The sequence below is a fragment of the Burkholderia theae genome (assembly GCF_048565265.1).
In the GTDB taxonomy this organism is placed as follows: Bacteria; Pseudomonadota; Gammaproteobacteria; order Burkholderiales; family Burkholderiaceae; genus Burkholderia; species Burkholderia theae.
Map to the genome: position 1 here is coordinate 1,038,086 of NZ_CP183463.1, position 230,686 is coordinate 1,268,771.

The 230,686-nt window shown below is 64.7% G+C and carries 194 protein-coding genes and 4 pseudogenes (1 of these 198 only partly in view); 130 read left to right on the forward strand and 68 right to left on the reverse strand.

Features of this window, described 5'->3' with window-relative positions; all coding sequences use genetic code 11:
* Positions 1-51 precede the first annotated feature (51 nt).
* Positions 52-786, forward strand: coding sequence for an N-acetyltransferase family protein (locus tag ACN22W_RS37285; protein ID WP_419690089.1), 735 nt, complete (start codon positions 52-54; stop codon positions 784-786).
* A gap of 35 nt (positions 787-821) precedes the next feature.
* Here ACN22W_RS37285 and ACN22W_RS37290 read toward each other — a convergent pair whose 3' ends face one another.
* Positions 822-1,700, reverse strand: a complete 879-nt coding sequence (locus tag ACN22W_RS37290) for a LysR substrate-binding domain-containing protein (RefSeq protein ID WP_419690090.1) — start codon at positions 1,698-1,700, stop codon at positions 822-824.
* 126 nt (positions 1,701-1,826) lie between these two features.
* Between ACN22W_RS37290 and argH the strand changes: the two genes are divergently transcribed.
* The 7 genes from argH to ACN22W_RS37325 all read left to right on the forward strand — a co-directional run bounded on the left by argH (position 1,827) and on the right by ACN22W_RS37325 (position 9,053).
* A complete protein-coding gene (gene argH, locus ACN22W_RS37295; RefSeq protein ID WP_343495251.1) occupies positions 1,827-3,260 on the forward strand; it encodes an argininosuccinate lyase in 1,434 nt (477 codons plus the stop codon).
* Positions 3,254-4,147, forward strand: coding sequence for an amino acid ABC transporter permease (locus ACN22W_RS37300; RefSeq protein WP_343495252.1), 894 nt, complete (start codon positions 3,254-3,256; stop codon positions 4,145-4,147). Before argH ends, ACN22W_RS37300 begins: the two co-directional genes overlap by 7 nt.
* Positions 4,144-4,947, forward strand: a complete 804-nt coding sequence (locus tag ACN22W_RS37305) for an amino acid ABC transporter ATP-binding protein (RefSeq protein WP_419690091.1) — start codon at positions 4,144-4,146, stop codon at positions 4,945-4,947. Before ACN22W_RS37300 ends, ACN22W_RS37305 begins: the two co-directional genes overlap by 4 nt.
* Before the next feature lie 96 nt (positions 4,948-5,043).
* On the forward strand, positions 5,044-5,877 hold the full coding sequence (locus ACN22W_RS37310; protein WP_129517716.1) for an ABC transporter substrate-binding protein: 834 nt from the start codon (positions 5,044-5,046) through the stop codon (positions 5,875-5,877).
* A 7-nt stretch (positions 5,878-5,884) separates the two neighbouring features.
* Entirely contained in the window at positions 5,885-6,757 is an 873-nt protein-coding gene (locus ACN22W_RS37315; RefSeq protein WP_419690092.1) for a polysaccharide deacetylase family protein, read from the forward strand.
* Positions 6,754-7,662, forward strand: coding sequence for a polysaccharide deacetylase family protein (locus ACN22W_RS37320; protein WP_419690093.1), 909 nt, complete (start codon positions 6,754-6,756; stop codon positions 7,660-7,662). Before ACN22W_RS37315 ends, ACN22W_RS37320 begins: the two co-directional genes overlap by 4 nt.
* Positions 7,659-9,053, forward strand: coding sequence for an MmgE/PrpD family protein (locus tag ACN22W_RS37325; protein ID WP_419690094.1), 1,395 nt, complete (start codon positions 7,659-7,661; stop codon positions 9,051-9,053). Before ACN22W_RS37320 ends, ACN22W_RS37325 begins: the two co-directional genes overlap by 4 nt.
* A 14-nt stretch (positions 9,054-9,067) precedes the next feature.
* Here the strand turns inward: ACN22W_RS37325 and ACN22W_RS37330 are convergent, their stop codons facing one another.
* The gene (locus ACN22W_RS37330) at positions 9,068-9,586 is read right to left on the reverse strand and encodes a hypothetical protein (protein ID WP_419690095.1); all 519 of its coding nucleotides are present in this window, start codon (positions 9,584-9,586) and stop codon (positions 9,068-9,070) included.
* Here ACN22W_RS37330 and ACN22W_RS37335 point away from each other — a divergent pair.
* The 10 genes from ACN22W_RS37335 to ACN22W_RS37380 all read left to right on the forward strand — a co-directional run bounded on the left by ACN22W_RS37335 (position 9,548) and on the right by ACN22W_RS37380 (position 22,823).
* Positions 9,548-9,784 carry a sigma factor gene (locus ACN22W_RS37335; RefSeq protein ID WP_419690096.1) on the forward strand — a complete coding sequence of 79 codons (237 nt, stop codon included), beginning with the start codon at positions 9,548-9,550 and terminating at the stop codon, positions 9,782-9,784. The two genes, ACN22W_RS37330 and ACN22W_RS37335, sit on opposite strands and share 39 nt — an antisense overlap.
* Before the next feature lie 63 nt (positions 9,785-9,847).
* Positions 9,848-10,036 (forward strand): hypothetical protein, encoded by a 189-nt coding sequence (locus ACN22W_RS37340; protein ID WP_419690776.1) that lies wholly within the window; start codon positions 9,848-9,850, stop codon positions 10,034-10,036.
* Positions 10,037-10,494: 458 nt separating this feature from the next.
* Positions 10,495-11,565, forward strand: a complete 1,071-nt coding sequence (locus tag ACN22W_RS37345) for a TauD/TfdA family dioxygenase (protein WP_419690097.1) — start codon at positions 10,495-10,497, stop codon at positions 11,563-11,565.
* A 7-nt stretch (positions 11,566-11,572) separates the two neighbouring features.
* Positions 11,573-12,619: an ornithine cyclodeaminase family protein gene (locus tag ACN22W_RS37350; protein ID WP_419690098.1), complete on the forward strand. Its 1,047-nt coding sequence runs from the start codon at positions 11,573-11,575 to the stop codon at positions 12,617-12,619.
* The gene (locus ACN22W_RS37355; RefSeq protein ID WP_419690099.1) at positions 12,613-13,995 is read left to right on the forward strand and encodes an alanine racemase; all 1,383 of its coding nucleotides are present in this window, start codon (positions 12,613-12,615) and stop codon (positions 13,993-13,995) included. The genes ACN22W_RS37350 and ACN22W_RS37355 overlap by 7 nt, the downstream gene beginning before the upstream one ends.
* Before the next feature lie 2 nt (positions 13,996-13,997).
* Entirely contained in the window at positions 13,998-15,035 is a 1,038-nt protein-coding gene (locus ACN22W_RS37360; protein ID WP_419690100.1) for a cysteine synthase family protein, read from the forward strand.
* A gap of 41 nt (positions 15,036-15,076) precedes the next feature.
* Positions 15,077-16,408 (forward strand): MATE family efflux transporter, encoded by a 1,332-nt coding sequence (locus ACN22W_RS37365; RefSeq protein ID WP_419690101.1) that lies wholly within the window; start codon positions 15,077-15,079, stop codon positions 16,406-16,408.
* A gap of 1,261 nt (positions 16,409-17,669) precedes the next feature.
* Positions 17,670-18,449, forward strand: a complete 780-nt coding sequence (locus ACN22W_RS37370; RefSeq protein ID WP_419690102.1) for a helix-turn-helix domain-containing protein — start codon at positions 17,670-17,672, stop codon at positions 18,447-18,449.
* Between the two features lie 12 nt (positions 18,450-18,461).
* A complete protein-coding gene (locus ACN22W_RS37375; RefSeq protein WP_419690103.1) occupies positions 18,462-18,710 on the forward strand; it encodes a hypothetical protein in 249 nt (82 codons plus the stop codon).
* Positions 18,711-18,791: 81 nt separating this feature from the next.
* Positions 18,792-22,823, forward strand: a complete 4,032-nt coding sequence (locus ACN22W_RS37380; protein ID WP_419690104.1) for a DUF3683 domain-containing protein — start codon at positions 18,792-18,794, stop codon at positions 22,821-22,823.
* 52 nt (positions 22,824-22,875) lie between these two features.
* Here ACN22W_RS37380 and ACN22W_RS37385 read toward each other — a convergent pair whose 3' ends face one another.
* Positions 22,876-23,628, reverse strand: coding sequence for a thioesterase II family protein (locus ACN22W_RS37385; protein ID WP_419690105.1), 753 nt, complete (start codon positions 23,626-23,628; stop codon positions 22,876-22,878).
* Positions 23,629-23,932: 304 nt separating this feature from the next.
* Between ACN22W_RS37385 and ACN22W_RS37390 the strand changes: the two genes are divergently transcribed.
* From ACN22W_RS37390 to ACN22W_RS37420, 7 genes are all read left to right on the forward strand, one after another.
* Positions 23,933-24,643: an ABC transporter ATP-binding protein gene (locus ACN22W_RS37390; RefSeq protein WP_419690742.1), complete on the forward strand. Its 711-nt coding sequence runs from the start codon at positions 23,933-23,935 to the stop codon at positions 24,641-24,643.
* Positions 24,640-26,031, forward strand: a complete 1,392-nt coding sequence (locus ACN22W_RS37395; RefSeq protein WP_419690106.1) for an ABC transporter permease — start codon at positions 24,640-24,642, stop codon at positions 26,029-26,031. The genes ACN22W_RS37390 and ACN22W_RS37395 overlap by 4 nt, the downstream gene beginning before the upstream one ends.
* Before the next feature lie 61 nt (positions 26,032-26,092).
* Entirely contained in the window at positions 26,093-26,527 is a 435-nt protein-coding gene (locus ACN22W_RS37400) for a FixH family protein (protein ID WP_419690107.1), read from the forward strand.
* A 58-nt stretch (positions 26,528-26,585) separates the two neighbouring features.
* The gene (locus tag ACN22W_RS37405) at positions 26,586-27,728 is read left to right on the forward strand and encodes a DJ-1/PfpI family protein (protein ID WP_419690108.1); all 1,143 of its coding nucleotides are present in this window, start codon (positions 26,586-26,588) and stop codon (positions 27,726-27,728) included.
* A 112-nt stretch (positions 27,729-27,840) separates the two neighbouring features.
* A complete protein-coding gene (locus ACN22W_RS37410) occupies positions 27,841-28,623 on the forward strand; it encodes an outer membrane lipoprotein-sorting protein (RefSeq protein WP_419690109.1) in 783 nt (260 codons plus the stop codon).
* 104 nt (positions 28,624-28,727) lie between these two features.
* Positions 28,728-29,891 (forward strand): hypothetical protein, encoded by a 1,164-nt coding sequence (locus ACN22W_RS37415; protein ID WP_419690110.1) that lies wholly within the window; start codon positions 28,728-28,730, stop codon positions 29,889-29,891.
* A gap of 16 nt (positions 29,892-29,907) precedes the next feature.
* Positions 29,908-30,345: a RidA family protein gene (locus ACN22W_RS37420; RefSeq protein ID WP_419690111.1), complete on the forward strand. Its 438-nt coding sequence runs from the start codon at positions 29,908-29,910 to the stop codon at positions 30,343-30,345.
* A gap of 21 nt (positions 30,346-30,366) precedes the next feature.
* Here ACN22W_RS37420 and ACN22W_RS37425 read toward each other — a convergent pair whose 3' ends face one another.
* The 6 genes from ACN22W_RS37425 to ACN22W_RS37450 form a co-directional block, all read right to left on the reverse strand.
* On the reverse strand, positions 30,367-31,530 hold the full coding sequence (locus ACN22W_RS37425) for a cytochrome-c peroxidase (protein WP_419690112.1): 1,164 nt from the start codon (positions 31,528-31,530) through the stop codon (positions 30,367-30,369).
* A 121-nt stretch (positions 31,531-31,651) separates the two neighbouring features.
* A complete protein-coding gene (locus ACN22W_RS37430; protein ID WP_419690113.1) occupies positions 31,652-32,614 on the reverse strand; it encodes an amidohydrolase family protein in 963 nt (320 codons plus the stop codon).
* On the reverse strand, positions 32,611-33,276 hold the full coding sequence (locus ACN22W_RS37435) for a GNAT family N-acetyltransferase (protein ID WP_419690114.1): 666 nt from the start codon (positions 33,274-33,276) through the stop codon (positions 32,611-32,613). The genes ACN22W_RS37430 and ACN22W_RS37435 overlap by 4 nt, the downstream gene beginning before the upstream one ends.
* 13 nt (positions 33,277-33,289) lie before the next feature.
* Complete coding sequence (locus tag ACN22W_RS37440) at positions 33,290-34,315, reverse strand: PLP-dependent cysteine synthase family protein (protein ID WP_419690115.1); 1,026 nt, start codon at positions 34,313-34,315, stop codon at positions 33,290-33,292.
* A 160-nt stretch (positions 34,316-34,475) separates the two neighbouring features.
* The gene (locus ACN22W_RS37445) at positions 34,476-36,344 is read right to left on the reverse strand and encodes a hypothetical protein (RefSeq protein WP_419690116.1); all 1,869 of its coding nucleotides are present in this window, start codon (positions 36,342-36,344) and stop codon (positions 34,476-34,478) included.
* A gap of 10 nt (positions 36,345-36,354) precedes the next feature.
* Positions 36,355-36,621: an acyl carrier protein gene (locus ACN22W_RS37450; RefSeq protein WP_047903999.1), complete on the reverse strand. Its 267-nt coding sequence runs from the start codon at positions 36,619-36,621 to the stop codon at positions 36,355-36,357.
* A gap of 172 nt (positions 36,622-36,793) precedes the next feature.
* Between ACN22W_RS37450 and ACN22W_RS37455 the strand changes: the two genes are divergently transcribed.
* From ACN22W_RS37455 to ACN22W_RS37530, 16 genes are all read left to right on the forward strand, one after another.
* Complete coding sequence (locus ACN22W_RS37455; protein ID WP_047904000.1) at positions 36,794-37,540, forward strand: TenA family transcriptional regulator; 747 nt, start codon at positions 36,794-36,796, stop codon at positions 37,538-37,540.
* 13 nt (positions 37,541-37,553) lie between these two features.
* Complete coding sequence (locus ACN22W_RS37460; RefSeq protein ID WP_419690117.1) at positions 37,554-39,062, forward strand: AMP-binding protein; 1,509 nt, start codon at positions 37,554-37,556, stop codon at positions 39,060-39,062.
* Between the two features lie 67 nt (positions 39,063-39,129).
* Complete coding sequence (locus ACN22W_RS37465; protein WP_419690118.1) at positions 39,130-41,394, forward strand: AMP-binding protein; 2,265 nt, start codon at positions 39,130-39,132, stop codon at positions 41,392-41,394.
* 178 nt (positions 41,395-41,572) lie between these two features.
* Entirely contained in the window at positions 41,573-47,050 is a 5,478-nt protein-coding gene (locus tag ACN22W_RS37470; RefSeq protein ID WP_419690743.1) for an SDR family NAD(P)-dependent oxidoreductase, read from the forward strand.
* Positions 47,047-51,723: a condensation domain-containing protein gene (locus tag ACN22W_RS37475; RefSeq protein ID WP_419690119.1), complete on the forward strand. Its 4,677-nt coding sequence runs from the start codon at positions 47,047-47,049 to the stop codon at positions 51,721-51,723. Before ACN22W_RS37470 ends, ACN22W_RS37475 begins: the two co-directional genes overlap by 4 nt.
* Before the next feature lie 57 nt (positions 51,724-51,780).
* The gene (locus tag ACN22W_RS37480; protein ID WP_419690120.1) at positions 51,781-56,142 is read left to right on the forward strand and encodes a thioester reductase domain-containing protein; all 4,362 of its coding nucleotides are present in this window, start codon (positions 51,781-51,783) and stop codon (positions 56,140-56,142) included.
* A gap of 366 nt (positions 56,143-56,508) precedes the next feature.
* Complete coding sequence (locus ACN22W_RS37485) at positions 56,509-57,036, forward strand: sigma-70 family RNA polymerase sigma factor (protein ID WP_419690121.1); 528 nt, start codon at positions 56,509-56,511, stop codon at positions 57,034-57,036.
* 3 nt (positions 57,037-57,039) lie between these two features.
* Positions 57,040-58,053 (forward strand): FecR domain-containing protein, encoded by a 1,014-nt coding sequence (locus ACN22W_RS37490; RefSeq protein ID WP_419690122.1) that lies wholly within the window; start codon positions 57,040-57,042, stop codon positions 58,051-58,053.
* Between the two features lie 354 nt (positions 58,054-58,407).
* Entirely contained in the window at positions 58,408-60,900 is a 2,493-nt protein-coding gene (locus tag ACN22W_RS37495) for a TonB-dependent siderophore receptor (protein WP_419690123.1), read from the forward strand.
* A complete protein-coding gene (locus tag ACN22W_RS37500) occupies positions 60,900-61,022 on the forward strand; it encodes a hypothetical protein (RefSeq protein ID WP_419690124.1) in 123 nt (40 codons plus the stop codon). Before ACN22W_RS37495 ends, ACN22W_RS37500 begins: the two co-directional genes overlap by 1 nt.
* A complete protein-coding gene (locus tag ACN22W_RS37505) occupies positions 61,019-62,068 on the forward strand; it encodes a FecCD family ABC transporter permease (protein WP_419690125.1) in 1,050 nt (349 codons plus the stop codon). The genes ACN22W_RS37500 and ACN22W_RS37505 overlap by 4 nt, the downstream gene beginning before the upstream one ends.
* A 95-nt stretch (positions 62,069-62,163) precedes the next feature.
* Positions 62,164-63,135 carry a FecCD family ABC transporter permease gene (locus tag ACN22W_RS37510; RefSeq protein WP_419690126.1) on the forward strand — a complete coding sequence of 324 codons (972 nt, stop codon included), beginning with the start codon at positions 62,164-62,166 and terminating at the stop codon, positions 63,133-63,135.
* Positions 63,132-63,989 (forward strand): ABC transporter ATP-binding protein, encoded by an 858-nt coding sequence (locus tag ACN22W_RS37515; RefSeq protein WP_419690127.1) that lies wholly within the window; start codon positions 63,132-63,134, stop codon positions 63,987-63,989. Before ACN22W_RS37510 ends, ACN22W_RS37515 begins: the two co-directional genes overlap by 4 nt.
* Positions 63,982-64,965 carry an ABC transporter substrate-binding protein gene (locus ACN22W_RS37520; protein WP_419690128.1) on the forward strand — a complete coding sequence of 328 codons (984 nt, stop codon included), beginning with the start codon at positions 63,982-63,984 and terminating at the stop codon, positions 64,963-64,965. Before ACN22W_RS37515 ends, ACN22W_RS37520 begins: the two co-directional genes overlap by 8 nt.
* A gap of 572 nt (positions 64,966-65,537) precedes the next feature.
* The gene (locus tag ACN22W_RS37525) at positions 65,538-66,257 is read left to right on the forward strand and encodes a response regulator transcription factor (protein WP_193102994.1); all 720 of its coding nucleotides are present in this window, start codon (positions 65,538-65,540) and stop codon (positions 66,255-66,257) included.
* Positions 66,257-67,750, forward strand: a complete 1,494-nt coding sequence (locus tag ACN22W_RS37530; protein ID WP_419690129.1) for a HAMP domain-containing sensor histidine kinase — start codon at positions 66,257-66,259, stop codon at positions 67,748-67,750. The genes ACN22W_RS37525 and ACN22W_RS37530 overlap by 1 nt, the downstream gene beginning before the upstream one ends.
* Before the next feature lie 33 nt (positions 67,751-67,783).
* Here the strand turns inward: ACN22W_RS37530 and ACN22W_RS37535 are convergent, their stop codons facing one another.
* Both ACN22W_RS37535 and ACN22W_RS37540 read right to left on the reverse strand, forming a co-directional pair.
* Positions 67,784-68,884, reverse strand: coding sequence for an AraC family transcriptional regulator (locus ACN22W_RS37535; RefSeq protein ID WP_419690130.1), 1,101 nt, complete (start codon positions 68,882-68,884; stop codon positions 67,784-67,786).
* Between the two features lie 151 nt (positions 68,885-69,035).
* Entirely contained in the window at positions 69,036-69,491 is a 456-nt protein-coding gene (locus ACN22W_RS37540) for a carboxymuconolactone decarboxylase family protein (protein WP_193102991.1), read from the reverse strand.
* A 607-nt stretch (positions 69,492-70,098) separates the two neighbouring features.
* On the opposite strand from ACN22W_RS37540, the gene ACN22W_RS37545 reads away from it, so the two are divergent.
* From ACN22W_RS37545 to ACN22W_RS37615, 15 genes and pseudogenes are all read left to right on the forward strand, one after another.
* Positions 70,099-71,733, forward strand: a complete 1,635-nt coding sequence (locus ACN22W_RS37545) for an AMP-binding protein (protein WP_419690131.1) — start codon at positions 70,099-70,101, stop codon at positions 71,731-71,733.
* Positions 71,733-72,893, forward strand: coding sequence for an AraC family transcriptional regulator (locus ACN22W_RS37550; RefSeq protein ID WP_419690132.1), 1,161 nt, complete (start codon positions 71,733-71,735; stop codon positions 72,891-72,893). Before ACN22W_RS37545 ends, ACN22W_RS37550 begins: the two co-directional genes overlap by 1 nt.
* 369 nt (positions 72,894-73,262) lie before the next feature.
* Positions 73,263-75,053, forward strand: coding sequence for an acyl-CoA dehydrogenase (locus ACN22W_RS37555; RefSeq protein ID WP_048249885.1), 1,791 nt, complete (start codon positions 73,263-73,265; stop codon positions 75,051-75,053).
* Between the two features lie 81 nt (positions 75,054-75,134).
* Positions 75,135-76,763, forward strand: coding sequence for an electron transfer flavoprotein-ubiquinone oxidoreductase (locus tag ACN22W_RS37560; protein WP_419690744.1), 1,629 nt, complete (start codon positions 75,135-75,137; stop codon positions 76,761-76,763).
* Between the two features lie 42 nt (positions 76,764-76,805).
* Complete coding sequence (gene bktB / locus ACN22W_RS37565) at positions 76,806-77,999, forward strand: beta-ketothiolase BktB (RefSeq protein ID WP_412025838.1); 1,194 nt, start codon at positions 76,806-76,808, stop codon at positions 77,997-77,999.
* Positions 78,000-78,037: 38 nt separating this feature from the next.
* Entirely contained in the window at positions 78,038-78,889 is an 852-nt protein-coding gene (locus ACN22W_RS37570; protein WP_419690133.1) for a 3-hydroxybutyryl-CoA dehydrogenase, read from the forward strand.
* A 271-nt stretch (positions 78,890-79,160) separates the two neighbouring features.
* Entirely contained in the window at positions 79,161-80,075 is a 915-nt protein-coding gene (locus ACN22W_RS37575) for a LysR substrate-binding domain-containing protein (protein ID WP_343494306.1), read from the forward strand.
* Positions 80,076-80,253: 178 nt separating this feature from the next.
* Positions 80,254-81,528, forward strand: coding sequence for a dicarboxylate/amino acid:cation symporter (locus ACN22W_RS37580; protein WP_419690134.1), 1,275 nt, complete (start codon positions 80,254-80,256; stop codon positions 81,526-81,528).
* Positions 81,525-82,985, forward strand: a complete 1,461-nt coding sequence (locus tag ACN22W_RS37585) for an aspartate/glutamate racemase family protein (protein ID WP_419690135.1) — start codon at positions 81,525-81,527, stop codon at positions 82,983-82,985. Before ACN22W_RS37580 ends, ACN22W_RS37585 begins: the two co-directional genes overlap by 4 nt.
* Positions 82,986-83,078: 93 nt before the next feature.
* Positions 83,079-83,333, forward strand: a pseudogene (gene aspA, locus ACN22W_RS37590) (aspartate ammonia-lyase); the annotation flags it as partial.
* Between the two features lie 97 nt (positions 83,334-83,430).
* Positions 83,431-83,664 carry a hypothetical protein gene (locus ACN22W_RS37595; RefSeq protein WP_419690136.1) on the forward strand — a complete coding sequence of 78 codons (234 nt, stop codon included), beginning with the start codon at positions 83,431-83,433 and terminating at the stop codon, positions 83,662-83,664.
* Positions 83,665-83,789: 125 nt separating this feature from the next.
* Positions 83,790-84,032, forward strand: a complete 243-nt coding sequence (locus ACN22W_RS37600; RefSeq protein ID WP_419690137.1) for a hypothetical protein — start codon at positions 83,790-83,792, stop codon at positions 84,030-84,032.
* Positions 84,029-84,790: a hypothetical protein gene (locus ACN22W_RS37605; protein WP_419690138.1), complete on the forward strand. Its 762-nt coding sequence runs from the start codon at positions 84,029-84,031 to the stop codon at positions 84,788-84,790. Before ACN22W_RS37600 ends, ACN22W_RS37605 begins: the two co-directional genes overlap by 4 nt.
* Positions 84,791-84,817: 27 nt before the next feature.
* Positions 84,818-86,206, forward strand: a complete 1,389-nt coding sequence (locus ACN22W_RS37610; RefSeq protein WP_419690139.1) for a hypothetical protein — start codon at positions 84,818-84,820, stop codon at positions 86,204-86,206.
* 182 nt (positions 86,207-86,388) lie between these two features.
* Positions 86,389-89,100 (forward strand): tetratricopeptide repeat protein, encoded by a 2,712-nt coding sequence (locus ACN22W_RS37615; RefSeq protein ID WP_419690140.1) that lies wholly within the window; start codon positions 86,389-86,391, stop codon positions 89,098-89,100.
* 92 nt (positions 89,101-89,192) lie between these two features.
* On the opposite strand, the gene ACN22W_RS37620 is transcribed toward ACN22W_RS37615, so the two are convergent.
* The 7 genes from ACN22W_RS37620 to ACN22W_RS37650 form a co-directional block, all read right to left on the reverse strand.
* Positions 89,193-89,492, reverse strand: a complete 300-nt coding sequence (locus tag ACN22W_RS37620) for an H-NS family nucleoid-associated regulatory protein (protein ID WP_419690141.1) — start codon at positions 89,490-89,492, stop codon at positions 89,193-89,195.
* Positions 89,493-89,703: 211 nt separating this feature from the next.
* On the reverse strand, positions 89,704-90,807 hold the full coding sequence (locus tag ACN22W_RS37625) for an ImpA family type VI secretion system protein (protein ID WP_419690745.1): 1,104 nt from the start codon (positions 90,805-90,807) through the stop codon (positions 89,704-89,706).
* Between the two features lie 2 nt (positions 90,808-90,809).
* Complete coding sequence (tssG, locus tag ACN22W_RS37630; RefSeq protein WP_419690142.1) at positions 90,810-91,877, reverse strand: type VI secretion system baseplate subunit TssG; 1,068 nt, start codon at positions 91,875-91,877, stop codon at positions 90,810-90,812.
* Positions 91,877-93,766 carry a type VI secretion system baseplate subunit TssF gene (gene tssF / locus ACN22W_RS37635; protein WP_419690143.1) on the reverse strand — a complete coding sequence of 630 codons (1,890 nt, stop codon included), beginning with the start codon at positions 93,764-93,766 and terminating at the stop codon, positions 91,877-91,879. The genes tssG and tssF overlap by 1 nt, the downstream gene beginning before the upstream one ends.
* A 38-nt stretch (positions 93,767-93,804) precedes the next feature.
* Positions 93,805-94,362 (reverse strand): type VI secretion system baseplate subunit TssE, encoded by a 558-nt coding sequence (tssE, locus tag ACN22W_RS37640; RefSeq protein WP_419690746.1) that lies wholly within the window; start codon positions 94,360-94,362, stop codon positions 93,805-93,807.
* Complete coding sequence (locus ACN22W_RS37645; RefSeq protein WP_419690144.1) at positions 94,355-95,206, reverse strand: type VI secretion system accessory protein TagJ; 852 nt, start codon at positions 95,204-95,206, stop codon at positions 94,355-94,357. Before ACN22W_RS37645 ends, tssE begins: the two co-directional genes overlap by 8 nt.
* Entirely contained in the window at positions 95,203-95,841 is a 639-nt protein-coding gene (locus ACN22W_RS37650; RefSeq protein ID WP_419690145.1) for a TagK domain-containing protein, read from the reverse strand. The genes ACN22W_RS37645 and ACN22W_RS37650 overlap by 4 nt, the downstream gene beginning before the upstream one ends.
* 545 nt (positions 95,842-96,386) lie before the next feature.
* On the opposite strand from ACN22W_RS37650, the gene tssH reads away from it, so the two are divergent.
* From tssH to ACN22W_RS37740, 18 genes are all read left to right on the forward strand, one after another.
* Complete coding sequence (gene tssH / locus ACN22W_RS37655) at positions 96,387-99,068, forward strand: type VI secretion system ATPase TssH (protein WP_419690146.1); 2,682 nt, start codon at positions 96,387-96,389, stop codon at positions 99,066-99,068.
* 37 nt (positions 99,069-99,105) lie between these two features.
* A complete protein-coding gene (tssB, locus tag ACN22W_RS37660; protein WP_419690147.1) occupies positions 99,106-99,648 on the forward strand; it encodes a type VI secretion system contractile sheath small subunit in 543 nt (180 codons plus the stop codon).
* Between the two features lie 27 nt (positions 99,649-99,675).
* On the forward strand, positions 99,676-101,169 hold the full coding sequence (gene tssC, locus ACN22W_RS37665; RefSeq protein WP_419690148.1) for a type VI secretion system contractile sheath large subunit: 1,494 nt from the start codon (positions 99,676-99,678) through the stop codon (positions 101,167-101,169).
* Positions 101,170-101,257: 88 nt separating this feature from the next.
* Positions 101,258-101,743 (forward strand): Hcp family type VI secretion system effector, encoded by a 486-nt coding sequence (locus tag ACN22W_RS37670; RefSeq protein WP_048249919.1) that lies wholly within the window; start codon positions 101,258-101,260, stop codon positions 101,741-101,743.
* A 79-nt stretch (positions 101,744-101,822) separates the two neighbouring features.
* Positions 101,823-102,326, forward strand: coding sequence for a type VI secretion system lipoprotein TssJ (gene tssJ, locus ACN22W_RS37675; protein ID WP_419690149.1), 504 nt, complete (start codon positions 101,823-101,825; stop codon positions 102,324-102,326).
* 31 nt (positions 102,327-102,357) lie between these two features.
* Entirely contained in the window at positions 102,358-103,704 is a 1,347-nt protein-coding gene (tssK, locus tag ACN22W_RS37680) for a type VI secretion system baseplate subunit TssK (RefSeq protein ID WP_419690150.1), read from the forward strand.
* A 72-nt stretch (positions 103,705-103,776) separates the two neighbouring features.
* Positions 103,777-106,320 (forward strand): type VI secretion system Vgr family protein, encoded by a 2,544-nt coding sequence (locus ACN22W_RS37685; RefSeq protein WP_419690151.1) that lies wholly within the window; start codon positions 103,777-103,779, stop codon positions 106,318-106,320.
* A 181-nt stretch (positions 106,321-106,501) separates the two neighbouring features.
* Positions 106,502-106,939 carry a DUF3304 domain-containing protein gene (locus tag ACN22W_RS37690; RefSeq protein ID WP_419690152.1) on the forward strand — a complete coding sequence of 146 codons (438 nt, stop codon included), beginning with the start codon at positions 106,502-106,504 and terminating at the stop codon, positions 106,937-106,939.
* Entirely contained in the window at positions 106,899-107,558 is a 660-nt protein-coding gene (locus tag ACN22W_RS37695) for a DUF3304 domain-containing protein (protein ID WP_419690153.1), read from the forward strand. Before ACN22W_RS37690 ends, ACN22W_RS37695 begins: the two co-directional genes overlap by 41 nt.
* Positions 107,559-107,700: 142 nt before the next feature.
* Positions 107,701-108,177 (forward strand): DUF3304 domain-containing protein, encoded by a 477-nt coding sequence (locus ACN22W_RS37700; RefSeq protein WP_419690747.1) that lies wholly within the window; start codon positions 107,701-107,703, stop codon positions 108,175-108,177.
* Positions 108,141-110,390: a phospholipase effector Tle1 domain-containing protein gene (locus ACN22W_RS37705; RefSeq protein ID WP_419690154.1), complete on the forward strand. Its 2,250-nt coding sequence runs from the start codon at positions 108,141-108,143 to the stop codon at positions 110,388-110,390. The genes ACN22W_RS37700 and ACN22W_RS37705 overlap by 37 nt, the downstream gene beginning before the upstream one ends.
* Positions 110,391-110,413: 23 nt before the next feature.
* Complete coding sequence (locus ACN22W_RS37710; RefSeq protein WP_419690155.1) at positions 110,414-111,271, forward strand: DUF4123 domain-containing protein; 858 nt, start codon at positions 110,414-110,416, stop codon at positions 111,269-111,271.
* Between the two features lie 25 nt (positions 111,272-111,296).
* Positions 111,297-111,578, forward strand: a complete 282-nt coding sequence (locus ACN22W_RS37715) for a PAAR domain-containing protein (RefSeq protein WP_419690156.1) — start codon at positions 111,297-111,299, stop codon at positions 111,576-111,578.
* Between the two features lie 11 nt (positions 111,579-111,589).
* Positions 111,590-112,894: a type VI secretion system protein TssL, long form gene (tssL, locus tag ACN22W_RS37720; protein WP_419690748.1), complete on the forward strand. Its 1,305-nt coding sequence runs from the start codon at positions 111,590-111,592 to the stop codon at positions 112,892-112,894.
* Positions 112,895-112,919: 25 nt separating this feature from the next.
* Positions 112,920-116,987 carry a type VI secretion system membrane subunit TssM gene (tssM, locus tag ACN22W_RS37725; protein ID WP_419690157.1) on the forward strand — a complete coding sequence of 1,356 codons (4,068 nt, stop codon included), beginning with the start codon at positions 112,920-112,922 and terminating at the stop codon, positions 116,985-116,987.
* Positions 116,988-117,096: 109 nt separating this feature from the next.
* Positions 117,097-118,227, forward strand: a complete 1,131-nt coding sequence (gene icmH, locus ACN22W_RS37730) for a type IVB secretion system protein IcmH/DotU (protein ID WP_419690158.1) — start codon at positions 117,097-117,099, stop codon at positions 118,225-118,227.
* 175 nt (positions 118,228-118,402) lie between these two features.
* Positions 118,403-118,705 (forward strand): hypothetical protein, encoded by a 303-nt coding sequence (locus tag ACN22W_RS37735; RefSeq protein WP_419690159.1) that lies wholly within the window; start codon positions 118,403-118,405, stop codon positions 118,703-118,705.
* Between the two features lie 202 nt (positions 118,706-118,907).
* Positions 118,908-120,836 carry a collagenase gene (locus ACN22W_RS37740; RefSeq protein WP_419690160.1) on the forward strand — a complete coding sequence of 643 codons (1,929 nt, stop codon included), beginning with the start codon at positions 118,908-118,910 and terminating at the stop codon, positions 120,834-120,836.
* Positions 120,837-121,012: 176 nt separating this feature from the next.
* Here the strand turns inward: ACN22W_RS37740 and ACN22W_RS37745 are convergent, their stop codons facing one another.
* The 8 genes from ACN22W_RS37745 to ACN22W_RS37780 form a co-directional block, all read right to left on the reverse strand.
* A complete protein-coding gene (locus ACN22W_RS37745; protein WP_419690161.1) occupies positions 121,013-123,145 on the reverse strand; it encodes a hypothetical protein in 2,133 nt (710 codons plus the stop codon).
* A gap of 11 nt (positions 123,146-123,156) precedes the next feature.
* Positions 123,157-126,975 (reverse strand): AMP-binding protein, encoded by a 3,819-nt coding sequence (locus ACN22W_RS37750; RefSeq protein WP_419690162.1) that lies wholly within the window; start codon positions 126,973-126,975, stop codon positions 123,157-123,159.
* Between the two features lie 89 nt (positions 126,976-127,064).
* Positions 127,065-127,961 carry an MBL fold metallo-hydrolase gene (locus ACN22W_RS37755; protein WP_419690163.1) on the reverse strand — a complete coding sequence of 299 codons (897 nt, stop codon included), beginning with the start codon at positions 127,959-127,961 and terminating at the stop codon, positions 127,065-127,067.
* 5 nt (positions 127,962-127,966) lie between these two features.
* Entirely contained in the window at positions 127,967-128,965 is a 999-nt protein-coding gene (locus ACN22W_RS37760) for a ketoacyl-ACP synthase III (RefSeq protein WP_419690164.1), read from the reverse strand.
* Positions 128,962-130,071: a 3-oxoacyl-ACP synthase III family protein gene (locus ACN22W_RS37765; protein WP_419690165.1), complete on the reverse strand. Its 1,110-nt coding sequence runs from the start codon at positions 130,069-130,071 to the stop codon at positions 128,962-128,964. Before ACN22W_RS37765 ends, ACN22W_RS37760 begins: the two co-directional genes overlap by 4 nt.
* Positions 130,071-130,958, reverse strand: coding sequence for a hypothetical protein (locus tag ACN22W_RS37770; RefSeq protein WP_419690166.1), 888 nt, complete (start codon positions 130,956-130,958; stop codon positions 130,071-130,073). Before ACN22W_RS37770 ends, ACN22W_RS37765 begins: the two co-directional genes overlap by 1 nt.
* Positions 130,955-132,610 (reverse strand): AMP-binding protein, encoded by a 1,656-nt coding sequence (locus tag ACN22W_RS37775; RefSeq protein ID WP_419690749.1) that lies wholly within the window; start codon positions 132,608-132,610, stop codon positions 130,955-130,957. The genes ACN22W_RS37770 and ACN22W_RS37775 overlap by 4 nt, the downstream gene beginning before the upstream one ends.
* A gap of 719 nt (positions 132,611-133,329) precedes the next feature.
* Entirely contained in the window at positions 133,330-133,995 is a 666-nt protein-coding gene (locus ACN22W_RS37780) for a TetR family transcriptional regulator (RefSeq protein WP_419690167.1), read from the reverse strand.
* 94 nt (positions 133,996-134,089) lie between these two features.
* On the opposite strand from ACN22W_RS37780, the gene ACN22W_RS37785 reads away from it, so the two are divergent.
* Together ACN22W_RS37785 and ACN22W_RS37790 are read left to right on the forward strand one after the other, a co-directional pair.
* The gene (locus ACN22W_RS37785) at positions 134,090-134,914 is read left to right on the forward strand and encodes an NmrA family transcriptional regulator (RefSeq protein WP_419690168.1); all 825 of its coding nucleotides are present in this window, start codon (positions 134,090-134,092) and stop codon (positions 134,912-134,914) included.
* Between the two features lie 2 nt (positions 134,915-134,916).
* Positions 134,917-135,402, forward strand: coding sequence for a DUF1772 domain-containing protein (locus tag ACN22W_RS37790; protein WP_193102969.1), 486 nt, complete (start codon positions 134,917-134,919; stop codon positions 135,400-135,402).
* A gap of 24 nt (positions 135,403-135,426) precedes the next feature.
* On the opposite strand, the gene ACN22W_RS37795 is transcribed toward ACN22W_RS37790, so the two are convergent.
* A complete protein-coding gene (locus ACN22W_RS37795; protein ID WP_419690169.1) occupies positions 135,427-136,227 on the reverse strand; it encodes an AraC family transcriptional regulator in 801 nt (266 codons plus the stop codon).
* Between the two features lie 90 nt (positions 136,228-136,317).
* Here ACN22W_RS37795 and ACN22W_RS37800 point away from each other — a divergent pair, with 90 nt between their 5' ends.
* On the forward strand, positions 136,318-137,226 hold the full coding sequence (locus tag ACN22W_RS37800; protein WP_419690170.1) for a DMT family transporter: 909 nt from the start codon (positions 136,318-136,320) through the stop codon (positions 137,224-137,226).
* Positions 137,223-138,200 carry an ATP-binding protein gene (locus tag ACN22W_RS37805; RefSeq protein WP_419690171.1) on the forward strand — a complete coding sequence of 326 codons (978 nt, stop codon included), beginning with the start codon at positions 137,223-137,225 and terminating at the stop codon, positions 138,198-138,200. Before ACN22W_RS37800 ends, ACN22W_RS37805 begins: the two co-directional genes overlap by 4 nt.
* 90 nt (positions 138,201-138,290) lie before the next feature.
* Here ACN22W_RS37805 and ACN22W_RS37810 read toward each other — a convergent pair whose 3' ends face one another.
* Both ACN22W_RS37810 and ACN22W_RS37815 read right to left on the reverse strand, forming a co-directional pair.
* The gene (locus ACN22W_RS37810) at positions 138,291-138,599 is read right to left on the reverse strand and encodes an ArsR/SmtB family transcription factor (protein ID WP_419690172.1); all 309 of its coding nucleotides are present in this window, start codon (positions 138,597-138,599) and stop codon (positions 138,291-138,293) included.
* 13 nt (positions 138,600-138,612) lie between these two features.
* The gene (locus ACN22W_RS37815; protein WP_419690173.1) at positions 138,613-139,824 is read right to left on the reverse strand and encodes an MFS transporter; all 1,212 of its coding nucleotides are present in this window, start codon (positions 139,822-139,824) and stop codon (positions 138,613-138,615) included.
* A 141-nt stretch (positions 139,825-139,965) separates the two neighbouring features.
* Between ACN22W_RS37815 and ACN22W_RS37820 the strand changes: the two genes are divergently transcribed.
* Positions 139,966-140,874, forward strand: coding sequence for a LysR family transcriptional regulator (locus tag ACN22W_RS37820; protein WP_419690174.1), 909 nt, complete (start codon positions 139,966-139,968; stop codon positions 140,872-140,874).
* Between the two features lie 26 nt (positions 140,875-140,900).
* On the opposite strand, the gene ACN22W_RS37825 is transcribed toward ACN22W_RS37820, so the two are convergent.
* Positions 140,901-142,709 carry an ATP-binding protein gene (locus ACN22W_RS37825; RefSeq protein WP_419690175.1) on the reverse strand — a complete coding sequence of 603 codons (1,809 nt, stop codon included), beginning with the start codon at positions 142,707-142,709 and terminating at the stop codon, positions 140,901-140,903.
* Between the two features lie 61 nt (positions 142,710-142,770).
* A complete protein-coding gene (locus tag ACN22W_RS37830) occupies positions 142,771-143,412 on the reverse strand; it encodes a response regulator (protein WP_419690176.1) in 642 nt (213 codons plus the stop codon).
* Between the two features lie 428 nt (positions 143,413-143,840).
* On the opposite strand from ACN22W_RS37830, the gene ACN22W_RS37835 reads away from it, so the two are divergent.
* Genes ACN22W_RS37835 through ACN22W_RS37845 form a run of 3 tightly spaced genes read left to right on the forward strand, consistent with a single transcriptional unit; the run spans position 143,841 to position 146,833 of the window.
* On the forward strand, positions 143,841-144,164 hold the full coding sequence (locus ACN22W_RS37835; RefSeq protein ID WP_419690177.1) for a flagellar transcriptional regulator FlhD: 324 nt from the start codon (positions 143,841-143,843) through the stop codon (positions 144,162-144,164).
* Positions 144,161-144,829 carry a FlhC family transcriptional regulator gene (locus ACN22W_RS37840; RefSeq protein ID WP_419690178.1) on the forward strand — a complete coding sequence of 223 codons (669 nt, stop codon included), beginning with the start codon at positions 144,161-144,163 and terminating at the stop codon, positions 144,827-144,829. The genes ACN22W_RS37835 and ACN22W_RS37840 overlap by 4 nt, the downstream gene beginning before the upstream one ends.
* 18 nt (positions 144,830-144,847) lie before the next feature.
* Positions 144,848-146,833 carry a sensor histidine kinase gene (locus ACN22W_RS37845; RefSeq protein ID WP_419690179.1) on the forward strand — a complete coding sequence of 662 codons (1,986 nt, stop codon included), beginning with the start codon at positions 144,848-144,850 and terminating at the stop codon, positions 146,831-146,833.
* A 75-nt stretch (positions 146,834-146,908) separates the two neighbouring features.
* Here ACN22W_RS37845 and deoC read toward each other — a convergent pair whose 3' ends face one another.
* Positions 146,909-147,589: a deoxyribose-phosphate aldolase gene (gene deoC, locus ACN22W_RS37850; RefSeq protein WP_419690180.1), complete on the reverse strand. Its 681-nt coding sequence runs from the start codon at positions 147,587-147,589 to the stop codon at positions 146,909-146,911.
* Positions 147,590-147,735: 146 nt separating this feature from the next.
* Between deoC and deoR the strand changes: the two genes are divergently transcribed.
* Positions 147,736-148,506, forward strand: a complete 771-nt coding sequence (gene deoR / locus ACN22W_RS37855; RefSeq protein WP_048249945.1) for a DNA-binding transcriptional repressor DeoR — start codon at positions 147,736-147,738, stop codon at positions 148,504-148,506.
* Between the two features lie 22 nt (positions 148,507-148,528).
* Here the strand turns inward: deoR and ACN22W_RS37860 are convergent, their stop codons facing one another.
* The 3 genes from ACN22W_RS37860 to rbsK are packed head-to-tail and all read right to left on the reverse strand — an operon-like array spanning position 148,529 to position 151,926.
* Positions 148,529-149,581 carry an aldose 1-epimerase family protein gene (locus ACN22W_RS37860; RefSeq protein WP_419690181.1) on the reverse strand — a complete coding sequence of 351 codons (1,053 nt, stop codon included), beginning with the start codon at positions 149,579-149,581 and terminating at the stop codon, positions 148,529-148,531.
* Positions 149,582-149,583: 2 nt separating this feature from the next.
* Positions 149,584-150,957, reverse strand: coding sequence for an L-fucose:H+ symporter permease (gene fucP, locus ACN22W_RS37865; protein ID WP_419690182.1), 1,374 nt, complete (start codon positions 150,955-150,957; stop codon positions 149,584-149,586).
* A gap of 42 nt (positions 150,958-150,999) precedes the next feature.
* Positions 151,000-151,926, reverse strand: a complete 927-nt coding sequence (rbsK, locus tag ACN22W_RS37870; protein WP_129517882.1) for a ribokinase — start codon at positions 151,924-151,926, stop codon at positions 151,000-151,002.
* Between the two features lie 343 nt (positions 151,927-152,269).
* Here rbsK and ACN22W_RS37875 point away from each other — a divergent pair, with 343 nt between their 5' ends.
* Positions 152,270-152,926 carry a c-type cytochrome gene (locus tag ACN22W_RS37875; protein WP_419690183.1) on the forward strand — a complete coding sequence of 219 codons (657 nt, stop codon included), beginning with the start codon at positions 152,270-152,272 and terminating at the stop codon, positions 152,924-152,926.
* Positions 152,927-152,933: 7 nt separating this feature from the next.
* Here ACN22W_RS37875 and ACN22W_RS37880 read toward each other — a convergent pair whose 3' ends face one another.
* From ACN22W_RS37880 to ACN22W_RS37895, 4 genes are all read right to left on the reverse strand, one after another.
* Positions 152,934-154,343, reverse strand: coding sequence for a phospholipase D-like domain-containing protein (locus tag ACN22W_RS37880; RefSeq protein WP_419690184.1), 1,410 nt, complete (start codon positions 154,341-154,343; stop codon positions 152,934-152,936).
* A 140-nt stretch (positions 154,344-154,483) separates the two neighbouring features.
* A complete protein-coding gene (locus ACN22W_RS37885; protein ID WP_419690185.1) occupies positions 154,484-155,161 on the reverse strand; it encodes a hypothetical protein in 678 nt (225 codons plus the stop codon).
* Positions 155,162-155,224: 63 nt separating this feature from the next.
* A complete protein-coding gene (locus ACN22W_RS37890) occupies positions 155,225-156,085 on the reverse strand; it encodes a PhzF family phenazine biosynthesis protein (protein ID WP_419690750.1) in 861 nt (286 codons plus the stop codon).
* Between the two features lie 87 nt (positions 156,086-156,172).
* A complete protein-coding gene (locus ACN22W_RS37895; RefSeq protein WP_419690186.1) occupies positions 156,173-156,991 on the reverse strand; it encodes a TrmB family transcriptional regulator in 819 nt (272 codons plus the stop codon).
* A gap of 133 nt (positions 156,992-157,124) precedes the next feature.
* On the opposite strand from ACN22W_RS37895, the gene ACN22W_RS37900 reads away from it, so the two are divergent.
* The 3 genes from ACN22W_RS37900 (at position 157,125) to ACN22W_RS37910 (ending at position 159,648) form a co-directional block, all read left to right on the forward strand.
* Positions 157,125-157,490, forward strand: coding sequence for a RidA family protein (locus ACN22W_RS37900; protein ID WP_343494262.1), 366 nt, complete (start codon positions 157,125-157,127; stop codon positions 157,488-157,490).
* Positions 157,487-158,695, forward strand: a complete 1,209-nt coding sequence (locus ACN22W_RS37905) for an MFS transporter (RefSeq protein ID WP_419690187.1) — start codon at positions 157,487-157,489, stop codon at positions 158,693-158,695. Before ACN22W_RS37900 ends, ACN22W_RS37905 begins: the two co-directional genes overlap by 4 nt.
* A gap of 284 nt (positions 158,696-158,979) precedes the next feature.
* A complete protein-coding gene (locus tag ACN22W_RS37910; protein WP_419690188.1) occupies positions 158,980-159,648 on the forward strand; it encodes an NUDIX hydrolase in 669 nt (222 codons plus the stop codon).
* A 39-nt stretch (positions 159,649-159,687) separates the two neighbouring features.
* On the opposite strand, the gene ACN22W_RS37915 is transcribed toward ACN22W_RS37910, so the two are convergent.
* On the reverse strand, positions 159,688-160,659 hold the full coding sequence (locus ACN22W_RS37915) for an AraC family transcriptional regulator N-terminal domain-containing protein (protein WP_419690189.1): 972 nt from the start codon (positions 160,657-160,659) through the stop codon (positions 159,688-159,690).
* Positions 160,660-160,752: 93 nt separating this feature from the next.
* Here ACN22W_RS37915 and ACN22W_RS37920 point away from each other — a divergent pair, with 93 nt between their 5' ends.
* The 7 genes and pseudogenes from ACN22W_RS37920 to ACN22W_RS37950 all read left to right on the forward strand — a co-directional run bounded on the left by ACN22W_RS37920 (position 160,753) and on the right by ACN22W_RS37950 (position 170,652).
* Positions 160,753-161,586, forward strand: a complete 834-nt coding sequence (locus ACN22W_RS37920; RefSeq protein WP_419690190.1) for an oxidoreductase — start codon at positions 160,753-160,755, stop codon at positions 161,584-161,586.
* A 443-nt stretch (positions 161,587-162,029) separates the two neighbouring features.
* Positions 162,030-164,813, forward strand: a complete 2,784-nt coding sequence (locus ACN22W_RS37925; protein WP_419690191.1) for a type VI secretion system Vgr family protein — start codon at positions 162,030-162,032, stop codon at positions 164,811-164,813.
* A gap of 19 nt (positions 164,814-164,832) precedes the next feature.
* Entirely contained in the window at positions 164,833-167,196 is a 2,364-nt protein-coding gene (locus ACN22W_RS37930) for a hypothetical protein (RefSeq protein WP_419690192.1), read from the forward strand.
* Positions 167,193-168,659: a virulence factor gene (locus ACN22W_RS37935; protein WP_419690193.1), complete on the forward strand. Its 1,467-nt coding sequence runs from the start codon at positions 167,193-167,195 to the stop codon at positions 168,657-168,659. The genes ACN22W_RS37930 and ACN22W_RS37935 overlap by 4 nt, the downstream gene beginning before the upstream one ends.
* Positions 168,660-168,668: 9 nt before the next feature.
* Entirely contained in the window at positions 168,669-168,926 is a 258-nt protein-coding gene (locus ACN22W_RS37940; protein ID WP_080970964.1) for a PAAR domain-containing protein, read from the forward strand.
* Between the two features lie 265 nt (positions 168,927-169,191).
* A pseudogene (locus ACN22W_RS37945) lies at positions 169,192-169,470 on the forward strand (virulence factor); the annotation flags it as partial.
* A gap of 345 nt (positions 169,471-169,815) precedes the next feature.
* On the forward strand, positions 169,816-170,652 hold the full coding sequence (locus ACN22W_RS37950; protein WP_419690194.1) for an alpha/beta fold hydrolase: 837 nt from the start codon (positions 169,816-169,818) through the stop codon (positions 170,650-170,652).
* Positions 170,653-170,985: 333 nt separating this feature from the next.
* Here the strand turns inward: ACN22W_RS37950 and ACN22W_RS37955 are convergent, their stop codons facing one another.
* Together ACN22W_RS37955 and ACN22W_RS37960 are read right to left on the reverse strand one after the other, a co-directional pair.
* Positions 170,986-171,258, reverse strand: coding sequence for a hypothetical protein (locus ACN22W_RS37955; protein ID WP_412025791.1), 273 nt, complete (start codon positions 171,256-171,258; stop codon positions 170,986-170,988).
* Between the two features lie 594 nt (positions 171,259-171,852).
* The gene (locus ACN22W_RS37960; protein ID WP_419690195.1) at positions 171,853-172,773 is read right to left on the reverse strand and encodes a LysR substrate-binding domain-containing protein; all 921 of its coding nucleotides are present in this window, start codon (positions 172,771-172,773) and stop codon (positions 171,853-171,855) included.
* A gap of 164 nt (positions 172,774-172,937) precedes the next feature.
* Between ACN22W_RS37960 and ACN22W_RS37965 the strand changes: the two genes are divergently transcribed.
* Both ACN22W_RS37965 and ACN22W_RS37970 read left to right on the forward strand, forming a co-directional pair.
* Positions 172,938-173,588 (forward strand): LysE family translocator, encoded by a 651-nt coding sequence (locus tag ACN22W_RS37965; RefSeq protein ID WP_419690196.1) that lies wholly within the window; start codon positions 172,938-172,940, stop codon positions 173,586-173,588.
* A 56-nt stretch (positions 173,589-173,644) separates the two neighbouring features.
* A complete protein-coding gene (locus tag ACN22W_RS37970; protein ID WP_419690197.1) occupies positions 173,645-174,019 on the forward strand; it encodes a gamma-glutamylcyclotransferase family protein in 375 nt (124 codons plus the stop codon).
* Positions 174,020-174,062: 43 nt separating this feature from the next.
* Here the strand turns inward: ACN22W_RS37970 and ACN22W_RS37975 are convergent.
* Positions 174,063-174,143, reverse strand: a pseudogene (locus ACN22W_RS37975) (DUF3142 domain-containing protein); the annotation flags it as partial.
* 34 nt (positions 174,144-174,177) lie between these two features.
* On the opposite strand from ACN22W_RS37975, the pseudogene ACN22W_RS37980 reads away from it, so the two are divergent.
* Positions 174,178-174,371: pseudogene (locus ACN22W_RS37980) on the forward strand (alpha/beta fold hydrolase); the annotation flags it as partial.
* On the opposite strand, the gene ACN22W_RS37985 reads toward ACN22W_RS37980, so the two are convergent.
* The gene (locus tag ACN22W_RS37985; RefSeq protein WP_419690751.1) at positions 174,314-174,607 is read right to left on the reverse strand and encodes a LysR family transcriptional regulator; all 294 of its coding nucleotides are present in this window, start codon (positions 174,605-174,607) and stop codon (positions 174,314-174,316) included. The pseudogene ACN22W_RS37980 and the gene ACN22W_RS37985 overlap by 58 nt on opposite strands.
* Before the next feature lie 513 nt (positions 174,608-175,120).
* On the opposite strand from ACN22W_RS37985, the gene ACN22W_RS37990 reads away from it, so the two are divergent.
* Positions 175,121-176,272, forward strand: a complete 1,152-nt coding sequence (locus ACN22W_RS37990) for a right-handed parallel beta-helix repeat-containing protein (RefSeq protein WP_419690198.1) — start codon at positions 175,121-175,123, stop codon at positions 176,270-176,272.
* Positions 176,273-176,545: 273 nt separating this feature from the next.
* Here ACN22W_RS37990 and ACN22W_RS37995 read toward each other — a convergent pair whose 3' ends face one another.
* The 6 genes from ACN22W_RS37995 to ACN22W_RS38020 all read right to left on the reverse strand — a co-directional run bounded on the left by ACN22W_RS37995 (position 176,546) and on the right by ACN22W_RS38020 (position 184,916).
* Positions 176,546-177,187 carry a response regulator gene (locus ACN22W_RS37995; protein WP_419690199.1) on the reverse strand — a complete coding sequence of 214 codons (642 nt, stop codon included), beginning with the start codon at positions 177,185-177,187 and terminating at the stop codon, positions 176,546-176,548.
* Positions 177,188-177,674: 487 nt separating this feature from the next.
* On the reverse strand, positions 177,675-179,483 hold the full coding sequence (locus tag ACN22W_RS38000; RefSeq protein ID WP_419690200.1) for a hybrid sensor histidine kinase/response regulator: 1,809 nt from the start codon (positions 179,481-179,483) through the stop codon (positions 177,675-177,677).
* Positions 179,484-179,805: 322 nt separating this feature from the next.
* Positions 179,806-180,513, reverse strand: a complete 708-nt coding sequence (locus ACN22W_RS38005) for a DUF3142 domain-containing protein (RefSeq protein ID WP_419690201.1) — start codon at positions 180,511-180,513, stop codon at positions 179,806-179,808.
* Between the two features lie 7 nt (positions 180,514-180,520).
* The gene (locus ACN22W_RS38010) at positions 180,521-182,692 is read right to left on the reverse strand and encodes a hypothetical protein (RefSeq protein ID WP_419690202.1); all 2,172 of its coding nucleotides are present in this window, start codon (positions 182,690-182,692) and stop codon (positions 180,521-180,523) included.
* A gap of 116 nt (positions 182,693-182,808) precedes the next feature.
* Positions 182,809-184,221, reverse strand: a complete 1,413-nt coding sequence (locus ACN22W_RS38015; protein WP_419690203.1) for a 3-deoxy-D-arabino-heptulosonate 7-phosphate synthase — start codon at positions 184,219-184,221, stop codon at positions 182,809-182,811.
* 140 nt (positions 184,222-184,361) lie between these two features.
* On the reverse strand, positions 184,362-184,916 hold the full coding sequence (locus ACN22W_RS38020) for a GNAT family N-acetyltransferase (protein ID WP_419690204.1): 555 nt from the start codon (positions 184,914-184,916) through the stop codon (positions 184,362-184,364).
* Between the two features lie 234 nt (positions 184,917-185,150).
* Here ACN22W_RS38020 and ACN22W_RS38025 point away from each other — a divergent pair, with 234 nt between their 5' ends.
* A complete protein-coding gene (locus ACN22W_RS38025) occupies positions 185,151-186,068 on the forward strand; it encodes a DMT family transporter (RefSeq protein ID WP_419690205.1) in 918 nt (305 codons plus the stop codon).
* A gap of 79 nt (positions 186,069-186,147) precedes the next feature.
* Here ACN22W_RS38025 and ACN22W_RS38030 read toward each other — a convergent pair whose 3' ends face one another.
* Positions 186,148-186,909, reverse strand: coding sequence for a 2-keto-4-pentenoate hydratase (locus ACN22W_RS38030; RefSeq protein ID WP_419690206.1), 762 nt, complete (start codon positions 186,907-186,909; stop codon positions 186,148-186,150).
* 287 nt (positions 186,910-187,196) lie between these two features.
* On the opposite strand from ACN22W_RS38030, the gene ACN22W_RS38035 reads away from it, so the two are divergent.
* Together ACN22W_RS38035 and ACN22W_RS38040 are read left to right on the forward strand one after the other, a co-directional pair.
* A complete protein-coding gene (locus tag ACN22W_RS38035; protein ID WP_419690207.1) occupies positions 187,197-187,676 on the forward strand; it encodes a universal stress protein in 480 nt (159 codons plus the stop codon).
* A gap of 11 nt (positions 187,677-187,687) precedes the next feature.
* Complete coding sequence (locus ACN22W_RS38040; RefSeq protein ID WP_419690208.1) at positions 187,688-187,879, forward strand: DUF2964 family protein; 192 nt, start codon at positions 187,688-187,690, stop codon at positions 187,877-187,879.
* A 135-nt stretch (positions 187,880-188,014) separates the two neighbouring features.
* Here the strand turns inward: ACN22W_RS38040 and ACN22W_RS38045 are convergent, their stop codons facing one another.
* Positions 188,015-189,199 carry a tetratricopeptide repeat protein gene (locus tag ACN22W_RS38045; protein ID WP_419690209.1) on the reverse strand — a complete coding sequence of 395 codons (1,185 nt, stop codon included), beginning with the start codon at positions 189,197-189,199 and terminating at the stop codon, positions 188,015-188,017.
* Between the two features lie 514 nt (positions 189,200-189,713).
* Here ACN22W_RS38045 and ACN22W_RS38050 point away from each other — a divergent pair.
* From ACN22W_RS38050 to ACN22W_RS38060, 3 genes are all read left to right on the forward strand, one after another.
* Positions 189,714-191,435, forward strand: a complete 1,722-nt coding sequence (locus tag ACN22W_RS38050; RefSeq protein WP_419690210.1) for a phage integrase family protein — start codon at positions 189,714-189,716, stop codon at positions 191,433-191,435.
* Positions 191,436-191,673: 238 nt separating this feature from the next.
* Positions 191,674-191,997, forward strand: a complete 324-nt coding sequence (locus ACN22W_RS38055; protein WP_419690211.1) for a TfoX/Sxy family protein — start codon at positions 191,674-191,676, stop codon at positions 191,995-191,997.
* Between the two features lie 101 nt (positions 191,998-192,098).
* The gene (locus tag ACN22W_RS38060) at positions 192,099-193,019 is read left to right on the forward strand and encodes a hypothetical protein (protein WP_419690212.1); all 921 of its coding nucleotides are present in this window, start codon (positions 192,099-192,101) and stop codon (positions 193,017-193,019) included.
* Between the two features lie 25 nt (positions 193,020-193,044).
* Here ACN22W_RS38060 and ACN22W_RS38065 read toward each other — a convergent pair whose 3' ends face one another.
* Together ACN22W_RS38065 and ACN22W_RS38070 are read right to left on the reverse strand one after the other, a co-directional pair.
* A complete protein-coding gene (locus ACN22W_RS38065) occupies positions 193,045-194,196 on the reverse strand; it encodes a branched-chain amino acid ABC transporter substrate-binding protein (protein WP_419690213.1) in 1,152 nt (383 codons plus the stop codon).
* Positions 194,197-194,234: 38 nt separating this feature from the next.
* The gene (locus ACN22W_RS38070) at positions 194,235-195,464 is read right to left on the reverse strand and encodes an NAD(P)/FAD-dependent oxidoreductase (protein ID WP_419690214.1); all 1,230 of its coding nucleotides are present in this window, start codon (positions 195,462-195,464) and stop codon (positions 194,235-194,237) included.
* Positions 195,465-195,695: 231 nt separating this feature from the next.
* On the opposite strand from ACN22W_RS38070, the gene ACN22W_RS38075 reads away from it, so the two are divergent.
* Positions 195,696-197,108 carry a PLP-dependent aminotransferase family protein gene (locus ACN22W_RS38075; RefSeq protein WP_419690215.1) on the forward strand — a complete coding sequence of 471 codons (1,413 nt, stop codon included), beginning with the start codon at positions 195,696-195,698 and terminating at the stop codon, positions 197,106-197,108.
* Positions 197,109-197,117: 9 nt separating this feature from the next.
* On the opposite strand, the gene ACN22W_RS38080 is transcribed toward ACN22W_RS38075, so the two are convergent.
* Entirely contained in the window at positions 197,118-199,292 is a 2,175-nt protein-coding gene (locus ACN22W_RS38080; protein ID WP_419690216.1) for a DUF4132 domain-containing protein, read from the reverse strand.
* Complete coding sequence (locus tag ACN22W_RS38085) at positions 199,285-199,410, reverse strand: hypothetical protein (RefSeq protein WP_419690217.1); 126 nt, start codon at positions 199,408-199,410, stop codon at positions 199,285-199,287. The genes ACN22W_RS38080 and ACN22W_RS38085 overlap by 8 nt, the downstream gene beginning before the upstream one ends.
* Positions 199,411-199,811: 401 nt before the next feature.
* On the opposite strand from ACN22W_RS38085, the gene ACN22W_RS38090 reads away from it, so the two are divergent.
* A complete protein-coding gene (locus ACN22W_RS38090) occupies positions 199,812-201,236 on the forward strand; it encodes a PLP-dependent aminotransferase family protein (RefSeq protein ID WP_048249993.1) in 1,425 nt (474 codons plus the stop codon).
* Positions 201,237-201,669: 433 nt separating this feature from the next.
* Positions 201,670-202,887 (forward strand): phospholipase D family protein, encoded by a 1,218-nt coding sequence (locus ACN22W_RS38095; protein WP_419690218.1) that lies wholly within the window; start codon positions 201,670-201,672, stop codon positions 202,885-202,887.
* 188 nt (positions 202,888-203,075) lie between these two features.
* Here the strand turns inward: ACN22W_RS38095 and ACN22W_RS38100 are convergent, their stop codons facing one another.
* Positions 203,076-203,999: a recombination-associated protein RdgC gene (locus ACN22W_RS38100; protein ID WP_419690219.1), complete on the reverse strand. Its 924-nt coding sequence runs from the start codon at positions 203,997-203,999 to the stop codon at positions 203,076-203,078.
* 454 nt (positions 204,000-204,453) lie between these two features.
* Between ACN22W_RS38100 and ACN22W_RS38105 the strand changes: the two genes are divergently transcribed.
* Both ACN22W_RS38105 and ACN22W_RS38110 read left to right on the forward strand, forming a co-directional pair.
* Positions 204,454-204,705 carry a YkvA family protein gene (locus ACN22W_RS38105; protein WP_419690220.1) on the forward strand — a complete coding sequence of 84 codons (252 nt, stop codon included), beginning with the start codon at positions 204,454-204,456 and terminating at the stop codon, positions 204,703-204,705.
* The gene (locus ACN22W_RS38110; protein ID WP_419690221.1) at positions 204,702-205,547 is read left to right on the forward strand and encodes a hypothetical protein; all 846 of its coding nucleotides are present in this window, start codon (positions 204,702-204,704) and stop codon (positions 205,545-205,547) included. Before ACN22W_RS38105 ends, ACN22W_RS38110 begins: the two co-directional genes overlap by 4 nt.
* 151 nt (positions 205,548-205,698) lie before the next feature.
* Here the strand turns inward: ACN22W_RS38110 and ACN22W_RS38115 are convergent, their stop codons facing one another.
* Positions 205,699-205,986, reverse strand: a complete 288-nt coding sequence (locus ACN22W_RS38115; RefSeq protein WP_343494327.1) for a helix-turn-helix domain-containing protein — start codon at positions 205,984-205,986, stop codon at positions 205,699-205,701.
* A 194-nt stretch (positions 205,987-206,180) separates the two neighbouring features.
* Between ACN22W_RS38115 and ACN22W_RS38120 the strand changes: the two genes are divergently transcribed.
* From ACN22W_RS38120 to ACN22W_RS38130, 3 genes are all read left to right on the forward strand, one after another.
* A complete protein-coding gene (locus tag ACN22W_RS38120; RefSeq protein ID WP_129517928.1) occupies positions 206,181-206,690 on the forward strand; it encodes a DUF2867 domain-containing protein in 510 nt (169 codons plus the stop codon).
* Positions 206,691-206,720: 30 nt separating this feature from the next.
* Positions 206,721-207,146 carry a lipocalin-like domain-containing protein gene (locus ACN22W_RS38125; RefSeq protein ID WP_419690222.1) on the forward strand — a complete coding sequence of 142 codons (426 nt, stop codon included), beginning with the start codon at positions 206,721-206,723 and terminating at the stop codon, positions 207,144-207,146.
* A gap of 379 nt (positions 207,147-207,525) precedes the next feature.
* Entirely contained in the window at positions 207,526-207,909 is a 384-nt protein-coding gene (locus tag ACN22W_RS38130) for an ATP-dependent protease (protein ID WP_129517930.1), read from the forward strand.
* Positions 207,910-208,030: 121 nt separating this feature from the next.
* On the opposite strand, the gene ACN22W_RS38135 is transcribed toward ACN22W_RS38130, so the two are convergent.
* Positions 208,031-208,924: a LysR family transcriptional regulator gene (locus tag ACN22W_RS38135; RefSeq protein ID WP_048249999.1), complete on the reverse strand. Its 894-nt coding sequence runs from the start codon at positions 208,922-208,924 to the stop codon at positions 208,031-208,033.
* Between the two features lie 117 nt (positions 208,925-209,041).
* Between ACN22W_RS38135 and leuC the strand changes: the two genes are divergently transcribed.
* The 3 genes from leuC (at position 209,042) to ACN22W_RS38150 (ending at position 212,511) form a co-directional block, all read left to right on the forward strand.
* Positions 209,042-210,454 (forward strand): 3-isopropylmalate dehydratase large subunit, encoded by a 1,413-nt coding sequence (gene leuC, locus ACN22W_RS38140; protein ID WP_419690223.1) that lies wholly within the window; start codon positions 209,042-209,044, stop codon positions 210,452-210,454.
* Positions 210,447-211,085, forward strand: coding sequence for a 3-isopropylmalate dehydratase small subunit (gene leuD / locus ACN22W_RS38145; RefSeq protein ID WP_419690224.1), 639 nt, complete (start codon positions 210,447-210,449; stop codon positions 211,083-211,085). Before leuC ends, leuD begins: the two co-directional genes overlap by 8 nt.
* A gap of 103 nt (positions 211,086-211,188) precedes the next feature.
* Positions 211,189-212,511, forward strand: a complete 1,323-nt coding sequence (locus tag ACN22W_RS38150) for a 2-hydroxycarboxylate transporter family protein (protein WP_419690225.1) — start codon at positions 211,189-211,191, stop codon at positions 212,509-212,511.
* A gap of 23 nt (positions 212,512-212,534) precedes the next feature.
* Here the strand turns inward: ACN22W_RS38150 and moaD are convergent, their stop codons facing one another.
* From moaD to fdhD, 5 genes are all read right to left on the reverse strand, one after another.
* On the reverse strand, positions 212,535-212,792 hold the full coding sequence (gene moaD, locus ACN22W_RS38155) for a molybdopterin converting factor subunit 1 (RefSeq protein WP_193102899.1): 258 nt from the start codon (positions 212,790-212,792) through the stop codon (positions 212,535-212,537).
* A gap of 58 nt (positions 212,793-212,850) precedes the next feature.
* Positions 212,851-213,423 carry a molybdenum cofactor biosynthesis protein MoaE gene (locus tag ACN22W_RS38160; protein WP_419690226.1) on the reverse strand — a complete coding sequence of 191 codons (573 nt, stop codon included), beginning with the start codon at positions 213,421-213,423 and terminating at the stop codon, positions 212,851-212,853.
* A gap of 47 nt (positions 213,424-213,470) precedes the next feature.
* Positions 213,471-214,595: a GTP 3',8-cyclase MoaA gene (gene moaA, locus ACN22W_RS38165; protein ID WP_419690227.1), complete on the reverse strand. Its 1,125-nt coding sequence runs from the start codon at positions 214,593-214,595 to the stop codon at positions 213,471-213,473.
* Positions 214,596-214,794: 199 nt separating this feature from the next.
* On the reverse strand, positions 214,795-216,009 hold the full coding sequence (gene glp, locus ACN22W_RS38170) for a gephyrin-like molybdotransferase Glp (RefSeq protein WP_419690228.1): 1,215 nt from the start codon (positions 216,007-216,009) through the stop codon (positions 214,795-214,797).
* On the reverse strand, positions 216,006-216,869 hold the full coding sequence (fdhD, locus tag ACN22W_RS38175) for a formate dehydrogenase accessory sulfurtransferase FdhD (RefSeq protein ID WP_419690229.1): 864 nt from the start codon (positions 216,867-216,869) through the stop codon (positions 216,006-216,008). Before fdhD ends, glp begins: the two co-directional genes overlap by 4 nt.
* 365 nt (positions 216,870-217,234) lie before the next feature.
* Here fdhD and ACN22W_RS38180 point away from each other — a divergent pair, with 365 nt between their 5' ends.
* The 5 genes from ACN22W_RS38180 to ACN22W_RS38200 all read left to right on the forward strand — a co-directional run bounded on the left by ACN22W_RS38180 (position 217,235) and on the right by ACN22W_RS38200 (position 221,868).
* Positions 217,235-218,635, forward strand: coding sequence for a cytochrome ubiquinol oxidase subunit I (locus ACN22W_RS38180; protein ID WP_193102894.1), 1,401 nt, complete (start codon positions 217,235-217,237; stop codon positions 218,633-218,635).
* Positions 218,636-218,637: 2 nt separating this feature from the next.
* Positions 218,638-219,645 (forward strand): cytochrome d ubiquinol oxidase subunit II, encoded by a 1,008-nt coding sequence (gene cydB / locus ACN22W_RS38185; RefSeq protein ID WP_419690230.1) that lies wholly within the window; start codon positions 218,638-218,640, stop codon positions 219,643-219,645.
* 155 nt (positions 219,646-219,800) lie between these two features.
* Positions 219,801-220,721, forward strand: a complete 921-nt coding sequence (locus tag ACN22W_RS38190; RefSeq protein WP_419690231.1) for a bestrophin family protein — start codon at positions 219,801-219,803, stop codon at positions 220,719-220,721.
* A 79-nt stretch (positions 220,722-220,800) separates the two neighbouring features.
* Positions 220,801-221,394 carry an SMI1/KNR4 family protein gene (locus ACN22W_RS38195; protein ID WP_419690232.1) on the forward strand — a complete coding sequence of 198 codons (594 nt, stop codon included), beginning with the start codon at positions 220,801-220,803 and terminating at the stop codon, positions 221,392-221,394.
* Positions 221,395-221,481: 87 nt separating this feature from the next.
* Positions 221,482-221,868: a VOC family protein gene (locus tag ACN22W_RS38200; RefSeq protein WP_419690233.1), complete on the forward strand. Its 387-nt coding sequence runs from the start codon at positions 221,482-221,484 to the stop codon at positions 221,866-221,868.
* 17 nt (positions 221,869-221,885) lie between these two features.
* On the opposite strand, the gene ACN22W_RS38205 is transcribed toward ACN22W_RS38200, so the two are convergent.
* Entirely contained in the window at positions 221,886-222,326 is a 441-nt protein-coding gene (locus ACN22W_RS38205) for a nuclear transport factor 2 family protein (RefSeq protein ID WP_419690234.1), read from the reverse strand.
* Positions 222,327-222,502: 176 nt separating this feature from the next.
* On the opposite strand from ACN22W_RS38205, the gene ACN22W_RS38210 reads away from it, so the two are divergent.
* Entirely contained in the window at positions 222,503-222,922 is a 420-nt protein-coding gene (locus ACN22W_RS38210) for a VOC family protein (protein WP_419690235.1), read from the forward strand.
* On the opposite strand, the gene trpS is transcribed toward ACN22W_RS38210, so the two are convergent.
* The gene (gene trpS, locus ACN22W_RS38215; RefSeq protein WP_419690236.1) at positions 222,906-223,919 is read right to left on the reverse strand and encodes a tryptophan--tRNA ligase; all 1,014 of its coding nucleotides are present in this window, start codon (positions 223,917-223,919) and stop codon (positions 222,906-222,908) included. The two genes, ACN22W_RS38210 and trpS, sit on opposite strands and share 17 nt — an antisense overlap.
* A gap of 216 nt (positions 223,920-224,135) precedes the next feature.
* A complete protein-coding gene (locus ACN22W_RS38220; protein ID WP_164992155.1) occupies positions 224,136-224,291 on the reverse strand; it encodes a hypothetical protein in 156 nt (51 codons plus the stop codon).
* 498 nt (positions 224,292-224,789) lie between these two features.
* On the opposite strand from ACN22W_RS38220, the gene ACN22W_RS38225 reads away from it, so the two are divergent.
* The 4 genes from ACN22W_RS38225 (at position 224,790) to ACN22W_RS38240 (ending at position 226,941) form a co-directional block, all read left to right on the forward strand.
* Complete coding sequence (locus ACN22W_RS38225; protein WP_419690237.1) at positions 224,790-225,449, forward strand: hypothetical protein; 660 nt, start codon at positions 224,790-224,792, stop codon at positions 225,447-225,449.
* Positions 225,450-225,529: 80 nt separating this feature from the next.
* Positions 225,530-225,862 carry a RebB family R body protein gene (locus ACN22W_RS38230; protein ID WP_129517950.1) on the forward strand — a complete coding sequence of 111 codons (333 nt, stop codon included), beginning with the start codon at positions 225,530-225,532 and terminating at the stop codon, positions 225,860-225,862.
* A gap of 190 nt (positions 225,863-226,052) precedes the next feature.
* On the forward strand, positions 226,053-226,421 hold the full coding sequence (locus ACN22W_RS38235; protein WP_193102888.1) for a RebB family R body protein: 369 nt from the start codon (positions 226,053-226,055) through the stop codon (positions 226,419-226,421).
* A gap of 196 nt (positions 226,422-226,617) precedes the next feature.
* Positions 226,618-226,941 carry a RebB family R body protein gene (locus ACN22W_RS38240; protein WP_419690238.1) on the forward strand — a complete coding sequence of 108 codons (324 nt, stop codon included), beginning with the start codon at positions 226,618-226,620 and terminating at the stop codon, positions 226,939-226,941.
* Between the two features lie 76 nt (positions 226,942-227,017).
* Here ACN22W_RS38240 and ACN22W_RS38245 read toward each other — a convergent pair whose 3' ends face one another.
* Positions 227,018-227,692 carry a Crp/Fnr family transcriptional regulator gene (locus tag ACN22W_RS38245; protein ID WP_419690239.1) on the reverse strand — a complete coding sequence of 225 codons (675 nt, stop codon included), beginning with the start codon at positions 227,690-227,692 and terminating at the stop codon, positions 227,018-227,020.
* Positions 227,693-227,904: 212 nt separating this feature from the next.
* On the opposite strand from ACN22W_RS38245, the gene ACN22W_RS38250 reads away from it, so the two are divergent.
* The 5 genes from ACN22W_RS38250 to ACN22W_RS38270 all read left to right on the forward strand — a co-directional run.
* Positions 227,905-228,594, forward strand: a complete 690-nt coding sequence (locus ACN22W_RS38250; RefSeq protein WP_419690240.1) for an RNA polymerase sigma factor — start codon at positions 227,905-227,907, stop codon at positions 228,592-228,594.
* A gap of 113 nt (positions 228,595-228,707) precedes the next feature.
* Positions 228,708-229,001, forward strand: coding sequence for a RebB family R body protein (locus ACN22W_RS38255; RefSeq protein WP_343494188.1), 294 nt, complete (start codon positions 228,708-228,710; stop codon positions 228,999-229,001).
* Between the two features lie 29 nt (positions 229,002-229,030).
* Complete coding sequence (locus ACN22W_RS38260) at positions 229,031-229,669, forward strand: hypothetical protein (protein ID WP_419690241.1); 639 nt, start codon at positions 229,031-229,033, stop codon at positions 229,667-229,669.
* Positions 229,670-229,822: 153 nt separating this feature from the next.
* Entirely contained in the window at positions 229,823-230,269 is a 447-nt protein-coding gene (locus ACN22W_RS38265; protein WP_419690242.1) for a hypothetical protein, read from the forward strand.
* A 338-nt stretch (positions 230,270-230,607) separates the two neighbouring features.
* Positions 230,608-230,686 carry the beginning of a flavin-containing monooxygenase gene (locus tag ACN22W_RS38270; protein WP_419690243.1) on the forward strand. It continues 1,244 nt past the right edge of the window, so only the first 79 of its 1,323 coding nucleotides appear in the window; it begins with the start codon at positions 230,608-230,610; its stop codon lies off the right edge, out of view.

Consider the following 230,686-nt stretch of genomic DNA (forward strand, 5'->3'; position numbering starts at 1 on the left):
TCGCGATCCGGATGCTGACCGACGGGCGTGTCGCACCGTAGACGGTGGTCCTTGATCGAAGCGAGCGCCCGACCGGCGGCGGGTTCGTCGCCGTCAGAAAATCGTTCGGCTGCTCCGTGTTGGTACCGGTCGATCCCGCTCGCCGGACGGGCCGGCGCTGGCCCGCGGGTCATTCGACATCGCTGGCCGGATCGCCGACAATCCGGCGTGTGCACCGCGCCCGCGCGTGCTAGGCCCGCCCGAGAGAGTCTCCCCATGACCGCAATATCCATCAGGTCCGCCAACCTGGACGACGCGCAGGCGATCGCCGATTTTCACGTGAAGGTCTGGCGGCATACCTATCGGGATCTCGCACCCGCGCAAGCGCACGCTGTCCTCGACGAGGACTATCGCGGCAGGACATGGAAGGAAAAGCTGGCGTCGAACGACGGCAACCAGCTGGTGCTCATTGCGGAGACCGACGGCAGGATCGTCGGAATCGGCGCGGCCGGCGCGCCGTCGGAACCGATCTTCGGTGGCCGCGGCGAGATCAAGTTCCTGTATGTCGATCCCGATTTCAAGCGTCGCGGCATTGGCCGCACGCTGCTCGCACAGCTCGCGACGCATTTGGGAAAGTTGCGGTATCAGGGCGCCGCGTTGAGTGTCGTCAAGGGAAACGCGTCAGCGATCGCCTTCTATGAGGCGCTGAATGGCCGGCTTGCAGGCGAGTACGTCGATGCGGGGCCGATCTGGCGGTCGCAGAACATCGTCATGGTGTGGGACGACCTGACGAATCTCATCGGCTGACCCCAACCCCGCTCAACCCTGCCCGACGACGCGCATCACGCGAGGCACGCGCGCAGCCACGACGTGAACGCGGTCACGAGCGGCGTCTCGGTCAGCTCGTGACGCGTGACGAGATAGTACGCATGGCGTGACGGCACCGTTGCGCTGAACGGCCGCACGAGCGTGCCGTCGATCAGGTCGTCGCGCACCGACAGGCTGTCGCCGAGCGCGACGCCTTGCCCGTGCACCGCGGCTTCGACGCCGATGTGGGCGTTGCCGATTTCGAGGATGCGGATGCCCGGCAGCTGGTCGGCGTTTGCTTCCGCCAGCCAGCGCATCCACGAGCCCGCATGCTCGCAGAACAGCGTGCGCCCCGCGAGATCCTGCACCTTGCGGATCGCATCGGGGCCGTTCATCAACGCCGGGCTCACGACCGGGAACAGCGCCGGATGCTCGAGCAGCTCGACGCGCCGGTTGCGCCAGTTGCCTTCCCCGTAGCGAATGCAGACGTCGACGTCCGACGAATAGATCTCGCGATCGTCGTTCGACGGAATCACCTTCAGATGAATGCCCGGATAACGCTCGAGAAAATCGCCGATGTGCCGCGCGAGCCAGCGCGACGTCAGCGACAGCGGCGTCGACACGACGAGATCGCCGACGGCGACCGGCGAATCGAGCCTGACGGTGGCGTTCGCGATCATGTCGAACGCGGCGCCGACTGGCTCCAGCAGCGCCTCGCCTTCGGGCGTGAGCTTCACGCGCGCCTTTGATCGGACGAATAGCGCGACGCCGAGCGTGCTTTCGAGAATGCGGATCTGGTGGCTGACCGCGCTCGCGGTCACGTGCAGTTCGTCGGCCGCCGCCGACACGGTGCCACGCCGGGCGGCGGCCTCGAATGCGCGAAGCGGGTTCAGCGGGGGCAGGCGGTTGCGCATCGGCGGGGGCGTCGGAGGCGACGGTGCTGAGAAAAATTCCATTTAAGCGGAGTCAATTTCTCGCTACAACAAAAAAAATTGAATGCCTACAGTGGGGGCAATCCAACCGAGTCGAGGTCGACCGCAATGAGCCTTACCGAACCGATCGAACGTCTGTGGGGCGGCCGCTTCCAGTCGCAACCGTCCGATGCGCTGCAGAACCTGTCCCGCTCCGATCCGAGTTTCTACCGACTCGTGCCGTACGACCTGGCGGGCTCCCGCGCACACGCTCGCGAGTTGAATCGCGCCGGCATCGTGAACGACGACGAACTCGCGCAGCTGCTGGCCGCGATGGACGGCATGGCGCGCGACTACGCGGCCGGTGCGATCGCGCCGTCGCTCGCCGACGAGGACGTGCATACGTTCCTCGAGCGCGTGCTCACGCAGCGCCTGCCGGCGCTCGGCGGCAAGCTGCGCGCCGGGCGTTCGCGCAACGACCAGGCGGCGAACGACCTGCGCCTGTACCTGCGCGACAAGGCGCGCCAGCTCGTGCGCGGTGTGCTCGACCTGCAGGAAGCGCTGATCGGCCAGGCGAGCCGGCACGTCGACACGGTGACCGCCGGTTTTACCCATCTGCAGCCCGCACAGCCGATCGTGTTCGGCCATCAGTTGCTGGCGCACGCGCAGTCGCTGTATCGCGACGCCGACCGTCTGGTCGACTGGGACCGCCGCACCGCGCGTTCGCCGCTCGGCGCGGCCGCGCTGGCGGGTTCGGCGATCTGCGTGCGGCCCGACCTGTCCGCGCAGGAGCTCGGTTACGACGCGCCGTGCGAGAACTCAATCGACGCCGTGGCCGCACGCGATCACGTCGCCGAATTCACGTTCGTTGCGAGCATGCTGGCCGTGAACCTGTCTCGCCTGTCGGAAGAAGTGATCCTGTGGACGTCGCGGCAATTCCGCTGGGTGGAACTCGACGACGGTTATGCGACGGGCAGCTCGATCATGCCGCAGAAGAAGAACCCGGACATCGCGGAACTGACGCGCGGCAAGGCGGGGCGCCTGATCGGCAATCTGACGGGCCTGCTCGCGACGCTGAAGTCGCTGCCGCTCGCGTACAACCGCGATCTCGCGGAAGACAAGATCGCCGCGTTCGATTCGATCGACACGCTCGAACTCGTGCTGCCGGCGATGGCGGGGATGATCCGCACGATGCGCGTGAACGTCGACGAGATGCGTCGCCAGGCGCCGCTCGGCTTCACGCTCGCGACCGAGGTCGCGGACTGGCTTGCGTTGACGGGCGTGCCGTTCAGCGAGGCGCATGAGATCACCGGCGCGCTCGTGCGGGCGTGCGAACGCGACGGCATCGAGCTCGCGGACGCGAGTGCGGAACAGTTGCAGGCCGTCGACCCGCGCCTCGCGCCGGCGGTGCGCGCGCATCTGACGCTCGACGCGGCCGTCGCCGCGCGCGGCGGTGCGGGCGGCACGTCGCCCGCGCGCGTGCGCGAGCAGATCGGCCGCTTGAGTCACGCAATCGAACGCCAGGCCGCATGGGCGGCCGACTACCGGGGGCCGTCATGCTGAGCGCATCCGATTCGCACCGTCTCGACGGCGCACCAGGGCCGGCTGACGCCGCGGCAGACGACACCGTAGGCCTCGTGCGCGTGCGCCGGCGCTACTGGGGCCGTTATGTCGCGTCGATCGCGATCATTGCCGCGCTCGCCTACGTGGTCGCCGCGTTCGCGCGCGGACAGATCGAGTGGCGCGTCGTCGGCCAGTTCCTGACCGCGCGCTCGATCCTGACGGGGCTCGGCAACACGATCGTGATGACCGTCCTCGCGATGACGCTCGGCATCGTGCTCGGCGTCGTCACCGCGGTGATGCGGCTGTCGTCGAACCCGGTGCTCGGCGCGATCGCGCAGGGCTACATCTGGCTGTTCCGCGGCACGCCGGTGATCCTGCAACTGCTGCTGTGGTTCAACCTCGCACTGGTGTTCCCGACGCTCGGTATCCCGGGTATCGCCGAGTTCCGGACCGTCGACGTGATGACGCCGTTCCTCGCGGCTGTGCTCGGGCTCGGCATCAACCAGGGCGCGTATACGTCGGAAGTCGTGCGCGCGGGGCTGCTGTCGGTCGACACCGGCCAGTACGAGGCCGCGAAATCGATCGGCATGCCGCGCCTGCAGGCGCTGCGCCGGATCATCCTGCCGCAGGCGATGCGCGTGATCGTGCCGCCGATCGGCAACGAGCTGATCGGCATGGTCAAGCTGACGTCGCTCGCGAGTGTCGTGCAGTACGCGGAGATGCTGCACAACGCGCAGAACATCTACTACGCGAACGCCCGCGTGATCGAGTTGCTGATCGTCGCGGGCATCTGGTATCTCGCGGTCGTCACCGTGCTGTCGCTCGCGCAGGCACGCGTCGAACGGCGCTTTGCACGCGGCGCGGGTCGCGCGGCGGGCCGCGCATGAACGGCACGACCCTCAACCATCGGGAGAACGTCATGACGAACGCGGTCGTTCGCGCAGTCGACGTGCGCAAGTCGTACGGCGATTTCCAGGCACTGCACGGCATCACGCTCGACGTCGCGCAAGGTGAAGTGCTGTGCATCATCGGGCCGTCGGGCTCGGGCAAGAGCACGTTCCTGCGCTGCATCAACCAGCTCGAGACGATCAGCGCGGGCGCGCTGTGGGTCAACGGCGAACTGGCCGGCTACCGGCGCACCGGCAACCGGCTCCACGAGTTGTCGGAGCGCCAGGTCGCGCGCCAGCGGCTGGCGACGAGCATGGTGTTCCAGCGCTTCAACCTGTTCCCGCACAAGACCGCGCTCGAAAACGTGATCGAGGGCCCCGTGCAGGTGCTCAAGCGCCGCCGCGCGCAAGCGGAGGAGGAAGCGCATGCGCTGCTCGCGCGGGTCGGGCTCGCGCACAAATGCGACGCGTTTCCGGTCGAGCTGTCGGGCGGCCAGCAGCAGCGCGTCGCGATCGCGCGGGCGCTCGCGATGCATCCGCAACTGATCCTGTTCGACGAGCCGACGTCGGCGCTCGATCCCGAGCTCGTCGGTGAGGTGCTGGCTGTAATGCGCGATCTCGCGAAGAGCGGCATGACGATGATCGTCGTCACGCACGAGCTCGGCTTCGCGCGCGAGGTGGCCGACCGCGTCGTGTTCATGGACGGCGGCCGGATCGTCGAGAGCGGGCCGCCTGACCAGGTGCTGTCCGCGCCGACGCACGCGCGCACGCGCGATTTCATCTCGGCCGTGATTGCGTAAACGGGCCGGGCGCCCCGTATCGCCGCGCCCGATCGATGGAGCCGTCAACCAGACCGGCGCAGCACCCCATTACTTCACCACGACAAGGCGACACCCATGAAAGCATCCGTCCTGACCCGCACGCTGGCCGCCGTCGCATTCGGCGCGCTCGCGCTTCATGCCTCCTTCGCAGTCGCGCAGGCGGCGAGCGCGAAACGCACGCTGAACGTCGCGATCGTGCCGAACTATCCGCCGTTCGAATACAAGGACCCGGCGACCGACAAGCTCGCGGGCTTCGACGTCGATCTCGGCGAAGCGCTCGCCGCGAAGATGGGCGCGAAAGTGAACTGGGTCGAGACGAGTTTCGACCAGATGATGAGCGCGGTCGCGACGCAACGCGTCGACATGATCCTGTCCGGCATGACCGACCTGCCGACGCGCCGCGACGCGGTGACGTTCGTCGACTACATCGAGACGGGGCCGCAGTTCTACACGCTGAAGACGCGCGCCGGCGAGTTCGCGCAGATGAGCGCGCTGTGCGGCAAGCGCGTCGGGTCGAGCCGGCGCACGTCGTTCCCGGACAACACGACCGCGTGGAGCGCGGAGAACTGCGTGAAGGCCGGCAAGCCGGCAATCGTCGTGGTCGGCACCGACGGTTCGTCGGATGCGCGCATGCAGTTGCGCCAGAACCGCATCGACGCGGCCGTGCAGGGCGGCGAGACGCTGCCCTACCAGAACAGCCTCGAGCAGAACGCATACGCGCCGGTCGGCAAGCCGTTCCTGTCGCAATACACGGGCATCGGCGTCGCGAAGAGCAACACCGCGCTCAGCAGCGCGCTGACGACGGCGCTCAACCAGATGATCGCGGACGGCTCGTACCACAAGCTGCTCGCGAAGTGGGGGCTGCAGGAACACGCGGTGGCGAAGGCGATGATCAACGGCACGCACTGAGCGCGCGATGACGGACCTGGCTCCCCGCTGGCCGGACGCGAAGCGCGCATGCGTCGCGCTCGCGTTCGATCTCGACGGCCCGACCGGCGACGCGATGCTGAACGGGTCGATCTGGCGCAACCCCGCGTATTTCACGCTCGGCAGCTACGGGCCGTGGCGCGCGCTCGGCCGGTTGCTCGACATGCTCGCGGCGTTCGATCTGCCCGCGACGTTCTTCGTGCCTGCGTGGGTCGCGCGGACGTGGCCCGCGCAATGCGCGGCGATCGTCGAGCGCGGCCACGAGATCGGCTACCACGGCTATCGGCACGAAGCGTTCTGGACGCTCGAGCCCGAGCGGCAGCGCGAGATCATGGCGCAGTCGGCCGAGATCCTCGCACGTACGCTCGGCGTGCGGCCGGTCGGCTTTCGCACGCCATCCGGCGACTGGAGCGCGGCGACGGTGGCCGTGCTGCGCGAAGCCGGCGTGCGTTATTCGAGCTCGATGCGCGGCGACGACCGGCCGTACCTGCTGCACGGCGAGGACGGCGAGCCGCCGCTCGTCGAGATACCCGGCCGTTGGGAGACCGACGACTACGCGTCGCTTGCGTATCACCGCAACCCCGATTACCCGGCCGGGCTCGACCGGATCGCGGGCTACGACGCGACGCTCGACAACTGGATACGCGAATTCGACGGCGTGGTGCGGGACGGGCTGTGCCTGACGACGCTGCTGCATCCGAAGGTCTGCGGCAAGCCCGGCCGCATCGCGCTGCTCGAGGCGTGGCTTGGCCACATGCGCGCGCAGGACGGCGTATGGTTCGCGCGCTGCCGCGAAGTGGCCGACTGGTGGCTTGCGCAGCACGCACGAGACACGCAACCCACGCAACGGAGCGGCCAGTGACGACACTGCCTTCATGGCCGGGCGGCGCGCGATGCGCGGTCGCGATCACGGTCGACTTCAACGACATTCACGGTATCCAGACCCGCGAGCCGCGCATCGTCGGCCGCGAGAAATCGCTGTCGGTCTGGCGTTACGGCGCGACGCGCGGCGTCGACCGGCTGCTCGCGGCATTCGACGCGTTCGGCGTCCCGGCGAGCTGGTTCGTCCCGGGCATCGTCGCCGAAACGCATGCGGACGCGGTGCGCGCGATCGCCGCGGCGGGCCACGAGCTCGGCGTGAGCGGCTATCGCTGCGAAGACTTCGACGTGTTGCCGCTCGCCGCGCAGGTCGATGCGTGCCGCGCCGGGCGAGCGGCGCTCGCCGACACGATCGGGCGCGACGTGGAAGGCTTCCGCTCGTTCACCGGCAACTGGGCCGACGGTTTCGCGGATTGCCTGGTCGCGGAAGGCTTCACGTGGTCGTCGTCGTGGCGCGGCGACGATCTGCCGTATGTGCATCCACGCGGCGACGGCGGCGCGGACGGCGCGCGGCTCGTCGAGCTGCCGCTGCACTACGAACTCGAAGACGCGCCGTACTTCGAGTTCAACCTGTCGCCGCCCGTGCCGGCCGGGCAACCGCGCATCGCGGCATACCGCGACGTGCTCGACAACTGGCGGCGCGACGTCGACGGGTTTCGGCGCTTCGGGCTGTGCTGCGTGCTGCGCCTGCATCCCGAGATCATCGGCACCGCAGGGCGGATCGACTTGCTGCGCGCATTGCTCGCGCATTTGCGTGACGCGGGCGACGTATGGTTCGCGACAGGGCGCGACATCGCGCGCTGGTGGCGTGCACAGGCGCCCGTCAATGCCCCGGGACATCCGGTCGACGTGTTCGCGCGTTGCGTGGCAGAGGAGTCGGCGCGATGACGATGGATACGGAAACGCGCGCAACGCGGCTTGCGACATTCGTCGCGCAGACGGCCGCCGATGCATTGCCGGACGACGTCGTCGCGAAAGCCAAGCGTCATGTACTCGATACGTTCGGTGCGGCGCTGGCGGGCGCGTCGGCCGTCGAGACGCGTAGCGCCCGTGCGCTGACCGGCGCCGTCGCGCAGGGCGGCGCATCGCTGTGGGGTACGCGACGCGCCGCAGGCGCGCGCGATGCGGCGTTCGTCAACGGGATTGCCGCGCACGCGCTCGAACTCGACGATTCCGGCGGCTGCGATCATTCGGGCGCGGTCGTGCTGCCGGCCGTGCTCGCCGCGCTGTCGTGCGCGGGGCGCCCGGTGACGGGCCGCGAATGCGTGGCGGCGATCGTACTCGGCTACGACGTCGGCCGGCGCGTGCTCGAGGCAGCGGGCGGCTATTCGGTGCATAACGGCGCGGGCTGGCACTCGACGCTCAGTTGCGGCGTGTTCGGTGCGGCGGCCGCGAGCGCGCGCGTGCTCGGGCTCGACGCCGCGCGCACGCGCGACGCGCTGGGCCATGCGGCGAGTTTCGCGGGCGGCCTGTGGGGTTTCATCCACGACGGATCGCAGACGAAACGACTGCACGCCGGGCGTGCGGCGGAGGGCGGCGTGCTCGCGGCGCTGCTCTCGCGTGAAGGCGTGAGCGGCCCCGCGCACGTGTTCGACGACGTGTGGGGCGGTTTTTTCAACACCTTCGCCGCGCAATCGCATGCGCCCGATGCGTTGACCGACGGCCTCGGTGCGCACTGGAAGCTGATGCGCTGTTCGATCAAGCCGCACGCATCGTGCCGCAGCGCACATGCGGCCGTCGACGCGGCGCTGCAGCTCGCGGACGGCCGCACGTTCACGGCGGGCGAGATCGAACGGGTGGTCGTGCGGGCGAGCGGGTTCGTCGCCCGCATGTGCGGCGGTCGCGACCTGTCGACGCTGTCGTCCGCGCAGATGAGCCTGCCGTACGCGGTGGCGGCGGCGCTTGCATTCGGCGACACGGGGATCGGCGTGTATCGCGCGGACCGGCGCAACGATCCGCGCGTGACCGCGCTGCTCGCGCGCATCGCGGTCGACGTCGATCCGGCGCTCGGCGATCTCGACGAGCCGACGGTGATCCTGCATCGCCTGGATGGCGGACGGGAATTGTGTCACGTGCCGATCGCGCTCGGCGACCCACGCAATCCGCTGTCGGACGCGGCGCTACTGGCGAAATATCGTGCGCTGGCGGGCACGGCGCTCGACGGCGCACGTGCCGATGCGCTGAGCGACGTGTGTCTGTCGCTGGAGCGGCTGGCGGACGCGCGCGTGATGAATGACTGGCTTGCGGGTGATGCGGAGGCTGTCGAGGCGATTGTTTGAAGCGGAAAGCCCGGTCAGCATTGGTTTGCGGCGCGCGGGGCGTCCAAAGTCAAACCAAATGCGATTGTTTCCGGGTGATCCGGCCAGGTCCGCTGAAAACCGTCCAAGCCCCGTCTGACAATGGTTTGCGGAATACGGGTGGTCTGCCGCCTTCCACGGAAATCCTCCACGAGCCGCGACTTTTTAGTGATTTTTAGTGTTCGTGGTGTTGGGTAGGTTTTGCTTGGGATGCACGGGCCGATCGGGTGACGATATCGATGGAGGGCGATCATGGGTGCACTGACCGTAACCAGTTTCAGCAGCGCCTGTTGATCGATTGCAATGTCCTCGCGCCGGGTCCAACGGGCAGGCTGACGCGTCGACAGGGATTTTGAAGTAACGACAGCTTCAACCCGGCTGTAAAGTATTGCAAGGGAAGTGGAAGTTAGTTTATAAACACAAACGATTCGTATTTCCCTCCCACCTGCAGCCATTGATGTTGAAGGGGTCGTGACATGACCGTCACGCAGTCCGCCGTGCATCAGCATGTCCATGTTCGTTATCGTGACCATCAAGGCTGGCTGCAAAGCTGGCTACGTCGGCGGTTGGGAGATGCCGCCGACGCTGCTGATCTTGTCCACGACACATTTCTGCGCCTGATTCTCAAACCAGCACTCAAGGATTTCGGTAGCGAGGCTGTAGCGCGGGCTTATCCGCGTGCGATTGCGCAGGGGATGTGCATCTGGCGCTGATCGACGTCGGTCTCGTTTGCTGACGCATGTCGGTGATCCTTCCAGCGGCCGGTTCGGAGGACGATGTTCGAGCTGATCGCCCAGGCCTCGATCTGCGGCGGTAGGCGCGGATCCCGTTTGCGAAGTGTGTCGCGTAAAGCAATTGTCGCTTTGAATATTTCGTTAAACGAATTAATTGATGAATTGAGTCGTCATCGGGATGGCTACGTCGGCGTCGACACGCGGGTCGCGGGAATCACGGTGGTTGACTGATTCGAGAAAAAAATTATCCGGATTCGGTTCGCGTTTCTGGTCCTCATCCGGTTAACAGAGGAAAGGGGATCATTCGCGATGGGTTCATGCGCTGAATGGCGGCGTGTTGATCCAGCGTGAAGTTGGTGACGATGGCGCCCGCTGCCATCCCGGAGCGCCCGCCTGACACGCGGGAGCGCGGCCGTTGTCCGGTAAGCCGCGTAGACGTTGATCGGATAGCTGAAAGGCATCTTTTTTCCTGGCATTGCGACTTCAAAGGATCAAGACCTCATCAGACGAGCGCGATTGTCTTGTCCGCGGAGATCGGCATGTAAGGAATGCCATCAGCACCACCAAAACGATACTGAGAGATGACGGCCCGCAATGCGCCACGGAGCAAAGCGGTCGTCGACGACGAAAGCTCGGGCGTTCGCCGCACCACAGGTGCGTGATTGCCCGTTTTCACACGAGGGAAATGTATGAATCTTTCCGAAGGCATCGATCCATCCGGCCTGCGGCCGGTTTCGAAGTCGCTCGCTATCTATGAATTGCGCGACGACGAGGTGGCCCGACTTGCCGACATTTCGCAGGAGTTGATCGCTCAATACGACAGTGTCGAGAGTGTCGCGTTTGCCAACGATTGCATGCTGGCCGCGCAGGAATTGCCGCGCTCGCTGCGTTCTCTGGCGCATCGCTATCGACAACTGGAACTGCCGTGCAGTGTGCTTCTGTTGCGCGGAATGCCGGTGGACGACACCCGCATCGGCCCGTCGCCGTTGCACTGGGACGCGCCATGGCGCAACCCGCGATCTCTGAATGAAGAAGTCATGCAATGCCTGATGACGTCGCTGCTGGGTGACATGTTCGGTTGGCGCACGCAGGAAAACGGTCGCTTCCTGCGTCACATCGTGCCGATCAGGAAGGACCATGCCGAGCAACTCGGCGGCGGCAGCAGTGTGACGCTCGTGTGGCACAACGAGGAGGCGTTTCACGAGCATCGAGCCGACTTCCTTTCGATTCTTTGCTACCGCAACGACGAGCGGGCAGAAACGATTTTCTGCGGGATTGAGGAAATCGGGATTCCAGACGACATGTGGCGGGTATTGAGCGCCCAACGCTTCATGATTCTTCCGGACAAGTCGCACCTGCCCGAGCAGAACGTCAGCGAACACTGGCGACTTGACGATCATGTATTCGCGCACATCCGCCGCATGCACGAGAACCCGGAGCCGGTGTCGGCCCTGTCCGGGCTGCGCGCGAAGCCGTGGTTGCGTGTGGACGAGGCATTCATGGCGGCACTGCCTGGCGACGAGGAGGCGGAGTGTGCGTTGCGCTGGCTGATCGACGCCTGCTATACGCATCGCACGAGCGTTGTGATGCATCCAGGCGACATGGTCTGGGTTGATAACAAGCGCGCCGTCCACGGACGCACCATCTACAGCCCCAACTATGGACCGCGCCAGCGCTGGTTGCGGCGTGTCAATGTCCACGTCAACCTGCGCGAGACGTTGCCGTTCCGGCAGGCCCCTTCGATGCGCGAAATCCTGTGAGACACGAATGAATACGATGACATTAGCGATGCCCGGTGCGACCAAACCCGACGCGGACGTACGACCGCGGCTTGCGACGCAACCGTCAAGGCTGCTTGTGCTTGGCAAGCACGTGATCGACGAACTCGACTACGACCCATCGATGGTGCTCGAGGCGGTCGAGGGTGCATACCTTGGCCTTGCTTCCGGCGAATCGGAGAATCCGCGCAAGCTGATGAGCCAGCCGGCCGACAAGCATTCGGTTGCGTATTCGATGCTTGGCCGAGACGGTGGGCGTAAAACTGTCGGATTCAAGACGTCGTATAAATACGATCCCGAACACAACCGCGAACTACAGAAGTACTACACGACATTGCTGCTGTTCGACGACGAAACCGGTATGCCCGTTGCACTGATGGACGGCAGCCTGGTCGGGTCGCTGCGTACGCCGGCCGTGTCGGCCTTGATCGCGCGTGTTGCCGCGCCGGATGCCAGAACGGCACTTGTCGTCGGCACCGGAACGCAGGGGCGTATGGCGGCGCCGTTCCTGCTAACCGCCCTGCCGGACATCGAGCGGGTGATCGTACACGGCCACTATGAATCGGGAATCGATGCCGTGCGCAGCACGCTGAAGCGCTTTCACCCTGACCGTGACATCGAGGTGTCGACGGATCTCGCCGCGTCGGCGAGGGAGGCGGACATCGTGCTTGGTGTGGCCGGCGCCGGCGTATCGGAGACGGTGCGTCACGCGGCGCTGAAGCCGGGCGCGCTTGCACTTCTGGTCGGATACGGGATTCACGCCGACGCGCTGCATCGTGCCGACTACCGGATCGCGACAAGCGAGGCACAGATGCTGGTGACCGGCGCCGATCTCGTCGACGAATCCGGCAAGCTTCCTGCTGTCGATGCGGAGCTTCCGGACATACTGCTCGGTCGTAAGCCGGCACGGCGCAATGATGGCGACATCGTCTACGCGTTCAACAGCGGAATGATCGTGACCGACATTGCGCTTGGGCGCGTGTTGGCCGACGCGGCTCGGGTGAAAGGGCTCGGCGAGGAAGTCGAACTATGGTGAGCGACATCCCCCGACTGCCCGCGTTGTGGGACCCTGCATTGCGCGATTTCCTGGACGGGCATCAGGCAATGATCCGCGATCTGGCGGACGGCTTCGACGCGCCGGTCCATTTCCTGTTTCCAGAGCGATTCGTCCGCAATGTCGCGGCGTTCCAGCGCGTGCTCGACGCATATCGGGTTCCGGGGCGGGTGTACTACGCGAAGAAGGCGAACAAGGCGCGCTGCTTTGCGCACATGGCGGCAGACGCAGGGATCGGCGTCGACGTCGCGAGTGCGGGCGAGTTCGCCGACGCGCTGGCCGCGGGTGTGTGCGGAGCCGACATTGGCGTATCCGGTCCCGCAAAGGCGAGTGCGCTGTTACGGCTCGCAATCCTGCACGATGCGTTGATTGCCGTCGACAGTATCGATGAACTCGATCGTCTGGCCGCGATTGCGCAGCAATCGAATCGAGTCGCACGTGTTCTGCTGCGCATGGCGCCAGGTGTGCAAAATGAGAGTCGATTCGGGTTGAGTGCCGAAGCGCTCAGTCTGGCGCTGTCGGCGTGTGTCGCGATGCGGTCGTCGATCACCCTTGAAGGGTTCTCGTTTCATCTGTCCGGTTACAGTGCAACGGCCCGCTGCAATCAGGCGGGGATCGCGCTGCGCGCGTGCATTGCCGCTCGAGCGCTCGGTCTTGCGCCACACACGATCAACATCGGCGGTGGCTTTGCGATGTCGTACGCCAGCGAGGGTGACTGGCTCGCATTCCAGGGCGCACACCGCGCCGGCGATTACCATGCAAACAAGGTATTCGACGGCTTCTATCCGTATTACTCGGCGTGCGGCGGCGCGCAGATGCTTGATGCAATCCTGACCGGCATCCCTGATGCAGAATCAACGTCGCTCGCCGAACTGGTACGTGAGCACGGCTTGCAAGTCATGCTGGAACCGGGGCGCGCGCTGCTGGATCAGGCGGGATTCACGGTTTTTGCCGTGCAAGGCGTGAAGGATTGCGGCGACTATGGCATAGCGACCGTCAACGGCACGAGCTTCAGTGTGTCCGAGCAATGGTTTGCCAGCGAATTCCTCCCCGATCCAGAGCTGCTGACGCACGTGCACGAGTCGTCGCAATCTCTGCGTGCGGCAGGCCCTTATCGCGCGTGCGTCGGCGGCGCGAGCTGCCTCGATTCCGACATGCTGACCTGGCGCAAGATCGCGTTCGAGCAACGCCCCGAACCTGGCGATCTCCTGATCTACCCAAACACGGCCGGCTATCAGATGGATTCCAACGAGTCTCCATTTCACGAATTGCCGCTCCCGCCAAAGCTTGTATTAACGCTCGATGGCGCGCGGCCGCGTTGGCGCGTCGATCGCCATTTCCAGATCTCCGGAGCCTGACAATGAATGTACGTTTTCTCGGTGAACAAGCCACGATTACCATGCCCGCGATCGTGTCGAAAGTATCGGATCTTATCGGCCGCACGCCGCTGTTCGAATTGATTCGCGGCGCCAACGGAGCGCGCATCCTGCTCAAGCTGGAATCGACGAATCCGACCGGCAGCGCAAAGATTCGGATGGCAAGGCAGATGCTCGACGAAGCGGAGCAGGACGGAAGCCTGCGGCCGGCCGGGCGCGTGATCGAATCGACCTCCGGCAACACAGGTATGGGCCTGGCGCTATTGTCGGCTGAGCGCGGTTACCGATTTACCGCAGTCGTGGACTGCCACGCGTCGAAAGACAAGCTGCGCGCGATGCAGGCGTTCGGCGCGGAACTCGTCTACGTGAGCGATGGTGAAGCACTCGCGACGGTGGACCGGGAGGCGCTTGCCGAGCGAATGGCAGCCGACGACCCGGACAGCATCTGGACCGAGCAGCACAACAATCCGGCGAATGGCAACGGCTATCGCGAGCTGGCACGCGAGTTGCGCGAGATTCTCGGAGATCGAATCGACTTCCTGGTCGGTTCGGTCGGCACCGGCGGCTCGCTTTTCGGCACTGCGCGCGAACTGCTCGCGACGGGCGCCGCGCCACGTGTCATCGGTGTCGAACCGGTCGGCTCGATCGCATTCGGCGGCGAAGGTGGATCCTATTATCAGTCCGGCACCGGGACGCCACCTGGAGCCGAAATTGGTGCATTGGTCGACTACGCGCTACTCGACGAAGGGGTCAAGGTGACGGACGCGGCCGCATTCAATACCGCCCGCTACATCGCACGCAAGAGATCGCTGCTCGTCGGCGGCTCGGCAGGCGGCGTTATCTGGCATGCACTGAAGATGCTCGATTCGTTGCCGGCCGATTCGACGCTTGTCATCCTGGTATGCGACGGCGGCGAGAAGTATCTCGACACGGTGTTTAACGACGAGTGGATGCGCGAGCGAAATCTGCTCGACGATTCCATCGCCCGCGAACTCGAACCCATATTCTCCCGCGCCGTATGAAACTTCATCGACAAGTCTGGCTCGATGTCAGGAAAATCGGCTTGCTCGCTGCCCCTCTTGTTCTCACGCAGCTGGCCCAGGTGGCGCTGACGACGACCGACATTGTAATGATGGGAATGCTTGGACCGCGCGAGATTGCCGCCGGTGGTCTCGCTTTGACGATCTTCAATCAGTTTCGGACGATGGGGACCGGGCTCGTGACGGGGACCGGCAATCTGGTCGCGTTCGCCAACGGCCAGCAAGCTCATGCGGAAATCTTGCGGCTGGGGCGCGCCGGTTTTGCGCTATCGACGCTTGCGGCACTGGTGTTTTCGCTACTGATGCTGTGTATCGAAATGCCGCTCGTCTGGCTCGGGCAAGATCCCGATGTTGCAAGGCAAGCCTCGTTCTATCTTGCGGCTGCCGCACCCGGTATATTGCCGTGCCTGTGGTTCCAGGCGCTTCGGCAATATACCGTCGGCTTGCGCAAGCCAGGGCCGCTACTGGTGATCACGGTCGTTTCGATCGTTGTCAACGCAGCGCTCGACTACGCATTGATGTTCGGCCGGTTCGGCTTCCCCAAGCTCGGTTTGATTGGCATTGCCTGCGCAACCAGCAGCGTGTACCTGCTCTCTTTCATTGCGTTTCTCATGATCGCAAGGCGCCGGCCGGAACTGGCCGAGAACCTGTCGCTTGCTGTCTGGCGCACGGACGCTGAAGCATTGGCGAGAACGTGGCGAATGGGGCTTCCGATCGCGGCCACGTATGGGTCGGAAGCGGCGTTCTTCACTGTCCTTACGCTCGTGATCGGAACGCTCGGTACCGATGCGCTCGCCGCCCAGACGATCGTCAATCAGGTGATTTACATCGTATTCATGATTTCGGTCGGTTTGTCTCATGCATCATCGATCAGCATCAGCCACGCGTGCGCGCAGCACGACTATCGCGGCGCCCGCCGGCTCGGTTATACCGGACTCGGGCTTGGCGTCGGGGCCATGCTGATCGTTGCGCTGCCGTATCTCGTCACACCGACCCGCGTGCTTGCGCCATTCCTCGACAACAGCGTTGCCGCGAGTGCGGAAGTCCTGCGACTCGCAGGAGGACTGCTGACGATCGCGGCGCTGCTGCAGATCTTTGATTGCAGCCAGAACATCGGTGTCGGCATTTTGCGGGGCCTCGGCGACGTGACAAGCTCGTTCCGTATCTCGATCGTCGGGTACTGGATGATCGGTCTGCCTGTCGCATGGGCGGCCGGTGTGCTGCTGGGGTATGGCATCTACGGAATCTGGAGCGGACTCGCGATCGGGCTTGCCGCAACGGCGTCGATGCTGCTTCACAAGTTCGAGGGCCGCCTTCGAGTGCTGACGAAGCATGCTCGCACGGGGCATTCGTGAACAAGCTGAACGGTCCCGATGTACAAGCAGGTGACGGATCGATACGCGAATGCGCGTAGTACCGCACAGTATCGAACGCATCGATTGCCGAGCTGCGCCGAACGTGCTCAAGCGTCGGTGCCCGGCGGTGATGGCCCAACACCATCACCGCCGACCGTAGGGCGTTTGTCGCTGCTGCGCGTGCCGCGCCTGCTGCCCGGCTACGTACGGGAATGCGTCGCGAGACGAACTCCGGACTTCTGGATGGATGGCGAGCGGGTCGTTGAGCGCTTGCCGGCCCGTACGCCCTGTCCACCAAAGACGACAAGGCAGCTTTATTGCAACCGCTACCGGTATGCAGCAAAGACGTCGTCATGCTCTCGGTGACGTAGCCACTTACGAGATGTGCAAGTCATTACAGTGATCGCCAGCGGTCGCTCGAATGGATTGCCGATTAAATACGTCGATTGCCTGTCAGTTTTGACAGTCTGCCGGGATATACAAGAACAAGGAAATATGGCTGTATCAAAATATTGGGATTCCCTTCAACATCGTTGTCCTCGCTTGACCATCTCGATGATTGATTGTCACTGATTCCGATGATGTGAATAATTGATGGCACTATGTGAATGAATGAAATTGAAGCCCGGGTGAGTTGGAAATTTTTTCGAGTTCGTCAGGCTGCAGGTTTGTCGAAGTGGCGCGCATCATCAACTTTTTTGAAATTTTGTGCGTCCTTGTGGCGAATCGTTGGTATGGAGTGCTTGGTTTGTTTGTAATACGGAAGAAAGCTTCATTACATATTTTTTTCGATGAGTAATGTTCCTGCCATCTGTACTCCGATATACTTGCGCAATGTCAAATTTAAAGCGTGGAATCCAGATGCGGGGGTTAATCGGGGAGGTGTCCTGGTGACCGCCGATTCGGATGTTGGAACTGAATGAATAAAATATGACGTGGCGCAAGTGGGTGAAATCGATCTGTCATTGGGTCTCGTGCGCAACACTTTAATAACTAACAGCTTAATATTGCAGATGTTAACAGTCTGAGGGGTCGAGTGTTGGTCTGCATTCGCTGTTAAATTATTCATTCCAAAAACCTGTTTATGAATGGCGATCGATTTTACGATGCCATTGCTCACTGTCGCGGTGATGGCGCGTCGAGTGAAAATTGTGGTTGATCAGTGGCCCGTTATGGTTTTGACACTTCAGGAAATCGAAAGTCGATTGCCAGGGCATACCAATGCATACGAATCTTGTCTTTTCAATAAGGGCCCGGCAAATTGGAGACATTTTCTCGCATCATCGGCGAGATTCTTCGCCCCAACGGCTTGACCGACGGGATCGATCAACTCGCGGAAAAAATTGGGCGGGTGATTCCGTTCGACAAGTGTTTGATTTTGCATGTCGGAAGCGGCGATACAGCTTCTCATGGTCTGATCTATCGCTACGGTGTGGCGAATGACGTTGTCGGAACCCGGCGAGGCTTGACTCTGTTTGGTGCCACGATTGACATTGACCAATATTTGAGTTGCTTCACGCTGTTTGACCGTCAGGACCATACATTTCATTGGCACGATCTCGATGCCGGATTGCCGCAGTGTGAAGTGTTTGTCAATGACCTTGCGTTATATATGCGGGGAAAGGGCATTGTCGCCTGTATCGGAGCGCCACCAGGCGATTCGACGGCGACCCGGACTGTTCTGCAGTTGAAGTGTGAAGACGCGACATTGCACTCGGCACTTCTTCTGACCTTCATTGCGATGCATTTACATACCGCGTTGATTCAAAAGATCGCGGGACAGAGCAATAGGAATGCGGAACTACGTGCGGCGGATCTTGACCGGAAACCCTGCGAAGACTCGAAGGGAATTCAGTTTACGAGAAAGGAATCCGACGTAATTAAATGGGTAGTCGAAGGCAAGACCGCCTGGGAAATTGGTCGGATACTTTCCATGTCGGAAAGGACGGTCAAGTTCCATTTGACCAACGTGTACGAAAAGCTGCGTGTTTCGAACAGGGCACAAGCCGTGGCGAAAGTCAGCCGTCTGGGATTGATCTAGAGGAGTTCAGGAATGTCTTTCAAGGAAAAGGTCAAGGCGTTTGTCGCGCGTCACGGATTTACGTACAAAGCATACATTCTGTCGATTCTCTTTTTGCCACCTGCGGCGGTTTACATCGCGTGGAAGCGTCCAGGCCTGCCGCCTTTCGGCCGCGTTTTGCTCTGCGTCACCGGTGTACTTGCGCCCCCATTGGTCGGCGTGGCCACAGCGTTGATCCTGAAAAGCGCGTTTGATCTGGTCCGGACGGTCGTTTCCATTTAGTTCGTCTGCTTGTGTCCGGATACGTTCCCAGGTTCCTGAGCCGTGTTTTAGCCCGCTTCACCATTCGCTCCATAGACTCCAATGAATGCCCGACTGCCAACCGTACATTTGTTCGATTGTGTTCGGGCAATAGCGGAAATACATGAACCTTCACGCAACATTCCCTATAACTACACGTCGTTTTCCGATCGCGAGATCGTGATCCGCCTGCTCGGTGCAGAGGCGTGGTCGGTGCTCGACGCACTGCGCGCCGAGCGTCACACGGGCCGCTCCGCGCGGCTGCTTTGTGAAGTGCTGGGCGACATCTGGGCCGTGCGCCGCAATCCGTACCTGCAGGACGATCTGCTTGATAACCGAAAGCGTCGTGCGTTCTTGATCGGCACGCTGCACGACCGGCTGACCGAGATCGCAAGGCGTCGCCGTGTGCGTGTGGATGGCCAGTATGGTGGCGCGGGCCGCGAGCGCGCGTTGCGCGTCGAGATGCTCGAAGCCGCCGCGCGGCGTGCGGTGAGCGAGTTCGCCGACGAATTCGAGAAGATGGCCGACCTGCGCCGCCGCGCGACCAAGGCGCTCGGCCGCTGCACGCAAAAGGACAACATCCGCTTCGACGGGCTGTCGCGCGTGTCGCACGTGACCGACGCGACCGACTGGCGCGTCGAATACCCGTTCGTCGTGCTGACGCCCGATTCCGAAGCCGAGATCGCCGGACTGATCAAGGCCTGCTTCGAACTCGGCCTGACCGTGATCCCGCGCGGCGGCGGCACCGGCTACACGGGCGGCGCGGTGCCGCTCACGCCGTTCTCCGCGGTGATCAACACCGAGAAGCTCGAACAGCTCGGCGCGGTCGAGCTGACCGAGCTGCCGGGCGTCGCGCACAAGGTGGCGACGATCTTCTCCGGCGCGGGCGTCGTCACGCGCCGCGTGACCGAGGCGGCCGAGGCGGCCGGCTACGTGTTCGCGGTCGATCCGACGTCGCTCGACGCGTCGTGCATCGGCGGCAACGTCGCGATGAACGCGGGCGGCAAGAAGGCCGTGTTGTGGGGCACCGCGCTCGACAACCTGGCCTGGTGGCGGATGGTCGACCCGGACGGCAACTGGCTCGAAGTCACGCGCCACGAGCACAACCAGGGCAAGATCCACGACATTCCGGTCGCGCGCTTCGAGCTGAAGTGGTTCGACGGCGCGTACGCGCCGGGCGAGAAGCTGCTGCGCACCGAGATGCTCGAGATCGAGGGCCGCCGGTTCCGCAAGGAAGGGCTCGGCAAGGACGTGACCGACAAGTTCCTCGCCGGCCTGCCGGGCGTGCAGAAGGAAGGCTGCGACGGGCTCATCACGTCCGCGCGCTGGGTGCTGCACAAGATGCCCGCGCACACGCGCACCGTCTGCCTCGAATTCTTCGGCCAGGCGCGCGAGGCGATCCCGAGCATCGTCGAAATCAAGGACTACCTGTTCGAGACGTCGAAGCGGGGCGGCGCGATCCTCGCGGGCCTCGAGCACCTCGACGAGCGCTACCTGCGCGCGGTCGGCTATGCGACCAAGAGCAAGCGCAATGCCTTCCCGAAGATGGTGCTGATCGGCGACATCGTCGGCGACGATGCCGACGCAGTGGCGCAAGCGACGTCCGAAGTGATCCGGATGGCGAACGGCAAGAGCGGCGAAGGCTTCGTCGCGGTCAGCGCGGAGGCGCGCAAGCGCTTCTGGCTCGACCGCAGCCGCACGGCCGCGATCGCGAAGCACACCAACGCGTTCAAGATCAACGAAGACGTCGTCATCCCGCTGAACCGGATGGGCGAGTACACCGACGGCATCGAGCGGATCAACATCGAGCTGTCGCTGAAGAACAAGCTGCAGCTCGTCGACGCGCTCGAAGCATTCTTCCGCGCCGGCAACCTGCCGCTCGGCAAGACCGACGACGCGAACGAGATCCCGAGCGCCGAGCTGCTCGAGGATCGCGTGCAGCAGGCGCTGGAGCTGTTCAAGCGCGTGCGTGCGCGCTGGGAATTCGTGCGCGACCGGCTCGACCAGCCGCTGCGCGAGGCGCAGCACTACCTCGTGCAGCTCGGCTACGAGGCGCTGGCCGAGAAGTTCGCGGATCGCGCGGACGAGCAGCCGGGCGCGACCGTGTTCCACATCACGCAGGACCGCACGGTCCGCATCTCGTGGAAACAGGAGATCCGCGCGGAGCTGCGCGCGATCTTCAACGGCGGCGCGTTCAAGCAGATCCTCGACGAGGCGCAGGCGATCCACAAGCAGGTGCTGCGCGGCCGCGTGTTCGTCGCGCTGCACATGCACGCGGGCGACGGCAACGTCCACACCAACCTGCCGGTCAACTCCGACAACTACGAGATGCTGCAGGACGCGCACGCGGCAGTCGCGCGCATCATGAAGCTCGCGCGCTCGCTCGACGGCGTGATCTCCGGCGAGCACGGGATCGGCATCACGAAGCTCGAGTTCCTGACCGACGACGAGATTGCCGAATTCCGCGCGTACAAGCAGCGCGTCGACCCGAACGGCCGTTTCAACAAGGGCAAGCTGCTCGACGGCGCCGATCTGCGCAACGCGTACACGCCCAGCTTCGGGCTGATGGGCTACGAGTCGCTGATCATGCAGCAGTCCGACATCGGCGCGATCGCCGATTCGGTGAAGGACTGCCTGCGCTGCGGCAAGTGCAAGCCGGTGTGCGCGACCCACGTGCCGCGCGCGAACCTGCTGTACAGCCCGCGCAACAAGATCCTCGCGACGTCGCTGCTGGTCGAGGCGTTCCTGTATGAAGAGCAGACGCGCCGCGGTGTATCGATCAAGCACTGGGACGAGTTCAACGACGTGGCCGACCACTGCACGGTGTGCCACAAGTGCGCGACGCCGTGCCCGGTGAAGATCGACTTCGGCGACGTCACGATGAACATGCGCAACCTGTTGCGCAAGATGGGCAAGAAGAAGTTCAACCCGGGCCAGGCCGCGGGCATGTTCTTCCTGAACGCGACCAATCCGCAGACGATCAACGCCGCGCGCGGCGTGATGATGGGCGTCGGCTACAAGGTGCAGCGCTTCGCGAACGACATGCTGAAGAAGGTCGTGACGAAGCAGACGCAGCACCCGCCCGCGACGACCGGCAAGCCGCCCGTCGTCGAGCAGGTGATCCACTTCGTCAACAAGAAGATGCCGGGCAACCTGCCGAAGAAGACGGCGCGCGCGCTGCTCGACATCGAGGACAACAAGATCGTGCCGATCATCCGCAACCCGAAGTCGACGACCGTCGATTCGGAAGCGGTGTTCTACTTCCCGGGCTGCGGCTCCGAGCGCCTGTTCTCGCAGGTCGGTCTCGCGACGCAGGCGATGCTGTGGGAAGCCGGCGTGCAGACGGTGCTGCCGCCGGGCTACCTGTGCTGCGGTTATCCGCAGCGCGGCGCGGGGCAGTACGACAAGGCGGAGAAGATCGTCACCGATAACCGCGTGCTGTTCCACCGGGTCGCGAACACGCTGAACTACCTCGACATCAAGACGGTGGTCGTGTCGTGCGGCACCTGCTACGACCAGCTCGCCGGGTATGAATTCGACAAGATCTTCCCGGGCTGCCGGATCATCGACATCCACGAGTTCCTGCTCGAGAAGGGGATGAAGCTCGACGGCGTGACGGGCACGCGCTACATGTATCACGACCCGTGCCACACGCCGATCAAGACGATGGACCCGGTCAAGCTCGTCAACGAGCTGATGGGCACGGAGAAGGACGGTTACAAGATCGAGAAGAACGACCGTTGCTGCGGCGAATCGGGCACGCTCGCGGTCACGCGCCCGGACGTGTCGACGCAGGTCCGCTTCCGCAAGGAAGAGGAGATCCGCAAGGGCGCCGCGAAGCTGCGCGGCATCCCGGTCGTGGCCGACGGCGCGAGCGCACCGGCGCCGGCCGCCGCGGCCGCGAACGGCCCGGACGTGAAGATCCTGACGAGCTGCCCGTCGTGCCTGCAGGGCCTGTCGCGCTACAACGAGGATGCGAACATCGAGGCCGACTACATCGTGGTCGAGATCGCGCGCCAGGTGCTCGGCGAGAACTGGATGGCCGATTATGTCGCACGTGCGAACCATGGCGGGATCGAGCGCGTGATGCTATGAGCGGAGGACCTCGTCAAAGAAATGCAGACGTGGCCGGCTTCCGGGATCGAGCCTATGCGCCGGCGGTCAACGTCGCAACAACATGATCCTGAAGCTCGCGTTCTCGTGCATGGATAAAGAAGTGATCGCCGTCGAACCGATGAAGTGCGAATGGCCCGTCGCTGTAGCGACGCCATTCGCGCAGCGCATCGATATCGACATGCGGATCGCGCAGGCCGCCGAACACGGTCAGCCCGCACGGCAACGTGAAAGGCGTATCGGGCCAATATCCTTCGGCGAGTGCCAGATCGGCTCGTAGCGCTCGCAGGAAGTGCCGAAGCCAGTCGGGCTCCGACAGCAGGGCGTCCGGCGTTCCGCCCATCGTCTTCAGCCAACGGATAAGGTCCGGTTCGGGCAATCGATGAATCGATAACAGACGAGGTGCGACATGCGGTGCACGGTGTGCGGCACAGAACGCGTGGATTGGCTCAGGAAGCCCTCGGCGGCCGAGCTCCCTCAACCATTCGATACCCACGACACTGCCGAAACTGTAGCCGAAGGTGCTGAATGGTTTGTCAAGGAGCCCGCTCGCAGCCTTTGCCAGTGCATCTACCATTGCGTCCAGCGATGCAGGCGGTGCTTCCGCGAAGCGTGTTTGGCGTCCCGGCGGTTCGACCGCAACGACTTCAATCCAGCTGGGCAGGTCAAGCGCCCAGCGTCGATAGAGCAGCGAGCCCGCTCCGGCGTACGGGAAGCAGAACAGCCGATGAGTCGCGGCGGGTTGCGGGCGATGCAGGATGAACCAGGGTGTGATCTTGACTGGCATGCCGATTCAGAACGGAAGTCGTGATGAGTCTCGGCCGCGATCCGACCCGGCGCGGCGCTCCGATGCCGGCACAGCGTAATCGGAAGGGCGGGTGACGTGTGCCGTCCGACGGTACAGGTTGACGATCCAACCCGGTCGTGATGGCTCACGAAATCCGGAAGGGACACCCCTTCCCGGCATTGGCGCCACCCCTGGGTGCTGCCCCAACGAACAGGTTTTTCCGTACACACAAGTTGGTATTCTGCGCTGCGCGATCGTCCCTGCGCCTTGCTGTCGCGGGCCGCCAACTTCGTATATCGAGACCATGAACGCCGTAATACTCGAAGCCGTTGAGAAGTCGTACCTGATGGGTTCCGTCAACGTGACCGCGCTGCACGACGTCACGCTTGACATCCGCGATGGAAAACTGACTGTCATCGCCGGTGCGTCCGGCAGCGGGAAGTCGACGTTGCTGAATCTCGTCGGTTGTGTAGACCGACCGGATCGCGGCCGCATCGTCGTTGCAGGCGAGGAGGTCGGCCGCTTGTCGGACGACGCACTGTCCGACTTTCGAGCTCGCCGGCTCGGCTTCGTCTTCCAGAACTTCAATCTGCTGCCGGTGCTCACCGCACACGAGAACGTCGAATATCCGCTGCTTCTCGCGGGTTCGCGACTGACCGAGTCCGAGCGCGCGCTTCGCGTGCGGGACATGCTCGATGCAGTCGGCCTTGCGGACAAGGCGCATCACCGGCCAGGGCAGATGTCTGGCGGTCAGCGACAGCGGGTCGCGATCGCCCGCGCACTCGTCGGGTCGCCGAACCTCGTATTGGCAGACGAGCCGACCGCCAACCTGGACAGCAAGACCGGACAGCAGATCATCGCGCTGATGCGGCGACTGCAACGGGAGCGGCGCGTGTCGTTCGTGATTTCGTCGCATGATCCGCAGGTGCTCGCGGCTGGTGATGACGTAGTCCACATTGCCGACGGCAGCGTGTCCACGGTGACACGCACCGATGCACAGGAGGTGTTCGCATGAAGACATTCTCGCTCGCGCTGCGCAACCTGCTGCGCAACCGTCGCCGTTCGATCACGACATTGCTCGCGATGATCGTCGGCGCCCACGCGGTGCTGCTGTTCGGTGGCTATACGCGCAACATCACGTATGGCCTGCAAACCGATTATGTGAAGTACGGCGGCCACATGCAGATCGAACGCAAGGGGTTCTATGAGTTCGGGAGCGGGAATCCTTCCGAGTACGGGATCGAAAACTACGAGGCGATCATCGATGCGGTGAAAGCCGACCCGGTACTGGCACCCATGGTGCTCGTCGCGACACCCACGCTGCAGTTGCAGGGTATTGCGGGCAACTTCGATGCCGGGTTGTCGCGCACCGCACTCGCGCTCGGCGTGCGTGTCGACGACCAGAATCGGATGCGCGACTGGAACGACTATCACTTTCCGGTGACGATTCCACCGATGGCGCTCACCGGAACGGCAGGCGATGCAGCCGTGATCGGTACGGGCCTTGCTCGCGTACTCGAACTGTGCGGACCGCTCAAGGTACCCGACTGCAAGCCGCCCAAGAAAGCCGCAGACACGGCGAAGTCCTCGCCGCTTCCGACCGACATCGCGGCGCTTGCCGACGGGTTGCGCGACGCGCCGTCTGCGGCGACGGACGGGCGTCGGATCGAACTGCTTGCGGCGACCGCGCGCGGTGCGCCGAACGTCGCGGAATTGCAGGTCGTGAAGGCAGAACGGCAGGGGATCAAGGAATACGACGACATGTACGTGGGCTTGCATCTTGCGCAAGCGCAACGGCTCGTCTACGGCAACGAGCGGCCGAAGGCCACGGCGATCGTCGTGCAATTGCGCCACACCGCGGATTTGCCCGCCGCGAAGGCCCGACTTGAGACGCTGCTCAATACCAGATTCACCGGTACGGACACGGAAGTGGTCGATTACACGGTGCTGAATCCGTTCTACGGCCAGGCGCTTGCGATGTTCACGACACTGTTCGGTTTTGTCGCGCTGCTGATCGCTGCGATCGTGCTATTCACTGTCGGCAACACAATGAGCACCGCGGTGTTCGAGCGCACGGTCGAAATCGGCACGCTGCGCGCGATGGGATTGCGCCGGACCGGCGTGCGTCGCCTTTTCCTGTGCGAAGGGTTGCTGCTCGGCGTGATCGGCGCGGTGCTCGGCGTCGTCAGCGCCGCGATGCTCGCCGGTGTCATCAACGTCAGCGGTCTTACGTGGACACCACCGGGCCGCTCGCCGGTGCCGCTGATCATTCGCGTGTGGGGCGAGAACGATCTGATCGTCGGTACCGCGATCGGCCTGCTGCTGGTGTCGATGCTTTCCGCGTTGCTGCCCGCCCGCCGCGCGTCCCGAATGGAGATCGTCGATGCGCTCCGCTACGCGTGATCGAACGACCGGATCTTGCGCGACTGAAATGATTGCGAAATCGATTCGTCGGCGGTTTGTCATGTTAGCCTTCGCCGGGAGCTGCGCGGCATTGCTCGGTGCGTGTGGCGCACCCACCGAGCAGTCGGTTCCTGCGGGGCTGAATCTATCGCTGACGCAATCGACTGCGGCAGGCGCATACGTCGTGACGCTCGAGCCGCCCACGACGCCGCCGCCACTGAACCGGATCCATGCATGGACCGTCACCGTGAACCGTGCGTCGGGCGAGCCCGTGCGCGGTGCGCGCATCGACGTGAGCGGCGGGATGCCTCAGCACGGGCACGGTCTGCCGACGCGCCCTCGAGTCGTCCCGGATGACGGTAATGGCGTGTATCGGCTGCAGGGGATGAAGTTCAGCATGCCCGGGTGGTGGACGATCACGCTGAAGGTACGGGAGGCGCAGGGTGGCGGCGACGTGACGTTCAACGTCGTGTTGCTGCCAGCGGTGGCGTCATGACGATCGAAACGGGCGCCATGCCTGTTTACTGGATGAATCCATTCACGGAGAAGCTTCAATGCGAAGAGTCATGCTGTACTGGATGATGTTGCTGCTCGCGCCGTTTGCATCGGGTATCGCGAGTATTGCCCATGCGGGGCCGGCGAACGAAGCATCGGCACCCGCCGCGGCCGCGCCCGTTGCCGCGCGCGCCGACCGGCTGCCTGCCTATCAGCCGCGATTCGGACGCACGCGCCCGATCGTCGCCGTCGTTGGCGAGAACTACTATACCGAGCTGACCGACTACGTCGTCCCGTATGGGATCGTCGCCGAATCGGGCGCCGCGGATCTCGTTGCACTTGCAACGAAATCGGGCCCCATCCGGATGTTCCCGGCACCGATGAACGTCATTCCGGACGAAACCACCGCGCAGTTCGACCAGCGCGTGCCCGAAGGCGCGGACTATGTGATCGTGCCGGCCGTGCATCGTGACAGTGATCCGGCGCTGCTTGCATGGGTAGCCGAGCAGGCGAAGAAGGGGGCGACGATCATCGGCGTGTGCGACGGCGTCTGGGTCGTCGCACGCGCGGGTCTGCTGGAAGGCCGCCGCGCAACGGGGCACTGGTACTCGATGAATGACCTGCGCAAGAAATTTCCCGATACGCGCTGGGTCGACGGCAAGCGCTACGTTGCCGATGGCAAGGTCGTCACGACGACCGGCGTCACCGCGACGATTCCGGTGTCGCTTGCGCTCGTCGAAGCGCTCGCCGGTCGCGAACGGGCGCTGCAGGTCGCCGAGCGACTCGGACGCCCCGCGTGGTCATCCGAGATCGCGAGCGATCGCTTCAACCTCGGATTGCCGGCGATGGCGACGATCGCGACCAACTACGTGTCGTTCTGGTCACACGAGGATTTCGGCATTCCGATCGCGCCGGGTGTCGACGAAATTGCGCTCGTGCTCGAAGCCGACGCGTACTCGACCACGTTCCGCTCGACTGCCTACACGGTTGCCGCGAACCGCGAACCGGTGCGCACCCGGCGTGGACTGACAATCGTTCCCGACCGCGTTGCCGGCGTCGACGCGCCGACGCGTATGTTGTCCGCACCGATTACGCGCTACCCGTTGCATGCGCTCGACGCGTCGCTGAAGGCGATCTCGTCGGAATTCGGCAAGCGCACGGCCGCATGGGTTGCACTGCAGATGCAATATCCGGGCTACTGAGCAGCGCACCGCAGCTTCGACTTATTCGTCCCCAGTCGTGCCGGTTTTCCACCCGTTCCGGGTGGAGAGCCGCGCTCGTCCCTGTCATTCCGTATTTGCTCCGGAGATTCCGATGCAGACGCATTCGATGGCGCGCCTGTGCGCTGCCGTGATCCTGGCACTTGCCTGCAGTGCCGCAAAAGCCGCGCCAGATCCTCAACGCATCCTCGCCGCGAGCGATGCCGTGCGCAACCCGAGCGAACCGTTCACGCTGAACGTCACGCTGACGCAGTACACCGACGGCAAGCAAACGGATTCGAACGCACTGACCGCCTATTCGCGGATCAATCCGGCGAGCGGTCAGTTTCGCAGCCTGATCCGGTTCGCTGCGCCGGCACGCGATGCGAACAAGCTGATGCTCAAGAGCGGCAACGACCTGTGGTTTTTCGATCCCGCGAGCAAAGCGACGATCCGCATTTCGCCGCAGCAACGGTTGCTCGGGCAGGCGTCGAACGGAGACGTGGTCACGGTCAATTTCGCGCAGGGCTATCGCGCGCAGATCGAGGCCGAGGAGGACGTGCAGGACGGTGAGCGCCAGACGCGCCATGCATACCGGTTGAAGCTCGTTCAGAGCGTGTCGGACATGACCTACCACTCGATCGAAATGTGGATCGACGCGGCGGACTCGCGTCCGGTGAAGGCACGTTTCTTCAGCGAAAGCGGCAAGCTCCTCAAGACCGCGTTCTATCGACGTTATCAGCAACAGCTCGGCGCGCTGCGGCCAACCGAGATCGTTATCATCGACGGGCTCAATCCGAATCTCGTGACCGTGATGCGATATGCGGACTACGTCGCGCGCGAGATTCCGGACGCCTGGTTCCAGTCCGATTTCATGGCACGTTTCCAACCGGAATGATGAAGCGAATCAGCATCGTCTGCATTGCGTTGGCCGGCGCGGCAAGCGCGTGCCATGCGAGTGACGCGGAAGAGGCGGGCCTGGCGCTCGCCGACGCGACACCGGTGCAGACGGTTGACGACGGCAAGTATCAGTTCAGCATCGAACCAGGCCTGCGCTTCGCGACCTTGCGGCCAGGCGGCACGCGGGTGGCCACGCGCCTGTCGTTCGACCTGACTGCGCGCCATGCGTTCTCGAGCGGCTGGGGCATCAATTTCGCCGATCGACTCGACCTGAACGGTCCACTACGCTTCGATGTTGATTCCGGTGCGATCAATACCCTGAAGGAACTGTACGTGGACGGTCGTATGGGTGGCGGCAAGACACTGGTGCAGGCCGGCCGCGTCAACGTGAGGCTCGGTGTCGCCACCGGCTACAACCCGACCGACTTCTTTCGCGACAACGCAGTCCGCTCCGTGACATCGGTGGATCCCGCGAGCCTGCGAGAGAACCGGCTCGGCACCGTGATGTTGCGCGGTCAACAATTGTGGGCAGACGGTTCCATCAGCGCGCTTGTCGCGCCGCGCATCGCGGATCACGCAACCGATGCGTCGTTCTCGCCGGACTTCGGCGCAACGAATCAACGCACGCGCTGGATGCTTCAGTTCAGCCAGCACGTGATATCGGATCTGTCACCGCAGATCGTGATCTATGACGACGGAAAGCCGGGCAGTTCGCCGCAATTCGGCGTCAACCTGGTCCATCTCGTGAACAATGCGTGCGTCGGATACGCGGAATGGTCCGGAGGGCGGGGGCCGTCGACGCTCGCTCGCTCGCTGGGACGCCCGTATAGCGATGTCGCGTTTCGCTGGAAGCTCGCAACGGGCGTGACTTGCACGACTTCTCGCAACCTGTCCGTCACGCTGGAGTATGACCGGGATGGCGCAGCACTCGATCGTGCAGGCTGGCAGGCGCTGCGCAACGGCCCCCCGGCCAGCTACGCCGCGTACCGGGCGCTGGCGGCCGCGCAGCAAGACCCCGTCACGCGTGACGGGCTGTTCGCGATGGTCAGATGGCAGGACGCATGGTTCCAGCGTCTCGATCTGTCCGGTTTCGTCAGGTTGAACCTCGCGGATCGCAGCAGGCTCACCTGGCTCGAAGCGCGCTATCGCTTCGCCCGTACAGACGTCGCACTGCAATGGCAGATCAATGCGGGTGCGTCCTCAACCGAATTCGGCGCACTGCCGCAGTCGAATCTTTGGCAGCTGCTCGTCAAGCACTACTTATGACATGGAGCACGTGCGCATGGTTCGCGCGACGCGTGGCGCCACACACATCGAGGAGCAATTCATGAAAAGCTACATTACGTCGGGTAACGGACTGCCGCAATGGCCATCGCCGATCAGTCATGCGGTCGTCGCAAACGACACCTGCTACCTGAGCGGTCAACTTTCATTGGACGCCGATGGTTGCTATGTACCCGGTACACCCGCGGAAGAGGCCAGACGCGCGTTCGCGAACCTGTTCAGCGCACTTGATGCGGCGGGCTTCGCCCCTCGGGATCTGGTATTCGTCGACATCGCGTTCGTCGACATCGGTGCGCTTGCGCAGGTGAACGAGGTATACGCGGACCTGTTCCCCGCCGATCGTCGGCCCGCGCGAACCGTATACCAGGCGGCCGCGTTGCCATTCGGCGGCCAGGTGAAGGTGATGGGCGTAGCCGTTCGCGACGCCTCTCGTTGACGTGCGACGGGAGGCGGCCGGTCAGCGCTCGACGATGGGGCCGGAGAAGGCGCCGAGCAGGGCGACGAGCTGTCGTTGTTCTTCGTCCGACAACGCGATTTTCTTCAGTTCGCTATGCCCGATCGCAGCCGCCGGCGCGTCCGCGTAGTGCCGCATCACTGCTTCAAGGGACGCGAATTGTCCCGCATGCATATACGGGGGTCGCAGTGCGACGTTACGCAGGCTCGGCGTTTTGAACGCGGCAAGCATCTGCGGGTCGTCGGTCGAGATGAACTGCAGCTCCTCGCACTGCTCGGGCCTGGCGTCGCTGAACGGTCCCATGCAATTGAATTCGTCGCGCAGAACCTTGTCGACCGCCGCCGCGCGGCCGGTATCGGAGGCCACTCCGCTGCGCGGCGGTACGCCGATGTTGTGGAACTGACGATCGCTCAGCATCGGCCCGGTGTGGCACGTCACGCATTGACCCTTGCTCATGAATAAGCGCAGCCCCGCCTTTTCGACCGCGCTGAGCACCGCGAGCTTGCCCGGGTCGCCAGTCAGGACACCCTCGACGTAAGTATCGAAGTTCGACGGCCCGTACTGCAGTGTCGCTTCGTACGCGGCGATCGCCTTGCCGAGATTCGCGAACACGCGCGACACGTCGGTGCGCGTGCGTTCGTCGAGTGCTCGCCACGCCGCCTTTTCGATGTCGGTGCCAAGCGGACCCGCGTCGCGCGGCAAGGCGCTCAGGTTGGGTAATGGTCCGAACAACGACTCGTATTCGCCCCGATAGTGCTCGGCCAGCACATGTGCGGCGCGCAGCCGGGTGCCCGCGTGTTCGTTGTGATCCTCGATCGGCCCGATCGCTTGCGACCACACACTGTCCTTGCGGCCGTCCCAGAATAGCCATGGAGAGCCGGCCACGCCGACAACGGGCATCGTGCGGCGTACGCCGGTGCCCAGGCCGATCGCGAGGGGTCGCCCGTCCTCGAACTGGCGGTCGACGGCGTGGCAGCTGGCGCAGGCGATTGCACCGTTGCGGCTGAACCGCGGGTCGGCGAACAGCCGTTTGCCGAGCTGCGCCGCGTTCACGGACGTCGCGACCCGATTCGAAGGATCGGCTTTTGCGGGCGTGCCGGACGGCACGCGCATCGATTTGAGCAGGGCCAGCTCGTCGGTGCTCCAGCGATCCGACGTATCGGCCATTTCGGTCGCCGCGTCGGACGTGTGGGCGGGCCATGCACTCCAGACAAGCGTCGCGGCGACAACCGCGGCGGTCGCAAGCCCGTAATGCGTGCGGGACGGCCGGCGCACGCGCCGGCCCGGGTCACGCGATCGCATCGATCGTGCGCGGCGCCGGCAGCAGCGCGTGCGTGTTGCCGGACATCAACCACTTGCGTTGCACCGGCGCGACCGCCGCCAGCGGACCATTGGGGGCCAGAAACTGTTCCATCACCTTGCGATGGCCCCCCGAATTGCGAAAGACCGGCCAGTCGGTGCCGAACAGGATCTTGTGATTGATGTTCATGCGGAACAGCTCCGCGAGGGCGGTCGGCCAACCCTGAGGATGCTGGGAACCGAGAAACGCGCTGATGTCGAGATACACATTCGGTCGATACGCGCACTGTCGCACGCACGCGTCGACGTGATGTACGGCGCCGTGCGCGAGGATGAAGTTCACGTCGGGAAAATCGAACGCCGCGCGGTCGAGCAGATCGGGGTGCGAGTACGCGAATTCGAGCGTCGGGCTGGTTGGACCCACGTGCAGCAGAACCGGCAGTCGGTGTGCGCGACAGATTTCATACAGCGGGTAGAGGATCTTGTCGCTAGGGCTGTAGCCGCAGGGCGGATAGAGTTTCAGTCCGGAGAAGCCGTACTCGACCACGCCTTTCTCGAACAATGCGACAGCGTCGGCACCCCAACGCGGATCGACTCCGCCGAACACGTGGAAGCGCTCGCCGTGGCGCTGCAGAATCGCATGATGCTCGGCGTACATCTCGGCGATCGTCAGGTCGCTCTTCATCACGTACGTGAAGTCGGGCAGCAGCAGGACGGCCTGTTCGATACCGGCCGACGCCATGTCGGCTGCCAGCGCGTCGCCGAAGTGGTCCTGGCTCTGCGCGAGGTAGGTATCCAGGAGTTCCGAGCGGGATTTCCGAACACCGTTTGCGACGAGCCGCACATGAACGTTGGCACACAAGCCCTCGAGGAACGCGCTCGGGATAAAGCGCGTCGACGCGATGTGGCAGTGCGAGTCGATGATCGGGCCGCTGTAGATCGGATCACTCATACCGATGCTTTGGCCGCGACGGCACGGTCGGCCTCGCGGCCGCCGAGCATGCCGAGTGCACGTTCCTTGAGGTCTCCCACGCGCTGCATCATGAAGTGGCCCGCATGAATCTTCCCGTCCGCGCGCGCGTAATCCGGCAAGGTGCCCCAGGTCTGGAAGCCGTAATGCTCCCAGACCCGATGCGCGGGCGTGCCGTCGCGCACATCGAGCGTTACCAGTTCGACGTTGTCCAGATCGCATTGCAGTGCAATTTCAACGAATGCGGCGGGCAGCACACCGCCGCCTCGATAGGCATCGTGGATCATGCCTTTCGCGAGATCGGTGATGTGGCGATTGTTCGGGTTCAGGTTGCGGCGCAACGTGCACAGGCCGATCAGCTGTGCCGTGCTGGCGAAGATCGTCAGCAGACGTACCTTCTCCGCGGCGAGATTCGAGCGCAACTCATCGAGGTAGCGGATCGCTTCCGCATCCGTGATCGTTTCGGCGAAACCGATGATCGGTGCGCTCTCGCTCGTGCGTCGCATCAGCTCGATGACCTGCGCACCCAGTGCATCGTCGACGGTGTTCGCCCAACGATACGTGACATGCGTGACGTCGGCCTTCGGCAACACGATCGGGTACTGTGCGCCGTCGGCAAGCTGGGTACGGATGGAGTCTTTCATGGGTGTCCCTGGATCACATGGTTTCGAGGGCCACGGCGCTTTCGGCGCGTGGCGACGTCGGGGTGTCGCAAAGGTCGTCGAGCACTGCCTGGAGGCCATGATCGACGAGCCATTGATCGTCGTAAATCGTGTCCAGATACTTGGTGCCACTGTCCGGGAGCACCAACACGATGTTGGCCGGGCCTTGCAAGGTCGCGATGTAGCGGCGCGCGGCCTGCGCGATCGCGCCGGATGAGCCGCCGAGCAACAACCCTTCGTCGAGCGCGAGACGGCGGCAACCGACGAATGCATCGCGATCTTCGATGCGCATCGTGTCGTCGATGAGATGAATCAGGATGTTGCCGGGCTGGAAACTGAGGCCCGCGCCATTCTGCAGATGCGGTCGGTATGTGCCGCCGAACACGACCGAGCCGTCGGGTTCGACGCCGATTACGCGGGTCGACGGATCACGCTCCTTCACATAGCGCGCGATTCCGCTCAGATGGCTACCGGTACTGGCCGACACGATCACGGCGTCGAGTCGATCGGCCAATTGAGAAACGATCTCCGGTCCGGTGGAGTAGTAATGGGCGTCGATGGCGGCCGGATTGTTGTACTGATCGAGGTTGACGCAGTTCGGCACGTTCGCGGCGATCGCTTTCGCGACTGCAATTCGCTTCTTCTGAAAGCTGCCGGTCTCGTCCGGTTGTTCGACCATCTCCACCTCTCCACCGAATGCCCGCACGAGGTTCGCATTCGTCTTCGGTGTCTTCGGGTCGAGCACGCAAATGAAGCGATATCCGCGTGTTGCGCAAAGCATGGCGAGCGCATGCCCCATGTTGCCGGACGTCGATTCGACGATCGACCAGCCCGGTTTGAGGCCATGATCGCGCTCTGCCTGGCGCAGAAGCTGGAGGGCGCTCCGGTCCTTGACGCTATTGCCGGGGTTGTAGCACTCGAGCTTCCCATACACGCGGATTCGCCGGTGCTCGTTCGACAGGCTCTTCAGATAAAGCAGCGGCGTATCGCCGATCAGTTCGACAAGACTGTTTGCGTACATTCGAAATCTCCGACCAGCTGGTTGACGGTGGCTTGTGCGTCGTTCGCGAGTGGCGCGACGCGATCGGACGCGTGTGATCTGAATTGCTGCCACAGCGCGACTTTAGTGACCGAGGCCCGGGGTCTGTAACTGTCCGAACGGGCATCGGGCAGGGCTACAGTCACAGTTCGCCCGACTCCATGTCGGCGTACCCGGCATCCGCGAAGAATCGCAGTCTCGGATGCGGAAGTGCGTCGGGCGCGAGAATCGGGTTGTCGACGAACGTGCCGACGAGTCGCGCCAGGAGCGCCGCGTTCTGGTGAACCATGTGATGACTGCCGCCCAGCATTTCGATCTGGATCGGACGAAGCAGCGCAGAGGCAATGGCCCGCGCGCGCGTCGCGCAGGTCATTTCGTCGTATTCCCCGGTAACGAGCATGGCGGGGATATCCGCGATCGAACCGTCGCGCTCGGCTTCGATTCGATGCGCGCGGAAGTTCAGCAACTGCTGGCTGTAATCGATCATGTTCGTCGCTGACATGAAGGGCGCGTGCAGCCAGTGGCGCGTCGACGAATCGGACAGCGCGAACATCGATGCATGCCCGTCTCCACGAGCATCGCTTCGTTCCCGCTTCTCCAACAGCGCCATCATCGATTTCGCCATACTGTCCGCAGCCTTCGGCATACGGGCGACGAGCGAACACATCGTGTTGAGATTGTTTTCGTAGGCGCTGTCCGCGCCGTCGTAGTCCTGCGCGCCGGCAAACGACGGTGCGATCAGGCTCATCGATGCGATGCGGCCGGGCAGCGCTCGCGCCAACGCAAGCGCATATCGTGCCCCTCCGCACCAGCTCGCGACGTGAATCGCGTCGATCCGCTCGACGTCGAGCAACTCGGCGACGCTACGTGCATAGCGGCCAGGAGCATCGGGATCGGAATAATACGCACGTGTCAGTCCTGCTTCGGCAGGCGTGTCATCTGCTTCGTCCACCAGGTAGATGGAAAAATGCGGCGCCAATTCAGCAGCGAAATCATGCCAGACGTCGTGCGGGATGCCGAAGGCATTGATGAGCAGCAAGGCCCGGGAACCCCTTCCACAATTCAGATAGACATGCCCGTTTCCGGTCGCGATGCGTCGCGCGGAAGGCAGGTCGACAACCCGGGGCGCGACGCGTCGCTCATGCGCTGCGGCGTGAGCGGCGACGCGCGAGGCGATCCGATCGCGCCAGTCGAAGTTGTCGCAGCACAGCCGGTGCACCCGGACGTCGGTCGGGTGCTCGCGCGCGTCGTCGCGGCATCCAAGCGTATGCGCGGCGTGCCGCAGGTTCGTATCGAGCAGGTCGAGCACTGCGTCCGGGCCGTCTTGAGCGGAACGGGTTCGCGTCGGAACCTGCGCGAATCCGGCGACGCTCGCGGAGAGCGCGTGCCACGTGATGCGCAGGTCGCCGTACACGACGTGAAGGCCGGCCGTCGCTTCGGCCGCAAGCCAGGCCAGCACGGCTTCGGCCGTCAACAGGTGAGCCGCGCCGGCTGATTCGCCGGGCAATGCCAGTGGCTCGTGCTGAAAGTAGGTATCGGCGCGTCGGCGCACCTCGAACACGGTATCGGCTACCGCATCGGCGAGCGTATCGAGCGGCGGTAACGACAGGGTACTCGCGTCGTCGATGATAGCCGTGCCGTTCGCGAGCGCGTCGCCGAGCACGACGATGCATGCGTCGGTCATGGACGCCGCGTCGACGTCGAGCGCGGCCGGGATCGTCCGCGGCAAGGACGCGAATTCGCGCGTACGCCGGAGTTCGGGATCGTCGATAACGATAGCGATCCGCCGCGTGTCGGGGGCGCTCAGCGTATCGCGCAGTCTCGCAACGCGCGCGTTTGTCTTCGGGGCCACCGCGGTGTGGGCGGCTGATGCCGCGTCGCCGGTGCCGAACGCGACGCGCATTGCGTCGAGATCGCCGGCAAGCAGCAAATGGATGCTGCCGTAGCCGCCGGCGGAAGATGCCGTACGCGCGTCGAGTGGTTGACCGTTCAACGGAAATCGATCGTTCATCGCCGTCTCGCTACGCTTTCACGGACAACAGCATTTCGACGAGATCAACCGCGTCGCCGATGGTTTCGAGATTCGCGACCTGTTCCGTATGCGATGCAAAGCTGACGCCAAGGCGATCCTCCGTCAGCGCCATCAGGGACAGCAGCGAAATTGAATCGAGCATCAGATCCGACGTCAGCGACGTTTCTCGAGTCAGCATGTCCGGCGCGATATCGAGCGCGGCAATCTGTGGAATCAGTTCGGTAAGCGTAGCGAATACATTCGCGTGGTCGTCCATCGGATGCTCCAAGTGCCGTAGGGGTTCCGCTTTATAGCGTCAAGCCGCCGCACTGCCTACCTGCACTGACGTACAGGATTGGCGTACAGGTGAAACACTCGCCCGAACGGACAGGTTTCAGCCTTGAAAGCCGCCATTACATTGCCGGTTACCTTACCGACAGGGAACGACCATGACCCTCGCAAACGAAGCCGTGCTGATGGACAAAGCGACTTTCTCGCGCACGCTGCGCGAAACGCTGGACGAACAACTGACCCTCGATCATCCGATCTTCGCGGAGTTGTTTACGCCGCAGAAGAACTGGCGGCTGCTGAAGATCATCACGCTCGAGGGATACCAGATCACCCGGTACTTTCTCGAATACATCGAGAATCTTTACTTCCGTTGCCCGTTTCCCGACCACAAGCGCCGGCTGCTGTACAACCTGTTCGAGGAGGAGACGGGACGTTTCTCGAAGACGAAGAACCATGTCGAGCTCATGGAGGACTTCATTCGGGCGCAACGGATCAGTGACGAGGAGCGCGATGCGTGGGTACCGTCTGCCGCGACCCGTGAGTTGATCGAGTATCGGCTCGAGAACTGCAAGGGGGCGGGCACCTACCATATCGGTGCTGCCGCGGTGATGATCGCCAGCGAAGGGCAGAGTCTGGAAACCCGTGCAGGCGAAGCACGCCACGCCATTCTGGCGAAGTGCTACGGACTGACCGAGGAAGACACGCGCTTCTTCTCGGTTCACCAGAAGGAAGACGTCGCGCACGTCGCCGAGGGCATCTCGCTCGTGACGGATCTGTGCACGACCGTGGAGATGCAGCAGGAAGCCCTGTTCTCGGTGCGCCACACGTGCAAGCTGTTCTGGAACATGTATGAAAGCGCGGCACAAAAGTACTACGCGTCCGCGGAGGGCGTCGCGCACGCGTGACGGGAAAACACCGATGATGACCTTCGATGATCTCGTCGCCCGTCTGCGCGACAGCAGTCATACCTTGACCTTTGTCGACGACAAGGGCGCCGAAACTGTCCGGACTTTTCACGAACTGTTCGAGGACGTGCTCGCTGCGGTGGAGCGCGGCAAGGCGATCGGCCTCGTGCCAGGCGCACGCGTCGGCATCGCGGCACCGAACGGCTACCCATGGATCGTGTGGGACCTAGCGTGCATGGAACTCGGCTGCGTATCGGTCGCTTTCCCGAACGATCGTCTGCCCGGCACGTGCGACGCATTGATCGAGCGCTACCGACTGAGCGTACTTGCGGTGGATGCGCGGTGGCTCGATTCCGCCGAGCCGATCGCCGGCCGGGTCATCGATATCGACCCGGCCGACGCGCGCGGTTCGGCCACGCGTATCGAGCCGGTGCTCGTCGAGCATCGGCCGGATACGCATTCGCTCGTGTTCAGCTCCGGCACGACCGGCAAGAACAAGGGGCTCGTGATGAGCCGGCGCGGTACCGCGCACCTGCTCGATCTGTATCGCGACGCGTTCGGCGTTGCGCCCGGCGAGCGCTTCCTGACGTTTCTGCCATTCGCGAATTATCAGCAGCGGATGACGTATTACTTCTGCCTGTATCACGGTGTCGATCTCGTTTCCGTGCCGTTCCACGGACTCTTTCCGGGTCTCAAGCGGCATCGCCCGACGTTCGTGATCGCACCACCGGTGCTGTACGAGACACTGCACACCGTGGCGCGAGCGGCCGCCGGTCCTGCCGGCGACCCCTCGACGCTCTCGGAGCGTCTGATCGCGCTGACGGGCGGCAACATCCGTTACATGATCACGGGGATGGCGCCGATCAAGCGCGCCGCACTGGATTTCTTCTGGGACTGCGGGATCGAGTTGTACGAGGCGTTCGGCATCACCGAGGCAGGTATGGTTGCCTGGAACAAGCCCGGACGCGTGCGAGTCGGCACGGTCGGTCAACCGGCGGAGCCCGGCAGCGTGTCGTTGTCGGAAGACGGGGAAGTGATCGTGACGCGTAGCGCACTGCTCTCGCTGGGCTATTTCGATGCACCGGAAGAAGACATCCGCGCGACGTTCGTCGCACCGAACGCGGTGGCGACGGGCGACATCGCCGAGTTCGACAGCGATGGCTTCCTGCGCGTTGTCGGTCGCAAGAAAGACGCAATCATCACGAGCAACGGCGAGAAGTTCCATCCCGAGCCCATCGAGGCGCTGTTGTATCGCGATCCGCGTGTCGAGGTGGCAGTCGTGATGGCCGGCTCGCACGCGGGGCTGTGCGTCGTCATCGCCACGCGCCGGCCGGACGATGCCGAAGTAACGGACGCGTTGCGCGAGCTCGTCCGGGCAGTCAATGGCACGCTTCCTGCGCAGCGGCAATTGACGAAGGTCATTTTCACCGACCGCGAATTCGACGTCGAAGGCGGCCTGCGCACCCGTAACCTCAAGCTCAATCGCCGCGCGATCGCGGACGCGTTCCTGCGCGACGCATGAGATCACGCTCTTGCGCGAGCCTCCGCGTCTGCGCGGCGGCTCGCGCCGACCTCATCCTGGACACACCATGACGACGCATCCCAACTCGAATCCGAACGTGTTTCAGATGGATGTCGAACCGACGTCCATCATCGAGACGCTCGCGCACCACACCGAGCGGGACCCTGATCGCATCGCGCTGACGATCTTGCGCGACGGCGAAGCGATCGAAAGCGAAAGCACTTTCGGCGATCTGTATGCGGGCACGATGCGCGTCGCGCGCGGCCTCGCGCACTTGACCGAACCAGGGGCTCGCGTGCTGTTGCTGCTGCCGACCAGCGCCGAGTTCGTCTGCACGTTCTACGGGTGCCTTGCATCGGGCCGCGTCGCCGTACCGGCCTATCATCCGCAGCAGGTACGCAAGGTCGCGCAATGGTTGAAGCTGCAGGCCATTGCCGACAATTGCGGCGCAACGCTGATCGTCGCGCCGGCGACATCGATCGACACGCTCGCGACCTTGCGCGAATCGCAGCAATTGTTTTCCAGCTGCAAGCTCGTCACGTACGAAGCGCTCGTCGATGCAGGGATGCCGGACGTGCCGGGGCTGCCGCACGTGCCTGATGCGGGCGATCTGGCGTTCCTGCAGTACACGTCCGGGTCGACCGGCACACCGAAGGGCGTGATGATCACGCACGGCAACATCATCGACAACCAACGCGCGATCGCGACGTTGATGCAGCATGACCGCGACACGCGCATGTTGTCGTGGCTGCCGCTGTATCACGACATGGGGCTGTCGATGCCGCTGCAGCTGGCGTCGATCGGGCTGTCGGTCGTACTGATGTCGCCCGTTGCGTTCGTCCAGCAGCCGGGACGATGGTTGCGTGCGATCTCGGCGCACCGGGCAACGACGTCCGGCGGGCCCAATTTCGCGTATGCGCTCGCGGCAGCTGCACTGAACGCAAGCGATGCCGGAGAGTCGCTCGATCTGTCGAGCTGGCGCGTTGCATTCTGCGGCGCCGAGCCGATTCATCGCCAGACGGTAACCGACTTTATCGACGCTGCACGCCCGCACGGTTTCGCGCCCGGGTCGTTCTACCCGTGCTACGGGATGGCCGAAGCGACCCTGATCGTATCGGGTGTCCGGTGCGGTGAAGGCGCCTGTTACCTGGACGTCGATAACGTGAAGCTCGCCGCGGGCGTCGTCGAGCCTGTCCAGCCCGACGACGCGAACGTAAAGAGTCTCGTTTCGTGCGGCGGCACGGCGCCCGGCACCGAGATCCGGATCGCGGGCGCCGACGGTCGCCCGGTTGCCGATCCGAACGGTGTCGGGGAGATCTGGGTCCGCGGCGGCGCGATCGGCGCCGGTTATTACGGCAACCCGGACGCGACGCAGTCGACGTTCGGTGCGCATTTCGATGCCGATCCGGATGCGCGTCCGTTCATGCGTACAGGCGATCTGGGCGCAATCGTCGACGGCCGCCTGTACGTGACCGGCCGCGTGAAGGACATGCTGATCGTCCGCGGGCGCAATCTGTATCCGCAGGATATCGAGGCGTGCGTGCAGGATGCGGTGCCGGCGTTGCGCCGCGGCTGCGGCGCCGCCGTGTCGGTGCTCGTGGATGGAGAAGAGAAGCTCGTGATCATCCAGGAGGTCGGCCGCACCGCGCGTCGCACGATGGACCTGGACGCAACGCTGCGGGCGATGGTGATGGCGGTTGGCGAGGACTTCGGCGTCACACCGCACGCAATCGTGCTGGTCGAGCCGGCGACCATCGAAAAGACGTCGAGCGGGAAGATCGCGCGCGCGCTGTGTCGTCGCGCGTATCTTCAAGGGGAACTGCGCGCCGTCGCGAACTGGACCGATGGAGCCTATGCGAGTGGCGGCGGTGCATCGCCGGACTCGACGGCCGCGCCGGTCGTCGCACCGGCGCCCCCGGACGTCGATTCAGGCGCGACGCTGATCGAGCGAGAGATCGCCGCCCGGATCGTACGGGTCGTCGCGGAACGACTGAAGATAGCCGAAACGCAGGTGTCTCGCACGGCCGCGTGGGTCGAGATGGGTTTCGATTCCATGAGCGCGCTGCAATTCTCGTTGAAGGTGCAACACGCGATCGGGCTGACGTTTGACGCAGCCGTGCTGTGGGATTGCGCGAATGTCGAGCAGCTCGCCGCGCATCTGGCCCGGATGCGCGGCGCCGCGGACGCGCTACGGTCGAGCGATGCGCCCGCACCGGCGCCGGCGCGTGCTTCGACCGATGAAGATGCGCAGGCGGCACGGTCCCCCGAGCAGCTCGCGGCGCTCACCGATGCGGACGCCGAAGCGCTGCTGCTGAAAGAGCTGCAGCGTTGAGCCGTACCCCGGTAGCGCCGTCCCGCGAACGTCTGGAGTTGTACACATGAATGAGTCAAATCAGGCGCCCTCGGCGTCCCTCACGCCCGTGAAGCAAGCGTTGCTGAAGATCGACGCGTTGCGACGCGAGCTGGCCGACGCGCGTGAGGCGATGAACGAGCCGATAGCGATCGTCGGCATGGGCTGCCGTCTTCCCGGCGGCGCGGATTCCGCCGACGCGCTCTGGTCCATGCTCGCGGAAGGGACCGACGCCGTGGGCCCGGTGCCGGCCGATCGCTGGACGGATGCCGTCTACGATCCTCGACCGGGCCGCCGCGACACGAGCTACAGTCGGCACGGCGGTTTCATCGGCGACGTCGATCGTTTCGACGCGGCGTTCTTCGGCGTGTCGGACCGCGAAGCGCCGCATATCGATCCGCAGCAGCGTCTGCTGCTCGAATGCACGTGGCGAGCGCTCGAGGACGCCGGCTTTTCACGAGAAACGATCGCGCCGTACCGAGCCGGCGTGTTTGTCGGCTCGTCGGTCGACGACTATGCACGGGTAAGCGAAGGCGTGCCCGACGATGCGCTCAGCTACGCGCAAACCTCACTGGGCACCGCGCGCCCCTTCGCGGCCGGCCGCATTTCCTACCTGTTCGGTTTTCACGGCCCGGCGCTGCATCTCGACACCGCCTGTTCGTCGTCGCTCGTCGCCGTCCATCTGGCCTGCCACAGCCTGCGCACCCGCGAGTCCGACGTCGCATTCGCCGGCGGCGTGAACCTGATGCTGTCGCCGGAGATGACGATCGCGCTGAGCGAGCTTCAGGCACTCTCGCCAAGCGGGCGCTGCCGGACGTTCGACGCGGCCGCCGACGGCTACGTGCGCGGCGAGGGCTGCGGTGTCGTCGCGCTGATGCGCCTGTCCGACGCTCGCGAGCAGGGCAGATCGATCCGTGCGGTGATCCGCGGCTCCGCGGTCAATCACGACGGTCGCAGCAACGGGATGACCGCGCCGAACGGCCGCGCGCAACGGGACGTGATCCGCGAGGCGCTCGAGCGCGCCGGCGTGTCGCCGGCTGACGTCGACTACGTCGAAGCACACGGCACGGGTACGCCGCTAGGCGATCCGATCGAGCTTCGTGCGCTCGAGGATGTGTATTGCCGCGGGTCGAGTCGCACCCGGGATTTGTACGTCGGCAGCATCAAGACGAATATCGGTCACCTCGAGTCGGCGGCTGCGGTCGCCGGCTTGATGAAGGTCATTTGCGCGCTGCAGAAGGGTGAACTGCCGCGACACCTGCATTTCGACACGCCAACCGCGCACGTCGACTGGCAGACCAATGGCATTCGCGTCGCGTCCGAACATGCGGCATGGCCGTCGTCACGATCGGGTCGAAGGGTCGCGGCGATCAGTTCGTTCGGCATGAGCGGCACGAACGCACACCTGATCGTCGAAGCGTGGCAGGGCGAGCACACGTCCCATTCGGACGCGAGCGCCGCTCTCTCCGGGCACGCGCGCTTCGACATCTGGCCGTTGTCCGCACACACGGCGCCGATGCTGAAGCAGGCGATCGGAGACTGCGCGGCGCATTTGCGCGCCGACGCATCGCTTGCACCGGATGCCGTCGCGAGCGCGCTGCGCATCGGGCGCGACAGCCATCGGCACCGTGTCGCGATCGTCGCGGATTCGCGCGATGCGCTGCTCGACGCACTTTCGGCAGCGGAGCGGGCCACTTCCATGCGACCCGTGCCGCCCGGGGGCGTCCGCGACCGGCTCGCGTTCCTGTTCACCGGGCAGGGCGCGCAGCGTGCGGGCATGGCTCGGCAACTGTATCGGGACTTTGGGCCGTTTCGCGACGTATTCGACGCATGCGACGCACACGTCGAAGCGCAAGGAGAGCTGTCGCTCGTCGACGTGTTGTGGGGCGATCACCAGGACAGGATCCACGAAACGCGCCATACGCAGCCTGCGATGTTCGCGCTCGAGGTTGCCCTTGCGCGCTTGTGGATGCACTGGGGCGTCGTGCCTGACGTCGTGATGGGCCACAGCATCGGCGAGTACGCGGCTGCATGTATCGCCGGCGTGTTTTCGATCGAGGACGGCTGTCGTCTCGTGACGGCGCGTGGTCGGTTGATGGATACGCTCACCGCGCCTGGTCGGGCTCTCGCGGTGTTCGCGAACGTGAGTCAGGTCGCCGACGCCGTGCGCGACTTCCCGGGACGTGTCGCGATCGCCGCGGACAACGCACCGGAGAGCGTGCTGGTGTCTGGCGATCCGGACGCAATCGAATCGCTCGAACGGCTGTTTGCCGCGCGCGGAATTGCGACGAAGGCGCTAGCGGCGTCGCGCGCATTCCATTCGCCGCTGATGGAGCCGATGCTTGCCGAATTCGGCGCAATCGCTGCGACAGTGCAGTATCGGGCGCCTGCCATTCCGATCGTATCCAATGTAACCGGCCGTTTCGAAACCGAACGTTTGTGCGATCCGGCGTACTGGGTCGAGCACGTTCGTGCAACGGTTGCCTTCCGCGCGGGTGTCGACACGTTGCTCGATGACAAGGTCACGACGGTCGTCGAGATCGGGCCCGGCAAGACGCTGTCGGGCCTCGTCACCGCATGCGTCGGGGCCCGGGCCGGCAATGGCGATGTTCTCGCGTTGCCGTCGATCCACGGCGACGGGCGTGAGGCCGAGCAGTTGTTGCGTGCATTGGCGCATGTCTATATGGGTGGCCGTCGCATCGACTGGCACGCATACGAGCGTTCCCGAGCCGTGACGTCCTCGGCGAATCCCGCTCGCCGCGGCGTGCTGCCGCCGTACCCGCTCGAAGCCAGCCGGTATTGGGTTGGTTCCCGGGAGCCGGCGCAGCGGGCGAGACTGCTGGCGAACGCGCTCGCGGCAGGCAAGCAGGCAGGTAACGGCGTGCTCGGGCGCCCCCTCCCGATACCCGCATCGGACGATCGTCGTTACGAGAGCGACGTGTCCGATCAACATCTGCCGTTCCTGAGCGGGCATGTTCTGCATGGAGAACTCGTTTTTCCGGCGGCAGGATTCGCCGAGGCGATGCTCGATGCCGCATCGCGGCGGAATGCCATCGCACCGGACCCCGCGACCAACCGCTGGCAAGTCGCGAGCGCGGTGTCGTTCGACAACGCGCTCATGCTGGAATCGGGGAAAGTGGTCACGTTCGGCACGGTCGTGCACGGAAACGGTGCCGCGCATACGAGCGACGAAGGGGCGCGGATCGAGATTCACGCGTGTCACGACACGGCGGCTCCCGAACCTGAATGGATCTTGCAATGCGCGGGGCGGATCGGATCGATGCACGGTGTACCCGAGGCGCCGCGGCTTGACGACTGGCGCGCGCAATGCCGTGACGCCGTGTCCGTCGACGGGTTCTATGGGCGATTGCATGCCACCGGGCTCGAATATGGTGGGGCGTTTCGTTCGATTCGCGCGCTGTCGCGCGGCGGCGATGCTGCGCTGGCCCGAATCGAGATTGGAGCGGACTGCACCGACGATACCGAGCGCTTCGTCCATCCGGCGCTGCTCGACAATGCGTTTCAGGCCGTCGCCGGCGCGCTGTGGGAGGCGGAGCTGAACACCGCGTTCGTACCGATCGGTATCGAACGGATCGCGTGCATGCCGATGCGGGGCGTGAGGACCATGTGGTGCGCGGTGCGCGCACGGGTGCAGCGGAGTCTCGCTACGGCCGATCTCTGGCTGTATGACGACGACGGTCGCTGTATCGCCATCGTCTCCGAACTGCGGTTGCTCGCGGTCGACCCGCGCCGATTCAAGCGTGCCGCACAGTCAGCTGCAGTGCACCGGCACGTATGGCGGCCGCTGGTAACCACACACGAAGCGGCCGGCGCTCACGTGGATGTTGTGCTGATCGGCAACGATCCGGCGTCGGACGCGGTGCTGTCGCAAGCGTGCGAAGCGGCCGGAGGAGCCTGTGCAGTCGCGAATATGCAGGCCGACGACATGTTCGACGGCGAGGCCGGCGCACAGCGCATTCGTCTTGCATTGAGCGACGCGCTTGCATGCGTGGACGCACGGCGAACCGTACTGCTCTATACGTGGCCGTCGTCCGACAGTGCAACCGCGGACGACGAACTGGCTCGAGTCGGCGCCGCTTACCGTCGCTTCGCCAGCGTTTGGCGCGAAGTGCAGAATGCCCATTGGCCGGCAGGCGCACCCGCCTTATGCATCGTGACACAGGCGGCACAGCGCGTACCCGGTGTCGACCGCCGCGTGTCTCCTTTTCAGGCAGCCGCATGGGGCCTCGCGCGCAGCCTCATGCACGAAAGCGGTGAAATTCCGGTGTTTGCGGTCGATTTGCCGGGGCCGGATTCCGCGTCTTGCGCGAGCGCGCTTGCTGCGCTGGCGGGCGCCGCGGTGGCTGGCGAGACGCAGTTTGTGTCGCGGGGCGATGTCGTGTATGTCCCGCGGCTCGTCAAACGCGACGTCGGCGCGGCGCAACCACTCGCGCGCGGCGCTTATCTGGTGACGGGCGGGCGAGGTGCGATCGGCACGCAAGTGATCGAGCGGCTGATCCGGAATGGCGTACCGAAGATCGTGTCCGCAAGCCGCCAGTTGCCTGGGGACAGCGAGCGCGCACGGCTTGCATCCATCGCCGACTCGCACGGTTCGATCATCGAGTTTGTGGCCGCGGATGTCGCCGCGGCGGCTGACGTGGACGCGCTCGTCCATGCGCTCGAAGCCGACGCGAAGCATCCGCTCGTCGGTGTCCTGCATGCGGCGGGCACGCTCGACGACGGCTTGCTCGCAACCCAGCCGATGTCCGACGTGATGAGGGTACTTGCACCGAAAATCGCCGGAACGTTGAACCTGCATCGCGCGACCGCGCATCTGTCGCTGCGACACTTCGTGTCGTTCTCGTCGATCGTGGCCTGTATCGGCTCTCCCGGGCAATGTGCATACGCAGCGGCAAATGCCTACGTGGACGCGCTGACGGCCTCGCGCAATGACGACGGCCTGCCCGGGCACACCATGAACTGGGGCCTGTGGGGAGGCAACGGGATGGTCGATCAACTGGACGCGCACCAGTTGCGCCGTATCGCATCGTTCGGCCTCAACCCGCTCGAGCCGGACGTCGCACTGAGCATGTTCGATGCGCTGATCGCCGAACCGGACGGGCAGACGCAGATCTGGAGCGTCGAGGTCGATACGCTGATCAAACGTAGCCCGAGTCGGGCAATGGCGGCGTTGTTGTCGGAACTTGCAACACCGTCGAGTCCGACGAGCCGCACATCCGGTGCCGGCCCGCGATTGCGCGAGCGCCTGGACGGCTTGTCCGCCGACGAACGCATGCATCTGCTGCGCGAACACATGACCGACGCAATCGCGACGACATTACACACGTCCAGCGTACGAATCGCGCCTGATATCCCGTTGATCGAGCTTGGGCTCGATTCGCTGATGGCCGCGGAATTCCGCAATGCGTTGCGCACCGAACTGGGTGTCGATGTTCCGTTCGGGCGGTTGCTGGAAGGCGCGACCATCGACGACGTCGTGCGCACCATCGTGGCGATGCTCGATCGCGATGCGTTGCAGGCACCCGGGGTGACACAGCCATCGCGCGCGGCAGACCGGATTGACGTGGTGTCGCGCGAAGCGACGTTCGGCCTGGAAATGGAAGGAGGGGAGCTGTGAGCTCGATCGAATTCATCAATGAACTGGCCGGGCGGGGAATCGAGCTCTGGGCCCAGGATGGCAAGCTGCAGTACAAGGCGCCGAAGGGCGCCGTCACGCCGTCGCTCGTCGACGAGTTGAGGACCCATAAAGCGACGCTCGTCGCGCTGCTTGAACAGTTTGCCGGCACCGCAGGCACCTATCCGCTTTCCTTTGCGCAAAAGTCGCTATGGTCGCTGCATCAGCTCAATCCCGAAAGCGCGGCGTACAACGTCACGTACGCGACCCGGATCGACGACGATGTCGAGGTGGCGACACTGCGTCGCTGTGTCGACTATCTGATCGCCCGTCACCCGATTTTGCGCACCGCGTACCGTGTGATCGATGGCGAGCCGCGACAGCAGGTCGGTTCGGACGCGCGCGCGCAGTTCACTGTCGATCGCGTGTTTGCGGCGGACGAAGCCGCCATCCGTCGGTGGATCGACGATGAGTCGAACCGCCCGTTCGACCTGACGCAGTCGCCGATCCGGCTCAAGCTGCTCCTGAACGAACATGACGGTGCAAACGCGATTCGCGTCGTTCTGCTGTTGAACGTACACCATATTGCTGCCGATTTCTGGTCGCTCGAAATCCTGCTCGGCGAGCTTCGCGCGCTGTACCGGCTCGCGCGCGCGGGCGAGCCGCTGAAGCTGCCGCGTCTATCGTTGCAGTACAAGGATTGCGTCGAGCACGAGCGCTCGCGGCTCGACGGGAGCGACGGCGAGCATCTCGCCGCGTTCTGGCGCCGGGAACTGGCCTACGGATTTCCGGTGCTGAATCTTGCGACCGACAGGTTGCGTCCACCGCGCAAGACGGAGCACGGTCGCGTATACGACTGGCCGCTCGGTGCGACGCTGTCGCACCAGGTACGCGACACGGCCAAGCTGCTGCGCGTGACACCGTACATGCTGCTGCTCGCGGTCTACCAATTGCATCTGCACCTCCATACCGGACAGGAGCGGTTGATGATCGGCGCACCGACTTCCGGGCGCAACGTGCCGGGCAGTGAAAGCGTGGTCGGTCATTTCGTGAACACCGTCGTGCTCGCATGCGAGGTGCAGCCGGACGATTCGTTCGACGATCTGCTGCGACGCACGCGCGAGATGATGCTACGCGTGCTCGATCATCAAGACTACCCGTTCCCGATGCTGGTCGACGCGCTGCGTCCGGCGCGCGATCCGAGCCGATCGCCGATCTACCAGGTGATGTACAACTGGAACCAGGCACGCGGCGATTTCGCCGCGCAAAACGCTGCCGACATGCCGTTCTATCGGGAGCGCCTTGCCGCGTCGAGCACGGGTACGCGCGGCGCGACGCACGACCTGACACTCAACGTCCAGGATCTCGGCGACGAATATTCGACCGCGTGGACGTTCAATACGGATCTGTTCGACGACACGACGATCGATCGGTTCGCGAACCAGTACAAACACCTCGTCGAGCAGGTGGTGGTAGACGCGACGCGACACCTCAACCAGTACAGACTCGCGGCTGAACCGGCCGACGATGCGCAAAGCCGTATCACCGCTGCGCACGCGTTCGCGCGCCAGGCGACGGTCGCCGATTTCGATACGCTGCGGGATACATCGCGCGGTGCATGGGAATTCGACGACCGGACGATCTCCTACGGTGACGTGTACCGCGCGGTACGTGCTGTGCGTGCGCAATTCGACGCGCTCGGGATCGGTGTCGGCACGTGCGTGGCACTTCGCCTGGAAAGCGTCGCCGAGCGTGCAGTCGTGCTGCTTGCGATCCGTGCCGTCGGCGCTCGCTACATCGTATCGGGCGACACCACCGACGGAAATGCCGACGCGGTGTGTCGGGGGCACGGTGACGAGTGGTCCGGCTGGAACATTGATGCTATCGACGTGGTGCGTGTACATCACGCCACCGCGCCGGACGATCGCATTGCCGCGAACGAGGCCGCGGCGGTCGAACCGCTGCTCGATTACGTCGGCCAATTGCTGCATCTGGACGCCGATACGACTGCGCTGGTCCTGCATGGTACTCAGGACGTGCTCGCGGCGGCGACGCTCGCTCAAGTCTTGCTTGCGGGCGGCATGGCACGCTTGTCCGAGCGGGCTTCGATCGGTGCGCTCGCCTCCGACGACCCCGTATACACGGAAATCGCGCGTGCCGAGCTCGACCATTTGCTCGCAGACGGCCCCGCGTTGATCATGCCGTCTCTTCTGTTACGGCACGCCGACGCCGCCGGCGTCGTGCGGGCACGCGCGCTTGTCGCATACGGTGAGCATCCGCATGCGTTGACAGCGCTCGTCAACACGGATCGTGCCCCGGCGGCGGCAAGCTTCATGCCGCTGCGCTGCGCGGAACTCTTTCCAGCGATGTGCGCGTTCGTTGCGGCGCGAAATGGCTGGCGGCTTCTGGCGCCATCGTACCCGGGACGCGTCGCGCTCGTGCTCGGATCGTCCCGAAGCTTCGCCGACGATCGACAGGCCGGGGAACTGCATTTCCTTGACGGCACGTCGGCCCGCACGTCGGACGCGCCGATCCCGCTCGAGACCGCATACCGGGACAGGGCGCTCATATCGACTGGCGTTGCAGTCGTGCGCCGCGACGGCGATGTGCTGTGTGCCGACCCTTCGTTGCGCGTCGCTCGTCACCGGCCCGTACCGATCGAGATCGGCACGGTCGAGCAGACCATCTCGGCCGTTCCCGGTGTCGCCATCGCAGTATGTGCGTGCGTCGTCCGGGACACGCAGGAAATGCTGGTCGCCTACGTCGTCGCGGACGGCGGCGACCTGGACGCGTGTGTACTCGAGAATGCCGTTCGTTCGGCATTGAAGCAGGTTTTACCCGACTCGATGCACCCGGACGCGATCATGGTGCTCGATCGCCTGCCGCTCGACGCATGGGGTGCACTCGACGCGGATCGGCTCCCGCTGCCAAGCGCAAGCGAGACGGCCGTACGTATTGCGTCGACCGACACCGAACGCAAACTCGCCGCTATCTGGGCCGATGTTCTCGGCCAACCGTCCGTCGGCGTCGACCACGATTTTTTCGAACTGGGCGGTGATTCAATTCTCGCCGCAGTCATCGTATCTCGGGCGGCGCTCGACGGGATGTATCTGAAGCCGCAGGACATCTTCCAGCATACGACCGTGGCCAGCCTGTCGACGGTGGTGCGCGAGACGCCGGGCCTCGATGTCGATCAGGGGGCGGTGCACGGCGAGGCAGCACTCGGTCCCGCGGCACAGTGGTTCGTCGAGCGAGTCGACGTCGACCGTTCGCACTTCAACCAGGCGTTGCTCGTTCCGCTCGGCGAAGCGCCCGACGCGAACATCATGGCCGAGGCGATCCGTGTCGTCGCGCGCCATCACGACGTGCTGCGTTCACGCTTCGTTATGCGCGACGACGGAATGCTTCACCTGTTTGCGGGTGACGACGGGGCAGACGAGGCCGATTTCTCGGTCGTCCGATGTGTCGATCCGGACGGCCGGCATTGCGAACGCGCGTGGCGCGACGCGATCGACGCGGCACAGGGCAGTCTCGACATCGAAAGCGGCAGACTGATGGCAATCAGGTGGCTCGAGAGCACCAGCGTGTCGAGCAGCCGGCTACTGATCGTCGTCCATCACATGGCGATCGACGGCGTATCGTGGAGCATCCTGCTGCAGGATCTGGCGGATTGCTATCTGCGCTTGCGCGACCGCATGGCGGCGGCGTTGCCGCTGAAGACGAGTTCCGTGAAGGCGTGGGTCGACCAGTGGATCGCGCTTGCGCGGAGCGACGCGCTCGATGACGATCGCAACTATTGGCGGAGTGTGAACGCACAGGTGCGCGACGTGTTGAGCGGGCCGAAGCGGGTGGCGCTGATGCGCCACGGGCTTGCCCCGATCGTTCAGCATGCCTATCAGGAGTCGTCGCTCAGTTGTGCGATTACGCTCGACGCCGATCTGACTCACGCGTTTCGAACCACTGCACCGCGCGCCTATGGAACCGACGCGAATGACCTGCTCATTGCAGCACTCCACGCGGGTTTTCGTGCGTGGAGCGGTTGCGATGCGTTGCTGCTGGACGTCGAGGGGCACGGTCGGGACGCGCTCGGTGAATCGATCGACCTGAGCCGCAGCGTCGGCTGGTTCACGTCGATCTACCCGGTGCTGGTTGACGTGCCGGCTGTCGCGTCGGACCCGTCGGCGCTCATCAAGTCGGTCAAGGCTCGACTGCGCGAGGTACCCCGGAAGGGCGCGAGCTACGGCGTGCTGCGCTATCTCGACCCGACGCCCCGGGCCGGCGACGACTCGCTCGTTGCGTTTCCGCAGGCGCCGATCCTGTTCACCTATCTCGGTCAACTGGAGCAATTGTCAGGGCCGTCGTCGCTTTATGGCGGGCCGCCCGAACCCGCGCCGGGCATTCGAAGCCCGCGCCAGCGGCGCACGCACCTGTTGGACATCGTTGCGTACGTCTCGCGCGGCAGACTGACCGTGGAGTCCAGCTTCTTCGGGGTGCCGGGCGTCGACGAAAGCATCGGCTGCCTCATGTGTCGCGTCGAAGAAGCGCTGACGATGCTCATTCGCCATTGCAGCGCGGACGGGGTCGGCGGATTGACACCTGACGACGTTCCGCAACTCGATGTCGACCAGCACGCGCTGGACGCCCTGCTGGATGAAATCGACGCACTCGAGCGCTGAACGAGGCGACGCGCCGTACGGCGCGTTCGTCGTGCATGACCGTACCAGGAATTCAGGATGACCCGAAACGTCGACACCATTTACTATCTCACGCCTCTTCAGCGAGGCATGCTCCACCATTCACGACTCGATCCGGCATCCGGCATCTACGTCGAGCAATTTTCCTGCGTGCTGGAGGGTTCGCTCGACATCGAGCGATTCCGGGGCGCGTGGGAAACTGTCGTGCACCGCCATGACACGCTCAAGACGTTGTTCATCCGCCTGCATGAGGAGAAGCCGTTGCAGGCTGTCCGGCATACGGTCGGATTGCCGTTCGATGTGATCGACTGGCGTGACCATGCGGCTGATGAACAAGCGAGTCGCTTCGATCTTCTGCTGGCAAGCGATCGCACGCGAGGCTTCGATTTTGGCGTGGCCCCGCTGATGCGCGTCACGCTGATCGTGCTCGATAACGAGCGATATCGATTCCTCTGGACCTATCATCACGCCATCCTCGACGGTTGGTCGATGCCATTGCTGCTCGGTGAGGTTTTTCAGCGCTATGCACGCCCGGACGTGCCGCTGCCCCCCGTTACCAAGGACTTTCGCGACTATGTCGCATGGTTGCGTACGCACGACAGTGCTCGTTCGCTCGATTATTGGCGCGACATGCTGCGCGGCTATCGCACCCCGGCAGGATTCGCACCGTCGGTCGTCCCTTCGGCGGCAACACGTCCCGCGGTCGACGTGGAGGCACGTCGCACGCTCGCGGTATCGACCGGCACGATGCCGAAAGAGTGGATGGAGGCTGCTGCCCGCGCGTGCCGCCGCGATCGGGTGACGCTCAATACGCTCTGCCAGGGCGCGTGGGCGGCGCTCCTCGCGCGTTATGCCGGCTGCGACGACATCGTGAGCGGAATCGTCGTATCGGGGCGTACGGCAGATGTGGACGGCATCGAGCGGATGGCTGGCTTGTTCATCAACACGCTGCCGTGGCGTGCAAGACTCGATGGCGAGCTCGATACGGCGACATGGTTGCGAGGCTTGCAGGCGGACACGCAAGCACTGGAGCAGCATGCGCAGAGCGCCCTCGCGGATGTGCTGAATTGCAGCGAGGTGTCACGCCAGAAATCGCTCTTCGATACGCTGTACGTGTTCGAAAACTACCCGGGAAGGGACGCGTTCGATCGGCTCGCGGCGAGTTGCGGGCTGCGGATCGACGACCCGCGTGCGGTCGAGGAAACGAGTTATGCGCTGGCGCTTATCGTATTGCCGACGGATACGCTGACGTTTCAATTGACGTATGACACGGCGCGATTCGACACCGCGTTCATTGAACGCGTTGCCGAGCAATACCGTCGGCTGCTCCAGGTCCTGATCGACGCTACACCTCGTCAAGTTCGCGATCTCGTACTCGACGTGCCGTCGTCGATCAATGCAGGGCCGACCCGGGAGAAGCCTGCGCAATCGGCGATCGGCGACGCGACGTTGTACGCACATATCGCCCGACACGCAGCTCGAATGCCGGATCGAACCGCGTTCTCGTCGCTGGATGACCGTCAGTCGCCGGGCGATGCGCGCGGTGTCACGTACGGCGTGCTCGCGGATCGCGTGCAGCGCGCCGTCTATCAATGGCGGAATTTCGGCTATCGGCCGGGCGAACGCGTCCTGGTCGCGTGCGATGACCCTGTCTCCGGGCTGGTGCTACTGCTGTCCGGACTGATGTACGGCGTTGATTGCGTGATCGCCGACCCTGATCTGCCATCGTCCGCGTTCGACGCCGTGACCGACCTCGGCTGGTGTCCGGAGCCGCTGCGAAGCTGTGTGACCACCGTCCAGCATACGCCGTTGACGGGTGTCGTCTGCTACGTGTTCGACGAGCGGGACCCGATGTATGGTCAGAGCGACGGCACGATGGAAGACCATGCAGATCCGGCGCAGGGGGCCTGTTCGTTGCTGCGGCGCGACGCCTCCGGTGACTGGCGGGTCCTGCGTTACACGCATGCTCAACTCGTCGAAGCGGCGCGCGTGTTCTCGGCGACGTTTCCCGCAGGTGCGTCGCAGGATGTCGCCTTGGGTGAAGGGCTGTTGTCGCACACGGCGTTGTGGACGGTACTGGGGGCACTGAGTGCAGGATTGTCGCTACGCCAGATTGCGAGCGCCGGTGATCCGGCGTTTCTGCAGCGGGCGGCTTCCGCGGATACGCGCTGGCACAGCGTCGTCTTGAGTCCGGAGGCGACGCGCCACATCGCGATCGCATCCACCGACCGGTCGGGAGACGGGATTCGCGCGGACTGGGTGATAGCCGATGCGCGCTCGTTGACGCGACAGGGTGCGGTCAGGCTCGCCGAACTCGCGCCGCACGCGCAGCGCATCCGACGTCTGTGCTGGCCGGCGTGGTCGATTCCGCATGCTGTCCTGTCGGCCGACGTGTCCGACGGATTCGAAACGGGTGCGGTATCTGCCGGCAGCACGGTATTCGTGGCGGACACGCATCTGAACCCGGCGGGCGTGGACGCACTCGGCAAGCTTGTCGTAACGGGACATTCCGTGCCGGACCTGATGTTGCGCAACGGCAAGGCGGACCGGGACAACCTGATCGTCACGCGCAACGGTGCGTGTCTGCACACCACGCTGGACGCGTGGCACACGGGACGTGGCTGCCATACGCAACTGCCCGACACCGGCGCTTTCACGGAACTGATGACGGTAGGCTGGCTCGATCTGGAAGTCGACGTCGCGCGCATCGCGGGCATCGACGAGGTCGCGCTCGTGGAGCGGATCTCCGATGGCGGCGACTGGGAGCACGTACTTTTCCACTGCAGCGCTGCCATCGGCGCGGCGGATATCGCGCGCCGGCTCGTCGGCCGGCGCGGCGTGCCGGAACTGTCTCCCGGCGCGATCCTCGCCCTTGCGGGGCTGCCGCGCTCCCCGAACGGCGCCATCGACCGTGTGAGGTTGCTTGCCGGTGACGTCGAGATCCGCAGGGATGACTGTCATGTGGCGCCTCGGGACGTGGTCGAAACGGCGATTCACGAGATCTGGCGCATCCTGCTGAAGCAGCAGCGGATCGGCATTCACGACAATTACTTCGATCTCGGTGGGGACTCGCTTCAGGCAACCGTGATGCTGTATCAGATCAACGAGCGGCTGCAGCACCAGATCGACATGGACACGCTGCTCGCCGCGCCGACTATTGCCGGCTTGGCCGCCAGTATCGCGAATGGCAGTACGCGTCGCGATATGCCGCCCGTCGATTTGCGTGGAGAAGCGCGGCTCGATCCGGCGATCGAGACACGGCAGCCGTATTCCCGGCGACCGTATCGCACCGTGCTGCTCACCGGCGCGACGGGATTCCTGGGCGTGCACCTGCTCCACACGCTGCTCGCGACGACCGACGCTCGCGTGATGTGCGTTGTCCGTGCCGACGATCCGGTCGCCGGCGTACGGCGCATCGAGGTCGCGATGCAGTCGCATGGCTTGTGGGAAGCGCGGCACGGGCATCGGATCATTGCCGTGCCGGGTGATCTGGGTGAACCGAACCTGGGTTTGTCGACGGCAGCATTCGAGGCGCTCGCAAGTGAAATCGATGCGATCTATCACAATGGGGCGCTGGTCAACTTCGTCTATCCCTACGCGACGCTGAAGCAGGTCAACGTGCTGGCAACGCAGGACATCATCAGACTGGCGAGCCTGCAGCGGGTGACGCCGATTCACTATGTGTCGACAGTCGGTACGCTCGATCGCTATTCGGATGCCTTGCCGGAAGCGCTTGCAGTGCCGTTCCACGAACAACTGACGAGCGGCTATGAACAGAGCAAATGGGTCGCCGAGCAACTTCTCGTTCAGGCGCACGCACGCGGCGTTCCCGTCACCGTGTATCGTCCGGCGCGGATCGTGGGACATTCGGAGAGCGGACGAATGAACTTGGACGATCTGTTTTGCCGGTTGATCAAGGGAATCATATTGTTCGGAAAGGCACCTCGAGACGTCGGGTTCGACAACATCCTCCCTGTCGACGTCGTCAGCCGGATCATCGTGAGCGCGTCGCTCGAGCCGACTGCCGCGGGGCAGGGGGTGCACGTGATCAATCCGCGCTGGAACTCGCTGGATGCACTTGTCGACTTTATCGAGGACGAAGGCTTCGCGATCGAGCGGATGGGCTATGACGCGTGGCTTGCCGCACTGGCGGAGCATGTACGACGCGACCCGTCGCACCCGCTGTCGATGTTGATTCCGGTGCTGAAGAAACTGAACCCTGCCGCGGATCCGACGGTCGGGCGCATTTTGCCGATTGACGTAACGCAGCTGAAGCGGCTCGCCGGCGGCGTGCTGGCATCGAGTCTGCGGCCGACGAACGACTGGTTGCGCACCTTCTTCGACTACTTTTACGAATCAGGCTTTCTCGAACGGGCACACGCGAAGCTGGCCTCGGCGTGAGGCATTCGGGCGTGCCGGCAGCTTGCGCCGGCGCGTCTTTTTTAAGGAGCGACGCCTGCAACCGGCGATCGTGGGCCTCCGGCAAGCAGGTCGGGACGGGCCCATCTTCGGGCCCGTCTTCGGGCTATGTCTGCGTCACCGGACCATGCCGGAAGTGCCTGGCGAGCGGGGAGCAATCCATTCACGCGGTGGGACTAAGAGAACCGCACCGCCAACATGTCTGATGAATAGAGTCGATCGATGCGCCCGAACTCACGGAATCTCCAACCGCAAAATATTGCGTTAACCAGTTGAATTGGTTTATAAATGGTAATGATTCGCATTTTCTTTCTCGTCTCTCGCTTTTAAAGCCGAAGGGGTTGTTCCATGTCCGTCGCCCAACTCGCCGTGTATCACGATGTGCAGGCTCTTTATCGCGACCACCATGACTGGTTGCAGGGCTGGCTGCGCAGGCGACTGGGTAATGCTTTCGATGCGGCGGACCTTGCCCAGGACGCATTTCTTCGTCTGATCCTCAAGTCGGTGCCGAAGCGCTTCGACAGTGATGCCGAGGCGCGGGCCTACCTGCGCGCGATGGCGCAGGGCATGTGTATCGACCTGTTCCGCCGCCGACAGGTCGAGCAGGCGTGGCTCGACGCGCTCGCCGCGCAGCCGGAGCCCTGTGAGCCTTCGCCCGAATCCCGTGCGATCGTCATCGAGACGCTGATGGAAATCGGCGCGCTCATCAGTCGGCTGTCGGACAAAGCGAGGGACGCGTTCGTCATGGCGCAGATTCATGGTCTGTCCACTCGCGAGATCGCCGACGAACTCGGTGTATCGGCTCGAATGGTGCAGAAGTATCTCGCGCAGGCGATGCTGCAGCTGGCCCTGGTCGACGCCGGCATCAATCACTGACCGATGGCCGCCTCGTCGTCTTCCTCCACCGTGGAGCCCGGTGCCCAGGCCGATTTCGAAAGCCTCGAGCAAGCCGCCAACTGGTTTGCGCTGCTGCATGCCGATGGCGGGAGCAGCGAGCATCGCGGCGCCTGGGCGGCGTGGCTGGCAGAGCGGCCGGAACATCGGCGAGCGTGGGCACATGTCGAAGCGGTCAGCCGTCGATTCGCGCCGCTGAGGAGCGAGAGCCAGGGCGAGCGCGATGCTGCCGCGGCAGCCGTGCACGTTTCCGCGACACGTTCGGCGAGTCGGCGCCACGTGCTGGGCTGTCTCGCGGCGCTGGCCGGGACCGGTCTCGCCGGCTGGCTCGCATGGCGTTTCACGCCGCTGCCGGCCCGTGTCATTGCATGGCGGTCGGATTACCGCACCGGCGTTGGCGAGCGACGGGATGTGCAGCTCGCCGACGGCACGCGAGTGTGGTTGAACACGAACAGTGCATTCGACGCTCACTACGACGATACCAAGCGAGTCCTGACGCTGACGATGGGCGAAATGCTCATCGATACGGCCAGGGACAGTCAGGGGCGTGCGTTCTTCGTCGACACGCCGAATGGCCGGATGCAGGCGTTGGGTACCCGGTTCACCGTGCGGCAATCCGGAGCGCGCACGCTGCTGGCCGTATTCGACGGCCGGGTCGAGATTCGCAACCTGGCCGGGCACGTCGAAATCGTGCCGGCCGGTCAGCAGCGGCAATTCACGGCGGATGCGATCTACGCGCCGGAACGAGCCGATCCCGCACGCGAAACGTGGTCGCGCGGCGTGATCCTGGCTGACGACGTCACGCTCGACGCGCTGATCACCGAACTGGATCGCTATCAGCACGGGCACATCGGCGTCGATCCGTCGGTGGCGGGCATTCGCGTCGTCGGCCGTTTCCCTGCCGACAACCCCGGCCAGATGCTCGCGATGCTGGAACGCGACCTGCCGATCCGCGTACGTCGCACGTTGCCGTGGTGGGTCACGATCGAAGCCCGGTGACGGGTGCGATGCCGGCCCAAGTCCGGGCTTCGGAGCTTATCTTGCCCTGCAGCAAAAAAACGCCGGTTCCGGTTCGCGTTTCCGGGCGTCATCCGATTAACAGATGAAAGAGGACCATTCGGAGATCAATCAGTGCTCTGAATGCCGACCCGGCGCCATGAGGCGGGGCATCCGCCCCGGCCGGACGGTGCCTGCTTCCGCCCGGAAACAGGCACCGTCGCGATGGCGACAGTCGCAGCCAGCATGGCGCCGCCCGAACGACCGGGCGCGGCCGCTATCAAGCCAAGGTATCCGGCTCTGTTAGACGCGCGATGGACCTCCCCTTGGTCACTTCATTCTCAAGGAATGCCGTCCATGCATTGCCCGTCGTTTTCGTCGAGTCCCGATTTTTCGTTGCCCGTGCGCAGCGGCGCACGGATGCGCACCGCGCACCGTCCCGCTGCGCACGCCGTGCGCTGTGCCGTTGTCGGCATCGCGCTCGCCGGGAGCGGCGCGTGGCAAGTGGCGTCCGCCCAGTCTGCCGCCGGCGCGGCGGCGCCAGCGGCCACCCGGCGTTACGACGTTCCGGCCGGCCCGCTGTCCGCGTCGCTGAACCGTCTTGCCGATCAGGCCAACGTGATGCTCAGCGTGCCCGGCGACTTGACGGCCGGGAAGACCAGCGCGGGCGTCCATGGCACGTACTCGGTACAGGGCGCATTCCAGGCATTGCTGAGCGGCACGGGCCTGGAGCCGGTGCATCAGTCCGACGGCAGCTTCTCGCTGCGTCCGGCTTCCGCCGCGGCTGCAGGTGCCGAAGCCGCCGTGCTGCCGGCCGTGAAGGTCCTTGGCAAGCGGATCGATGACGCGGTTCCCGAGGTTTATGCGGGCGGTCAGGTGGCACAGGGCGCGAAAGTCGGCCTTCTCGGCAATCGCGACTATATGGACACGCCGTTCAGCCTCTCGAGCTATACGGAAAAGCTGATCCGCGACCAGCAGTCGACCAGCGTTGCAGATCTGCTGACCGCGACGGATCCATCGGTCCGTGCGGCGATCGACAGCACCAACCGCTACGACGCGATTACGATTCGCGGGTTGCGTGTCGAGAACGGCGAGATCGCGCTCAATGGCCTGTACGGGCTCGTGCCGGCCTATCGCGTCGGCGCGGATCCGGTCGAACGCGTCGAAATCCTCAAGGGGCCGGGTGCATTGCTGAACGGGATGATGCCGCAGGGCAGCGTCGGCGGCAGCGTGAACGTCGTGACGAAGCGTGCCGACGACACGCCGCTCAACCGCCTGACCGCCGAATACGCGTCGAGCTCGGTGTTCGGCGGTCATGCCGACATCGGCAGGCGCTTCGGCCAGAACGGCGAGTTCGGTGTACGCGTCAACGCGGCCCACCGCGAAGGCGACACGCCGATCGACGAACAATCGCGGCGCAACACGTCGCTGTCGGTCGGACTGGATTACCGTGGCCGTCGCCTGCGCGTGTCCGGCGACGTGATCTACCAGGAGGACTTCATGCGGGCACCGGTGCGCGGCTACACACCGATCGCTGGCATCGCGGTGCCGGAGGTGCCGAATTCGCGGACCAATCTCGCGCAGACGTTTTCCTATTCGAATTCCCACAGCCTGACGGCGCTCGGGCGCGCCGAGTACGATCTGTCGTCGAACGTGACGCTGTTCGGCGCGGTCGGCATGAACCGCTTTGGCTTCGACAAGATAGAAGACCCGGGCGCGACAATCATCAATGCGCGGGGCGACGCGAGGTCCACGTCGAGATACCAGTCGGGCGCATCGCATGCGCTGTCGGCCGAGGCCGGGGCGCGGACGCGTTTCAAGACGGGCCCGATCGATCACCAGCTCGTCGTGAGCGGCAGCTACCTTCAGCAGACGACGTGGTTCGGTCAGACCGCCTACGGCAGCTACGCGACGAACATCTACATGCCGACCCGCCTCACCGGGCCGGGTGCGCCGGCCTCGGTGTCGCCCGAAGCGAAGGACAGCGCGCAGATCCTGCGCAGCATCGGCGTGGCCGATACGCTGTCCGCCGCCGGCGGGCTCGTGCAGCTCACGGTCGGCGTACGTCGCCAGCAGGTGAGCAGCCGCAACTTCGACACGTCCGGCGCGGAAACGTCGCATTACGACCAGGGTGCGACGACGCCGTCCGTCGCGCTCGTCGTCCGGCCGCTCGACCAGCTGTCGTTCTATGCGAATTACATCGAAGCGCTGACACCCGGTTCGGCACCGCCGCCCGACGCGGCGAACCCGAACCAGGTGTTCGCGCCGTTCAAGTCGAAGCAATACGAAGTCGGCACCAAGCTCGATCTCGGCAGGTTCGGCGCAACGCTCGGGCTGTTCCAGATCGACGTGCCGAGCGGGATCGTCGACCCGGTCAGCAAGCTGTTCAGTCTCAACGGGCTGCAGCGCAATCGCGGTCTCGAACTGACCGGCTTCGGCGAAGTGACGCGCGGCGTGCGCCTGCTGGGCGGCGTCACGTGGCTCGATGCGCGGCTGCGCCGCACGCAGGGCGGCGTGTACGACGGCAATCATGCGGTCGGCGCGCCGTCGCTGCAGGCCACGCTCGGCGCGGAATGGGATACGCCGTTCGTGCCGGGCGTCACGCTGACGAGCCGGATGATCTACACGGGCAAGGCTTACGTGAGCCAGGACAACACGCAGCACGTGCCGAGCTGGACGCGCTTCGATCTCGGCGGTCGCTACACGACGAAGGTCGCCGGCCGCGACGTGACGCTGCGCGCGAACGTGACGAACCTGTTCAACCGCGACTACTGGCAGGCGAACCCGACCGGATATCTGTTCACGGGGGCGCCGCGCACGTTCTGGCTGTCGGTGTCGAGCGACCTGTGATGGACTCCGTCAATCCGGCCGCATTCGCGAGCGGGCTGGCCGCCACCGCGACGATGCTGCCGCGCAAGTTCGCGTGCCGGCTGGGCGCGCTGGTGAAACAGGCCGGAGCGACACGATCGTGAACGAACGGCCCGTGGCGGCAAAGCGCCTGCGCGTTCCACGGCCGGGTTCGGCATCCGGGGGGCAGGCACGTGTCGGCGTGATCGCGCTCGTGCTGATCGCCGGCATCGGTGCGATCGCGCTGGCGAGCCTGTGTGCCGGCAACCTCGTGCTCAGCCCTGCCGCCGCGCTCGATGCGCTGAGCGGCGGCGACACGCCCGCCGCACAGATCGTGGGCGCGCTGCGTCTGCCTCGCCTGATCGCGGCGCTGATGGTCGGTGCGAGCCTCGCGGTGTCCGGCGCGCTGATGCAGGGCATCACGCGTAATCCGCTTGCCGACCCGACGTTGACGGGTGTCGTCAGCGGCGCCGCGCTCGCGGTCGTCGCAGCGACCGTACTGGTGCCGGACCGGACCGCAGGCATGCTGCCGTTCGTGGCGCTGGCCGGCGGCGGCATCGCGGCAACGCTTACGTTCGCGCTGGCGTGGCGCGCACGGCTGTCGCCGTTGCGTCTCTCTCTGGCCGGAACGACGATTGCCGCACTCGGCAGCGCGGGTGTCATTTCGTTGATGATCGTGGCGGGGCCGCAGGCCGGGCCGTTGTTCTACTGGCTGGCTGGCGGCTTCGCGGGTGTCGGCTGGCAGCAGGTCGCGATGGTCGCGCCGTGGACCGTCGCGGGTCTCGTTGCCGCCCTTGCCGGCGCACGCGTGCTCGACACGCTTGCGCTCGGCGACGAAGCCGCGCAAAGCGTCGGCCTCGACCTGTTGCGCTGGCGTTTGATTCTCGGCGGCATTGCGGTCGCCTTGTCTGCGTCGGTCGTTTCGATCGCGGGGCCGGTCGGCTTCGTCGGTCTGTGCGTGCCGCATCTCGCACGCGTCGCAATCGGTGGCGGCTATCGGCGAACGTTGGCCGTGACGGCGCTTGGCGGCGCATGGCTCGTGTCGGCAGCGGATCTCGTCGCCCGCACGGTCGCGGCACCACGCGAACTGCCGGTCGGCTTCGTGACCGCGCTGGTCGCGACCCCGCTGTTGATCGCGATGATTCGCCGCGGCGAAGGTGTATCGACATGACGGGCGTCCCGATCCGGCCGATTCGTACGACGCGCATACAGGGTATCGCGCGGTGGCGGACGTTTGCGCACGGCGCAGGGTGGGCGGCGATCCTGATGCTCACGGTCGTTTTGTCGGTGTGTTTCGGCGCGGCCGACTTTTCGTTGACGTCGGCGGTGCAGGCGCTGATCCATCGTGACGGCGCGCGCGACGTCGCCTTCGTGATGTGGGAGCTGCGCATGCCGCGCGTGCTGCTTGCGCTGATGATCGGCGCGCAACTGGCAGCGAGCGGCCTCGTGCTGCAGACTGCGCTGCGCAATCCGCTCGCGGAGCCCGGCGTGATCGGTGTGTCGTCCGGCGCGACGCTCGGCGTGATGTTGCTGCTGCTCGTCGCGAACTTCGCGGGTTCGCTCGACGGCAGCCGGCTCGACGCGTACGACATCACGTGGATGCCGCTTGTCGCGCAGGTGGGCGGCATCGGTGCGGCGCTGGGCGTCTACGCGCTTGCATGGCGCGACGGCACGGCGCCGTTTCGGCTGATCCTGATGGGCGTCGCCGTCAGCGCGGCGATGTATGCGGTCGCGATGACGATACTCGCGGGCTGGGGTTCGAGCCGCATCGAGGTACTGCTGACGTGGCTCGCCGGCAACCTGTATGCGCGCGGCTGGCAACACGTGCTGCTGCTCGCGCCGTGGACCGCGGCGACGATTGCGTTGCTGCCGGTCGTTTTGCCGGCGGTGCAGGTGCTGTCGCTCGGCGACGACGCGGCGGCGAGTGTCGGCCTGAACGTCGAACGCTGGCGCCTCGTCGCGATCGCCTATGCAGGCTTCGCGGCCGCCTGCGCGGTTGCGATCGCCGGTCCGGTCGCGTTCGTTGGCCTGATCGCGCCGCATCTCGCGCGGCTGGCCGCGGGCGGTTGGCTCGCGCGGCAGGCGCCGTTCGCGCTCCTTTGCGGTGCGTTGATCGTGGCGCTTGCGGATCTGACCGGCCGCGTCGTCGTCGCGCCGGCCGAAATTCCCGTGGGAGCGGTCACGGCGCTGTTCGGCGCGCCGCTCTTTCTTTATCTGCTGTCCCGCTCGTCACGATGACACTCGTTGCTCGCGATCTCTCGCTCGGATATGGCCCGCGCCGCATCGTCGACACGCTGTCGCTGTCGATCGAGCCCGGCCGGATCACGATGTTGCTCGGTCCGAACGGCTCGGGCAAAAGCACGCTGCTGCGCGCACTGGCTGGCCTGCTCGCGCCGCGCGACGGCGATGCGTTGCTCGATGACGTGCCGCTGCGGCAGTGGCCGCGTCGCAAGCTCGCGCGACGCATCGCGTTCCTGGCCCAGACTCAAGACATTCCGTCCGGCCTGACGGTGCAGGCACTCGTCCGCCACGGACGGTTCGTGCACCGGAACTGGCTGCGCGGAGAAACGGACGACGACCGGGCCGCAGTCGAATGGGCGCTGGAAATGACCGGGCTGGCCGCGATGCAGGATCGTTCGCTCGTCGCACTGTCGGGTGGCGAGCGTCAGCGCGTATGGATTGCGATGGCGCTCGCGCAGCGCGCGGACATTCTGCTGCTCGACGAACCGACGACCTATCTCGACCTCGGCCATCAGCTCGACGTGATGCAGACGCTGCGGCGGCTCAACGAGGAATTCGGGCTGACGCTCGTGATGTCGCTGCACGACCTGAACCAGGCGATGCGCTTTGCGGATCGGGCGATCGTGATGCGCGACGGGCGGATCGTTGCCGACGGCGCGCCGGTTGACGTGCTGACATCGGCGTTCGTTGCAGACGTATTCCATGTGCGCAGCGAGCGGTTGCATGGTGCGAGCGACGGCGTGCCTGTCTGTCATCCGCTCGGCTATGCCGCACCCGGCAGCGGAGACGGCGATGCGGATTCGCCCGTTCGCGACGCGGTGTCGTCAATCGGAGAGGCCAGCGATGATTGATCGCAAGCGCCGTACGCTGTCGTTCGCGTTGCCGGCTTCGCTTGCATCGGTGCTCGCGCGGCCCGTTCGCGCGGCGGTGCCGAGGGCTCCGTACAGTGTCGTCGACGATCGCGGCGCGACGCTGCGCTTCGATACTGCGCCGCGCCGGCTCGCGGCGATTTCGTACTTCGGCGCCGATACCGCACTGGCGCTCGGCGTGCAGCCGATCGCGTCGACGTTTCTCGTGCGCGACCGGCGGCCCGCGTATCTGCTGGACAGAATGGATCGCGTGATCGACCTGGGGCAGCGCGCGAGTCCGAATCTGGAATTGCTGGCGAGCGCGCATGCGGATCTGATCGTTGCGATCCGGCGCTATACCGAAGCGAACGCGGCGCGGCTTCAGCAGATCGCGCCGTATCTTGCGCTCGATATCGAGGTTGGCGACGACAGCGACCGCAGTATCGCGCTCGTCGGGGCAGCGCTGGGTCGTGCCGAGGCTGCTGCCGCGCTCAACCGGCGTTTCGCCGATGTGCTGGCGGGGTTCCGTGCGCGTGCGGCATCACGTGCTGCGCCGCGCTACCTGTTCGTCTGGGGGGCGGGGGTTGCGCCGTGGGCGTTCTACGACGAGAACATGACCTGCTCGCTACTGAATGCGCTGGGTGGCGTCAACATCGCCGGACGCAATCCGTTGCCATCGCAACGCGACAATACGGCGTTCCAGATGAGCCTCGAGACGTTGTTGCTCGCGAAGCCTGACACGATTTTCGTCTACGACGACAGTGGCCGGCGCGGCTTCGAGAGGAACCCGGTTTGGCAGCACCTGGTTTCGACGCGCAGGGTGAGGATCGTGAGCGTGGGCGATCACTGGATCGAATCGTTCGGACCGATTGCACGGCATGCAGTGCTGGCTGAAGCGGCCGCGTTCCTGCATCCGGACTTGTTCGCGGCCCCGGACTTGCGGGAAATCGCGTCACCCTATTTGAGACGTGCGGATTGATGCGCTGTCCTGGGGCGTAACGGCCGCGACGAGATCTTGCAGGTGCGTTTGCGAGTACGGGCTCGACACGGTCTGACAACGACCGAGATGCCGGGTGGGGCGATCCGGATTTCTCGCGCTCCGGATGCGCTGAGGCAATGCGCTGCAGCGGAGCGTGGGGGGGACGCAGCGATCCGTCAATACTCGCTTGTCGAGTGTGCGGTCGCCGGTTGATCGGATCGGCGGCATGCTGACGGACGTTGCAGCGACGGGCCGCGGTGAAGCGGCGAGCGGTTCGGGTTCTGCATGGAAGCCGAGTGACTTTCGCCAGCGTTCGCGCGGCGCCGCTTCGTGACTTCCGCATTTATCGTGTCCGCGCCCGGACAATGGAAATAGAATCCCAAGGACCGGAACGAACAGCCTTGCCGGTATTGGCTCGCGGCGCGCGGTTCGTCCAAAGTTAAACTAAATGTGATCACTCCCCGCCGCAAAATTTTGCACAATGGCGGCAGCGCGGCCTTTCGCCGCGATTTGACCCCGGCCACCGATCACCGACCATCATTACCGAGCCCAATGTGCCGCCGCCCACCACCATGGACCACCCCAAACGCATCCTGATCGTCGAGGACGACGCCGACATCGCCGACGTGCTGAGCCTGCACCTGCGCGACGAGCGCTACGAGGTCGTGCACAGCGCGGACGGCACGGAAGGGCTGCGCCTGCTCGAACAGGGCGGCTGGGACGCGCTGATTCTCGACCTGATGCTGCCGGGCGTCGACGGCCTGGAAATCTGCCGGCGCGCGCGCGCGATGACGCGCTACACGCCGATCATCATCACGAGCGCGCGATCGAGCGAGGTACACCGGATCCTCGGCCTCGAGCTCGGCGCCGACGACTATCTGGCGAAGCCGTTCTCGGTGCTCGAGCTCGTCGCGCGCGTGAAGGCGCTGCTGCGGCGCGTCGACGCGCTCGCGCGCGATTCGCGGATCGACGCGGGCACGCTCGACATCGCCGGGCTGTCGATCGACCCGATCGCGCGCGAGGCGAGCGTCGACGGCGCGCGCATCGACCTCACGCCGCGCGAGTTCGACCTGCTGTACTTCTTCGCGCGGCACCCGGGCAAGGTGTTCTCGCGGATGGACCTGCTCAATGCCGTGTGGGGCTATCAGCACGAAGGCTACGAACACACGGTCAACACCCACATCAACCGGCTGCGCGCGAAGATCGAGGCCGATCCGGCCGAGCCCGTGCGCATCCTCACCGTGTGGGGACGCGGTTACAAGCTCGCCGCACCGGGCCAGCGGGACGGATGATGAAACTCACGCTCACCCAGCGGCTGTCGCTCGTGTTTTCGATCCTGCTGCTCGCGTGCTCCGGCGCATCCGCGTGGCTGCAGATCCGTGCGAACGACATGCGCGAGAAGGAAGTCGTGCAGGCGCTGTCGCGCGACCTGGCCGCCAACATCGCCAACAGCGCGCCGCTGATGGACGCGAACGGGCTGCGCCCCGACGCCGTGCGCACGCTGTTCAGCCAGCTGATGGGCGTGAATCCGAGCGTCGAGGTGTACCTGCTCGACAACGCGGGGCGGATCAAGGGCGACGATGCGCCGCCCGGCCACGTGAAGCGCGACCGCGTCGATCTCGCGCCCGTGCAGCGCTTCATCGCGGGCCAGCCGCTGCCGATCCTCGGCGACGATCCGCGCAGCCCCGACGCGCGCAAGGTGTTCAGCGCCGCGCCGCTGCAGCGCGCGGGGCAGCCGCCGTCGGGCTACATCTACGTGGTGCTGCTCGGCGAGGCGCATGACCGGCTGGCCGCGCGCGTCGACGCCGGCAACGTGCTGCGCACGACGTTGTGGTCGATGGCGGTCGTCGCGCTGCTCGGCCTGCTCGCGGGCCTCACCGCGTTCAGTTTCATCACGCGCCCGCTGCGTCGGCTGACGGACGCGCTGCGCCGCTTCGACGCGAACGGCGCGCCCGATACGCAACCGCCGATGCCGCGCTCGCTGCCGGGCCAGCGCGGCGACGACATCGCGGTGCTCGAATCCGCGTTTGCGCAGATGGCCGACCGGATCGGCGACCAGTGGCGCGCGCTGACGCGCCAGGACCAGCAAAGGCGCGAACTGATCACGAACATCTCGCATGACCTGCGTACGCCGCTCACGTCGCTGCACGGCTATCTGGAGACGCTGTCGCTGAAGTCCGACTCGCTCGCCGAGCCCGAACGCCGGCGCTACCTGTCGATCGCGCTCGCGCAGAGCGCGAAGGTCGGCCGCCTCGCGCAGGCGCTGTTCGAGCTCGCGCGGCTCGAATCGGGCGGCGTGCAGGCCGAGCGCGAGCCGTTCTCGCTCGTCGATCTCGTGCAGGACGTGTTCCAGAAATTCGAGCTGACTGCGCAGGCGCGCGGCGTCGCGCTGCATGCGCGGATCCCGCCGCGCGTGCCGGTCGTGTGGGCCGATCTCGGGATGATCGAGCGCGTGCTGACCAACCTGCTCGACAACGCGCTGCGGCACACGCCGTCGCACGGCGAAGTCGAGGTCGCGCTGGAGCCGCAGGGCGACTGCGTGCTCGTGAGGGTGTCGGATACCGGGGAAGGGATTCCAGTGGCGCGCCGCGAAGGGCTGTTCCAGCGGCCGCAGCGGCCGATGAGCGGCGGCGCGGTGACGAGCGGCGGGCTCGGCCTGTTGATCGTGCACCGGATGCTGGCGCTCAACGGCAGCGGCATCCGGCTCGTCGACCGGGCCGGGCGCGGCGCGGTATTCGAGTTTGCGCTGGCGGTCGCGGCGCCGGCGGCCGGCGACGTGCGCTGAAGCCGATCGGGTCGGCCACTCGCCGCGCTGCGTTTACCCGCCGCGCTTGCGCCGCACGTCGCTCGGCGTCGTGCCGGTCCAGCGCTTGAACGCGTGACGGAACCCGACCGCATCGCTGAAGCCGAGCGTCAGCGCGATGTCTTCGGTGCTGAGCGTGGTCGTGCTGAGGTAATCGATCGCGAGCGCCTTGCGCACGCTCGTCAGCAGTTCGCTGTACGACGTGCCTTCGGCTTCGAGCTTGCGGCGCAGCGTGCGCGACGTGATGCAGAGGATGTCCGCGATCGCGTCGATGTCCGGGAAGTGTCCCGGCGTGCGCGTGAGCTCCTGGTAGACGCGTCGCGTGATGCCCGGCTGGCTGCGCAGTTCGTCGAGCAATTGCGCGCAGTGCGACGACACCTGCGCGGCGGTGATCGGATTCGCGAGCTGCGGCGCGCGCGTGAGCCACGCGGCCGGGTAGCTGAGCACATGATGCGGCTGATCGAACGCGATCGGGCATTCGAGTGCGTCGGCCAGCGATCCCGCGTGCGCCGGCTGCGGCTGCGCGAACTGCGCGCGCGCCGGCACGCACCACGCACCCATTACGTCCTTGATGATCGTCACGTGCAACGCGAACTGCATGTCGATCAGGAAACGGTACAGCGGCACGTCGAGATCGGGCAGCGCGACTTCGTGCCGGTCCGGAAACAGCCATGACGCGGTATCGCCCTGTACGACCCAGCGGATCGGGAGCATGCCGTTCGCGAGCCGGTGATATTTGACGGCCGAATCGAACGCGTGCGCGAGCGATGCCGAGCACAGCATCGCGTAACCGTACATCCCGTAGCTCGACGCATGCAGCAGGCGGCCGACGCGCACGCCGAGATCGGTGCCGTCGTACCGGCCGATCGCATTGCGCGCGGCCGTCAGGAACTGCAGCGGCGACGTGAGCGTAAACGGGTCCGCGACGGCGGCCGGCGTGAGGCCGGTGCCGTCGAGCACCGCGGCCGGGTCGAGGCCGGCTTGCGCCGCCACGTCGACCAGCACGGCCAGCTTGGCCGGCGAGAAACGCTGCTCGCGCAACGTGTGGATGGGCGTGGCGTCCGGCAGGCGGGCTGCGCGGGCGGCCGTCGGGTTCAAGAGCGCACTGCGCGGCATGGCTGGATCCTGCGTCCGAATCGATATCGTTTACGGCACGCAATTCTGATCGGGATCGGTCCCATGCGCCACAGGGTTCACCCTGATACGCGCGCCGGCGCCGCCTGGCGAGGCCGGCCCGACGGCCAGCCTAAGCCGGTTTCGACCGGTTTCAACCGGCCTGGAATACGCCGGCCTGCCACGCGAACGGTTTCGCGAGCCGGTTCCACGTGTTGATCTGCGCGACGATCAACGTGAGCGTCGCGAGTTCGTCGCGATCGAAATGCGCACGCGTCGCGTCGACGAGTTCGTCGCCGATCGCGTTTTCGCTGATCAGCGTCAGCGCTTCGGCCCAGCGCAGCGCGGCCTGTTCCTTCGGGCTGTAGAGATCGGGCGTTTCGTGCCACACGGGCAGCAAGTGGTAGCGCAGCGGATCCTCGCCCGCGTGGATGCCTTCCTTGATATGACGGTCGAGACAGTACGCGCAGCCGTTCAACTGCGAGACGCGTGCACGTACCAGCTCGACGAGCCTGAAATCGTGGCCGGTGTTGTTCGCGTATTCCTCGACATTGAGCACGACGTCGAGCAGCCGGGCGGGAAGTTGTCCAAACGAGATGCGTTCTGGCATGGCGACTGACCTTTGTGAGAGCGGGATACGATCGTTGGGTGGATGGGTGGCGTTGTTTGTTCCGGTTCGGCGTGCTGCCGCGATCGGCGGCATATCGAAAGTAATCCTGATTAACGGGTGGCAGGATCAACCGGTGTGTCCAGACAACATCGCACGCATGATCCGTCGTGCGGATGCGTGTGTGTCGGCTTCATCCGCGGTGGTGCGCGGCAGGTTCGGCCACGGTGAACCGGAAGCGAAGCGATCGTATCAGGCGCGACCGTCGGCAGGAATCGCCGGAATCCGTATGTTGTTCATGTTGATGGGCCGATAGTCGATACGCCGGAGCGGTCAGCCGCGATTGTCCGGATCGGTGCGCAGGATCGCGTCGGCGAACTCGACGAATCCGCTGCCGCCCGGGCCCTGTGTGATCCATCGCGGCACGAAGTTGCCTAGACAAGCGCATGCGCGCGTGTCCGTTTCGATCATCTTTTCGGCCGCCCGGATCATTTTCAAAGTGCGTCGCGCGGGCGATAGTCGCCAGTCAGGCGACGGCCCGCGCCCTTCGGCGTGCAGGCCGCCGTGCGAACGGCGCGCTCCGCGCGTGCCGTCCCCCGAGGAGTGAGACATGACGAAGAGACACTGGACCGGGTCGTATGGCTCGATCCCCGCCGAGATCGACGCCGATCTCCATCCTTCCGTAAGCGCGCTGCTGGACGACGCAATGCGCCGCTTCGCCGATCGTCCGGCATTCCATGCGTTCGGCCGCACGCTCAGCTATGCCGACGTCGACCGCCTGTCGACCGCGCTGGCTGCGTATCTGCAGCAGGTCGTCGGTGTCCGCAAGGGCGATCGCGTGGCCGTGATGCTGCCCAACGTGCTCGCGTTTCCGGTCGTGTTCGTCGCCGTCGCGAAGATTGGCGCGATCCAGGTCAACGTGAACCCGCACTACACCGCGCGCGAACTCGAGCATCAGCTCAACGACGCGGGCGTCGAGGTCGCCGTCGTATGCGGCGGGTCGATGGGCACGTTCGCCGACGTGGTCGGCGGTACGGGCGTGCGTACCGTGCTGAGCGTGGGGCGCGGCGATCTCGGCGTCGTCGATGCGCCGGCCGGCGCATGCGACGCGCTGCCGCCCGGTTCGATCGCGCTCGCGGACGCCATTGCAGCAGGCGAATCGCTCGCGTGCGAGCCGGTCGCGCTGGGCGGCGCGGATCTGCTGCTGTTGCAGTACACGGGCGGCACGACCGGATTGTCGAAGGGCGCGGCGCTGTCGCACCGCAACCTCGTCGCGAACATCGAACAGTTCGCTGCGATCGTGCCGGCTGCACGGGAGCCGGGCGAAGAGGTCGTCGTCACGGCGATCCCGCTGTATCACATCTTCGCGCTGACGGTGAACTTCCTGTCCTACTTCGCGATCGGCGCGCAAAACTGGCTCGTCGCGAATCCGCGCGACATGGACGGGTTCATCGACGTGCTGAAGGCCGCGCGGCCGACGATATTCGTCGGTGTGAACACGCTGTACGCGGGGCTCGCGGGCCATCCGCGGCTGAAGGAAGTCGACTGGTCGCGGCTGAAGCTGTCGGCCGGCGGCGGCGCGGCGGTGATCGACGTGATCTCGTCGCGCTGGAAGGCGGTGACGGGCAATTTCATCCGCGAGGGCTACGGGCTGTCGGAAACGTCACCGGTCGTGTCGTTCAACCCGCAGTCGATCGATGCGTTCACGGGCACCACCGGCCTGCCGCTGCCGTCGACCGACGTGAAGCTGCTGGACGACCAGGATCGCGAGGCGGCAATTGGCGAAGCGGGCGAGATTTGCGTGAAGGGGCCGCAGGTGATGACCGGCTACTGGCAGAAGCCGGACGCGAACGCGGCCGCGTTCACGGCGGACGGTTATTTCCGCACCGGCGACGTTGGCGTGTTCGACGCAGCCGGTTTCCTGCGGATCGTCGACCGCAAGAAGGACATGATCATCGTGTCGGGCTTCAACGTGTACCCGAACGAGGTGGAAGCCGTCGCGACCGCGCTGCCGGGCGTGGCCGAATGCGCGTGCATCGGCGTGCCGGACGCGCGCACCGGCGAGGCCGTCAAGCTGTTCGTGGTGCTGGCGCAGGATGCCGACGTGACGGAGGAACAACTCGTCGCGCATTGCCGCGCGAGCCTCGCGGCGTACAAGGTGCCGAAGATCGTTCGTTTCGTCGACCGGCTGCCGAAGTCGACGGTCGGCAAGATCCTGCGCCGGGAACTCAGCCGCACCGACTGATGGCGCCGACGCGCCGCGCGGCCGCGGCTGCGCGGCCCGGCGTGCCGAAGGCCCCGAAGCTTCCGCGAGGGCCGCTCAAGTACAATGCGAGCGGTTCGATCGACGGGGACGCGATGACCGGCTCAGATTCACTTTCCGCCCAGCCCGGGCGTGCGCTGCCGTCGCCGAGCGCGACGGTGCCGATCTCGCTCGTCAACGGTTTCCTCGCGAGCGCCGGCGCGCAGCGCGACGTGGTCGAGCGCTACCTGCGCGGGGCCGGCATCCCGCTCGAGCTGCTCGGCGAGCCGCATGCGCGCGTGACGGAGGAGCAGTTCTCGACGCTGTACCGCACGCTCGCAATCGACCTCGACGACGAGATGCCCGGCATCTTCTCGCGCCCGCTGCGCGGCGGCACGCTGAAGTACCTGTGCCTGAGCCTGCTCGATGCGCGCAACCTCGAAACGACGCTGCATCGTTTCGGGCAATTCTTCCATATCCTGCTCGACGATTTCTTCGTCGAATCGAAGCGCGACGGCCTCGTCGCGCAAGTGCTGTTGCGTCCGAACGAGGCCATCGGCCCGATCGGCGCGCTCGGCCAGGAACTGATGCTCAAGCTCGTGCACGGCGTGTGTTCCTGGCTGATCGGGCAGAAGATCCCGCTGCTGCAGATCGAGTTCGCGTGCCCGCGGCCGCGCCATGCGGTCGACCATCTGTACTTCTTCACCGGCTCCGTGCAGTTCGACTGCGAGCGCACGCTGATGCGCTTCAGCGCCGACTACCTCGACGCGCCGATCCGGCAGAGCAAGCGCAACCTGCGCAAGTTTCTGGCGCGCGCGCCCGGCGACTGGATTTTCGAATCGTTCAGCGAACAGCTCGTGTGCCATCGCGTGCGGCAGTACCTGTCGGCGGCGTTGCCCGACCTGCCGGCGATCGACCAGGCGGCCGAGCACCTGCATTGCTCGGTGCGCACGCTGAGCCGCCACCTTGCCGCCGAAGGGACGACGTTCCAGGTGCTCAAGGACGAACTGCGGCGCGACATCGCGATCCAGCGGCTGACCGATACGCCCGATACGATCGCGGCGATCGGCGCCGACATCGGCTTCGACGACCCGAGCGCGTTTCATCGCGCGTTCCGGCACTGGACGGGGAGTACGCCGGGGACGTATCGGCGGCAGGCGTAGCGTTTTTTTCAAACCGCTCCCATAACCGGCTCCTTTCGTTCGCTCCCATGGCCGGCTCCCATAGGCGATTCCCATAACCGGCTCCCGTAGTCGCCGCCGGCGTGCCGCGCCGCTTTGGCCCCATAGGCCGGCACACCGATTGTTGGCCGTTTTCGTCGAAACCGGCTCCGGCCAAACCCTTATCCGGCCTGCCGTTTCCGGCAACACCCGCTTATCGCGTGGCCGATTTTGTCACTATGTGGGCCGGATATGACAACGGGAATCGACCGTCCCGGCATTACGATGGGTCACGTCGTCGCCTGGGTCGACCGGTTTGCCGCATCGATCCAGCAGCGCGCCCCATTCACCGCCTGATTTGGAACATCGACCATGAGCTATAACGCCCCCGTCAAGGACATGCTGTTCGTGCTGAAGGAACTCGCGGGCATCGACGCCGTTGCGCAGTTGCCGGGCTTCGAGGATGCGGGTTACGACACGGCGCAGGCCGTGCTCGACGAGTCCGCGAAATTCTGCGGCGAGGTGCTGGCGCCGCTGAACGTCGAAGGCGACCGCAACCCGAGCAGCTGGAAGGACGGTGTCGTGACCGCGACGCCGGGCTTCGCGGAAGCGTTCCGCCAGTTCGTCGAAGGCGGCTGGCAAGGGCTGCAGCACCCGGCCGAGTACGATGGCCAGGGCCTGCCGAAGCTGATCGCGACGCCGTGCATCGAGATGCTGAACGCGTCGAACCTGTCGTTCGCACTGTGTCCGCTGCTGACCGACGGCGCGATCGAAGCGCTGCTGACGGCCGGCACCGACGAGCAGAAGCAGCGCTACGTGCCGAAGCTGATCTCGGGCGAATGGACCGGCACGATGAACCTGACCGAGCCGCAGGCCGGCTCCGATCTGGCGCTGGTGCGCTCGCGCGCCGAGCCGCAGGGCGACGGCACGTACAAGGTGTTCGGCACGAAGATCTTCATCACGTGGGGCGAGCACGACATGGCGGACAACATCGTCCACCTGGTGCTGGCCCGCACGCCGAACGCGCCGGAAGGCGTGAAGGGCATCTCGCTGTTCATCGTGCCGAAGTTCATGGTCAATGAGGACGGTTCGCTGGGCGCGCGCAACGACGTGCACTGCGTGTCGATCGAGCACAAGCTCGGGATCAAGGCGAGCCCGACGGCGGTGCTGCAATACGGCGACCACGGCGGCGCGATCGGCTACCTGATCGGCGAGGAGAACCGCGGCCTCGAATACATGTTCATCATGATGAACGCGGCGCGTTTCGGCGTCGGGATGCAGGGGATCGGCGTGGCCGACCGCGCGTACCAGAAGGCGGCGGAATTCGCGAAGGAACGCGTGCAGAGCCGCCCGGTGGACGGGTCGGCCAAGCAATCGGTGACGATCATCCATCACCCGGACGTGCGCCGGATGCTCGGCACGATGCGCGCGCTGACCGAAGGCGCGCGGGCGCTGGCGTACGTGGCAGCCGCGCACAGCGACGTTGCCCACCGCCATTCGGACGAGGCGACGCGGGGCCGTCATCAGGCAATCTACGAGTATCTGGTGCCGGTCGTGAAGGGCTGGAGCACGGAGATGGTGAATGACGTGGCGAGCCTGGGCGTGCAGGTGCACGGCGGGATGGGCTTCATCGAGGAGACGGGCGCGGCGCAGTACTACCGCGATGCGCGGATCCTGGCGATCTACGAAGGGACGACGGCGATCCAGGCGAACGACCTGGTCGGCCGCAAGACGATGCGCGACGGCGGCGCGGTGGCGAAGGCGCTGATCGCGGAGATCGACGCGACGGTGGCGGCGCTGGGCAAGCTGGACGGCGCGGCGGCGGCATCGATGAAGGCGCAGCTGGAGAAGGGCGCGCGTGCGCTGTCGTCGGTGGTGGACTACGTGGTGGCGAACGTGAAGCAGGACCCGAACGCGGTGTTCGCGGGCAGCGTGCCGTACCTGAAGCTGGCGGGCGTGGTGCTGTGCGGGTGGCAGATGGCGCGTGCGCTGGTGGCGGCGCAGGCGAACCGCGCGAGCGACCCGGCGTTCTTCGATGCGAAGATCGCGATTGCGCAATGCTATGCGGAACACGTTCTGGTGCAGGCAGGCGGGCTCGAAGCGTCGATCGTCGGCGCGAAGGGCAACGAGAGCGTGCTCGCGTTGACGGAAGACCAGTTCTGACCGGTTGACGGTCGGGACGCTGGAGGAGACAGGATTTTGACCACACAGGACTTGCTCGCGCAATACGGCCCGCGCGAATCGATGGAATACGACGTCGTGATCGTCGGCGGCGGCCCCGCCGGGTTGTCGGCGGCGATCCGGCTCAAGCAGCTGGCCGCCGAGAAAGGCACCGAGATCGGCGTGTGCGTGCTCGAGAAGGGTTCCGAGATCGGTGCGCACATCCTGTCGGGTGCGGTGATGGACCCGCGCGCGATCACCGAGCTGTTCCCCGACTGGAAGGAGCAGGGCGCGCCGCTCAGCGTCGAGGTGACGGAAGACCGTTTCCTGTTCCTGTCCGAGAAGAGCGCGGTGACCACGCCGAACTGGGCGCTGCCCGAGAACTTCAAGAACCACGGCAACTACGTGATCTCGCTGGGCAACGTCACCCGCTGGCTCGGCCAGCAGGCGGAAGCGCTGGGCGTCGAGATATTCCCGGGCTTCCCGGCCGCCGAGATCCTCTATAACGACGACGGCTCCGTGAAGGGTGTCGCGACCGGCAACATGGGCGTGGGCAAGGACGGCGAGCCGACCGAGAACTTCCAGCTCGGCATGGAGCTGCACGCGAAGTACACGCTGTTCGCCGAAGGCTGCCGCGGCCACCTCGGCCGCCAGCTGATCTCGACGTTCAAGCTCGACGCGAACGCCGAGCCGCAGGCGTACGGGATCGGCATCAAGGAACTGTGGGAAATCGATCCCGCGAAGCACAAGCCGGGCCTCGTGATCCACACGGCCGGCTGGCCGCTGAAGTCCGATACCTACGGCGGCTCGTTCCTGTATCACATGGACAACAACCAGGTCGTGGTCGGCTTCGTGGTGGGCCTTGGCTACACGAACCCGTACCTGTCGCCGTTCGAGGAATTCCAGCGCTACAAGACGCACCCGTCGATCCGCGCGTTCCTGGAAGGCGGCAAGCGCGTATCGTACGGCGCGCGTGCGATCACGGCGGGCGGTCTGCTGTCGCTGCCGAAGACGGTGTTCCCGGGCGGCGCGCTGATCGGCGACGATGCAGGCTTCCTGAACGCATCGCGGATCAAGGGCAGCCACGCGGCGATCAAGACCGGCATGCTGGCTGCCGACGCCGCGTTCGACGCGCTGCAGGCCGGCCGTCAGTCGGACGAACTGAACGCATACCCGGACGCCTTCAAGCAGTCGTGGCTGCACACGGAGCTGTACCGCGCGCGCAACTTCAAGCAGTGGATGGCCAAGGGGCTGTACCTGGGCACGCTGATGGTGGGGATCGAGCAGAAGGTGATGGGCGGCAACGTGCCGTGGACGCTGCATCACCAGCATGCCGATCATGAAATGCTGAAACCGGCGTCGCAGTGCGAGCCGATCGAGTATCCGAAGCCGGACGGCAAGCTGACGTTCGACCGGCTGTCGTCGGTGTTCATCTCGAACACGAACCACGAGGAGAACCAGCCGGCGCACCTGACGCTGAAGGATGCGAGCGTGCCGGTGAACGTGAACCTGCGCACGTACGCGGGGCCGGAGGCACGCTTCTGCCCGGCGGCGGTGTACGAGTTCATGAAGAACGACGACGGCAGCGATCGGCTGGTGATCAACGCGCAGAACTGCGTGCACTGCAAGACCTGCGACATCAAGGACCCGACGCAGAACATCGTGTGGGTCACGCCGGAAGGCGGCGGCGGGCCGAATTACCCGAACATGTAACGTATCAACGCGCCTGCGTGCGCGAACGAACCGGAGCAGACGATGAGCAATGCAGCGAAAGAAGTCGTGGTGGTGAGCGGTGTCCGTACCGCGATCGGTGATTTCGGCGGCAGCCTGAAGGATTTCTCGCCGACCGACCTCGGTGCGAAGGTCGTGCGCGAAGTGTTGTCGCGCGCGAACGTGCCGGGCGACGCGGTCGGGCATGTCGTGTTCGGCCACGTCGTGAACACGGAACCGAAGGACATGTATCTCGCGCGCGTCGCGGCGATCGACGGCGGCGTCGCGCAGCACGCGCCGGCGCTGACCGTGAACCGCCTGTGCGGCTCGGGCCTGCAGGCGATCGTGTCGGCCGCGCAGACGATCATGCTCGGCGATGCCGACGTCGCGATCGGCGGCGGGGCGGAGAGCATGAGCCGCGCGCCGTACACCGTGCCGGCCGCGCGCTTCGGCCAGCGCATGGGCGACGGCAAGCTCGTCGACATGATGCTCGGCGCGCTGCACGACCCGTTCCAGACGATCCACATGGGCGTGACGGCCGAGAACGTCGCACGCAAGTACGACATCTCGCGCGACGCGCAGGATGCACTCGCGCTCGAATCGCATCGTCGCGCGGCGCGCGCGATCGCTGAAGGGCGCTTCAAGGATCAGATCCTGCCGATCGCGATCCGCTCGAAGAAGGGCGAGGTGGCGTTCGATACCGACGAGCACGTGCGTCACGACGCGAGCGCGGACGATTTCACGAAGCTGCGCCCGGTGTTCGCGAAGGAGAACGGTACCGTGACGGCCGGCAATGCGTCGGGCATCAACGATGCGGCCGCGGCCGTGCTGATGATGAGCGCGGACGCCGCGCGTGCGCAGGGTGTGAAGCCGCTCGCACGTCTGGTTGCCTATGCGCATGCGGGCGTCGATCCGGCCTACATGGGTATCGGCCCGGTGCCGGCCACGCAGAAGGCGCTCGAACGCGCGGGCCTGAAGATTTCCGATCTCGACGTGATCGAGGCGAACGAGGCGTTCGCCGCGCAGGCCTGCGCGGTCACGCAGGAGCTCGGCCTCGATCCCGCGAAGGTCAACCCGAACGGGTCGGGCATCTCGCTCGGCCACCCGATCGGTGCGACCGGTGCGCTGATCACGGTCAAGGCGCTGTACGAGCTGAAGCGCATCGGCGGGCGTTACGCGCTCGTGACGATGTGTATCGGCGGCGGCCAGGGGATTGCTGCGATCTTCGAGAACATCTGATAATCGAACGCTCAGCACCCGAACACACAGGAACTTTCATGGCCATCGAAATCGTCGGCGTCGTGGGCGCCGGAACCATGGGCAACGGCATTGCGCAAACCGCCGCCGTTGCGGGACTCAACGTCGTGATGATCGACGTCAGCGATGCGGCGCTCGACAAGGGCATCGCGACGCTGAAGGGCAGCCTCGAGCGGCTCGTGTCGAAGGACAAGCTCGACGCGGCCACACGTGACGCGGCGCTGGCGCGCATCACGACGTCGACCGACTACGCGAAGCTCGCGTCGGCCGACATCGTGATCGAAGCCGCGACCGAGAACGTCGATCTGAAGGGCCGCATCCTGAAACAGATCGAGGCCGTCGCGCGGCCGGACGCGATCATCGCGACCAACACGTCGTCGATCTCGATCACCGCGCTCGCGGCGCCGCTCGCCGATCCGTCGCGCTTCGTCGGCATGCACTTCTTCAACCCGGTGCCGCTGATGCCGCTCGTCGAGATCATCCGCGGGCTGCAGACGAGCGAGGCGACCGCGTCGGCCGTGCGTGCGCTCACCGAGCGTTTCGACAAGTCGCCGATCGGCGTGCGCAATTCGCCGGGTTTCGTCGTGAACCGGATCCTCGTGCCGATGATCAACGAGGCGTTCTTCGTGCTGGCCGAGGGCATCGCGTCGGCCGAGGAGATCGACGCGGGGATGAAGCTCGGCGCGAACCACCCGATCGGGCCGCTCGCGCTGGCCGATCTCGTGGGCCTCGACGTGTGCCTCGCGGTGATGGACGTGTTCGTGAAGGACTTCGGCGATCCGAAGTATCGTGCGTGCCCGCTGCTGCGCGAGATGGTGTCGGCAGGGCGGTTGGGGCGGAAGACGGGGCGTGGGGTGTATGACTACGCTTGACGCGTAGCGAGGTCGTTGAATCGGATCGCGAGTCGGGCCGGATGGCATGGTTCATCCGGCCCGACTCGCGTTTGCATTTTTCCGTCCGGGTCGTCCGTTGCGCGGGCGGGGGCATGGGATCGAAGCCTGCGTTGCCATCAAGGGGCCTTCAAGCCGGGCAACACCATGACACATTGCGCTCGATAGGGTGCCCGTTGCTCCTCTACCGATTTGTCCGCCTCTTTGCTAATGTGTCTTCGATTCAGCCCACACCCGGATGTCCAAGGCATATATGGAAATCAAGTGGATCGAGGATTTCATCGCTCTCGCCCAATACCAAAGCTTCTCCCGAGCAGCGGAGTTTCGTAACGTAACGCAGTCGGGTTTTAGTCGCCGAATCCAGTCGCTCGAGCAGTGGATCGGCGCCGAACTGATCGATCGCAGCAGCTTCCCGCCTGTGCTGACACCGGCCGGACAACTATTTCGCGAGACGGCTGAAGACGTGCTCAGCCGACTGTTCGACACACGCGCAATCATTCGCACCGAGCAACGAATCGCCGGCAAGAGCCTGCAGATTGCTGCCGGCCACACGATCGCACTCAGTTTCCTGCCGGGCTGGCTCAAAGCTCTGGCGCCCCATTTCGGCGAGGTGCGGGCGCGCGTTATTCCAACGAACGTCCACGACTCGATCCTGATGCTCGTCAACGGAAACTGCGAGCTTATGTTTGCCTATCATCATCCCGAGCTGCCGTTGCATCTCGACCCGGGCAGATACGAGCACGTGACCGTCGGTATCGATACGCTGATGCCGGCATGCAAGCCCAACCGGCGGTCGGCACCCGCTTTTCGCCTGCCGGGGACGAAGCAGAATCCGCTGCCGCTTATTTCGTATACGGAAACCAGCTACTTCGGACGTTGTCTTGCGCTGCTGCTCGCTCGGGCACCCGATACGCCAGCGTTGCAGCTGCACTACGAGTCCGATATGGCCGAAGTGCTGAAGAAGCTCGTGCTGGAGGGCGAGGGTGTAGCGTGGTTGCCCAAGAGCTCGATCGCCGCCGAGCTGGAGACCGGCGACCTCGTGCCTGCCGGCCCGGCAGCGTGGTATCTCGAAGTCGAGCTGCGCGTCTATCGCGACGCCTCCAATCGCAGCGAATTTCTGGATACGCTTTGGCAACACCTTCGTGCTGCATCGCCCCGACTCGGTTAGGGTTTTCCCATATTATGCGGATCTCGCATACCGTCATGATGCACTAGCATCGTGGTTTTATTGACGCTCCCTACCATTCGTTCCAACGGCAAATGTGACGCCCGGTCAGCGTCATTTGGGCCCATTCCTAGCGCTCGGCAGCCTTCGGCAGTCCGGCGCCACCCAAGGACGAATGGACATGAAGAATCGCCTCACTCTCAGCATCGCTGTCGGCATGATCCTCGGTGTCATTGCCGGCTACGCGTGTCACCAGAGCATCGCCGACCCGGGCACGCTCAAAACGGTCGCCGGCTATTTCGCGATCGTGACGGACATCTTTCTGCGGCTGATCAAGATGATCATTGCGCCGCTGGTCTTCGCCACACTCGTCTCCGGTTTGGCCGGGATGGACAGTGGTGAAGACGTCGGCCGTATCGGTCTTCGCTCGGTCGGCTGGTTCATCTGCGCATCGCTGATTTCGTTGGGCCTTGGGCTCATCATGGCCAATGCGCTGGAACCGGGAGCCGGTCTTCATCTTACGGACACCGCCGGCGAGGTAAACACGGGGCTGAATACGGCTGCGTTAAACGCGCGGGACGTGATCACGCACGCATTCCCGACCAGCCTGCTCGATGCGATGGCCCGCAACGACATTCTGCAGATTCTCGTATTTTCGGTGTTCCTGGGCATCGCGCTGAGTGCGCTGAAGAAAGATCCACGGGTCGGCATTGTTATCCAGGCAATCGACGGTCTGGTGCCGGTGATGTTGCGTCTTACGAACTACGTGATGCGTGCGGCGCCGCTCGGCGTGTTCGGCGCGATTGCTTCCGCGGTCACGCTTCGCGGCCTGGATGTGATTTATACGTATGGCAAGCTGATCGGCTCGTTCTATCTCGGGTTGCTCATCCTTTGGGTGATCCTGGTGGGTATCGGTTATGCATTTCTTGGGCGACGTGTCGGCAGTCTGCTGAAAGCGGTGCGTGAACCCGCATTGATCGCCTTCTCCACCGCGAGCAGCGAGGCCGCCTATCCACGCCTGACCGAACAACTGGAGAAGTTCGGCGTCGACAAGAAGGTGGTCGGGTTCACGCTTCCGTTGGGTTACGCGTTCAACCTCGATGGCTCGATGATGTATCAGGCGTTCGCAGCGATCTTCATCGCACAAGCCTTCGGCGTGCACATGCCGTTATCGCAGCAGATCTACATGTTGTTGATTCTCATGCTGAGCAGCAAGGGCATGGCAAGCGTGCCGCGCGGATCCGTCGTCGTCGTCGCTGCCGTGGCCCCGATGTTTCACCTGCCGGTTGCGGGCGTCGCAATGGTCCTCGCGATCGATCAGATTCTCGATATGGGACGCACGATGACAAACGTCATCGGCAACAGCGTCGCGACGGCAGTGATTGCGAAGTGGGAAGGCAAGCGGTCGGCAAAGTCGAGTAACGCCGGATTCGACCAACCGGAGCTGAACGCATGAAACGTCCTGAATCCATGAGTGCTCGGCGGAAATTCGGCGTTGTCGGTGGTCTTGGGCCGCTTGGAAGCGCTGACGTCTTCTTCAAGATGGTGAAGGCGACCCCTGCGTCGTCCGACGACGAGCATGTCGATCTGATCTTCGAGCAACGGCCATTCAGCGGCTCGGGATCGAGCAGCGCGGCGACAACGGGGCGCAAGCTTTACGTTTTCGACATGATCCGTGAATTCGAGAAACGCGGTGTGACGACCGTCGTGCTCCCATGTTTTCTCAGCCACACGTTTATCGATGAATTGAAGGCGAACACGCGGTTGCCGATCGTCAATATCGTCGAGGCGCTTCGCTGTTACGTGCAGCGAAAGTTCCCGGACGCTACCCGCATTGGCGTGATGGCGTCGGACTATGTGCGCGGCAAGAAACTGTTCGAGACGTACTTTCCTTCACCGCGGTTCGAAATCATCTATCCGCGGGCGCATGGCGATAACGATCCGGTGACCGACGCGATTTATGGGCCACTCGGGATCAAGCGCGGCAACCTCCGCGGGCGGCCGGTCGAACTACTGCGCGCTGCGAGCGAGGATCTGGCAGATCAGGGGGCGCAGGTCATTGTCCCGGCTCTGACGGAAATCGCACTTGTAGCCGACGCGCTCGGCCCGCAGCGGGTGCCGCTGATTGATTCCAACCTGGCATATGCGCAGTACGCCGTCTCGGCGCCAGGCGGTTCGCGCGCGCCGACGTTCAAGGTCGGTGTCGTTGGTGGTGTCGGGCCGGCGGCGACAGTCGACTTTTTGAACAAGGTCGTTCGAAACACACCGGCGTCGCGCGATCAGGACCACATCAAGCTGCTTGTCGAGCAGAATCCGCAAATTCCAGACCGGACGGAAAACCTCGTCGGCACCGGTACGGACCCGACGATTTCGTTGTATGCGACATGCAAGAAGCTCGAGGACGGAGACGCAGACATCATTGCGATTCCATGCAACACCGCCCATGCGTTTGTCGAGCGGATTCAACCTTGTCTCGGCATCCCGATCGTCAACATGCTGACGGTCACTGTCGCTTACCTTCGCGAAACCTACCCTGCGTTGCGACAGGTCGGTGTGCTGGCAACGTCCGGCACGATCGAAAGCGGCGTTTATAAGAAGGCGCTTGAGGCGCACGGACTCACACAGGTAGCGCCAGAACCAGCGCTGCAGGCACGCGTGATGGAAGCGATCTACGGCAAGAACGGCGTCAAGGCAGGTTTCTCGACGGGGCGATGCGAAGAAGACATCAACGCCGCTGTCGACGGATTGATCGCCGACGGTGTCGACGTGATTGTCCTCGGATGTACCGAGCTTCCGATTCTGCTGGCGAGCGGGGAGTACGTCGCACGAAACGGCGCACGGGTCACACTGGTCGATCCGACGGAAGTACTGGCGCGCAGATGCATAGCCTATGCGACCAACGCCGGCGATTGAACCGTAGACGTCCCCCAACCATTCAGCCATCCGGTGCGCATGCAGTCGCATGTGGCGCCGGACCCTCGCGTCGGCTTATATCCCATGATCACCAATGCGTTTGCGCCGGTAATCGCCGACAGTCTTTTCAAAGGCGTCGCTCAACTGCGTGCAGGTTGTCTCACATTGGCATCGGAATGTGTCGACGGGATCACCGCGAATCGAGAAAGACTGCAGTCGATCGCCGAGCATTCGATCGGAATCGTGACAGCACTCAATCCGTATAGCGGCTACACAAATGCCACCAACCTGGCGCGGCGAGCGTTGGAATCTGGCAGAGGCGTCGCCGAGATCGTGATCGAAAGAGGCTAGCTGACATGCGCGCAGCTCGACGAAATCGGAACGACTGAGGCACCCTTACCTGCGTTTTGCGAAGACGGAGGTACGGATATTCAAGGCAGACACGTTGAAGAGCATTTTTGCGGATGACCTGATGCACGAGACTGAGTCTGCCTTCCAACAGGGCGGCATCCCGTACAGCTACAACTGGTACTCGGCAGTGAAGGATGATTTACTACACGCTATTCAAGGCGTGAATGAAGCGTTGATGGAGCTTGTGCCGCAGTTCAAGGCCGATTTGCTGGCGAGTCGTGGACAAGTGTCAACGGTGAGTGCCGTAGGTGCCAAGAACACCAACTAACCGCCCTGGGAGTTGGGTCACAAACTGACCCGCAAATACGCAATGTACGCATGGCGATCCCACATGACGTTTCAACGCGACCGTCACTTATTGCTCATCATAGCGGTGACTGCGTGGTGCACTGGATGCACACGCAACAGGCATCGTTCCAGATGGCGGCACTGCGACAACCAGTCGCTACTGGCGCCGGAGGCGGGCAGACCGTCAACATTGCTCCCACCATTCGCGGCGTCTCGAACAACACCTACGGCCGTGCGCTTTTCGGTTTGCAGATCTTGCCCTGGATCGTGATGGGCGGCGGCAACGCGTCCGGGCGGCCCATGATGTCTGGGATTTTCTGGGACCGTCGGACGGCAACGCGCCGGTGACGGTGTTTTTGGGCGTCATGGTGACCACGGTATGGGGGCTCGCGCGGTGGATTTTCACTGGTGGCGCAACGAAGGTCGTCGAGCTGCAGTTGATGGATCAGTTCGGCCATCGGCGCGAAAATGTCACGGAGCGTAGGGGCAAGAGCGTGGGCGTCGCCATGTGCATTGGGGGAGGGGCATTTTTGATAGACTGCATCGCGACAAGCGGCACGGGTCAACGCAATCCCCTGATGCACTTGACTTCCGATATAGCGCCGGTAGTATCCGGCGACGGTTATCGGATCCTATTCGACTACGCCAACAGCGGGTTTGCGAACTGGGCGGTCCTCGCATTCGGCCCGTGCCTTGTGGCGGTCGGCATCGTGGTTGTCCGGTTTCGTAACGATCTGCCGGTACAGGCGCCTGCCTTCATGCGCAAGGTCTTCCCGTTCGTCTGGCTGGGTTTCGCGATAATGTGGACAGCCATTGCGTTCGGAAGCACGTATGGCACGACACATTGTCTCAGGAGCGCAATCGCCGCCGGTGAGGTTCGCATGGTGGAAGGCGAGGTAAGCGCCTTTGAACCCATGCCTTATGCCGGGCACGCGATGGAGCGATTTTGTGTCGGGCAGGCATGCTTTCCATGCTCCGACTATGTGATGACGGGAGGCTTCAATAACACCGCATCGCATGGCGGGCCGATCCGCGCCGGCTTGCCGGTCAGGGTCAATTATGTTGACGACGTCATCGTCAAGCTCGAAGTTGCAACTGAAAAATAAGCGATCACGCGTTCGAATTTCGACCTTATGAAAATAAAAACAGGCCTTTTCGGGGTGTTGCTGTCCATCGCGACCGCAACGGCATATGGATTGGGCGTGCAGAGCGCGCCTGCGGAGCCGGCGGCTTCCGCGCCAGCGGCAAATCCGGTCATTAACCTGACGCCGGCGCAGATCAGCGAACGCGCGCGTGCCTACATTGTGCATATCGGGGTGGATCCCGACTCGGAAAACGGGCAGATCATGATCGCCTGGTTCACCCGGATCGTGCAGAACCCGGACTATATGGCGCGACTGCGCAGCATGCGCGGCAGATCCGCCGTGGGCGAGGACATGATGCTGCCTCCGGCGGAGCGGCTGCAGTTCCTTCGGCTGCTGAAGGACATCGCGGGCGAGTCGAAGAACGGTTGCGAGATGTCGAAACTGACCGGCGGCGATCTGGCGACGCTGGCGAAGACGTCGTCACCGAAGATGCTGCGGAGCACGTTCGAATTGCTGGACCTCGTTGGCGAGCGGCATGGCGCATCGTCCGACGACGATGAGCATTACACCGTAGCCGAATTGCTCGAGGTCAACGCGCGCATGGATGCGATCGACGTGCCGCCATGGCTTGCGAAGCAAGACAAGCCGAACACGTGTGCGCTGGTCAAGTTTGCGGTCGACACGCTCGACAAGCTTCCCGAGCCGGAACAGCGGCGGGCGACCTATGAACTCTTCAAGTTGATCGCAGACGGGAAATCGGCGAGCGAAACCGTCCTTGCCGATCCCGGTGCGTATCTGGATGAAGTATTCGACGAGCGGCGCTTGCCGGACGCCATTCGCAGCCAGTTGCCGCCCGATGGCAGCCGGCCGTTGCCGTATGCCCGCCTGATCGTGGACGGGGAATGGGTGAACAAGACGACGCCGAAGGATTCGGGCCCGTATGTCGACACCTATGTCAATCGACGCAACAACGGCGTGGTCGTCGAGCTGATGACGACGAAAGACGCGTCGGGGAACACCAACTGGTCGTCGTTCGATATGGGGTACGGGCTGGCGGATCTGTTGAACCAGAACGTTCGCGCGCCCCGGTACGCATCGATGCTCCGTACGCTGAAGGAAACGTCGGCGATCGCATTGGCGAACGAACCGCTGACGGAGGGCAAGCGTGTCGAGATCGGGGTGCCCCAACCGTCGAGCCACGGCCAACTGACCCGACGATGCGACATCGGCAAGACCGAGCCCGCGTCGACGATCTTCGGTACGTTGACCGGCAATGCCGTCAATCTCGACTGTAGCGAGGTACGCAAGGACGGGACGACGGTTCGCGTGCGCTCCGTATGGCTGGCCGACTACCGGATCGAATTGAGCAAGACGATCGACGACGAGGACGGCCGAACCGACGTCATCATCAAGAACGTCACGATCGTGACGCCATGAGGCCGGTGGGCAAACCTCGGCCGCGCGTTCCGGCGGTGCGGCGTATCGACTGCGTCGGGCCCGCGCTGAAATGGTCAATCGGAGCCGCAGGGCTGATGGCGGGGCTGACCATCGGGTTCGGCAGCGCCGCTGCGCCTCGGCCCGGGCCGCTGCCTGTCGCGATGCCGGCAACGCAACGCGCCGTGTCCGTTTCCGTCCACGACGACACGACGCCATGCGTACTGGCGCTGAACGCGCGGTTCGACAGCCTCCTGCTGAAGAACAAACCAGCGCAGGTTCGCAGCCTTTGCCGACAGGAAGCCGAGGCCGGCAACCTGACGGCCCGCGCGCTCTACGGGCAGATGGTGCTGCATGGCTACGCGGCCCGTCCCGACCTGAAACGCGGGATGACGATCCTCGAATCGGCGGCGAGCGACGGTTCGACGCTGGCCAAGCGCGCACTCGGCTATGTCTACTACGATGGCGTCGCGCTGCCGCGGAACCATGCGACGGCATACGCATGGTTCGTGTCGGCGGCGCGCGACGGCGATACGGCATCGGCCAACCAGCTCGGCGGGATGAATGCGGACGGCGATGGGCAACCGGCCGACAATGCGGCCGCCTACCGGTACTTCGTGAAGGCCGCCGAGGGCGGGTCGGCTGCGGGCGCGGCGAACGCGGGGAAATTCGCGCTGGCCGGGCGCGGGGTGGCGCGCGACCCGGTGGTCGCGGCGGCGTGGCTGTCGCGCGCCGCGGCGGGCGGTCAGGCGGACGGGCAGTTCGCGCTCGGCCTGATGCTGATCCGGGGCGACGGCGTGCCGCGCGATGTCGAGCAGGGGACAACGTGGCTGCGCGCCGCGGCGGACCAGAACCACACCGAAGCGCAGGCGGTGCTGGGTAACCTCTATCTCGCGGGCATCGGCGTGCCGCGCGACGCGCAGCGCGGCTTCGGCCTGATTTCGGCCGCGGCGCGTGCCGGCTCGACCTACGCGCAGCGCAGGCTCGGCGAGCTGTATGGAAGCGGGACGGGCGTGCCGCGCGACGACGCGAAGGCGCGCGACTGGTACCGCAAGGCGGCGCTCGCCGGCGATACGCGGGCGCGTTACGCATTGGCGAACCTCTATCTGTTCGGCCGTGGCGGTCCGGTCGACAAAGAGGCCGCGTTGGGATGGATGCAGGGCGCGGCCGACGATGGGCTGGCGGTCGCGCAGAACGATCTCGGCGCAATGCTGCACAACGGCCTGGGGACGCAGCCGGATCCCGTCGCCGCCAAACCGTGGTTCGAAAAAGCCGACGCGCAGGGCAATGGCGCCGCGGCGGCCAATCTCGCGCGTTACGCGGCACGCGGCGACGGTGAGCCGGTCGATCTGCGCAAGGCTTTTCGGCTGGCCACGCGCGGTGCGGATCGTGGTGACGAAGCGTCCGCCCTGATGGCCGCCAACATGGCATGGCGCGGAGAAGGCACGAGCGTCGACCGGACGCAGGCGATGCAGTGGTTCCGGTTTGCCGCGGACCACGGCAACCTCGAGGCGGCGCGATGGGTCGGCTATCAGTACCTGACGGGTACCGTCGGCGTGCCGCGCGACGAGCAGACGGGCTTGCGCTACCTGAAGCAGGCCGCCGACGCGGGCGATCCGGCTGCCGGCGTATCGGCCGGGTTCTACTTGAGCGAGCACCACACGTCGTTCGCGGGCAGGACGGGGCTTCAATGGCTGGAGGACCTCGCGAGCCGCAAGGTGCCTGCCGCGTATTCGGCGCTGGGCACGGTGTATTGGCGTGGGCAGTCGGGCGGTCCGCAGCCGGCGATCGCATTCGACTGGTTCTCGCGCGGGGCGAAGCTGGGTGACGCCGCATCGCAGGCGATGCTATGCACGATGTATCTGGATGGAAATGGCACGCCGCGCCGTCCGGCCGAGGCTGCGCGCTGGTGCCGCACGGCCGCCGGCAGCAATGTCGGTGCGATGCGTGTCCTTGCGTCGGCCGATAGCGGCCTCGTTGCCGCGGACGAGCGTGCGTACTGGCAATGGAAACTCGCGGATCGCGGCGAGCCGGCGTACCAGTCGTCACTTGGCGATGCGTACGATCTGGGCGACGGCGTCCCGGTGGACTTCGATGCGGCGACGTACTGGTTTCGCCGGGCGGCCGAGCAGGGGAACGTGTCGGCGCAAGGTTCGCTCGCGTGGCATCTGTCGACCGGGCTCGGCGGTCGCACCGACGACTACGAAGCGTTCGCGTGGGCACTGCGTGCCGCGCCGACGAGCACCGAGGCGAAGCGGATGGTGGGCATCGCCTACCTGCACGGCCGCGGCGTCGCGCGTGATCCGAAGGAAGCGTCCACGTGGCTCACCAGTGCGGCTGCTGCCGGATCGCAGTGGGCGGAAAGCGATTTTGCGCTGATGTACGAAACGGGCGACGGCGTGCCCCGGGACGAAACGGTCGCAATGGACTGGCATCGCCGCGCGGCGCGACGTGGCTCGGCGGTATCCGAGATCGCGCTTGCGCTGCGCAGCCTCGCGCCGGCAATGGACACCGGGCTTTCGGCCGGCGAGAAACGCTGGCTGGTGCCAGCCGATCCGGCGGCCACGCTATGGAGCGATTCGCCCGTCAGCGCGGCCGCGGCTGCCAACCGCCAGTGGGACGGGCTGTCGAGCCTGAACGAGGCGCTGCTCGGGGATCCGTTCATGCAGTATGCGGTCGGCATGCGGTTCCTGACCGGCAACGGTCTGCCAAGAGACAGGGCCCTCGGTGCAGCGTGGGTCGCGCGTTCGCGTGCGAGTTTCGATGCGCAGCCCGGTCTGGAGAGGTATGGCGCTGCTGCGGCACTCGTCGAGGCGCGAATCGCTCAGCGGCTTGATGACGGGGAAAAACAGCGTGCCGCCGATATTGCCGGGAATCTGATCTCGACGTTACCGTGAACGTGGCTGGCTACAGTGAACCGGATGCAGACTTCGGCGATCCGAAGTATCGTGCGTGCCCGCTGCTGCGCGAGAGGCTGTCGGCGTGCGATTCAAGCCTGGGTAGCCGTTGCCGCGATCTGAAATCGAGCACGGTCCTTGCCCTCGATCCAAGCCGGCGGCCGCCCTCGACCACTCCACGTGGCGCCGGATTCTGGATCACGGTACTTTGCAGGCGGTCGTTGCCGCGTCTGCACGCGCGTGGCGCCATAGATCTCCTGTGACGTGATATCGAACTCGCCGACCATGCCTTTGATCTCGACGAGTGCGGTAGTTCGGGCGTTCGCTTTGGCCGCGTCAATTTGAGCATCGAGAGCTTCGCGTTGCGCGAGGAGTGCTTGATACGTCGACATCGGTTTCTCCTGTGAGAAATTCGAAACAGGCATCGCTTGCGTGGCCACTCTTGCATGAACCCGAATATCAAGTATTCGAATATCAAGTCGCAATCCCGACAAGCTCACACGGCTGGCCGTGTGCTTCGGGTCGAGAATACGTATCTTGTGTCGATCCGACTTCGACGTACACGCCGAACCGTCACCACGGCCATGTTGTTTTCCAGTGCGGTCACGAACCGTCTTCCTCTTCCCACTGCACCAGAAGCTCGGCCGGAATCGCCTTGACGACCTCGGCATAGCGTTTGCCGACGAACTGCTCGGCGCGTTTGAGTAACACCGGAATCGGGCTGCTCGGTTCGTGATTCTCGAACCACGTCCGTGCGGCGCGAATCGTCGCAAGCGCGGAGTCGCGATCGGACGGCACGGAGTTCATTAGGGGCGGGGCACAGTCAGGATCGCTCGCCGATACGGGATGCACAGGTGCGGTCGGCATTACCGTGTCGTCTTGCGATGATGTGTCGGCCATCGCGGTCGGGGCGGGAAACGTATCGGGCGGTTCGGCCGAATCGGCGTGCGTGGACGAGCCCAGCCTGTCGAGTAGTCGCGCCAGCGTCGAAAGGTCTGGCTGGAACGATTCGAGATGATCGTCGCACCACGCGTTGATCGTGGCGAGATCGGCGATCGTATCGTCGATGCCTTCGATCGTTGCCGGTTGCAGCATACGCAGATCCTGCAACTGCTGGACGACGGAATCGGGCGAGAGCGCATCGGCCGGACGCGGATGCGCGAACGCGCGCTCGACGTCGCGCACCTGCAGGCGGGTAGCGGTCGACTTCATCAGCACGATTTCTCGCACATCGACCAGCAACCCGTCGGGATCCGACAGCGCTTGCAACGCGTTCATCCGCATTTCCAGCGCCGCGTCGCGATCGCTGTCGGCGCTCGTCTGTGGATGGATATCATCCGGAAACGCTTGCACCCAGGCAGCCAGTAGCGCGATGCCGTCGGCCAGGCCCGTCACACCACCGAGACATGTGCGGCAACGCGTATACAACACGGCGACACGCAAATCCTTCGTGCGCATCATGAGCCGCCGACAATCCCGTTCGATCTCGCTCCAGTTGAGCGGATCGGGCACGCCCACGAACGCGCCGTACTGTACGTCCTGTTTGGGGGCGACACGGGAAAACAGCACGACGAAATCGTGGTCGTATTCGAGATCCGGGCCGCAGGGCGCATCGTCGCTCACGGGCGCGAGCCAGTCGAAAGGCGGCACATTCGTGACGGTGATCGGGCCCTGTCTGCCGGGCGCCGAGGCTTGCCTCTTGCTCATGGTCAGTTCCTGGTATCGGTGACACGGCGATCGATAGGCCGCACGTAACGTTCGGGCTCGAATCGCATGCCGACAATGGGCTTGCGCGGGTCCGGGCGCCCCAGCCATCCGGACCATCCGATGCGCTGCCGGCCGCCCATGACCGCCGGCGGCGCACTCTTCGGCTTGATCCGCAACTCAAGCTCCCATTCCAGCTCGTAACCGACGAACGCGCGCACCCACTCGACGAGCCGTGGCAGATCCTCGCCCTGCGGCGTGAAGCGCAGATAGGCGTCGAGATCGACCGGGCCGATCACGATGCGAAAGCGGTGCTGGCGATCGGGTGCGACGCGGCCGAGCATCGCGCCTTGCCCCATCGTTGCCACCTTCCCCGGGCGGCCCATGCGGCCGAGGTCGGCGGGGTCGATCTCGATCCAGTGAAACACGTTCTCCTGGATCGCAACGGGCACGCCGAAGTAGCGTTCGAGCGTGGCACGCAGACCGTCCGGATTGCGTGCTTCGCGCACGAGGTGCGCGGTGGCGGCGAGACGTGCGTGCGAGGGCAGCGGGCGCCGGCTGATTTCGCCGATGTCGTGCCCGACGAGGCTCGCGACGTAGAACGAAAACCGCTCGTTGTCCTTCCGGTCGAGCCCGGCGGTCGACTGGGACGACGCCCACGCGCGATAGAGGAGCGTGAAGAAGCGGTGATGGAAGAGATCGAAAAAATCGATCGTCGTCGTATCTCGCCGGCTGTCCTCGCGATCCTTCGCGATCTCGGTCACGTGGATCGGCAGCGGGCCATTGGGGCCAAGCATCCCGAGGCCGAACAGCCGCACCTTCAGTCGCCCGTCGGCTTCGTGCGCGTTGGCAACTTCGCGCGGCGCGAACGCAAGGCTCGGCTGCTGGCCGAGCCGGAACGGTTCCGAACGAGGCCGACGTGCGGTGCCGATCGGATCGATCGCCGGATTCGCGCCGATGCGTCGCAATAGCGACAGGAAACCGAAACGCCAGGGCTCGGCCTGCAAGTGTTCGAGCAGCTCTGGCGACAGCGTGCTGTCTCGCAGCAGCGCCGGCAGCGTCGCGCGTTTCATCACAGGACTCCGCGTGCGCCCGTGCGCACCGGCCAGCGGGCAATGCGCCCGCGCTGCATCGAATGCAGTTCGGTCTGCGTGAAGCTGTTGATCGATACGTGCCGTGCGAGCCAGTGCTCGAGGATCGTGCCGAACAGATAGGGGCTTACGCCAGAGAAGCCGGTCTCGTCGACCGTCAGCAAGCACTCGACACCGCGCCCGAACGTCATCGGGCCGGTCCCCGGCAGCTTGCGCGTCACCGGACGCGTCTTGACGCCGACCAGGCTTTCGACTTGCCGGTTTTGCGCGGAGTCGCCTTCCGCGAGGTACAGACGCAGCAGATCGCGTAGCCCCTGGCCGCCTTCGCGGTGATCGAGATCGTCGAGCGGCAGGTAATTGAAGTTGAGTTGGCGGATCAGGCGCCACGCCATGTCCCGCTCGGCATACGGCGGTAGCGGCGGACTCGGCGGCCGGATAAGACCGATGCTTTCTACCGGCGCGGACTCCGCGGTCTCCAGATCGCGCACGCCGTCGCGCGGCACGAGCGTGGCCAGATCCCGGTTGGTCAGGAGCGCGTCGACCGACAGGAAGCGGAGGTTTTCGGCGTAAGGGGCCTCGTTCTGGTCGACGAGCGAGAGAAACACCTCGGTGCCGACGTAAGGTGTGCGTGTGCCATAACGACGCGAGGAATGGGACACGAGGCGCTGCTCACGCCGCATCGAGAAATAACGTCCGTGATTGCCTTCGTCGTTGTTCAGTGTCTGGTAGAGCGGACGGAATTCAAGTTCGTCGGATGTCAGGGCCACCTGCCCGTACACGGTCTCCACCGAAAATACCTCGTAGTCGAGCGGCGCCAGTCGAGCCGGCACGAGGTGAAACTCGGTTTCGCGCGGTGAGATCTCGATCCGATCGGTATGCTTGCTGAAGAGATTGATGACCGGCGTGCAGAACAGCGCGAAGCGTGACGCATCGACGAGGTTTGCGAGCTCGGCCGGCGGGCGGTCGAGCAGCACGACGATCTCGATCTCGCGGCTGTCAGTGCGTGCAAAGCCTTCGGCAAGGCCAGTCAACGCAAAGAACCAGAACCGCGCGGGACACGCGAAGTACTCGTGCAACAGGTTGTGCCCGTGGAACTTCGCCCAGGTGAGCGGCAACAGGTGTTGACCGGCGCGCAAACCTTCGTGCTCCACTGCGCCTTGCGTGACGGCGGCGAGCGAGCGGCCCGGCTGGCCGAACTCTCCGGGTGCGCCGATCACGGACGCGATGGCGCCGGCGTGCAGCAGTTCGAACAGGTGAGAGGCCACTTGCTCATCGCCGGCCAGATAAACGGGGAGCCGATCGAGGCCCTTCAGATCGGCGATCCGCACGTCGCCGGTCGTCGCCAACCGCAACCGCAAGGCGCCGCGTACTTGTGTATCGGGCGGGACGTATCTCGCGAGTCCCGGGATGTCCGGCGGCACGCCCGTCAGGCGCGCGTCGGTGATCGTGAGCGGCCACAGGGTGACGTCCTGCCCGCTCGTGAACCGGCACGCCGTTCTCTCTCCGTCGGGAACCCGGGCGGTGAACGACGTGCCGCGCGCGATACGATACCCTTTGACGAGGTTGCCCTCCGCCCGGCCGGGATACAGGCGAGCGACGGCAATCGACGGTGTGGGCGCAACGTAATTCGGGTAGATGACCTCGAGCAGCCGCTCGGTAAAGCGCGGAAATTCGGCGTCGAGCTTGATCTGCATGCGCGCGGCCATGAAGCTGAATGACTCGATCAGGCGTTCGACGTAGGGGTCGGCCACTTCGCCTGCCTGCATGCCGAGCCGACGTGCGATCTTCGGGTGTGCATGCGCGAATTCGGCTGCCAGCTCGCGCATGTAGATGAGTTCCTGGTTGTAGTAGTCGAGCAGTCGCGGGTCCATCGGATAGGTCTCGTCGTTGTCGTTGTGCCGCGTTGCGCCTAGCTGGTGCGCATGCCGGTGATGCGAATCTCGCTCGTTTCGAGATCCAGCGAACTCTGCACCATGAATTCGAGCGGGTACGGGTCCATATGAATCAGTCCGCGAACCTCGAACGCCAGGACATGGTGATGCTCGCCGCCGTCGTCGGCATGACGAGGCGATACCACCAGCGAATCCGGAATCAGACGCGGCTCGAAATCGGTAATGGCCTGCCGGATCATGCGTTCGACGCTGTTCCACTGACGTGACGCGATAAAGGCCCCCGCGACCGGCGGCACGCCGAAGTTGACGGTCGAAGCCGCCGCGTGCGGATGGTGCGCGCGATCGATCTGATCCTCGATGCTGGTCGTGTTCAGCAGATAGGCGAGGTCGCGCTGCACGATGTCACGCATCTGTTTGCGCGTCACCGTATATTCCTCCGGGGCTTCGACGTGGCGATGCGGTGCGTCGTCGCGCAGCCGGTCGAGCAGGGTCGGCATCAGGTGCGCGTTGGCTCGGCGGGGTGTGCGGACCGCCAGCGTATCCGGGGCGTGCGACGGTCTTTTGCGATCAGTCATCGACTCGCTCCCTTCCGGCGGCGCCGTCGATGCCATGCGTGCCGAATTCCGCATTCGGCAATTCGAACAGACTGAAGTCGTCTTGGTTGGTGATCCAGGTCTTTCGGCCGAAACCTATGACACCGGTTCGCCCGTGCGCCTGCCAAACGGTCTTGTGCCCGAGGCGCACAGCGTCGTCACCGGTCTCCGAACCCGGATATCGGGAAGGCATGAAACCGTGGACGATGCTTTGGTCGACGAGCGTGAGCGTGCACGGCGCCCAAACCAGGTCGACCAGTTTTGTTGGACGCGACACGCGCCACGCTACGAGATCGGCGATCGGCACCCAGCGGTAGTGCCCGGCCGTGACGACCTCGCAGACCGGGCCGAAACGTGAATCGCTGTCGACGATCCAGTCTGCAGGTCCCTGCGGAATACGTACGGCAACGGTCGGCGCGGCGTCGAGTGCTGCCTCACGCGCATCGTCGGCTTGCTCGCTTTGTTCGCAGGCAGCCAGGCGCAGCGCATTCAGCAGACCCTCGACCCACGCGGTCGGCTCGAACACGAAGCCCGGGCGTACGTGTCCGTCGACGACCTGCTTGCGCCAGCTTTCGGCACGGATCAGGTCGCGATAGACCTGTGCGGTTTCCACTTGGCCGGGTTCGAGCTTCGCCCACGTCTGCAACTGCTGGATCGCTCGCGGCCATTCACCCGTTACGCACATCAACTGGAACAGCGCCCACCGATGGGATGCCGTGGTTGGCTGCGCGCGCAAGTGCGTCGAGATGCGCTCGATCTGTTCGCTGAGCGGAGCGTCACTCAAGCATTTGGCTTGGGGTGAGCCGGAGGTCTCGCGGTGAATCATCCTTCGTCCCTGCGTTCGGGGGCGGACAGCGGACTGTCTACCGACAGCGCGTGGTGTTCGCGCCGAGTGAGCGGGGGCGGCAGCGCCGACCCCTGCCGCGCGGCCGCCGCGTGAAATTCCGGAGGGGCAAACAGTCGCAGGATCTCCGGCACGGGTTCATCGTCCAGGATGTGCCCGGCGTGCCGATCGAGTTGCTCGAACACATCTTCCAGCTTGGGGTTGCCGCGCAATAGCACTTCGATCGAATCGCATTCGTCGCGTACGCCAGGATCGACTTGCGGATCTGGCACGGGCGCGTGCGATGTCGGTTGATCCCCCAGTGGCATCAGATCCGCCGCAACCGACGCGTGGGGATCGGTCAGCGCGCGCCAGTACTGCGCGTGCAACGTCTCGACCAACGAGTCGCTACCGTCGGCGTTGGCCGGGGTGCGCACATGTGCATCGGCACTGTCCATGCCTCCGATACCGAGATCGACCAGTACGTCATCGTTGCTGCGCGGATGGTCGACCACTTCGTAATCCGGAAGATCGTGATATTCCACGTAGGGCTTCTGCTGTTCCCGGTTTCCGTCAAGCACAGGCTCGTCGTGCGAAATATCCGGTTGGCGACGCCACGGCTGACGAAAGAAACGCATCTGGGTGTCCGGTGACAAGAATTTCGCATTCTAACCACGAGTCCAGGTGGTTCGTCCATCGTCATGTGGATTATCGATTCGTCGATATTGGTTCGGAATATTTTTGAGATTTATGATGAAGTGTTAAATACGGTAACAGTTAGCGTGGAAATGATTTGAAAATCATGCTGATACGTATTTGTGAAAAAATGCAAATAACAGGATTAGTGAAAATATCTCAAAATAACAAGGACTTGTATTTTCTTGATCTGGATCGGTTGGCGTGATGTTGCTCGTGAAAATATGCGTGATCGGGGCGTGGTCGATGCGGGGTATACCAGGGGTGCCGTAATTTGATTTCGGTAATTTTGGTGAGTGGAATGGATTGACTGTAATTGAATTTCATGCCGATAATGCCGCTCCGATTCGATTTGGCCGATTGAATCGGGTCGAAGAGAGAGCGATGTATCGAGTATTTCCAGCGGCATCGGGCGAAGCATCTGCGTAGCACTCCTGATGGAGCCGGAATGATGCTCGTGGCATCACGACCAACAACAAAGAACATCATGACCATTTCGCGCCAAGCATTGTTCGGTAAGCTCGGGGTTCAGCTTTACCGGGGTATCGAGTCGGCAACGAATTTCTGCAAGTTGCGCGGGAATCCGTTCGTCGAACTCGTCCACTGGCTGCATCAACTGCTGCAGCAGCCGGACGGCGACCTTCAGCGGATCGTTCGCCACGCCGGGATCGATCGCAATACGCTCGAGCGTGACTTCGCGCGGGCACTGTCTGCGTTGCCTGCTGGTGCAAGTTCGATCAGCGATTTTTCGTCGCACGTCGAATCGGCAATCGAGCGCGCGTGGGTGCTTGCGACGCTCGAATACGGTGACCGCCGCGTGCGCGGTGCGTGGTTGATCGCGGCACTCGTGTCCACGTCTGACTTGCGGCGCGGGTTGCTTGCCGTCTCCCCCGCGTTCGGCAAGATCCCTGTCGACGGCCTCGCTGACGTGCTTCCGGCCTGGATCGCGGGTTCGCCGGAAGCGGCCGATGAACCGTACGACCGCAGCGAATGGCTGCCCGCCACGCCGGGCGAAGCATCCGGCGCGATGCCGGGCGCGCCGAAGGGCGGTTCGCTCGAGCAGTACTGCACGGACCTGACGGCGCGGGCTCGCGCTGGCGAAATCGATCCGGTCATCGGCCGCGAGCTCGAGATCCGCACGATGATCGACGTGTTGCTGCGCCGGCGGCAGAACAACCCGCTGGTGACCGGCGAAGCCGGCGTCGGCAAGACGGCCGTGGTCGAAGGCCTCGCACGCGCGATCGCATCGGGCAACGTGCCGCCGAAGCTGGCCGACGTGCGGCTGCTTGGTCTCGATGTCGGGGCGCTGCTTGCCGGTGCCAGCATGAAGGGGGAGTTCGAGGCCCGCTTGAAGAGCCTGCTCGACGCGGCAGCGAAATCGGCTGCCCCGGTGATCCTGTTCATCGACGAAATCCATACGCTGATCGGCGCGGGCGGCCAGGCGGGCACGGGCGACGCTGCCAACCTCCTGAAGCCGGCGCTCGCGCGCGGCACGATCCGGACGATCGGCGCGACGACCTGGGCCGAATACAAGCGGCATATCGAAAAGGATCCCGCGTTGACCCGGCGTTTCCAGGTGCTGCAGGTCGCGGAGCCATCCGAAGCTGCTGCCACCGACATGGTGCGGGGCCTCGCGGAAACGTTTTCGGCACATCACGGTGTCGTGGTGCGTGACGAGGCGATCCGGGGTGCAGTGACGTTGTCGCACCGCTACATTCCGGCACGCCAGTTGCCGGACAAGGCGATCAGCCTGCTCGATACCGCTTGTGCGCGGGTCGCGCTGTCACAACATGCCACGCCGCGCGAGCTCGACGACGCGCGTCAACGGCTCGCGGCCGCGCGTGCCGAGGAGACGCTACTGGTGCAGGAAGCCCGGATCGGGCTCGAGGCGGACAAAAGGCTGGCCGCCGTGCGTGCGCGTATCGACCGGCTGACGTCGGACGCGAACGCGGTCGAGACCCGGTGGCGTGAACAGGCGGCGGCCGCGCAAGCGTTGCGCGTCGCCCGCGAAGGGTTCGCCGGGGAGCAGGACGACTCGCCGATGCCGGTGGAACGGTTGCGCAAGCTCGAGCATGCGCTGGCCAACCTCCAGGGCGAGGCACCGCTCGTGTTTCCGGAAGTCGACGAGGCGATCGTCGCGGAGATCGTTTCGGATTGGACCGGTATCCCGGTAGGTCGCATGGTCACGGACGAGGTGGCCGCGGTGCGCCGACTGCCCGAAACGCTGGCGGCGCGCGTGATCGGCCAGACCGATGCGCTGCGCGTGATCGGCGAGCGCGTGCAGACCGCGCGGGCCGGCCTGACCGACCCGAAGAAGCCGCTCGGCGTGTTCCTGCTTGCGGGGCCGTCGGGCGTGGGCAAGACGGAATCGGCGCTGGCGCTGGCCGAGGCGCTGTACGGCGGCGAACAGAACCTGATCACGATCAACATGAGCGAGTATCAGGAAGCACACACCGTGTCGGGCCTGAAGGGGGCCCCGCCCGGCTACGTCGGTTATGGCGAAGGCGGGGTCCTGACCGAAGCGGTGCGTCGCCGTCCGTACGCGGTCGTGCTGCTCGACGAGGTTGAAAAGGCTCATCGCGACGTGCACGAAATGTTCTTCCAGGTGTTCGACAAGGGCTACATGGAGGACGGCGACGGCCGCCACATCGATTTCCGCAACACGACCATCCTGCTGACCAGCAACGTCGGTGCCGATCTGACCGCGAGCCTGTGCGCGGATCCAGTGTTGTCGCCCGATATGGACGGGTTGCGGGGCGCGCTCACTCCCGAATTGCTGAAAGCCTTCCCGGCGGCCTTTCTCGGGCGGGTAACGGTCGTACCGTACCGGCCGCTGGCCGATGCCGCGCTCGCCCGCATCGTCCGCCTGCATCTCGGACGCGTGGTGAAGCGCATGGCCGACAACCATCAAATCGCGCTCACCTACGACGATGCGGTGGTCGACTACATCGTCGGCCGCTGTCTCGTACAGGAGACCGGTGCGCGCATCCTCATCGGCTTCATCGAACAGCACGTACTGCCGCGCCTGTCGGCCCTCTGGCTCGACGCGTTCACGTCGAAGGCCGCGCTTGAAGGTATCGCAATCGGCGTCGCCGATCCAGCTGCTGCGCCTGTGCAGGCGTTGACGTTCGATGCATTGCCATCCCGTTTGGACGAAGCGCTTTGCTGAGCGCCGTCCACTTACCACCGTTCAGGAGAACCTGTTCATGTCCGCTTCCAGCAGTTCGCAGAAATTCATCGCGCGCAATCGTGCGCCGCGTGTGCAGATCGAGTACGACGTCGAGGTCTACGGCTCGGAGAAAAAGGTCGAGCTGCCGTTCGTGATGGGCGTGCTGGCCGACCTGTCCGGCAAGCATCCGGTTGAGCCGCTGCCGGCGGTATCGGATCGGCGGTTCCTCGACATCGATATCGACAATTTCGACGAGCGCATGAAGGCAATCCGTCCGCGCGTCGCGTTTGCCGTGCCAAACACGCTGACGGGTGAAGGCCAGATGATGGTCGACATGAATTTCGAGAGCATCGAGGACTTCTCGCCGGCCGCTGTCGCCCGAGAGGTCGAGCCGTTGCGCCGGCTGCTCGAAGCACGTACGCAGCTCGCGAACCTGCAGACCTACATGGACGGCAAGTCGGGCGCCGAGGCGCTCGTTACCCAGTTGCTGCAGGACCCGGCGTTGCTCAAGTCGCTGGCCGCCGCGCCGAAGCCCGTGCGCCACGAAGGCGAGGCGGACGACCAGAACGAAACGAACTGACCGACGAAACGATCGAGGATGACCACCATGGCGAAACAGCACGCACAGGCCGATCAAGCTCAGACGGCTACCCAGTCCGACTTTACGCAGCTGCTCGAACGGGAGTTCCGCCCGAAGACCGAGCAGGCACGCGAAGCGGTCGAATTTGCGGTCCAGACGCTCGCCGAGCAGGCGCTGACGCAATCGACCACGATCAGCGACGATGCGTACAAGAGCATTGCCGCGATCATCGCGCAGATCGACCACAAGCTCTCCGAACAGATCAACCTGATTCTCCACCACGACGACTATCAGGCGCTGGAGTCGGCGTGGCGCGGTTTGCATCACCTTGTGTCTAACACGGAGACGGACGAGCACCTCAAGATTCGCGCGCTCGATGTCTCGAAGAACGAACTGCATCGCACGATGCGCCGATACAAGGGCATCGCGTGGGACCAGAGCCCGCTCTTCAAGCAGATCTACGAGCAGGAATACGGCCAGCTCGGCGGCGAGCCGTACGGCTGCCTGGTCGCCGACTACTATTTTGACCATACGCCGCCCGACGTCGACCTGCTGGGTTCGATCGCAAAGGTCTCCGCGGCCGCGCATACGCCGTTCGTCACGGGCGCAGCACCGTCGGTGCTGCAGATGGAGTCGTGGCAGGAGCTCGCGAACCCGCGCGACCTGACGAAGATCTTCACGCAGAACCTCGAATACGCGGCATGGAATTCGCTGCGGAACACCGAGGATGCGCGCTACGTCGGGCTCGCAATGCCGCGCTTCCTCGCGCGCCTGCCGTATGGCGCGAAGACCAATCCGGTCGACGAGTTCGATTTCGAGGAAGACACGAACGGCTCGGATCACAGCCGCTACGGGTGGGCGAACGCGGCGTATGCAATGGGCGTCAACATCAACCGCTCGTTCAAGCAGTATGGCTGGTGCTCGCTGATTCGCGGCGTCGAATCGGGCGGCACGGTCGAGAACCTGCCGTGCCACACGTTCCCGACCGACGACGGCGGGGTCGACATGAAGTGTCCGACCGAGATCGCGATCTCGGACCGCCGGGAGGCCGAACTGTCGAAGAACGGCTTCATTCCGCTCGTGCATCGCAAGAACACCGATCACGCGACCTTCATCGGTGCGCAGTCGCTGCAAAAGCCGGCCGAATATCACGACGCGGATGCGACTGCCAACGCGAACCTGTCGGCACGCTTGCCGTATCTGTTCGCATGCTCGCGCTTCGCGCATTACCTGAAATGCATCGTGCGCGACAAGATCGGCGCGTTCAAGGAGCGTGAGGACATGCAGCGCTGGCTCAACGAATGGGTCATGCACTATGTCGACGCGGATCCGGCCAACTCGTCGCAAGACACCAAGGCGCGCCGTCCGCTCGCAGCAGCCGAAGTCCTCGTCGAAGAAGTCGAGGGCAATCCCGGCTACTACCAGGCGAAATTCTTCCTGCGTCCGCATTTCCAGCTCGAGGGGTTGACGGTTTCGCTGCGGCTCGTCACCAAGCTGCCGTCGATCAAGGAAGCGGCCTGATAGAGAAGCTTGGCCCTCTCGGGTCGGGCATCGGACCTCTTTCTCTCGTGGCGCTCGACCTGTTTTCACTCACTCAAGGAGCATTGGCATGGCACAAGACATTTTCCTGAAGATCGACGGCATCAACGGCGAATCGCTCGACGACAAGCACAAGGACGAGATCGAAGTCCTGAACTGGGACTGGGAGATCCTGCAGGAATCGACGATGCACGCGGGCAGCGGCGGCGGTGCCGGCAAGGCGACGGTCAAGGATCTGACGTTCGAACACAACATCGATCGCGCGAGCCCGAACCTGATGAAGTATGCGCTGACCGGCAAGCATATCGACCAGGCGACGCTCGTGATGCGCAAGGCCGGTGGCAACCCGCTCGAGTACCTGAAGCTCACGATGAGCGACGTGATCGTTACGCGCGTGAAGCCGTCGGGCAGCAAGATGGACGCCGAGAAGAGCCGCGAAACGGTGTCGCTGTCGTTCGCGAAGGTGAAGCAGGAGTACGTCGTGCAGAACGCGCAGGGCGGCAGCGGCGGTGCGGTGACGGCCGGCTTCGACATCAAGGGCAACAAGGAAGCGTAAGCCCGCGAGATGCCGCGCGTCGGAAGAAGTTTGCTTTCTCCGCGCGGCGCATCCCGCGGTCCATCAAGGTGAAATCTGCATGCGTTCGATCCTGACTGTCGCCCCGCTCGCCAGCGTCGTGCTGCTTTCCGCCTGTGCGGGTGGCGAGTCCAAACCGAAGGAAGCGATCCGGCTTGAAATGACTGTCGACGCAAAGGCCGACGTCAATCCCGACGACCGCGGACGGGCCGCGCCGATTGTCGTGCGCGTCTACGAACTGAAGAACGACAACGCCTTCAAGGCGGCGGACTTCTTCACGCTGCAGAGCCAGGACAAGACGGTATTGGGCGACGACATCATGAAGCGCGATGAAGTACAACTGCGGCCCGGCGAGCATCGGGCCATTGTCCGGCGTCCGGATCCGGAAACGACCGCCATCGGAGTGATCGCGGCTTATCGCGACTTGCCGAATACCGTGTGGCGGACGGTGTACACGATGCCGGTCCCACCCGACAAGGCGTGGTACCGCTTCTCCACGCCGAAGCTGAAACTGAAGATCGATCTCGACGCAAAGGCCGTCAGGATCGAGGAAACCAAGAAATGAATCACGCTGCGCAACGAAACGGACGGTACGTATGAGCTGGTATGCCAAGGTCGCCTGGCAGGAAGGGTTGTTTTTCCGTCCGCAACTGTTCCAGCAACAGGATCGTTATCTGGAGAAGTACGCGCACATGCGCGCGGCGCCGCTGTCGCCGTTCTTTTTCGGTTTTGCGCACTACGCACTCGATCTGGAATCGCTCGCGCTCGGCAAGGTGATCGTCAAATCCGCCGCCGGCGTGTTCGCCGATGGCTCGCCGTTCGACGCGCCGGGCAACACGCCGCTGCCGCCTCCGTTGACGATCCGACCGGAACATCTCGATCAGGTGATCTATCTGGCGGTACCGGTCCGACTGCCGAACTGCGAAGAGACGACGTTCGAGAACACCTCGGATTCGCTGGCGCGTTACCTCGTGTTCGATACCGAGTTGCGCGACACGAATTCGATCGGCCTCGCACCCGAGTCCGTGCAGCTTTCGAATCTGCGATTGCGCCTGCTGCCCGAGAAAGAGCTCGGTGATGCGTGGATCGGCCTCGCGCTCACCAGCGTGAAGACGATACGCGCGGATGGCAGCATCGAGCTCGACAACACGCTCGTGCCGCCTGTTTCGGGTTATGGGGCAAGCGACCTGCTGACCAGCTGGGTCAGTAAGATTCACGATCTCGCGCGGTTGCGTGCGAATGCGTTGGCACAACGACTGGCGGGCACCGACGACACCACCGCGAGTGCGGCAACGGTCACGGATTACCTGTTGCTGCAGATCCTGAACCGGTACGAGCCGCTGCTGCAGCACATGCTGCGCGTGCCGACTACGTCGCCCGCGGACGTCTATGCGCTGCTGATCGGCATGGCGGGCGAACTGTCGACCCATCTGCGCACGGATACGCGCCGGCCGCTCGATACACATCCGCCGTATCAGCATACGACGCCGCACCTGTGCCTGAAGCCGATCGTCGACGACACGCATCGACTGCTCAACGCTGTGTTGGTGCGGAGTGCACAAAGCATTGCGCTCGAGGATCGGGGGCACGGTATGCGCAATGCGGTGATCGATCCGGTCGACATGCGGGGGTTTACTGCACTGGTCCTGGCCGTACACGCGGCGATGCCGCCCGATGTGCTGAAGCAGCAGTTTCTCGCGCAGGCGAAGGCGGGGCCTTCGGAGAAGCTGCCGAGCCTCGTGCGCAGTCACCTGCCGGGTATCAGCCTGCAGGCGCTTCCGGTGCCGCCGCGGCAGATTCCGTTCAATGCGGGATACATCTACTACGAGTTGACCCAGGGTGGACCGATGTGGGAGGAAGTCGTGCGCCACGGTGGCGTTGCGCTGCACGTGGCGGGGGATTTTCCGTCGTTGAAGCTGGAGCTTTGGGGCGTGCGCGCGTAGGGGCGACGGGTTTGGGACGACGGGACCGCTGTGAGCGGTCGGTGGTTCGATTGAATCAACGGAGGTGTCGAGATGGCTCTATTTGACGTACCACGAACACTCTCGGTTTCGGGCGCGGCCCTGCCGATGTATGGCGATCACCCGATCCTTACGCCGGTGAAGCTCACCGGCAGGGAAACGATCGGTGAGCTGTTCGAGTACATACTCGAGTTGAAAACGCCGGATGCGCTCGCGTTCTCGCAGAGCATTGCGGCCAACATCCAGCTCGACAAGATGATCGGCACCGAAATAACGGTTTTAATCCAAATCGACGGCAAGGGGCACTTCATTCGCGGCCTTGTTGGCGATGCAGGGTTGGCCAACATCGGAGCAGGAACGCGCGAAATCACCGGAATCGTGAGTCGCGCTGAAATTTTGCGCGAGGACGGTCGTTCGATCGTTTACGCGCTTACGCTGCGGCCGTGGCTCTGGCACGCAACCAAGAATTGCGATTGCCGCATCTTTCAGGATATGTCGGTGATCGAGATTACGGATGCGGTGCTATCGGCTTATCCGTTTCCCGTCGACAAGCGGCTTACCACGCCACGCCCGAACAAGGCGTGGCCAAAGCGCGATATTCAGCGGCAGCACCGCGAAAGCGATTGGACGTTCCTGCAGCGGATCTGGGAAGAATGGGGCATCTTCTATTTCTTCGAGCATAGCGAAGGCAAGCATCGGCTTGTGCTCGTCGATTCGCTGGGCGCGCTTCAGCCTCTCGGCGACGCGTATGCGACGATTCTCTACCAGGCACCGAGCGCCCGGCGCATCGACGAAGAGCACATTCACGATCTGTCGGTGTCGCATGCGCTGACGACAGGCGCCGTGACCAGCGTCGACTATGACTACACGTGGCCGCGGGCGGATCTGCGGATCGAGCGCGAGGACCCTCGCGACACGGGGCTCGCCCATCAGGAACATTACACGTGGGGCGACCATGCGCAGCCCCAGGCGGGAGCGGCGGGTCTGTCCGGCGACCACAACGATCCGCGCACCGAGGCGGAATACCTGACGATCGTGCAGATGCAGGCTTACCGATGCCAGGGGCTCAGGGCATCGGGCAAAGGCAATCTGCGCGGTGTCGTGACCGGGCAAACATTCGTGCTGTCGCACTACCCGCAGACCGCGGCCAATCGCGAGTATGCGGTCATTGCCAGTACGCTGACGATCGAGGAGATCGGGGAGGCGTCGGGTTCCGGTCAGCGCTACCGTTGCGAAGCGCACTTTACGTTGCAGCCGTCCAATGAACCTTTCCGGTTGCTTCGCACGATCGAGAAGCCGCGCGTTGCCGGCGTCGAGTATGCGGTGGTGACGTGCCCGGAGAATCAGGAAATCTGGACCGACGCATACGGTCGCGTAAAACTCCAGTTCCTGTGGGACCGCCTCGGAAAGAACGATGAGCGTTCGAGCTGCTGGGTACGTGTTGCCGGGGCATGGCACGGCGATCAGTTCGGCGGGATATTCCTGCCGCGCCGCGGGCATGAGGTCGAAGTCGCGTTCGTCAACGGCGATCCGGACTTGCCGATCATCGTCGGAAGTGCGACGAACGCATTCAACATGCCACCGTTCGCGCTACCGGAAAACCACGCGCTGGCCGGTTTCCGCAGCCGCGAAGTCGAGGGTCGGCGGGCGAACACCCTGGCTTTCGACGATACCAACGGAAAGATCCAGGCGCATCTGTCGAGTGATGAAGGCAGCTCGCAGTTGAATCTGGGTTACATCACGCGTATCGCCGGCAATGCCGGTAGGCAGGACGAGCGTGGTCGGGGAGCCGAGTTGCGCACCGATGGGGACGGTGTGTTCCGTGCGGCGACGGGCATGCTGCTCACGACAGAAGGGCGTCCCAACGCGCATGGCCATGCTAAAGCCATGTCGGAAACGCTTCGACGGCTCGAAGATGCACAGGGTCTTCACGCCGCCATGAGCCGCGCCGCCCAGGAAGTTGAAGCACAGGAGGCTAACGGGCATCAGTCCGATCTGGCGAAGACGATCGAGGCGCAGAACGGACAGATCCGTGGCGTCGCGAATGATGAAAATCCGTTTCCGGAATTCTCCGAGCCCCATTTGCTTATCGCCGGCAAAGCCGGTGTTGAAGTCACGACGCCCGCAACGGTTCACGTGGCGGCGCAGCAAGTTGCAGTAACGAGCGAAGGGCACGTCGGCATCGCGACCGGTCGCAGCTTCTTTGCCAGCGTGCGAGACACGATCAGCCTGTTTGCTCAACGAGCGGCCGTCAGGATCTCGGCCGCCATGGGCGACATCATTCTTCATGCGGTGACCAACTCGATCAGGCTCGAGTCTGCCAAGTCGATCCAGTTGCTAACCAAGGTCATCCGGATCACGGGCGTTGAAAAGCTGGAACTGCAAGGCGGCAAGACCCGCATGGTGCTGGACGACAGTGGTGCGCAGATCTTTACGCCTGGAAAGTTTGTTGCGTTCGCCTCCACTCACTCGCTACCGGGGCCGAGTGATACGCCCGTCAACCTTCCGCCGAAGAGCATCTGCATTGAATGCCTGCTCAAGGCTGCACGGGGTGGTTCTGCGTTGGTCCTGCGGCAAGCAACTTCATCTTCTTCATGATCGAGAAGGGGAATGCAGTGACAAATCGATGGCGTGTTGTTGGGGCGAGCGTGCTGGCGGTGCTCAGTCTGTTGGTGGCCGCATGCGCAGGAGGACAGCCGGCAGGGACGGAAGAAGCAGTCGAGGTGCCCAAACAAGTCAAACTTCTGTCTGGAGATAGCAAGGCGTTGAATTACACGCAATGGTACATCCACATGTTTTCGATCACTGGTCCAGGTGGGAGTGGGATTGGTGGCGGGGGGGGAATGTACTGCCGATTAAGGCGAATGGCAGGCCATCAGAAGGTGGTGGGAAGTGTTGCACCAGTTTTCCGGTCGAATGGCAACCGGATTTGAAATTGACGGTGCGCTGGATGGTGACGAAGAAGCGGCCGGATGGAAAGAAATGGGGCTACTGGTACAAGGCGGAAAACGTGCGGATTGCACCGTATGTCAGCGGGAATACGGGCGACGCGTGGGGCATTTTCCTACCCGGAGATCGGGTTCGCATCATGTTGACCGATGGTAATCAAGATGGTGGAAACAACCCGAACAACCGTCCGTCAGATAACGATCCATATATCGCACAGGGCATGCTCGATGAAGAGTGGAATCGGCGTTATCCGCCGGCTCATGATTGAGAAGGGGGATGCAGTGAAAAATCGATGGCATGTTGTTGTGACCAGTTTTCTGCCCGTACTCTGTTTGTTGCTGGCTGCGTGCGCTGGCGGGCAGTCGACCGAGACGGAAGTATCAGTCGATGTGCCTAAAAGAGTCAGGTTGATGTCGGGAGACACCAAGGCGTTGAACTACACGCCGTGGTACATCCACACGTTTTCGATCACCGGTCCACGTGGGAGTGGGATTGGTGGCGGAGGGCCGAATGTGTTGCCGGTGAAGGCGGATGGTAGGCCGTCTGGAGGTGGGGCAGCCGTCTGTTGCACCAGCCTGCCAGTCGAATGGCAACCGGATCTGAGGCTGACGGTGCGCTGGCTGGTGGAGAAGAAGCGACCGGATGGAAAGAAATGGGGCTACTGGTACAAGGCGGAAAACGTTCGAATTGCACCGTATGTCAGCGGGAATACGGGCGACGCGTGGGGAATTTTCCTACCCGGAGATCGGGTTCGCATAATGTTGACCGATGGTAATCGAGATGGTGGAAACAACCCGAACAACCGTCCGTCAGATAACGATCCATATATCGCACAGGGCATGCTCGATGAAGAGTGGAATCGGCGTTATCCGCCGGCTCATGATTGAGAGGGCGGATGCAATGACGAATCGATGGCGTGTTGTTGGGATGAGCGTTCTGGCGGCATTCAGTTTGTTGCTGGCTGCGTGCGCAGGAGGGCAGTCGACAGAGACGGAAGTATCAGTGGATGTGCCTAAAAGAGTCAGGTTGATGTCGGGGGATACCAAGGCGTTGAACTACACGCCGTGGTACATCCACACGTTTTCGATCACCGGTCCACGTGGGAGCCGTATTGGTGGCGGAGGACCCAATGTGATGCCAATCCGGCCAGATGGCAGGCCATCTGGAGGAGGGGCCGCGGTTTGTTGCACCAGCTTGCCCGCGGAGTGGCAACCGGATCTGAGGCTGACGGTACGCTGGCTGGTAGACAAGAAGCAGGACGGGAAAACGCCTGGGTACTGGTACAAGGCGGAAAACGTGCGAATTGCACCGTATGTCAGCGGGAATACGGGCGACGCGTGGGGAATTTTCCTACTCGGAGATCGGGTTCGCATAATGTTGACCGATGGCAATCGAGATGGCGGGAACAATCCGAACAACCGCCCAGCGGATAACGATCCGTATATCGCACAGGGCGTACTGGACGATGAATGGAACCGACGGTACAGGAAGGGAGGAGTGCAGTGACGATTCGATGGCCTGAAGCAATGCCGGATGGTGGACGGCTGCCGCTATCTCAAAGTGAAGACGCGTTTGAGCTGGGTACTCTGCGGATCCATGACGAAACCCGGTCGTGTCAGCAGACGTTACAGATCAGTCTGTTCTTTGACGGCACGAACAATAATGATGCTGCCGATAACCCGCTGCGAGATTCGATCAATCGCACCCATACCAACGTCGCGCGTCTTTTTAATGTCGCACGCGAAGATGTAAATAATGGAGTTTATAAGTTTTATATTTCAGGTGTTGGAACACCCCTACCCGAAATTGGCGAAGAGACCTATCTGCAGATGGGAAAGGCGATGGCGGATGGTTTCAACCCCCGCTGCGTATTGGGCTACATTCGCGTGTTGAATGCCGTGTATTACGCCATTGCGCCCGACAAGACCCTGCCTCTGATCTCTCGTGACAAAGCAGAGAAGTTATGCAAAGCAGCGGGAAACGGCGACATGAGCGGGTTCGACGAACCGCTCCAGACGATGGGCGTAACCCACAAGCTTGCGGTCGATGACAATCACCCGCCCGGAACGATCAGAAAGATCTGGATCAACGTGATCGGATTTTCTCGCGGGGCCGCAGGCGCGCGGGCATTCGTCCACAAGCTGGTGAACAGCTGGGCACCAGGTGGAAATCTCTCGAAGAAGTTTGCCGGCAAGTATGCGCTGACATATCAAGTGAACTTCATGGGCTTGTTCGATACCGTTGCGTCCGTTGGCCCGCCAGATTCGACCCGCGCAGCCGTCAATATCGGCTCGTTCGACGGGCACTTCGCCTTTGCCAACAACGGCGCCATGCGTATTCCCGATTCTGTTCGCTATTGTGTCCACGCGTTTTCGATCCACGAGCAGCGCATGAGCTTTCCGGTCGATTCGATCCGCGAGGTAGGCGGCGGCTACCCGGGTGACGTACGTCATGAAATCGCCTACCCAGGTGTGCATTCGGATGTCGGCGGTGGCTATGCGCCGAACGAACAGGGCAAGGGGCGTGATCCCGACAAGGGCGACGGCGGCAAGCTCAGCCAGATTCCGCTGCACGACATGTACATTCACGCGCTCAAATATGGCGTGCCGATGATGAAGGGCGACGAGATTCTGTCCAGGGGGGACTTGGCTGCAGATTTTGATCTGTTTCCTACAACAATCGAAGCATTCAACGGCTGGTTGAAAACCGCCGGACCGATCGGTCGCATGGAGGACGCGATCCGTCGCGGCATGACCGAGATGCTGGCGTGGCGGACCTTGCGCGCACAGTACGGTACGACGGATTACGTGACCGACCGGGAGTTCTTCCTCAAGGCGAAGGAAGACGGCATGACGCCTTACAAGGTCGAAGAGGCGCTGGAGAAAGCGAAGAAATCCGATCCGCAACTGAAGGCCCTCAATGCAAAGTTGGCGCGGCTTCAGCAGCAGAAGATCCAGACAACGGATAACCATCGGTATCCGGCGAACATGCCCAGGATCATGGAGCTGAACGAGCAGATCGCGGCAACGAAGCTTGAGATCGATCGCCGCACCGAAGCGCTGTGCGGTGAAGTGGCTCATCCAAAGGCTAACCCGGATGCCGAGAATGCCGCGCCGGCACGTCCTGGTGAAGGCGTATGGGATGTCACGACCAATGACCAGACCGACCTGCGCCAGGGCGCGGAGGAAATGCGCCTGCTGCTCGGTTACCTGCATCCCGATGAGCGGGAGACGAAGTGGAAGGTAACCGTGACCGAGCACAGGGTCAATGCGCCGCCTAACGCATACCCGGACGCGGTTAGAACCACAACGACACTTTCGGTGGAACATGAGCAGCCCGGTCATGACACGCCCAAGGTCACGCTCGCCGAGAGCGGCGTCCTGCTCGCTACCACCTGGAGCACGCTTTTCGGCAACTTCAGTCGGTCAAATGATCTCGTGGCAGCGCCCGCGCGTGGCGTCGTCGGCTTCCTGAAGAAACACGCATCGATGGATGCGGCCAATCGTCTTGATAAGGACGTCATCACACTGCTCGATGACTATGTCCACGACAGCCGCATCTGGTTCCGCGTGCCTTGGTTCCACGAATACGCGCCGGGTGGTTATGGCTGGCCTCGTGTTTTTTTTGAAGGCGGGAAAAAGCGGATTGCTTATCTCGGAATGACTTCGGAATCCGAATTGCTTGCAGTAGGAAGCGTCGGCAAGGCGGCGTGGGCGTAGAGGTAGTGGAGAGAGTCAATCTTATGCAGCAACCATCCTCGACATTCGGTTTGATCGACGGCGCAGCCAGTCCGGCCAGGCTTCAACCCCTGCTCGAGCAGTCCGGCACTCAGTTCGTTTCACTCTATGAGGGGTTGCCTGAGGCGCAACTGGGTCCGGCGTCGCTTTTTCTAGCGCGGATTGATGACCCGGACGCTGCTTGGGTGACTGAGCTGGATCGGATCGATCTTCATTCTCCGTGTCTTACGCTCGTCTGGAGTGGTGTTGAGCTTCGGGATTTGGCCACACATCTGCGTGCGTTCCTGTTTGCGGGAATCGGAGACGGTGCGACCGCGATGGTACGGTTTTTCGACCCCCGTAACACCGGCGCGGTGCTCGATATGTGGGGCGACCAGATCCGGGACGTGTTCATGGCGCCGATCGAGCGGCTCAAGTATCGCGGGCGTCACGAGCAGTGGCAGGCGGTCGAGAACGATTCGCTGAACACGGGCCGAATCTCCCGGTCGGTGATGATCGAACTCGACCAGAAGGATATTGACAGGCTAATGGCGCATACCGAACCCGACGAACTGATGGCGTCGCTGATCGACCTGGGACACATCGATGAAACGCGGTCCTACAGAAGCCGGTTCCTTGAATTCGAACCACGGTACAGGCGAGCGCTGGAATGGGGATTCGTCGAACCCAGGGACCGGCTTGGCTATTGCGACTACTCCTACCGCTACGGCGCCGATTTCGATCAGCACAGATACATCCGGGACGCGTTGGTGGCTCGTCGCCGGACAGGCGGGACATTCGACACGATGCTGGACCGGATGCCAGGATGGGTATGGGACGAATTGAAACGCGGGAGCAAAGCGTGGTCGCGCGCGCAATCGTGACAAGTCATTGACGCGGAAAACCAACATGGCACAGAAAATTATCGTGGTCGGTGATATGACCTCACACGGTGGCCGGGTCATTACCGGCTCGGAAACCCACACCATCGGTGATCGGCCGATCGCTCGGCTGGATGACCTGGTCGACTGCCCCGAAAAATATCCGGAAGGCCGTCTGCACGGCGTCAACCGGATCATCGACGCGCATCCGACGTTCACCATCGGCAACAGGCGAGTGGCGATGCACGGTCATCGCACGGAATGCGGTTGCACGTTGATCGGGAGCGTCACGGCGGACGCGGGAGGCTAAGCATGGCAACAATGCATCTATCAGTCGACGAGACCCGGGAACAGACTTCAGCCAGCGATAACGGCGAGTCGTCCCAGATCAGCGTCAAGACTGCCTTCAGCGATGAGGCTGAATCCGCAAAGGCGGTTCCCGAAGTCCCGTCGGAGCCGTTCGAGCAACGGCTGGCCGCCGTGCGTTCGGCTCCGAACCCGCTGCTGGAAGCGTCTCGTGTGTTGCTTCGCGCGCAGGCCGATATGCCGGACCAATTGGCGTCGAACCGAACCATCGCGAGATTGAGGTCGCTACTCGAGCAGGAATTGCGCGTGTTCCAGAAGCTGTGCGAGCAAGCCAATATTCGTCGCGATCACATCATCGGCGCGCGGTATTGCTTGTGTACAGCACTCGATGAGGCCGCGATGCAGACCGAGTGGGGTAAAGGAGGGGCTTCAGGCATGGAGTGGATCCGGACGGGTATGGCCACGGTCTTCCATGAAGATCGACACGGCGGAGTCAAGGTCTACCTTCTGATTGGCCGTCTGCTGGAGGACGCTCATGAGCATCTGAACCTGCTGGAAGTGATCTACCGGATTCTCAGTCTAGGCTTCGAAGGACGCTATCGGGACACGGCAGATGGCAAGCGCAAGCACGATGCGATTCGCCAGCGACTCTACAACGAGATCGCGTCGCAACGCGAACCCGTGCCGGTGACGCTGTCCCCCCACTGGCAATCGGACGCAAAAGGCAAACGTCCGTCGTTCTACGACTTTCCGGTTTGGATCACCGTCACTTTTCTGTCGGTGATTCTTCTAGGGATCTTCGGCTGGTTCAAATACGACCTGATGAGCCGCAGTGCGGTTGTGCAGACGCAGATCGCTGAAATTGGCCGGATGACGCCACCACCCGCACCGCCGCAATTGCATTTGAAGCAACTGCTCAAGGATGAGATCGCGGCAGGCACGGTCAGCGTCGACGAAGATGCGCGTCACAGTGCGGTGACGTTCCGCGGCGACGCGATGTTCCTACCCGGCGGCGTCACGATCAAGAGTGCGATGGCGCCGCTCGTCGCGAAGATCGCGGGCGAGATCGTGAAGGTGCCAGGCAAGGTCACCGTGCTGGGTTACACGGACAACCTGCCAATCCGTAGTCGTCAGTTCCCGTCGAACGAGGCGCTGTCGGAGGAGCGGGCGACCCAGGTCATGCAGATGCTGCAAGCCGCTGGTGTGCCGGCCAACCGCCTCGAGGTGGTCGGCAAGGGCGATGCCGATCCGATTGGCGACAACCGTACCGCCCAGGGGCGTGCGCAGAACCGGCGCGTCGAGATTGTCGTCGCGCAATAGGCCAGATCCGTATCCGGAATAGAACATGAAGAAGTTTTTGTCGTTTCTCGCATCGCGTCAGTTTCTTGCGTTTCTCGCGCTGATCGTCGTTGTGCTGGTGATCTGGTTCGTCGGACCGTACTTCGCGTTCGGCGGCCTCAAACCGCTGGCCGGGGCCGGCATGCGCGTGCTGCTGATCGCCATCCTGCTCGCGGGCGTGTTGCTCTGGCTTGCAGGCAAGTCGACGAGCATTGTGTTTGTTGCGCTGCTGTGTTTGTTGATCTGGTATGCGGCGCCGCTGCTGTCGTTCGGCCATGCTTCACCGTTCGAGCCGGCGTCGATGCGACTTGTCGCTATCGCTCTGGTATTGGCCGTCTTCGTCGTCTTCTGGGCGGTCCGAATCTGGCGGAAGATGCAAGAGGATGAGGCGTTCCTGAAGAAGGTGCTTCATTTCGGCGGCAAGAAGAAGGAGTCGCCCGCCGCACCGCGGTTGAAAAAGGTCGAGGCGATCGTCAGCAGCGCACTGGCGCGGCTGAAGTCAATGCGCACGGGGGCACGCGGGCCGGGCAAGCTGTTCCAGGGCAAGCGTTACCTGTATGAACTTCCCTGGTACATCACACTTGGTTCGCGTGGGGCGGGCAAGACGAGCGCGCTGCTCAACGGTGGTCTGGCATTTCCAATTGCGGAGCAAATGCAGCGTGCCGCCGGAACCCGGGCGGGTGACGTCGCTGCAGTGAACTGGTGGCTTACCAACAACGCGGTGTTGATCGACACTGCGGGCTATTACACGCGCCACGGCACCTCGCCGGAAGCGGCAGACGAAGTCCTTGCCCCTCCATTGGTCCGATCGGCATCGGCTCCGTCAACTGACGAAAAAGCAGACGGAGCAGGCGACGAAGGAAAATCCGACGTCTCAGCCGATACCCAGGCGGCGGCCGCAAAGTCGAGTGCCAATATCGTCTCGATCCGTGCCGACGCGGGCGAGCGACGCGAAGACCTCGATCGCGCGGAATGGCTGGGTTTTCTCGGCATGCTGCGGCGGCACCGGCCTCGCGCGCCCATCAATGGTGCGTTGCTTGCTGTCGACCTTGACCTTCTGGCGGGCGTCGACGAACAGCAACGTATCGCCGAGGCGTCGGCGCTGCGCGCGCGACTCGCCGAATTGCGCAAGGAGCTTGGCATCCGTTTCCCGGTCTACGTGCTTGTCACGAAAATGGACCGTCTGACGGGGTTTGCCGAGTATTTCGGCGGACTGACTGCGGAGAGCCGCGCGCAAGCGTGGGGTTTCACGTTGCCTTACAGCAAGGAAATCGTCGCCAAGGAAGGCCTGCGCGCGCGCTGCCGTGAGGAACTGATGCAGCTCGCGGGGCGGCTGTCCGGCATGGTTTACACGCGGCTGCAGGATGAGGACGAAACCATCAAGCGCCGACAGCTCGTTGCGTTGCCGGAAGCGTTCTCCGCACTGATCGTTCCGCTCGTCGACCTGATCGACCGCGTGTTTCTCGATTCCCGATACGACGACACCCGGCTTCATTCGACGCTGCGTGGCGTCTATTTCACGAGCGCGCAGCAAGACGGGAACCTCGTTATCGCGGAACGCGACACGGTCGTGCAACGTCTTGCGCCGCAACACGGGCAGGGCGGCGGCGCCGACACGCATGATGGCAACCGGAGCTTTTTCCTGCACGACGTCCTGACCCGCGTCGTGTTTCCGGAAGCGCATCTCGTCAGTCCCAACCTGCGCTGGGAGTACCGGTACCGGCTGCTGCGCGTGATCGGACATGCACTCGCGTTGCTGCTGTTCGTCTGGCTCGCGTTCGGTTTGCGCGTGAGCTTTGGCAGCAACAGCGAGTATCTCGACGCCGTCGGCCGAAAGGTCCAGGTGTTGGCGGCTCGCGTGACGCAGCTTTACAAGGCGCCCAAGCCGGAGGCCGTACCCGATGTGCTGACCGAAGCGCACTATTTGCCGACGTATCCGAATCTGGACTTATCCGATCCCGGCAGCACGTGGCGCTACGGTCTCTATACCCCACCGGACATCGTGACGGAGAGCGGTCGCACCTACGACGCGCTGGAGGACAACCTGCTGGTGCCGCAGATCGTGCGCCGGATGGAAGACGTGATGTCCCGGGCAATTGCCAACAAGGATCCGAAGGCTGCCTACGATGCGCTGCGCGTCTACTTGATGCTTTACGACAACGCGAAATTCAATGCTGGCGACGTCAAGGCATGGGTACTCGACGATTGGGCGAAGAATGACAGCGCGGCAATTTTCGGTGGCCGTGCTTCGATGATCGATCACGTGCAGCAGCTGTTTTCCGGCGACCGCGTCGTGAAGTCGCCGTTGATCCGCAACGATGCGCTGATCCAGCAGGCTCGCTCGTTCCTCGACGGCAGCAACGCGACCGATCGCCTGTATCAGCGCGCAAAGGCGGCGATGCAGCGGGAGGCACCGGATGAGTTCACGCTGTTGCGTGCCGTCGGACCGCAAGCCGGCACCGTGTTCACGCGCGCGCGCGACCAGCCGCTCTCGCGCGGCGTGCCGGGTCTCTTCACGTTCGACGGGTACCGAAACCTGTTCGACAAGCGGCTTCCGGAATTCGTCCAGATCGCGCGCGACGACGATGCGTGGGTGATGGGTCGCTCGTATCTCGGCGAGGCTCAAAAAAAAACGGCTGAGATCGTGAGCAATGCGACCGGGGGGGACGATGCGCTGACGGATGCGGTCCGTCGCGAGTACCTGGTGGAGTACGCGCGGCAGTGGGACGCTTTTCTCGGCGACATCCGAACGGTGAGCGGCACGAGCCTCGCGTTCAACCTTCAGGTGTTGCGCAGCTTCGCCGCCCCCGACTCGCCGCTCGCGAGACTTGCCCGCGCGGCCGTGCATGAAACGACCCTCACGGCTGCGGCGACCGGATCGGACGGTTCGTTTCTTCAGAAGGCGGCCGACCAGCTCAACCAGAAGGCCGACAAGGTGCTCGGCATCCGCGCTTCGGAACGTGTCGAACGCGAGCTCGTCGATAGCCAGTTCGCTGCGCTGCGCGAGGTCGTGACGGGCAATGCCGACTCGCAGGCCGACTCCCGGGCGACGGCCGCGCAAGCCGGCACGACGGGGCTCGACGGCGTGACCAATCTGTTGAACGATTACTACACGGCGCTTACGGTTTCCGACAATGCATTGTCGAACAACAGCATGCCGCCGGCGACCGATACCGGTGCGAAGCTCAAGATGACGGCCAACACGATGCCTGCGCCTTTCCGGGCAGTGCTGTTGCAACTCGCTGCGGACGGCTCCCGCGAAGTCAATCAGGGGATCGGCCAACTGCTGTCCCGGCAGATGCAGGCAGTCGTCGGCGACGCGTGTCGGCTCTCCATCGAGGGCAGCTATCCGTTTTCGCCCGACAGCAAGCGTGACGTCAGCATCGACGACTTCACCCGTGTATTCGCGCAAGGAGGCGTGATCGACGATTTCTTCACGAAGACGCTTGCGCCGTTCGTCGATACGTCCGCGAAACCGTGGCGTTACCGGACGCTGCCCGGCGCGACCGAGCCTGTCCAGGGGCCCGACCTGGAGCCGTTCGAGCATGCGAAGGCGATTCGCGACGTCTTCTTCAATGACCCGGGCCACAAGCAGCTTACGTGGAAGGCGGACATCCGTATTCCCGAACTGGATCCCACGATCACGAGCCTGTCGCTCGACATCGACGGCCAGAGTTCGCTCTATCGACATGGCCCGGTGGCACCTTTCACGGTGTCGTGGCCGGGGCCGCGCGGTGGTGTTCACACGGAAATCACGGCCAGTCCGCGCATTCGTCCGGATACGTCGACGATCGTGGCCGACGGACCGTGGGCGCTGATGCGGTTGTTCCGGAGAGGGCAGGTTGTCGAGACGGCCACGCCGGGACGTACCCGCGTTGCATTCGACTTCGATGGTCGCAAGGCGGTGCTCGACATTGCGAGCACGGGAAGTGTCGCGAATCCGTTGACGAGCGATGTGTTGAAGACATTCCGCTGCCCGACCTCGATGCCGGTATTCAATTTGTCCGATAGTGGACCGCCTCCGGGGTTGCCGCGCGGCGCGATGCCGACGAACCCGGCAGGTGTCTTCCAATGAGCCGCGAGGAGCCTGCGAAGTGACGACTTCGACTTCCGATTCGAGGAACCAGACCGGGTTACCGGTGTCTCCATCGCTTGCCGCGCGACTGAGGGCTGCCGAACTAGCGGTGAATCCGTTGCTTGAATCCGCACACGTGTTGTTGCGCGCGCTGGCCAGCACACCCGCCTCACTGGATCCTGAAGCTGTCGTGTATCGACGGCAATGGCTGGAACACGAGCTCAGGCTGTTCACGCGTGTCTGCAACGAGCTGAAGCTTCGATCCGGACACGTGGTCCGCGCGAGTTATTGCCTGTGCACCGCGCTCGATGAAGCAGCGATGAAGACGCGTTGGGGAAAGGGCGAGGCAGCAGGGGTGGACTGGCAGTCAAACAGCCTGGCGCTTGCGTTGGGCCACGATCGGCAGGGCGGTGATCGGGTGTTTCGATTGATCGACGAGGCGATGGAGAGCCCACGCGAGCACCTCGACCTGATCGAGTTGTTTCAGAACATCCTCGATCTCGGATTCCAGGGGCGCTACCGCTTCGCGAGCGAAGGTGCGACGCGCTTGTTGAACATCCGCGAGCGGGTGCATGGCGTCGTGATGACGGGCGGACTCGGGTTCGTTCGCGACATTGAACCGATTCGGCTGCCCCGACAAACCGCGGTTGATCCGTGGGTGCGCCCTGTGACAGCGCGGCGACCGCGCCGGTGGATTCTCGTCGGCCTGATCGTTGCGTTGTTGCTGGCGGCGATCGGATATGCCGCTGTCGGCCATTGGGCGGGCGGCTCGCAACCCGCTTCGGCGACGGCCTCTCTCGATGCGCTGACGGCACAGCTCGGATCAAGCTTGCGCGATGAAATTGCAGCGGGGAATGTCGATTTGCATCGCGATGTCGCGACGAACACGCTGACGCTCAGATTCAACGGCATGTATGGGTCCGGCGACGTGATGGTGGCACCGTGGTGGGCTTCGATGATGGCTTCAATCGGTCGGACGATTACCGCGTCGGCACCATCGGCGCACGTCCGCGTCGCCGGCTACACCGATGCGATACCGGCGGATACGACGCGTCAGGGTGGCAATCAGGTGCTGTCCGAAGCCCGTGCCCGGCAGGTCGCGCAGATTCTCGTGGCGTCCGGTGTGCCACAGGAACGCATCAGCGTAGCAGGACAGAGCGATGCCGATCCTCTGGCCGACAACGGCTCGAAGGAAGGGCGCGCGAGAAACCGTCGCGTCGAAGTGACCGTATCGAATTGATGCAGGAAACCGAACATGTTTGGCGCGAGGCTCGATAAACCGCAACGCCATGGGTGACCGCCATTCGTCGTAAGGCTTCAATGGGTGCGGCACCGGGCACCATCGAGGCGCCCGGTGCCGATCCGACGCACGCGCCGATCAGGTCTGGATCGTGTTCATCACGTTGGCCGGCGTGATGAGATCGAACACCACGGTTTCGGGAATCGCGGTGGCGCGGGTGCCGGTCAGGCAGACCCTCGCCGCACTGCTGATCGACCTCGGACGATACGACCACGCGATCGACACGCTTCACGCGTCGCTCGGCGGCGACGACCCGAATCGCAACCTGTACATGAATTTCAAAGGCAACGGTTGGGCGTATTTCGGGCTGACGCAGGCGTATGAACGCAAGGGGATCGAGAACCTGACGCCCGACCAACGGAGGGACTACGACAGCGCACGGAAGCGGCTCGCCGAATACTGCCCCACCGGGCAGTGACGCATGCGCGTTGTCGCTCGACCGGATGTAGGCGGGTCGTGCCGGCCGGTTGAATTGTTTCGCAAATCGATTTTAATATTCAAATAATTAAGCCAACCAACACCGAATTATTTCGTATTGATTAAATTGACGTTACAATATGTAATGTTATATCTTGATTGCCCAAAAACAATCGAGAGAAAACAAAGTGGCAATAAACGACGTGCTTCAAAAAAGCCGCCGCTGGTCGGCCATCGTCGCGTGGTCGGTATTCGCCGGACTGGTCGGCACCGCGTCGGCCAATACCGAACCGCCGCAGCCGACGCAACCCAAGCAGGCGCGCATGCCTCGCGTGCCGCAGAATCTGCCCGTGTCGCCCGAGCAGGCGCAGTACAACCTGCCGCTCAGCGAGCAGGATCGCGCGGCGCTGACCAGGCCTTCGCAGCTCAAGCAGCCGGCCACGCGCAGCAAGCGCAGCACGTCGGGCGTCGATTGCCGCGACATTTCGGTGATGACCCAGTATCGCGGCGCGGCACTCGCCGATTACATCGCGAATCTTCCTGATTACGAATGCCATTACGGCCTGTTCTCGGTTGATAAAGCGCAGGCCACACAGATATTCAATGCCGAAAACGTGCACGCTGTCGCGAGTCGTTTCGTGCAGGAAATCTATCAATACGACGCGAGCAATTTGATCCTGGTCAATTTGCTGATTTATCTGCGTGCCGCTTATTACCAATATGATGTATCGGGCATCGCGAACCCGATTCCGAATCTCGCGGTGTCGCTGCGCCCGTATATCAAGCAAAGCCTGGAGGGCGATGCGCTCTATCGCGACAATTCACGTGCGCCGAGCACCGCGAACGAGCTGATGAAGCTCATCACGAACATGCGGGACGAAGCGTACTACCTGCCGACGCTGAAGAACCGCATCGCGTCCTACACCGTGAGCGCGGCGAATCCGCAGGCGGCGGCGCCGCTGCTGCAGCGCAGTGCGGCAGGCGGCTTCACCGGCTTGCTCACGGTGTTCTTCTACGCGCACCAGCGCAGCGGCGCGCAGCCGATGCTCGACAGCGACGCGACGCTTCCGGAGACGCTCAACCGCTTCGTCACCGCGAACCGCGCGAGCCTGTCGAACACGAGCGCCGCCTATCAGCTGGCCGACGCGGCGCGCGAAACGTTTCGTTTCCTCCGCTATCCGACGCAGAAGCCGCGCGTGAAGAAAATGATCCAGGACCTGCTCGCGTCGACGAGCATGACGGGCGCGGACAGCGATCTCTGGCTCGCGGCGGCGGAAGCGGTCGACTACGGCGATCCGGGCAACTGCGCGGACTACGGCACCTGCGACTACAAGAAGCGGCTGGCCGACGCGGTGCTCTCGAATCGCTACGCATGCAATGCGGGCGTGCGCATTCTCGCGCAGGACATGACGATGCCGCAGCTGCAGTCGGTCTGCACGGCGGTCGCGCGGCAGGACGACTACTTCCACCGGATGATGAAGACCGGGCGCAAGCCGGTCGCGGGCGATCGCAACGACACGATCGAGCTCGTCATTTTCGATGACTACGCGAACTATCGAAAATACGCGTCGGTGATCTACGGCATCAGCACCGACAACGGCGGGATGTATCTCGAGGGCGATCCGTCCGCGCCCGGCAACCAGGCGCGCTTCATCGCGCACGAGGCATCGTGGCTGCGGCCCGAGTTCAAGGTGTGGAACCTCGAGCACGAGTTCACGCACTATCTCGACGGCCGCTACGACATGGCGGGCGACTTCTCGGTGAGCACCGCGAAGCCGACCGTGTGGTGGATCGAAGGCGTCGCCGAGTATCTGTCGAGAAAGAACGACAACCAGGAGTCGATCGACGCGGTGCGCACGGGCGCGTACCGGTTCTCGGACGTGCTCGGCACGCGTTACTCGTCGAGTGACTACGTCACGCGCGCGTACCGGTGGGGCTACATGGCGACGCGCTTCATGTTCGAGCGCCATCGCGCGGACGTCGACACGATCGTGTCGCGCTTCCGGGTGGGCGATTACGACGGCTACGCAAACCATGTCGCGTACATCGGCAATCGCTACGACACCGAGTTCGCTGACTGGGCGCGCAGCGCGACGTCGGCGGGCGAGCCGCCGGTGCCGGCGACGCGCTGACCGGCACGGGCCGGCGCCGCGTGATCGGGCGCCGGCCACCGTGGCGCCCGACGCACCCGAGCAGGGAGCAGGGAGCAGGGAGCAGGGAGCAGGGAGCAGGGAGCAGGGAGCAGGGAGCGGCCCTCGAACGGAAGTTCGAGGGCCGCGTCGCGTCGACATGACGCGACGCCACCGCGCTAGCGATCCGTGCCGATGTCGGCAACGTAGTTTGCGATACTGAAGAATCGATAGTCGCTCAGCAGGTCCGGCGCCGGGAACCCCTCCGGATGAATCCGCCCGTAAATCGGGCTATCGGGGCGCAGGCCGGCCAGCGTCAACGCGAGCGTGAATTCGTTGAACGGCGCCATGAACTGACGCGACACGAAATGCATGCCCCAGTTGAACACCGACGGAAGCTGCTCGGTGCGCAACCACGTGTCCGGCCCGCCCGGCGCACGCGCGCAAAGATTCTCCGCCCACGGGCTATGTCCTTCCACGATCAGAAAGCCATGCTTCGCGTGGCGCTTCCAGCGGGTCAGGAAATCGATGAGATCCGCAGCCGCCACGTAACCGGGAACAAGGCCTTCCGCGTCGCTATACGCCACCTTGAACGCATGCTTGATCTGGTCGAGCGTGATCGGCAACTCGGCCTGATCCGATACCGTCAGGGCGCCCGCATAGTACTGATCGATCACCGCGCGCAGGCGTGCTCGGTCGACGGTGCGGAGATGATGCTCGAGGATCGCTTCGGCGTCGTCCTTGCGCCGGATGCTCAACCGGCGGTTGTGGACCAGGAACATGAAGGTATGCAGCAGGTCGCTCAGCCGCGCCGGGCGCACGCTGCCGTCCGGCTGCGCGACGGTCAGGCCGCTTTCGGCGACGGCTTCGTCGTAGCGGTCGGGCTGGGAAATGTCGGCGGCGATCACGCGCACCTGCACGCCGGGGATGTCCTTCAGCGCAGACAGCGTGGCGGCGGCGCGGCCGCGCGCGGATTCGTTGTAGTCCGCGCCGATCACGAGCAGCGGATGGGTCGCGAGGTGCCGGCCGCGCCGCGTCGACGTGATGACGTATTCCGCCAGGCGCTTCAGTGCGCTGCCGTCGCCGCAGCCCATGTCGGCGATGCCGGCCGGCTGACGGTCCAGCAGCGTGTCGTCGAACAGCGTGCGCAGGATTTTCGTCGTGATTTCCTGCGACGCCGGCCCGGACCCGGCGCCGCTCGACGCATACACGTTCATCACGCGATCGATGTGGCCGTCGCTATCGATATCGAGCGGATCGGGGTTGCGGAACAGGAGTTCGTCGAGCAGCGCATACGAGCGCAGATAGGACGCGGGCAACCCCGCGTAAGGGGCGGCAATCGGCCGGTGAATCCGGCCCGACTCGGTGAGGCGCACCTTTTCGCGATCGATTTCCGCCATGCCGAACTTGCACATCAGCGCCCATGCCGCGTGCAGCACGACAGGATCAGCCTGTGTCCACGCGCCGACCGCGACCCCGTCGGGCTGCGCGTCGAGCTTGCCGAGGATGCCGGGCGCCGACTGCGCGTACTGGCCATCCGGCTGCCTGTCGAACACCGGCATATCGAGCGCGACCCAGGTCGGGCCGAGCAGCAGGCCGTCCATCGCCGTGCGCAGCTGTCCGTTCACCTGGCGCTCCAGATCGGTGGCCGGGAGCGGAAGCTCCGGCCAACCCGCCACGCAGATCCGCGCGAGCTGCGCATACAGCACGCTGTCGTTGGCCGCCACGCGCGTTCGATGACACAGTGCGTGCAGATGCTGGAGTACCGACGTGGCATTCGCCAGTTGCTCGAACAGCGGCCGGGTGCGCTCGACGCACGCGACGACATATTCACCGGCCGGGGTGAGCGCATATTCGGCGTCTTCGTCGCCGCGATCGAGGGTCAGCCAGCCGGCCAGGCTCAACAGGTTGAGGGCGCCCCACAGCACCCCAAGGTTACGGGTCGGATCGGGCTGGCGGGATTCCGCGAACGCGCGCATCGCGCGGGGCGCGCCGGCCCGCAGGCCGCGGAACGCGCCGGCAAACACCAGGCGCGCCAGCGTCGGCACCAGCACGATGCCGTTCGCCCAGTTGCAACTGCGCGTATAGGCCATCACGCGCTGAGCGTCGTGTCGGCCGATGCGCAGCGTGGCCGCATGCGTGTGTTGCTCGAGCTTGACCGGCAGTTCCATGTCGAGCACCTCGACGCCGATCGCGGTACCGGCCGACAGGCCGAGCAAGGTGCGCGTTTCGTCGGGATAGGCGTGGAGATAGTGTTCGAGTTGTCGGGCCAGCGCGGCGGTGGAATCACCAAGGTCGAATCGGGCGTGCATGTTTGACGGTCTCACAGGATCGAAGGTTGGGCTGCAATGGGTGAAGATGCATCCGGATCGGCGTGCGCGACGACAACCGCCGGCGCGGCGCCGTGCGTCCGGGGCGCGAGATGGGCGGCCAGCGCGCGAATGGACGGGTAGTCCCAGACCGCGGACGGATCGACGGTCACGCGGAACGCCTCGCTGAATACGAGCGTCATTTCGACGGCGAGGATCGAGTCGAAGCCGATCTCGGCGAAGGTCGACTCGCGCGTCAAGCGAAGCTTGCGGTGCTTGAGGCGTTCGCCCAGCCACGCGATGAGCCATTGTTCGACGGCATGAACCTGCTGCCGATCGAGCAGGCTCGCCGGCTCGCTCATGATCGGGGTTTCGGCCGAACCGGCGTCTTCGCCGGCTGGCGCGTCGGGCGCATGGGAGACCGAGCGCGCGTCGGCATGGGCGTCCAGCAACGGATCGACGCGTTGGCTTGCACCCGGGATCGTTTGCTCGATCGCGCCGATCTCGAACCCGGTGCGCGCTGCCCAGTCGTTCAACTCCACCGAGGTGGACAGCGCAGAGCGCAGGCCGACCTGCCGTTGCGCGGCCTCGATCGCGCGTTCGTACTGGCTCTGCACCCAGCGCAGCGCGCCGTCGCCGATGCGCTGCTGCGCCGCCGCGCGTTCGATCACCGCCAGCAGCAAGCCCCATTGCGCGACCGTGCCGAGCCAGTAATTGACCCAGACGGCGGCATGCGCGGCACCGCCGAGTTTCGACGCATTGGCGAGCCCGTCTTGCGCGAGCTGTGCGCCCAGCTCGCGCAGCTCCGTGGCCAGCACGCCGGTGCCCAGCGCATGCTCCAGATAGCGCAGCAGATCGTCGCTCCCGTTGAGCAGGCGGCTGCCCAGGTGAACCAGCAGCGTTTCGGTCGGCCCCTCGAAGATGCGGGTCAGGCGCGCGTCGCGGAAGATCTGCGGCGCGAGGTTGGTCTCGATATAACCGCGGCCGCCCAGGAACTGCATCATCTCGTCGGCGGATTGCGACAGCAGCTCGGAGCCGAGAATCTTCGAGATCAGCAGGCAGTCTTCAGGCAGCGCGACGCCGAGGTCCAGCTCGGTGGCGAGGTGCTCGACCAGCGCGTTGAGCCCGTCGATGCGGTCCCGCAGCTCGCCCAGGCGCAGGCGGCTGAGCGGGTTGTCCAGCAGGAGGCCGGTGCCGACCTGGCGCCGCGCCCCGTAACGATGCATCAGCTGCGCACAGCGTTTCATTCCGCCCACGCAGACGGCCGCGATGCCGAGGCGCGCAATGTTCATCGCGTGCTGCGCCACGAACATCCCCTGGCCGATGTCGCCGAGCCGGTATGCGTCGCTGATGCGTGCCCGATCCAGATGCAGCGAATTCTGGATCATGCCGCGCACGCCCATCGTCAGCTCCTCGGCGCCGATCCGCACGCCTGGCGTGCCGGGGCGCACCGCCAAGCCGACCATTCCGGTGCCATCGGCCTGCTTCGCGAACACGTTGATGATCCCCGCCCATGCGGATGAGCCGCTCCAGCTCTTGTTCCCCGTGACCAGCCAGTCGCCGGACTCGATGCGCTGCGCGCGGGACGCGATCGCGCGCACATGCGAGCCCGCGGCCGGCTCCGTGATCGCGAAGGCGGCGAGCATCCGGCCGCTCGCGAGGCTCGGCAGCAATTCCTCGCGCAATGGCGGCTGCGCATGCTGCATGATCGGCAGGATCCCGAGCGTGTTGTTCAAGGTGACGAAGAAAGCCAGCGTCGAATCGATCGCGGCCAGTTGCGCCAACACGCGCGACATGTCGCGCTGGCCGAGGCCGAGGCCGCCATGCGAACGGTCGATCGGCATGCCGAGCAGGCCCCGGTTTCCGAAATCGAGCACGATGTGCGGCGGAATGGTGCGGCGCTCGTCGATGGTGCGCGAATCGATCCGCGTGCGGGCGTAGTGCCTGAGCCAGTCGTTCAGTTCGTCGACGGTGGCGCTGGCATCGCGCCGGCGATCGTTGGCCGCCGGTTTGTCGGCAACCGCTGCCGGGCGCGCGGGCTGATGGTGATCGGGCGCGGGCGTCTCGACGCCGCTCTCGACGTCCCACTGTGCGAGGATCGTCAGCGCGCCGTCGTGCAGCTGCGTGCGGCACGTGCTGCGGCGCACCTTGCCGCTCGACGTTTTCGGCACGCTGCCGGGCGATACCAGCACGATCGCGCTCGGGCCGATGTCGAGGCGGTTCCAGATCGCCTGGCGAATCGCGTCGATGAAGCTGTCGAGATTGCCCTTGCGCTGCGTGCGCTCGACTTCCGCCACGACGATCAGGCGCTCCGCGTCGACCTGGTCGTCCATGAAGGCCGCGCAACCGTTCGGCACGAGTTCCGGCACGCCGACGATCAGCGCGTACTCGATGTCTTCCGAGTAGTAGTTGCGGCCGGCGAGAATCACCATGTCCTTGAGCCGGCCGGTGACATACAGTTCGTTATCCAGAATGAAGCCGAGATCGCCGGTGCGCATGAATGCCTGATCCCGGTCGCCGGCCAGCGTGTGCCGGAAGGTTGAATGCGTCTGCTCGTCCAGACGCCAGTAGCCGGCGGCGATGCTCGGGCCGGCCACGCAGATTTCGCCGATGGTCCGATCGTCGCAACGCGCATTGGTCTCCAGGTCGCGCACGATCACCTGTTGTTCGCCGTCGGTGCGGCCCACGCCGACCAGGACCCGCTCGCCCGGGCGGTCCAGCGGCTGCGTCGATACGCCCTGGAATTCGCTGCGCAACACCACGGATTGCCGCTGGAGCGCGGCCTGATCGACGCACAGCGTGCGGATCGGATGCCGCTCCGTGCGGCCGGCGACGTACAGCGTGCCCTCCGCCAGCCCGTAGCACGGCAGGAAACCGTCGGCGGCGAAGCCCGCGGCGGCGAAGCGCTGCGCAAAATCCGTCAAGGTGCTGGCGCGTACCGACTCGGCGCCGTTGTAGGCGACCCGCAGGCACGACAGGTCGAGTGTCGCCAGCTGTTCGTCGGAGATCCGCCGGCAGCACATCCGGTACGCGAAATCCGGCGCGCCCGTCAGGTCCGCGCGGTACTGGCTGATCGCACGCAACCACAGGTACGGATGCTGGATGAAGCGTTCCGGGGCCATCAGTACGCTCCGGAAGCCGCCATAGAGCGACGTCAGGATCACGCTGATCAGGCCCATGTCGTGGTAGGGCGGCAGCCAGCTGACGATCGTGCTTGCCTCGTCATAGGCGAGCCATTCGCGCATCAGCCCCAGGTTGTGCATCAGGTTGCCGTGCGACACCATCACGCCCTTGGGGCTGCCGGTGGTTCCCGACGTGTATTGCAGAAAGGCGATGTGGGAGGGCTGCACGCCGGCGGGGGAATTCACCGGATCCAGCGCCTGCGCGCCGCCGACGTCGAGCAGCGTGCTGCCCGATGCATCGGTATCGGCGAGCCAGGTCGTGCAGCGCGCATGGTCATCGGCCGAGCACAGAATCGTGTTGGCGCCCGCGTTCTCGACGATGCCGGCGATCCGCACCATGTGCTGCCGGTTGCGCGGCGGGTAGGCGGGCACCGCGATCGCGCCCGCATACAGGCACCCCATGAAGGCGCTGACGTAATCGAGCCCCGGCCGGCACAGCAGCAGCACGCGGTCGCCGATCTCGACCGCGTTCTGCCGCAGCAGCGCGGCGACCTGGCGGGCGCGTGCGTCGAGCGCCGCGAAGGTCATCGATTCGGCCTGTTCCTGTTCGGGCGGCCCGCTCAGGAACACGTAGGCGGTTTTGTCGCCGAGGGTGGCGGCGCGGTTCTGAAGCAATTCGCTGAGCGTGGTCGGCAAGGTCGCAGTGGTCATAATGTCGTCGGAAGAGGAATGAAAACAGCGAGCAGCGGCCTGACGCCGGGCGGCGCCCATGCGTTGCTGCGGCGGGAATCCGAAGGAGGCTATTCGGCGCGATGGAACAGATCGATCATGTGCATCATGCTTTTGAGATGCAGGAAATGCGGCACCACCTTTTCGCTTCTTGCCGCGTAACGGGCAGTCCAATGGTGGGCCAGTTCCTGCGTGGCGGCTGTGTTGCCACGCACCGCGCGCGCGTCGGCCTCGCGTGCATCGAGGCACGCGCGCGCATGCCGCGCGGCCGATCGGGCAGGCGCGCCGGCGAGGATGCCGTGGTGCCCCAACGCAAGCCGCGGCGCGTGCAGCTGCTCGATGACGCCCAGCGAGTGCCGATACGCAAACAGGTCCTGAAAGACCAGCGGCAGCCAGTGGCTGGCGCCGTGAAATTCGCCGAGCGCATCCGACACGAAACCGATGTCCAGCTGCGGGCAGTAGTAGCCGAACTGGCAACGGCTGTGGCCCGGCAGTGCGATCGTGCGAATCTGCATCCCGCCGCCGATGTCGAGCTGCGTGCCCGGATTGACCGGGTAGAACGGCAGGTCGGACAGCTCGGTGAAGTCGACACCGACGGCGGGTTCCCACGACCGTGACGCGTGCGCGTCGAGCTGACGGATGGTGCGGCAGGCCGACGGGCTCTGGAACGCATCGAACGCGTCGGGCGAGCCGGATACATGAAGCCACGGCATGCGCGACTTGAGCGTCATCAGCAGGCTGCAATGGTCATAGTGCGAGTGGGTGATCAGCCAGTAGCGCAAATGCCGGATGCCGCCGAAGTCCCGCAGCAGATCGTGAAGCTGCTGCCACACGAGTTCCGTCATGCCGCTCAGGCCGCCCTCGATCAGCGTCGCGGCCTCGTCGTTGACGATCACGTACAGCGGCACGTCAGCCGTGCCGACGAGGGCCAGCCGCGGCTCGATCCACCCCGGGGAAGCGTTCAGCATGTCGTTCAGCTCCGGTAAAGCGCACAGGCCCAGGTCGCGCCCGCGCCGTAGGTCACGAAGAGGTTGAGCTGCCCGTCCGGCATGCGGCCTTGCTCGCGCGCGATGGCGAGCGCGACCGGAAACGCCGCGCTTGCCATATTGCCCAGCTGATCGACGGAGATCATGCAGCGCTCGCGGGGCAGACCGAGCCGCTCGATGACCGCGTCGAGGATGCGCAGGTTCGGCTGATGCGGCACGACCAGGCCGATATCGCCGATCGTCAGCCGGTGCTTGTCGAGCATCTGCCGGCACGCGTCGACGATGCGTCGCGTGGCGTCTTCGAACATGGGCCCGCCCTTCATCCGGAAGTAATGCCGGCCGGCCGCGATGTCGTCTTCGTCGATGAAGTGCGGGCGTCGCGCGCCGGGCGCTTCGGTGCTGAGCAGGTCGAACTGGGTGCCGTCGGCGCCGAGCGTCAGGTCGATCAGCCCGTGCGCCGGGTGGTCCGTCGCTTGCAGCAGCAGCGCGGCGGCACCGTCGCTCAGCAGGATCGACAGATTGCGGCCGGCATTGCTGGTGTCGATCCGCCGCGACAGCGCCTCGGCGCAGATCAGCAGCACGTTGCGATACAGGCCGCTCGCGAGGAAATGGCGCGCGATCTCGACCCCGTAGAGCCCGCCGCTGCATTGCGCGCGGATATCGAAGCACGGGATCTCCCGCAATCCGAGCCGGGGCTGGATGTAGCACGCCTGCGACGGATCGTGATGATCCGGCGACAGCGTATTGATGATCAGCAGATCGACGTCGTGCGCGGTGACGCCCGCGTCGGCCATCGCCCGCTCCGCGGCCGGGCACGCGAGATCCGCCAGATCCTGATCGGGGGCGAGATAGCGTCGCGCGACGACGCCGGTTCGTTCGCGAATGAACACGTCGCTGGTGTCGATCATGCCGGCGACTTCGTCGTTGCCGACGATCCGTTCCGGCAGTGCGTGGCCCATCCCGGCGATAACGAGTCTGGTCGTCATGCCCGCACCTCCTGCTCCGTGACGGCGGCGACGGTTTCGCCCGCATCGGTCACGACGGTTTCGCCCCAGCGCCACAATTGCGCGCCGAAGCCCCAGCCGGCGCCTGCGCCGGCAATCACGACCAACGATCCCGGCCGGATCACGCCTTCGCGGATCGACTCGAACAACGCAAACGGCACGGCGGCCGACACGAGGCACGCACAATCGGCCACGCGAATCACGTATTGGTCGGGCTTGAGCCCGAGCCGCTGGGCCCATGCGCGCACGAGCAGCGCCGACGGCTGATGGAACACCATCGCATCGACGTCGGCGATGCCCGTTCCGCTCCGCTGCAACAGCCGCTCGACAATATCGGGAATGGCCACCGGCATGAAGCGCGAGATCGCCTCCTGCGCTTCGGGCTTGAGCGTGAAATACACGCCGAACGGGTTGTCGGCGTCGGTTGCCGCGTCATCGTCTGCCGCGGCCCGGGCGTTGCGCCACTGCATCGTCACGAGGTCGTAGTGCGTTGCATCGCTGCGATACGCGGCATCCAGCCAGTCGGCACCGCCGGGATCGGCCGGCTCGGCGACGAGCACGGCCGCGGCCGCGCCATCGCCGAAGTTCGTCGACGATTTGCTGGTGTAGTCGACCACCGCCGACATGCGCTCCGACGAGCACACCAGCGCGCGTTTTACCCGCCCCTGCTTGATGAGGTTGGTGGCGAGCTGCAGTTGCAGCACGAAGCTCGCGCATTCCATCTCGACATCGGCGTCGAGCGCGCGCGTGGCGCCGAGCCGGTCGCGCAGCGCGCGCGACAGCCGCGGCGCGAAACGGCGCCGGCCGTCGGCGAGCGACACGAACGGCGACGTCATGTTGAACAGCACCAGATCGAGTTCGGCGGCCTCCACGCCGGCACGGGCGAGTGCGTCGCGGGCCGTGCGCTCGGCCAGCGCAAGCTCGGATTCACCGGCATCGGGATCGATCATGTAGCGCGATTCGATGCCCCAGAATTGCCACCATTCCGACGGAATGGGCTCGACGTCCGCGAACACGGGATCGTCGTTGGGGACCTGGCGTGCCGGCAGGCGGCACGCGAGACTTGCGATTCGGACGTTGTGCACCATCAGACCTCCATCGTGCTGCAGGCGATGCGCGGCCTGAACGGATCCAGCGTCATGGCGACCACCGACCGTTCATCCTCACGCAACGACATCGAATGTGCGACGCGGGACGCGAGCCACGCGGGCAGCTGGAACGGGTTCGGGATATCCGTCGAACCGGCGACGACATCGACGTGGAAATCGCGACCCACGCCGGTGGCGATCGACGGCCATCCGCTCAACCACGATTCGCAAAACAGCGTGGCGGCGCGATGGTCGATGCGGCTCTGCACCGCGTCGACCATTGCGCGCACCGCGCTGGCCGCATTGGCCGGTTCGGCGTCGAAGCGACCGGTTGCGTGATCGAAGCGGCTCTCGAAGCGGGCCAGCGACAGGAGGCCGTTCACGCGCCGGGCGGGCAGCGCGTCGAGCGTCGCGAACGGGGGCGAATCGAGGTCCGCGTAGCGGCTGGCATCAATGCGGTCCTGGCCGGCAGGCGTCAGGACGATCGCCCCCGCGCCGTCGGCGAAGCCGCTCGTGGCCACTTGTTCGACGTCCGCGAGCGCCTCCGCGCGAACGACGAGCGCGCGTCGATAGCCGAGCTGTTTGCAATGGCTTTGCGCGAGATCGAGTGCGAGCGTCCAGTCCGCGTCGAGCAGATCGAACACGGCCGCATGTCGCGCACGCAGGTCGCGCTGCACCGAGTGCGCCAGCCGCGGCCCGGCGATCGTCGGCGCGTCCGCCATCCGGCTGGGAGAAATCGACAGGCTGACGATCAGATCCAGTTCCGACGGCAGGCAACCGGCTTGCTGCAGCGCCTGCCTGGCCGCCTTGATCGCGTAATCGTTGGCGCAGGATTGCGCGGTGATCGCGGGGTCCGGAATGGCCACCGCGGCGCCGAGAATTTTCATAGGGCGTGCTCGTTGAGGACTGCGTGATTCAGGGGATGCGTCACGCCATGACCCGCCTGCCGGAGCACGGCGCGCCGCAATTTGCCCGATTCGTTGCGTGGCAAACCGCCGGCGTGATAGGTCACGCGATGCGGACATTTGTACGGCGCAATCACGTTCTTGACGTGCTGCTGCAGCTGCGCCGTCAACGCGTCCGAGCCGTCGACGCCCGGTCGCAGCACCACATGCGCGCAGATGAGCGTGCCGCCCCATTCGTCGATCTGTCCGACGACGCCGCATTCGGCGATATCGGGATGGCGCAGCAGCGCCTGCTCCACTTCGCCGGGAGACACCGTGTAGCCGGAGCTGATGATCATGTCGTCGGCGCGCGCCTGATAGAACAGATAACCGTCCTCGTCCAGGTAGGCGCTGTCGCCCGTCAGGTTCCAGCCGTGCTTCACGTAGTCGCGTTGCCGCGCGTCATTCAGGTAGCGGCACCCGGTCGGCCCCTGCACGGCCAGGTAGCCGATTTCGTAGGGCGGCAGGCATTGGCCGTGCTCATCCAGGACGGCAAGGCGGTAACCGGGCACGGCCTTGCCGATTGCGCCGTCCTTCGCGCCGGTGTCGCCGGTCGACGCGAAGATATGCAGCATCTCGGTCGACCCGATTCCGTCGATCAGGTGCAGGCCGGTGCGCTCCCGCCATGCGTCGCGCGTCCAGGACGGGAGCGCTTCACCCGCCGACACGCATTTGCGCAGGGACGACAGGTCATGCGTGTCGAGATGGTCGAGCATCGCCCGATAGGCTGCCGGCGCCGTAAACAGGATGCTGACCCGATGCCGGTCGATGGCGGCCAGCAGCCGCTCCGGGCTCGCTTTCGGCAACAGCACGACGCTTGCGCCGACACTGATCGGAAACAGCAGCAGCGCGCCGAGGCCGAACGTGAACGCGAGCGGTGGCGACCCGCAGAAGACGTCATCGGCCGTGGGCCGGAGCACGTGCTGCGGAAAGCAGTGGCAGGCCGCCATCACGTCGCGATGAAAATGGACGGTGGCCTTCGGTTCCCCGGTCGTCCCCGACGTGAACGCGATGAGGCAAGGATCGTCCGCGCGCGTGTCGGCCGCCGCGAATGCCGCTGAATAGCCGCCGAGCCAGTGCGCGTGCGGATGCGTGTCGTCCGTTTCGTAGTACCGAACGTCGCCGCGCCACTGAATGCGCGCCATCGCCGTGTCGAGCTCGGTCGACAGCCCGGCTTCGCAGATGACGTGCGTGACCCGGGCTCGCCCGATGATGGTCGACAGTTCGCCGGCGCGCAGCTTCGGCATCGTCGCGACGGCCACGCCGCCGGCCTTGACCACGCCAAACCACGCGGCGGCCAGCATCGGGTGATTGGCGCCGTGCAATAGCACCCGGTTGCCGGCCACCAGGCCCGCATCGCGGACCAGCATGTTGGCGATCCGGTTGGCGGCATCGCGCAACTCGCGATACGACCACGTGATGCCCGACTCGGTCCTGATCGCAACGCGATCGCCCCAGCCCCGTTCCTCGACTGCGGTATCCAGCAGCGCGGCGGCGCAATTGAGAAACGGCGGAAACTGCAGCCCCGGCAACTCGAAGACAAACGCCGGCCAATCTTCGGCAGGGGGCAGGTTCGCGCGGCAAAAGTCGTCCATCGTCAGCGCTCGCAAGAGTGTGAGTTCGAAGTCCGCGATAGCGGTGCGGCGCCGCCGGGCCCTATGATCGGGCCCGTCCCGCGCAACCTGAATCGCGATGCCAAAGAGGCGTGGTCGGGGCGGCAGGCACCTGTCGCCGCGCGACGCACGGAGAGCCCGGTCAATCACATGATGGCTTGCCGGTTTTTATGGATTTATTCCGTCTCATTTGATTTTCAAAATAAACAATAATCGATCGATTTAATGCGGATTGCTTGGGGTTGGAAATTCGTCGATCGATTTGGTGGGTTTAAAAACGTGCCGTAAGCTTAGCGGAAGTAAAATTGAAAAGTAAATGGCAAGATTGATGGATGGCTGGAATTATTGATTGAAATCGATTCCATTAAGCATCGGCATTTGATTGAGTTAATCGATTTCGGTTAATCATCTCGCGATTTGTTGACTCCGGTGGAATCTGGCTGCCGGAGCGCTGAATAAAGCGTCGCGACGTTCACCGGGGCGAAACGAGCGTTGCGTCACGAAGCGGATTGCTTCGCGCGAAAGACGAAAGACCCGCGCTCCCGGGAGCAGCGGGTTATTGAGTCGGTTTGGATGGGGAATCAGGGGGGCGGGCGCCGGGGTCTCGGGTTGCGCCCATACGGATTTGCGTAATTGTATTAACGAATATTTTGTTTCAAGTGCGAAATCGGAATGCCGCGGTTCGGGGATTCGATCACATCCTAGCTGTCGAGCACCGATAAATCTTCCGGCAATGTCCGCTTGAACATCGAGAGAATCCTGCGCGCCGCCTTCGGCGGCAGTTCGATCGCATGCCGCACCGCCGCAGCGATCAACACCATCGTCAATTCCGAGAATGCGGCCAACTGCGCGTCGGGTACCGCCGGTGCGAGATCCCGCAACGCACCGGTCAATAGCCCGGCCAGAAACACGCCGTCCGCCCGGTCGAGTTCCTGCAGCGCGCGGTCGGCTTGCGTGGCCCGCCAGATGTCCCGCATCAGCGGCTCGTCGACGAACATCTGGTAGTAGCTGTCGGTGATGCGGCACAGCGTGCCGTGCAGATCCTCGATCCGCTTCATCTTCGCCAGATCGCGCCGCACGCAGTCGTGCCCGACTGCGTTGTAGCGTTCCGCGAGCGTGCCGATCACGGCTGCCTTGTCCGGAAAGTACTGATACAGCGAACCGAACGAGATGCCCGTGCGCTCGACGATGTCGCTCATCCGGAACGCGTCGCAGCCTTTCTCGATCATGACTTCCGACGCGCACGCGAGGATGCGTTCGAACCGCTCGCGGCTGCGCTGCTGCGTCGGTACGAGCCGCGCGCGCGCCGGCGCGTCCGCTGCCACCGCTTCAGGCTCGTCGTTCTGCCCCGATTTTTGTCGGCCCATGCCGCCTCCAGAAAAACTTGACGTTGCTAATGCGAGAGTCTATCGTGTTTTTGAAACGCGAGACATTCTCGTATTTTGACCCAAGGAGACGCACATGTCGGCACTTCCCATCCTCATCGTCGGCGGTTCGGGCAAGACGGGCGCCCGCGTCGATGCGCGGCTGCGCGCACGCGGCATCGCTACCCGGCCCGTGTCGCGCACGTCGGCCGTCCGCTTCGACTGGACGGCGCCCGCGACCTGGCCCGCCGCGCTCGACGGCGTGTCGGCCGCGTACGTGACCTACCAGCCCGACCTCGCCGTCGACGGCGCGGTGGACGCGATCGCCGCATTCGCGCGGCTCGCGCGCGACAGCGGCGTCGAACGTGTGGTGCTGCTGTCGGGGCGCGGCGAGCCACGCGCGCAGGCGGCCGAGGCCGCGCTGCAGGCGTCGGGCGTGGGCTGGGGCGTGGTGCGCGCGAGCTGGTTCAACCAGAACTTCTCCGAGGGCTACCTGATCGACGGCGTGCTGGCCGGCGAGGTCGCGCTGCCGGCCGGTGCGGTGCGCGAGCCGTTCGTCGATGCGGACGACATCGCGGACGTGGCCGTGGCCGCGCTCACCGATGCGCGGTTCGCGAACCGGGTGATCGAGGTGACGGGCCCGCGCGCGCTGACGTTCGCCGAAGCGGTCGGCGAAATCGCGCGGGCTGCCGGCCGGCCAATCGCTTATCGCGAGATTCCGCCGGACGCGTTCGTCGCGGCGCTGCGCGAGGTTGGCGTGCCGGAGCCGTTCGTCGCACTGCTCGACGAACTGTTCGGCGTGGTGCTCGACGGGCGCAACAGCGCGGTGATGCACGGCATCGAGGAGACGCTCGGGCGGCCCGCGCGCGATTTCTCCGACTATGCGCGTGCGACGGCCGCGACCGGCGTGTGGAGCGCATGACCATGATCGCGCTCGTGACTTCCGCGTTGCTGTGGGGTTCGGCCATCGGCTGCGGGCTGATGGCCGGCGTGTACTTCGCGTTCTCGACGTTCGTGATGACGTCGCTCGCACGGATCGCGCCGCATGCCGGCGTGGCCGCGATGAATGCGATCAACGTCGACATCGTGCGCTCGCCGTTCATGCCGCTGTTCCTCGGCACGACGCTGATGGCGCTCGCGCTGGTCGTGATCGCGCTGTTCGATCGCGACCAGCCGGGCGCGATGGCGGCGGTCGCGGGCGGCGTGCTCTACGTGTTCGGCATGTTCGCGGTGACGATGGCCGTCAACGTGCCGCTCAACGATGCGCTGGCCGCGGCCGATCCGCTCACGACGCATGGCGCGGCGCTGTGGACGCGCTATGTGCACGACTGGACGATGTGGAATCACGTGCGCACGGTGGCGTCGGCGGCCGCGTGCGTGTTTTTCATCGCGGGGATCGCGGCGCGGTAGCGCCGCCGTCGTGCCGAACACCCACTACGCATAAAACGCCGACGGCGACACGCCGAAATGCCGCTTGAACATCGCGGAGAACGCGCTCTGGCTACTGTAACCGTGATCCATCGCGACGGTCAGCACTTTCTCGCCGTGCGCCAGACGCTTGAGCGCGAGCAGCAGCCGCGCCTGCTCGCGCCAGCGGCGGAAGCTGAGCCCCGTCTCGCGGCGGAATGCGCGATGCAGCGTGCGCACCGACAGGCCGAGCACATCGGCCCACTCGGCGATCGTGCGCAGGTCGTCGGGCGCGGCGACGAGCGTGTCGCAGATCGTCCGCAGGCGCGCGTCGTGCGGCCAGGGCAGGTACAGCGGCAACAGCGGCGCGACCGTCACCTCGGCGAGCAGCAGGTGCATCAGGTGATCGTGGCGCGAGCCCGGCGCGTAGTCGAGCGGTACGTCGACCGCGGCGAGGATCAGCTCGCGCAGCAGCGGATGCACTTCCACGACGCAGCTCCGCGCGGGCAGGTGTTCGACTGCGCCGGGCTCGACGAACACGGTGCGCATCTGCACGTCGCCGCTCATCTGCACCGTATGGTCGAGGCCCGCTTCGAGCCACACGCCGCGCGTCGGCGGCACGACCCACGACGCGCCTTCGGATTGCACGTGCATCACGCCCTCGATCGCATAGAGCAGTTGCGCGCGACGATGGCGGTGCGGCTCGATGCACGTGCCGTGCGCGTACGTCGCTGCCATCGCCGACACGGGCATCGGCGTCGATTCGTAGCGCAGGTGCGCGAAGGGCGGGGTGGACTCGATTGTCCGATTGGCGATAAGTCCTGACATTTTGGCGTGAGACAGGCAGTTGGGCGGGCGGGCACGATGGCGTTCCGATGCACGCCAGACCCCTGTCACGATATTAATCCGTCAAACGCGATGAACAAGTCTCCTTTTCTGTTTCCCTTCTGCGCAATCGCGCTGTGGGCCGGCAACGTCGTTGTGTCGAAGCTGTCGGCATCGACGATCGACCCGTCGGCGATCACGTTCTACCGGCTGCTGCTCGCCGTCGCGCTGATGAGCGTGTTCACGTTGCGCCCCGCGTGGCGCAATCGCGCGGCGCTCGTCGCGCACCTGCCGAAGCTCGCGGTGCTCGGCTTTCTCGCGATGGCGCTGTTTCAGAGCCTGTCCTACGAGGCCGCGAAAACGACAAGCGCGACCAACATGGCGATCATCACCGCGCTCGTGCCGCTGATGACGATGGCGCTCAGCTCGCTGCTGCTCGGCGATCCGCCGGGCGCGGGCATGGTGGGCGGCGGCATGCTGTCGCTCGCGGGCGTCGTGTACCTGATCGCCGAAGGGCACCCGACCGCGATCGCCGCGCGCGGCGTGCATGCGGGCGACCTGCTGATGCTGGCCGCATCGGCCGCGTATGCGCTCTACGGCGTGCTGCTCAAGCGCTGGCGCATTGGTGCGCTGCCGGCGTGGCAGTCGACCTACGTGCAGGCGCTCGCCGCGCTCGTGTTCATGGTGCCGATGTTGCTGCGGCTGCCCGCGCAAGCCGCGTGGCCGACACGCGCGAGCGTGCCGCTGATCCTGTACGCCGGCGTGCTGGCGTCGGTGGTGCTGCCCTATCTGTGGATGCAGGGCGTGCGGCTGCTCGGCCCGAGCCGCTGCGCGATGTTCATGAACCTGCTGCCCGTGATGACGGCCGGCGGCGCGATCGTGCTGCTCGGCGAATCGCTGCGGCTTTATCACCTGATCGGCGGCGGCGTCGCGCTGCTCGGCGTGGCGCTCGCGCAGCGGTTCCCGTTTCAGGCGGGTGCGTCGCAGGGCGCTCGGCAATGAGCGGCGATCGCGACGTGCAGGACCTGATTGCCGCGCTGCCGGACGGGCGCGCACCCGTTGCCGTGTCGTCGCTCGCGCGTCAGCTCGAACGGATCGCGGTGGCGCTCGAAGCGATGGCGCACACCGGGCGGCCGGCGGCCGTCGATTTCGAGGCGGTCGTCGCGTTTCGCTGGCGCGGCTTCGGCGGCGGTCATCACGCGGCGCCGCTCGAGCCGATCCCGTCACCCGCGCTCGTCGCGTTCGACGCGCTGCGCAACGTCGGCCGGCAGGCGGCGATCGTTGAACGGAACACGCGGCAGTTCGTGCGCGGGTTCGCGGCCAATCACGTGCTGCTGACCGGCGCGCGCGGCACCGGCAAGTCGTCGATCGTGAAGGCGTGCCTGCATGCGTTCGCGGCGCACGGGTTGCGGCTGATCGAGGTCAGCAAGGAAGGGCTGAACGACCTGCCGGCGATCGTCGAGCTGGTGCGCGCGCGGCCCGAGCGCTATATCGTGTTTTGCGACGACCTGTCGTTCGAGGCGGGCGAGACCGGCTACAAAGGGCTGAAGACCGTGCTCGACGGATCGGTCGCGAGCGACCTGTCGAACGTGCTGGTGTACGCGACGTCCAATCGCCGCCACCTGATGCCCGAGCACGCGAGCGACAACGCGAACGTGTCCCGTGCGGAGAATGGCGAGCTGCATCCCGGCGATGCGGTCGAGGAGCGGATCTCGCTGTCGGAGCGCTTCGGGATCTGGGTCACGTTCTACGGCTTCACGCAGGACGAATACCTGGCCGTCGTCGACAGCCGTCTCGGCGCGGCAGGTTTCGACGCCGAGCAGATCCGTGCGGCGCGCGAGCCCGCGCTGCAGTGGGCGCTCGAACGCGGCGCGCGCTCGGGCCGCATCGCCGTGCAGTTCGCGCGCGATTACGCGGGGCGGTTTGTCGACGACGACGACGCGGACGAACGCGAACCCGTGCGGCGGACGGGCTGAGCGCCGCGCTACCGGCGCCGCTCGGACAACGCACGGAACGCGACGTCAGGCACGACGCAACACATCGACCTGATGCTGCCCCGGGCCGGGTCAGAGATCGCTGGCGACCCGGGCGACGAACGCGGCGATGGCCGTATCGTTGCGGGCGACGAAGATCCACTGCCCGACGGGCGTCGCGACGATCAGGCCCGCGTCGCGCAGCAGTGCGATGTGGGCCGAGACGGTCGATTGCGATAAGCCGCTGCGCGCCACGATCGACGCGAGCGGTACGCCGTGGCACGAATGAAGGCGCGCCGCGCTTGGGAATGTGTCCGGTGAGTCCGGCGCCTTCAACCAGCGCAGCACGTCCCGTCGAAACGGATGCGCGAGCGCCTTATGAATGAGGTTGAGATCAGTCATCGCGCACACCGGATCAGCGCCGCCCCATGCAGCGATGCACGAGCGCGGCGGCGAGCCCGGCCGCGATGCCGAACGCGACCACGCCATGCCAGCCGAAGCGGGCCATCAGCGCGCCGCTGACGGTTGCGCCGAGCGCGCCGCCGACGAAGGTCGCGGTCATGTAGAGGCTGTTGATGCGGCCCTGCGCCTTCGGATCGGCGGCAAATGCGCGCGTCTGGTTCGCGACCAGCCCGGCCTGCACGCCGATGTCGAGCACCACCACGCCGATCACGAGCAGCGCGAGCGAGCGGCCGGCGCCGGCCAGGATCAGGTAGGAGACCGTCACGATCGCGATGCCCAGGCCGATCACGCGCCGCGTGCCGATCCGGTCCGACGCCCGGCCGCCGATCGTGGCGGCCAGCGCGCCCGCCGCGCCGATCAGGCCGAAGCCGCCGGCCCACGCGCTGCCGAGGTGCCAGGGCCCGTCGGCGAGCAGCGCCGCGAGATTGACCCAGAACGCATTGAACGCGGCCCACAGCAGCGCCTGCACGATCATCGATTCGCGAATCGGGCGATGCGCGCGTGCCAGCGTCCACAGCGACGCGAGCAGCCGGCCATAGGACAGCGTGGTGCTCGGCACGCCACGCGGCAGCAGCCACGCGGCGGCGATGCCCACCGGCACCATCGCGGCGGCCTCGACGCCATACACCGCGCGCCAGCCGTAGTGCGCGGCGATCAGGCCACTGACCGCGCGGCCGAGCAGGATGCCGACCATGATGCCGGTGACCACCGTGCCGACATTGCGTCCGCGTTCGGTGGGCGCCGACATCACGGCCGCGAACGGCACCAGTTGCTGGGGCACGCAGCTGACCACCCCGAGCCCGAACGCGGTACCGACCAGCGCCCACACACCCGGCGCGAACGACGACGCCACCGCGAACGCGAAGGCCAGCGCGATCTGGCCCAGCACCAGCTTGCGCCGATCGTAGCGGTCGCCGAGCGGCAGCAGCAGCGCCAGCCCGGTCGCGAAGCCGAGCAGCGCCGCGCCGGCCACCAGGTCGACCGTCGCCGGGTCGGCCTGCAGGTTCTGCGCGATCAGCGGCAGGATCGGTTGCGTGCAGTAGATGTTGGTCACCACCGCGCCGGCGATGGCGGCCATCGCGACGATCTTGCCGCGCGAGGCGGTGGCGGGCGGCGCGGCAGCCGCGACGGGCGGCATGCCGGATGCAAGGGGCAATTCGTTCATGGCGGGTTCCTTTCGTGGCGATCCGTTTTTGCCGGCAGCGGATGCGGTCGGCGGGATGATCTGGAAGCAGCCTACCGCCTTGCACTGGGAAAGATAATCCAGCAGAATTTGGAATCATCTTTCCAAAATTCGAGAGGCACCATGAACCGCCTCGAGTCGATGTCCCTGCTGGTGGCGGTGATCGATGCCGGCAGCATGTCGGCCGCCGCGCGCCAGCTCGGCATTCCGCTGGCGACCGTGAGCCGCAAGATCTCGGACCTCGAGACCTACCTGAATACGCGGCTGCTGCATCGCACGACCCGGCAGCTGTCGTTGACCGAGGCCGGCGAGTCCTATGTGGCCGGTTGCCGGCGCATCCTCGACGACATCGCGGAAACCGAGCGCGCCGCCACCGGCGAATACGCGGCGCCGCGCGGCGAGTTGATCGTTACCGCGCCGATCGTGTTCGGGCGCCTGCATATCGTGCCGGTGGTGGCCGCGTTCCTCGCCCACTATCCGGAGATCGACGTGCGTCTGGTGCTGACGGACCGCGTGACCCATCTGATGGAAGAGCAGATCGACGTCGCGCTGCGGATCGGCGAGTTGCCCGACAGCACCTTCATGGCGACCCGTGTCGGCAGCGTGCGCCGCGTGATCTGCGCGAGTCCCGCCTACCTCGCGGCACATGGCGCACCCGAAGCGCCCGGCGATCTGGCGCGGCATCAATGCATTACGTTCGAGGTGCTGGCGTCGCGTCGCGCGTGGGTGTTCGACGGCGAGAAGGGCGAACTGACGGTGCCCGTCCACTCACGCTTCGCCGTGAATACGGCCGAAGCGGCCATCGATGCCGCCGTGCTCGGCGTGGGGCTGATCCGCGTGCTGTCGTACCAGGTCGCTCAGGCACTGCGCGATCGCATGCTGGACGTGGTGCTCGATGCGTTCGAGTCGCAACCGCTGCCGGTCAGCCTCGTGCACAAGGGGCAGGCGCCGATGCCGCTGAAGCTGCGCGCGTTTCTCGATTTCGTCGCGCCGCGGCTGCGTGAGCGTATTGCGGGGCTCACGACCGGCTGATGGCCTGATTCGGGACCGCGCACCGGCTAGGGTTTGTTGTCACGATCGGTGTGCCCGAAAGCCTGTCTCCCCGTCTGCGCGCGCAGGACACGCTCCATTGCCGAGCGCAGCTTGTCGCTCGGCACCGGCTTGTGCAGCAGCATGAAGCCGCCGTGCTTCGACCGGCCGGGCCGGCGCGCCGTCGTGTCGCCGGTGATCAGCATCGCCGGAATGGCCGTGTTGTATTCGTCGCGCAGCCGCGAGATCGCACCGATTCCGTTCTCGTCGCCGTGCAGGTGCAGATCGCAGATCAGCAAGGTCGGGCGTACGTCGTCCGACGCCAGGCGTGCGATCGCCTCGCTTGCCGACGCGGTCGCGACCACCCGGTAGCCCCATTGCGCGAGCAGGATCGACATCCCGGTGCGGATGGCCGATTCGTCGTCGATCACGACCACGAGGTGGGCGGCGGCCGCGGCCGCGTCGACGGCGATCTCGTCCGCGACGACGCCGGGCGGTTGGGCGGTCGCGGGCATTCGCGCCACCTGCAGTTCGAAGCACGAGCCCCGCCCGGGCGCGGAGCGCAGCATCAGCGGGCAATCAAGCAGCTCGGCCAGGCGCCGCACGATTGCCAGCCCGAGGCCCATGCCCTGTTCGTGCCCGCGGCCGTGATGGGTCAACTGATAGTAGTCGTCGAACACGCGGTCCTGCTGATCGGCCGGGATGCCGCGCCCGGTATCGATGACTTGCACGCGCACGTGCGTGCGGGTGCGCCGGCAGCCGACGACGATGCGTCCGGTGTCGGTATAGCGCACCGCGTTCGACAGCAGGTTGCGCACGATGCGCTCGAGCAATACCGGATCGGAGTCGATGACGACGGTGCTGCGCACGTACGTCAGTTGCAACCCCTTCGCATGCGCGTCGACGGCCACGTCGCTGCACACGCGCTCCAGCATCGTGTCGATCGCGAACGGTCGGCGATGCACGGGTACGACGCCCGCGTCGAGCCGCGAGATGTCCAGGATCGCGGTGAACAGTTCGTCCATCGCATTGACGGACTGGTTGATGCGTTCGACGAGCAGCGCACCGTCGGCGGGCATCTGAACGTGCCGCAACGCGCCGACGAACAGGCTGAGTGCATGGACGGGCTGGCGGAGGTCGTGGCTCGCGGCCGCGAGAAAGCGCGATTTGACGTGCGAGGCCTCGGTGGCGAGATCCTTCTGCAGACGGAAGTTTTCGGCGAGCTGTGCGGCGCGCAGGCGCTCGCGTTCGGCGATCCGCTGCGCGTCGATCAGCTGGAGCTGCATTTCGATCTGGTCGCGGAATTCCTCGACGAGCCGGATGTACCGTTCCGAATACGCATTTTCCTTGCAGTCGAGCACGCAAATCGTGCCGAACGTCGTGCGGTCGGGCCAGTGGATCGGCAGGCCGAGATACGAGACCATGTTGACGCGCAGGTCCGGGTTGTCGTGCCATTGCGCCGATTGCCGCGCATCGGGCACGACCAGCGAGCGGTCGCTCTCGATCACCGCCTCGCAATAGAGCCCCGAGCCGGACAGCTCGGCCGATTCGCCCTGATAGAACGGATTGGTTTCGTTGCGGCTGGCCACCACCACCTGGATGTCCTTGCCGACGTGGCGCATGATCAGCCCGGCCGGCACGCCGACGATATCCGCCATCAGATCGACGAGGCGTTGCCATCGCTCGATCACGTCCGCGGCGAGATCGAACGGGCCGTCAGGGTCGGTCGGCGCATCGGGCGATGCGTGACCGTCCGTGGGGCGAGACGTGGAGGCCATCTGCGATCCCGCTGGCGATGAGGATGAAGAAAATCTAGGCGATTCGCGTCGGGTTGGCAATTCGCGCGGTACACCTCCCGCGCCAACGGGCCGGTTCGATCGGCACTCCGCAGGCAGGCGATCAGATCAGTCCGGCCTTCCTGCCGGCGGCGGCCGCCTGGGTCCGGTTGATCACGTTCAGTGCCTTGAAGATCGCGGTGATATGCGCCTTGACGGTCTTTTCGGACAAGCCGAGCTTGTCCGCGATGACCTTGTTCGGCACGCCTTCCGCAAGATAGCGGAGTACTTCGATCTGGCGTTGCGTCAACGTCGAGTCGCGTAACGCGGGTGGCGGGCTCGTCGCGCCGTCCGGGTGCGGCGCGGCCTGCTCGTCGAGCAGGAGCGGCGGTACGTAACGTTCACCGTTGAGCGCGATCCGGATGGCGGACAGCAGCGTGCGCGGGCCGGCGGACTTCGGGACGTAGCCCATTGCGCCCTGCGCGAACGCGTTGCGCACCGCGCTCAGATCCTCCGACGAAGACAGCACGATGACGGGCAGCCCCGGGCGCATCCGCGCGAACACGGCGAGCGCTTCGAGCCCGTTCATGCCGTGCAGTTTCAGGTCGAGCACGATGGCGTCGAGGTCGGTGTGCTGGTCGAGCATCCGCACCGCGTCATCCGCATTGCCCGCCTGAACGACGACCGTGTTGCTGTCCTCCTGACGGAGCAGCATTTCCACGCCGTCCCGCAGGATCGCGTGATCGTCGACGATCAGAATTTTCATTGGGGTGATGAAAGGTGGGACGGCCGATGCTGATTCGGTCTGAGCGAACCGGATTGTACAAGACGAAAGTCTTAATACTAAAGTCTCATTTGTCCTCTATTTATCCTGCATTTGTCTTGCGCCTAACGTCGCGTTTACATTCGACGGGATATCGCCGAGACTCAATCGTGACGGTTTGCAATGCAGGCTGTTTCGGAGGCGCTGCGCGAGGCACCGCGCGCAGCGCCGCGACGCGGTCTGCGACGCCTGAAGCCGCGCCCGAATTGAATCGCAGCCCCATGCATGCGCGCGCTGCGAATCGTGCGGGAATGTCCGGTTTCGATATTTCGTACTGCCAGAAGAACATAACGATCTGTAATAAGAATTTTATCGGCACGTATTTTGACGACGACTCATTGACCCTGGCCGCGCATTAATCGAGGTGAACGATGAAGCTTGTCAACGACAGTGACGCAATGTGGGAATTGAACATGTCGTATCTGTGCCTGGCGCAGCGGCTGTTGCAGTCGGATCGCGCGATCGGCATGTTCCGTCTGGGTGTGAGCGCCGACGTCGCCGCCGCGCTGGCGGCGTTGTCGGTGAAGCACATGAACGATCTCGCGTCGACGGGACAGCTCATCTGCGCGTTGCGGCCGAGCCGGCACGGCGTGATATCGGCGCTGACCCGCGCGACGCCGCCGGTCGACATCGTGCGTCTCCATACCGCGCTGGCGCTGGCGGGTCTCGCGCTGCCCGACGAGGCCGCATCATGAACGATCCTGTCAGGCGGCACGACCTCGTGGACGATGCGCAACGCACGATGCAGGCGGTGGCGCTGATCAGGCTCGGCGCGCGGCTCCAGATGCTGGAAATCGAGTGCGCGCTGCCGTACGATCGTCTCGCGCGTCTTTACCGGGAGGTGCGCGGTGTCGCGGCGCCGAAAGGGATGCTGCCGTCGTCGACGGACTGGTACATGACATGGCTCGCGAATCTTCACGCATCGCTGTTCCATGGCATCTACCGTTTCCTGCGCAACGACGCGGGCTGCTCCCGGCTCGAGGCACTCGTCAAGAGCTACACGCTATACGCCGAGCACGGCGGCGCAGACATTGCGCTGCCGCTCGATCTGACGCGGGCCTGGATGCTCGTGCGCTTCATCGACGGCGGGGTGCTCGACCTCGCGCCATGCGCGCGTTGCGGCGCGTCGTTCGTCACGTATCGCTACGCGTTGCGGCGCCATACGGTCTGTGTTGCGTGCCGGCTGCCGGCACGCGCCGGCAAGCGTGCGGTCGACGCGCCGCCGCGTGTCGACCCCGTCGCGCCCTGCGCGACGCGGCAAGACGCACGCGCGACGATCATGTCCCGCTGCAAGGGCGGCACGGTCGCGACGCGCGGGTGCGGGGCGGGCGGTTGGCGGGGAGAACGCGATGCCGGTTAGCGGAGCGGACGAGGCTGCGTGCGTCGCACGTTCGTTGCGAACCGGGCCGGCATCGTGAACCCCGGCGGTTTTTCGATCCGGCAGCGGATGCGTGCCGGCTTCGCGCTTGTGGTGGCGCTGACGGCGGTGGCGTGCGGGACGAACGTCTGGGAAAGCTACCGGCAGTACCGCCAGGGGAGCCTCGACCTGCGCGACTTCGAACAGGTCGAGCGCGCGATGATCGCGTTGAACCTGATCTCGGCTGAACGCTGGCCGGCCAATTCGCTGCTCGCGCATCGGCGGCGCGACGCGGCGGCCGACGTGACGGCCGTGAACGCCGCACGGGTGCGCTCCGACCAGGCGCTCGACGCGCTTCGAACGCATCTCGCGCAGGCGAGCGTGCTCGACGCGCCCGAACGCGGGATCGCGCTGCATGCGATCGAAGCGATCCGCGCCGAGCTGGCCGGCGCGCGGCAAGAGGTCGACACGCTCGCCGCGCAGCCACCGGACGCGCGCATGGTGTGGCAAGTACAGTCCGCGCAGGACCGGATGTTCGCGGCCGCCGACGATCTCGCGACCCTGGCGCACGACGTGATGGCGGGCACCGCGATGCGCCACCCCGATACGGCGAACGCGCTGATGCTCGCGCACCTGCTCGGCGACCTGCGCGAATACACCGGGCGTCTCGGCTCGCTGTTCGTCGCATCGCTGATGCGGAACGCGCCACTCGACGACGAGCGGATCGCGCGCATTCTCCAGATGCGCGGGCGCATCGTGCAGCTACGTGCGTTGATTGCCGGCGCGATCCCGCCGCAGCTCGCCGACGCAACGCTCGCGAACGACTTCGCACGGCTGAACGATACGATGGAGGGCAGCCTCCTGCCGCTTGTCTCGGCGACGATCCGCGCAGGCCGGACGGGCAGCTATGCGATGAATGCCGAGGACTTCACGCAGCGGATCATGCGCGACCTCCGACCGGCGGAACAACTGCGCGATCGCGTGATGGACGTCACGCGGGCGCGCGCAGTCGAGCTGCGCGATGCGGCTCGTTTCAGAATGGCCTTGTCCGCCGCCGAAGCGGCGTGCTGCATCGCGATACTGTTCCTGCTCGTACGCGGCACGCAGCGGACGCTGTCGAAACCGCTCGACGCGTTGAGCCGGGGCATCGTCGCGCTGAGCCAGGGCGACGTATCGCCGATCGTCGCGGTGCCGGGCACGGGTCCGGAGATCGCGCGGTTGAACGACGCGCTGGACCGGCTGCGCGGCGCGTACGTCCGCCGCGAGGTGCTCGAGCGGCAGCGCAACGACATGCTGACGTTGTTCTCGCACGACATGCGTGCGCCGCTCACGTCGGTCGTCGTGCTCGTGGGCGCGCCGGCGGCGTGCCCGCTCGACTGCACGTTGCGCGAACGCCTTCACGAGATCGGCAGGCTGACGCGTCATACGCTGGCGATGGCGGACGGCTTCGCACAAGTGTCGCGGGCCGAGGCGGGCGAGTACGCATTGGAGCTCGTCAATGTCTCGGACCTGATGAACCAGGCGCGGGACGAAGTCTGGTCGCGCGCGAGCGAAAAGGAGATCGACGTCGACGACGTGCCGTATTGCGACGATGCGCTCGTGCACGGCGATCCGGTGCTGCTGTCGCGCGCGCTGGTCAAGTTGCTGGGGAACGCCGTCGAATACAGCGCATCGCATACCCGCATCGAGTGCAGCGTCGAGCTGGCCGAGGATCGCGCGTCGGTGCGCTGCGTGATCCGCGATCACGGTTACGGGATCGCGGCCGAGGATCAGGCGAGACTGTTCGAGCGCTACCGGCGCTTTCGCCTGAAAGGGCAACCCGACGCGAAGGGCGTCGGGCTCGGGATGGCGTTCGCCAAGGCGGTCGTGGAGCGCCATCGCGGCGAGATCCACGTGCACAGCGCCGCGTGGCAGGGTACGACGGTGACGGTCACGTTGCCGGCGGCGGGCATGTGCGGTCCGGCGGAGGCCATGCATTCGATGGAGGCCGAGGCCGTGCGCGAGTGACGCGCGGCTTCCCTGCCAGCCGGGAAGCGCCGGCTGTCGGCAGGATCGCGCAGCCGGGTTGCCCGCACCGCGTCGTCAGTACCCCGCGTCGTTGCTGCCCTGATCGGTGACGATCGCCACCCCCGAACTCGTGCCGAGCCGGGTCGCGCCGGCTTCGAGCATCGCGAGCGCGGCCGCGCGGTCGCGCACGCCGCCGGACGCCTTCACGCCGAGATCCGGGCCGACCGTGCGGCGCATCAGCGCGACATCCGCGAGCGTCGCGCCGCCGTGGCCGAACCCCGTCGACGTCTTCACGAACGCGACGCCGAGATCGCGGCACATCTCGCACACGCGCACCTTCTCGTCGTCGCTCAGCAGCCCCGTCTCGAGGATCACCTTGAGCGGCACCGCGCCGCACGCGTGGTGCACGGCTTCGATGTCGGCCTTCACGTCGTCGGCGCGGCCGCTTTTCAGCGCGCCGAGGTTGATCACCATGTCGATCTCGCCGGCGCCCGCCGCGATCGCGGCCGACGCCTCGAATGCCTTCGCGGCCGACAGCCCGGCGCCGAGCGGAAAGCCGACCACCGCGCACACGAGCACGCCGGTGCCGGTCAGCTCGCGCGCGGCGAGCGGCACGTTCGCCGAATTCACGCAGACCGAGTAAAAGCGATGCGCGGCCGCCTGGCGGCAGAGTTCGCGGATCTGCGCGTCGCTCGCGTCGGGCGCGAGCAGCGTGTGATCGATGGTTTGGGCGAGCTGGGCGTTGGAAAGCGGCATGTTTCAGGACTCCACGGATCGTATGCCGGAAAGGCACACGGAAAGTTGATGTTTTCACATCGGTTTGTTACAAATACGACATTCCGGCCGGCTCCGCACGCCCGGCACGACAAGCGGCAGGTGCGACGGGTACGCAGGATACAGGCATGGAAACGAAGAAGGGCGAACGGATCAAGACGCTGATGAACGTGCTGCAAGGGCAGAACGCGATTCATCTGAGGGAAGTGGCCGAGCTGTTCGGCGTGTCCGAGATGACGATCCGTCGCGATCTCGCGGACAACCCGCACGGCCTCAGCCTGATCGGCGGTTACGTGACGCGCCATTTCGCCGCGCAGCGCAGCGACATCGGCGAATACCTGATCAGCGCCGAGAACAACCGGCAGACCGAGGAAAAACGCCGCATCGGCAAGCTTGCCGCGCAGTTCGTGACCACCGGCGACACGATCTTCGTCGACTGCGGCTCGACCACGCCGTTCATCGTCGACTTCATTCCGGATGACCTCGAATTCACGGCCGTCTGCAACGCGCTGAACGTGTTCGCGAAGCTGCAGCAGAAGCCGCATTGCAACGTAATCCTGTGCGGCGGCGCGTATCACCGCCAGAACATGGTGTTCGAATCGGTCGCCGAAACGGGGATCCTCGACTCGGTGCGCGTGTCGAAGGCGTTCATCTCGGCGGCCGGCGTGAGCGACCGCTGCGGCGTCACGTGCTTCAACTTCCACGAAGTCGACGCGAAGAAGAAGGTGATGGCGCGCGCGCAGAACCGCTTCCTGCTGGTCGACCACACGAAGTTCGACGAAGTGCGCGCGGCCTATTTTGCCGAACTGACCGACTTCAACTACGTGATCTCCGACGGACAGCTGAGCCGCCGCTACGAAACGACGATCCGCGAACACGGAATCGCGCTCGTGACCTGACGCAACGCGGCCGCGCATCGCGTTATGCATCGCGTGCTTCCGCCGCGCTCAGGTAGCCGGTGACGACTTCGAAGCGGCGCGTCGCGCCCGGCGCGAGCGACGCGACATGGCCCTTGCGGCGTTCGGCTTCATAACCCTCCGGCTCGCAGGTCGACGGCAGCGCGAATGCAGCGACCTGCTGGTCCGCGTTGTGCAGGATCCAGCGCGTCGCGTGCGGGAACTGTTCGGGGCGGTAGGCGGTATGGAATGCGCCGCCGTCCGGATGCACGAGCCGAAAATGCGCGACGCCGTCCGCGTCCGTTTCCACGTCATTCATGAAGAACACGATCTCGGGGTCGTACAGCGCGGGCGTATCGAGCGTCGCGAGCCGTTCCGGTTCGCGCGCGAGCGTGGCCGTGTAGTCGCGCCACGCGGCGGTCGGCTTCACGTGCGCGGGCACGCTGTCACGCAGCCGCACCCCGCCGCGCGGGAGCGACTGCACGAACCGGCCGCCCGGCACGTACGCGTAGTTCAGGTGCGCCATGTACATCAGGTCCATCGGCGCGCCGCCGAGATTCGTCACGTCCATCGCGATCGTTATCTGCGCGTCGTGCTCGGCGAGCCGCACCGACGGACGCGCGACGTAGTGGCTGCCGAAGCCCTGCACGTATTCGTATTCGCCGGTCACTTCGACCGTCGCGCCATGCGCATCCGCGCCGACAACCAGGCTCGCGCGGTCCATCGGCGCGCACGGCATCTCGCCGTGCAGCGCGTGCGTGTCGTCGGGCCCCGGGCAACCGTTGCGCAGCAGCCCGCTGTGGAACATGAAGCAGCCGTAGGTATCGATGATCGACGCCGTGCGCTTCGGCTGCCGGAACATGTGTTTCATCGTCAGGTCGCGACCGTCGAATGCGGCGGCCCAGATCATCTGGCCGAGATAGGGCAGCACGACGAGGTGGCCGCGGCGGTTCTCGAGCTTCAGCGCCTCGACGCCGGACGGATAGGCGAACGCGGTGACCGTGACGCCGTCGGTGCGGTACAGCGTGCGCGGTGCTTCGCGGAAGTCGTCGCGTCGCAGTTCGATCTCGCCTCGCATGCTTACGCTCCCGACGTGTTGCGCGTCGCGGCATAGCGCGCGCGGGCGGTGCCGTCGGCCGTCGCGTCGGGTATCGCGGCTGCCTGGTGGCGCAGGCAGTAGAAGCCGTAGTAGACGATCACGACGAAGCACGCGAGCGGCACGACGAACGCGAGCTGCATGTTGCCGCCAGTATGGTCGGAGATCAGCCCCTGGATCAGCGGCACGACCGCGCCGCCTACGATGCTCATCACGAGGATCGAGCCGCCGTATTCGGTGTCCTTGCCGAGGCCGTCGATCGTGAGGCCATAGATCGTCGGCCAGCACGGGCCGAGGAACACGCTCACGCACACGGCCGCATAGACGGCGGTGATGTTGTGCACGCTGATCGTGTACGCGAGCAGCGCGATGCACAGGATGCCGTAGACGATCAGCACCTTGGCCGGCCCGACGCGCTTCATCACGAGCGTCGCGATCAGCTTGCCGACGAAGAACGCGAAGAAGGTCGCGAGCAGGTAGTGCGATGCGCCGCGCTCGGTGAGGCCGCCGATCTGCATCGCGAGCCGGATCGTGAAGCTCCATACGCCGACTTGCGCACCGACATACAGGAATTGCGCGACGACGCCCGCGACGAAGCGCCGGTTACCGAACAGCCGTGCGAGCGTGCCGCGCGCGTCGATCCGGTGCGTGGCCGCGCCCGGCCCGTTGCCCTTGCAGGCCGGATACGGCGTGAGCGCGAACACGATGAACACCGCGACGAGCACGACGATCAGCCACTTGTACGGCTCGAGCGTGGCCTGGATCATCGCGAGCTGGTGCACGTGCGCGTCGGCCGCCGACATCGCCGCGAGCTGCGCATGCGACGCGTCGCCTTCCTTGAAGATCAGGACGCTGCCCATGACTACGCCGGCCATCGCACCGAACGGATAGAACGTCTGCGAGATGTTCAGCCGCCGCGTGCTGGTGTCGCGCGGGCCCATCAGCGTCGAATACGAGTTCGATGCCGTTTCGAGAAACGACAGGCCTGCCGCAATCACGAACAGCGCGACGAGGAACATCCCGTACTTCGCCATCGACGCGGCCGGGAAGAACAGCAGGCAGCCGGTCGTGTAGAGCAGCAGGCCGACCAGGATCGTCGTCTTGTAGCTGAACTTCTTCACGACGGTCGCGGCCGGAATCGCGAGGAAGAAGTAGCCGAGATAGAACGCGGACTGCACGAACGCCGACTCGAAGTCGGACAGGAAGAACGATTTCTTGAACTGCGCGATCAGCACGTCATTCAGGTTCGCGGCGGTGCCCCACAGCGCGAACAGGCAGCACAGCAGCGTGAAGGCGAAAAGCGGCGTGCGATTCAGGTAATAGCCGTCGGGTGTGTGTTCGATTCTGGTTCGGCTCACGGGTGTCTCCTTCCCGGGTTGTCTCGTCGATCAAGGCGCCGTTCAGAGGCCGGCGTCGCGGAGGAAGCGTTCGAACGTCGCGGTGTCGGCATACGACTTCTGCGTGCCGAGGCCGGTGACCGAATGCGCGGCATACGCGGACGCGTAGCGCATCGCGTCGACGGCATCGCGCGACGCGGCGTAGCAGCGCGCGAAGCAGCCGATATACGCGTCGCCGGCGCCTGTCGTGTCGCGCGCGTCGACCGGCACGCCCGGCACGTGCCGTACGCCATCGCGCGACGCGAGCAGCGAGCCCTTGTCGCCGAGCGTGACGAGCACGTGCTTCAGCCCGCGCGCGACCAGCGCTTCGGCGGCGCGTGCCGCGGTGTCGTGCGAATCGACCGGCATGCCCGACACGATCGCCAGCTCGGTTTCGTTCGGCACGAAGAATTCGACCGAGCGGATGCGCTCGAAATCGAGGTCGGCCACCGCGGGCGCGGGATTCAGCAGCACGGGGATGCCATGCCGCGCGCCGAACGCGATCGCGTGATAGACGGTGTCGAGTTCGATCTCGAGCTGCAGCACGATCAGCGCGCATTCGGCGAGCGTCGGCGCGGCCGCGTCGATGTCGGCCGGCGTCAGGTGGCGGTTCGCGCCCTTGACGATCAGGATGCTGTTGCTCGAATCGGGTTCGACGAAGATCGGCGCGACGCCGCTCGGCACGCCGGCGACCTTGCGCACGTGCGTGGTGTCGATGCCTTCGCGCTCGAAGTTGCGGATCGTGTTGTCGGCGAACACGTCGTCGCCGACCTTCGTGACCATCACGACGCGCGCGCCGAGGCGCGCGGCCGCGACCGCCTGGTTCGCGCCCTTGCCGCCGCAGCCGAGCTCGAAGTTCGGCGCTTCGAGGGTTTCGCCCCGGGCGGGCATGCGCTCGACATAGGTCACGAGGTCGACCATGTTGCTGCCGATGACGGCGATTGTCTCCATCTGCGTCTCTTCCTTGGTATGGGGTGCGGCCGCACGCGTGATCGGCGGCGGCTTGCAACAATTGATAATAAAATCACATTGAATGTAAAAATGCAATCATCTGATGTTTTTGAAGTCACGGATTGAGAGGGGAATTAGGGGCGGATCTTGCCCGGAAAGTGGTGTGGGCTGCTGGCCGGCCGAGGCGATGGATCCCGGCCGGTTTGCCGTCGTCGAGCGGGGTTTCGCCCCGCGACGCCTCTCGCGAAAAAACCGGACGCTTTGGTAAACGACGCGATCAGCCGTCAAGGACTTCGACCGCGCACGCGCATACCCTCGATCTGGCCAATCAGAGGGGACGACGATGAAGGAAATCCGAGTGGGGCGTGGCCGCGCCGCGCGAGCGCTGGTTCGAGCCGTGGTGGCCGCGTCGGTCGGCGCGGCATGCGTCGTCGCGCACGCTGCCGATCCGGCAGCGCGCGTGCACGAGCTCACGACGACCCGTTGCGCGGCGTGCCATGGCATCGACGGAAACAGCAGCGCCGACATTTATCCGCGACTCGCGGGACAGTATCCGCAATATCTGTACAAACAGCTCACGCAGTTCAAGGGCGGGCCGGGCATCACACCGCTTCGCCATAGCGCGGTCATGCAGGCGATGGTCGAGGATCTCAGCGACGAGGACATGAGAGCGCTGGGCGACTACTACAGCGCGCAAAAGCCCACGCAGGGCGAGAGCCAGCATCGGGAACTGGTGGACGCGGGGAAGGCGATCTATACGCACGGCGGCGCAGGTGGCGCGCCCGCCTGCCTATCCTGTCACCGCGAGGCCGGCGGCGGTATCCCGCCGGATTTCCCGCGTATCACGGGGCAGCACGAGTCCTACGTGAACGAGCAACTGCATGCGTGGAAGAGCGGCGCGCGCGGCGGCAAGGGCAAGCTGATGAGCCTGATCGTGCCGCTGCTGAGCAATGACGAGATCGCGCAGGTTTCTGCATACGTCGCGTCCCTCAAGCAATGATTGGCGCTCAGAGGTAATCCCTGATCAGCATCGTGACCCAGCGCCAGGCGCCACCGCAGCCGGCGGCCCGGCAGCGCGCAACGGTATCCGCCACCAGGCGGTGATTGGCGTCGCTCACCGGGCGTGAGTTGTGCAGGTAGTACGCCACGCTGTCCCGCAGGGGATCGATCCCGTCGTCGGGGATATCCATCCACAGGCCGTTTTCGGTATTGAAGCGGGCCGACAGCGGATCGAAATTGAAGCTGCCGAGATAATATCGATGGCCGTCGATGAGAATCAGCTTCGCGTGCATCATGCGGTTTTTCCGGTCGTCATACTCGCGTACCTCGATCCCGGCGTTCACCAGGCCGGCCAGATCGTCGGCATAGGCGCGGCCGACTGCAGGGAATTCCTGCGTGGTGCTCGCCAGCGACGCGCTCACGACGGTCACGCGGACGCCTTCGCGCCGCTTGCGTTCAAGTGCCGCGCGCAGCTCCGGCACCAGGATCAGGTAGGGGGTGACGATCAGGATCTCGTGCTGCGCCGTATCGAACTCGTGGAGCATGTCCTGCAGCGTGCCCGGCGAGCGCTTGTCGGGCCAGTCGTGGACATATCGCAAGCGATCGCAGGCGATCGGCGTCCAGCCCGGGTCGAAATCCGCGCCCGAAGCGGGCGGAGCGCCGGGACCGTCAGCCGTATCGGAAGCGGCCGGGTCCGCCGTCAGCGCTGCATCGTCGAGCGGCGCCAGCAGCTGTTCGCGCCAATAGCGGATGCGCGCCGGGTCCAGCGTCGCGTAACCCTGCGAGACGCGATAGGGGCTGGCGATGTCGAGGAATTTTTCCGGCTCGGGGCGAACCGCTGCCGAGCTGTTCCAGAACAGGTCGAAATGCTGGCGCATCGCGTGCAGCGCAGAGGCGTCCTGGCTGGCGTCGCCCGCCACCATCAGGTCGCGTTCACTGAGCCAGTTGCGGAAGCTCGGATCCCAGATCGAGGTACTGCCGATCACGGCTGTGTCGCCAACCAGGAACAGCTTGTCGTGCATGCGATGCGCAAGCTCGACGAGATGCGATCGCGGATGGAAGATCCGCAGTTCGATGCCGGGCGCCACCTCGTGCAGGGCGGCGATGAGCTCGTCCTCGAAGGGGAAGTGCGGCTCGGGGCCGATGCCGTCGATCAGCAGCTTGACCGGCACGCCGCGGCGCGCGGCGGCGACCAGATGATGCAGCATCTGGCCGCCGGTCTCATCGATTTCGAAGATGTACGCGAGGACGCGGATCTGCTCGGCGGGCGTGGCATGGTCGACCAGCGCGATCCGCGACTGCATCAGTTGGCCGTCGTCGAGATTGGCGATCAGGTCGACGCATTGCGCGTGGCCGTGCAGGGAAAAGGCAAGCAAACATGCCGGGATGAGCGCCAGGCCTCTTCTTGTAGCGGTCATGATGCGGTGAACGGGTTCGATGTGTTTCGCGGATTGGAATGGTCGCAGTGTCTCGTCATTCCGCTACCGTTCAATCGTGCTGATGGTGGTGCGGTCAGGTGGACGGTTTCGCGCCGGCTGTTGCACGGGTTCGCATGCGCTTACGCGTACGCATCGATCAGCACGTCGAGATTGCGTTGTGCGAGCGGCGTGAGCGGCGCGAATTCCGCCGATCGAAACAGCGGATGCTGCCCGCGCAGATGTTCGAGCGCCTGCTTGCGGCCCGCGCGGAACGCCGCCGACGGCGCATCGGGATCCTGCGCCCACTCCCGCGCGATCGCGCGGTCGTACTCGCGCAGCCGGTCGGGCGCGGCGGCAAGGATCGCGAGATCCGCGTCGAGAAAAAGCCACCCGGCACGCTGCAAGTCCGGATCGGACGCGAACGTATCGGGCAACCGGTGCGACTTCGTCGCGAGCACGAGATCGTGTGCAACGGACACATGCGATGCGTGCGCATGCAACCAGGTTTCGCTGCAGCGCTCGTTCGTGACCTGCACGAGCCATTGCGCGCTGCGCGCTTCGTTGTCCGCGTAGTCCGGCAGCGTCGTCGCGTAGACGAAATCGTGCGCCCATACGGCGAGCTCGATGGCTGGCCATAGCGGGTCGGCGCGATACGGCGCGAGATGCGCGAACAGTTCGGCCAGGTGCGCGAGCGTGTGGTAGAAGCGCTGCGGCTCGCGATACGCGCGCTCGACGAGCGGCCAGACAGCGGCCGTGCCGAAGCAGGCGTCGCAGGATGCGCGCAGCGTGCGGGCGAGGTCGGGGGCGAGGTCGTTCATGTCGGCGATCGGCTCGGGCAGGCGATGCGCGCAGCATAGCAAACGCGGCGGTGCGCGCGGCTTCTACACATTGACGACGCCGCGTCCGAGTTCGATCACGCGACCCCCGACACCGATTTCGCCGTTGGTGCTGACCGACAGCCGCAGCAGACAAGGCCGGCCAACGGCCTCGCCCTGTTCGACCTGAAAGGCGGCAGGCAGCGCGTGGTTGCCCGCAAGCAGCCAGCCGCCGAGATTCGCACACGCCGACCCGGTGCCCGGGTCCTCCGAAATGCCGGCGCCTTGCTTCACGAAGAAGTAGCGGGACACCACCGTCCCCGGGCGCTCGGCGTCGAACGCGAACACATACGCCGTTTTACGGCCGAGACTGCTTTGCGGCCAGATGTCGAGGTGTGCGCTGTCGGGTCGCGCGCGCCGCACGGCCGCGGGGTCCTTGAGCGCGACCAGCAGCTGATCGGCGCCGGTATCCACCCAGATCGGCGGCGCGAGCAGATCGTCTTTCGTCAGCCCCAGCAGTGCCGCCGTTTGGGCATCCGACAACTCGCAGGGTGTCGTTTTCGGCATGCCGGAGTGCGGCGCGATGAACGTCCACACGTCGTCGCGTGCATCGACGTCGACCACCCCGGCCTTGAATTCGAGTGAGAGCGCGTCACCGGCATTCAGCAGGTCGCGCACGACATGCGCGGTGCCGAGTGTCGGATGGCCCGCAAAAGCCATTTCATACCCCGGTGTGAAGATGCGGACCCGCGCATGCGCGCGCTCCGACGGCAACACGAAGGTCGTTTCGGACAGGTTGAACTGCACGGCGAGCGCCTGCATGGTCGCGTCGTCCATGCCGCGCGCGTCTTCGAACACGCAAAGCGGGTTGCCGCCAAACGTCGATTCGGCGAATACATTCAGCAGGCGGTAGGCATACGGGGTCATTGGAATCTCGCGTGGGGGTGACGATTGTCGGACAGGGTGGCATGGTGGCGGGCTGCGTGCACCGGCAGCCATGCGGAGTCGCGCGGGTCAGCCCTTCCCGTCGGGCGGCGCGAGCATTGCCTGCATGTCGGGATGCTTCAGGACTTTCTTGTATTCCGCCGGACTCAGTGCGTCGATCAACACGCGCCCGCTGACGTCCGCCTTGATGTATTCGACCGCGAGCAGCGCAATGACCGGATTGGTCGTCAGGGTTGCCTGATCGGGCGAATGGTCGCCGAATTCCGCCACCACCGCCTCCGTGTCGTCCGCCACCGCAACGGCGAGCCGGCGTCCGGAAAGCCGGAGCCTCGCGCTGGCGCCGCATTTGGCCATATCGTAGTGACGCGGCCCGTTGAGCATGCGGTTGCCGTAGATCGCCACGTGCGTGTCGACGCCCCTTGCCGCGGCGGCTTCGAGCAGCGGCCCCAGGTCGTCGATCTCTTCGTCCCAGACGCCCGCGAAAATCTGCGTTTTCGCATTGACGATGACGCGCGCGAATGCGCTGGTGATCGCCGCCCGCCCGCTCAACGACCAGACCAGCCCGGGCTCCTGCTGTACCGGCAGCCGATCGAGCGCGCCGGCGGCCAGCTCCAGATCCGCATTGAAGCGCGTACGCAGTTCTTCCAGCAACGACCGGTGAGGCACGGCGGCATAACGAACAGGCTCCGACCGGTTGATGAGCACCGCGCCGCGTGCTTCCAGGCGAGTCAAGGTTTCGTAGATTTTCGATGGCGGCATGCCGGCGCGCCGGCCGACTTCCGCGCCTGTCAGCGCGGCTTGTCCAACGAGGGCCGCGTATGCCTGCGCCTCGTACTGGGTAAATCCAAGCCGGATCAACGACGTGATCAGCTCCGCGTTTTCGTTCATGTGTATGGGCTCCGGCTCCCATGGCGACCTGCATGGGATTCCTTGATTAACTACCGCAGTAGTATACAATCGTCCACACTTACTACCCAAGTAGTAGGTTGTGTCCATGAACCTTATCGGAGGGATCTTAACGATGCGTCAAAAGATCAGCACCGGCTCCCCGTGGGAGCCCAAGGTTGGCTACTCGCGTGCAGTCGTCGTCGACAACACCATCTACATTTCGGGGACGGCCGGCAAAGGAGACGACGTGTACGCGCAGACACGCGATGCGCTGGCGACGATCGAGAAAGTTCTGGCGGACAGCGGATTCTCGTTGTCCGACGTGGTCCAGAGCCGCCTCGTGGTCGCGGACTTCGACAATTGGGAGGCCGCGGCCCGTGCGCATGGAGAGATCTACGGCGATATCCGGCCGGCGTTTTCGCTGGTGCATGCGCTTCCCTTCGTCGATCCGGAGATCCTGGTCGAAGTCGAGGCGATCGCGGTCAGGACCGGAGCATGACGGTCGTCGGCCAGAGCCCGTATCTGTCCCGCGCCGCGATCGCGGCGCTTGCGCTGGCGGCGGGCGTGGCGATCGCCAACGGTTATGCGCTGCAGCCGTCGCTGTCGGTCATCGCGAGCGACTTCGGCGTGCCCGCATCGCGGATGACGGCCCTCGCCTCCGTGACGATGCTCGGTTATCTGGTCGGTCTTGCACTGCTGGTCCCGCTGGCTGACCGGTTCAGTCCGCGCACGCTTGTTTCGGCGCAAATGGGCATGCTCGCGTTATTGCTTGCATGCGCGTCGTGGTCGTCCGGGCCGCTCACGCTCGGCATTGCCTTGTTCCTGGTCGGTGCGGCGACGACGGTCGCGGCGCAGTGCAGCACCGTCGTCGGAAAACACGCGGAGCCGCACCGACGTGGCGCGGCGATGGGCGTCGTATCCGCGGGCATTTCCGCCGGCATCCTGCTGAGTCGCTTCGTCGGGGGCGTGTTGTCGCAATGGTGCGGGTGGCGCGGCGCGTTGCTTGCGCTGGCCGGATGCGTTGCGCTGGCTGCCGTTGGCGGTGCATCGCTTATGCCGGGCGGCCGACCTCAGGGGCGGCCGCCCGGCTATGCGACCACGATCGTTGCCATTCCACGTCTGCTGCGCGACAGCGTTCAACTGAGGCGCCGTACCTGCGCCGGCATGCTGTGGTTCTTCGCGTTCAATCTGGTATGGGTGGGGCTGGCGATCCGTCTGGCCGAGCCGCCCTATGGCATGAGTGCGGCGGCGATCGGCGCGTACAGTCTCGCCGGCGTGCTTGGCCTTGGCGTCACGCGTGTCGCCGGAAAATTCACCGACCGATTCGGCGATCGTGCCGTCATCCGTTGCGGGCTCGTCATGGCGGCGCTTTCGGCGTTGCTGCTTGGCGTTGCGCTCGGAAGTCCCGGGTGGATGGGTGTCGGGTTGGCGACATTCGACGCAGGTTGTTTTGCTGCTCAGGTTGCGAACCAGTCACGTGTCGTCGCGATTCAACCGGCGCGGGCCGGTGCGTTGAGTGCCGCCTATCTCACGCTCTATTACGCGGCCGGCGCCGTCGGCGCCGTGGCCGCGGGGATGCTCAACGAGCGGGTCGGGTGGGGCGCGATGATGATCGTCACGGCTGTTGCGATCACGGCGGCCGGGTTAGTCGGACCCGCACCCGCGCGCGTGGATGCGTCGGGTGAGCCGACGTCCGCCGGTTGAATGCGCATGAGATGCGCTCTCGTATTCGATCGGAATTTCATTTTTCATGCGTTATCTGGTGTCTCCGATTTGTCGATGGCGATCCGGCGCGCGAATTAAAAATTCCGCGACGCTGACGGATTTTTTGCATTGGAGCAGACTGTCGTTTTCGCGCTCTCGCCATTTTCGATCGCGTGCGAACACGGCCACACCCGAATTCGCAACAACGACGCCGTGCCCCGGCAACCCGGATTGGGTTCAGTGTCGTCCAGAGCGCTCGACGGTGCAGGCGTCAGGAGGAAGACATGGAATCCGGCAGAAGCGTCCCGAATACCGGTGGCTTGCTTGCGAGTGGACAGTCGGATGCCGGGTCGCCGCAGGCCGTCCTGGATACAATCGTACGCGGCGTGGAAGGCTTCCGGATCCCTGCCGAAACGGATTGGCACACGGCGAAGCAATATCTTGTGGACGACGACCGACAGTGGAAATTCTCGGCTGTCCTGGTGGCGATCGTCGCGCGGCGCGAGCCGACGATCCTGCTGACCAAGCGTTCGTCGGGGCTCAGCGAATATTCGTCCCATGTGAGTTTCCCCGGCGGGCGTCCGGCTGAATCCGACGGCAACATTGGCGCGACCGCGCTGCGCGAAGCGTTCGAGGAAATTCGCCTCGAGCCCGGCGCGATCCGGGTGGTCGGGTGCCTGCCGATTCATAAAACCAGAAAGCGCAATCACGCCATTTTTCCGGTGATCGGCATCGTGCCGGAAACGGCCGAATGGGAAGCGTCCCCGGCCGAAGTCGAGGCGATCTTCGAGTTTCCGTTCGCCACGCTGCTGAATCCCGCTCTGCCGCGGCAATACAGTGAAGGCGAACGCACCGGCGCCTGGTACTGGGCCGATCAGACGCAGGACATCTGGGGCGTGACTGCGGTCATCCTGAAGTCGCTTGCGGGTCTGGTTCTCGATGCCGCGCGATGACAGCGTGCGGCACAGGTCGCGGCCAGGTTCGCGCGCCTCTCAATGCGACGACACGAAAACCGCATCCTCGAATGCCTCCGGAATCGCGAAGCTCTCGCGCATGCGCTGTGTCTCCTTCGCCGGCGTCAAGCCGAACAGACGCTTGAATTCCCGGCTGAACTGCGACGGGCTCGTGTAACCGACCGCGTAGCCGGCCGCTTCCGCCGTCAGGTCCTGGCGCACCATCAGCAGCCGCGCCTGATGCAGGCGCGTCGACTTCAGGTACTGCATCGGCGACACCTGCGTGATCGCCTTGAAGTGGCTGTGAAAGCTCGGCACGCTCATGCCGGCTTCGTCGGCCAGTTGCGGCACGTCGAGCGGCTGCGCGTAATCGGCATGGATCACGCGCAGTGACCGGCCGATCCGGCCGAACTGCCCGCGCATCGCCAGCGCGCTGCGCATCGCGCTGCCCTGCGCGCCGGTCAGCACGCGGAAATACAGTTCGCGAAGCAATGCCGGGCCGAGCACCGCGGCTTCGAGCGGCCGCTGCATTGCCTCGACGAAACGCAGCACCGATGCGTGCATCGCTTCATCCATCGGCGTCGACATCATGCTCCTCGGCGCCTGCACGCGTTCCGCCACGCCTTCGCGGTCGATCTGCGCCGCGAGTTCGGCGGCCATCGTGAAATCGAGGTGCAGGTACAGCGCGAGAAGCGGGCGCTCGGGCGTTGCGTCGGTCTCCATGCTGAACGGCACGGGTACGGACACCGCCAGATAGTGGTGCTCGTCGTACAGATAGCGCTCGCCGCCGAAGTAGCCGCGCTTGCATCCCTGGCAGACGATCACGATGCCGGGGTCGTACAGGACCGGCGTGCGCGACAGCGCGCGGTTCGAGCGCAGGATGCGGACGCTCGGCAGCGCCGTCAGGTTGTAGCCTTCGTCGGGCGCCAGCGCGCGCAGCAGCGTGACCAGGCGCTTCCGGTTGCGCGGCGACAGCGACGGAGGCTGGGTGGAGGTAAGTGCGGCGCTCATAGTTTTGTGCAAGAAAATCAGCGGAATCTGGCTTATTCGACGTTGTTCGTCAGACTAGTATGCATGCTTCAATCGACATTCGGGAGAAGCGAAATGGCATCCGGCAACATCATGCTCATCACCGGCGTCAGCAGTGGTTTCGGCCGCGCGCTCGCCCAGGAGGCGCTGGCGGCAGGCCACACGGTGGTCGGTACCGTGAGAAGCGCGCAGGCGGCGCAGGATTTCGAATCGCTGTCCGCGCAGGCGGCTGTCGCGCGCGTGCTCGACGTGACCGACTTCGAGCGCATCGACGGCGTGGTCGCGGAAATCGAGGCGAACGTCGGGCCCGTCGACGTGCTGGTGAACAACGCCGGTTACGGTCACGAAGGCGTCATGGAAGAAGCGCCGCTCGCGGAGATGCGCCGCCAGTTCGACGTGAACGTATTCGGTGCGGTCGCGATGATGAAGGCCGTCGTGCCGTTCATGCGCGTGCGTCGGCGCGGCCGCATCCTGAACATCACGTCGATGGGCGGCCACATCACGATGCCGGGAATCGCTTACTACTGCGGCAGCAAATTCGCGCTGGAAGGCATCTCCGACACACTCGGCCAGGAGCTCGAGCCGTTCGGCATTGCCGTGACGGCCGTGGCGCCCGGTTCGTTCCGCACCGACTGGGCCGGCCGCTCGATGGCGCGCACGCCACGCACGATCGCGGACTACGACGCGATCTTCGATCCGATCCGCAAGGCACGCGAGGAGAAGAGCGGCAAGCAGCTGGGCGATCCCGCGAAGGCCGCGCGCGCGATGCTCGCGGCGATCGCGGCGGAACATCCGCCCGCGCACCTGTTGCTCGGCACCGATGCGCTGCGGCTCGTGCGGAACAAACTGGCGGCGCTGGAAGAGGAAATCCGTGCATGGGAGGCCGTGACGGTGTCGACGGATGGTTGATCATCGACAGGCGGGGCGTGCGGGCAATGTTGATGCAATGCAGCACGCGATTCAAAAGCGGCCCGGCCCCCGTTTCTGTCCGTCCCGCTTCCTGGGAGCAGTTCATTGAACCGGCTTTTCGCTTTCCGGTTTGACATCGACGTGCACGAACTTCGCTCTGCGGCCGCGCCGTCGAGGTCGCCGAAATACTGACGCCAACTGTCGATCGTTCGCTGATCCCGTGCCTTGACGCGGCCTAGGCGACCGGCAGCTTATCCGCGTTACGCGAGACTCCGTCAATTTTCGTCAGATTGTGTCGAAAAGCGGCATGGATGCTCGTCGGGCGCCGAATTACCCCCGCAAATTTGATATGCTCGCTGTCACAAATCGGTAGTGTGACCGTGCTGTGACGCGAGTCGCAAAGCCGAATTCAATACGTTGACAACAATATTGAGAGAACGGCTGTGTCGATAAGCGAAACAATAAGCAGCTTCGCGTCGGGGGTGGTCGACTGGAACCGTCGGCCCGTGGCCTTGAATTTCGGCAAGGCGCAAGGCGCATTGGGGCACTTGCTTGCGTTGCAGCATGCGCACGTGCACGAAGGGCTGATGACCGGCATTCACGGGCATCTGACTTGTGTATCGCCCCGCCACAATCTGTCGCCGCGGCTGTTCCTCGGCATCCCCGTCTCAATCCGGCTCGTTACCGACCGGGGCCAGTTGCACTTCGTCAACGCCATCATCCAGGACGTGCAGATCGGCCAGAGCGACGGCGAGCTGTGCGTGTACCAGCTTACGGTGTGCGACGCGCTGTCGTTGATGGACAAGCGCACGAATTCCCGCGTATTCCGCCAGAGCAGCGTCGTCGACATCCTCGCGACGCTGTTCAACGAATGGCGTCAGCGCAGCCCGGCGCTGGCCGCCGCTTTCGAATTCGACCTGTCCGGCTTGAGCCGTGACCGGTATCCGGCACGCGAACTGACTCGGCAGGTCAACGAATCGGATGCGAAATTCGTGCGCCGCCTGCTGCGACGCGAGGGCATCACGGTGTTCGTCAAAGCCGGCCGGGGCAAGGGCACGGGCAACAGCGACGATGACACGCCCGTGCATACGCTCGTGTGCTGTGACGATCCGATGTCGCTGCCCGAAGCGCCGGCCGGCACGGTACGGCTGCATCCGCGCGATGCCGCTACCGAGGAGCGCGACACCGTCACGCTGTTCGCACTGCATCAGCGCTTGACGCCGGGGCAGGTGGGTCGTCCGTCGTGGGACTACAAGAAGGCGCGTATCGACGAGTCGATGGTCGCGACGAGCGTTAATCAGGGCGAGGCCGGCAACGATCTGGCGCAGCTGCTGACCGACGTCGCGATCGACATCCCGCACGCGGGCGACTCGTGGAGCGATCACGAGCGTCTCACGCGTGCCCGGATGCTCGCGCATCAGTTCGAAGCCGAGCGTTACGACGGCGTGAGCAGCGTGCGCGACCTGGCCGTCGGCGCATGGATCACGCTGACTGGCGACCCGGAATGGGATATGCAGCCCGCCGATCAGCGGCAGTTCGTGATTGCGTCGATCGACCATGACATCTGGAACAATCTGCCGAAGGGGTTGACCGAGCGCGTACAGGCGCTGTTTGCCGCGAGCCGGCACCTCGCCTATCCGTCGCCGTCCCGGCAGCCGGCGGCGGCGACAACCGAATCCGATACACGCTACGAGAATCACTTCACCTGCGTGCGGCGCGGCGTACCGCTTGCGCCGGCGTACGACCCAAAGGTCGATCTGCCGCCCGTGCACCTGTTGACCGGCACGATCGTCGGTCAGCAGGGTGAGGAAGTGTTCTGCGATGCCGACGGCCGCGTGCGCGTGCGGATCCACGGTCTCGATCCGGCGGACCATGCGCATGCGCAGGGCGCGGGCACGAACGACAACGCCGGCGACAGCGCGCCAATCCGTGTCGGGGCGAGTCTCGCGGGCGGCAGCTTTGGCGCGCTCTTTCTGCCGCGTGTCGGTATGGAAGTCCTGATCGGCAGCCTCGGCGGCGATCCGGACCGGCTGGTCATCATCAATGTGCTGAGCAACGGCGTGAACCCACCGGCGGCCTTCACGCACGTCGGCAATCTTCCCGGCAACCGCTACGTGTCGGGGATCAAGACCAAGGAAATCAAGGGGCGCCGGTATAACCAGCTGCGTCTCGACGATACGCCGGGTCAGATTTCCAGTCAGTTGGCGAGTGAGCATGCGCATTCTCAACTGAATCTGGGGTACCTGACGCAGCCTCGTCAGGACGGCCGAGGTCAGGACCGTGGAGAGGGCGCGGAATTGCGTACCGACGCGGCCGCCGCGCTGCGGGCCGCGCAGGGCATTCTTCTTACGACCTACGCACGCTCGCAGGCGAGCGGCGGTCAGCTCGATCGTGACGAGTTGCTGCGACTGCTCGGTGAATGCACCGAGTTGTTCAAGTCGCTGGGCGACTACGCAGGTCAGCATGGCGGTCAGGCAACCGATACGGCGGGCCAGCAGGCGGTCGCCGCTGCGTTCAAGGGCTGGACGCCCGGCAGCGGTGCATCGGATTCCGGAACCGGCACGGCGGCCGGGTCGCAAGCGCTGATGGCGTTCGGCGCGCAAGCCGGCTCGGTCGCGATCACCCCGAAGACCCACGTGACGTACGCCGGCGAGAACATCGACCAGGTCGCGCAGCAACATGTCCAGCTGACCAGCGGTCAGCGCATCACGCTGCACGGCGGCCGCGGCGTCGCGATGTTCGCGCACAGCGACGGCGTGTCGGCGATCGCGAATCAGGGCAAGGTGACGCTGCAGAGCCAGAACGACGACACGCAGATCGATTCCGCGAAGAACATTCAGTTCACGGCGGCCGGCGGCAAGCTCGCCGGCATGGCGAGCGACGAGGTGGTTTTCACGACGTCCGGCGGTGCCTACCTGAAACTGCATGGCAGCGATATCGAACTGGGCTGCCCCGGCACGTTCACGGTGAAGTCGGCCGGGCACGCGTGGCAAGGGCCGGCGAGCTTGAGCACGGACATGCCGAAGTTCGATCATGCACCGCTCGGGCGCGTGCCGAAGCTCGTGCGGGCGACCGATGGGCAGGCCGTAGAGGGCATGCAGGCGGAGATCACGAAAGCGTCGGGCGAAGTGGTGAAGGGGCAATCCGACGCTGCGGGCAAGCTTGCTCCCATCCAGAGCAACCAGTTCGAACCCTTCGTCGTGAATTTCTTCAAGAACAAGATCTGACCCGGGGATAAAAATAATCATGGCAGACACAGCCGATACCGCGCCGGCTAGTCCGGTTGCATCTGAAAACAATCCGTCGGCGCAGGCCGCGACGAACGACGGTGGCGGTCTCGATCCGCGTACGCCTTCAGGCGGGGCGTCGGGGGGCGGGGACGATTCGCAGAATCGCTATCTGGTCGCCAACGGCAACGGCGTGATGACGCTCAGTCAATCCGACTACATGTGCGTGATGCAGATGCCGTTGCCGGGCATCGTGATTTTCGTGCATGGGGTGAATTCGGAGGGCGAGTGGTTCGAGCCGGGCGAAGAGGGGTTGTGCGCCGGTTTGAACCAGCGGCTCGGACGCCTGGACGATCAGCTCACGCATTGCGGGCCGAAGGGCGGTCAGATGGGACCGATGCGTTATATGAAGAGCCTGACGGATGATGGGTTCATCAACCCGAAGCTCACGTCGAAAAGCTATCTTCAACCGGACGAAAACACCTACTCGCCCGTCATTCATTTCCGTTGGGGCTACAAAGCAAACGCAGAAGAACTGAAACGCTACGGCGAATCGATCTTCCTGAACGAACAGAACTACTGGGGTGGCGGACCTTTCGCGAATGGATGCGGCAGTTTGCCGGATCTGTGGAATGCCGGTGTCGATCCGCGGATCTTCGGCTTCATCAATGTGCAGGGGCTCAATCCGACCCAGCGTCCGCTCTTCGAGACGCCACCGCGCATGTACAACGTGATGGGGGCGTTGCGTCTCGCAAAACTCATCGGTTCTATCCGCAAGGCACAGAAGGACGTGCCAATCACGGTGGTGTGCCATAGCCAGGGCAACATGGTCGGCATTGCAGCCGCGTTCCTCGGGGACCGGCTGTCGGAGACTGCGGGCGTGAGATGCGTGGCCGACACTTATGTCCTGGCCAACCCGCCATACAGCGTCCTTGGCTCCATCGAGGGCGACAACTCGCCTTTCATGGAAGACTGGACCGACCGCAACGACAAGGACTCGCAAGGCAACCGTGGGCGGGTGGAATCGAAGGCGCGGGTCAAGGCCCTGAAAGCATTCTTCGAACTGATCGCGCAGAGCAAGGATGCCGAGGATCAGCGCGATCCGTTCGACTACCGGATGTCGATGGCAAACATGAAGTCGGGAGAAGACGGCAAGCCCGCCTACGATCCCGACAACGACCGGAAGCAGTATGGGGTTCAGAACCATACTTACGGCCGCGTGACGCTGTATTCATGCCCGCACGACCAGGTGATTTCCGCTGCCCCTGTCCAGGGTATGGGCTGGCGCGGACTGCATCCGGACGAGGTCGCGCTTGTCAAGGGTTCGAGCCTTTTCACGCAACGCGTGTTTGCAACCAATTTCCAGGTCGGTCAGGCGGAGCCGGTGACCTACGACACGTGGAAGCACGATTGGCGTTATGGCAAGGGCTCAACGAAACTGTTCTTTTACCCGACGTCGCCCCCGGCAAAATACAACCTGGTCAAAGCACTGCGGGGCAACCCGCACTGGTACGGTAAGGTCGGTACTATCGCGGCGGCCCCCGTGCTGTACATCGTAACGATGGCGACATCGGCGCTGGGCGTGATGCGCGTCAATGCCGAGCCGCCGCAGAAATGCGGCAGCACGCAGGAAAGCTGGCACGTGATCTGCGATGCGCCTGGCCTGCCGGAACCGTTTTTCCCGCAGGCGATCCGCTATGGGGCGGTCGTGCAGGTGAAGGACGGCAACGCGGTAAGCGATTTCAACGAGGACAACGATCCGGTGGCGGCCGCGCGTAACAAGAAGAAGACGACCATCAACAAGGCCGATCCGTACGACGCTTACAAACCCCACAACGACGAACATGCCGCCGAGATGGCCCCCCATGGCGATGCAGACAGCGAGGCGTCGCAGCGTTATGAGGATCATGCAATCGCGCGCATGGAGGCGCGGTACAAGAACAAATCCGATTGGGTCAAGGACGGTGTGGTCGTTGGTGAAGCTAGTCCCAATGCACAAATGCCCGACGGGTATCAGGAGTGGCGGAACGAGCAGATCGTGCACATCCTCGATGCAGCAGTGAATAACCCAACGAACCATTCGACGATCATGACCAACCCGATGCATGCCAGATTGGCGCTGGCCTATGATGTTGCGATTGGCATTTGTCGAATCTCGCCAGAACAGCTGAACGATTTCAGGGTTGAAGCAGACTGGCGGTTCGGGAAGCAATTGGAGAGAGACAATCCGAATCAAATCTATTCAGCGTACTTCGAGAAAGGAAAAATGAAGGGGATGTTTTTGCAAGAATGGGTGCTCAACGACCCCGAGGCGAAGCTTCCTGGCTCGATAGACGACAAACGACAGGGTGGTACATTGCTCGGTATCGGGAGAGCCGTATGAGATCGCTATTCGTCTCCCGGTCACGACGGCTTGCACTGGTATTCGTTGCAGTTCTTCTTGCGATGGGTATCGTGGCAATCGAAACGTTCGGTCACGGTCCGCAGACACGAAGCATGGGAGAGGAAATGACACGCTGGATAGGGTTGCCTGCCCTGGTTGGGGTTGCTGCTTTTGCATTCGCTACGGCATGGTCATCATCGACCGCGGAGGCCGCGCAGCCGATCTCGACTCCGACACCATCGACGCCAGCCCAACAGAAACCATTTGTCGCGCAAGTTGTTGGTCTGGAGTGGCTCAATCCCTTGCAGCGTCGTGACTATCCGACAGAATGGCAGCTGTTATGGACCATGGGGCTTGTCAAGCCGAATCAGAACGATGACATGGTCAGAACAGACCCTCAAAGCTTTCTATCAGTTAAGCCGGTCGCTATCGTAGCGGACGGAAACAACGGAAGGGAGCGCTTCGATGGATACTACGAGAAGTATATCGACACGCTTCTGGGTCTGTTTGCTACGAAATACGTGATGAATAGTCACTATTTCTATACGGTCCAGTCACATGATCCGCGTCTTTGGCGAGAGCTGGCAGGCATTCGCGTCGAGTTCGCGATACCTCCGCGCCTGGCGCCGAAAGAGGCAAAGGATTATTTGGCATACCAGATCAAAGACTATTTTGAAATTGGCAATAAGTCCGCAAAGGATCTGTGGAGCAAGGATTTGCCTGCCGACATTCAGATCCACGTCGGCGGTGCCAATGCCGGTTTCACGTCACTGAACGCCGCACTCGACTATCTGCAGGCGCACCCGCAGGAAAGTGTGTGGGTGATGAACTGGGACGCGCCAAGCTTCCCGCCCAAAGACGAGCAGATGAACGAGAACCTCACCGTGCTGTTTCTGGCGGGCCCCGATCTGAAGACCGAGCGTGAGCCGCTCGCATGGATCGGCAAGACTGCGACGGGCAAGGTGAGCGACTACGAGGCGAAGGCCGGTACCACGCGTGCCGTCCAGGCATGGAAGGCGACGATCGCAAAGGCTGCCCATAACGCGAACGTCGACCCTGCAAGCATCCAGTTCGTCGTGCACGATGCGGGCAAGGGCAGCGACGCGGCATCGGCGCGTCTGGCCTCGCTGTCGCAGACGCTCACGGAAACGCTGCCGGAATTCGACTATACGAAGCAGGTCTTCAACACGCCGGCGCTGCTTGGCGACATGGGGGCAGGTACGGCGCTGACGAACGTCGCACTCGCAATTGGCCGGGTCAATCATTTCGGCGGCAATGCCCTGGTTGCGGGCACAACGGACGCGGCTCATCCGACTGCCGTTGTCGTGCTGCCGCCGTCGAAGCTTACGCCGATCAACCCGAACGGAGACTGGTTCCGCGCACGCGGCGAAGACAACGCCTATCTCCCGTGGTGGGGGCGTCGTCATGACACGAACTACGGCGTCCAGGGGTACTCGTACTAAGGAGAAACCATGCGCGGCATCATTCGTGTAGGAGACGTGCATAGCCATGGCGGTCGTGTGGAGACGGGTGCCGCGAACAGTGAAGTCATGGGACGCGCGGTCGCCCGCCAGGGCGATCGCTGCACGTGCCCGCTGCACGGCGAAGTTGTGATCATCGACGGTGAAGCTGGTTTCGACGTTGAGGGTGCACCCGCGTCGTTCGACGGTCACAAAACGTCGTGCGGTGCGGTGCTCATTTCGTCAGTGCCAACGTCCGGACTTTCCTAGGCCGGGCGTGCGGATGTATCCCGATTTCCCGGAGTATCGCAATCGCTTCGTTCGATCCGCGCCTCTCCGCTAATGGGCGAAGGCATGGGGGGATCCGCACGACACTCGCAATCGCCGGACAATCGTGTGCAACGAAATATGGTCGTGAACGTGCCGGCGGCGGACGATGCTCGGCGCGACTGCGCGATCAAGCCGTTCCCGGGCGCGTTGCCAAGCAGGCCAGTGTTCCGCGAATAAAAATCTCGGATGCAAACGACTGCCTGATAACACGCCGGCGCTGCTCGGCGACATGGGGGCCGGTACGGCGCTGACGAACGTCGCACTTGCGATCGGCCGGGTCAATCATTTCGGCGGTAATGCCTTGGTTGCGGGCACAACGGACGCTGCTCATCCGACTGCCGTTGTCGTGATGCCGCCGTCGAAGCTCACGCCGATCAACCCGACCGGCGACTGGTTCCGCGCACGCGGCGAAGACAACGCCTATCTCCCGTGGTGGGGGCGTCGTCACGACACGAATTACGGGATCCAGGGTTACTCGTACTGAGGGGCATCCGTGCGCGGCATCATCCGGGCGCCCCTGCGCCGGACGTGACCGTGCATCCCGATTTCCCGGAACACCGCAGCACGGCTTCGTTCGATCCGTACCTATTTGAACGAACAAAGTGCAGAGATATCGGCACAGCACTCGACCAAGTGCAAAAAGATGTGCCCCATGTGCCAGTACTCGACCGCCGGAACGCCTTGATGGACCAGCGCTCAAGTGCAGGAAGACGGTACCCGCCGGGGGCAAGAACTTGCGTCCCGTCTCAGCATCGTGGCTTCACAATAATGTCCGATAATGACTCCCGGCCGTACGCCGTGTTCGTCCACCTCACAGGAGTCAATCGCGATGCCATACGTCACTACGCAGGATAACGTCGAGATCTTCTACAAGGACTGGGGCCCGAAGGACGCACAGCCCATCGTCTTCCACCATGGCTGGCCGTTGTCTTCCGACGACTGGGATGCGCAGATGCTTTTCTTCGTACAGAAGGGCTATCGCGTGATCGCGCACGACCGGCGCGGCCACGGCCGGTCGGCGCAGGTCTCGGACGGCCATGACATGGATCATTACGCAGTGGACGCGTTCGCGGTCGTCGAGGCCCTCGACCTGCGCAATGCGGTGCATATCGGTCATTCGACCGGCGGCGGCGAAGTGGCCCGCTACGTCGCGAAGCACGGCCAGCCGGCCGGGCGCGTCGCGAAGGCGGTGCTGGTCAGCGCGGTGCCGCCGCTGATGCTGAAAACCGAATCGAACCCCGAAGGCTTGCCGATCGAGGTGTTCGACGGCTTCCGGAAAGCGCTCGCCGACAATCGCGCGCAGTTCTTCCTCGACGTGCCGAGCGGCCCCTTCTACGGTTTCAACCGGGCCGGCGCGACGGTGCATCAGGGCGTCATCCGGAACTGGTGGCGGCAGGGGATGGAGGGTAGCGCCAAAGCGCATTACGAAGGCATCAAGGCCTTTTCGGAAACGGACCAGACCGACGATCTGAAGTCGATCACCGTCCCGACGCTCGTGCTGCATGGCGAAGACGACCAGATCGTGCCGATCGCGGACGCCGCGCTGAAGTCGATCAAGCTGCTGAAGAACGGCACGCTCAAAACGTACCCGGGTTATTCGCACGGCATGCTGACGGTCAACGCTGACGTCCTCAACGCCGACCTGCTGGCTTTCGTGCAGGCGTAACGGTGTCGGCAGGCGATCCGGCTGCGCCGTTGGAAACGGCGGCCGGATCACCTGCCGCATCCCCCCGTACTCACCGCGTTGATTGCCACGGACCGCCGGGCGCGATGACGGCCGGACCGGTTGCGGCATCTCGCAGCCGGCGCATGACTTCCAGCACTTCGTGCCGATCACATTCATGCCGCCGACTTTATCAATCGAAAGAAATGCTGCGTTGCGGGTGTGAGTGTGTCATGGCACTCCGCTTTTGAGCTGCTACAAACAATTGGGCTGGATTGAAAAACGTAAATCCAGCCCCTATCGTCAAATACCGATAGTTTTCCGGTGATTTTATGATTATCGAATGGCGAAGCGAGTGGCCGGTGAGCCATTCGCGCAATTATTGCCGTAGATAAACAAATTTCTATTTTCGGAATATGCCGAGTAAATCAGAGGGTAAACTTCCTTGGCGCCGAATGAATAGGCGCCGTCACCAATGGTCACCAGCAGGTTGCCGGTGGCGTCGGTTTCGATCTTGTCGATCTTGCCAGCCTTGCAAAGTGCCTGCGCAGAAGCGTACGAGGAGGCGAACATCAGAGCTGAAAAAAGCACAGTCGCAATCTTTTTCATGTTTTTCCTAGGGTAATGAATGGAGTAATGCGGGTTTGTGTCGCATGATCATGCCCGGGACTACATGTCTGCTTTTCCAGATCGCTGATTCTCAAATATCGAGAAGTCCGCGATGGCCTGGCCATGCCGAAACTCACAACTAATTAATGTTTGCAAAAAGATTTTATGCGCTCCGTCATCTTGTCTATTTTGAATCGCGATGCTGCGGAGCACAACGCATACTATTGATCGGAATCGGCGGATTCCAATCAAAATTATTTATCGGTAATTCAGCGTGATAATTCCCGTATGAATTTTTCCTGTAAATTTTCCGTGATGCTGTTTTTATTTATTGATTGCTGTCGGAATTTGAATAATCGGCAATGACTATTGATTCGATAGTTGATCGTGTTGTGAACTGGCAGGCCAGGCGCACGGGATTGACGCCAGAAATGTTGACGGTCAAGTGCAGCGGTACCGGCCGGATTCCATGTCTTGCCGTGCACCCAGGCGTCCCCGACGTCATTCGGCGTCGCCTCATCGGTCGCGAACGTCGAGCGCCGCCCGGCGGCATCGATCGAACGACTGCCGGATTCACCGCCAAAGCCGCACGTTTCAGCCCAACCCGTTGAAGCGGACGCCCGGATACGTCAGCCGCGGCATCCGGCTTTCGAGGAACGCGTGCAGTTCGCGCACCTGCGCGGCCTTGCCGGAGTCTTCCGGCCAGACGAGGTAGTACGCGTCGCCGGTGCTGACGGCCGTCTTGAACGGCAACACCAGTTGCTTTTCATCGATGGCCTTGGCGCACAGCGCCAGGTCGCCGATCGAAATGCCGTGGCCCGCAATGGCCGCCGCGATGCCCTGTTCGAGCATGTCGAACACCTGCCCGCGCGTGATGTCCACTTCCAGGTCGTGGCCGCTCGCCTTGAGCCAGCGGCGCCAGTCGCGGCGATCGGGCGACGGGTGGATCAGCTCGCACGCGGCCGGATTCGCGCGTGCGACTGTCGCGGTTGCACGCGAGCACACCGGAATCAGCCATTCGTCGAACAGCTTCACGCTGTGCGTGTCCTCGCCGAACCTGCCTGCGCCGAGCAGGATCGCGCAATCGTAGGATTCGCTGAAGAAATCGACGGTATCGACATCCATCCACACGCTCGCGATCTGCACCTCGAACGCGGGCCGCGTTTCGCGAAAGGCGGCGAGCGCGTCGAGCAGCCAGCGCATGGTGAGCGTGGAGGGCGCCTTGAGCCGCAGCACGTCGCGTTGCGACCGGAACAGCATGCACGCTTCCTCGATTTGCCGGAAACCGCGCCTGAGGCCCGACGCGAAGATGTGCGCTTCCGTCGTCACGGTCATTCTGGGACCGCGCCGGACGAACAGCTTCCGGCCGAAGTAGGCCTCGAGTGTCCTGACGTGCTTGCTGACCGCGCTTTGCGTCAGGCTCAGTTCGTCGGCGGCCAGCGTAAACGAGCCGGTGCGCGCGGCGCTTTCGAACGCGCGCAACGCATAGACGGGAGGGAGCGGTTTGGCCTTCATGGGTTTTGAGTGTGAATAAAACTCATGTCATGCGACAGGATTTTCCGTTTTTCAGCGGCGAATGGGCACGCAATACTACGAAAAACCGCGAAATTTACCGCACGGGATGTCCATGATGCCATCGCGACGAGCCGGTGCGTCAAACCATCAAACAACTTTTTGTCATGTCACTTCACTACCCGCTGCTGTTCGCCTATCTTGCCGCGATCGTGTTGCTGATCGCGACGCCCGGCCCGGTCGTCATGCTCGTGGTCGGCACGGTTGCGCGGCGTGGCTTCCGCCAGGGCGTGCTGACCGCGGTGGGCGCGAATGCCGCGAGCCTCGTGATGATCGCGGGAGCGATGCTGATGGTGTTCGGCGTCGTGCTCGTCAGCGATCGCCTGCTTAAGGGGTTGCATGTGCTCGGCTGCATGTTCATCGCGGTGCTGGCAATCCGGACGCTGCTTGGCGAATGGCGCGCGGGCCGCACACGCGCCGGCGATGGCGATGCGCAACGCGAACCGGTAGCGCGGGTGCGGCGTTTGCCCGGCGTCGTGCGCGGTTTTCTGGTCGGCATCGCGAACCCGAAGGATCTGCTGTTCTTCGTCGCGTTCTTTCCGCAGTTCGTCGGCATCACGCCGGATTCGCGCGTGAGCCTGGCCATCCTCGCCGCGTTGTGGATCGCGGTCGATTTCACGATCCTGACCGGCTACATGGCCGCGATCAACCATCCGCTGATCCATCGGAAGCAGCGCTGGATCACCGCGTCGTCGGCGGGCGCATTGCTCGTGATCGCGCTTGCCGGGCTCGGCGGCGCGATCTCGGGTGGGGCGTAGCGAGCCGGCGATTTGCGTTACGCTTCGTTTGCCCTGATCTTCCTATCGAGCTCGTCATGTCCAGCACCGACCAGACTTTCTCCGAACACCTTTTTTCCTATGGCACGCTGCAACTCGAACAGGTGCAGCTCGCAACCTTCGGCCGCAAGCTCGACGGCCATGAGGACGCGATGCCCGGTTACGCGATGACGATGCTGAAGATCGACGACCCGGAGGTGGTCGCGACGAGCGGGAAGACGCATCATCCCGTGGTGGCCTATACCGGCCGACCAGGCGACCGCGTAACGGGCACCGTGTTCGCGATCACGCGCGAAGAGCTACAGCACGCGGACGACTACGAAGTCGACGCGTATCGTCGCGATCGCGTCGTGCTCGAGTCGGGCGTCGCGGCATGGGTGTACGTGGACGCCAGTTCGCCGCGCCCGGACTGAAGCCGGTTCGCGGGCGGGATCGCTGTTGCCGGGTTTTCGCCCGTCAGTCGTTGCGCAGGAACACGACGTAGCCGCGGAACCACGGAGTCGTCGAGAGGCAGGGCGGCGGGTCCCACTCGCCGCCGCATTCGTTGTTGCCCGTCGGCGCATGGCACTTGACGGAAACGGATCAGGCCGACGATCTGAAGTCGATCACCGTCCCGACGCTCGTGCTGCACGGCGAAGACGACCGGATCGTACCGATCGCGGACGCCGCGCTGAAGTCGATCAAGCTGCCGAAGAACGGCACGCGGATTATTGGCACGGCATGCTGACGGTCAACGCCGACCTGCTGACTGTCGTGCAGGCGTAACGGTGTCGGCGCATGCACGCTTCCTCGATCTGCCGGAAACCGCGCCTGAGGTCCGACGCGCAGAGGTGCGCTTCCGCCGTCACAATCATTCTGGGACCGCGCAGGACGAACAGCTTCCGGCCGGAGCAGGCCTCGAGCGTCATGACATGCTTTCTGACCGCGCTTTGTGTCAGGCCCAGTTCGTCGGCGGCAAGCGTAAACGAGCCGGTGCGCGCGGTCTTACGACGTCGCGCGATCTATGTCGCATTTACGAATGATGTGCACGAAATAGACTGTTTGATGAGCACCGGGAAAGATTCGGCAAGTTCGGTTGAAAGTCGACGCCCCGACTACGCTCAGGATTGCAGTTCGGGTTGATTGGTTCGAGTCCGATCACGCAGTGCCGGCGCCGTCGGATTGAGCTTTTCATACAGGGGATATGCATGTGCGCCGACGCGGGAACAGGCGGCCGGGTATCAAGCGCGGCTACGTGCCGATGCTCGGTTGCCGTTGCACCATCATATCGATGGAGCAATTTAATTTCGTAGTGCAGATCATCCGACGGGTGTGTCACTCTTCGGACGATCTTTTTGCACGAACGCTCCGCAGCCGTCATCAGGCCGTGACGGGCGAACGCGCATGCGAGGGGAACCATGGATAAGTCATTCAACGTATTCGTTTCGACCGTAGCTGTCTTCGTGATTTGCACCACATCTCTCGTCTCGTCGCCGTCCGTTGCCTTCACGTCGGGAGGCGCGTGGCAAGCACACATGTCGCGCAAATCGCAGATGCTTCCGGTCGTGACCGTCGCGCCAACGGCGAACGGCGGCGATCAGACCGACGCGCTGCAGGCAGCGTTCGATGCGTTGCAGCCGGGTCAGCGCCTGGTGCTTGCGCCGGGAAGTTATTCCGTAAGCCGGTCGTTGACAGTCGCGAAGGCGGACGTCGTGATATCGGGCTATGGTGCAACGCTGGTCGCCACGAATCCGGGCGACCAGACCATCGTGATGAGTGGCAGCGGTTCGACACTCGTCGGCGTGACGTTGATCGGCACGGGCACGACACGGCTCGTGACGCGCGAGTCGACCAAAGTCGAGGTGACGGGCACGGGCGTTCAAGTGCTCGATGTGAAAATTCAAGGCGGTGCCAGCGCCGGGATCTTCGTATATGGCGGCACCAATGTCGCGATCGTGAACAACACCGTGCGGTCGACGCTGGCCGACGGCATCCATACGACCTACGGTTCGACCAACGTGCTCGTGCAGGGGAACACCGTGACTGGCACCGGCGACGACCTGATCGCCGTCGTCAGCTACCAGGCCGACGGCCGCATCAGCAGCAACGTGCTGATCGACCGTAACTCGGTGTCGGGCAATTACTGGGGGCGCGGCATCGCGGTGGTCGGCGGGCAGGCCGTGACGATCTCGGACAATACCGTCGACGGCGTGCAGAAAGCGTCGGGCATCCTGGTTGCACAGGAGGCCAGCTGGAACACGTATAACGCGACGAACGTCGTCGTCAGCAACAACACCGTGTCGAACATCCAGAACTCGAACGTGAACAATGGACTGCAGCCGACGCAACTGGCCGCGATTCGACTGAGCGCGTGGCCGGGAACCGTGTCGTCGGTTGACGTGAAAGACAACCGAGTGTCGAACTCAGGTTATTCGGGATTCCAGGCGGAGGGGAATATCTGCCAGTTCAGCGTCACCGGCAATGTGTTCTCATCAATCGCCGGTGCGGTAGTGTCGTTGCTGCAGAGCGGATGCACCCCGAGCCAGGTCGTCGCAACGGGTAACACGCTGGGCGGAGTCGCGCTGGTGTCGCCGGTCGGTGCTTCCACGTCCGCGACGATCTGGGCGGGTGGCGCGTTGACTACAACGCTGCCGACGGTGCGCTGGAGTCTGATGCAGACGAAGTGACCCTGACCCGGGAAATGGTCCGGTTCAAAAGCAGAGAGCTTGTCGCTCGTGTTCATGACTGGCAGCCAGGTTTCCTGTTCCACGTCTGCGGGCGTCCGGGCGGTTGGGAACGTCTGCCAGTTTCTTGTTTCCGTCGATGGGTTCGCGTCGATAACAGGCGCGCCGGTCTCGGTGCTGTCGCAAGGTTGCACACCGAGCTCGGCCGATTTCCGGGTGCAGGCAGGCCATGGGCGCGAGCCCGAGTCTGTGCACGGCACCATGCCGGCGATCAGGTCAAATGAGGCCGGCCTTCCGCCCCGCGACCGCGGCCTGCGTGCGATTGAGCACGTTCAGTGCCTTGAAGATTGATGTGATATGCGCCTTGACGGTTTTTTCCGAGAGGCCCAACTTGTCCGCGATGACCTTGTTGGGTACGCCAGCGGCCACGTAGCGAAGTACTTCGATCTGGCGCTGCGTCAACAGCATGTCCATGGGCGCCGATGACTGCGCTCGAACGATGTCGGTGTGTCGCGAAACAAGTTCGTCCAGAACGATCGGCGGAACATAGCGTTCTCCTTCCAGCACCATTTTCATGGCCGTCATCAACGTGTGCAGGCTGGACGTTTTTGTCACATAACCCAGTGCACCATGCGCGAACGCGTTCCGGACGTCCTGCGGGTTCTCAGACGCCGAAAAAATGACGATTGGCAACGCGGGGCGGATCTTCGCGAACTCGGTGATCGCCGCCTGACCGTCCATCCCTTTCAGTGTCAGGTCCAGCAACACGGCATCCAGATCGACGTGCTGATCGAGCATCCGCATGGCTTCATCGGCGCTGCTTGCTTGTACGACGACCGTGTCGTCGCCGCCCAGCTGAAGCAGCTTTGCAACACCATCCCGCAAGACAGGATGGTCGTCGACGATCAATATTTTCACGAGGTTGGATCGAGCGTTAAGAGACTACGATGGGGATCGTCGTTAGGCATCCCGATTGCGTTGCGATGCCATGTCCTAAGACTTTAGTCCAATTTGCATGTCGTGGGACCTGAGGCTTTGATTCAGTTTCGTTTGGGTCGGGCGTACGCCGAACGTTGGATTTACAGTTACATCGAAATTCGCAAGACTAGATCGCGACGGTATGTAATGTGATGGAGGTGTCGATTTGACCAGGACCGCCGTCCGGCGAACGCATTACATGGATGCGTGTCGAGAACGGCCGCTCGGTGTTTCTGTTGATCGACAGAACATTGCCGGGCAATGAGCCTGGCCGACCGGCGCATTAATCCTTTTCATGCTTCAATCGAGATGAATGGCGCTTGCTATCGAGCGACGTGACGCAATTCAAGAACCGGGCATGTTTCGCTTGGGTATCGTGGGTGACGTTGCGAGCGTACTGGAACATGAGATAGAAGAGCGGCACGCTCTAGTCATCCGCACTGTCCGATCCGGTTGCGATGAGGTTGCCGATTGCCGCTCTCAGCTTGCCGTGTGAAATCGGTTTGTGAAGTAAAACAATTCCGCTTGCGTGCGCATCGGTCAATCGGTCGGCGGCCGTATCGCCACTAATCAGCATGGCTGGAATGTTCTGGTTGTATTCCATGCGGACTCTTTCGATCACGGTGATGCCGTTCTCGCCGCCACGCAGGCGGAAATCGCAGACCAGCAGGTCAGGCCGCCTGGCGCAAGTCGAGAGGCTCGCGATGGTCTCGTCTCCCGAGCCGGCCGCAACGACTGCGTATCCCCACATCTTCAGTAGTTTCGACATCGCGTCACGTATGGGTTGTTCATCATCGACGACCACCACGAGCCCAGCCGTGGATGACGCGTCGTGACCTTCACCGACGGGGATCTCGAGCGGCATTGGCACACGGTCCGAGCGTTCGATCGCAATCTCGAAGCATGACCCGCGACCAGGCTCCGAGCGCACGGCCGGCTTGCATCCAAGGAGGTCGGCCAGGCGTCGAACGATTGCCAGACCGAGCCCGAGTCCTTGTTCGCGATCTCGCTCGGAATTGCCGATCTGGTAATACTCCTGGAACACGAGGTCGAGCAAGTCGTGCGGGATGCCGCGCCCCGTGTCCCATACCTGAACGGCGACATGTGTGCCGCGGAGCCGGCATCCCACGACGACTTTTCCGGCGTCGGTATAGCGCACCGCATTGGACACCAGGTTGCGCACGATCCGCTCGACCAGTATCGGATCCGAATACACGACTGCGTGAGTGGGAACACGGGAAAGCGCGAGCCCCTTAGCCGAGGCATCGCTCGCGTAGTCGCGACAGATTCGAGCGAGAACCGCGTCGATCGCGAATGACTGGTATTGCACCTCCACGACACCCGCATCGAGCTTGGAAATGTCGAGCAGGGCGGCGAAGAGCTTGTCGAGGGCCGCGGTGGAAAATTCGATCTGCTCGACGAGGAGTTTTCCGTCCGGGTTCATCGGGATGCCACGAAGTGCGCCGACCAACAGTCCGAGGGCGTGCGACGGCTGGCGCAGGTCGTGACTGGCTGCTGCGAGAAAGCGGGACTTCGCGAGATTGGCCTCTTCCGCGATCTGTTTCTGGTTTCTCAGGTCATCCGCCAGTTTGACAACGACATCGTTTTGAGCCTGAAGATCGACAGCCAGCTTTTCCGCCGCATATCTCAATCTGATGTTCTGCGTTGCCGTCCGGTTGGCGAGGATGCCGAGGTAGCCGATCACGCAGACAAACAGCGACATCATGGGCGCGGTTGCCTGTTGCACATGGTTCTGCGAGAGGGCGGCGGCGGCGACATAAGGCAGGGTCGCAGGCAAAAGAAACGCCAGGAACGCAGGGAAATATGCACTGAAGACCGGGACGGAACCTGCTACGACGCCAAGCGTGGCGGTAACCGCGAGATACTGGATTTCGAAGCTGCCGGCGGTGACCAGTCGAATTGATGACCATCCCCATCCCATTCCCGCAGCGAGACTGAAGGCAGTGAACCACGTGGCCCAATATGGCCACCTGCTGACGGATGATGCCGATTTCTTGTACAGGCGGGAAAGTATGATGTGACCACCCGAACATACCCCGATGTATAGAACCCACGCGGGACCGATTACAAGATCGAGTTGCCCGAGGCGGTGAAGCGAAACGGCGAGCACCACCGCAAGCAGCGTGCCTCCGGTGACACTGAGCTCGACAATGCCGAACACGATCTTGAGTTGTTCGGATGCAATTGTGTCGTTGAATTGTGTCGTCGTATTCATTAATCGTTCTCGCCAATCCGGATTCGATACGAATATGCAGCTTCGGAAGATCATCGACGCACGCGGCCACTTTTAGCCGGGACTCGATCTGACAGGGAGTCGGGCCGACAAAGAACGAGTCATCAATGGGGGATGCGTTTCTCCTTGGCGAGTTCGGGCGAATCGAGGACAGCCCGCATCGGCGTCTTGTCATAAAACCAGCGCCCCTGATGCTCTCGTTCATTGTTGTACTGGTCGAGCCACGCATCAAGGTCTGTCTCGGATTTGTATTTCTGTACTTTCCGATTCGCGTGCGTGATCGCCGTTGCCGGGTTTCCGCCCGTCAGTCGTTGCGCAGGAACACGACGTAGCCGCGGAACCACGGATTCGTCGCGAGGTAAGACGGTGCGTCCCACTCGCCGCCCTGGATCACGCCGATGCGAAACGGCAGTTGGAGCCGCGCGACGCGCGGCAGGTAGGCGGCATAGTCGGGGATCGTGCTGCGCCCTTGGTAGGTCTGCACGATGACCTCGTCGACGATGCCCCTGAGCGGGTTGACCTGGTCGGTATCGATGCGGCTGCTCCAGTCGAGCAGCCCGGTGATGCTCAGCCGGCAATCGGCGGGCAAGGTCGCGCGCAGCGTCCGCAGGAATTCGAGGTAATCCTGCAGATGGCGCGTACGCGCATCGAAGTCGATCTGGATGCCGGTGATCGTGCGGCCCGATGCGCGCCAGCGCTGGAGCTGCGCGAGCATGATCTCCGTGACGCGCGGCGTCCAGCGCAGCGTATGCGCACGATAGACGAGCCAGACGCGCGCGTTCGGCGCGGGCGGCAGTGCGACGCCCTGCGCGATGACGCGCACCTGCGACTCGTCGCGCGGCGACGCTTCGATCTGCCCTTGCAGCACGTAGAGGGTGCGTGCGCCATGCACGACCGCCTGCGGCTTCACGCCCGCCCACAGCCAGAACGCGTCGTACCGTGACGCATCGACCGTGCCGGCCAGCGCAACGCGTCCGGCCAGCAGCAGCGCGATGCACACGATACGCGTCATGCCGCGCTTACCAGTAGTAGCGGAGCTTCTGCGCCCACGGGCTGCCCGGATAGGTGGCCTTCAGCGTGTCGTACCAGCGCTTGCGGGTGTTCTTCGGCACGTCCTTGCCGCCGCATTCGTTGCTGCCCGTCGGCGCATAGCACTTGATCGCGCGGTAGAACGCATACGCGCGGTCGTTCGGGTTCGCCTGCGCATCGGCCATCACCGTCACGTAGCTCGACATCCGCTCGTACGGTTTGCCCGTGAACTGCGATGGCGAGGCGCCGAGCGTCGGCGGGATGCGCGTGGTGCTCGCCGACGACGCGTTGCGCATCCACGGCGGCACCGGATCGTTTTCGAGGCCGAACGCGGGCGGATGCAGGCGCACGAAATCGGCGAGACAGTTCAAGCCTTTCGCATCGCCGGGATTCTGCTGGAGCGCGGTAGCGATGTCGTGCGCGGACAGGCACGCGTAGCCGTCCTCGTTCTTGGCGCCGGGCGCGGTGAACGGCTTCAGCGGATCGGCAGGCGTGCCGGACACCAGCGCGGCATCGGCGATGAACTCTGCGTAGTGCGAGCGCGTGAGCTCCTTGTACAGCAGCGTGTACAGCGCGGTGTCGCGCAGCGCGCCGCCGGTCGCCTGGTTCTGTGCCTGCGCGCGCAGCAGGTCCGCGTTGGCCGAACGCTGCAGCAGGACCGCACGGATCGCGGCGTTTTGCACGAGCGAATCGTCGGCGAACACGTCGTTGACGAGGCCGGCCTGTTCCAGGTTGATCGCGAGCGCGAGTTCCAGCGCCTCGCGCTGGAAGCGGAATTTCGCGAGCGGGATCAGGTCGCGCCACAGCTGGCGGGCCTTGTCGGTCTGGCCGCTATCCTCCAGCGCGAACGCGCGCAGCGCCTGCTGGCTCAGGCCGAAGTAGTCGAGCGGCGCGGCAGGTGTCTGCGGCAGCAATTCGAGGGCCGCGTCGGGCTTGTGCCCGATCTGGACATACCAGGTCGCGAGCAGATAGTCGTGGAGCGCGGGCGCGCTCGCGAAGCGCGGCTTCTGCGCCTGCAACTCGTCGAGCGTCAGCGGCTTGTCGCGGCTCGTGTCGCTGCTGTTCGACATGCGCATGCGCAGCGGGTCGACGGTCGCGAGCACGGTCGGCGACTGGATCTGGCGCGCGTCGAGTTCCGACCCGAACAGCAGCTTGCTGTCGAGTTCGTTCGCCAGTTGCATCAGCGGCACGTTCGAGGTCTTCGGTGACCAGTGCGCGAGTGCATTGCCGTACAGGTCGGCCTGCTGCGTGACGTTCCCGCCGAGCCACGCGACGCGTCGCAGCAGCCCCGTCGCGGACACCGCATAACGCCCTTGCGGATACACCTTCAGGTAGGTGCGAAACACCGTGTTCGCCGCGTCGAGCGAGACCTTCGCCACGCGCGCGCGCGACGGCGTCGGGTTGTCGTTGTCGAACACATTGGCCTGCGCGGCGTTCAACTGCGCGCGTCCGGCCATATAGAGGCCGGTTTCCTTCAGCCACGGGTTCGCGCTGTGCGATGCGTTCGCGAATGCCTTGGTCGCGGTGGTGAAGTCGGCGCGGTAGAACGCGTTCGTGCCGTCGAGGTAGGCGGCGAACTGCTGACCGAGCGGCGACTTGACCGCGGGCCGCGTCCACGCGGCGCTCGCGCCGCCCGCGGGGCAGGTCTTGTGCGCGATGTCGGCGCGTGCCGTGCTCAAGCGTGTGGCTTCGTCGGCGGGGATGCCACCGGCGGCGTCCAGCGCGTCGTTGAACGCGTCGGTGCCGGCGGTCATGCTGCGGCAGATGCTGCCTTCGCCGTCGGCGTATTGATTCGACGGCGCATCGGTATCCGACGCGGCGCCGGTCTTGTCGGGCTGCTTCTGGCCGATGTCGATCCACCCGGAAAAGTCCATCGGGAACGGTACGATGATCTGGTTGATCCGGTCTTTCGCCGGGATGGTCTTCGGGTCCGGGAACACCTGCGCGACCTTGCCGCTATCGACCATCAGCAGCATCGCGTTGACGCGCGTGTCGTTGGCCGGGCTCAGCATCGGCACGTTGCCGCACGAGTAGGTGTTTTGCCGGAGCGTGGCCGGCACGTTGCAGCTGTCGTCCGAGCTGGCGTGTGCGCCGGGAATCCAGAGCAGGCTGGCCGCCAGCGCGGCGAACAGGTTGCGGTGCTGAAACGGGTTTCTGGGCATTTTTCTTATGCTGGTTGGGGCCGCGATGGCCGGGTCTCTCAGGGGGCGCCGTGCCCCGGCGCGTATCGTACCTTACGGGCGGCGCGTTGCCGTCGTGCGGCGGCCCGGCTTGCGCATCACGCGCACACGCTGCTTGCGACGCCCGCTTCATCCGCGTCGTCGATCGCCGCGCGCAAGTCGTCGATCGCCACCATCAGTTCGCGGACCTGCCGCAACGACGGATATTGATGCAGCACCGCATGCCATTGCGGCAGCGTCAGCAGCGCGTGCCAGATGACGCCGAGGCCGCCCGGATCGGCGTCCGGCTGCTGCGCGAGTGCGCTCGCGTATTCGAGGCTTGCGGACGCCGACAGCAGCTGCATCCGGCTCGCGGCACCCAGCAAGCGCGGCGTTGCGTCGGCGGACGCGTCGCAGCAATAGAGCACTTCCTGGTGCAGCGCCGTGTCGTCGGTCGTCAACGCGCGGAGCGACGCGCCGTGCACGCGCACCGTGCCCTGGTGCGCCTCGAACGAATAGACCGTGTCCGGGGCGGCCTGCGCGAGCAGGTTCAGGCCGCGCAGCAGGCGCGGCAGATCGGTCGTCGCGGCATCCGCGGACGCTTTCGCCTCGACGAGGAAGCGAACGTTCCAGATGGGCGCTGCTTCGTCGCCGCGCGGGCGTTCGAGCAGGATCGCGTCCCATTCGGTTTTTGCGCGGTCGTGCCGGCCCGGTATCGACGATGGCACGCGCATCGACGTGACCACGCGGTACGTGCGCCGCTCGTCCACCGCGTCGAGCCTGCGGGCCAGTGCCTCGAGCACCTGCGCCGCCAGCGCTTCGACGGCCGCGCCGCGCTGCTGCGAAGCCGCGCCCTGCGCGACGGCGATCGTGCTGCCTTCCAGCGGACCCTGGCGAACCCATAACGCGCGGTATCGGCGGACGTGTTCGTCCGATGCCAGTGCGTCGACGCGCAGCATGCGTTCGAGCGCGGGGCTGTCTTTCAGCTTGACGATGTCCTGCTCGAAAGCGGCGTCGGTCGCCATGTCGGGCAGCGCGAGCAACGCCTGCAGCGTTGCATGAAGATCGGCCCACGACGCGGAAGTGGCGGCCGCATGCAGTCGCGCGAGCCCGTCGCGTTGCCACGCCTGCGCGCTGCGCTCGAGCTTGGCCGGGTGCGCAATCGCGTTGACGGCCGAGTGCAGCGCGCGCCGGTCCTGATCGGCATGCGCGGACAGCGACGCGTATTCGCGCACGCTCGGCGCATCGTGCCGCAGCACCGCGGCCTGAAACGCGGGATCGCCGGATCGCGTATCCACGGCGTCGCGGATCATCCGCGCGAGCGCATCGACGAAGCGCTGCTGCAATTCCGCGCCGGGAGGCTGGCCGTCGCCGCGCAGGCGGCGCGCTTCCTCGATCGTAGTCGCCAGGACGGTGGCCGGGTTCGTGGCATCGGTCAGCGACGACGCGCTGTCGAGCGGCGGCAGGCGGTAACGCCGCGCGACGGTGCGCAGCGTTTCGTCGAGCAAGGCGGGAAGCGGTGTCAGCGACATGTCGGTTATCGGGGTGAGCGCGGTTCGCATGCCCGGGGTTCGGGCCGGGTCGCGCGATGATGTGCAACGTTATCACGACGGATCGGGTCGAGCCGATGGCGATGGGGTTGCGGCGGAGCGGGACGCGATCGCACGCAACATCAGTCGCGCGCAAAGTCCTTGGTCAATGTCTCGATCGTCAGGTTTTCGTCTCGCGGCATGCCGACGCCGGCGTCGAACGGGTAGCGCATCAACTCGCCGGTTCGCGCGTAACCGCGGCGCAAATAGAAGTCGATCAGTTCGTGACGCACCGACAGGACGACCATGACAGCCTTCCCGATGTTCCAGCGCCGGCGGGCGAATTGCTCGGCCTCGTTCAGCAATGCTTTCCCGAGTCCGTGGTCCTGCATGGCCGGCGATACGGCCAGCGTACCGATGTAGGCCGCGTCTCCGGTTGCCTTGACTTCGATGCAGCCGGCAATGCGTCCTTCCACCTCCGCGACCAGCAATACGGAATCCGGTGCCTGCAACGTATCGACGAGCTGGGACGACGTAATCCGCGGGCCTTCGATGATCGCCGCTTCGTGCGTCCATCCGGCCGCGGTTGTCGTCGGGCGGTACGCTGCGTTGACCAGTTGAACGAGTGCGTCGACGTCGTGTTCGTTCGCTGCTCGGTAGCGGGCGGGGCCCTTGATCGCGCCGGTCGTTTCACCCATTGAATCACTCCGTTTTCGTTGCCGCGGTTCGTCCTGAACGTCACGTCAGCCAAGGATATATGAACCGCCGAACGAAGCCGGCATCCGTCAGGCGCGGCCGACCACACGGCAATCCATATTTCGCATCGTGCTGAAGCGTTCGCGCCCGGCCGCCGACATAATCCGCTCATACGACCCGAAGTGAAGCGGGCCGATCCCAACCTCGCCACGGACCGCTAACGCGAGCGACCCGACATGCAGCCAGCCGTGCCCCGCGGCCATCCCGCCGTCGCCGATCTGCTCCTGCTCCTGACGCTCTCGACGTTATGGGGTGCGTCCTACACGTTTATCCGGATCGGCGTCGCAACGATTCCGCCGCTGACGCTGATCGCCGCGAGGACCTTGATCGCGGGCTCGGTGCTGCTGCTGTGGATGCGCATCCGGCGCATTCCGATGCCGCGCGACCTCGCGGTCTGGCGTCGCTTCGTCGTGCAGGCGCTGTTGAACAGCGTCGTTCCGTTCACGCTGATCGCGTGGGCCGAGCGTTCGGTTGAAGCCGGTCTCGCGACGATCCTCAATTCCGCGTCGCCCGTGCTCGCGTTCGTCGGCACCTGGCTGATCACCCGCCACGAACCGCTGACGTCGCGGAAGCTGTTCGGCGTCGTCGCGGGGCTGGTCGGTATCTCGCTGGTGGTCGGCGTCAGCGCGTTCGACGGACTCGGCCGGCAACTCGTCCCGCAACTGGCGATCGTCGCGGCGACCGTCTGCTACGCGGGCGCGGCCATCTACGGGCGGTCGTTCAACGGGTTGTCGCCGGCGGCGCCGGCTGCCGGCTCGCTCATGGTTGGCGCGATCGTGCTGGTGCCCGCCAGCATCGTCGTCGACCGACCGTGGACGCTTCATCCGTCGTGGCAATCGCTGCTGGCGCTGGCGGCGCTCGCGGTCTTCTCGACGGCGCTGGCGTTCGCCATCTACTTCCGGCTGGTCCAGACGCTCGGCTCGGTCGGCACGACGGCGCAAGCCTATCTGCGGGTTCCGATCGGCGTCGGCATCAGCATCGTGCTGCTCGGCGAGTCGCTGTCGGTGTCGGCGTGGCTGGGGCTCGGATGTGTGGTCGCGGGCGTGGCCGCGATGACGCTGCCGTCACGCAAGGCCGGGCAGCAACGCACCTGACGACCGCAACGAAGCGGGCCGCGCGTCCATCGCACCGCGGCAAGCGGCAGGCCGGGCCTGTCCGCGTGCCGCGCGCGCATCACGCCGTCAACGTCACCGACAGACTGCCGAGCTCGCCGAAGCGGACCGTCAGCGCATCGCCGAGCGGCACGTCGATCGCGCCCGCGTACGAGCCCGTCGTGACGATCTGACCGGCGCGCACGGCATCGCCGCGCGACGCGAGGAAATTGACGAGCCATACCAGCGGTTTCAGCGGATCGCCGTCCGGATGGCGGCCGTCGATCGCGCGGTTCAGCGCGCCTTCGAACGACAGCGCCAGCGTCGCGAGCGGCACGTTGAGCCCGTCGTGCACGACCGGGCCGACGCACAGCCCCTGGTTGAACTGGCCGTCGGCCAGCAGCTCGAATTTCGATGCGCGCGCCGGCTCCGCATAGCGGCAGCCGAGCACCTCGAGCACGATGCGCACTTCACGGATCGCGTCGCGCACGTCCTGCTCGTCGTACGGCTGCTCGCGTGCGGGCAGGTCGCGATCGAGCACGAAGGCGATTTCCGGTTCGATCCGCACGATCGGCCCGCCGACGACGCGGTACGGCGCATCGGCTTCGCGGATCGTCGACGCGAAGATCGGCGCGAGGATCACGCGATCGGGCGGCGGCAGCGCGCATTTCCATCCGCCGACGGGTTCGCCGAGCAGGTCGGCAACGCGCTGCTGGATCGCGAGCGCGGTGTCGACGTCCTCGGGATGCAGTGCATCGGGCAACAGCGGGCCGGGCTGGCCGGCATGGCGGGCGGCGACGAGATGCTGGGCGGCGCCGTCCACGCGTTCGGTAGTCGTTGTCATGTCGGTTGAGCGAGTTGAAGGTGAGCCGGCAAAAAAGGGCCGGACGAAAGTCGCACAGTCGATGATAGCGCCTTCGGCACGGTCGCAGTGTGGCGGCCGCTCGCCGGGCAGGCGTGTAACCCGGGGGGGCAGGCGCGAGGTGCGGACGCGTACGACGCGTCGCTTTGCCACATGGCCGGGCCCCGCACGGCTTGACCGCCGTCAACATTCGAACCCGCCATCCGCCGATGATGGTGACATGGCCGCGCGCGACAGGGCGCGCGGCAGTTCACCCCAGCGAGGTTCGCATGTACGAGAAGATCATGGTAGCCGTCGACGGCAGCGCTTCGTCGAGACAAGCGCTTGCCGAGGCATTGAAGGTGGCACTGGCGGGCGACGCGCACGTCAGCGTCGTGTATGTGGTCGACAAGTCGGTGCTGTTCACTTACGCGGGTCGCATCGACCCGCATGCGCTCGTCGAGGAAATCCGCGGCGACGGGTTCAAGGTTTTGCGCGAGGCCGAGCAGATCATCGCGCTGGCCGGTGCGAAGGGCGAAGCCGAACTCGTCGAGACCGAGAGCATCGGCGAGGACATCGCGGAACGCCTGCAGCGCTACGTGAAGGAGCGCGGGATCGATCTCGCGGTGGTCGGCACACACGGGCGGCGCGGCATCCGCCGCGTGCTGCTCGGCAGCGTCGCCGAGCGCTTCGTGCGCGGCTCGAAGTGCCCGGTGTTGCTGATTCGCGGCGATGACGCCGACGTGTCGGCCGCCGCTGCTGCTGCGTAACGCGGCGCGCGATGATACGCCGTCAGTACCGGATCGTCGTCGCGGCGATTGCCGTGTTCGTGTCGCTCGCGGGGATGATGGCCGTCGTGACCGGGCTGCTGTTCGATGCAACGATGGCGCTGCGCGGCGGCGCCATCGCGTTGGTCGTCGGCGTGGCCGGCTTCGTCGTGATGCTCAATCCGGGCGCGAAAGGCGAGGAATGACGCGCGCGTGCACGGCCGGTTTCTTTCGGCCGACGTTGCCGGAAGCGGCCGGCAACCGCTTTGCGAAAGATCGGCGATAGCCGCCGCCACGCCGGCGTCATTGCTTCGCGCAGCCATGCCGCGCGGTTGTTCCGTTTACTCGCTTGCCGTACCCGGCGCTTTCGCGCCGTCCTGCCCGACCTGTATCTCCAGCCGCTTCAGCGCTTCCGCCAGCTCCGCGTTCTTCGGCTGAATCTTCGCCGCCTGCGCGAACGCATTGCGCGCTTCATCCTGGCGGCCCAGTTTCCACAGCACTTCGCCCTTGTGCGTCAGGCCGGTTGCATAGGCTTCGCGCGCGTCGCTGTCGTCGTCGCTGTTCTTCGCGAAGATCGCGATCGAGCGGTCGAACCACGTGAGCGCTTCGTCGTTGCGACCGAGGCGATACAGCGCCCAACCCTTGCTGTCCAGCGCATACGCATCGTCCGGGGATTCCGCGAGATGCGCATCGATCATCGCGAGCCCGCGATCGACGGCGATACCCGCGTCGGCGAGGCGATAACCGATGTCGTTCCGGCGCTCGTCGGGGATGTCGCCGAGGTCGAGCACGGCGGCGACGCGGCCCGCATCGCGGTCGGCGATCGCGAGTGCCAGCAGCTTGGTGACGATCTGCTGCCGCAGTTCGGTGCTGATCCGGTCGCCGTTGGCGACCAGGCTGCCGAGGTATTGCGTGTACAGGTCCGGCGCACCCGGATCGCTCTGGCTGTTCGCGATGGCCGCACCCGGGCCTGCGCACCAGTCGGTGTCGGCTGAACCGGCGAGTATCCCCGTGTAGAGATTGATGTTCCGCGGCGTGCGCGATTGCGCGTAGTAGCTGTAGCCGTTGGCATCCGAGTAGCCGCACGCGAGATATTCGCGGTCGACGTCCAGCACATACGGAAAGCCACGGAGCGGCGCCTTGCCGGATGAATCTTCCAGCCGGAACGATTCGCCCATGTCGCCTTCGCCGATGATCGGGTTGAACACCCATTGTTTCTCCGGATGCGATTTCGGCAACCGGATCTTGACGGTGCGCCCGGCGGCGTTGGTCGTGCCGAAGATCACGCTGTCGTGCTGGTCCGGCTTGACGGGCAGGCCCGCGATGACCTGTCCGGGCAGGAACAGCCGGTAGCGCGCATTCGGCAGCGGCTGGTGCGTGACGGGGTCGCGCAGCACGAACTGGTGTACGTAGGCGCCTTTCCCGAACGACGCGGTCGGCGCGACGTAGGTGCGAGCGTGGGCAGCGGGCAGCGCGGCGCAGCCAAGCGCGGCGGCAACGAGCGTGGCGAGAAGACGTGATGTCATGGATTTTCGGTTCTTATAAGTGAAGGTGTTATTGACCGACGGCCGGAAATGCGTCGAACGACAGGCGCCGCCGTCGGCACACGGCGGCTGCGGCCAGCGAATCCTGCTGCGGATCGCCGGGTCGTCCAATGCAGTTCAATGCGGATTCCGTTCACCACCGCGCGTGGGACGAGGCAGATAGACGGATGATGCGGGAATGCAGCGAGCAGCATAACAGGCCGTGCGATGAAGTCCCGTCCCATTGGGTTTCGTCGTTGCGGACGAGAGAACGATATCGTGATCTGTCGATCCGCTCGGCGATCTGTTCGACCGTGGGGAGAAGGGTGGAACGATTGAAACTCGATCGTTCTTTATGGCGCCGACCGCCTCGGGCATCCGCGGGTATGCAGCGCGCTCGTGAAGCAGTGGCGCGAATGTCGGTTCGACGAAGCCGCCGTTGTGCAGCGGCGTTGCGGTGCCCGGCAGCCCTCCCACGACGTATCCGGCCGCACGCGCTTCTGTCAAACTGGCGCCCATGAAACCGCGCCTCGCTTCACCGCCTTCTCCCGATTCCGCGCCTGCGCCCGCAGGCTTTCCCGACGCCGACGAACTGGCCGCGCTGCGCGCGTGGTACGCGGGCATGACCGTGCGCCAGGCCGTCGAGCGCTACCTGCCCGATCGTCTCGGCGAAGGGCGGTCGGCGCGCGGCGTGATCGGCGGCATCCGCCGCCGCCTCGTGCGCGTCGCGCGGCAGGCCGGTCGGCCGGATCTTGCGGAGCAGCTCGGACATCCCGACGGTGAGCGTTTACGGGAGGCGAAAGCGGCTAACGAAGCGATCGGCCTGCTGCGCCATGCGCGCGCGCCGGCGCCGCAGATCAGTGACGACGTCGGCCTGTGGCTGCCCGCGCGCGCGGTCGCCGCGCTGCGTGCGCACGGGATCGCGACGCTGGCCGATCTCACGGTGCGGATTCCGCGCCGACGCCAGTGGTGGAGCGCGATCGCGGGTCTCGGCGTGGCCAGCGCGCGCCACATCGAGGCGTTTTTCGCCGCGCATCCGGACCTGACTGAACGAGCGCGCGCGCTGATCGCCGCGACGCCGCGCAGCAGCATCGTGCCGTGGGAGCAGTTGAAGCTGCCGCACGAGGTCGACGGCTCGGCCGGCACGTTCCGCGCGCCGCGCGCGACCAGCACGCTCGACGCGGACAACGATTACGCGGCCGTGCACGCATGGCTGTCGCTGCACGAATCGGCCGCGACGCGGCGTGCTTACCGCAAGGAAGCCGAGCGGCTGATCCTGTGGGCGATCGTCGAGCGCGGCCGCGCGCTGTCGTCGCTGACGACCGAGGATGCGGTCGCGTATCGCGGGTTCCTGCGGCGCCCGACGCCGCACGAGCGCTGGGTCGGGCCCGTGCGGCCGCGCAGTGCGCCCGACTGGCGGCCGTTCTCGGGCGCGCTGTCCGCGCGTTCGGCGGCGTACACGCTGTCGGTGCTCGGCGCGCTGTTCCGCTGGCTGATCGAGCAGCGCTACCTGCTCGCGAATCCGTTCGCGGGCGTCAAGGTGCGCGACACGCGCAGCGCGAACGCACTCGACACGTCGCATGCGTTCACCGAAGGCGAGTGGCTGCTCGTCCGCACGATCGCCGACGGGCTCGAGTTCCGCAAGGAGGCGTCGTCCGGCTGGACGCCGGCCGCCGCGCAGCGGCTGCGCTTCATCCTCGATCTCGGTTATGCGACCGGGCTGCGCGCGAGCGAACTGGTCGGCGCGACGCTCGGCGACATCGAGACGGACGCGCACGGCGATGCGTGGCTGAAGGTGATCGGCAAGGGACGCAAGGCCGCGCGCGTCGCGCTGCCGCCGCTGGCGCGTACAGCCCTCGATCGTCACCTGGTCGCGCGCCGGTTGCCGGTCACGCCGGCGCGCTGGCGGCCCGATACGCCGCTGATTCCGAGTCTCGCGGAAGACGGCGCGGCCGCGATCACGAGCGTGCGGCTGTGGAAGGTGATGCAGCGCTTCTTCGCGCAGACGGCCGACGCCGTCGATGCCGACAACCCGGCACTCGCACAGAAGTTGCGGCAGGCGAGCCCGCACTGGATGCGTCATACGCATGCGACGCACGCGCTCGCGCGTGGGGCCGAGTTGACGACGGTGCGCGACAACCTGCGGCATGCGTCGATCTCGACGACATCGATTTATCTGCATGGCGACGATGTGAAGCGCGCGCGGCAGATGTCGAGCGCGTTTGCGGCGGACAAGTAAGTAAGCGGACGGCGCGGACGCGTCACGTCCGCGTCATATTTTGTGAAGCGCCGTCGGGCGATTCATCGGGCCGCGATGTAACTGTCAGGTGTGTCAGGAGATTGTTGGCCGGAAAGGACGCCCGTACCTGAATGCGTTTTCGGTCGACGCATCGACGACGTGCGGCAACGTACCCGCCGATACAACGGAACGGTCCGGCACACACGGCGGTCATACTTTTTTTCACCAGGAGCAACGGATGGCATCGAGCCGGGGTACGGTCGATTTCATCGTCGAGCAGATGACGGCGGCCGGTACGGTATCGGCCCGCAAGATGTTCGGCGAATACGGCATCTATTGCGACGGCAAGATGGTCGCGCTCGTCTGCGACGACCGGCTGTTCGTCAAGCCGACGCCCGAAGGCCGCGCGTTTCTCGGCACCTGCGACGAAGGCCCGCCGTATCCGAGCGCGAAGCCGCACCTCGTGATCGCCGGCGATCGCTGGGACGACCGCGAATGGCTGTCGGCGCTGATCCGGATCACGGCCGCGCAGTTGCCGGTGCCGGTGAAGCGGAGCCGTTAGCGGCCATGAACCCCGCGTAACCACGCGTAACGTCGTGCCGGGCGCAGGCGTATTCTGTGAATCGTGCGCGCGACCATCGCGCCCCCGGCGGGAGCACAAGAATGAAGACATCCGGACATCCGCGCGGCACGTGGCGTGCCCGTCGCGTCTGGCACGCGCTCGTCGCGGCCGTGTGTGTCGGCTGGAGCGTGCTGTCGTTCGGCGCGGAGGGCGGCAACGGCGCGGCGGCGCTGCTCGACCGTTACCACAGCCTCGGCGCGCAACTGAAGGACAACGCGTTTCGCCGGCCGCTCTACCTCGAATCGTCGGAGTCGTCGTCGTCGCTGAAGGGCGACATCTACGCGGTGGTCGACTATCCGTTCGCGGTCGTGAACAGCCAGCTCAACGATCCCGCGCAAGGCCCCGCGAACTGGTGCGCGGTGCTGATCCTGCACCTGAACACGAAGTACTGTCATGCATCGAGCGGCGGCAATGGCCCCGTGCTTGACGTGAACGTCGGTCGCAAGATCCAGCAGAAGCTGTCGGATACCTATCGCCTGCAGTTCCGCTATCGCGTGGCGGCCGCAACGGCCGACTACTTCCAGGTCGACCTGACCGCCGACAGCGGCCCGATGGGCACGAAGGATTACCGGATCGCGCTGGAGGCCGTGCCGGTCGGCGCATCGCGCACGTTCCTGCATCTCACGTATTCGTACGGCTTCGGCACGGTCGGCCGGATGGCGATGAAGACCTACCTCGCGACGGTCGGCAGCGAGAAGGTCGGCTTCACGCCCGCCAGCGATGCATCGGTCGCGAAGCCGCAATACATCGGCGGCGTGCGCGGGCTGCTGGAGCGCAACACGATGCGCTACTACCTCGCGATCGACACGTATCTCGCGACGCTCGACAAGCCGCTCGACCAGCGCCTCGCGCGCTGGTTCGACGCAACGGAGCAGTATCCGCTGCAACTGCACGAAGTGGAGCGCAGCGCGTATCTGCAGATGAAAGCGCAGGAGGTTCAGCGGCAGCAGGCGGCGCGGTAGGCGGCGCCTGCTGCCGGGTTGCCGCTCAGTTCGACGCGCCGCCGACCGTGCGGATGCTGTGCCATTGCCCCTGTTCGACGCGGAACAGCGTGTAGGGCGGCTTGATCAGGTCGCCGCGCTCGTCGAACGAGATCTTCCCGGTCACGCCCGTGACCGACACGCCGGGCAGGCTCGCGACGATCTTGCCGCGATCGACCGAATCGGCCTTGCGGACCGCCGCGATCATCGCGAGTGCCGCGTCGTACGCGAACGGCGCATACAGCTCGACGTCCTGGTTGAAGCGTGCCTTGTAGCGCTGCGCGAACGCGATGGCCGACGGCAGCTTGTCGAGCGCCGGGCCCGGTTCGAGATCCTGCGTGCCTTCGCCCGAGTTGCCGGCAATCTTCAGGAATGCGTTGCTTTTCAGCGCGCCGGCGCCGAACAGCTGCGCGCGGATGCCGAGCGAGCGCATCTGCTTGACGAGCATCGCACCCTGTTCGTCGAGCCCGCCGAAGAACAGCAGGTCGACGTTGCTGCTCTTCATCGTCGTCAGAATGGCGCGGAAATCGACGGCCTTGTCGTTCGTGTATTCGCGGTCGACGACGCTGCCGTGCGCGTCCTTCACGCCTTTCTCGAACGCGTCGGCAAGGCCCTGGCCGAACGCGGTGCGATCGTCGATGATGCCGATCCGCTTCGCCTTCAGCTGCTCGACCGCGAAGCGGCCGGCCACCACGCCGCCGACGCCGTCGTGTCCCATCGTGCGGAACACGTTCTTGAAGCCCTGCATCGTCAGTTGCGGATTGGTCGAGCCGGGCGTGATCATCGCGACGTTCGCCTGCCGGTAGACGGCCGACGCGGGGATGCTGCAGCCCGAGTTGTAGTGGCCGATCACGCCGACCACGCCGTCGTCGACGAGTTTCTGCGCGACCTGGATCGCGATGCGCGGATCGGCCTGGTCGTCCTGCACGTCGAGCACGAAGCGCACGGGCTTGCCGCCGACGGTCGGATGCTTCGCGTTCTCCTCGTCGAGCGCGAGCTGTGCACCGTATTGCAGATCCTTGCCGACACGCGCGACGGGCCCCGTCAGCGGACCGGCAAAGCCGATCTTGATGGTTTCCGGGTCCGCGGCCTGCGCGGATGCGGCGACCGTGCCGATCGAGCAGACGGCCAGCCATACCAGCCAGTTACGACGATTCATGTTGCCTCTCCTTGCAGTGGTTGAAATCGCGGCGCGCGTCAGAATCGCGCGGCCCGGTAAGGCGTGAGGTCCAGCGGCGGTGCGCGCTGGGCGACGAGGTCGGCGACGATCCGCCCGGTGATGCCGGCGAGCGTCACGCCGAGGTGCTGATGCCCGAACGCGTGGATCACGCGTGCGCTGTTGCGGGCGCGGCCGATGACGGGCACGCCGTCCGGCAGCGTCGGCCGGAAGCCGAGCCAGCTGCGCGTCGGCGCGCCGAGCGATGGCAGTGCCTCGCGCGCCGAACGCGTGAGCAGTGCGACGAGCGACGGGTTCATCGGCGCGTCGAAGCCGCCGAGTTCCACGGTGCCGGCCGCGCGCAGCCCTTCGTCGAGCGGCGTCATGTAGAAGCCGCGCTCGGCCCAACCGACCGGCCGCGTGACGATTTGTTCGTGCGCGGCGAACTGCACGTGATAACCGCGTTCGGTATCGAGCGGCACCGCATCGCCGCAGGCGGCCGCGAATGCGCGCGAGCGCGCGCCCGCGGCAATCACGACCTGATCGAAGGCACGCACCACACCGTCCGCATGGACGTTCACGCCGTCACCGGCGGGCTCGATTCGTTCGACGCACGCGCGTTCGAGCGTCGCACCGCCGGTAGCCAGATGCGTGAACAGTTCGCCGAGAAAACCGTGCGGGTCGGAGAAATGCCAGCTGCCGACGAACAGCACGCCGCGCGCGAAGATCGGCGCGAGCGCGGGCTCGAGCCGGCGGATCGCGTTCGCGTCGAGCAGCTCGAACGGCACGCCGAGCCGGCGCCGAAGCGCGAGCGACGGCTGTGCGGCATCGAACGACGCCTGCCGCGCATACAGGTACAGGCACTCGCGTGGCCGCACGAACGCCGCGAGCCGCGTGGTCGAGAGCAGCGGCGCATAACCGTCGGCGGCGCGCGACAGCAGCGCGGCCAGCGCGCTTGCGCTGCGCTGGTGGCGCTCGGGTGTCGATGCGAGCAGGAAGCGCGCGAGCCACGGTGCACCACGCAACAGGTATGGCCAGCGGATGCGCAGCGGGCTGTCGGCGGCGAACAGGAAGTGCGGGAGGTCGCGGAACACGGACGGGCCGTTCACGGGCACACAGCCGTACGGCGCGAACGTCGCGGCGTTGCCGAACGACGCGCCGTGGCCGACGCCGTCCGGATCGAACAGCGTCACGCGATGCCCGTCGCGCTGCAGCCATGCCGCCGCGCCGAGCCCGATGAAGCCTGCACCCACGATGGCGACGTTCGCCATGACGCATCCCCTCCGGCACACATGATTCACACAAAGTTGAGATTAAGAATCACACAGTAATTTTTTGTGTGCAATCAAAATGAGATTGTGTGGCGCTAGTGTTTACCCGATTCCAACCGGCTGATTCAGCAGACTTTTCTGCTGGCGTTTGACGGGGAGGGGATGTCATATACAATCGCTGGGCAGGTCAAAATGGCAGACAAACGCTTTTTGTGTGGTCACAGGCGACAAATGGCATCAGACAAACTTTCCGGCGAGCGCGATGGCGGTGCGCCGGCACCGGCGAAGCGGCCGACTTATGTCGAGGTATCGAGCTCGATCGAGGCGGAAATCCGCAACGGCATGTATCCGCCGGGCAGCCGCCTGCCGCCGCAGCGCCAGCTCGCGACCGAGCTCGGCATCAACGTGTCGACCGTGTCCCGCGCGTACAAGGAACTGCAGCTGCGCGGCCTCGTGATCGGCAGCAAGCGCCGCGGCTCGCTCGTCACCGGCGGCGCGATGCCGAGCATCGAGCCGGCCCGTGCGTCGCTCGCGGCGGGCAACGGCGTGATCGACCTGACCGTGAACCGCCCGGCGACCGGCGAGTTTCTCGCGAGCCTCGCGCAGACCTTCGGCACGCTGCCGAACGACCCGCGTTTCGCCGCCTTGCAGGAATACCAGCCGCCGCAGGGGCCCGAGTGGGCACGCGCGGCCGGCGCGCAGTGGCTGGCCGCCCCCGGCTTCGCGCCGTCGCGCGACCAGGTGGTCGTCACGAGCGGCGCGCAGCACGGGCTGTACGCGGTGCTGAACAGCCTGATCGGCACCGACGGCGTGATCGTTGCCGATCGCCTCACGTACTACGGGCTCAAGGCGCTCGCGCCGGTATTCCAGTTCGAGATCGTCAGCGCGCCGGCCGACGACGATGGCCTGCTGCCCGACGAGATCGAGCGGATCTGCCAGCGCATGCCGGTCAAGGCGATCTTCGTCGTGCCGAACCTGCAGAACCCGACCGTGACGACGATGAGCCTCGCGCGCCGGATGGCGCTCGTCGACGTCGCGCGGCGCCATCACGTGACGATCATCGAGGACGATGTGTACGGGCCGCTCGTGCGCGACCGGTTGCCGGCGATCGCGGGGCTGTGCCCCGAGCTGACGTTCCATATCGGCGCGACGTCGAAGATTCTGGCGCCCGGGCTGCGCCTCGGCTACCTGAGCTGCCCGCGCGACAGCGTTGCGCTGTGCGCGGAAGCGGTGCGCACGACCGCATGGATGCCGGCGCCCACGTCGATGCTGATCGCGACGGTCTGGATCGAGGACGGCACCGCCGAGCGGATCATGGCCGCGCAACTCGCGGAGATCCGCGCACGCGTCGATCTCGCTCGGGAACTGCTGCCGGCCGGGCAACTGAAGTCCGACCCTGCATGCATGTTCGTATGGTTGCGGCTGCCGCCGCCGTGGCGGGCCGACGACTTCGCGGCGAACGCGAAGGCGCGCGGCGTGATCGTGATGCCGTCGTCGACGTTCGCGGTCGATCGTGCGGAAATCGAGCACGGCGTACGCATCAACCTCGCGTGCCCGGCCACGCGCGACGAACTCGTCAACGGGCTGCGGATTCTGTCCGGCACGCTGAAGGACCGGCCGCGCGCGCTGTTCGGTTCGATCTGACGCCGTCGCTCAGTCGAGCAAACCCGCGACGACGTCGACGATCCGCTGCAGCAGCGCTTCGTCGTAAGACAGCCACGGCACCGCGCGCAGCGGCGACGGCGGCGGCTCGATCGCGGCATCGACAGGCTCGCCGTCACGCGTCACGCGGCCGGTCGCGCAATGCACCGACCACGCGCCGACGCGCACATGACGTTCGTCGATCGTCATCCTGCCTTGCGCAATCGGCTCGGCGAACACGAGCGACAGCACGTGCTTGCGATGCCGCGCCATCACGCCCAGCGGCAGATCGGACAGCCGGTTCAGCCGCTGCCAGCGTTCCGCTTCGATGTCGCGTTGGCGAACCGGGTCGACCGCTTGCGCGGAGGCTGCCGCGCGCGTCGCGTCGTCGTCGAGTGCGAACGCGGCCACGCTGACGAGCAGGTCGACCGCGCGCGCCACTTCCGAGAACACGACACGATCGATCTCGCCGATCGGCAGCGGCACCCAGCGCCGTCCTTGCCGGCGTTCGACATGCAGCCGGCGCGACGTGCCGTGGCTTTCGGAGCCGGGATAGAGCCGCGCATCGACGAGGAAGGTCGCGCGCACGTCGCCGAACTCGCGCACGAGCCCGTCGTCGTACGCGCGGATCGACCAGCCTTCGCGGCGCGCGACGCCGAGCAGCGGCCGGCTCGACAGCACATGACCTTCGAACATCGCGGAATCGCTGGACGAGGCGTCGTTTTCCGCCGGCACGTAGTACTCGCGGAATGCCTGCCTGACCGGCTGCCGAAGTGCGCGGCCGACGATCGCGCGCTGCCACGCGAGCCGCTCGTCCGCGTCGGCCAGCAACGGGTGCCACAGGCGGATGTCGCTGTCGTCGGCGATGTCGCACGCGTGCCCGGCCGCGTCGCGCAGCACGACCTTGCCTTTCACGATGTCCGGCATGAACGACTGCGTCGATCCATCGCCGGCGCGTGCGTGCCAGATCATGCGCGCGGAGAACGCGGCGCCGGCCGGCGCATCGACGAGCCGCTCGCGCCATTCGGCATGACCGAGTGTCATCGGCTGCCAGAAGCCCGCTTCCATGCACGCGGCGAGCATCGCGAGCTGCTTCTTGTCGGGTTTCGCGTCGAGCGTCATGCGCAGCGCGGTGTGCGGTCGCTCGCCAAGCGCGCGTTCGGCTGGTTTCAGGTTGCGCGCGAGCTTCTTCTGCACGCCGGCATGACGCACGACGGCCAGCGCATCGCGCAGCGCGCGCACGCTCTCGGGGGTGGGAATCGTTTCGACCGCGTGGCCGAGCGCGATCGCGAGCGACTGCGACGGCGCCGTCTTCGCGGCCGTCGGCGCGACGCATACGCCCGTCAGCAGCGGCCCGATCAGCGGGCGCAACCACGCTTCGTCGCGGTACGCGGCCACGCGCGCGGCGCGTGCGACGACCTGCGCGTCGTCGGTCGTGAATGCGCGATCGGCCTGATACGGCACGGTGCCCGCATGCAGCGCCGCGACCTGCCGCGCGGCCTCGGTCAGCGCGTCGCGCGCGAATTCGACGTAAGCGGCATCTTCCGCGAGCGTGACGGCCGGATCGCTGAAGTCGATCCACAGCCGCTTCGGCGCGAAATAACCGTCGTGCGTCGCGGCCAGCGCGAGCAGCGCGGCCGGCCCGAGCTCGGGCAGCACGTCGAGTTCGCGCACGCGAAACGGCGAATCGGCCAGCGCTTGTGCATACGTGTCGCGTCGTGCCGAGAAGTCGCGGCGGCCGGCGAACCAGTCGAGCGCATAGGCGCCGTATGCGGATGCGGCGCGCAGGCCGCCTTCCTCCGGTTCACCCGCGATGCGGACGAGTTCGGCCTGCAGCGCGGGCGACGGCGGCGCGTCGAGACAGGGCAGCTCCTCCAGCGCACGTTGCCACGCGCCGGGCGGGATGTCGCGGAACAGCTCGAGCGCGGCATCGGCGTCGACGAGTGGCACGAGACCGAGCGCATCGATCTGCCCACGCAGCCAGCGCGCGAATTCGGCGCGCGGATCGTTGTATGCGCAATCAGGCGGCACGATTTCGCGCTCGGTACGGCGCAGCGCCGGCCAGACCGCGCCGAGCGTGTGCGCGTCGAGCGCCGACAGGTCGATCGGCGCGCCGGTGAAGCGCGGATGGTCGGCAGTGCCGGTCAGCCGCGCGACGAGCAGGGCGACGAGCGCGCGGTCAGTCATGCGGGGTCTCCCGATTCGCGCCGCGTCCGGCCGCTTCGTTCGGGCTCCATTTCTGTACTTTTCGGGCGGCGTGGATTGCGCCGCCGCGGGCGAATGCCTGTTCGATCGTGTGCTGCATGGTCTGACTCCGGCAATGAAAACCGTGCGATCGCACAGTATTGCATCCCGATCAGAACAGTCTGGAGAAAGGCTGTCGGCCGCCCGGCCATTTCATAAGACGTACAGTTCTCCCGCCATCCGCGATCCGCGCCAAACTGTACTCTTGTTCGCATGATCGATGTGTATACTCCTCGCCAACTGTTCTGCTTTTAAGATTCATCCATCAAGTGCACAGTGCCGCAGATCCTGTTGTTCCGGACCCCTGGCGGCGCATCTTCAAGAGAGAGCCAGTGCGATGGAAAAGGCAAAACCGGAGGGAAAGATCAGGAATCACGATGGCCCGGTCGGCGGGCGGAACACGTGCGACCCGGACGCACATGGCATGGCGGCGCGGCTGCGCATGCCGGCGGGAGGCGCACGATGAAACTCTATGAAAAACTCGCGGACGACATCGAGCGCCTGATCCGCCAGGGCGTGTACCGCCACGGCGACCGGATTCCGTCGGTGCGGCAGGCGAGCCAGCAACACCGGATCAGCATCACGACCGTGCTGCACGCGTATCTGCTGCTCGAAAGCCGCGGGCTGCTGGAAAGCCGGCCGCAGTCGGGCTATTTCGTGAACCTGCGCCGCGACGACAGTCATGCGCCGGTGCGCGAGTTGCGGCCGTCGAAGCCGATCGCGATCTCGTCGTCCGTGGACGTGAGCCGGCTCGTGCTGTCGACGCTGCGCTCGATCGGCACGGACGACGCGGTGCCGCTCGGCTCGCCGTATCCGGACCCGAGCCTGTTCCCGTTCGAGAAGCTGAACCGCTACGCGTACGCGGCCGGCCGCGACAAGGCGCTGTGGGGCGTGACGGACGGGCTGCCGCCCGGCCATCCGCGACTGATCCGGCAGATCGCGCGCCGCTACCTGGAAAACGGGATGTCGGTGGACCCGAACGAGATCATCGTGACGGTCGGCGCGACGGAGGCGATCAACCTGTGTTTGCAGGCGGTCGCGAAACCGGGCGATACGATCGCGGTGGAGTCGCCGACGTTCTACGCGATGCTGCACGCGATCGAGCGGATGGGAATGAAGGCGATCGAGGTCGCGACGCATCCGGAATACGGAATCGACATTGCCGCGCTGGCCGCGATCGCGAAGTCGCAGCCGATCGCCGCGTGCATGGTGATGCCGAACTTCCAGAACCCGCTCGGCTTTCAGATGCCCGACGAGCGCAAGCGCGAACTGGTGGAGTTCGCAACGAAGGCCGGCATGCCGCTGATCGAGAATGGTGTGTATAACGAACTGTATTTCGGCGATACGCATCCGAGTTCGCTGAAGTCGTACGACCGCAGCGGGATCGTGCTGCATTGCGCGTCGTTCTCGAAGAGCCTGACGGCCGCGTACCGGATTGGCTGGGCGTTGCCGGGCCGTTATCGCGATCAGGTCGAGAAGCTGAAATTCCTGAACACGCTCGCGACGCCATCGCTACCGCAGCTCGCGATCGCGGAGTTTCTCGAACGGGACGGTTACGAGCATCACCTGCGGCGCTTGCGCAAGGCGTATGCACAGCAGGCGAACCTGATGCGTGCGATGGTGTCGCGGTTCTTTCCGGAGGGCACGCGTATTTCGAGCCCCGCGGGCGGGTACGTGCTGTGGGTCGAACTGCCCGCGCAGGTCGATGCGATGCGGTTGTACCAGCTTGCGCTGGAGCAGGGAATCACGATCGGCCCCGGCTACATGTTCTCGATCACGGACAGCTACCGGAACTTCATCCGGTTGAACTACAGCAGCCCGTGGTCGCCGGAGATCGAGCAGGCGGTGATCGCGGTCGGGAAGCTGGCTGCGGCGTGCATGAAGTGACGGGGGGTGTTGTCGCTTGTGGGGTAATGACGAAGCCGGCTTTGGGCCGGCTTTGTTTTTGGGTTGTTGCGGGGTTCGGGGAGCGGGATGCGAATTGTTCGCGTTCGGCCAGTTTGGGACATTCGATGCAACCGCGCATCCGTCCGCTCGCTGTTCGGAAGAGGCCGGTCCGGACGGTAGCGCATCGTTTGTATGTTGGCCAATCGCGACATGCCAACAAGCATTACGGAGAGCTATCACCATCACACCACCGCCCGCATACAGCGCACGCTTAGGCTAAAATTTACCGCTACAGAATGTTTGATAAGTCACGAGTGCTACTGGGGGCTTGCTCGTTGCCAATTTCCGCGACCAACGACGTTCGAATTACTAGATAAAAATGCCTGGACTATACGCAAATCGCAATCACCATAGAGACTTTTTCCGAAATGCATTGCTCGATTCGGCACGTTCGGCGAGCAACGTCTACATTGCTGTAGCCTTCTTTACAGAAGTCTCCGTCGTTGAAGAATTGGTCGCATCAGGTTGTAACGTTCGACTGATCGTTAGGTTGGGTTTTCCGACCAACCCATACGCGCTTGAACGATTGATGGCTAACCCTCGCGTGCAGATGCGATACTTCACCGGTCATAGTTTTCATCCGAAGCTATATATTTTTGGAGACGAGATTGCGTTCGTTGGCTCAGCGAACCTCACCGGATCGGCTATTCTGACTAATCAAGAAATCGTAGTGGGTATTGGCCGAGACGACGACAGATTCACAGAGCTCGTCTACATCTTCTCCGAGTACTGGCAAGAATCGAGGGTGTTGCATGACGATGATTTGAAGAGCTACAAACAGCTTTTCAACAAATTCCAACAACATCAGGCGGCAGCGGAGCAGCTAGGGCAGAAAATCCTTAATCAACTCGGCGATTTCTCGCCGACGAACATCACTCGCGAGACCCCAAAATTAACGAGCCAAGGGATGTATCTTGAGGATTTTCGCAAGACATACCAGGAGAGTCTATCTGCATTCAATGTTGTCCGCGATGCGTACGAGGCTACAGGTTATAGGAAAGCCGACGATAGTCTCATCCCCTTGCGCCTTGAAATAGATTCCTTCATCAGTTTCGTCCGTGAACGCAAAGCGCAAGGTGACGCTTGGCGGCAGGCTCCGCTTCGTTCAGTATCTGAGCAAGCCAAAATGATCGGTGATCTAGTCCGAGAGTGGCGAGAGACGCCGTGGGAGTATTTTGAGCGTACCGTAGTACATGAGACTTATCCGCGACTTATGAAGGTGTTCGAATCGCCTGATTCGCTCAAGAATACGCCACCGGAAAAACTGTTCGACGCGCTCTGTACCTTACATTCGTTTCACGACAGATTCAGATTCTTTGAAGGCGGAATGTCAACCTGGAAGTCGACATTCGTCACGGTCAATGACGCTAAAAAGGTTTATGACTCTCTTTCCTATCTTGTATTTGGTTCCGATAGGGTCGAGCAACGGATGGCCAATTTGATTTTCAATCCACAATACAAACTCTCCGAGTTCGGCCGAGCAAATGTCCAAGAGCTAATCGGTTGGTGTAACCGGGAGCAACTTCCGGTCATCAACGGGAGAACAACCAAGGTTCTTCGATTTTTGGGCTCGGAAGTCGCTCAACTGTGAAGGTCAAATTTCGATCGTTTGAAGTAAGTGGGACAGCGGACGGTGAACGACTCTGGCCCAATGACCCAAACGGATCGCGACCACCCAGCCGCGACCCGCCGCCGGCGCGGCGGCGGTCCTCCCCGAAACGTCGCGTCAGCGCGAAGCCCCGCCGTCGCGGGGCAACGATCCTCGACAGCCGACGGCGTTCAGGCTGCTGCCGCCTTCTGAATCGAGTCGTGCTGATCGCCACCCAGGATATCGACAAGACTGGTCAACATCCGCGCCAGTTCACCCGTCATCAGCGTGACATCCGAATCGAAGCGTTCATCGTCGTTCTGCGCGGTGGGATCCGCCGCCTCCTTGATCACGTCGAGCGGCGTGACACGCTTGATCGTCAGCGACGGTGTCAGCACGAAGGAGATTCGGTCATCCCAGGTCATCGCGAGGCGCATGCATTGTTTGCCGGCCTCGATGTGCCGGCGCATGTCGTTCGCTTCCAGCGCGTGGCCGACGTATCGCACCGTGGCGCCGCCTTCGCCGGTCGAGCGCAACTCGGCGTCCTGGTCCACGGTGAATCCGCCCGGCGCCTCGCCGGACAGCAGCCAGTCCGTCATCGCGGCGACCGGCGAAAGCGCCACATGAACGCCGGCGAGCGGCAACTGATCGATCGATTTGACGAGCAGGCCGCGAACGTCGTCGGCAAGCGCCTGTGCAGCCGCATCGATGACGAGCCAGCCGTTCACCGTATCGATCCACACGCGGGTATCGCGGCGAATGGTGAACGCGCGCGGCAGCAGTTCATCGGTCACCTGCTCCTTGAGTTCGCGCAGCTGTTTTCGCCCGACCTTGAAGCCCTGTTGCTCCTCGACTTCAAGCGCCCGGGCCTTGGTCACCTGATTGACGACCGACGCCGGGAGCAGCTTCTTTTCGGCACGAAACACCAGCAGCATCTGCCGGTTGATCGAATACACCAGCGCGCCGTCGTCACGCGGCGACGCCCATCCGTGGCGCTGCATCTCGACGCTGCTGCCCGGCTGAAACGCGTGGGGCGCCAGCCATTTTTCCATCTGATCGGGGGTAACGGCCCAAGGGGCCGGAAGACGATGAAGCTGAAGATTCTTGAACCACATAGGGGTACGGGCAAAGCGCACCATTCTATATGACGGTGATGCTTCGTGGCCATGAAGTGCCGTTCGGCTCGTCGCAGCCAGCGACACCTGAACGTCCGCAACTTACTCGAGACACGCCGTTCCATCGGCATTATTTGCCGTCAACCCGGCACCTGACCCGGTACGGAGGAATACAACAGCCGACGCGTAGACCTTCGCTTGAAGAAGTCGACGCCGAATGCGACGGTTGGACGATTGATTCGTGTGCCGCGGGTTCGGCCACTTGGAGACGTCCGGCATCGTCGTTTGGATCGCCAACAATCACTGAGCAAGGAATGTAAGCCGGCTTCTGACATTTATTGACCGTCGGTCTGCTCAATCCGGGAGTAGGATTTGAGTCGCGGAAACGCGCGCCGCGCGTTTGTACGGATGGAATTCGTGAGGTCATTTTGATCGGTTAGAAGGAACCACCGGCATGAGAAGAATCGCATTGCTTTGGAAAGTTGTCAGGGGCGATCTGCGTGTTCTCGGATACGCACTGCGTCATCCCGACCGCCCAGGATGGTTGATGCCCGCTGTCGCTTTGGTCGCGTTGTACGCGATCGATCCTTTCAATTTCGCGGTCCCATTCGTCGGGATTGTGGACGACGGCGTGCTGGTTCCGATCGCGTTGCATTTGATGATCCGCTGTCTCCCGACCCAGCTGCAACATCTACGCCGCAGATGAGCTCCCGTCCGTCGGTCAATCGCATCGCGCGATTGCAAGGTTCCACCACAGCACGGATGTGGAGTCGGCTGCTGCTTGCGGCCGCCTTCGCAGTCGGCAGTCACGCAATATGCGCGGGCGAGCTGGTTTCCGTGAAGAGCCGGAATGAAACCCAGAACATCTACATCAATTCCCCATCGACCCCACCAGCATGGGTCATCGTGCTCTTCGCGGGAAGCGATGGCGTCGTTGCTCTTTCAGAAAATGGACCGACCAACGAACGGGGAAATTTCCTGGTGCGAACCGCACCTTACTGGGCGACCGTAGGTGATGCCGCGGTTGTTTTCGACGCGCCATCGGACCAGGCGAAAGGGATGGATGACGAATTCCGACTGAGCGGGGCGGCAAGTCAGGACGTTGTCGCCGTCGTTACGGAACTGAAAAAACGTTACCCGGCCGCCAAAGTTGCACTGGTTGGTACGAGCCGTGGAACGATTACGGTGGGTAACGTGCTGTTACGCAATCCCGACCTCGCGGATGCTTTCGTGCTCACTTCGCCGGTGTCGGTAGCAGTTCACGGCAAGCCGGGATTGTCTGATGTCGCCTGGCCGCGAAACAAGGCGCGTGTATTGGTGCTATCGAATGAACATGACGTTTGTGCCGCGTCGCCATTCTGGGCAGCCAAGCGTATGGCAGCTGACAACAATTTTGATTTCGTTGCTGTATCGAGCACCATGGGCGGAGGTAACAAGCACGCCGAATGTGGTGGGCAGGCTCCGCACGGGTACCTGGGAATCGAATCGACGGCGCTAGCCGCCATCAACGAATGGCTTAACGGGCGCAGTACCGAATCGCGGCCGTAGCGGCAGCGCAGTCCGGCATTCAAACACGATAGACGAGCGCTTGGGAAAGCGGTGGGAGTCTACCGGTGTACGGCACGCGGGTGGCGTGCGCCTCCTTAACCACGCACCGCATGGCAGCCCGCTCGGACGCGTCCAGCTGCAGTTTCCAGGTTCATGGCAACTGATCGCGCGCCAATGAAGTCGCCCAGCGTTTCGACCACCGATCCAACGGAAGGAGTAATTCAAACAAGCTCCTTCCCATGGACGTCGGCTGGTAGCCCTCGGCACCAAGCTCGACGAGTTGCGACTCGCGGAGCTCCTTGAGACGCGAGTTGAGGACGCCAGGAGAAACGGACTCACACTGACCTTGCAATTCTCGAAACGTGCATGGTCCGTGATGGCACAACTCCCACAATATTCTCATGGTCCAGTTGCGCCCAAGAAGATCGAACAGCGCCATAACGGGCTGGCCTGTGCGGGAGCCACGCACCGGATTGCCCGGGAGAGGTGTGTCGGCCACGTCTTTTGCTCCAAAGATGCTATCAAATCAGTAGCGCATGTCAGGAAAATTCGCTACATTCTCTTTGCTACGAAAAGAGTAGCACATGTCGAGGTCGTTGCTACTCCCGTCCCCAGCATCCGGTACCTGAACTCATGACCAAAGCGCGCGCCGTGCCCATGCCTAGCGACAGTGTGCTTGTGCCGCTCTACGCGGGTGCGGACCTGCTGGATGCTTTTGCAATTCGATTGCCGGCGGAAGCTAGCGACAATCTCGAGGTGCTGGCACGTACCGCGTTCGAGCACCAAGCGGGATGGATTCGTGCGCTCACGTATGTCCGCGATGTGGTGATGGCGACAGTCGGCGTCAAATCGTCTCGCGCCGTTGGTCTTGCCGGAGCGGCGCGCGGACCGGTTATCGGCTACTTGCCGGTGCTGTCAAGGAGCGCGACGGAGTTGATCGTTGGCGCGGATGACCGGCATCTGGACTTTCGCGTCACCATCCAACTGCTCGCCGATGCGGAAAATGGGCGCGAGCTGCTCGCGGGCACAGTGGTGCACTGCCATAACAGACTGGGACGTATCTATCTTGCGAGCATTGCGCCGTTTCATCGCGTTATTGTGCGGGCGAATCTGGAGCGAGCAGTAAGGGAAATGACGACTTGAGTACGCGTTGGCGGCAGGGCGGGAGGAAACATGACCGAGCACGATGCAGAACTCCACGGTTGCTGGCGGCTGATCTCTTTCAATGTCGAGCTTCAGGATTCAAACGAGCGCACTCAACCTTGGGGCGCAGACCCGAACGGGTACCTTATCTTCAGCACTGATGGGCGGATGATGGTCTTGGTTACCGCAAAGACGCGGGAGCCAGGAAACACGGATGAGAAGATGGTGGCACTCTTCCGTACCGTGATGGCCTATACAGGACGGTATCGGATAGATGACGACAGGTTCATTACAAAGATTGACTCGTCCTGGAATGAAGCCTGGAACGGCAGTGAGCAGGAACGCTTCTACAAGCTTGATGGAGAAACGCTTGAGGTCGGCACGGCCTGGATGCCGAATCCGTTAGTGTGCGGAAATCCAATCGGACGGGCTATTCTCAGCTTTAGGCGTGAGTAATTTTCGCGGCGCCGAGTTCGCAATCTTTGAGCCAGTAATGGACCACCGGGGAGGTATCCGGCGCAGTTCGACCATTATGAGCAATTCATGACTCGCGCCCGTATTGGTGCTTAAGTGCCAGCGTGACGCTCGGAGCTTGTTCTGCGATCTGCCTTGCCCGGTTGTTTTCATCGCTGTGCTTGCAGTACAGAAAAATGAGTATCCTGTCGCCCGTGCGGCCCCGACGAGTGGCGCACTCGAAGGCGTGAACCTCCCAATCATGGTGCCTTTGCACGGGCCAAACATCGGCGCCAGGCGGCGTGTTGCACCGTGCGGATTCGAGGCACCTGCGCGGGTGCGGCCCGTGCGATGATGCGCCCTGACTAACGTGAGAGATGGAATGACGACTACCTTCGACGAGGCGACAACGGCGGCGATCGCCGCGTTTGCCCAATTGGATTTCTACACGGCCGTGCAAGCGATGCGCGCCGAGGCCGATTACGACCACGAACGAGACCAATGGATCTCGCGCTATATCGACGAGCACGGCGGTGGCGCGGACGATGCAGCATACGATGCCTTGCACGCGCAGGCCCAGGCAACCCCGGAATACGCGCAGTTCATCGATGCGGTCCGCCAGGAAATCCTGGAATACTTCGGCGTGACCGACGATCAACTGGACGGGATGGTCCTGCTGCGCAATGACGACAGCGATGAGCTTTGGGCGGAAGTCAACCGGCAGCGGAGCGCGCTGGGAACCGGTGAAGTGCGCGGAGATCTTTGACCATTGCTTGCCATTGGGGTCTCAAGTCGTGCTGGATGCAACGGCTCGAGCGGCAGGAACGGGTCGTTAGCCGACAAACACCCTCGAAAATCCCCCAAGAGCCTCATTCTTTCCGCCCGCATCAACCACGCCGCTCCAGATACTCGCAAAGAAAATCAATAAACACGCGCACCTTCGCCGACAGGTTCAGCCGCTCCGGATAGACCGCATAGATATCCGACGGCGGTAACGACCAGTCCGCGAGCACTCTCGTCAGCGCGCCCGAATCGATGAACGGCTGCGCGTCCCACTCGGACCGCACCAGCACGCCGTGCCCGTCGATCGCCCAGCGCAGCGTCGCTTCGCCGTCGTTGCTGCTCATCACGCCATGCACCTTGACGAGTTCGTGGCGCTTGCCCTTCGTGAAGTGCCACGTGCCATACGCGGTGTCGTTCTCGCGCAGCACGATGCAGCGGTGGCCGCGCAGGTCGCCGGGCACCTTGGGGACGCCGTGCGCCTTCAGGTAGCCCGGCGCCGCGCAGACGAAGCGCCGGTTCGCCGCGAGCTTGCGTCCCACCACGCGCTGGTCGGGCAGTTCGCCGAACCGGATGCCCACGTCGTACGCGAGTTCGGCGAGGCTCATCGGGCGGTCGGTGAGCTCCAGCTGGATCTCGACCTCCGGATGGCGTTCGCGAAACGCGGACAGCGCGGGCACGATGTGGCGGCGCCCGAAGCCGAAGGTTGCGTTGACCTTCAGCAAGCCCTGCGGCTGGTTGCGGCTGCTCGACACCGTGCGCTCGAGTTCGTGCACCTGCTCCAGCAGCTTCGAGCCCGTCGCGAGATACACCTCGCCCTCGTTGGTCATCGCCAGCCGCCGCGTCGTGCGGTTCAGCAGCTTCACGCCGAGGCGCCGTTCGATCTGGTTGAGCCGCGCACTGACGGCGGGCGGCGTCACGCCGAGATCGCGCGCCAGCGCCGACAGGCTGCCGTGCGTGACGAGCCGCGCGAAGAACTCCAGGTCTGCGATCGGATCCATCTTAAAGTTTCATTTAATAATGGGTTAAGCCACGACGCATTTTAAGGCGTCACCCTCCAAATTACACTTGCCGAAACGTCCGGACCAGGGCGTTTTCGCAAGAAAACCGGAGGAACGATGGGACAGACGCTTTACCGGAAGATCGTGGCGAGCCACACGGTGTTCCCGGTCGACGAGCAGCATGTCGTGCTCTACGCCGACCTGCACATCATGAACGAGTACACGAGCCCGCAGGCGTTCGCGGGGCTCGCGGAAAAGAACCTGCCGGTGCGCTGTCCGGAAAAGCAGATGGGCATCGTCGATCATGTGATCCCGACGCATCCGGTGCCAGTCGACAAGCGCACGATCGTGATCGACGCGGCGGCCAGCCAGGCGGCCAATTTCACGCGCAACTGCCGCAAGCACGGCATTCACCTGTTCGACGTGCAGGACACCGAGCAGGGCATCGAGCATGTGGTCGCGCCCGAGATCGGCCTGATCCGGCCCGGCATGGTCGTGCTGTGCGGCGACAGCCACACGACGACCTACGGTGCGCTGGGTGCGCTCGGCTTCGGCATCGGCACGTCGGAAGTCGAGCATGTGCTCGCCACGCAGACGCTGGTGTACCGCGTCGCACGCGACATGCGCATCCGCGTCGACGGCGCGCTGCCCGCCGGCACCACGTCGAAGGATCTCGTTCTCTACATCATCTCGAAGATCGGCGCGCAGGGTGCGCGCGGTTTCGTCGTCGAGTACGACGGGCCGGCGATCGCCGCGCTGAGCGCCGAAGCGCGCATGACCCTGTGCAACATGACGGTGGAAGCCGGTGCGCGCGGTGCGCTCATCGCGCCCGACGAGACGACGGTCGCGTATGTGCGCGACCGGATCCGCGATCTGCCCGCCGATCAAATTGCGGAGGCTGCCGCGCAGTGGACGCAACTGAAATCCGACGCCGATGCTCGGTTCGACATCACGCATCGCTTCGATGCGGCGGACGTCGCACCGTTCGTGACCTGGGGCACGAGCCCCGACCAGGCGATCGCGATTACCGCGCGTATTCCGACGCTGTCGGCCGAGCCGCTCGAACGCGACAACGCACGCAAGGCGCTCGACTACATGGGGCTCGATGCGGGGCAGGCGATCGATGGCCTGGCGGTCGATCACGTGTTCATCGGCTCGTGCACGAATGCGCGCATCGAGGATTTGCGCGTCGTCGCGGACGTCGTGCGTGGCCGCACGGTCGCGCCGTCGGTGCGCGCGATGGTCGTGCCGGGGTCGATCGCGGTGCGCGAGCAGGCCGAACGCGAAGGCATCGCGGGCACGCTGATCGACGCGGGCTTCGAATGGCGCCAGCCCGGCTGCTCGATGTGCCTCGCGATGAACGACGACATCCTGCAACCCGGCCAACGCTGCGCATCGACGACGAACCGCAATTTCGAAGGGCGTCAGGGCCGCGGCGCCCGCACCCACCTGATGAGTCCGGCGATGGCCGCCGCCGCCGCGCTGGCCGGACGCATCGTCGACGTACGCAAGGAGTTCGACCATGCCTGAGCACGCATTCGTCACCGGCATCGCCGCGCCGCTGCCGCTGAACAATCTCGATACCGACCAGATCATGCCGAAGCAGTTTCTGTTCGGCATCGACAAGTCGGGGCTCGCGCGCGGCGTGATGTATGACCTCCGCCACGACGGCGCGGGTGTGCCGCGGCCGGATTTCGTGCTGAATCGCCCCGAGTATCAAGGTGCGCGCATCCTCGTTGCGGGCGCCAATTTCGGTTGCGGCTCCAGCCGCGAACACGCGGTATGGGGCTTGCAGCAGGCGGGCTTCGACGCGGTGATCGCGCCGAGCTTCGGCGAGATCTTCTACTTCAACGCGCTGAACAACCGGCTGTTGCTGGTGATGCTCGATCCCGCCGTCGTGTCGACGCTCGTCGAACAGGCCGGCAACCCGGCGACGAGCACGCTGACGATCGATGTGCTGCGCCAGGTCGTCACGACGGTGGACGGAAGCGAATACCCGTTCGATCTGCCCGAGCGGCAGAAGCGCATGTTCGTCGAGGGGCTGGACATGATCGGCATGACGCTCGCCGACAGCAACGCGATCGATGCGTTCGAGGCGCGCCATTACGCGGCGCATCGGTGGATGAAGATCGATCTGCCGAAGCAGCAGCGCGCAGTGTGACAGAGGCGCCTGAGAGCGCCCGCAGCACGGGGCCGGACGCGTGCCACGCGGTTCCGGCCGGCCCTGCCGAAGTGCGATCGGAATACAAAACTGGAGACATGAAATGGAAGCTTCCCCCGTGCAGACGAGCGTGCCGCCGCACACGCGACTATCGTCGCTGTTCAACCTGAAGATTGGCGGGATGCCGCTGCCGATGTTTGTCGCGCTCGCGCTCGTCACGATCCTGGCGGCCATCACCAAACGGCTGCCGAACGACATGATCGGCGGCTGCGCGGTGCTGATGCTGTCCGGGCTGCTGCTCGGCGAGATCGGCCGCCGGATTCCGGTGTTCCGCCATATCGGCGGCCCCGCGATTCTGTGCCTGTTCGTGCCGTCGGCGCTGCTCGGTTACCGGCTGATGGACGATGCGACGCTGAAGGCGATCACGGTGACGATGAAGACGGCCAATCTTCAGTACCTCTACATTGCGTGCCTGGTCGCCGGGAGCATGCTCGGGATGAACCGGAAGATCCTGATTCAGGGTTTCCTCAAGATGTTCGTACCGTTGCTCGTCGGCACCGTGGCCGCGATCGCGGCGGGGATCGCCGTCGGCCTCGCGTTCGGCTACGATCCGCAGCACACGTTCTTCTATATCGTGATGCCGATCCTCGGCGGCGGTATCGGCGAAGGCATCCTGCCGCTGTCGATCGGTTATTCGGAGATCACCGGTGCCGCGCAAGGGCATCTGATCGCGATGATGGTGCCGGCCGCGCTGATCGGCAACGTCGTCGCGATCCTCGCGAGCGGCCTGCTGAAGCGCTTCGGCGAAAAGCATCGCGCGTACAGCGGCGACGGCCTGCTGGTGAAGACCGGCGAGGACCGCGAATTGCTCGCCGCGCAAAAGGCCGAGGCCGAGCTGGACCTGCGGCTGATGGGGTTCGGCCTGCTGCTCGCGTGCACGCTGTTCATCCTCGGCGGGCTGCTGGCGCCGCTCACCGGCATTCCGGGCCCGGTGCTGATGATCGTCGCGGCGGCATTGCTGAAGGTGTGCCGCGCGATTCCCGAGTCGATGGAAATTGGCGCGTACCAGATGTACAAGTTCATGTCGACGAACCTGACGTTCGCGATCCTCGTCGGGCTCGGCACGTTGTTCGTGTCGTGGGACAAGCTCGTCGGCGCATTCTCGCCCGGGTACTTCGTGATCTGCGCGTCGATCGTGGTCGCGATGGTCGTGTCGGGCTTTTTCGTCGGCGCCGCGCTGAAGATGTATCCGGTGGAATCCGCGATCATCACCGCGTGCCATAGCGGGCTGGGTGGCACCGGCGACGTGGCGATCCTGTCGTCGTCGAACCGGATGGGGCTGATGCCGTTCGCGCAGATCTCGACGCGCATCGGCGGCGCCGCGATGGTTGTGTTCGCGACGATCATGATGAAGTGGCTGCATTGAAGCCGGCAGCCGTGCGATCTGCGTTATCCGCCCGTCACCGGCGGGAAAAACGCCACCTCGCTGTCCTCCCGCACGACGAACCCGCCCGTCACCATCTCGAGATTGACGGCCGCGCGCACGGGCCGGTCCGTCCGCAGCGCTTCGGCGCTGCGCGCGTCGCGTGCGGCCAACGTGCTGCGCAGCGCGTCGACGGTGAGTTCCCGCGCGTCGATCTCGACGACTTCCTCGTCGAGATCGAGTTGTTCGCGAATGCTTGCAAAGTATTTGATCGTCAGTTTCATCGCGGTGTCTGGAACAAGATCGACGGAATCGGAATCGGAAAACGCGCAACGGGCGCGGTCAGCCCCAGCGCCGCATGGCCTGATCGTCGTGCGTCTTCGCCTCGACCCAGCCGGATTCGCCGTCGTGGCGGATCTCCTTCTTCCAGAACGGCGCGTGGGTCTTCAGGAAGTCCATCAGGAATTCGCAGGCATCGAACGCGGACGTGCGATGCGCGGCGGCCACCACCACCAGCACGACCGCCTGGCCGAGCGGAATGCGCCCGACACGGTGCACGATCTTGACCGCTTCGAGCCGCCAGCGCGCGTTGGCTTCCTCGACGATGCTCCACAGGGCCTGTTCGGTCATCGTCGGGTAGTGCTCGATCTCGAGCGCGACGACGTCGTCGACGTCGCCTTCGTTGCGCACGACGCCGAGGAAATTCACGACCGCGCCGACATTCGGATTGCGAACGATCGGCGCGAGCTCGGCGCCCGCATCGATCGGCACGTACTGCACGCGCACTTCGAAGCCGGCGGCAATCGCCGGCGGCGGCTCGGTGTGCGGGGCGGCCGGGTCGGCCGGATGCGGGTGGCCGCCGGCGCGCAGCGGATCGTCCGGCAGCCCGGCGCGGGATTCGGTGAAGGTCGTCATGACAGGTTCTCCTGTAGGCGATGCGTCGTGCGGCGCGCGGCGGCCCGTCAGCCGCCGACGAGCGACATGCGCACGGTCGGATAGGTCTTGCCCGGCGCGCGGGCCGGCCGTGCGGCCCGGCGCTCGGAATAACGATCGTCGCGCTGCGTCCAGCGCTCGCGCACCGCGGCGGCGAGCGTGTCGACCGATGCCGCGTCGTCGAGCCACGGCCGCAGGTCGATGCCTTGCGTCGCGAACAGGCACGTATAGAGTTGGCCGTCCGCCGACACGCGTGCGCGCGAGCAGGTGCCGCAGAATGGATGCGACACGCTCGCGATGAAGCCGACCTCGCCCGCGCCGTCGAGGTGCCGGCAACGTATGGCGGTCGCGTCGTGCCCCGGTTCGCCGACGAGTACGAGCGGATAGTGTTCGTCGATCAGCGCGCGCATCCGCGCGGCCGGCACGACCTTGTCGCCGGACCAGAAGCTCGCGCCGCCGACGTCCATGTATTCGATGAAGCGCACGGCCACGCCCGTATGCCGGAAGTGCCGCACGAGCGGCAGGATCTGATCGTCGTTCGCGCCACGCTCGATCACCGCGTTGACCTTGACCGGCGCGAGCCCGGCTGCCTGCGCGGCTTCGATGCCGGCCAGCACGCGCGACACGGGCACGTCGGCGTCGCTCATCCGGCGGAACACCGCGTCGTCGAGCGCATCGAGGCTCACGGTCACGCGCGACAGGCCCGCGTCGTGCAGCGTGCGCGCCTTCGCGGCGAGCAGCGAGCCGTTGGTCGTCAGCGCGATTTCGACGGGTTTGCCGTCGACGGTCGTCAACGCGGCAAGCCGTTCGATCAGCGCTTCGAGGTTGCGGCGCAGCAGTGGTTCGCCGCCCGTGATGCGGATTTTCTCGACCCCGAGCGACGTGAACGCGCGTGCGATCTTTTCCAGTTGCGCGAACGACAGCCGCTCGGACGACGGCATGAACGCATAACCCGCGCCGAAACTTTCGCGCGGCATGCAGTAGCCGCAGCGGAAGTTGCATTGATCGATCACGGACAGGCGCAGGTCGCGCAGCGGGCGGCCGAGCGTGTCGGACGTGCGGGGGAAGGCGCCGGGCGATGCGTCGCCGGATGAGGCGGCGGCGTCCGGCGCGGCGGAAACGATGGCATTCACGATCGGTTCGTCGGCCTGCATGAAGTAAGCGGAGGGGCGTCGCCGATCGGCCGTGCGGGTGCCGACGTGTCGGCGCACAGGTCGTGACGGGCCTCATCGTGAGGATAGTCCGCGGGACTTTTCCGGCAGGGACACAATCGCGCCCGAATTGCAGGAATACAGTTCGCCGTGCGGCATGCGCGGCGAAGGCGTCGCAGCGGGCGGGTGTCCGGCGTCGCGCTCATGCGAGCCAGTGCGCGAATTCGTAATACGGAACCGCGTCGCCGCGCGCGATGCGCTGCCCGGCCGGCAGCCGGGCGAGCCCGCTCGCCAGCACGAGCGACTGCAGCGTGCCGGCGCCTTGCTGCCGCAACGTGTCGAGTACGGGCACGCCGCCGGGGCCGACGGCACAGCGCACGCGCACGAAACGCTCGCGCTGCGCATCCGGCTCGAAGTCGATGTCGATCGGCAGCGACGGCACGATCGGCACGCGCGCTTCACGCCCCTGCAGGCAACGGATCAGCGGCGCGACGAACAGCGCGAACGCCGTCATCGCGGCGCCCGGATTGCCGGGTAGCAGCACTACCGGCCGCGCGTCGAGCCGCGCGAGCGCGACTGGCTTGCCGGGTTTCATGCGCACGCCGGCGACGACGAACGACGCACCGAGCGCGGCCAGCGCGGGGCGCAGCAGATCCTTGTCGCCGACCGATGCGCCGCCGACGCAGATCACCAGGTCGCAGCACGCGTGCAGATCGCGCAGCGCACGATCGACGGCGCTTGCCGTGTCGGCCGCATGCAGGCGCATCGCGACGCTCGCGCCGGTGCCCGCTACCAGCGCGGCGAGCATCGGCGCATTGCTGTTGTAGATCTGCTGCGGCGCACGCGGCTGGCCGCACGCGACGAGCTCGTCGCCGGTCGTCAGGATGCCTACGCGCAGCGCCGGGCGCACGTCGATGCGCGCGAACCCTTGCGCGGCGGCCACACCGACGTGCATCGCACCCAGTCGCACGCCGGCCGGTATGAGCAGGTCGCCGGCGCGCACTTCCTCGCCCCGGCGGCGGATGTGCGAGCCGCTGCGCTGCGGTGCGTCGAACGCGACCCAGCCGTCCTGTTCACGTGCGTGCTCCTGCATCACGACGGTGTCCGCGCCGGGCGGAATCATGCTGCCGGTGAAGATGCGCGCGGCCGTGCGTGCGGCCAGCGGCGCCGGTAGGTCGCCCGCATAACAGCGCTGCGCGACGTGCAGCGGCTCGCCGTGCGCGAGGTCCGCGTGACGCACGGCGTAGCCGTCCATCGCGCTCTGGTCGGCCGGCGGCTGGTCGAGCACGGCGGACAGCGGCGTGGCCAGCACGTGGCCGGCCGCGTCCTCGACCGGTACGGAGACGACCGCGTCGAGCGGCGCGAACGCGCCGGCGAAATGCTGCTGCGCGGTATCGAAATCGATCAGTTGTTTCATGAAGTGAGGGCCGGATGCGTTTGCGCGAGCGCCGGTTGGTCGGGATGAGCGGCGTCGGGTGATACGTATTCGACGAAGCCGTCGTTGCGGCAGAAGCCGAGCAGCCGCACGCCGGCTTCGCGGGCGACGCCGATCGCGAGCGACGTCGGCGCCGAGATCGTCGCGATCATCGGGATGCCGACCCGCGCGGCCTTGCGCACCAGTTCGTAGCTTGCGCGGCTCGACAGGAACACGAAGCCCGCGTGCAGGTCGGCGCGGCGCCGTGCGAGCGCGCCGATCAGCTTGTCGAGCGCGTTGTGGCGGCCGACGTCCTCGAACACGTCGAGTACGGCGCCGTCGCGGTCGCACCAGGCGGCCGCGTGAATGCCGCCCGTCTCGCGCATCAGCGTCTGGCGGGCCGGCAACGCGCGTGCGGCGCGTGCGATCGCGTCGGCGCCGATGCCGGCAGTCGCGCCGGCTGCAGCGATGCGCGGCGGGTGCAGGTCAAGCTGCGCGATGCTTTCGATTCCGCATACGCCGCAGCCGGTGCGCCCGGCCAGTGCGCGCCGGTGCGCCTTCAGCGCCATGAATGCCTGCTGCGACACGGTGAGCCGCACTTCGGCGCTACCGGGCCGGCATTCGCTGTCGATGTCGAATATGTCCGACGCGCGCTCGACGATGCCTTCGCTCAGCGCGAAGCCGAGACCGAACACGTCGAGGTCGATCGGCGTCGCCATCATCACCGTGTGCGAGATGCCGTTGAACACGAGTGCAACCGGCGTTTCGTCGACGACGCGATCGACGGTGTCGCGCGCTTCGCCGGCACGATGACGCGTGACATCGCACGCGGTGCTGCCGGTCGGATCGTCTCGGTGGGTCATGCGGTTTTCTCCAGGGGGGGCGGGCGGATGCCGAGGGGCACGCCGCTGCCGCGATCAGGCGTTGCATAACATGTTAAGCGTGGTGAACCGCGCGCCGGATGCACAGCGGCGCAACGCGGAAAGCAGTACAGCTTGCGGCGCTCGGCACCGGTTGTGCCGTTTCCGTGCACACATCTTTGCCGGGACGGAAAGCACAGTTTCAGGACGCGTTCGCGCGATTGCGAGTATCGTGGCAATCGCGATATCGTCATTCACGCTTCGATGCCATGCGAGTGACCGTTTGTGTTCGCATGTGTTGTCGCCAAGCCGTCGCGCGATTTCCTGCTTCGGGCGGACGTTCTCACAACCACGAGCAAATTACGGTCATGGAAATCTTCGATGCGTTCCATCTCGCACGATTGCAATTCGCGTTCACGGTGTCGTTCCACATCGTGTTTCCCGCGATCAGCATCGGCATGGCGAGCTTCCTGGCGGTGCTGGAATGGCGCTATCTCGTCACCGGCGATGCCGCCTACAAATCCATGTTCCAGTTCTGGTCGAAGATCTTCGCGATCGGCTTCGGGATGGGCGTGGTGTCCGGCGTCGTGATGGCGTACGAGTTCGGCACGAACTGGGCCGGCTTCTCGCGCGTCGCGGGCAACATCACGGGCCCGCTGCTCACGTATGAAGTGTTGACCGCGTTCTTCCTCGAAGCCGGTTTCCTCGGCGTGATGCTGTTCGGCTGGCAACGCGTCAGCCCGCGCGCGCACTTCTTCGCGACGCTGATGGTTGCCGTCGGCACGCTGATCTCGACGTTCTGGATCCTCGCGTCGAACAGCTTCATGCAGACGCCGCAGGGCTACAAGATCGAGAACGGCCTCGTCGTGCCGGTCGACTGGTTCAAGATCATCTTCAACCCGTCGTTCCCGTTCCGTCTCGCGCACATGACGATCGCGGCGTTCATCGTCGCGGGCTTCATCGTCGCCGCATGCGGCGCGTGGCATCTGCTGAAGGGGCGCCGCGACGAGCCGGTGAAGCGCAGCTTCTCGATGGCGCTGTGGATGCTGCTGCTGCTCGCGCCGGTCCAGATCTTCGTCGGCGATGCGCACGGGTTGAACACGCGCGAATACCAGCCGGCGAAGATCGCGGCGATCGAGGGGCTGTGGGAGACCGAGAAGGGCGGCACCGCGCTGAACCTCGTCGGGCTGCCCGACATGCAGGCCGAAACCACGCGTTATGCGATCCAGGTGCCGCATCTCGGCAGCCTGATCCTCACGCACAGCTGGGATGGCGAGATTCGCGGGCTGAAGGAATTCCCGCCGCAGGACCGCCCGTATTCGCCGATCATCTTCTGGACCTTCCGGATCATGGCCGGCCTCGGGATGCTGATGCTGCTCACCGCGCTGCTCGGGCTGCTGCTGAGAAAGGGCGGGCGCCTGTATGAAGCGCGCTGGTTCCAGTGGTTCGTGGTGGGCATGGGGCCGTCGGGCATCGTCGCGCTGCTGGCCGGCTGGATCACGACCGAGGTCGGGCGGCAGCCGTGGACCGTGTACGGCGTGCTGCGCACCATCGATTCGGTCGCGCCGCTCAGCGCGCAGCAGGTCGGCGTGTCGCTGCTGATTTTCGTGGTCGTGTATTTCCTGGTATTCGGATCGGGCATCTACTACATGATGAAACTGATGAGGCGCGGGCCGGCCGCACAGGCCGGGTACATCGAGCTCCACCGGCATCCGGGGCTGCGCAACCGCGCGCTGTCCACGTCGCTGGATACCACGGAGGCGGAGTAATCATGCAAATCGATCTTCCTGTCGTGTGGGCCGCGATCATCGGCCTCGGCGTGTTCATCTACGTGATGCTGGACGGCTTCGATCTCGGCATCGGCCTGCTGTTTCCGTTCTTCGACGCGAAGGCCGAGCGCCAGGTGATGCTCGACACCGTCGCGCCGGTGTGGGACGGCAACGAGACGTTCCTGGTGCTCGGCGGCGCGGGTCTCTATGGCGCGTTCCCGGTCGTGTATTCGACGCTGCTGCCCGCGAATTACCTGCCGCTGGTGCTGATGCTGGTCGGGCTGATCTTTCGCGGTGCGGCGTTCGAACTGCGCGCGAAGGCGACCCGCACGCAACACATGTGGGATCTCGCGTTCATCGGCGGCTCCGCGCTCGCGGCGTTCTGCCAGGGCATCGTGCTCGGTTCGCTGCTGCAGGGCATCCGCATCGAGAACAACCAGTTCGCGGGCGGGCCGTTCGACTGGTTGTCGCCGTTCAGCCTGCTGTGCGGGATCGGCGTGCTCGTCACGTATGCGACGCTCGGCTGCGGCTGGCTGATCCTGAAGGTCGACGGCGAACTGCAACGCAAGATGCGGCAGCTGATGAAGCCGCTCACGGGCGTGCTGCTCGCCGTGATGGCCGTCGTGAGCCTGTGGACCGTGATCGGGCTGCCGGCCGTCGCGCACCGCTGGTTCGGCAGCGGCAACCTCGGCTGGTTCCTGCCGGTGCCGATCCTCGTCGTCGCGTGCGTGTGGGGCATCTTCCGCACGGTGAAGCGCGAGCACGAGGCCACGCCGTTCCTGCTGACGCTCGCGCTCGTGTTCCTCGGCTACACGGGGCTCGTGATCAGCATCTGGCCGAACATCGTGCCGCCGTCGCTGACGATCTGGGACGCATCGTCGAGCCATTCGAGCCAGCTGTTCGCGCTGGTCGGCACCGTGATCGTGCTGCCGATCATCCTCGTGTACAACGCGATGCAGTACCGCGTGTTTCGCGGCAAGGTGCGCGAGGGCGATATCGGTTATCACTGAACGGCGCGATGTGACGGGCGCGGCGTGAGCGGGCGTATCATCACGCGCAGCGCGGCGCCCGGCACGGCATCCACCCGAAAGCGGCCCGCCACGCGCGGGCCGTTGCGCATCGGGCGGGTCGCGCAGCGTTATTTCCTGGCCGTCGAGAAAACACCATGATCGTCCGACCGCGACAAAACTGGCTCAGGATGCTGTTCGTCTGGAACGGCTCCGTGCTGCAATCGATCATTCCGCAACTCGTGTTCATGGCGATCGTCAGCACGCTGGCGGTCTTCACGAACGGGCGCATCTTCGGCGAGAAGATTCCGCTCAACACCGCGCCGTTTACGCTGTTCGGGCTCGCGCTAGCGATCTTCCTCGCGTTTCGCAACAACGCGAGCTTCGAGCGCTTCAAGGAGGCGCGGCATCTGTGGGGCAACCTGCTGATCGCGGCGCGCACGGTGACGTCGCAACTGAATCGCTACCTGCCCGACAGCGTCGATGATGCCGAGCGCAACCGCCTCGCCGACCTGCTGATCGCATTCACCTATGCGCTGAAGCATCAGTTGCGCCATACCGATCCGGCGCAAGACCTGCAACGGATTCTCGGCGCGGAGCGCACCGGTGCGCTCGCGCGCAAATGCTTCAAGCCCGTCGCGATCCTCGACGAGCTGCGCGGCGGCATCGTCCGCGCGCTGGGACGCGCGCCCGGCAGCGACACGACCTGCTGGATGTTCGACACGCAGCTCGACGAACTGGGCAAGGCGGTGGGTGGTTGCGAGCGCATCCTGTCGACGCCGATCCCGTTCTCGTACAGCGTGCTGCTGCATCGTACCGTGTATGCGTACTGCGTGCTGCTGCCGTTCGGCCTCGTCGATTCGACGGAGTTCTTCACGCCGCTGATCTGCGTGTTCATCTCGTACACGCTGATCGCGCTCGAAGCGATCGCGAACGAGGTCGCCGAGCCGTTCGGCCTTGCGCCGAATGCACTCGCGCTCGATGCGATGGCGCGGACGATCGAGCGGTCGGTGCTCGAACTGGGCGACCGCCCGATGCCGGAGGAATTCGTGCCGGCGTCGACGTACCAGATCACGTGAGCGGGCGCGCGAAACGGGCCAGCAAGCGGGCCGCGTCGGGCGCTAGAATGGCGCTTGCCTGTTCTCCGGACCTGACGCGATGACCCTCGTCGACACGTATCTCGCCGGCCTGCGCGCCGCGCTGCCCGACGCCGACAATGCGTCGCTCGCCGTCGCCACGGGTGCGACGCCGGCGCAGGTCGATGCGCTGCGCGCGGCGTATCCGCAGTGCCCGGCCAGCCTGCTCGAACTGCTCGGCAAGCTCGACGGCACTTACTGGCGCGATTACGGCGGCACGACGATCAACGTGCTCGTGCTGGGCTCCGACGTCTACGAATACCCTTATTACCTGCTGTCCGCCGCGCAGATGCTCGAAGAAGGCGCGAAGTACCGCGACAGCATCGCGGACATCTACGGCGACGATGCGAACGACGACGGCGAACTCGTCGATTCGCGCATCGACATCGCGCTGCCGATGAGCCGGCGCCTGTGCTTCTCGCATTGCATGAACAACGGCGGCACGTCGCAGCTCTACATCGATTTCGAGCCGGCACCGGGCGGCAAGGTCGGGCAGGTCGTGCGCTTCCTGCACGATCCCGACAGCTACGCGGTGATCGCCGATGACTTCGACGGCTACCTGCGCGAGCTGATCGACGGCGGTTATGCGTTTGTCATCGATTTCGACGAAGAATAGCGAAGGGCGGGGCGGTTGCCCCATTTCGACCATTCAGCGCGACCGGGCGGACGACGTTCGCCGGTTGCCGATTCAGGAGCGTGCACGATGCGAATCTACGTGACGAACGTGTTCGTCGACGACCAGGACAAGGCGTTGGCGTTCTATACCGACACGCTCGGGTTCCAGCTCAAGTACAACGTGCCGGTCGGCGAATTTCGCTGGCTGACCGTCGTGTCGAAGGATCAGCCCGACGGCACGCAGTTGCTGCTCGAACCGAGCAATCATCGCGCGGTGGGGCCGTACAAGCAGGCGCTGTACGAGGACGGGATACCCGCCGCGTCGTTCCAGGTCGACGACCTCGACGCCGAGCTCGTGCGGCTGAAGGCGCTCGGCGTTCACTTCACGCTGGAACCGACGGACGCGGGGCCCGTGCGTGTCGCCGTGATCGACGATACGTGCGGGAACCTGATTCAGCTGATGCAGATGAAGTAACGCGTCGCACGGACCGTTCAGGGCGCCGCTACCGGCGGTGCGTTATGCATCCAGCTGCGCTCCTGCATGCGGCTCTGGATCCGCCACCCGCATTCGGTCCGCACCAGCAGGTCGCGATACCACAGCCCGACGAAGCACACGCGATCGTCGCCCGTTTCATCGGCCGAGACCATCATCACCTGGCCGGCCGTTCGCGCGGTCGCGGCGTCGCCGTCGACGATCAGCAGCGACGTCGAGATCGTGTGCTGCGTGCCGCGCATCGCCGACGTGACCTGTTGCAGATAAGCCGCGATCTCCGCGCGGTTGCCGACCGGGCCGCCGAACGCCGCGTAATCGAGCATCGCGTTGCTCGCGAAGAGCCGCTCGAATTCGCGCCAGTCGTGGCGGTCGACCGCGTGGCAGTAGCGTGTCAGCAGATCCTGGATCTCGATCCGGTCGATCGTTTCCTGTGGCGTCATGATGTTGCGGGTAAGTGTGGATGACGGGGAAACGATAGCGGGCGCACGCGGGGGCGGCATCGGCGGAGTGGACTAAGGGCCTGTCCGCAATCGGCGGTGGTCCGTTAGCGGTCGGGGGCTTCGGTGCGATAGGCGACGCTTGTGTAGACTCGTGCTCGTCCAACGGAGCAAACCCCATGCAACTTCTCGATCACGTGTCCATCGGCGTTCCGGATATCGAGCAGGCACGCCCCTTCTACGATGCCGTCATGGCTGCGCTTGGCGCGAACAAGGTCTATGACCGACCCACCGCGCTCGGCTACGGCGAACGTTGCAATGCCGACGACACCGCATCGACTTATCTGGCTGTCTATCTGGATCCTGCCGAAGTCGGGACGAGCAAGCGGCACTGGTGCTTCAAGGCCGTTTCCCGTGAGCAAGTGGGTGCATTTTTCGAGGCCGGCCTGTCCACCGGCGGCCAGTCCGACGGCGATCCCGGATTGAGGCCGCACTACCACGGCGACTACTACGCGGCCTTCCTCGTCGATCCTGCGGGAAACCGGATCGAGGCGGTGTGTCATGCCGCACCGCCCGCGCCGCTCACTCGAAATACGTGAGCCCCAGCGCGCCCTTCACCTCCGCGAGCGTCGCTCCCGCCACGTCCCGCGCGTGCATCGTGCCGCGCTTCAGGATCGCCATCACCTCGCCCTTGTCGGCCTCGAACTCGCGTCGCCGCGCGCGGATCGGCTCGATCAGCGCCTGCAGTCGCTCGTTCAGCACGCGCTTGACCACGCTGTCGCCGAGCCCGCCGCGCCGATAGTGCGCCTTCAGTTCGTCGACCTTCTGTACGTCCGGTTCGAACGCATCGAGGAACGTGAACACGACGTTGCCCTCTACCTGACCGGGGTCGCTCACGCGCAGGTGGTTCGGGTCCGTGTACATGTCCTTCACGGCCTGCGTGATCTCGTCCGGCGTCGAGCCGAGCGTGATCGCGTTGCCGAGCGACTTGCTCATCTTTGCCTTGCCGTCGATGCCCGGCAGCCGCGTGACCGATGACAGCACGGCCTCGCATTCGACCAGCACGGGCTGCTCGACGGTCGCGTTGAAGCGGCGCACGAGTTCGTTGGTCTGCTCGATCATCGGCAACTGGTCGTCGCCGACGGGCACATGCGTGGCCTTGAACGCGGTGATGTCGGCCGCCTGGCTCACCGGGTAGGTCAGGAAGCCGGCCGGGATGTCGCGCTCGAACCCGCGCAGGCGGATCTCTTCCTTGATGGTCGGATTGCGTTCGAGGCGCGCGACCGTGACGAGGTTGAGCAGGTATTGCGACAGCTCGGCGAGTTCGGGCACCTGCGACTGCACGACGATGGTCGAGATCGCGGGATCGATGCCGACGGCGAGATAGTCGAGCGCGACCTCGATCACGTTCTCGGTCACGCGCTGGCGGCGGCCCATGTTGTCGGTCAGCGCCTGCGTATCGGCGAGCAGCAGGAATTGCCGCGCCTCGTGCTGCATCTGCACGCGTGCGCGCAGCGAGCCGATGTAGTGGCCGAGGTGCAGCGGGCCGGTCGTGCGGTCGCCGGTGAGGATGGTCGGTCGGTTCGGATGGGTCATGGTGGTGGTTGGTTCCGGGTTGTCGAAGCCGCCAGCCATGATGTCAGCGCAGAAACGCGAATGCCGCCATCGCTGGCGGCATCACGTTTGGGACATGCAAAAGGAAACGGGCCGCCTGGGTCAGGCGCGCCACCAGCAATGCAGGTTCGGCAGGGCGGGTTTCGTTTTCATCGCGGCAGTATAGCGTATGGCGCGGCGTCGGGCCGGCCGAGCGCGTCAGCGGATCACCGATTCCATCGCGAGGTATGCGGTTTCGGCGGACGGCCACAGCAGGTACAGCAGGCCGGCCATCAGCAGCAGCGCGCTCGCGCGCACCAGCGGCGTGCGGTCCTTGTCGCGCGGGATGCGGACGGGTTGCTTGAATCTTTTCATGCTTGCAGGCGCGTCATGCGCCACTCCAACGGTTACTGCAACGGGTCGAGTGAAACGACGCCGGGGTGTTGCGGGGTTCAACGGGGGCGACCGCAGGGTTGGCCGGTCGCGGGGCATTAAAAAGGGGACGGTTGAACGTCCCGTCGCTGCCGTCCATGCCGAGGCGACGGGCATCCTACCAGTTCGGCGGTCCGGGCACAGTCAAGAATTGTCGGGGTGGGCGCGGCCGCGCTACCCATCTGCTCAAAACGCGCGTCGCTCGGCGCGTCGCCGCGCAACGCCAACGTCGGCGCCGACTGACTTCACAGACCCGTAGCACGGTTCGTCCCTGCAGCGGTCCTGCCGAAATTTCCGGCAAGGCCGTCGCGCATCCATTTCCCGGAGAACACCATGCGATATCCATTGCGGCACGCCGACCACGGCGCCCCGGCGCTGCGTCCATCCGAACCCGATCCGCACGCACCGGCGCCGCGGGCGGACATCGACGAGGGATGAGCCATGAGCAACGAAGCCCTCGACCCCCTGCTGCGGCAGTTCGCGGAGAAGCGATTGGGACGGCCTCTCGAGCCGGGCGAAGAACAGGCACTGCTGGAGCGGTTGCCGGGCAGGCACGGGAGCCCGCCGGCACCGGTCGCCGGCACGGCCGCGCAGGCGAGCGCCGCGAACCCGCCATTGCCGCGGTTGAAAACCCGGCAGGAGGCGCGCGAGCAGGTCAAGCATTTTCTGCAGCTCAACCAGCAGAAGGCATACGAGAAGATGCGCGGCATCCTGCAGACGATCGACGCGCAGAACGAGACGACCCTCGGCATGCTGGCGTCGGAACAGCAGAAAGTGTCCGGCGTACTCGACGCGCACGCGCCGCCGGGCGACGCGCAGGCATCCGGCGCGGCCGACCTCCAGGACAGCACCCGCGAGGCGCTGGTGTTGATCGGCGAACAGCTGACGGGCCTCATCCGGCAGGAAATCGACGCATGCTTCCGGCAATACGTCGATGCGTTCGCCGAACGGCTTGCCATACGTCTCGACGCGATAGACGACCGGCTGCAAAGCATCGGCGCCGGTCCGGCCGAACCATCTGAACCGACTGCGCCGACCGCGCCGGATGCTGTCGCCACCGCTGCCGTTCACGATACCTCGGGCCCAGCGTCCATGGAGTAGCACGCGGGTCATGCGGCCGAATGCGAAACCGGCCGGCCCCGATGTGCGACCTCTCAACTACGTGAACCAAGGAGCAACAAATGGCTGATACGTGTCAAGTGTGCCAGGTCAATCCCGCGATTACCGATGCGGTCACACAGGTCAACGTCAAGGTGGTCGCGGAAGCGCCGGCAATGGCGATGGGCTCGCTGTACCAGGCCCAGAGCCATTCGCTCAGCATCCTGTTCGAGAACGCGGTGCAGCAGCAGTCGCAGGCCGCGATCCAGTCGCAGACGTCGACGAACGTGGGGACGATGCAGCTCTATACGATCGGGCCGGAAAGCGCGGGGGCGGCCGCCACGGAAATCGGCTCGAGCGGGATCATCTCCCTGCTGGCCGACGTGATCGCGATCGGGAAGGCGATGCACACCTAAGGCGCCGTCGCAACGCCGTGGTCGAGCGGCGGCGCAAGCGGCACGAGCCGCCCATGCCGCCGCCGGGCCGCGAATCCGCAGCACGGCCGCCGGCACCTGAACAGCGGTGCCGCACGGTGTTCCGGAGCAACCGACAGGACGGACAGAGCCGATTCGATGCGGCGCCCGTTCGCAAACCAGGAGAAATACGATGGCAGATGACGCAAACGCAAACGCGAAGGACCCGAAAGACCCCTGCAACTGCAAGACGTGCGCGGTCAATGCCGCGATCACCGACGCGGTCACGCAGACCAACGTCAAGGTGGTGGGTGAAGCGCCCGCGATGGCGACGGGCTCGCTGTACCAGGCCCAGAGCCATTCGCTCAGCGTGCTGTTCGAGAACGCCGTGCAGCAGCAGTCGCAGTCCGCCGTGCAGCTGCCGACCTCGACGAACGTGGGCACGATGCAGCTCTACACGCTCGGGCCGGCGAGCGCCGGTGCCGCCGCGACAGAAATCGGCTCGAACGGCGTGCTTTCCGTGCTGGCTGACGTGCTCGCGCTCGGCAAGGCGCTTGCCTGACGCGTAACCCGGCGTCTACGCCGGGCGGCGGCCTCGATTCCGGTGGCTGCCGCCCGGCGCCCGACGTCGTGTCGACGCCCGCGACGGCGAGCGCCCGCGGCGCATCGACGGTGCCGTGCGGCGTGCGTCGCAGACCGACCCACTCATGCTTTCGCCGCGACTGCGCCGCAGCGGCGACCCAACCAGGAGCAACGACATGCCGGAACAGGTTTCCGCCGCGATGACCGATGCAGTCACGCAAGCCAACGTCAAGGTGGTGGGCGAAGCACCCGCCGTGGCGTTGGGCACGCTCATGCAGTCGAACAGCCATGCGTCCGCGATCCTGCTTCACAACGCGGTGCAGATGCAGGCGAACCAGGCGGCGTCCAACCTCGCCGCCACGACCGTCGGCATCATGCAGCTCTATGCCGGCTCGCCGGTGGCGGCGGCCAGTGCGGCGCGGTCGGCGAACGACAATTTTGCGTCGCAACTGGCCGCCGTCGCGCAGTTGATGAACGCCATCAGCCACTGGCGCGGCTGACCTGCACCGCGCGCCGCGCAACCCGGCGCGCGCAACCTCCCCGCGCCGCGGCACGACGCACGTGCTTGCCGGCGCGTCAATTGGCGTCGACGATGTACCGGAGCTGCTCCAGTTTCTCGATCGTCACACCATGATCGTGAAGCCGGATCAGGCCGTCGCGCTGCATCTTCTGCAGGCTGCTGTTCAGTCGCGGCCGGCTGACGTTGAGCATCGCGGCGAGGATGCTCTGGCTCTCCGGCAGTGCCACCTCGAGATCGTTCCCTTGCATTCGGTTCAGCAGATGGCGCGCGAGCCTTGCTTCGAGCCGGTACAGGCACGCCGACTCGACGAAGTCGCTCAACTGGTGGATGTGCCGGCACAGCTGCTCGTGGATGCGCTCCATGAAATCCGCGTTGGCCAGCAGCGGTGCGAAGTACTGGCGATGCAGCAGCGAAACGCGGCAGTCGGGGCTCAACTGGGCGGTGAAACTGCGCCGGTGTGCGCGAATCAGCGTGTTTTCGCCGATGAGTTCGCCCGGCATCGAGTGGCCGAGAATGATTTCGCGTCCGCCGGGTTCGTGCAGCGTGTTGTAGACGCGGCCACGGTGCACGAACGCGACGAAATCGCCCGGATCGCCCTTGAAGAACAACAGGCGATTGCCGTGTTCGGGCCAGGGGGTGACATGTCGCTCGATGTGAGCCAGCAGGCTTTCCGGGAGATCGGTAAGTATCGGTATATTGCGCAGCGTTTGAACGTTAGCAAGGGCAGGCATGTTTTCCGTGCGAGGTTGTTTGACGATGCGGCCACCTAGCGAAAAACGCTGCCTTTGGCACTGCGTGAAAAATGAATAATGAAGATAGCCGGATAATCGGCAAGCAGTCCGGATAGGGCGGCATTTCGGCGGCAGTCGTTCTTGTTCCTCGCAATACCTTTATTCACGCCCGCCGGCCCGCCTGAAACGACGGACGGGGCTATACCGGGCGATTGGAATTTCTGTTCATAATAATCAAGAAAATTTACGAAACCGATTATCGTGGTAATGGTGTTACGCGGGTAACAGCGTCATTCGAGGCATCGAATCGATTCTGTGTTTTCCATAAAAAAGGAAGGCACGGGATGACAACCTCGAACCAGCACGCTGCCCCGACGCCTGAGTCACCGGCGCAGCAGCTCGATCGCACGTGGCGGGAAATGCAGGGGAAATTGCGGCGCCGCGCGCGCCTGTTGTGCAAGGGCGATATTTACCGTGCCGACGAACTGCTTTCGGATACCGCACTCAAGGTCCACATTTACCTGCAGCGCTCGCCCGAGCGTGTTCAGAACCTGTCCGGCTTTCTTTTTCTGGCGCTGAACCACGCGTTCCTCGATGGCGCGCGCCGGCGTGTCCGCGAAAGCGGCAGGCTCGAATTCGACCCGGACTGGGACGACGATCACACCGTCGAGCTGGCTGGCCACGCGCCGTCGATGGAGCAGCAACTGTTGCTCCGTCAGTTGCTGCTGCGTCTCGAGCAGGCGCTGTGCACGCTCCCGCCTCAGCAGCAGATGCTGTTCACGCTGAAGTTCGAGGAGGACCGCCCCTATCTGCACATCGCCGCGACGCTCGGGATCAACGAGCCGCTTGCCAGAAAGCGCGTCGAGCTGCTGCGCAAGAAATTGCGCGAGGAACTCGCGTGAGCGCGTTCACGAACGCGGGCACGCAGCGTTCCTAACGGCATGCGCGGCGTCGATGGCCTGCCGGCCCGCCGTTCCTTCCATCGCATGCCGGAGCCGAGATCCGAGGAGGCCTCGTGGCAGACAAAGTCAATGAGCAGGTTACCGACGCGCTGACGCAGACCAATGTCAACGTCGTCGCGGGATCCCCGGCCCAGGCGCTGGGCATGCTTTACCAGATGTTCAGCCAGGCCGTCGGCATCTCGGCGCAGAACATGACGCAGCAGCAGGCGGCGCTGAACCAGATTTCGAACGCGGTCGTGTCGAAGGCGGTGGCCATGATCCTGTCCGTCGAAGCGTCGCCGAAGCCCGCCGCGGGCGGCGCGGCGCACGCGCCGACGGCCGGGCCGCAGACAGGTTCCGCGCATTAGCGCGCGATGATTCTCGGGATACCTGAACCATGAACATGAAAGGCCTGTTGGGCGGACGCGACGACGGCGCGCCGCAGACGCCGGGCGATGCCGCTGACGCCGCCGACACCGCAGCCGAAGCCAAGACGCGGGCCGAAGCCACGACGCCGGCCGAGGTGGCGCCGCTCCCCGCGGCATCGAAGCCCGGCGCGCGCACGTGGCCGGTCAACCGGCTGCGCAGGCTCACCGATGCGCTGAAGGCACCGAACCAGGTCGCGGATGCGGCCGGGTCCGGCGGCTCGGCACTGAAGACCGTGCAGGCGATCAACGCGGAGGCTGCGTCCTACGCGACGACGCAGATCGCCGTCGGCCCGAACATGATGATCACGCAGGCAGGTGGTCTGGTCGCGCAGGCGGCGGCCAACTACTTCGAGGCGTCGACGTCGCTGGCGATCGCGGGCAAGAGCGTGCTGATGAAGGATCTGGCGCAGAAGACCATCGACGAGGACGAGCTCGGGATGGCGATGGATGCGGTGGGCCTGCTGTTGACGGACCTGTTCGTCGCGACCGCGGCGCTCGTCGCGGGTGCCGCGGAGGCGATCGAAGGGGAGGCCGCGAGCATCGCGCTCGACAGGATCGACGACAGCCTGCAGAAGTATCAGGGGCTGCTGGACAAGAAGGGAGCGTAGCGCGTACAGCGACAAAGAATCAATCGACACGACCCGCCGGGCTATCGGGCCCGACGCGGGATGTGAGCGGCGGGACCGATGCACGTCCGATTTCCCGAACGCATCGCGGCCCGGCCAGGCACCAGCAGTCCCATCGAGTCATGCGAGGAACCCATGCCCTACATCATTCAGAACGTACAAGGTCCCGCGCCGCTGGCGGTTGGCGAGCGCTTCTGGGGAGATGCGACGGAAATCGATTTCGGCGCGATGACGAGCTGCATCGCGCTCGTCGAGCAGACGCCGGGCCAGCCGGCGTCGGTGCGCGCAATCCACCTGTCGATCGTCAGCGGCGACGGCACGCCGGTCTACGATCCGGCGTCGAACGTGGCCGGACAGGTCGACACGATCATGCAACAGAACGGCGACCTGCGCGCGTGCCTCGGGCGTATCGACCTCTGGCAGGCCAGCGAGTCGCCGGAGTTGCAGGATTTCTTTGCCGGGCTGATGCAGAGCCTCGACATGACGACTTGGGTGCAGTTGCCGGACGGCAACCTGCGGGTGCGGCTCACCGGCGGCGTGATCCAGTATCGGCAGGGCACCGGCGCGTGGACCGACGTGTAGCCGGCACGACCCGTTGAAGCCGGCGCCCGCCACGCGAGCGGGCGCCGGTGCCATACCGGTTGATGGTTTCGAATCTCCGCTCGATCGCGTCGAAACATCCATTCTTCGAAACCGAAGCGCATGGGTCGAACCGTTCTCGGCCATCGCGCTGTCAACGCGATTCGAAGCGGCGCGCCGTCTTGCGCCGCTCGCCGTCCACGCCACGGCCAGCTTTTTGCTCGTCAACACCAACAAAAAACATCATTTCGCCGCTGGCGGTGTGTCAGCAGAATGTCTCCATTCCTACTCACGCGACAGCACGAGCGTCGCAGCGAGCCGCACTTCCGAAGGAGACAGCCGTGGCAGTCGAAACAACCTCAATCGATACGCTCGTCGTCGGCGCCGGGCAGGCCGGCGTGGCCATGAGCGAGCACCTGG

What these genes read in the sequence shown, in the direction of transcription:
- ACN22W_RS37460 (WP_419690117.1), top strand. Translation starts at nt 37,554, where the DNA reads ATGATGACCTTCGATGATCTCGTCGCCCGTCTGCGCGACAGCAGTCAT.
- deoC (WP_419690180.1), bottom strand. Translation starts at nt 147,589, where the DNA reads ATGCCGCTTTCCAACGCCCAGCTCGCCCAAACCATCGATCACACGCTG.
- ACN22W_RS37550 (WP_419690132.1), top strand. Translation starts at nt 71,733, where the DNA reads ATGGCGCCGACGCGCCGCGCGGCCGCGGCTGCGCGGCCCGGCGTGCCG.
- ACN22W_RS37490 (WP_419690122.1), top strand. Translation starts at nt 57,040, where the DNA reads ATGGCCGCCTCGTCGTCTTCCTCCACCGTGGAGCCCGGTGCCCAGGCC.
- ACN22W_RS37350 (WP_419690098.1), top strand. Translation starts at nt 11,573, where the DNA reads ATGAATACGATGACATTAGCGATGCCCGGTGCGACCAAACCCGACGCG.
- ACN22W_RS37900 (WP_343494262.1), top strand. Translation starts at nt 157,125, where the DNA reads ATGCGTCAAAAGATCAGCACCGGCTCCCCGTGGGAGCCCAAGGTTGGC.
- ACN22W_RS37815 (WP_419690173.1), bottom strand. Translation starts at nt 139,824, where the DNA reads ATGAACGAATTGCCCCTTGCATCCGGCATGCCGCCCGTCGCGGCTGCC.
- ACN22W_RS38010 (WP_419690202.1), bottom strand. Translation starts at nt 182,692, where the DNA reads ATGCCCAGAAACCCGTTTCAGCACCGCAACCTGTTCGCCGCGCTGGCG.
- ACN22W_RS38245 (WP_419690239.1), bottom strand. Translation starts at nt 227,692, where the DNA reads ATGCCTGCCCTTGCTAACGTTCAAACGCTGCGCAATATACCGATACTT.
- ACN22W_RS37910 (WP_419690188.1), top strand. Translation starts at nt 158,980, where the DNA reads ATGGAATCCGGCAGAAGCGTCCCGAATACCGGTGGCTTGCTTGCGAGT.
- ACN22W_RS37325 (WP_419690094.1), top strand. Translation starts at nt 7,659, where the DNA reads ATGACGATGGATACGGAAACGCGCGCAACGCGGCTTGCGACATTCGTC.
- ACN22W_RS37435 (WP_419690114.1), bottom strand. Translation starts at nt 33,276, where the DNA reads ATGAAAGACTCCATCCGTACCCAGCTTGCCGACGGCGCACAGTACCCG.
- ACN22W_RS37690 (WP_419690152.1), top strand. Translation starts at nt 106,502, where the DNA reads ATGGTACATCCACATGTTTTCGATCACTGGTCCAGGTGGGAGTGGGAT.
- ACN22W_RS37685 (WP_419690151.1), top strand. Translation starts at nt 103,777, where the DNA reads ATGGCTCTATTTGACGTACCACGAACACTCTCGGTTTCGGGCGCGGCC.
- tssG (WP_419690142.1), bottom strand. Translation starts at nt 91,877, where the DNA reads ATGAAACGCGCGACGCTGCCGGCGCTGCTGCGAGACAGCACGCTGTCG.
- ACN22W_RS37520 (WP_419690128.1), top strand. Translation starts at nt 63,982, where the DNA reads ATGATTGATCGCAAGCGCCGTACGCTGTCGTTCGCGTTGCCGGCTTCG.
- ACN22W_RS37555 (WP_048249885.1), top strand. Translation starts at nt 73,263, where the DNA reads ATGAGCTATAACGCCCCCGTCAAGGACATGCTGTTCGTGCTGAAGGAA.
- glp (WP_419690228.1), bottom strand. Translation starts at nt 216,009, where the DNA reads ATGAAACAACTGATCGATTTCGATACCGCGCAGCAGCATTTCGCCGGC.
- ACN22W_RS38220 (WP_164992155.1), bottom strand. Translation starts at nt 224,291, where the DNA reads ATGAAAAGATTCAAGCAACCCGTCCGCATCCCGCGCGACAAGGACCGC.
- tssE (WP_419690746.1), bottom strand. Translation starts at nt 94,362, where the DNA reads ATGACTGATCGCAAAAGACCGTCGCACGCCCCGGATACGCTGGCGGTC.
- ACN22W_RS38100 (WP_419690219.1), bottom strand. Translation starts at nt 203,999, where the DNA reads ATGTGGTTCAAGAATCTTCAGCTTCATCGTCTTCCGGCCCCTTGGGCC.
- ACN22W_RS37695 (WP_419690153.1), top strand. Translation starts at nt 106,899, where the DNA reads ATGAAGAGTGGAATCGGCGTTATCCGCCGGCTCATGATTGAGAAGGGG.
- ACN22W_RS38120 (WP_129517928.1), top strand. Translation starts at nt 206,181, where the DNA reads ATGACCAAAGCGCGCGCCGTGCCCATGCCTAGCGACAGTGTGCTTGTG.
- ACN22W_RS38015 (WP_419690203.1), bottom strand. Translation starts at nt 184,221, where the DNA reads ATGTCGCTGACACCGCTTCCCGCCTTGCTCGACGAAACGCTGCGCACC.
- ACN22W_RS37455 (WP_047904000.1), top strand. Translation starts at nt 36,794, where the DNA reads ATGACCCTCGCAAACGAAGCCGTGCTGATGGACAAAGCGACTTTCTCG.
- ACN22W_RS38240 (WP_419690238.1), top strand. Translation starts at nt 226,618, where the DNA reads ATGCCGGAACAGGTTTCCGCCGCGATGACCGATGCAGTCACGCAAGCC.
- ACN22W_RS37340 (WP_419690776.1), top strand. Translation starts at nt 9,848, where the DNA reads ATGTTCGAGCTGATCGCCCAGGCCTCGATCTGCGGCGGTAGGCGCGGA.
- ACN22W_RS38025 (WP_419690205.1), top strand. Translation starts at nt 185,151, where the DNA reads ATGCAGCCAGCCGTGCCCCGCGGCCATCCCGCCGTCGCCGATCTGCTC.
- ACN22W_RS37650 (WP_419690145.1), bottom strand. Translation starts at nt 95,841, where the DNA reads ATGCGTTTCTTTCGTCAGCCGTGGCGTCGCCAACCGGATATTTCGCAC.
- moaD (WP_193102899.1), bottom strand. Translation starts at nt 212,792, where the DNA reads ATGAAACTGACGATCAAATACTTTGCAAGCATTCGCGAACAACTCGAT.
- ACN22W_RS38070 (WP_419690214.1), bottom strand. Translation starts at nt 195,464, where the DNA reads ATGGCGAACGTCGCCATCGTGGGTGCAGGCTTCATCGGGCTCGGCGCG.
- ACN22W_RS38110 (WP_419690221.1), top strand. Translation starts at nt 204,702, where the DNA reads ATGAGCTCCCGTCCGTCGGTCAATCGCATCGCGCGATTGCAAGGTTCC.
- ACN22W_RS37715 (WP_419690156.1), top strand. Translation starts at nt 111,297, where the DNA reads ATGGCACAGAAAATTATCGTGGTCGGTGATATGACCTCACACGGTGGC.
- ACN22W_RS37540 (WP_193102991.1), bottom strand. Translation starts at nt 69,491, where the DNA reads ATGCCAGAACGCATCTCGTTTGGACAACTTCCCGCCCGGCTGCTCGAC.
- ACN22W_RS38210 (WP_419690235.1), top strand. Translation starts at nt 222,503, where the DNA reads ATGCAACTTCTCGATCACGTGTCCATCGGCGTTCCGGATATCGAGCAG.
- tssB (WP_419690147.1), top strand. Translation starts at nt 99,106, where the DNA reads ATGTCCGCTTCCAGCAGTTCGCAGAAATTCATCGCGCGCAATCGTGCG.
- ACN22W_RS37315 (WP_419690092.1), top strand. Translation starts at nt 5,885, where the DNA reads ATGACGGACCTGGCTCCCCGCTGGCCGGACGCGAAGCGCGCATGCGTC.
- moaA (WP_419690227.1), bottom strand. Translation starts at nt 214,595, where the DNA reads ATGCAGGCCGACGAACCGATCGTGAATGCCATCGTTTCCGCCGCGCCG.
- ACN22W_RS37990 (WP_419690198.1), top strand. Translation starts at nt 175,121, where the DNA reads ATGTCGCGCAAATCGCAGATGCTTCCGGTCGTGACCGTCGCGCCAACG.
- ACN22W_RS38135 (WP_048249999.1), bottom strand. Translation starts at nt 208,924, where the DNA reads ATGGATCCGATCGCAGACCTGGAGTTCTTCGCGCGGCTCGTCACGCAC.
- ACN22W_RS37905 (WP_419690187.1), top strand. Translation starts at nt 157,487, where the DNA reads ATGACGGTCGTCGGCCAGAGCCCGTATCTGTCCCGCGCCGCGATCGCG.
- ACN22W_RS38080 (WP_419690216.1), bottom strand. Translation starts at nt 199,292, where the DNA reads ATGACTGACCGCGCGCTCGTCGCCCTGCTCGTCGCGCGGCTGACCGGC.
- ACN22W_RS37345 (WP_419690097.1), top strand. Translation starts at nt 10,495, where the DNA reads ATGAATCTTTCCGAAGGCATCGATCCATCCGGCCTGCGGCCGGTTTCG.
- leuD (WP_419690224.1), top strand. Translation starts at nt 210,447, where the DNA reads ATGCCTGAGCACGCATTCGTCACCGGCATCGCCGCGCCGCTGCCGCTG.
- ACN22W_RS37305 (WP_419690091.1), top strand. Translation starts at nt 4,144, where the DNA reads ATGAACGGCACGACCCTCAACCATCGGGAGAACGTCATGACGAACGCG.
- ACN22W_RS37290 (WP_419690090.1), bottom strand. Translation starts at nt 1,700, where the DNA reads ATGCGCAACCGCCTGCCCCCGCTGAACCCGCTTCGCGCATTCGAGGCC.
- ACN22W_RS37300 (WP_343495252.1), top strand. Translation starts at nt 3,254, where the DNA reads ATGCTGAGCGCATCCGATTCGCACCGTCTCGACGGCGCACCAGGGCCG.
- ACN22W_RS37380 (WP_419690104.1), top strand. Translation starts at nt 18,792, where the DNA reads ATGAATGCCCGACTGCCAACCGTACATTTGTTCGATTGTGTTCGGGCA.
- ACN22W_RS37745 (WP_419690161.1), bottom strand. Translation starts at nt 123,145, where the DNA reads ATGCACGCCCGATTCGACCTTGGTGATTCCACCGCCGCGCTGGCCCGA.
- ACN22W_RS37935 (WP_419690193.1), top strand. Translation starts at nt 167,193, where the DNA reads ATGAGATCGCTATTCGTCTCCCGGTCACGACGGCTTGCACTGGTATTC.
- ACN22W_RS37570 (WP_419690133.1), top strand. Translation starts at nt 78,038, where the DNA reads ATGGCCATCGAAATCGTCGGCGTCGTGGGCGCCGGAACCATGGGCAAC.
- ACN22W_RS37840 (WP_419690178.1), top strand. Translation starts at nt 144,161, where the DNA reads ATGAACGATCCTGTCAGGCGGCACGACCTCGTGGACGATGCGCAACGC.
- ACN22W_RS37310 (WP_129517716.1), top strand. Translation starts at nt 5,044, where the DNA reads ATGAAAGCATCCGTCCTGACCCGCACGCTGGCCGCCGTCGCATTCGGC.
- ACN22W_RS37795 (WP_419690169.1), bottom strand. Translation starts at nt 136,227, where the DNA reads ATGTCAGGACTTATCGCCAATCGGACAATCGAGTCCACCCCGCCCTTC.
- ACN22W_RS37625 (WP_419690745.1), bottom strand. Translation starts at nt 90,807, where the DNA reads ATGAGCAAGAGGCAAGCCTCGGCGCCCGGCAGACAGGGCCCGATCACC.
- tssH (WP_419690146.1), top strand. Translation starts at nt 96,387, where the DNA reads ATGACCATTTCGCGCCAAGCATTGTTCGGTAAGCTCGGGGTTCAGCTT.
- ACN22W_RS37445 (WP_419690116.1), bottom strand. Translation starts at nt 36,344, where the DNA reads ATGAACGATCGATTTCCGTTGAACGGTCAACCACTCGACGCGCGTACG.
- ACN22W_RS38200 (WP_419690233.1), top strand. Translation starts at nt 221,482, where the DNA reads ATGCGAATCTACGTGACGAACGTGTTCGTCGACGACCAGGACAAGGCG.
- ACN22W_RS37545 (WP_419690131.1), top strand. Translation starts at nt 70,099, where the DNA reads ATGACGAAGAGACACTGGACCGGGTCGTATGGCTCGATCCCCGCCGAG.
- tssJ (WP_419690149.1), top strand. Translation starts at nt 101,823, where the DNA reads ATGCGTTCGATCCTGACTGTCGCCCCGCTCGCCAGCGTCGTGCTGCTT.
- ACN22W_RS37510 (WP_419690126.1), top strand. Translation starts at nt 62,164, where the DNA reads ATGCTCACGGTCGTTTTGTCGGTGTGTTTCGGCGCGGCCGACTTTTCG.
- ACN22W_RS37710 (WP_419690155.1), top strand. Translation starts at nt 110,414, where the DNA reads ATGCAGCAACCATCCTCGACATTCGGTTTGATCGACGGCGCAGCCAGT.
- ACN22W_RS38020 (WP_419690204.1), bottom strand. Translation starts at nt 184,916, where the DNA reads ATGGGTGAAACGACCGGCGCGATCAAGGGCCCCGCCCGCTACCGAGCA.
- ACN22W_RS37805 (WP_419690171.1), top strand. Translation starts at nt 137,223, where the DNA reads ATGAGCGGCGATCGCGACGTGCAGGACCTGATTGCCGCGCTGCCGGAC.
- cydB (WP_419690230.1), top strand. Translation starts at nt 218,638, where the DNA reads ATGCAAATCGATCTTCCTGTCGTGTGGGCCGCGATCATCGGCCTCGGC.
- ACN22W_RS38085 (WP_419690217.1), bottom strand. Translation starts at nt 199,410, where the DNA reads ATGCAGCACACGATCGAACAGGCATTCGCCCGCGGCGGCGCAATCCAC.
- ACN22W_RS37470 (WP_419690743.1), top strand. Translation starts at nt 41,573, where the DNA reads ATGGGCTGCCGTCTTCCCGGCGGCGCGGATTCCGCCGACGCGCTCTGG.
- ACN22W_RS37800 (WP_419690170.1), top strand. Translation starts at nt 136,318, where the DNA reads ATGAACAAGTCTCCTTTTCTGTTTCCCTTCTGCGCAATCGCGCTGTGG.
- ACN22W_RS38075 (WP_419690215.1), top strand. Translation starts at nt 195,696, where the DNA reads ATGGCATCAGACAAACTTTCCGGCGAGCGCGATGGCGGTGCGCCGGCA.
- ACN22W_RS38195 (WP_419690232.1), top strand. Translation starts at nt 220,801, where the DNA reads ATGACCCTCGTCGACACGTATCTCGCCGGCCTGCGCGCCGCGCTGCCC.
- ACN22W_RS37780 (WP_419690167.1), bottom strand. Translation starts at nt 133,995, where the DNA reads ATGGGCCGACAAAAATCGGGGCAGAACGACGAGCCTGAAGCGGTGGCA.
- ACN22W_RS37820 (WP_419690174.1), top strand. Translation starts at nt 139,966, where the DNA reads ATGAACCGCCTCGAGTCGATGTCCCTGCTGGTGGCGGTGATCGATGCC.
- ACN22W_RS38090 (WP_048249993.1), top strand. Translation starts at nt 199,812, where the DNA reads ATGAAACTCTATGAAAAACTCGCGGACGACATCGAGCGCCTGATCCGC.
- trpS (WP_419690236.1), bottom strand. Translation starts at nt 223,919, where the DNA reads ATGACCCATCCGAACCGACCGACCATCCTCACCGGCGACCGCACGACC.
- tssM (WP_419690157.1), top strand. Translation starts at nt 112,920, where the DNA reads ATGAAGAAGTTTTTGTCGTTTCTCGCATCGCGTCAGTTTCTTGCGTTT.
- ACN22W_RS37955 (WP_412025791.1), bottom strand. Translation starts at nt 171,258, where the DNA reads ATGAAAAAGATTGCGACTGTGCTTTTTTCAGCTCTGATGTTCGCCTCC.
- ACN22W_RS37880 (WP_419690184.1), bottom strand. Translation starts at nt 154,343, where the DNA reads ATGACCGCTACAAGAAGAGGCCTGGCGCTCATCCCGGCATGTTTGCTT.
- ACN22W_RS37785 (WP_419690168.1), top strand. Translation starts at nt 134,090, where the DNA reads ATGTCGGCACTTCCCATCCTCATCGTCGGCGGTTCGGGCAAGACGGGC.
- ACN22W_RS37950 (WP_419690194.1), top strand. Translation starts at nt 169,816, where the DNA reads ATGCCATACGTCACTACGCAGGATAACGTCGAGATCTTCTACAAGGAC.
- ACN22W_RS37410 (WP_419690109.1), top strand. Translation starts at nt 27,841, where the DNA reads ATGCAGACGCATTCGATGGCGCGCCTGTGCGCTGCCGTGATCCTGGCA.
- deoR (WP_048249945.1), top strand. Translation starts at nt 147,736, where the DNA reads ATGGAAACGAAGAAGGGCGAACGGATCAAGACGCTGATGAACGTGCTG.
- ACN22W_RS37810 (WP_419690172.1), bottom strand. Translation starts at nt 138,599, where the DNA reads ATGACTGATCTCAACCTCATTCATAAGGCGCTCGCGCATCCGTTTCGA.
- ACN22W_RS37790 (WP_193102969.1), top strand. Translation starts at nt 134,917, where the DNA reads ATGATCGCGCTCGTGACTTCCGCGTTGCTGTGGGGTTCGGCCATCGGC.
- ACN22W_RS38005 (WP_419690201.1), bottom strand. Translation starts at nt 180,513, where the DNA reads ATGACGCGTATCGTGTGCATCGCGCTGCTGCTGGCCGGACGCGTTGCG.
- ACN22W_RS38150 (WP_419690225.1), top strand. Translation starts at nt 211,189, where the DNA reads ATGGAAGCTTCCCCCGTGCAGACGAGCGTGCCGCCGCACACGCGACTA.
- tssF (WP_419690143.1), bottom strand. Translation starts at nt 93,766, where the DNA reads ATGGACCCGCGACTGCTCGACTACTACAACCAGGAACTCATCTACATG.
- ACN22W_RS37930 (WP_419690192.1), top strand. Translation starts at nt 164,833, where the DNA reads ATGGCAGACACAGCCGATACCGCGCCGGCTAGTCCGGTTGCATCTGAA.
- ACN22W_RS37430 (WP_419690113.1), bottom strand. Translation starts at nt 32,614, where the DNA reads ATGAGTGATCCGATCTACAGCGGCCCGATCATCGACTCGCACTGCCAC.
- ACN22W_RS37335 (WP_419690096.1), top strand. Translation starts at nt 9,548, where the DNA reads ATGACCGTCACGCAGTCCGCCGTGCATCAGCATGTCCATGTTCGTTAT.
- ACN22W_RS38030 (WP_419690206.1), bottom strand. Translation starts at nt 186,909, where the DNA reads ATGACAACGACTACCGAACGCGTGGACGGCGCCGCCCAGCATCTCGTC.
- ACN22W_RS38265 (WP_419690242.1), top strand. Translation starts at nt 229,823, where the DNA reads ATGCCCTACATCATTCAGAACGTACAAGGTCCCGCGCCGCTGGCGGTT.
- ACN22W_RS38050 (WP_419690210.1), top strand. Translation starts at nt 189,714, where the DNA reads ATGAAACCGCGCCTCGCTTCACCGCCTTCTCCCGATTCCGCGCCTGCG.
- ACN22W_RS37970 (WP_419690197.1), top strand. Translation starts at nt 173,645, where the DNA reads ATGTCCAGCACCGACCAGACTTTCTCCGAACACCTTTTTTCCTATGGC.
- ACN22W_RS37835 (WP_419690177.1), top strand. Translation starts at nt 143,841, where the DNA reads ATGAAGCTTGTCAACGACAGTGACGCAATGTGGGAATTGAACATGTCG.
- ACN22W_RS37405 (WP_419690108.1), top strand. Translation starts at nt 26,586, where the DNA reads ATGCGAAGAGTCATGCTGTACTGGATGATGTTGCTGCTCGCGCCGTTT.
- ACN22W_RS38115 (WP_343494327.1), bottom strand. Translation starts at nt 205,986, where the DNA reads ATGGCGCTGTTCGATCTTCTTGGGCGCAACTGGACCATGAGAATATTG.
- ACN22W_RS37525 (WP_193102994.1), top strand. Translation starts at nt 65,538, where the DNA reads ATGGACCACCCCAAACGCATCCTGATCGTCGAGGACGACGCCGACATC.
- ACN22W_RS38105 (WP_419690220.1), top strand. Translation starts at nt 204,454, where the DNA reads ATGAGAAGAATCGCATTGCTTTGGAAAGTTGTCAGGGGCGATCTGCGT.
- ACN22W_RS38045 (WP_419690209.1), bottom strand. Translation starts at nt 189,199, where the DNA reads ATGACATCACGTCTTCTCGCCACGCTCGTTGCCGCCGCGCTTGGCTGC.
- ACN22W_RS37645 (WP_419690144.1), bottom strand. Translation starts at nt 95,206, where the DNA reads ATGATTCACCGCGAGACCTCCGGCTCACCCCAAGCCAAATGCTTGAGT.
- ACN22W_RS38060 (WP_419690212.1), top strand. Translation starts at nt 192,099, where the DNA reads ATGAAGACATCCGGACATCCGCGCGGCACGTGGCGTGCCCGTCGCGTC.
- ACN22W_RS37940 (WP_080970964.1), top strand. Translation starts at nt 168,669, where the DNA reads ATGCGCGGCATCATTCGTGTAGGAGACGTGCATAGCCATGGCGGTCGT.
- leuC (WP_419690223.1), top strand. Translation starts at nt 209,042, where the DNA reads ATGGGACAGACGCTTTACCGGAAGATCGTGGCGAGCCACACGGTGTTC.
- rbsK (WP_129517882.1), bottom strand. Translation starts at nt 151,926, where the DNA reads ATGGAGACAATCGCCGTCATCGGCAGCAACATGGTCGACCTCGTGACC.
- ACN22W_RS37575 (WP_343494306.1), top strand. Translation starts at nt 79,161, where the DNA reads ATGGAAATCAAGTGGATCGAGGATTTCATCGCTCTCGCCCAATACCAA.
- tssK (WP_419690150.1), top strand. Translation starts at nt 102,358, where the DNA reads ATGAGCTGGTATGCCAAGGTCGCCTGGCAGGAAGGGTTGTTTTTCCGT.
- ACN22W_RS37875 (WP_419690183.1), top strand. Translation starts at nt 152,270, where the DNA reads ATGAAGGAAATCCGAGTGGGGCGTGGCCGCGCCGCGCGAGCGCTGGTT.
- ACN22W_RS37890 (WP_419690750.1), bottom strand. Translation starts at nt 156,085, where the DNA reads ATGACCCCGTATGCCTACCGCCTGCTGAATGTATTCGCCGAATCGACG.
- ACN22W_RS38130 (WP_129517930.1), top strand. Translation starts at nt 207,526, where the DNA reads ATGACGACTACCTTCGACGAGGCGACAACGGCGGCGATCGCCGCGTTT.
- argH (WP_343495251.1), top strand. Translation starts at nt 1,827, where the DNA reads ATGAGCCTTACCGAACCGATCGAACGTCTGTGGGGCGGCCGCTTCCAG.
- ACN22W_RS37375 (WP_419690103.1), top strand. Translation starts at nt 18,462, where the DNA reads ATGTCTTTCAAGGAAAAGGTCAAGGCGTTTGTCGCGCGTCACGGATTT.
- ACN22W_RS38180 (WP_193102894.1), top strand. Translation starts at nt 217,235, where the DNA reads ATGGAAATCTTCGATGCGTTCCATCTCGCACGATTGCAATTCGCGTTC.
- ACN22W_RS37360 (WP_419690100.1), top strand. Translation starts at nt 13,998, where the DNA reads ATGAATGTACGTTTTCTCGGTGAACAAGCCACGATTACCATGCCCGCG.
- ACN22W_RS37395 (WP_419690106.1), top strand. Translation starts at nt 24,640, where the DNA reads ATGAAGACATTCTCGCTCGCGCTGCGCAACCTGCTGCGCAACCGTCGC.
- ACN22W_RS38125 (WP_419690222.1), top strand. Translation starts at nt 206,721, where the DNA reads ATGACCGAGCACGATGCAGAACTCCACGGTTGCTGGCGGCTGATCTCT.
- ACN22W_RS37755 (WP_419690163.1), bottom strand. Translation starts at nt 127,961, where the DNA reads ATGCTGAACGCTTCCCCGGGGTGGATCGAGCCGCGGCTGGCCCTCGTC.
- ACN22W_RS37480 (WP_419690120.1), top strand. Translation starts at nt 51,781, where the DNA reads ATGACCCGAAACGTCGACACCATTTACTATCTCACGCCTCTTCAGCGA.
- ACN22W_RS37770 (WP_419690166.1), bottom strand. Translation starts at nt 130,958, where the DNA reads ATGAAAATTCTCGGCGCCGCGGTGGCCATTCCGGACCCCGCGATCACC.
- ACN22W_RS37735 (WP_419690159.1), top strand. Translation starts at nt 118,403, where the DNA reads ATGAGATCGAACACCACGGTTTCGGGAATCGCGGTGGCGCGGGTGCCG.
- ACN22W_RS38260 (WP_419690241.1), top strand. Translation starts at nt 229,031, where the DNA reads ATGAACATGAAAGGCCTGTTGGGCGGACGCGACGACGGCGCGCCGCAG.
- ACN22W_RS37610 (WP_419690139.1), top strand. Translation starts at nt 84,818, where the DNA reads ATGAAAATAAAAACAGGCCTTTTCGGGGTGTTGCTGTCCATCGCGACC.
- ACN22W_RS37915 (WP_419690189.1), bottom strand. Translation starts at nt 160,659, where the DNA reads ATGAGCGCCGCACTTACCTCCACCCAGCCTCCGTCGCTGTCGCCGCGC.
- ACN22W_RS37830 (WP_419690176.1), bottom strand. Translation starts at nt 143,412, where the DNA reads ATGAAAATTCTGATCGTCGACGATCACGCGATCCTGCGGGACGGCGTG.
- ACN22W_RS37515 (WP_419690127.1), top strand. Translation starts at nt 63,132, where the DNA reads ATGACACTCGTTGCTCGCGATCTCTCGCTCGGATATGGCCCGCGCCGC.
- ACN22W_RS37450 (WP_047903999.1), bottom strand. Translation starts at nt 36,621, where the DNA reads ATGGACGACCACGCGAATGTATTCGCTACGCTTACCGAACTGATTCCA.
- ACN22W_RS37700 (WP_419690747.1), top strand. Translation starts at nt 107,701, where the DNA reads ATGTCGGGGGATACCAAGGCGTTGAACTACACGCCGTGGTACATCCAC.
- ACN22W_RS37500 (WP_419690124.1), top strand. Translation starts at nt 60,900, where the DNA reads ATGGACTCCGTCAATCCGGCCGCATTCGCGAGCGGGCTGGCCGCCACC.
- ACN22W_RS37895 (WP_419690186.1), bottom strand. Translation starts at nt 156,991, where the DNA reads ATGAACGAAAACGCGGAGCTGATCACGTCGTTGATCCGGCTTGGATTT.
- ACN22W_RS37965 (WP_419690196.1), top strand. Translation starts at nt 172,938, where the DNA reads ATGTCACTTCACTACCCGCTGCTGTTCGCCTATCTTGCCGCGATCGTG.
- tssC (WP_419690148.1), top strand. Translation starts at nt 99,676, where the DNA reads ATGGCGAAACAGCACGCACAGGCCGATCAAGCTCAGACGGCTACCCAG.
- ACN22W_RS38205 (WP_419690234.1), bottom strand. Translation starts at nt 222,326, where the DNA reads ATGACGCCACAGGAAACGATCGACCGGATCGAGATCCAGGATCTGCTG.
- ACN22W_RS37765 (WP_419690165.1), bottom strand. Translation starts at nt 130,071, where the DNA reads ATGGTGCACAACGTCCGAATCGCAAGTCTCGCGTGCCGCCTGCCGGCA.
- ACN22W_RS37775 (WP_419690749.1), bottom strand. Translation starts at nt 132,610, where the DNA reads ATGGACGACTTTTGCCGCGCGAACCTGCCCCCTGCCGAAGATTGGCCG.
- ACN22W_RS37960 (WP_419690195.1), bottom strand. Translation starts at nt 172,773, where the DNA reads ATGAAGGCCAAACCGCTCCCTCCCGTCTATGCGTTGCGCGCGTTCGAA.
- ACN22W_RS38235 (WP_193102888.1), top strand. Translation starts at nt 226,053, where the DNA reads ATGGCAGATGACGCAAACGCAAACGCGAAGGACCCGAAAGACCCCTGC.
- ACN22W_RS37420 (WP_419690111.1), top strand. Translation starts at nt 29,908, where the DNA reads ATGGTTCGCGCGACGCGTGGCGCCACACACATCGAGGAGCAATTCATG.
- ACN22W_RS37750 (WP_419690162.1), bottom strand. Translation starts at nt 126,975, where the DNA reads ATGACCACTGCGACCTTGCCGACCACGCTCAGCGAATTGCTTCAGAAC.
- ACN22W_RS37330 (WP_419690095.1), bottom strand. Translation starts at nt 9,586, where the DNA reads ATGGACATGCTGATGCACGGCGGACTGCGTGACGGTCATGTCACGACC.
- ACN22W_RS37705 (WP_419690154.1), top strand. Translation starts at nt 108,141, where the DNA reads ATGGAACCGACGGTACAGGAAGGGAGGAGTGCAGTGACGATTCGATGG.
- bktB (WP_412025838.1), top strand. Translation starts at nt 76,806, where the DNA reads ATGAGCAATGCAGCGAAAGAAGTCGTGGTGGTGAGCGGTGTCCGTACC.
- ACN22W_RS37535 (WP_419690130.1), bottom strand. Translation starts at nt 68,884, where the DNA reads ATGCCGCGCAGTGCGCTCTTGAACCCGACGGCCGCCCGCGCAGCCCGC.
- ACN22W_RS37495 (WP_419690123.1), top strand. Translation starts at nt 58,408, where the DNA reads ATGCATTGCCCGTCGTTTTCGTCGAGTCCCGATTTTTCGTTGCCCGTG.
- ACN22W_RS37390 (WP_419690742.1), top strand. Translation starts at nt 23,933, where the DNA reads ATGAACGCCGTAATACTCGAAGCCGTTGAGAAGTCGTACCTGATGGGT.
- ACN22W_RS37440 (WP_419690115.1), bottom strand. Translation starts at nt 34,315, where the DNA reads ATGTACGCAAACAGTCTTGTCGAACTGATCGGCGATACGCCGCTGCTT.
- ACN22W_RS38160 (WP_419690226.1), bottom strand. Translation starts at nt 213,423, where the DNA reads ATGACGACCTTCACCGAATCCCGCGCCGGGCTGCCGGACGATCCGCTG.
- fdhD (WP_419690229.1), bottom strand. Translation starts at nt 216,869, where the DNA reads ATGACCCACCGAGACGATCCGACCGGCAGCACCGCGTGCGATGTCACG.
- ACN22W_RS38190 (WP_419690231.1), top strand. Translation starts at nt 219,801, where the DNA reads ATGATCGTCCGACCGCGACAAAACTGGCTCAGGATGCTGTTCGTCTGG.
- ACN22W_RS37530 (WP_419690129.1), top strand. Translation starts at nt 66,257, where the DNA reads ATGAAACTCACGCTCACCCAGCGGCTGTCGCTCGTGTTTTCGATCCTG.
- ACN22W_RS37860 (WP_419690181.1), bottom strand. Translation starts at nt 149,581, where the DNA reads ATGCGAGGCGAGATCGAACTGCGACGCGACGACTTCCGCGAAGCACCG.
- ACN22W_RS38000 (WP_419690200.1), bottom strand. Translation starts at nt 179,483, where the DNA reads ATGAATACGACGACACAATTCAACGACACAATTGCATCCGAACAACTC.
- ACN22W_RS37585 (WP_419690135.1), top strand. Translation starts at nt 81,525, where the DNA reads ATGAAACGTCCTGAATCCATGAGTGCTCGGCGGAAATTCGGCGTTGTC.
- ACN22W_RS37760 (WP_419690164.1), bottom strand. Translation starts at nt 128,965, where the DNA reads ATGACGACCAGACTCGTTATCGCCGGGATGGGCCACGCACTGCCGGAA.
- ACN22W_RS38230 (WP_129517950.1), top strand. Translation starts at nt 225,530, where the DNA reads ATGGCTGATACGTGTCAAGTGTGCCAGGTCAATCCCGCGATTACCGAT.
- ACN22W_RS38065 (WP_419690213.1), bottom strand. Translation starts at nt 194,196, where the DNA reads ATGAATCGTCGTAACTGGCTGGTATGGCTGGCCGTCTGCTCGATCGGC.
- ACN22W_RS37920 (WP_419690190.1), top strand. Translation starts at nt 160,753, where the DNA reads ATGGCATCCGGCAACATCATGCTCATCACCGGCGTCAGCAGTGGTTTC.
- ACN22W_RS37425 (WP_419690112.1), bottom strand. Translation starts at nt 31,530, where the DNA reads ATGGCCGATACGTCGGATCGCTGGAGCACCGACGAGCTGGCCCTGCTC.
- tssL (WP_419690748.1), top strand. Translation starts at nt 111,590, where the DNA reads ATGCATCTATCAGTCGACGAGACCCGGGAACAGACTTCAGCCAGCGAT.
- ACN22W_RS37670 (WP_048249919.1), top strand. Translation starts at nt 101,258, where the DNA reads ATGGCACAAGACATTTTCCTGAAGATCGACGGCATCAACGGCGAATCG.
- ACN22W_RS38040 (WP_419690208.1), top strand. Translation starts at nt 187,688, where the DNA reads ATGATACGCCGTCAGTACCGGATCGTCGTCGCGGCGATTGCCGTGTTC.
- ACN22W_RS37400 (WP_419690107.1), top strand. Translation starts at nt 26,093, where the DNA reads ATGTTAGCCTTCGCCGGGAGCTGCGCGGCATTGCTCGGTGCGTGTGGC.
- ACN22W_RS38055 (WP_419690211.1), top strand. Translation starts at nt 191,674, where the DNA reads ATGGCATCGAGCCGGGGTACGGTCGATTTCATCGTCGAGCAGATGACG.
- ACN22W_RS37600 (WP_419690137.1), top strand. Translation starts at nt 83,790, where the DNA reads ATGCACACGCAACAGGCATCGTTCCAGATGGCGGCACTGCGACAACCA.
- ACN22W_RS38035 (WP_419690207.1), top strand. Translation starts at nt 187,197, where the DNA reads ATGTACGAGAAGATCATGGTAGCCGTCGACGGCAGCGCTTCGTCGAGA.
- ACN22W_RS37355 (WP_419690099.1), top strand. Translation starts at nt 12,613, where the DNA reads ATGGTGAGCGACATCCCCCGACTGCCCGCGTTGTGGGACCCTGCATTG.
- ACN22W_RS37385 (WP_419690105.1), bottom strand. Translation starts at nt 23,628, where the DNA reads ATGCCAGTCAAGATCACACCCTGGTTCATCCTGCATCGCCCGCAACCC.
- ACN22W_RS37485 (WP_419690121.1), top strand. Translation starts at nt 56,509, where the DNA reads ATGTCCGTCGCCCAACTCGCCGTGTATCACGATGTGCAGGCTCTTTAT.
- ACN22W_RS37560 (WP_419690744.1), top strand. Translation starts at nt 75,135, where the DNA reads ATGGAATACGACGTCGTGATCGTCGGCGGCGGCCCCGCCGGGTTGTCG.
- ACN22W_RS37620 (WP_419690141.1), bottom strand. Translation starts at nt 89,492, where the DNA reads ATGTCGACGTATCAAGCACTCCTCGCGCAACGCGAAGCTCTCGATGCT.
- ACN22W_RS37465 (WP_419690118.1), top strand. Translation starts at nt 39,130, where the DNA reads ATGACGACGCATCCCAACTCGAATCCGAACGTGTTTCAGATGGATGTC.
- ACN22W_RS37580 (WP_419690134.1), top strand. Translation starts at nt 80,254, where the DNA reads ATGAAGAATCGCCTCACTCTCAGCATCGCTGTCGGCATGATCCTCGGT.
- ACN22W_RS37885 (WP_419690185.1), bottom strand. Translation starts at nt 155,161, where the DNA reads ATGAACGACCTCGCCCCCGACCTCGCCCGCACGCTGCGCGCATCCTGC.
- ACN22W_RS38225 (WP_419690237.1), top strand. Translation starts at nt 224,790, where the DNA reads ATGAGCAACGAAGCCCTCGACCCCCTGCTGCGGCAGTTCGCGGAGAAG.